The following is a 227645-nucleotide window of genomic DNA, read 5'->3' on the forward strand; positions in this document are numbered from 1 at the left end:
CTGGATGCGCCGGCACAGTGCGGTCGCCGCGGCCCGTGTCGCGGCCGGCAGGCGGACACGGTAGAAGGCGCGCGTCCCGCGGCTGCGCAGGCGCGTTCCGATCACCATCGGCTGCAGATCGCCGATGATGCTGCGGTGGCGCGCTCCGGCCCGCTGGAAGGAAGCCAGCGCCCGCGATTTCGAGAAATTGCCGGCGAGCTGCACGCCCCAGGGCGCGAAGGGCGCTTCCGCGATCATGGGCAAGGCCGGACGCGCGCGGCGGATCGCGATCAGCGTCGGCGCGCAGGCCGTTTGCGTGTCGCGCGTGGCTGGGAGCGGCGGCGGCGAGCGCCCGTCGCCATTGGCGGTGTTCTCCGCATCCTCGGCCCAGTTCTCGACGGAGGTGCCGGTGACGGCGACGACATAGTTCTCCGTCTCGAAGGGCAGGAAGCGGCTCTGCTTGGCCTTGCGGGCCGCGAGCCAGCCCGCGACCCGGTTTGGCCCGCCATTATAGGCCGCGGCGGCGAGCCCCCAATTGCCGAAGCGGTCGCGCAGCTCCGCCAGGAAATGCGCCGCCTTCGGCACGGCCTGCTCGGGGTCGAAGGGATCGATGAGGCCGCGCTCGCGCGCCGTGCCCGGCATGAACTGCGCCACGCCCTGCGCGCCGGCCGGGCTGGTGACGCCGGGCCGGAAGCTCGATTCCTGGAAGATCAGCCGCGTCAGGAAGGCGGCAGGTACGGAGTGGGTCCGCGCCGCGTCGTCGATCAGCCGGCAGAGCGCGTCCTCGATGCCGGAGGAGGGCAGGGCGACCTCTTCGGGCAAGGCGGGCGCGGGCGCGAGTGCTGCCATCGCCGCGACGAGCAGGGCGGCGATGCAACCGGTCGGGCGGAGCAGGCGGCGGCGGGGATCCCGAGGCATGGCCGGCTTCTCTCGCATGTCCGGCGCGTCGCAGCCAGCCCGCGACATCGCTTGCGGATTGTCCGGGAGGGCCTGCCTGTGCGAAGAGGCGCGCAACGCGGCGGCCGGAATGGCGGTCGGATGACGGAGCAAACAGCCCGAGATGGCGAAGGCCTGGATTGTCTGGTCGCGGTGGTTCCTGCTGGCGGCGCTCGCCTTCGCCGGGTTGCTGCTCGCCTTCGTCGCGGTGCTCGACCCGTTCGGCATGCGCGTTCATGCCGGGCAGGCGGCCCGGCCGATCATGGATATCAACCAGCGCTACATGTACCCGCAGCTCGTGCGCTCGGGGGCCTTCGACGCGGCGGTCGTCGGCACCTCGACCATGCGGCTGATCGACCCGCAGGCGCTGTCGCGCGATCTCGGCGCCCGTTTCGTCAATCTCGCCATGAACGCCGCCACGCCCTGGGAGCAGATGCAGGCCGCACGCCTGTTTCGCCAGCACACCGCCGCGCCGCGCTGGCTGATCTGGGGGCTCGACGCGAACTGGTGCGAGGCCGACGCGACCGATCCGTCGAAATGGCGCACGCCGCGGCCGGTGCCAGCCTGGTTCTCGCGCGAGGTGCGCTGGTTCGACTGGCTCAAGCTGATGAACCTGACCAATCTCGAGATTGCCGGCCGGCTGCTCGCCTATCGCTTCGGCCTGGCGACCGAGCGCCTGCGCGGCGACGGCTACGGGGTCTTCACCCCGCCGGAAGAAAGCTACGATCTCGCCCGCGCCCGCAGCCATATCTATCAGAACAACGGCGGCCGGCCCCTCGATCTGGCGCCCTTGCCGCGGATGCCGGTTCCGATCTCGGAGAGCATAGGCTGGCGCTTCCCGGCTCTCGATTGGCTGGAAGAGACGATCTCGGCCTACCCGAAATCGACCCGCCTGATGCTGGTCCTGCCGCCGTCGCATGTCGCGGCGTTCCCGCGCGAGAACAGCGCGGAGGGGCAGCGTTACACCGCCTGCAAGACCGCCATTGCGGGGCTGGCCCGGCGTCACGGCGCGACCGTGGTGGACTATGCCCACATCTCCCCCGTGACGACGCAGGATATGAATTACTGGGACGCGCTCCATTTCCGTCTGCCGATCGCGCAGCGCGTCGAGGAGGAGCTCGCAGGTCTCGCGAAAGGCGGCCAGCCTCTGCCCGACGGTGCCGCCCGGGTCTCGCGATAGCGGTTCGGGGAAAACGCCGGTGGCTGAGACGCGCCCTTACAGCTGCTCGATCGACGACAGCGAGAAGTCGTCGCCGGCCGGATTCTCGCCGACCACGAGCGTCGTGTCGGTGGCGTAGTGATGGGGTGGAACCGGAAGGTTGTACGGTGCGGGAACGCCCCGAAACACCCGGCCTGCCAGATCGTATTTCGAGCCGTGGCAAGGGCAGAAATAGCCTCCCGGCCAGGAAGCTTCCATGGTGGGATCGCCCAGATCGGGCTTGGGGAGCGGTATGCAGCCCAGATGCGTGCAGATGGCGATCAGAACCATGAATTCGGGCTTGCTCGACCGGCACCAGTTCCTGGCATAGCCCGGCTGCTGGTTGACCGCGGAGTCGGGGTCGCCGAGCCGGGCGAGCAGGCCCGGATTCTTCAGCTCGGCGAGAGCCTGCTCGGTCCGACGCAGGACGAAAATCGGCTTTCCTTGCCAGAAGAACGAGATCTGCTGACCCGGCTGGATCTGCGAAAGGTCGATGGAAACCGGCACTCCCGCTGCCCTCACATCGGCGGAGGGTTCCAGCGAGGTGATGATGGGCCAGGATGCCGCGGTCGCGCCGACGACGCCGAAGGCGGCCGTGGCCAGGAACAGAAACTCCCGCCGGGTGGACTGCTCCCCATGGAATCCGAGTTCGGCTTGCTCGGGCATCGGCGCCTCCGATCGAACGGAGCGGCGTCGCGAGATTGCTGAAAACCCGGCGGCGCGATCCTTGATTCGAGGTGGTGCGGCACAGGCGGAAAACAAGGGAGCCGGGGGCGTTCCCGGTTCAATCCAGGCTGCCGGCTCCGGAGACATCCAGCCTCTCGCCAAGCGCGATGACGCGCGCCCGCGCGGCGTCCTGCAGGGCAGTACGCAATCGAGGCGGAGACATCCGGGAAGAAATGGTGGGCGATACAGGGATCGAACCTGTGACCCCTCCCGTGTGAAGGGAGTGCTCTACCGCTGAGCTAATCGCCCGGACGGGCCTCTCCTAGTCGGCGCGCCCGGTGCCGTCAAGGACGGTTCTGCGCTCAGGACGCGATCGCCACCGGATCGAGGGCGCGCGCGACGGCGGCGGGAAGCTCGTCGAAATGCTGGATGATGAAATCCGGCTCCAGCGTCTCGATCGGCACGTCGGTATAGCCGAAGGGCACGCAGATCGAGGGGATGCCGGCAGCGCGGGCGGTTGCGATGTCGGTGCGCGAATCGCCGATCATCACGGCGCGCTTCGGATCGCCCTTCGCCGCCTCGATCGTCAGGGTGAGATGGCGCGGATCGGGCTTGAAGAAGGGGAAGGTGTCGCGCCCCGCCACCGAGGCGAAGCGCGCGGCGATGCCGAAATGGTCGAGGATCAGCCGCGTGTGCAGGATCGGCTTGTTGGTGCAGACGGCGAGCGCATAGCCTTCGCCGGTCAAGGCGTCCATCGCGCCGAGCACGCCGTCGAAGAGATGGCTGCTGGAGGCGACGTCCTGCGCGTAGATCGTCAGGAAGTCCTGGAAGAGGCGCTCCAGCGTCTCCGCGTCGAGCGGGCGACCCGAGACCTTGAAGCCGCGCTCGATCAGCGCGCGGGCGCCGGCGCCGACCAGTTCGCGGGCCCGCTCGTAGGGCAGGGTCGGCAGGCCTTCCTGCGTGAGAATGACGTTGAGCGTGCGCATGATGTCGGGCGCCGTCTCGGCCAGGGTGCCGTCGAGATCGAAGACGACGATGGGGGCGAGGCTCATGGTCGCGTTTTCCCTCAGGCCGACTGATCCGGCCGCATGGCGATCGCTTAAAGGTTTTTCGCTCCGGCTTGGCAAGCGCGTCGGGCGCAACCCGGCCAGACGCCACCTCAAATCCGCCCGGCAAGATGCTATCCTGCGCTCGATTCGCCGCAGGTCGGCGCGGCAGGGAACCTTGTGATGTCGAAGATGGTCGAGAAGCTGCCGCTGCGCGGCGCGCGCGCCCTGCGCTGGTCCTTCCTGTCGCTTGTCGTCGCCGGCCCCGCTTTCGCCGGCAATTTCGAGTTCGCGCCGGCGCCACAGAACGATCTCAACCGCGTCTACCGGATCGAGAGGGCGACAGGGGAGGTCGGCGCCTGCCAGTTCCAGCTCAAGGAAGGCGGTGTCGGCATCACCATCTGCTTCCCGGCCGGCGAGGGGGCGGGGCCGCAGACGCCGGGCGAATACGGGCTGATGCCCTCCCGGCACGAGAAGGAGGGCGGCATCTTCCGCGTCAACCTGCGCACCGGCGAGATGAGCATCTGCTACGTCTTCGACGACAAGACGGTGTGCACGCCCCAGGCGAAATAGCGCAGTGGCGGGCCGCAAGGCTGGACTTTAAAGGGCTGGACTCTCGCGCTCCGGCGCGGCAGGAGGGCGCCGTCATCCGTTGCGGATGGGTCTGACCTTCTCAAATCAACCACTCGCTCAAACCGACGCCCGGGCAGGACGATGAACGCCGACGAATTGAAGAAGCAGGCCGCCGCCCGCGCGCTCGATCTGGTGCGGCCCGGCATGCGGCTGGGGCTCGGGACGGGCTCGACCGCCAAGCATTTCGTCGACCTGCTGGGCCGGCGCGTGGCCGAGGGGCTCGAAATCATCTGCGTCGCGACCTCGGAGGCGACGCAGGCCCAGGCCCTCTCCCTGAACATCCCGATGTCGACCCTCGACGAGACGCCCGAACTCGACCTGACGGTCGACGGCGCCGACGAGGTCGATCCGCAACTGCGCCTGATCAAGGGCGGCGGCGCGGCATTGCTGCGCGAGAAGATCGTCGCGGCGGCTTCAGCGCGGATGATCGTCATCGCCGATGACGGCAAGCTCGTGCCGCGGCTCGGCCGCTTTCCCCTGCCGATCGAGGTCGTGCCCTTCGGGCTGGAGGCGACGCGGCGGGCGGTCGCGATCGCGATCACGGCGTCCGGCGCGGCCGGAGAACTGAAGCTGCGCCTGCGCCCGGATGGAAGCACGCTCCTGACCGATGGCGGTCATTTCATCCTCGACGCTCATCTCGGCGCCATCGATCAGCCGGAATTATTGGCTCAGGCTCTCAACACGGTTCCGGGCGTGGTCGAGCACGGCCTGTTTATCGGCCTCGCGACGGGGGCCATCCTGGCTGGCGCTGAGGGGCTGAAGCTGCTCGGCCGGATCGAGTGATTCCATTCCGGCGCGATCCACGCTAAGGAACGCGCGAACGAGATCGGGCCGCGGGTCCGGAGGCGCAGCCGGGCTCCGGTCGGCTCCTCAACGACGAAGGGGTTTTGAACGTATGATCCGCCACTCTCTCGCCAGCGCGCTTCTGGGCCTGGCGCTCATCTGCGCCGCTCCCGCCTTCGCCCAGGCGCCGGCATTGGCGCCGAGCCATCTGCAGGCGGCCCGCGAGGTCATGACTCTGACCGGCGTCACGCAGAATATCGACAATATCTACCGCGAGTTCGAGGAGAGCGCGAAGCAGCTCATCGCGACGAGGCCGGAAGCGAAGAAGGACATGGAAGCCGTCGTCGCCGAGCTGAAGCCGGAGGCCGACAGGCGCGCCGAGGAGATGACGAAGACCGCCGCCGCGATCTTCGCCAGCAAGATGACCGAGGCCGATCTCAAGGCGGTTTCGGCCTTCTTCAACTCGGATGTCGGCAAGCGCTACACCAGCCTGCGCTCCGAGGCGATGCAGGCGCTTTTCAAGGAGCTCGAGCCCTGGAGCGTCCAGACCAGCAACTACCTGTTCGACCGCTTCTCGCAGGAGATGCGCAAGCGCGGTCATACGCTCTGACGCAGCCGTGCGGTGCGGCTCCGCACTGCAAGGAATTCGGAAAGGCCGGTGGATTATCCGCCGGCCTTTTTTCTTCGATGGCGGAGGGTTTATGTCCCTGCATGACTGCGAAGCGCAGCGTGTTTGACCGCCCTTCCTCCCTGCGATGGAAAGCCCCGGCATGACCCGCCAGACCGTTCTCGTGACAGGCGGCTCCGGCTTTCTCGCCGGCCATTGCATCCTCGCTCTGCTGAAGGCCAGCTACGATGTCCGCACGACCTTGCGCTCGCCGGCGCGCGAGGCCGGCCTGCGGGCCGCCCTGGCCGCTGCGGGAGCCGAGCTCGACGGGCGGCTTCAGGTCGCGATTGCCGATCTGACGGCCGATGCGGGCTGGGACGCGGCCGCCGCGGGCTGCTCCCATGTGCTGCATGTCGCTTCGCCGCTTCTGACGGCGGCGCCGCGCGACGAGGACGAGCTGATCCGGCCGGCCCGCGAAGGCAGCTTGCGCGTGCTGCGCGCCGCGCATCGCGCCGGCTCCCGGCGCGTGGTCCTGACCTCGTCCTTCGCCGCGATCGGCTATGGGCGCCCGCTCGACCGCCCCTATGACGAGCGCGACTGGACCGATCCCGCCGCACCGGGGCTCGCCGCCTATCCGAAATCGAAGACGCTGGCCGAGAAGGCCGCCTGGGATTTCGTCGATGGCGAGGGGCAGGGGCTGGAGCTCGCCGTCGTCAATCCGGTCGGCATCTTCGGCCCGCTGCTCGGGCCGGATCTCTCGGCCTCGATCGTGCTGATCCGGACCATGCTCGAGGGCAAGCTCCGCGCGGTGCCGCAGCTCATGTTCGGCGTGGTCGATGTGCGCGATGTCGCCGAGCTGCATCTGCGCGCGATGACCGACCCTGCCGCCGCCGGCGAGCGCTTCCTGGCCACGGCCGGCGACTTCATGACGATGCGGGCCATCGCGGAGGCGCTGAAGGCGGGGCTCGGCCAGCGCGCAGACCGCGTCTCGACCGTCGTGCTGCCGAACTGGCTGGTGCGTTTCGTCGCCCGCTTCAGCGCGACGGCCCGTCAGGCTGCGACGCCCGAGCTCGGACGGAAGAAGACCGCGACGAGTGCCAAGGCGATCGCCATGCTCGGCTGGCAGCCGCGACCGGCGGCGGAAGCGCTGGTCGCGACCGGGGAGAGCCTGTTCAGGCTCGGCCTGGTCAGTCCTCCGAGGCCTTGAACCGGTTCAGCCCCTTCATCGCGAAGGGTGCGATCAGGGCCAGTGCGGCGATGCCGAGCAGCGTCGCCGAGATCGGGTTCTCCAGCAGGATCATCGGGTCGCCGAGGCTGATCTGCAGGGCGCGTCGCAATTGCTGCTCCGCCATCGGCCCGAGGATGAGCCCGACCACCATCGGCGCGACCGGATAGTCGTAGCGGCGCATCAGATAGCCGATGAAGCCGAAGATGAAGAGCATGGCGAGCTCGACCGGCGAGCCGTTGACCGCGAGCGTGCCCATCGTCGCGAAGACGACGATGCCGGCATAGAGCCAGGGCTGCGGGATCGCCAGCAGCCTGACCCAGAGCCCGATCAGGGGCAGGTTCAGGATCACCAGCATGACGTTGGCGATGAACAGCGAGGCGATCAGGCCCCAGACCAGGTCCGGCTTCTCGGCGAAGAGCAGCGGGCCGGGATTGAGCCCGTATTGCTGGAACCCTGCCAGCATGATCGCGGCGGTCGCCGAGGTCGGCAGGCCGAGCGTCAGCAGCGGCACCAGCGTGCCGGCGGCGGAGGCGTTGTTGGCGGCTTCCGGCCCCGCGACGCCCTCGATCGCGCCCTTGCCGAACTCGTCGGGATATTTGCAGAGCCGCTTCTCGGTCGAATAGCTGAGGAAGGTCGGGACCTCCGCGCCGCCGGCGGGCAGCGCGCCGATCGGGAAGCCGAAGGCGGTGCCGCGCAGCCACGGCGCCCAGGAGCGCTTCCAGTCCTCCTTGGTCATCCAGAGCGAGCCCTTGATCGGGATGATCTCCTCCGGCGCGTGGGAGCGCTTGGAGGCGACGTAGAAAGCCTCGCCCACCGCAAACAGGCCAACGGCCAGCGTCGTCACCTCGACGCCGTTGAGCAGCTCCGGCACGCCGAAGGTCAGGCGGGCCTGCCCGGTCAGCTTGTCGATGCCGATGAGGCCGAGCGCGATGCCGATGAACAGGCTCGTCAGCCCGCGCAGCGGCGAGTCGCCGAAGGTCGCCGACACCGTGACGAAGGCGACGATCATCAGCGCGAAATAGTCCCAGGGGCCGAATTTCACCGCGACCTCGACCAGCCACGGCGCCAGGAAGGCGAGGCCGATTGTCGCGATCAGGCCGGCGACGAAGGAGCCGATGGCGGACGTCGCCAGCGCCGGGCCGCCGCGCCCCGCCTTGGCCATCTTCGAGCCTTCGAGCGCGGTTGCCAGCGAGGCGCTCTCGCCCGGCGCATTGAGCAGGATCGCGGTGGTCGAGCCGCCATACATGCCGCCGTAATAGATGCCGGCGAACATGATGAGCGAGCCGGCGGGGTCAAGTTTGAAGGTGACCGGCAGCAGGAGCGCGACCGTCAGCGCCGGGCCGATGCCGGGCAGCACGCCGACCGCGGTGCCGAGAAAGACGCCGATCAGGCAGAACAGCAGCTTCGAGGGTTCGAGCGCGACCGTGAAGCCGTGGAGAAGCGAAAGCAGCGTTTCCATCGTATCCGGCCCGCCTCAGAGGAAGAGTTGTTCGAGCGGTCCCGCCGGCAAAATCAGCGTCAGGACCTTGGCGAAGACGAGGAAGATCGCGAGGCCGAGCACGAAGCCGATCGCGGCATCGACGGCAAGCGCCCGCCGCCCCATGCCGCGCGCCGTGCAGGCGAAGACGACCGCGATGGCGATGACGAAGCCGCCGCCGAGCCCGATGCAGGCGATCAGGAAGATGAGCCCGCCCGCGATCCAGAGCAGGGCCGTACCGTCGGCAGCATCGGGCTTCGGCAGCCCTTCGCGGAAGGCGACGACGAAATGCGCCAGCCCGAGAATGGTCAATCCGGCAGCCACGACATAGGGCATGGCGGTGGGGCCGACGCCGTAATTCGACGTGATGGTCTGCTGCGAGGCGTCATAGCCGATCAGGGCGGCGACGATCAGCAGCAGCACGCCCACGATCAGGGCCGGTTTGTCGGCGCCTTGCGTGCGGGTCTCGTTCGTCATGGCGTTCCCCTGGTGGAGGCTGGCGCCTTCGCGCATTGTTGGGCGAAGCGGCTCCGGTTCGCGCGGCGACAAGGCGACGGGAGAAGAGTTGGAGGCGCTTCTGGCGTTGAGAAAGGGGCCGGTTGCCCGGCCCCCCGAGATATCGACGGTGCCGGTCGGTTTACTTCACCAGCCCGACTTCGGTCATCACCTTGGAGACGCGCTCGATCTCGCCCTTCAGGAAGCTGTCGAAGGCGGCGCCGGCCAGGAAGGAATCGTCCCAGCCTCGGGCCTTGAGGATCTCCTGCCACTCCTTCGACTTGACCATCTTCTCGACCGTGTCGGTCAGAGCCTTGGTCTGCTCGGCCGAGAGGCCGGGAGGAGCGACGACGGAGCGCCAGTTCAGCAGCTCGAGCTCGATGCCCTGTTCCTTGAGGGTCGGGGCGTCCGGCGCGTTTTCGAGGCGCTTGCCCGAGGAGACCGCGAGCACGCGCAGCTTGCCGGCCTTGATCTGGCCCTCGAACTCGCCATAGCCGGAGACGCCGGCGGTGACGCGCCCGCCGAGCATGGCAGCCAGGGCCTCGCCGCCGCCCGAGAATGGGATGTAGTTGATCTTCTTGGCGTCCGCTCCGACCGCCTGCGCGAACAGCGCGGCGAGGATGTGGTCGGTGCCGCCGGCCGAGCCGCCGGCCCAGGTCACCTTGGCCGGGTCGGCCTTCAGGCGCTCGGCCAGGTCCTTGGCGCTCTTGAGCGGCGACTCCGTCGGCACGACGATGACCTCGGCCTCGGCGGTGAGGCGGGCGATCGGCGTCACCTGCGTCAGGTTGACCGGCGACTTGTTGAGCAGGATCGCGCCGACCATGACGAAGCCGTTGACCATCAGCTGATGGCCGTCGCCCTTCGCGCCGATGAGCTGGGAGAGGCCGATGGTGCCGCCGGCGCCGGTGACGTTGTTGACCTGCACGCTCTTGACGATCCCGGCCGCGGTCAGCGCCTGCTGCATCGAGCGCGCGGTGCCGTCCCAGCCGCCGCCGGGAGCTGCCGGAGCCATGATCTTGAGCTCGCTCACCTGGGCGAAGGCTGCCGTCGAGAGCGCCGCGAGGGCCACGGCCGCAAGGGCGCCGCGCTTGAGGACCGATGTCAGCATGGATTTCCTCCGCTGTGCGGCTTTGCCGCGAGTTTTTTAGGGTTGCCTTTGCCCTGTGGCACCATGCCGCTCCAGGCGTCAATTGCGCCTGATTACATAATCGGATGACATGATTTCGGGTCGAACCGGCAGGTTTTCCGAAGTTCTACGTCTTTCGTCGCAGGCGCCGTGTCAGCGGAAGGCAAAGGCGGGGCTTGCAACCACGCCTCTGGCGAAGATCGGCCCGATCGCGTAATCGCAGCCCATGAGCCAGCCCCGCCTTCCAGTCGGCCAGGAAGCCGTGTCGACTTCCTCGCTTCTCTCCACCCGTCTCGTGGCGGCCGGCTCGGCGCTGATGGTGCTGATGCCGCTGGCGATGTGGCTCGCCAATCGCTCCGCGCCGCTGATGCTCGGCCTCGGCGCCGTGACCTTCATCGCCGCTGCTGTCGCGGTGGGCCGGACGGGCGAAGTCGTCGCGCGCTTGCGGAACCTGCTCGCGACACCGCTGGGGCTGGCGCTGGCCGCCTTCCTCGCCTGGGCCCTTCTCTCGATCCTGTGGAGCCACAGGCCGGCGGCCTCCTTGCGGGCCTGGGCGGAGCTTGTGCTGCCGGCGGTCTTCGCGCTCGCGATTGCGGCTTCGGGCCGGTTCAGGCCGCAGCCCGCATGGCTGCGCGCGCTTGCCGTCGCGATCATCCTCGCCAGCCTGCTGGCCATGGTCGAGCTCGCCTCCGGGCTGTCGCAACGGGCCGAGCTCGGCATCGGAAAGCTGATGAGCTTCGTCTTCAATCGCCCCGCCATCACGGCGCTGGTGCTCGCCGTGCCCACGATCCATGGTCTCTGGCATATGCCGGCCGCGCGCCGCTCCGACCGGATCCTGGCAGTCCTGCTCGGACTGACCGTGGCCGCATTGGCGCTGCGCTCGGAGAGCGCTTCGGCGCGGCTCGGCGTCGCGGTCTGCCTCGTCTGCTGGGTCGCGTCGGCCTACTGGCCGCGCCTGATGCTGACGGCCGCCGCGATCGGGCTCGTCCTGACCATGGCGATGGCGCCGGTTCTCGGCCTTGCCGCCCATAACTGGCTACCCTCGGTGATCCTGAACCGTTTCGCTGTCATGACCGGGCAGGCTCGTATCGATATCTGGCAGAGTTTCGGCGAGGTGGTGCGGGTACGGCCGATCGCCGGCGCCGGCTTCGGCACCTCGGCCAGCATGGACCGGCATCCGGTGGCGGCCGAGGTGGCGCCGGAGCATAGGGTGCTCCTGGGCGTGGGGCACCCTCATGACATGCCGTTGCAGGCGTGGGTCGAGACCGGGGTGATCGGGGCGGGCATTCTGCTTGCGGCGGGCCTGCTTCTGCTGGCGCGATTGCGCCGGCTGCCGGCACGGGAGATGGCGCCGCGCCTCGCGCTCTTCGCCGCTGCCTTTGCGATTTCGGTCGTCGGGCACGGTGCCTGGCAAGGCTGGTGGATTGCCGTTCTGGGAGCCGGGATCCTCTGGTTCGGTCCGGGCGCGGCCGCGCGACAAGGAGAAGACCATGGCTGAGTACGACGTCGATCTCTTCGTCATCGGGGCCGGCTCCGGCGGCACGCGCGCGGCGCGCATCGCGGCAGGCCATGGCGCCCGCGTGATGATCGCGGAGGAAGACCGGATCGGCGGCACTTGCGTCATCCGCGGCTGCGTGCCGAAGAAGCTCTTCGTCTATGCCAGCCGCTTCACCGAGGATTTCGAGGACGCGGCCGGCTTCGGCTGGACGCTTCCCGCAAAGCCGTCCTTCGACTGGCCGACGCTGCGCGATGCCGTGGCCAACGAGGTCACGCGTCTGTCCGGGCTCTATCGCAAGGGGCTCGAGGGCGCGAAGGCCGAGATCCGCGAGGAGCGGGCCGTCATCGAGGGACCGCATGAGGTCCGCCTGCAGAAGAGCGGACAGCTCGTCCGCGCCCGCCACATCCTCGTCGCGACCGGTGGCTGGCCCTCCTTCGACCCGCCGATCCCCGGCGGTGAGCTTGGCATTTCCTCGAACGAGGTCTTCCACCTGCCGGTGCTGCCGAAGCGCATGCTCGTCGTCGGTGGCGGCTATATCGCGCTCGAATTCGCCAGCCTCTTCGCCCGGCTCGGCGTCGCGGTGACGCTCCTGCACCGGGGCGACAACATCCTGCGCGGCTTCGACGAGGACATCCGCACCCGCCTGCGCGACGCGCTGAAGGAGGCCGGCATCACCTTCCGCCTCGGTTGTACCGTCGAGCGCATCGAGGAACTGCCGGACGGCAGCCGCCGAGCCCATTGCGCGACGGGCGCGCCGATCGAGGCCGATGTCGTCCTGGTCGCGACCGGGCGCCGTCCCAACACGAAGGGGCTCGGGCTGGAGAAGGTCGGAGCCGAGCTCGGACCGCTCGGCGAGGTCGTCGTGGACGCCGCCTCGACCAGCAGCGTGCCGTCGATCCACGCGGTCGGCGACGTCACCAATAGGGTGAACCTGACCCCGGTCGCGATCCGCGAGGGCCATGCCTTCGCCGACACGGTTTTCGGCAACAAGCCCTGGACGGTGGATCACGGCACCATCGCCTCGGCCGTCTTCACCACGCCGGAGGTCGGCACGGTGGGGCTGAGCGAGGGGCAGGCTCTCGCCGCCGGCCATGAATTGCGCGTCTTCGAGTCCAATTTCCGCCCGATGAAGGCGACGATCGCCGGCCGGCACGAGCGCATCTACATGAAGCTCGTCGTCGACGCGAAGACCGACAAGATGCTGGGCGTCCACATCCTCGGCCATGACGCCGGCGAGATTATCCAGGCAACCGCTATCGCGGTGACGATGGGCGCGACCAAGGCGGATTTCGACCGCACCGTCGCGCTGCATCCCAGCGCCGCCGAGGAACTGGTGACGATGCGTACGCCGCGCGCGGGGTAGGGTTATCGATCGTCTCGCGAAACCACGCCGTCATCCCGGGCCTGCCCCGGGATCCATCGAAAGGCGCAGCGCTCGACGATGGATCCCGGATCTCCGCTTCGCTCCGTCCGGGATGACGCGCGTTTCTGGGACAGCACTGCCAGTAGAGTTTCTGCGGCTACGGTTGAATCAGCCTGTGAAGCGCCTGAATCAGCATGGCAACCGGCGTTGCTATCCGGTTGCGGGGAATCGGCTTTTCGATCGCGTGTGACGATGGGCCGGGCAGCCCGCTGCAGGGGCTGCCGCCAGACGATGGCCATTCCGCGAGCTTGGGTGTATAGCCGCCCCTTCGCGCTACCAAGAGGTTAACGATGCGCGATCCCAAAGTCAGGAGCACGTAGTCCCATGTCCGAGCGGTGGACGCCAGAGAGCTGGAGGGCCAAGCCCGCCCAGCAGATTCCGGATTATCCGGACCAGGCAGCCTTGAAGGCGGTCGAGCAGCAGCTCGCCGGCTTTCCACCGCTCGTTTTTGCAGGCGAGGCGCGCAAGCTCAAACGGGCGTTGGGCAAGGTCGCGGCCGGCGAGGCCTTCCTTCTTCAGGGCGGTGACTGCGCCGAGAGCTTCGCCGAGCACTCGGCCGACAACATCCGCGACTTCTTCCGGCTGTTCCTGCAGATGGCGGTGGTGCTGACCTTCGCCGGCGGCTCGCCGGTGGTGAAGGTCGGGCGCATCGCCGGGCAGTTCGCCAAGCCGCGCTCGGCGCCGAACGAGAAGATCGGCGATGTCGAGCTTCCCAGCTACAAGGGCGACATCGTCAACGACATCGCCTTCACGGAAGAAGCGCGCATCCCCGATCCGCGCCGCCAGCTCGAGGCCTACAGGCAGTCGGCCGCGACGCTGAACCTGATCCGCGCCTTCGCGACGGGCGGCTACGCCAATCTCGACAACGCGCATCGCTGGATGCTCGGCTTCGTCAAGGACAGCCCGTCCTCGCATCGCTACCAGGAGGTGGCCGAGCGCATCACCGAGGCGCTCGACTTCATGCGCGCCATCGGCATCGACCCGGAGACCCATCCGGAGATGCGCACGACAGACTTCTACACCAGCCACGAGGCGCTGCTGCTCGGCTACGAGCAGGCGATGACCCGTACCGACTCGACGACCGGCGAGTGGTACGACACCTCCGGCCACATGGTCTGGATCGGCGACCGCACGCGCCAGCTCGACCACGCCCATGTCGAGTTCTTCCGCGGCATCAAGAACCCGATCGGCCTGAAATGCGGCCCCTCGACCACGGTCGACGGCCTGCTCAAGCTGATCGAGGTGCTTGATCCGCAGAACCAGCCGGGCCGGCTGACGCTGATCGGCCGCTTCGGCGCCGACAAGGTCTTCGACAACCTGCCCGCGCTGGTGCGCGCCACCAAGCGGGAAGGGCGCAATGTCGTCTGGTCCTGCGACCCGATGCACGGCAACACGGTCAAGGCGGCGAGCGGCTACAAGACGCGGCCCTTCGACCTGATCATGACCGAGGTGAAGAACTTCTTCGCCGTCCATCAGGCCGAGGGCAGCCATGCCGGCGGCCTGCATCTGGAGATGACCGGCAAGAACGTCACCGAATGCACCGGTGGTGCGCGCGGTATGACCGATGCGGATCTCAACGACCGCTACCACACGGTCTGCGATCCCCGCCTCAATGCCGAGCAGGCGCTGGAATTGGCCTTCCTCGTCGCCGAGCTGGTCAAGCGCGAGCGGGCCGGGCGGGCGCGTCCCGAGGTCGAGGCGGCCGAATAGGCCGCTTCTCCGTCAGACGAAAATGGAAAAGGCCGGGACTGATGTCCCGGCCTTTTTCGTTGCGGCAGGAGGATGCCGTCAGAACTTCACGCCCATCGCGGCCCGGGCGGTGTTGATCGTCGTCGTCGTGCCCTCGACATCGGCGAAGCGGATGAGCTGATATTCGCCGCGCAGGAAGATGTTCTCGGTCAGCGCCCAGTCGACACCGCCGCCCACCGCCAGGCCGAAGCCGTAGACGTTCTTCTTAGTCGCGCCGACGGGTGGGTCGCCGGGCCGGCGCCCAGCGGCATAACCCGTCTCGATGAGCCCCGTCACCGGGTTGGTCCGGGTCAGATAGTTCGTGGTGGCGATTGTCGAGCTCGTATTGAAGCGCCCCACGGCGCCGCCGATTGTCGCGAAGGGCATAAAGCTGCCGAAGGCCCAGCCCACGCGGAGGCGGGCTGTTCCGTAGTCGTTGAGCTTGGCGCTCTGGTTCGTGGCCAGCGAGAAATCGTTGACGGTGCCGTCCGAGGTTATGAAGCGCCGGGCGATGTAGTCGTCGATCTGATAGGCGTGGCCCGAACGGGTATAGTCCGCCTCCAGGCCCAGTACCGCGTCACCGAAGGCCCAGTTGTAGCCGAGGAAGCCGAAATAGGTGGCGCCACTGTCGCTCTTCTCGGGGAGGTTGTTGACCAGAGATCCCATGTTGACCTCTTGGCCGAGCGTTGTGTTGCGGAACGCGAAGTTGGCCAGGTCCTGCAATCCCGTGCCGGATTTGAACTTGCTGTCCGACACGCCGGCGCCGCCGCCGAAATAGAAGCCGTTCCAGTTGGAGGAGCCGCCGAAATTGGAGGGCGCCTGCGGCATGTCCTCGATCTGCGAGCCGCGCAGCACCGGATAATCGGCCGCGAAGGCCGGCGCGCCGAGTCCCGCGGCAAGTGCAAAGGAACCGACCACGCGCGTGACGGAACGGAGGCGCATCCTGATCTCCCCGGCAGCGGTACGGTCTGGCTCCGTTCTGCCCTGCCTGGGAGCGATTCATGCCTTGGTAACCCTAATAACGGGTTAACAGCCTAAGGTTGCAGGCGCCTTATCAGACGAGCGATTGTCGCCCGGGGCCAAAAGCGCCATAAGCCGCGTCATGACAACGTCTCTGGTCCGCTTCGCGCCGTCGCCCACCGGCTATCTGCATATCGGAAACGCCCGGCCGGCGCTGTTCAACTGGCTGTTCGCCCGCCGCCATCACGGCCGTTTCCTGTTGCGCTACGACGACACCGACATCGCGCGCTCGAAACCGGAATATGCCGAGGCCATCGCCGAGGATCTCGGCTGGCTCGGCATCGTGCCCGATCAGGTCATCTGGCAGTCGCAGCGCCTGGCGATCTATGACGCGGCGGCAGAGCGTTTGCGCACCGCGGGGCGGCTCTATGCCTGCTACGAGACGCCCGACGAGCTCGACCGCCGCCGCAAGCGCCAGCTCGCCCGCGGCCTGCCGCCGATCTACGACCGTGCCGCGCTGAAGCTCACTGCCGAGCAGAAGGCGGCCTTCGAGGCGGAGGGGCGCAAGCCCCATTGGCGCTTCCTGCTGGAGGCGCGCGAGGTGGCGTGGGACGACCTCGTGCGCGGCCCCTCCCATGTCGACTGCGCCTCGCTCTCCGACCCGGTTCTGGTGCGCGAGGACGGCAGCTATCTCTACACGCTGCCCTCCGTCGTCGACGATATCGAGACCGGCGTGAGCCATGTCATCCGCGGCGAGGACCACGTCACCAACACGGCGGTTCAGGCGCAGATCTTCGAGGCACTGGGCGCGAGCCTGCCGGTCTTCGGCCACCACAACCTGCTGACCACGGCGAGCGGAGAGGGGCTTTCGAAGCGCCTCGGCCATCTCTCGCTGCGGGGCTTGCGCGACTCTGGCGTCGAGGCGCTGGCCGTCGCGGCGCTGGCCGTGCTGGTCGGGACCTCCGACGCGGTGCGTCCCGTTGCGAGCCTCGACGAGCTCGCCGGTCTCGTCGATCTCGCCCATGTGTCGCGTGCCCCGGCCAAGTTCGACGAGCACGAGCTCGAAGCGCTGAGCGCCCGCACGCTGCATCAGATGCCCTTCGCGGCGGTCGCGGACCGGCTCGCGGCCATCGGCGTCGCTGGCGGGGAGCCGTTCTGGCTGGCCGTGCGCGGCAACCTGACGAAACTCGACGAGGCGAAGCTCTGGTGGCAGGTCGTCGAGGGACCGGCCACGCCCGTCATCGCCGATCCGGCTTTCGTGGCGAAGGCGGCTGAGCTGCTGCCGCCGGAGCCTTTCGACGGCACGAGCTGGAAGAGCTGGACCCAGGCCGTCGCGGTAGCGACGGGGGCGAAGGGCAAGGGGCTGTTCATGCCGCTGCGCCAGGCGCTGACCGGCCTCGATCATGGGCCGGAACTGGCGGCCCTCTTGCCGCTGATCGGGCGGGAGAAGGCGCTGAAGCGGCTGGCCGGCGAGAGCGCCTGATATACCGCCGTCATTCTCGGGCCGCCTCAGCGAACCCGAGAATCTCGTTCAGGATAGGCGCTGGTTTCCGAGATGATCGGGTCAGGCCCGACCATGACGGCAGAGAGCCGCCCCCTCACTCGTGCCGGTGCATCGCCGAGGCGTGCTTGGTGTCGCGCATCAGCGCGTAGACCAGGAACGAGAGGAAGATGATGCCGGCGAGATAGTAGTAGAACCACTGCTCGTGGCCCTGCTGCTTGAAGAACAGGGCGATGGCCGGCGCCGTGCCGCCGAAGATCGAGACGGTCAGCGCATAGGGCACGGCGACGCCGGTGGCGCGCACCGAGGTCGGGAACAGCTCGGCCTTCACCACCGCGTTGATCGAGGTGTAGCCGGCGGTGAAGATCCAGGCGCCGCAGATCAGCAGGAACGCGATCCAGGGGGATTTCGTGCCGGAAAGCGTGGTCAGGATCGGCACGGTGAGCAGCGTGCCGGCGATGCCGAAGAACATCAGCACCGGCTTGCGGCCGATCCGGTCGGAGATCGCGCCATAGATGGGCTGCAGGATCGCCGCGAAGATCAGAGAGCCGGCGATGACATAGGTAGTGACGATGTCGGAGAGGCCGACCGTCTGCTTCACGAAGGTCTGCATATAGGTGGTGAAGGTGTAGAAGGCGGCGGTGCCGCCGGCGGTGAGGCCGACCACGATCGCGACCTCGCGCGGATATTTCAACAGGCCACGCAGCGAGCTTTCGCGCTTCATCGTGCCCTTGGCGGCTTCGAAGGCCTCGGTCTCCTGCATATGCCGCCGCATGAACATGGCGGTGACGGCGAGGACGGCGCCGATGATGAAGGGGATGCGCCAGCCCCAGGCGACGAGCTGCTCATGCGTCAGGAAGACGTTCTGGAGCAGCAGCAGCACCAGGATGGCGGTGAGCTGGCCGCCGATCAGCGTCACATACTGGAAGCTCGAATAGAAGCCGCGATGTTCGGGGTCGGCGATCTCGGTGAGATAGGTCGCGCTCGCCCCGTATTCGCCGCCGAGGCTGAGGCCTTCGATGATGCGGGCGAGAGCGAGCAGGGCAGGCGCGGCGAAGCCGATCGTCTGATAGGTCGGGGTGAAGGCGATGATCAGCGAGCCGAAGCACATCATCACCACCGAGAGCATCAGCGACAGGCGCCGGCCATAGCGGTCCGCGAGATGGCCGAACAGCCAGCCGCCGACGGGGCGCACGATGAAGCCTGCCGCGAACAGCGTCGCGGCGTTGAGCTGCTGCACCACCGGGTCGGTCGAGGGGAAGAAATGCGGCGCGAAATACAGCGCGAAGGCGGTATAGGCGTAGAAATCATACCACTCGACGAGATTGCCGACGGAGCCGATGAAGATCGCCTTGATCCTGCGCCGGGCGTCGCTGAGCTCGATCGGGTGCGGGTGGTGCGGCTGTGTCGTGCTGACGTCCGACATGAAGGCCCTCTGAAGCTGGTGGGAGCGTCAGAAGGCAGGACCCGCGGGGATACGGGCCGGAATGCGGTCTGGCGGCCTCCCGAAGGGGCGGCAAGGTTCGCTCTTTATGCGACGGTCTCGCCCATGCGTCCAGCGCCGAGCATGACGATACCCGGCTGCGCGATTTGTCGTCCGCGCATGGAACTTATGTGGATCAGGGCTTGACCAGTTGCGGGCTCAGATTGGGCGCGAGGTTCGGCGCCACGATGCGCACCGTGCGGCGCTCGCCGGTGACGCTGCGCGACTCGCTCTTCAGCCCGTCGCCCTTGTCGAGCGTCTTCTCGTCGACGATGTCGGGGCCGACGCCGGCCGATTCGGTGCCGGAGGTCGGGGAGTTCTCCGACGGCATCGGCTTCTCGTCCGGCGCGTCCGGGAGAGCGGCCGGAGTCGGCTTCACCGCTTCGGGCGCGCCGCGCCGCTTGGGATCGGGCTTCGGCCGCGAGAGCTCGGCCGCGCGCTGCTCGGTGACGATGACGTCGCCCTTGCGCTTGTCGAGCAGGTATTCGGCGTTCTTCAGCGCCTCCGACCAGCTCTGGCCCTGGCCGCGGCAGGTGCAGGTCGCATCGAAGGAGCGGGTGTATTTGCCGGCGTTCGGCAGGGACGAATAGGGCTGGCCGGTCGAGCGCGAGGCCGCGTTCTGGATGTCGCCGCCCGCGCTCATGCCGAAGGCCGTCGTCTCGCTGCCGGGGCAGAGCGCCTGGCACATCTCGTCGGCATTGCCGTTATTGTTGGCGAGCGGGAAGAAATAGCCGTCGCAGCTGCGCACGCAGACGGTCTGGGCGCCGCCGAGGCGCGGCTTTTCCGGCTCGATCACCGGCTGCTCGGGGTCGAGCTCGGGGATGGTCGAGTCGACGCCGCCGGGGCCGGGACCCGGGTCGCGCCCGAAGATCGTGTCGAAGAAGCCGCGCGGGCGCGCGCCGCAATTGTTGCTGATCGCGGCCGCGAGCTGGGCGCGCCGCTGCTCGAGCGCGCCGCCCTGTGCCCGTTGCTGGAGCGCCTCGTACTGCGCTTGCAACTGGCCCATCTGCGCGCGGATGCCGCCGCATTGCGGCGGCGCCTGTCCGCCGAAAAAGAGGAAGCCGCCACCGCGGTCGCAGCCCATGGCGCGGTACTGGCCGCTCAGCTGGCCGAGCTGCACGCCGACGCGCTGGGCGGCCTGCGCAGCGCGCGGATCGCCGCCGCTGCGGCCCTGGAGGCTCTGAAGCTCGGCGCGCCATGCGTCGCAGGACGGTGACTGGGCGGCTGCCGTCCCGCTCAAAGCCGCCAGCGCCAGCAGGGCCATGCCGAAGCGTCTGGAAAGTCGCAGCATCATCGCAGGTCGGGTCACGTCATCCACTGTCGGAGCAGGCCGTCGGGCCACAAACTCCTGCCAACAACACCCGCCAAACGCGACGGAACTATGGAGCCCCCGCGTCTCCCGACGCCGAGTCGGCCGAGGTGACGCGGCTTTCGCATGCCACATCCGGGCGCGCGCAGCAATCCGCGGCGAAGGGCGCCGGACAGGTGGTGGAAAACGCGCGCTTCGACTAGAAGCGCGGGGCTGGCGCCGCGATTGCGGCGTCGGCAGCTCCTTTCGTCGCGAGGCCAGCGCCGCTCATGTCCGAATTCCTGCCGCTTCACGAAGCCGTCATCCCGGAGCTGCCGAACTATTATCGCGGCAAGGTCCGCGAGAATTACGATCTCCCGGATGGACGCCGTATCCTGATCTCGACCGACCGGCTCTCCGCCTTCGACCGCGCCATCGCCTCGATCCCGCTGAAGGGGCAGGTGCTGACGCAGACGGCGCGCTACTGGTTCGAGAAGACCGCCGATATCTGCCCGAACCATGTCCTCGAATATCCTGACCCGAATGTCGTCGTCGGCCGGCGCCTCGACATCCTGCCGGTCGAGATGGTGGTGCGCGGCTATCTCGCCGGCACGACCGGCACCTCGATCCTGACCATGTACAAGCAGGGCCGGCGCGAGATGTACGGCATGACGCTGCCGGACGGCTTGCGCGACAACGAGGCCCTGCCGCAGCCGATCATCACCCCGACCAGCAAGGCCTTCGACGGCGGTCATGACGAGCCGCTTTCGGCCGGCCAGATCGTCGGGAGCGGCCTGCTGACGCAGAAGCAATGGGACACCGTCTCAGGCTATGCGCTGGCGCTCTTCGCCCGCGGCCAGAAGCTCGCGAGCGAGCGCGGCCTCATCCTGGCCGACACGAAATACGAGTTCGGCACCGACGCCGACGGCAACATCCTGCTCGCCGACGAGATCCATACGCCCGATTCGAGCCGCTACTGGTTTGCGGAAAGCTATCCCGAGCGCTTCGCCAGCGGCGGGAAGCCTGAATCCTTCGACAAGGATTTCGTGCGCAACTGGGTCGTGGCGCGCTGCGACCCCTACAAGGAGGAGCTGCCGCCGATCCCGCAGGAGCTGATCGACCAGACCTCGGCGGTCTATGTCCGCGCCTATGAGACGATCACCGGCCAGGCTTTCGCCTATCCGCCGGCGGGCGAGAACCCGCAGGAGCGGATCAGGCGCAATCTCGCGCGGTATTTCTGAAGGCGTCGGAGGGGCGTCCGTCATTCTCGGGCTTGGCCCGAGAATCTCAGGCCGAAAGAGGCGAGGTTCCTCCGCGTCACGAGATGCTCGGGTCAGGCCCGAGCATGACGACTGGCCGCCTTACGACCCGTCTTCCTCGCGATAATTCCCCGCGAGCAGGCGGCCGCGCTCGGTCAGGGTCGAGAGCACGCGCTCGAACACCTTGATTTCCTCCGGCGCGATGCCTTCGATCCAGCGCGCCTCGAAGCCGAGCGCCAGCGGCACGATCTGGTCGTAGATCCGCTTGCCGGCCGGCGTCAGGGTCACGAAGGATTCGCGCCGGTCCTGCCGGTTCTCGGCGCGCGAGACGAGGCCGCGCTTCTCCAGCTCGGTGACGGCGCGCGAGACCTTGGTCTTGTGCATCTGGGCGAGCTCGCCGATGTCGCGCGAGGTCAGCTTGCCGAACTCGCCGAGCTGCGCCACCACGCGCCATTCCGGGATGCCGATGCCGAAATGCTCGCCATAGATCCGGCCGAGCGCGCGGCCGCCCAGCGTGCCGACGACATTCAGGCGATAGGGCAAGAAGCGCTCCAGCCGGAGCATCTGGTCCTGGAGCGAGGGCGAGGTTTTCTCTGACATGGGCGGCTGTGTAGCTGGTTCCGGAGAGGCCGGCGAGCCGGTGCGGCTGCCATCAGCAGGAGAGGGCCACAACCATACAGTCGAAAGACGATGCTGTCGCGTGGCGGTGGCCGCGTCGGTCGCGCCGGTGAAGGAGCAACGCGGCTCCTGCCTCGAACGCGCGCGATCCGAGCCGGAGGCGTGGTAGAATTGCGGCCTGCCGCTCGGATACGTTGCCGTCGGGGAAACGCGCGAAACAGGTCAGCATGGCAAGCATCTCGAGAACCGGTCCGGATGCGAGGGTGTCGATGACGCGGCGATGGGCCCGGCACTGGCTGCGCTCCTGCCGTGAGTTTCCGGTCCGTGCCCTGGCCGTGCTCGATCGCCGGGAGGGCGATCCGGGACGGACGATTCATGAATTCCGCCGCCTGATGAAGGCGTGGCGCGCTTTGCTGAAGCTTGCTCCCGCCGAGCTGGCCGAGGAGGGGAAAGCGGTTCGCGGGGCTATCGGAGGCTTGCGCCGCGGCTTCGGCATCGCCCGCGACACGGCGGTCGTCGCCAAGGTGCTCAGTGCGCTCTGTCCCGACCATACCTCCGAGGACGACGCGCAGGATGCAGCCGCCGCGCTGCTGGCCGAGCAGGCAGATGCCGTCCGCGACGAGCTCCGGCACCTGTCGGCCGAGATGGCGCGCTGGTCCGTGTCGGACGAGACGGGCGACTTTCTGGTCCGGGCCTTCCGGCGCAGCTATCGGCGGGCACGGCGCCAGGCGCGCCGCGATCCGCGCCGGATGGACGCGGAGCATCTGCACGACTGGCGAAGCATGATCGTCGATCTGAGCTATCAGCTCAGCTTCTTCGCGCCGGCCGATCCGGCAGGGCTCGGGCAGCAGGCCAAGGCGGCGGAGCGCCTGCGCTCGCGGCTCGGCAATGCGATCGACCTCGGCATGGTCCGTGCGCATCTCGCCGAAAGGCCAGCGCTGGATGGCGTCGATGCGCTTGCGCAGGAGATCCCGCGCAAGATCGCCAAACAGCGCCGCAAGGCGGCGAAACTGGCTAAGCGCCTTCTCGCTCGCCGCCCCAGGCGTGCCGGCGCCGATCTGCGCGAGGCGATGGAGCACCGGCCGCCGAGGCGGACCAGCTTCGGCTGATCCGTTCCGGGCGACGGGCGGGGATGGCGCCGGCGCGCCTCAGCGCGCCTTCAGCCGGTTCATGAACGAGTCGTAGGAGAGCTCCGCGATCTGCCACCAGAGCAGGTTCTCGCCGCGGAAGGCGACCATCGAATCGTAGCCCTTCTTGAAGTCCGGGCTCTTGGCCCCGGTCTCGGCGTAGTATTCCTCGGCCGCCTTCAGCGCCGCTTCCATCACCGGCAGGGGGAAGGCCCGCAATTGCGCGCCCTGCGCGACGAGCCGGCGCAGGCCGCCCGGATTCACATAGTCGTATTTCGCCAGCATCCAGTTGTTCGCCGCCTCGCAGGCGTGCTGGACGATGGCCTGATAGGGCTTCGGCAGCTTGGCCCAAGCCTCCTTGCCGATGATCAGATGCAGCATGGCGCCGCCCTCCCACCAGCCGGGGTAGTAGTAATATTTGGCGACGCGGATGAAGCCGAGCTTCTCGTCGTCATAGGGGCCGACGAACTCGGCCGCGTCGATCGAGCCGCGCTCCAGCGCCGGATAGACGTCTCCCGGCGCGATCTGCGTCGGCACCACGCCGAGCTTGGACAGCACGGCGCCGCCCATGCCGCCAATGCGGAATTTCAGTCCCTTGAGATCGTCGACGCCCTTCAGCTCGTTGCGGAAGAAGCCGCCCATCTGGGTGCCGGAGTTGCCGCAGGGGATGGAATAGGCGTTGAAGCGGTCGAGCACGCCGTTCACGATCTGCTCGCCGCCGCCGAAATACCACCAGCTATGCTGCTGGCGGGCGTTGAGGCCGAAGGGGATGCCGGTGCCGAGCCCCAGCGTCGGGTCCTTGCCGATGTAGTAGTAGGTCGGCGAATGCGCGCATTCGACCGTGCCGGAGGAGACGGCGTCGAGCGCCTGCAATCCGGGCACGATCTCGCCCGGCGCGAAGACCTGGATCTCGAATTGGCCGTCGGTGGCGTCGGAGACGTATTTCGCGAATTGCTGCGCCGTGCCGAAGATGGTGTCGAGCGACTTCGGAAAGCTCGAGGTCAGCCGCCATTTCACCTGAGGCTGGGACTGCGCGATCGCGGGCGCGGCGACGGCCGTTGCGGCCGCGGCGAGCGCTCCCGTTTTCAAAAACGAGCGACGTTCCATATGGTCTCCTCCCAGAGCCTGTTCACAAGGCTTGTTGCGTCTTTATTGGCGCGTCCGGGAAGGAATGAAAAGAGATGAAGCTTGCCTCCCTCTCGCATGGCCGCGAAGGCCGCCTCGTCGTGGTTTCCGCAGACCTGACGCGCGCGACCGACGCCTTTCCGGTCGTCGCCACCCTGCAGGCGGCGCTGGACGATTGGGAGCGCCTCGCGCCCCGGCTCACCGATCTCGCCGAGGGGCTGGAGCACGGCTCGGTGCCGTCCTTCCGTTTCCACGAGCATGATTGCGCCGCGCCCCTGCCGCGCGCCTTCCAGTGGCTCGACGGTTCGGCCTATGTGAATCACGTCGAACTCGCCCGGAAGGCGCGGGGCGCGGCCATGCCGGACAATTTCTGGACCGACCCGCTGATGTATCAGGGCGGGAGCGATGCGCCGCTCGCCCCGCGCGCGCCGATCCACGCCCGCAGCGAGGAGGACGGCATAGACTTCGAGGCCGAGATCGCGGTGATCACGGGCGATGTGCCGATGGGCGCGACGCGCGAGCAGGCGCTCGCCGCCATCCGCCTCGTCATGCTCGCAAACGACGTGAGCCTGCGGAATCGGATTCCGAGCGAATTGGCGAAAGGCTTTGGATTCATTCAGTCAAAGCCGTCCACCTCCTTCTCACCGGTCGCCGTCACGCCCGGCGCGCTCGGCTCGGCCTGGCGCGACGGCAAGCTGCATCGTCCGCTCCTGGCCCAGCTCAACGGCGCGCCCTTCGGCAGGCCGGATGCCGGCACCGACATGACCTTCGATTTTGGCACGCTGATCGCCCATGCGGCGGCGACGCGCCGGCTTTCGGCCGGTACGATCATCGGCTCCGGCACGGTCTCGAACCGCGACGCCGATGGCGGGCCGGGCAAGCCGGTGACCGAGGGCGGGGTGGGCTATGCCTGCATCGCCGAGCAGCGCATGGTCGAGACGCTCCGCCATGGCGAACCGAAGACGTCGTTCCTGCGTTTCGGCGATACGGTCCGCATCGAGATGAAGGACGCCGACGGCCATTCGATCTTCGGCGCCATCGAGCAGGAGGTCCTGCCGCATGACTGAGGCGGGTTTCGGCCGGCGCGGGGCGCTCGCCGCCCATTGCCGCAAGATGGCCCATAACAACGCCTGGGCGAACTGGCGGCTGCTCACGGCCTGCGCGCAACTCAGCGATGCGGATTTCAAGGCGCAGCGGACGAGCTTCTTTCCCTCGCTGCACGAGACGCTGAACCACAATCTGATGGTCGATCTCTATTATATCGACGCGCTCGAACGCGGCGGCCTCGGCCGGCTGGTGTTCGAGCGCTTCCGGCCCTTCGACATGGCGCAGCTCCTCCCGGCCCAGGCCGCTGCAGACCGGCGGCTGATCGCCTTCTGCGACGGCTTGAGCGACGACATGCTCGCAACCACCGTCACGACGGACCGCGGCGAGCACGGACAGGTCGAGGAGCGCGTCGACGATCTGCTGGCGCATCTCTTCCAGCACCAGATCCATCATCGCGGTCAGGCTCATGCCATGCTGGCCGGCACCGCCGTCGCGCCGCCGCAGCTCGACGAATATTTCCTGCGCTACGATTCGCAGCAGACCCGCGTCGAATTGCGCCGCCTCGATCTCGCCCCACCCGAAGAGCTGCTCTGACGCCCGCCCCGCAGCTCCAGCTTGTTGGCGGGCGAGACGCCGGATAACCTGCGCCGCGAAACACCGCCCGCCGCGAGAGCCGAGACGCCATGATCGACCCCGTGCCGCTCTATTCCACAGCGATCCCGCTGGCCTTCTTCGTCTGGGGGCCGCTTCTCGTCGTGGTGCTGTTCTGGCTCGTCGGCTTCTGGTCGAACCGTCAGGGCGTGCCGCGCATGCTAGAGAGCGACTGGAACGGCTACAACGTCGCCGATGTCGAGAAGCTCTTCGGGCTCTATGGCGAGACGACGCGGGCGCGCTACCGCAACCGGGTGCTGCCCGCCGACGTCGCCTTCGCCTTCGTCTACGCCATCGTCGGAGCCATCCTGATCGCGGGGCTCGCGATGCGCGGGCAGCCCTGGTGGGTCGCGGCGCTCTGCGGCGGCGGCTGGCTCCTCGGCGGGCTTTGCGACGTGGCCGAGAATCTGGCGGTGGCCCGTCTTCTCGACAGATATCCCCGCGTCGAGGCCGGCGATGTCGCCTTCGCCAGCAGGATGACGCGGCTGAAGCTGGTCTTCTTCTCGCTCGGCATCATCGGCGCGCTGGTTGCCGCCTATCTCGTCTTCAAGCCCCTGGCGGCGTGACCATGCGGCGCTGGTGGCACTTCCTGCCGGTCCTCGTCGCTCTCGCATCCCCGGCTGCGGCCGACGAGGTCTACAAGCGCTGCATCGACGATTCGGACGGCACCAATCCGGCCTGGGGCGCCTGCGGCGGCGAATGGGTTGCGCGCGAGGACGCCAAGCTCAACGCGACCTGGAAGCGGCTCTACGGGGCGAGCGAGCCGAACACGAAGAAGGACCTGCTCGCGGAGCAGCGCGCCTGGAACGCCTTCAAGGAGAAATCCTGCAGGTTCTACGGCAATGGCGATTTCGGGCGGGAAGGGCAGGTCCTGCATTTTCCGGCCTGCCGCGCGGAGGTCATCGCCCGGCGTACCGAGGCGCTGAAACGCTATGAGGCCGGGCCCTGACGCCGCTCGGGGCGCCCGAGGCGCAGCCGGGTCGCGACCACAGGTGGCGTGCCGATCAGGAGCTCGGCCCGAGTTGGTGCCGGCTCGAAACCCAGCCGGGCTGCAAGCCGCAGCGACGCCGCATTCTCCGGATGGGTGGTAATGAGGATCTCCGGCAGGGCGAGGGCCTCGAAGCCATGGCGCAGCAGGCAGGCGGTCGCTTCCCGGGCATAGCCCTTGCCCCAATGCCGCGTGTCGAACCGATAGCTCAACTGGGCGACGTCCATGTCATTGCCATCGGGAATTAGCCCGACATAGCCGGTGAAATCTGCCGGATCGATCTTGGCGAAGACCGACCAATAGCCGAGCCCGCGTGCGACATGGGTGAAGCTGCGCGCGGCGACGGCGTCCCGTCCCATCGCCGGGTCGTCGATCGAGGCGATATGGCGCATCACCTGCGGATCGGCGTTCATCCGGGCAATGGCATCGAGATCGTCGAGCCGGCGCGGCCGCAGCAACAATCTCTCGCTTTCCAGCTCGGGTAGCATTGGTCGCCTCTGCTTTGATGTGGGGGCGGCTGCAGAACTCTGGTGCGCCGGCGCGGGGCTTCCCATATCCTGCCGGGCGCCGAACCGAAACGCGCCGGGAGAATGGGAATGTTGCTTCGTCGTTGGATCCTGGCTGCGTTGGCCGTTGCTCTGTCCGGGGCGTTCGTGGCGCCGGCCATGGCGCAGGAAGACCTGATCTTCAAGAAATCGACGGTCTGGAAGGCGCTGACGCCGGACGACAAGCTCGCCGTCTACGGCGTCGACGATCCGCTCGTCGAGGGCGTGGCCTGCCACTACACCGTGCCGGAGAAGGGCGGCGTCAAGGGCATGTTCGGTGTGGCCGAGGAGGTCTCGGAGGTTTCGCTGGCCTGCCGGCAGATCGGGCCGATCAAGTTCAAGGAGAAGGCCGAGCAGGGCGATGTCGTCTTCCGCGAGCGCCGCTCGCTGATCTGGAAGAAGATGCAGATCGTGCGCGGCTGCGACGCCAAGCGCAACGTGCTGGTCTATCTGGTCTATTCGGACAAGCTCATCGACGGCTCGCCGCAGAATTCGACCTCGACCGTGCCGATCATGCCCTGGGGCAATACCGGCGATGCGCCGAAATGCAGCGACTGGATCCGGTAGGCGAGGGGATTATTCGCCGCAGGTGATGCTGAGCGGCTGCTCGGCGGCTGCCGCCGGGGTCGGCTTGGTCACCGTGCCGGTGAAATCGGCACGGTCGGCGATGCCGAAGGTCACGGCCTTGCCGAAGCCCTGCGATTCGCACCAGGCATTGGCGACGATCTTGCCGCATTCCGACCGGGTCGAGATGCAGTCGGCAACGCCGTAGCCGTCGCTGGCGGGAATCAGGAAGGTGCGCTGTTCGCTGGGGGCGGCGGCAGGGCGGCTCATCGGCATGATCGAGAGCGAGATGCCGGCGACGGCGATCCCGAGCAGTCCGACGAAAGCCACGGCGCGGCGCATGGGGTGAGATTCCTGAGGGCGACGGGCGGGAGACCCCGAGAATCGGGAGGATGGTTCCGGCCGGTTAAATTTGCGTGAATGGCGGCGGCGATGTTGCGGCGCAGCAAGTCGGGCGCCCTCTTGACGGAAAGCGCGCGGACAGGCAATCACTTTTCCCCATGACGCGAGCCGCCATCAACAGCCCTTGCATTATTTGCCGCTAGCTTTCGCTGGCCGGCTGCTCACGTCCTCGTCCTGAAAACGAACAGACAAAAGCGCCCCGGCCAGCGGCCAGGCTGTTTCTTGTCTTCTGTCGTTTCGTTCGTTCCAGGATTTGCCCCCGATGTCGCCGACCCTGAGGCTCTACAACACGCTGACGCGGACGAAGGAGGATTTCGCTCCGGTCGATCCGCAGAACGTGCGCATGTATGTCTGCGGCCCGACGGTCTACGACTACGCCCATATCGGCAATGCCCGCCCGGTCATCGTCTTCGACGTGCTCTACCGGCTTTTGCGGCACGTCTACGGGCCCGAGCACGTCACCTATGCCCGCAACCTCACCGACGTCGACGACAAGATCAACGCCCGTGCGGCGCGCGACTTCCCCGGTCTGCCGCTGAACGAGGCGATCGCGAAGGTCACCGCGACCACCACGGCGCAGTTCCATCATGATGTCGACGCGCTCGGCAATCTGCGCCCGACGAGCGAGCCGCGCGCCACCGAGCATATCGAGGAAATGCAGGCGATCATCCATAGGCTGATCGCGCGGGGCGTCGCCTATGTCGCCGAGGAGCATGTGCTGTTCCACGTCCCCGCGGTGACGCATCTGGCGAAGGCGCCGAAATACGGCTCGCTCGCCCGCCGCTCGCTCGACGAGATGGTCGCCGGCGCGCGCGTCGATGTGGCCCCTTACAAGCGCGATCCGATGGATTTCGTGCTCTGGAAGCCGAGCCGCGAGGGTATCGACCCCGGCTGGCTCTGGCCGAACGGCGCGCCGGAGGGGATCACCCGCCCCGGCCGCCCGGGCTGGCATATCGAATGCTCGGCCATGTCGATGGCGAAGCTGCTCGCGCCCTTCGGTGGCGGCTTGTCATGCGACGATCCGGCGAAGAACGTCTTCGACATCCATGGCGGCGGCATCGACCTCGTCTTCCCGCACCATGAGAACGAGATCGCCCAGTCCTGCTGCGCCTTCGGCGGCGGGGAGGGGGCGCCGCGCATGGCCAATATCTGGATGCATAACGGCTTCCTGCAGGTCGAGGGCGAGAAGATGTCGAAATCCCTCGGCAACTTCGTCACGATCAACGAACTGCTGGCGACGGAAACCTTCGGCGGCCGCAAATGGCCGGGCGAGGTGCTGCGCCTCGCGATGCTGAAGACGCATTACCGCCAGCCGATCGACTGGACGGTGAAGGCGCTGGAGGAGGCGGAGAAGACGCTGCAGGACTGGGCGGGAGCCGCACAGGGTGTGGCAGCTTCCCAGCCTTCCGTCGAACTGCTCGACGCGCTGGCCGACGATCTCAACACCGCCCGCGTGCTGGCCGAGCTCCACGCGCTCCGCAAGTCCGATGATCTGCCGGCGCTACTGGCGGGCCTCGATCTGCTCGGCATCAAGCTGCCAGAGCTGGCAAAACCTGTTGCCGTCGCGCCGGAGGTCGAGCGCCTGATCGCCGCCCGTCTCGACGCCCGCCGCACGAAAAACTTCGCCGAATCCGATCGCATCCGCGACGAACTCGCCGCCATGGGCATCGCGCTCAAGGACGGCAAGGACCCGGCCACCGGCGAGCCGACGACCACCTGGGAGGTGAAGCGATGAGCCCGAAGATCCGTCCTGCCGGCTCGCTGTCGCTCGCCATCAAGCTCGTCATGCTGGCCATGGTCGTGCCGCGCGTCGTTCGCTTCAAGCTGAGGCGCGGGCGATGAGCCAGATCACCGAACGCTGCCGCATCCATCTCTTCGACACGACGCTGCGCGACGGCGCGCAGACCACCGGCGTCGACTTCTCGCTCGACGACAAGCGCGCCGTCGCCGCCCTGCTCGACCGGCTCGGCGTCGATTACGTCGAGGGCGGCTATCCCGGCGCCAACCCGCTCGACACCGCCTTCTTCGAGGAGAAGGCGACGAAGCAGGCGAAATTCGCCGCCTTCGGCATGACCAAGCGGGCAGGGCGCTCGGCCGCCAACGATCCCGGCATCGCCGCGCTGCTGGCGGCGAAGGCCGACGCGATCGTTTTCGTCGCCAAGGCCTGGGACTACCATGTCCATGTCGCGCTCGAGATTTCGCTGGAGGACAACCTTGCCGGTATCCGCGAGAGCGTCGAGGCGGCGAGGGCCGCTGGCCGCGAGGTGATGCTCGATTGCGAGCATTTCTTCGACGGCTACAAGGCCAACCCCGATTATGCGCTCGCCTGCGCCCGCGCGGCCTATGAGGCCGGTGCCCGTTGGGTCGTGCTCTGCGACACCAATGGCGGCACGCTGCCCGACGAGATCGGGGCTATCGTGCGCGAGGTCGCCAAGGTCGTGCCGGGCGACCATCTCGGCATCCATGCTCATGACGATTGCGGCTGTGCCGTCGCCAATTCGCTGGCGGCGGTCGAGGCCGGAGTGCGCCAGATCCAGGGCACGCTGAACGGGCTGGGCGAGCGCTGCGGCAATGCCAATCTCGTCACGCTGATCGGCGCGCTGAAGCTGAAGGAGCGCTATCGCGAGCGCTTCGCGCTCGGCGTCGACGAGAGCCAGCTCGCCGATCTCGCCCATGTCTCGCGCGCCCTCGACGAGATGCTGAACCGCGCGCCGAACCGCCACGCGCCCTTCGTCGGCGCCTCGGCCTTCGCCACCAAGGCCGGCATCCACGCCTCCGCCGTGCTGAAGGATCCGCGCACCTATGAGCATGTCCTGCCCGAGGCGGTCGGCAACACCCGCAAGGTGCTGATCTCGGATCAGGGCGGCAAGTCGAACCTCGTGGCGGAGCTGGAACGGATCGGCCTGACGCTCGGCCGCGACGATCCCCGGCTCAATCGCGTGCTGCAGGAGGTCAAGGACAAGGAGGCGCAGGGCTATGCCTTCGAGGGCGCCGACGCCTCCTTCTTCCTGCTCGCCAAGCGCATTCTGGGCGAGCTTCCGGCCTATTTCGAGATCGAGCGCTTCACGGCCAATGTCGAGCGCCGCTACAACGCGCTGGGCGAGCTCGTCACCTTCTCCGAGGCGATCGTCAAGGTGAAGGTCGGCGACGACGTGCTGATCTCGGTCGCCGAAAGCGTGCTCGGACCGGTCAACGCGCTCGATCTCGCGCTGCGCAAGGATCTCGGCCGCTACCAGTCGCTGATCGGCGGCCTCAGGCTGGTGGATTACAAGGTCCGCGTCTTCCAGGGCGGCACGGACGCCGTCACCCGTGTGCTGATCGAATCCGGCGACGAAACCGGCGAGCGCTGGACCACGGTCGGCGTCAGCGCGAACATCATCGACGCCTCGTTCCAGGCGCTGGTGGATTCGATCACCTACAAGCTGGTCAGGGCCGGCGCGACGGCGTGAAAGCCCACGCCCGTCATGCTCGGGCCTGACCCGAGCATCTCTTGCCAGAGGAGGCTCTAGAACCTCATCGTCCGGAGATTCTCGGGTCTGTGCTTCGCTTCGCCCGAGAATGACGGTTCCCGGGAGGTCACTCCGTCAGACGGATCACGCGGTCCTTGCACAGATCCATGTCAGCGTCGCTCGTGGCCTCGTCGTCGAACTGCGCCTGCACCGTATAGCTGCAGCCCTGCGGCTTGTTGAGCTTGAGTGCGACGCTCTTGCCGGGAGCGAGCGGCTTGGCGAGCTTCGCCACGAGTCGGGGCTGGTCGCCCGCCGTCGCGATCGCGAAATTGCTCAAGGGCACCGTGCGCTGATTGGTGATGGTGATCTGCGGATGAGGCCGCGTGGCCTGCGCCGCGGCCGGCAGGGCGAGGCCGAGAGCAGCCCCTAAACCCAGCCCGATCACTGCAAGATTGCGGAATACCATGGTCATGTCTCCCCATTCGAGAGCGTTGAGCGCTCTTTCGCGAGGAGACATTCTCCGTTCGACGAGAACAAGGCAACTCCGGGGCGCCAGTTTACGCGGGCGCCTCGCTTCTGCTGTTTCGCAACAGCCTCCAGGCGCAATGCCCCCCTTGCAACAAGCCGCATGCATGGACGCGGAATTGCGCCTATATGGGCCGCATAAACTGGAATCGCTCGAAAATGTCCGTGCCCGCAGCGCCGTCCCCGGTGCCGAGCCTCGCTCGTTCCGTCGTCATCAAGCCGGGCTCCGGCTTCATCGCCACCTTCCGTGCGCTCTGGCCCTATCTCTGGCCGGCGGAAAGAGCCGATCTGCGAGGGCGCGTCGTCGCGGCCTTCGGGCTGATGCTGATCGGGCGCCTGATCCTGATGGGCGTGCCCTTCAGCTTCAAATGGATCACCGACGCGCTGGCCCAGACCCATTCCAGCGTCGAGAACTGGCTGCCCTGGCTCGTCGGCGCGCCGCTGGCGCTAACGGTGCTCTACGGTCTGGCGCGGGTCGGCTCCTCGGCCTTCGTGCAGATGCGCGACGCGATCTTCGCCCCGGTCTTCATGCATGCGGTGCGCACGCTGGCGCTCCAGACCTTCGGGCACCTGCATTATCTCTCGCTGCGCTTCCATCTCGAGCGCAAGACGGGCGGGCTGACGCGCGTGCTGGAACGGGGCCGCAACGGCATCGAGGAGATGGTCCGGCTCGGCCTCAACCAGCTCGTGCCGGTCATCGTCGAGGTCGCGCTGATCATCGCCGTGCTGCTCGCGCTGTTCGACTGGCGCTATGTCGCGGTGCTCGTCACGATGGTCGTCGCCTACATGACCTACACCATCAAGGCGACCGAGTGGCGTATCGCCATCCGCTCGGCGATGAACGAATCCGACACCGACGCCAATTCCAAGGCGATCGACTCGCTGCTCAACTACGAAACGGTGAAGTATTTCGGTGCCGAGGCCCGCGAGACGGCGCGCTACGACGTGGCGATGGCGCGCTATGAGCGCAACTCGATCAAGTCTTACACCTCGCTCGCCTTGCTGAATTTCGGCCAGGCCACGATCTTCGCCGTCGGGCTGACGCTGTCGATGCTGATGGCGGTGCGCGGCTTCCAGGCTGGCACCAACACGGTCGGCGATCTCGTGCTGATCAACTCCATGCTGATCCAGCTCTATCTGCCGCTGAACTTCATGGGCACCGTCTATCGCGAGATCAAGCAGGCGACGCTCGACATCGCCGAGATGTTCTCCCTCATCGGCCGCGATCCGGAAATTCAGGACAAGCCGGGCGCGCTGCCGTTGCAGGTGCCGGCCGGCGAGGTCGTCTTCGACAACGTGCATTTCGCCTATGTGCCGGAGCGGCCGATCCTGCGCGGCATTTCCTTCAAGGTTCCGCCCGGCCGCACCGTCGCCATCGTCGGCCCCTCCGGCGCCGGCAAATCGACGATCTCGCGGCTGCTCTTCCGGTTCTACGAGCCGCAGAAAGGCCGCATCCTCATCGACGGCCAGCCGATCGCCGATATCCAGCAGGTGAGCCTGCGCGCCGCCATCGGCATGGTCCCGCAGGACACGGTTCTGTTCAACGACACCATCGAATACAACATCCGCTACGGCCGCCCCGAGGCGACGATGGAGGAGGTCGAGGACGCTGCCCGCCTCGCCCAGATCGACCGCTTCATCCGCACCTTGCCGGAGGGGTACGCCACCTCCGTCGGCGAGCGCGGCCTCAAGCTCTCCGGCGGCGAGAAGCAGCGCGTCGCCATCGCCCGCACCATCCTGAAGGGACCGCCGGTGCTCGTCCTCGACGAGGCGACCTCGGCGCTCGATTCCTTCACCGAGAAGGAGATCCAGGACGCGCTCGACCGGGTGAGCGAGGGGCGCACCACGCTGGTCATCGCGCACCGGCTCTCCACGGTGGTCAATGCGGACGAGATCATCGTGCTCGACAAGGGCGTCATCGTCGAGCGCGGCCATCACCGCGACCTGCTCGCGGCGGACGGCGTCTATGCTGCGATGTGGAACCGCCAGCGCGAGGTCGACGAGGCCAAGGCGACCCTCCAACGCGCGACGCAGGAAGAAGGCGAGAGCGTCAGGGTCACGCTGGCGCAGTGACGGCGTGGGCCTGCCCGGCGCGGCAGGCTCGCCTTTCGATCGGCCCCGATGACATCGGCGCGGAGTGGCGTCGCGGGCCGGTTTCGGTCATGATGCGCCTCGGGAAGCAGCATCGAGCGGCTTGGGGGCTGTCATGTTCGATCCGACGACACTGGTTGGCTTTCATACCTGGTTGAGCCTGATCGCCATCGTCGCCGGCTTCCCGGTGACGGCGGGGTTGTTGAAGGGCCACACCAAGCCCGGCTGGACCGGAATCTTCCTCTCGACCGCCTTTGCCACGAGCGCGACGGGCTTCGCCTTTCCGGTCAGCGGCATCCTCCCGTCGCATATCGTCGGCGCGATCTCGCTGGTGCTGATCGTCGTGGCGGGCGTCGCGCTTTACGCGAAGATGCTCGAAGGAGCGTGGCGGCGGATCTATGCGATCACGGCCGTGCTCGCCTTCTATCTTCTGATGTTCGTCCTGGTCGCTCAGCTCTTCCTCAAGCTGCCGGCGCTGCATGCGCTCGCTCCGACCGGCTCCGAGCCGCCCTTCGCCATCGCGCAGGGCATCCTGCTCGTCGTCTTCGCCTGGCTGACCTGGCAGGCGGCGCGGCGCTTCAATCAGGTCTGGCACCCCGCGCATTGAATGCCGGGCCGCCCGGCATTTCGTCTTTCCGGGGATGAAGGGGCCCGCGCCGGAGCGCCGCGGCCTTCCGCTCTTTCCCTCGCGGCGGGAAGGCCCTAAATCAGCGCAGCGCCCGCGCTGGCTTCCCAGCGCTGCGGCAAGCCCATTCCCGCGTGCCTCGCGCCGCCAAGAACAGCGGAACTCTCCATGTCCCTCGTCGATTCCGTCCGCAAGGTGATCGTGCCCATCCACAAGGAGGGCTATGTCTTCATCGCGATCGGGCTGGTGGCGACCATCATCCTCGCCAATCTCTGGTCGCCCTTCGGCTGGATCGGCGCGATCATCACCGTCTGGATCTGCTATTTCTTCCGCGATCCCGTCCGCATCACGCCGCAGCGGGAAGGGCTGGTGATTTCGCCGGCCGACGGCCGCGTCAGCCAGATCGCCACGGCCCTGCCGCCGCCGGAACTCGACCTGCCGGCCGAGCCGATGACCCGCGTCTCGATCTTCATGAACGTCTTCGACTGCCATGTGAATCGCAGCCCCGTGCCCGGCCGCCTCCTGAAGATGGCCTATACGCCCGGCCTCTTCCTGAACGCCGAGCTCGACAAGGCGAGCGATGACAACGAGCGCAACGCGCTGGCGATCGAGACGCAGGCCGGTACCATCGCCGTCGTCCAGATCGCCGGATTGATCGCGCGGCGGATCGTGCCCTTCGTCAAGGAAGGCGACGTGCTGGCGACCGGCGAGCGCTTCGGCCTCATCCGCTTCGGCTCGCGCGTCGACGTCTATCTGCCTGCCCATGTCGTGCCGCTGGTCGGCGAGGGGCAGACGGCGATCGCCGGCGAGACCGTGCTGGCCGATCTTGCCGGCAACGAGGCCATCCTGCGGACGTTCCGCGGAATCTGACCGGCGGTGAACCGCGTCATTCTCGGGCGCCCGCAGGGGAACCCGGGAATCTCGGGACGGTAAGGGATCGGAGACTCCAGAGCCCCGTCGGTTCGAGATGCTCGGGTCGAGCCCGAGCATGACGCCGCCGATGCCGTTATCTCCCCGCCTAGCTTCCGCCTGCAAAACCGCGTATTTCGGCTCGCATGAGCGACCTCTTTCCTCCCTTCGAGCCCGAGCGCCTCGAGCCGAAGCGCGCGCGTTTCAAATCGATCCCGTTCCGGCTGATCGCGCCGAACCTCGTCACGCTGCTGGCGCTTTGCCTCGGCCTGACGGCGATGCGCCTCGTGGTCGAGGGCAAGCTCGAGACCGCGACGATCTGCATCCTGATCGCGGCGGCGCTCGACGGCATCGACGGCCGTCTCGCGCGCATGCTCAAGGGCACCTCCCGCTTCGGCGCCGAGCTCGATTCGCTCTCGGATTTCGTGAATTTCGGCGTCGCCACTGGCTATGTGCTGTGGATCTTCGTCCTGCACGACCTGAAATCCTTCGGCTGGATCATCGTGCTGACGCTGGCCTGCGCCATGGCGCTCAGGCTCGCGCGCTTCAACGTGATGATCGACGATCCCAACCGGCCCGACTGGCAGAAGAACTTCTTCGTCGGCATGCCGGCCCCGGCCGGCGCCATCACCGCCATGCTGCCGGTCTATTTGCAGGCGATCGGCGTTCCGGTGCAGGAATACGGAGCGCCTTTCGTCGGGCTCTACATCCTCTTCATCGCCTTCCTGACGATCTCGCGCATCCCCTGCTATGCGGGCAAGACGCTGGGTGCGCGCATTCCGCGCGACATGGTGCTGCCGATCTTCGTCGCGGTCGTGGTGGTCGCGGGGCTGCTCTTCGCCTACACCTTCGAGGTGCTGACGCTGGTGGTGGTCGCCTATCTCGCGCTGATCCCGCTCAGCGTCGCCCGTTACCGCAAGCTCGAGCGCGAGCATGCCGCGTCAGCGACCCTGCCGGAGGAGACGCCGGAAAGCGCCGCCTGACGGATAGTATCTGCTAGGCTGATCGCTCTAACGGCGCCGGCCGGTCAGCCGGGCCGCGTTGGCGCGGGTGCGGCGGGCGAAAGGCTCGAGCGTGCTGTTCGCCACCTTGGCGGCGGCCTCGCTCAGATCGATCTGCGCCAGCGGGTTCAGCGCCAGGCCCCACCAGAACATCGTGGCGGCGCAGCTCGCGGCGAAGCTGCTTTCCACCACCGCCGACACTTTCTCGACCACGGCCTTCGTCGCCTCGCGCTGGCCCGACGAATCGCCGAGAGCGCCCTTCATCAGGATCGGCATCCGCATGGCGATGGTGAGCCCGGCCTCGGCCTGCATCGCCAGGACGCGCGTGGCGAGCGCCTGCGCCTCCACCCCAGCCGGGGCGGCGGGGCGCAATGGCTTGCGCGATGTTGGCATGAGGCGAACTCCGGAGAATAGGGCCGAGAGGCGGTGGAGCATCGATGAAGGGCGCGTAGTGTGGCGCGGCCGGAGGCGCTTGGCAATGGCTGGTATACCAGCTGTCCAGCCCGTTATCTGTGCAGATCGCGGATGGCGCGCAAACGACGACCCACCCGCCGGCGCATCGCCGCAAGGGTTTCGGATTTATTAGCGCGCCGAAATACTCTAAAGCCTGAGACATCCGATCGTCATCGTCATCCGATCGTCCTGCAAACCGGAATGTGGCCGAGCCGCCCTTGAGTTTCTTTTCCCCGCCCAAACAACCTGGCTGGCGGCCGATGCTGGTGCTGGCCTCGGCCTCGCCCCGGCGGCTCGCTTTGCTCGAACAGGCCGGCCTTAAGCCTGATGCGCTGCTGCCGGCCGATCTTGACGAGACGCCCCACAAGTCCGAGCGCCCGCGCGATCTCGCCCGCCGCCTCGCCCGCGAGAAGGCGGAAGCCGCGCGGGAGGGCGCAAAGGCGCGCGCCGACCTCGAAGGCTGCTACATCGTCGCGGCCGACACCGTCGTCGCCGTCGGCCGGCGCATCCTGCCCAAGGCCGAGATCGTCGACGAGGCCGCCGCCTGCCTGCGCCTGCTCTCGGGCCGTGCCCACCGCGTCTATACTGGCGTGGCGCTGGTCACGCCCTCGGGCGCGATTCGGGACCGGATCGTCGAGACGCGGCTGCGCTTCAAGCGTCTGTCGACCGAGGATATCGAGCATTATCTCGCCTCCGGCGAATGGCGCGGCAAGGCGGGCGGCTATGCCATCCAGGGCATTGCCGGCTCCTTCGTCATCAAGCTCGTCGGCTCCTATACCGGTGTGGTCGGCCTGCCGCTCTACGAGACGGTGAACCTGTTGGGCGGCGAGGGCTTCCCGATCCGCTTCGGCTGGATGAATCTGGAGGCCTGAGAGGGCCATTTGGCCCCACGCGAGAGATCCGTGCAGGGCGGCCGCATCTCCTGGGGTTGGCTCAGGCGCGATTGGATTGCCGGAGGAGGAAGCCGGCGGCCACCGCGGCGGCGGCGAAGCCGGACGCGGCCCCGACGCCGAGCGCCCAGCGGGGGCCGAAATGATCGGCGACCCATCCCACGATTGGCGCGCCGATCGGCGTGCCCCCGAGCGCGATGCCGATGCGAAGCGCCATCACGCGCCCGCGCATGGACGGCGCGGTCGAGAGCTGCATCAGGCTGTTGGTCGCGCTGGTGAGGGTCAAGGTGGCCACGCCGATCACGACGAGCGCGCCGGCGAAGAGCCGGTAGCTTGGCGCAAGGGCGGCGAGGGTGCAGCCGAGCCCGAAGACGCCGGCGGCCGGCAGGAGCGAGCCGAACTCGATCCTGTCGCGGCCGGCGGCGATCAGGGCGCCGGACATCGTGCCGACCGCCATGATCGACGACAGCAGGCCGAAGGCGCGCGCATCGGCGTGGAAGACGCCGACCGCCATGGTCGAGATGAAGATCGGGAAGTTCAGGCCGAAGGTCCCGATCAGGAACAGCATGACCAGGATCGCCTTGAGGTCCGGGCGGCCCCGGACATAGCGGAAGCCTTCCAGAAAACTCCCTTTGGCGCGCGCTGCCCGCGCATTGGGGCGCAGCTCGGAGACGCGCAGCCGGAAGAGGGAGATCAGCACCGCCACGAACGAGGCCCCGTTGATCAGGAAGGCCCAGCCCGTGCCGACCGCGGCGATGGTCAGGCCGGCGATCGCTGGCCCGACCATGCGCGCGGCGTTGAAAGAGGTCGAGTTGAGCGCGACGGCGTTGGGCAGGTCCTCGTCGCCGACCAATTCGGCGACGAAGGTCTGGCGCACCGGCGCGTCGAAGGCGGCGGCGCAGCCCTGAAGAAAGGCGAGCGCATAGACCTGCCAGAGCTGGACGACGCCGGCCACCGTCAGGCCTCCCAGGATCAGGGCCAGGGCGCCCATCGCCGCCTGGGTCGCGATCAGCAGCTTGCGCTGGTTGAAATGGTCGGCGGCGAAGCCGGTCCAGGGCAGGAGGAGAAGCTGCGGCCCGAACTGGAGCGCCATCACGACGCCCACGGCCGAGGCGCTGTGCGGCGTGAGCTGGGTCAGCACGAGCCAGTCCTGGGCCATGCGCTGCATCCACGTCCCGACATTCGAGACGAGCGCGCCACCGGCCCAGAGCCGGTAATTGGGGCTCCGGAGAGACCGGAAGACGCCCGCCCCGAGGGCGTTCATGAGCGTTCTGGCGTGTTCCCACCGTTGAAGCGGCCGAACAGCCGCGCCGTCAGGAGGGCCAGCAGGAACATGCCCAATCCCAGCGCCGCGGCGTCCGAGGCGTCACGCAGGTCGAACGCGCCGACACGGCAAACGAGAAGATAGCCGACGGCGAGGTTGAAGAACCCCCAGAGCACGTTGACGGTCGAGGAGGACAGGCCTTGCCCGGGCGGCTTGGCGAAGGGGCTCTGGAACGGCTTGCCCATCATGCCGCTGACGAGGTGCGGAACGGCATTGGCCAGGAACGCCCCGCCGAAGACATAGGGCGCGAGATGAAGCCACGGCATGTCATGCGCTCCTTTCTTGCAGGAGGTCGATGATCTCCTGGCTGGTTCCCGTCTCCCCCAGTCGCGGGAAGACGTTCTTGATGCTGTAGTCGTGAGCCTCGGGGCGCATGTCGGTCATGGCGTCGATGGCGAGGGTGACGTTGAACCCCTGCTCATAGGCCTGGCGCGCCGTCGCCTCCACGCCCGTCCCGGTGGCGACGCCGAGAACGACGACCTGGGTGACGTCCGCCGCCTTCAGCCGCCTTTCGAGGTCCGTGCTGGCGAAGGCCCCCCAGCTTCGCTTGGTCACGACGATGTCGTCGGGCTGCTGGCCGAGCTCGGGGATGAAGTCGGTGAAGTCCTGGCTGAACGCGCCGCTGTGACGCGGCGGTTGCTCCGTGCGGCCCGGCGCGCCGCCGGCGACGTTGATCAGCACGACCGGCAGGCCGCGCTCGCGGAAGGCGTCGATCAGCGCCCGGGCCCGCCGCACGACCGCGACGATGGAATGGGCGAGGGGGGAGCCGGCAATGCCCTTCTGCAAATCGACGACGAGCAGGGCGGTCCTGGGGTCGATGGTCGTCAGCGCCATGGGATGTTCTCCTGAGAGGCGTGATCTCGGCGGGGCCGGACCTCAGTCGTCGGCGATCCGTTTGAGCAGGCCGATCGCCGCGGCGAGGGTTTCCAATTCGTCGCGGGAAAGCCGCGCCTGGAGCCTTCGCGACAGCCAATCCTGCCGCGCCGCGCGGCCCTCCTGAATCCATTGGCGGCAGGTCTCCGTGAGCGACAGGAGGGTCTGTCGCCCATCGGCCGGGTCCGGCGCGCCGCTGACCAGTTTCGCGGCTTCGAGCGCGGCGATGACCGTGGCCATGGACTGCGGGCGCATGCCCTCGGCGCGCGCGAGGCTGGACGTGGTGGCCTGCCCCTCCTTTTCCAGGCGAAGGAGCACCGACACCTGGGAGGGCGTCAGATCCCCGCCGCCCGCCTGCTCGCGCAGCCGGCGTTTCAGCTTGCCCACCAAGGCGCGAAGCTCGGCCGCCAGGGCGGAGGCGCGTGCGAAGCTGGACTCGTCCGAGGAAATATCCATGGCGGCTGAATGCCATATATGCAGATAAACTGTAAAGCTAAATTTTACAGCTTATCTGCATATATGCCCGACCGGCGCTCGGGCCTGGCGCGCTCCGCCTGTTCGCGGAGCGGCAAGGCCGCTGACTCCGCCCCATCTATTGCGACTGATAGAGATCCGCCCGGAGGATTTCCATGAAGCGCGAGGGGGCTCCGAGCGGTCCAAATCCAAACTGGCTATACAGGCCGTGGGCGTCCGAGGTGAGAAGCAGGAGGCGCCGCAAGCCCTGCAGATCATCGTGCTCGATGACGCTCTGCATCAGCCATTTGGAAAGCCCCTTGCCGCGATGCTCCTTGAGAATGAACACGTCGGCAAGCAGCGCGAAGGTCGCCTTGTCCGTCACCACCCGCGCGAGACCGATCTGGGCCGCGCCGGCATAGACTCCGAAGCAGAGCGAGTTCGCGACGGCTTTTTCGACGGTCGATCGCGGCACGCCGCGCGCCCAGTAGCTCTCTTCCGAGAGAAACCGGTGAATGACAGCGATGTCCAGCCGCCCGGCGTCGGTGGAAATCTCGTAACCCGCCACGGTGTCGTGCTGCATATGTCCGGCTCCTCGCGCGTCGAATGTCTGAACGCCGAGCGATGCTGTGCGGCCGAGCCCGGCATTCATAGGATGGAATTGCCGGGTCCCGTGCTGAGAGCAAGGCTGAGGTGGCGGCGCGGGGACATCTCGAGCTGCCGCCAGGGGCTCCTTGCCATGCATCGCGCAGCTCAGCCCTGACCCGCTCTTGCACCCCGCCCCATAACCCCTGATCCTGCCCCTGCAAGCGCGCCGGCCTCACAAGGCGCGCCTCCAGGAGGAACACATATGACGGGACGTCTCAGGGGCAAGGTCGCGATCGTGGCCGGGGCCGGGTCGATCGGGCCGGGCTGGGGCAACGGCAAGGCGACCGCGACGGTTTTCGCCCGCGAGGGCGCCAAGGTGATCTGCGCCGACATCAACCGCGACGCCGCCGAGGAGACCGCTGCCATCATCCAGAACGAGGGCGGCCAGGCCTTCGCCGTGCAGGCCGACGTCACCAGGGCGGACCAGGTCGCCGATCTCGTCGGCCGCGCGCTCGGCCGCTATGGCCGCATCGACATCCTCGACAACAATGTCGGCATCGCCGAGGTCGGCAGCGTCGTCGACCTGCCCGAGGAGACCTGGGAGCGCGTCTTCCGCGTCAACCTCACCGGCGCCTTCCTGGCGATGAAGCATGTGATTCCGGTGATGCTGCGCCAGTTCGAGGAGGCCGGCGAGGGCGGCTCGATCATCAACATCTCCTCCATCGCCTCGATCCGCCACACCGGCGTGCCCTATGCGAGCTATTCCACCACCAAGGCCGGCCTCAACCAGCTCACCCGCACCACGGCGGCGCAATATGCTCCACAGAAAATCCGGGTGAACGCCATCCTGCCCGGGCTGATGAAGACCCCGATGGTCGAGCATTCCGCCGGGCTGGCGCAGGCCTATGGCGACGGCGATATCGAGGCGATGTGGGCTGCCCGCGCGGCGCAGGTGCCGATGGGCCATATGGGCGAGGCCTGGGATGTCGCCAACGCCGCGCTCTTCCTTGCCAGCGACGAGGCGCGCTATGTCACGGGCATCGAGCTCGTCGTCGACGGAGGCATTACGCTTAAATATGGCTGAAACCGAGAAGAAGCCGCCGGCCGAACGGCCGTGCCCGATCTGCGGCAAGCCGGCAGTGGAACGCTATCGCCCCTTCTGCTCGCCGCGCTGCGCCGATATCGACCTCGGCCGCTGGCTCAAGGGCAGCTATGTGATTCCCGGCGAGCCGCTCGAGCAGAGCGACGAGGCCGCGCCCTCGCGCGACAAGGAGGAGTGAGGAATAGGCCGGCGCCTGCGGACCGGCGCCGGCAGGCAGGCTCTACCCGAGAGCCTCGCGTCGCTTCAGGAGTTCGTTGAGCAGATCCTGCTGCTCGGCGATCCGGTTGGCGATGGTTTCCTCCACTGCAGCGCCGGCTGCGCCGGTGGCCTGCTCGGTCAATTCGGCAATGTTGCGCCGGGCGATGGCGATCCGGGCATCCAGATCCTGCTGCGTCGCATTCTCAGGCATGGGGGGCTCCATAGCTTCCTGCATCGGAACGATCATGTTCCGCACGATACGATCATGCACCGCCGGCATCGTCGGTGCCCGGTTTTTTCATCGAGCCGCGTGATTATTCTCCCGCAGCTTCGCGGCTCGCGTCCAGTGCCGGACGTCACCGATCCGGCTTTGAGCGACACAGGTCCTGCAATGCGCGCGGATGGTTGTTCATCGTCAAGGCTGGGGGGTTTCCTGACGATCACGATGCGCTATTTTGAGGAATGGCCGACTTTCCTGGGATCATCCGCTCGCCTCTCTCGCAGACCATCACGCATGATGGCATCACCGTGCAGGTCGAGATCTATCGCCTCGAGGGGACCGAGGGCTGGACGCTCGAACTGGTCGATGCCGAGGGCGGCTCGACGGTCTGGCAGGACAGCTTCGCCACCGATGCCGAAGCCTTCGCCGAGTTCATGGACGGGGTCCGCCAGCTCGGCCTGGCCAAGCTGATCGATCCCGACGAGGACGACATCGCGACGGTGCATTGAGGCCCGCAATGGCTCGCTATACGGACGAGCTCGCAGCGATCGTCGCCTATGAGCAGGAGTTGCGCCGCCGGATCGGTGAGCGCCTCGCGCTGGAGCGCGGCGAATCGACCCGCGACGGCCTTTCCGAGGAGCAGGTCGCCCTGGCCGATGCCGCTATCCTGGCCTGGCAGCAACAGGGTGAGGAAGAGCAGGACCTGCATGCCTTCAGGGCGATGGGGCCCCTTCAGGAACTGCTCGTCGAGCATCGTGCCGCTCTCGACAGGATCGACGACATCCACGACCGCAGGCTCTCATGACGACCGGCGGGGATAACTTTCCGACACTCGTTCGAGGCTCCGGCTACGTCGCCGGCGAGCACTGTCTCACGCAGCCAGAACTTCCGCTGCCGCCGTCACCTGCCAGCCCTGCAATTCGCGCCAGTTGGGCTCCAGCGCGGCGAAGCGCGACAGCTTGAAGCTCGAAATGTCGGCGAAGCCGCATTCGCCGTCGACGACCAGATCGCGGATCGCGTGGCCGCTCGCCGGTGAGAGGCCGAACCCGACGCTCGACAATGTCGCGACCACGACATTCGCCTGCGAATCCAGCCGGTCGATGACGGGGCGGCCATCGGGCGTGTTCTCGATGACACCGGCCCAGGAACGGATGATCCGGGCATGAGCCGCCTTGGGCAGAAGCTCGGCCAGGCGCTTGCCCATATGCAGCATCAGCGGCGTGGTCGGCTTCGCTGGCGTGCCTTGCTCAGCCAGTGCGAGCCATTCATGCGGGCCGCCGCCATAGGCGAGATTGCCACGCAGGGTCTGGCGCCCGTAGAGGCCGCAGCCATCGACGCCGCCGAGCGGCATCAGCGGCAAGGGCTCCGTCACGATCATCTCGCAGCGGGCCGACTGCACCGGCACCTCCTGCCCGAGCAGCGCCGAGAGCCGCCCGGTCTGCGGGCCGGCGGCGAGCACGAGGCTGTCGCAGCCGATGACGCCGCGATCGGTCTCGACGGCGGTCACGCGCCCGCCTTCGCTGCGGAAGCCGGTGACGGTGGTGTGCTGCAGGAGACGCCCGCCATGATCCTGCATCGCCCAGGCATAGCCCTGCAGCGTGCGGTGCGGGTTGGCATGGCCGCCGAATTTGTAGTGGTAGCCGCCGACGATGGTGTCGCCCGCCAGCGGCACCATCTCCTTGGCCTGCCTGACGTCGAGCACCTCGGATTGGAAGCCCTGCCGCTCGGCATTGCGCAAGGCGCGGCCGTAAAGCGCCATCTGGTGTTCGCTGGAGGCGAGGCGGATGCGCTCGCCCCGGAACTCCGTGGGATAGCCGAGCATGTCGTCCAGGATCGGCCAGAGCCGCTGCTCCTCGGCAAAGAGCGGCGAGTGGTGGTGCGAGCAGCCGCCGCCATTGCGGCCGGAAGCCTCCCAGCCGATCAGGCCCTTCTCCAGCACCAGCACATCGACGCCATCGCGCGCCAGCCACCAGCCGGCGGAGAGGCCGGTGACGCCGCCGCCGACGATGACGACCGAAGCTCCCTTGATCTCGTTCATCATGGCTCTCACTCGCTCGCGACGGGGCCGGTCGCGTCGTTGCCCGCGACGGTGTAGCGTTCCGGCACCTCCCAGAACGGTCGCCACTGCGCATGCATGCCGAACCAGGTGTCCCAATGCTCGGCCTGCTCGGGCGCTTCCGGGACGGATAGCGTCATGGACAACGGCATCGGGCGAGTCGGAGCCCGGTAGCCGGCAAGGGGGATCGCCGAGAGCGGTTGCGCGGCGCCGAGCGCCAATAGCGCCGCGACCTGCTCGCGGCAGCGGCGACCCTGGCAGGGGCCCATGCCGGCGCGGGTCAGGCGCTTGACCTGGTCGGGATTGGGCGGGCCGTCGCCGAGCAGCGCCGCGAGGGAGCGGTCATTGCGGCGCTCGTTCTGCCAGTCCAGATAACGCGGCGGCCGGACCTCGAGAATCTCGCGGGCCGTCACCTCCTCGCATTGGCAGACATGAAACTCCGCGCGGGCCTCGACGACGCTCGCACGGACCCAGGCCAGGCGATAGGCGCTGATATCGTATTCCGGCGCCGGCGGTTGCGAGGCTGTTACTGTGATCGCCTCCGCGTCGAGGGCCGCGACGGCGCAGGCGGCTTCAGCCTCGGCGATCGCGCGGTCGCGGGTCTTCGCGGCCCAGATGCCGGCGCAGTCGCCGACCGCATGGACATTCGCGATGTTGGTGCGCTGGTTCGCATCGAGGACCGGCGCATAGCCTCCACGCTCGGGCTGGAACGCGACCTTGCCGCCAGCGGCATCGAGCAGGTCAATGACCGGGGTCGTGCCGACGGCGAGCACGATGCCGTCGCAGGCGAGGCTGCGTTCCTCGGCCGAAGGCTTTCCGGCCTCGTCGAGCCTTGCGAGCAATGCCGCCTCGACACCGTCGCGGCCGGCTGCCTCGCGCACGACATGGCGGGTCAGAATCTCGGTTCCGCCCTCGCGCAGGCTGGCCAGCAGCGCCGCGTCGCCAACGATCTCCGCGGCCTGCTCGACGACTGCCGCAATGCTGGCGCCAGCCTCCCGCAAGGCGAGCGCCGTGCTCAGCGCTTCCGTGCTCGAGCCAAGAACGACGAGCTTGCGCGGACCGAGCGCGCCGTAGCGCGTGGCCAGAGCAAGCGCGGCGGTGGCGCCCGTCACCCCCGGCTTCTCCCAGCCGGGGAAGCCGAGCCCCATGTCGCGCCGGCCGCAGGCGAGGATGACGTGCCGCGCCTGGATGAGAAAGCTGCGCTCCTCATCGGCCAGGCCCGCGACGAGGCCGGGCATCCAGCCGAGAGCCGGGCCATTAGCGTAGAGCCCCCAGCAGGCGGTGCCGAGGCGGACATCGATGCCGGCCTCGAAAGCCTCCGCAATCCGCGGTTCGGAGGCCACGAATGCCTCCATCATGGCGTTGCGATTGCGGGCGCTGGCTGCCATGCCCTGCCCGAAATGCAGCGGCACCTCATCGCCCATCGTCTTGAACGGGACGGGGTTCTCGTCGACCAGCAGCACGCCGAACCCGCGCGCAGCCGCCCCGATCGCGGCTTCGAGGCCGGCCGGACCGGCACCGACGACGAGGACATCGACATTTGCGTCGATGGTCAGGGGCTTGCCGGTGACGGATTTGGGATCTGAGGCCGGGATGTTCATGGGTACCCCTCTCGAATGACGCCGTTCATTCCTGAGTCGATGGCCTGTGGCGGCTGGCCAAAATGCGATATCGGCCCGCCCGGAGACGGCATGGCGCGTCAGAGAACCTGTTCAAGGAAGGCACGGGTGCGCGTCTCGCGCGGCGCGCCGAAGAATTCGGCCGGCGGCGCGTGCTCGACGATCACGCCGCCATCGGTGAAATAGACATGGTCGGCGACCTCGCGGGCGAAGCCCATCTCATGGGTGACGAGGATGCAGGTCATGCCCTCCGCCGCGAGATCGCGGATGGTGACCAGCACCTCCTTCTTGGTCTCGGGGTCGAGCGCGGCGGTGACCTCGTCGAACAGCATCACCTTGGGGTTCATCGCCAGCGAACGGGCGATGGCGACGCGCTGCTGCTGCCCGCCCGAGAGCTCGCCCGGATAGGCGTCGTGCTTATGCGAGAGGCCGACCTTGGCGAGCAGGCGCCTGGCCCGCTCCTCGACCTCGGCGCGGTCCTGCTTCAGCACATGGACCGGCGCCATCATCACGTTCTGCAGCGCGCTCTTGTGCGGGAAGAGATTGTACTGCTGGAAGACGATGCCGACATCGCGGCGCAGCGCCAGCTTGTCGAGCGCGGGGTCGTTGACCTGCCGGCCGGCGACCGTGATCGAACCCTTGCTGATCGGCACCAGCGCGTTGATGCAGCGCAGCAGCGTCGACTTGCCCGAGCCCGAGGGGCCGATGATGCAGACGGTCTCACCGCGGCGGATGGTCAGGCTGACGTCCTTCAGCACCGGGAAGGCGCCGAAGGCTTTTTCGACGCCCTCGACCACGACGACCGGCTCGCCGAGTTCATGCTTGGCAGCCATGGTCATCCCTTCACGTTGAAGCGGCGCTCGATCGCCATGGTGAGCCGGGCGATCGGGTAGCAATAGGCGAAGAACATCAGCAGAAGCAGCAGGTACATCGGCAGCATGAGATCGGGCCGGCTCTCGGCGACGAGGGCGGCGCGCGTCACCGTCAGCCCGTCCTGGATGCCGACGACCGAGATCAGTGTCGTGGCCATGGTCAGGATGGCGTAGAGGTTCATCCAGGGCGGGATCATCCGCTTGAAGGCCTGCGGCAGGATGATCATCCACATCGTCTGACGCCGCGTGAAGGCGAGCGCCTCGGCCGATTCCCATTGGCCGGAGGGAATCGAGCGGATGCCGCCGCGTACGATCTCCGAGACATTGGCCGCGACCGGCAGCGCGAGCCCGATGATCGCCTTGACCCAGGCCGGAAAGGCGATGGTGAACGGGCCGAGCCTGATCTCGAAGGGCAGCAGGAACATCGCGTAGAACAGCAGGACGAGCCAGGGCGCGTTGCGGAAGAACTGCGTCGCGGCCCAGGCGGGCTTGCGCAGAGCCGCTGAAGGCGAGACCTGCCCGATGCCGAACAGCACGCCGACAGCCGTGCCCAGCGCCATCGAGAGGAAGCTGATCAGCAGGTTGAACAGGAAGCCCTGGAAGATCAGCGGCGCCCAGCGCAGCAGGATGGTGAAGGCCCCGTCGCGGGTTGCCGGCCCGGTGGCCTGGGCGACAGCCAGCGAGGCGGCGAAGAGCAGCGCGATGCTGGCGACGACACCGAAGCTCAGGATCGCCGGCGCGGCGAGCCCGCTCGATGCGATCGGCACTGCGCGAAACGGTTTCAGGACGGGGAGGTCGGTGGCGCCGGTCTTCATGGCATGTAACCGGGAATGCGCATGGCCTTCTCCCAGCGATGCATCACCCAGACCAGCACGGCGACCAGCAGCACATAGGTCACCAGCAGCACGTTCATCATCTCACGGACGTTGAAGACCTCGGACCAGATCTGCGACGCCGCATAGAGCAGTTCCGGCACGCCGATCGCATAGGCGAGGGTGGTGGTCTTCACGAGGTTGACGAGGTTGTTGTTCAGCGCCGGCAGGCAGATGCGGAAGGCCAGCGGCAGCACGATCTGGCGCCAGAGCTGGAAGCGCGTGTAGCCGAGCGATTCTGCCGCCTCGACCATGGTCTCGGGCACCGCTTCGATCCCGGCGCGGAAGATCTCGACGTTGAACGCTCCGGCGAAGAGCGAGAAGGCGATGATCGCCCAGCCGGTGCCGCTGACGAAGGGGGACTGCCCGCCGAAACCGTCCGACACGGTGGGCAGCAGGCCGCCGACGGCGAAGTAGAAGAAGGAGAGCTGCACCAGCGGCGGCGTGTTGCGGAAGAACTGGACGTAAGCCCGCACCAGAAGCCGACCGAGCCGCGAATGGCTGCCGGCGACCCAGACACCGACAAGTCCGATCGCGAGCGAGGCCAGGATGGACACGACGCAGATATAGCTCGTGGTCCACAGCCCGGTCAGGAAGCGGGAGCGGTCGAAAGCGTCGTAGAAGATCGAGAAATTGAGGCCATGAACATCGTTCAGGCGCTCGAAGAAGGCGGCGATCATGTCCGAAACCTCGGGCGGCCTTGGTGCGTCATGGTCGGGCTTGACCCGACCATCTCGGAAACCAGAGCCCTCTGGTCATGAGATTCTCAGGCGCAAGCCCGAGAATGACGCCCCGAGATTACGCGCCGCCCTTCAGCTTCTTGTTGGTCTCGATCAGGTACGGGCTCTGCTTGATGCCCCATTTGCTCTCGAGCGCCAGCAGCTTGCCGCTCTTGTGCCACTCGACCGACATGTCCTTGAGCAGCTTGCCGAAGCCGCCTTCGAGATCGTCGAGCCGCACGCCGATCGCCCAGAGCTGCGGGTCCTCGGAGGTCAGCGGCATCTCGTAATTGGCCCATTTCGGATCGCCGCCCGACAGCGTCGAGACGATCAGCGTGTCGTCGAAGAGGAAGGCGACACAGTTATTGCCCTGCAGGGCGTTGAGCCCGTCCGGCACCGAGGGGAACACGACGAGGTCCGGGGAATACATCTGCGAGACCCGGCGGTTGTAATAGGCGCCCTGCACGGCGCAGACCTTGCGGCCCTTGAGGTCTTCCCACTTCTTCAGCCCCGCGCTCTTGGGCGCGAGCACATTGGTGGCGCCGGCATAATAGTTCGGCTCGATCATGCCGATCTGCTTGCGTCGCTCGGCCGTGTCGCCGAGCGTCGCCAGGATCATGTCGATGCGGCCCTGGCGCAGGAACTCGATGCGGTTGGCGGCGATGACGGGGACCATCTCGAGCTTGACGCCGAGCTTGTCCGCCACCTCCTGCGCGAGATCGATCTCGAGGCCGACGATCTTGCCCGACGGATCGAGGAAGCCCCAGGGCTTGTAGTCGTTCTTGACGCCGACGGTGAGGACGCCCTTCTCCTTGATCTTGGCGAGCGTGTCCTGCGCGAGGGCGGGCATGGCGGCGAGCGTGGCGGCTACAGCGAGCGCCAGAGCGGTCAAACGTTTCATCGGTCGCGATCCCCTGTCTTTTTTTGAAGCCCTAGACTTCCGGTGGATCGACGCGTGGAATTGACCCCATGCGACGCTTTCTTGACATTCAGCGTCGAGCGATGGGGTGCTGCGGCAGTCTCTCGGATCGCGGCGGATAGCCGAAGCGCCCGCTATAGCTGCGGGAGAAATGGCTGGCGCTGGCGAAGCCGCAGGCGAGCGCGATTTCCAGGACGGAAAGGCTGGTCTGCCGCAGCAGGTCGCGCGCGCGGTCGAGGCGCAGCCCCAGGTAGTGCTCGCCGAGAGAACGGCCGAGATGTTGCCGGAACAGGCGCTCGAGCTGGCGCAGCGAGACATTGGCGAGCCGGGCGAGGGCTTCGCGGGGCTCGGGATTCTCGATCGTCTGCTCCATGCGGCCGATGACCCGCAGCAGCGGAGCATGCGCGATGCCGAGCCGCTCGCGCAGCTTCATGCGCTGGGGGTCTGCGCCCTCCCGGACCTGGGTTTGCAGGAACCATTCGCTGACGGCCAAAGCGAGGTCGCTGCCATGCTCGCGGGCGATCACGGCATGCATCATGTCGAGCGGGGCGGTGCCGCCGCTGCAGGTCAGCCGGTCGCGGTCGATTTCGTAAAGCGAGCGGCGCAGATCGAGGTCGGGGTATTCTTCCAGGAACGCGGCCGCGTGCTCCCAGTGGATGGTGAACCGGTAGCCGCTCAGCAGATTGGCCCGCGCCAGCAGATAGGGCCCCCCCGAAACGCCGCCGATCCGCACGCCGCGCCTAGCCTGCTGCCGGAGCCAGGAGAAGGTCGGCTGATGATGGAAGAGCGCCGGATTTCCTCCGGCGCAGACGAAAAGATAGTCGAGCCGAAGCTCGGCACCGATATTGGCGTCCGGTGCGATGGCGACGCCGTTCGAGGCCGGGGCGGGCGTTCCGTCGATCGAGATGTGGCTCCAGCGGTAGAGCGAATGGCCGGAGAGCCGGTTGGCCGCACGCAACGGCTCGATCGCCGAGGCATAGGGCAGCAGCGCGAAATCCGGGATCAGCAGGAAGCCGACATGGGTCGGTGCGCTGTCGTCGCTAACGGGCAATCGGATGTCGCTATCGAGCATGTCGCGGAGCCTATGTCGGTCAATCTCCGGATGACAAGACCGCCCGGACCCCTCGATGCGCTATTCCGTCTTCTCGCTGCTCGCCCAGGCCCTTCAGGGTCACAAGGGCTGGACCCCGGCCTGGCGCGATCCCGCGCCCAAGCACGAATACGACGTCGTCATCATCGGCGGCGGCGGGCATGGCCTGGCGACGGCGCATTACCTCGCCAGCCGGCACGGCATCACCAATGTCGCGGTGCTGGAGAAGGGCTATCTCGGCTCCGGCAATGTCGGCCGCAACACCACGATCATCCGCTCGAATTACCTGCTGCCCGGCAACACGCCCTTCTACGAGCTCTCGATGAAGCTTTGGGAAGGGCTGGAGCAGGACCTGAACTACAACGCCATGGTCAGCCAGCGCGGTGTCCTGAACCTCTTTCATTCCGACGCGCAGCGGGATGCCTTCGCCCGGCGCGGCAATGCGATGCGGCTCGCCGGGGTCGATGCCGAACTGCTCGGCAGCGAGCAGGTAAGGGCGATGCTGCCCTATCTCGACTACGACAACGCCCGCTTCCCGATCCGGGGCGGGCTCCTGCAGCGCCGCGGCGGTTCGGCCCGGCATGACGCCGTCGCCTGGGGCTATGCACGGGCCGCCGACAGCCGCGGCGTCGACATGATCCAGAACTGCGAGGTCACCGGCATCACCATGGCCGGCGGGCGGGCCGTCGGCGTCGAGACATCGCGGGGACCGATCCGGGCGAAGAAGATCGCCATGGCCGTCGCCGGCAATTCGTCGCGGGTGGCCGCGATGGCGGGCCTGCGCCTGCCGATCGAGACCCATGTGCTCCAGGCCTTCGTCTCGGAGGGCCTCAAGCCCCTCATCGACGGCGTCGTCACCTTCGGCGCCGGCCACTTTTATATCAGCCAGTCGGACAAGGGCGGGCTCGTCTTCGGCGGCGACATCGACGGCTACAATTCCTACGCCCAGCGCGGCAATCTGCCGGTGATCGAGGACGTGATGGAATCGGCCATGGCGCTCTGGCCGGGGCTCGGCCGGGTGCGGATGCTGCGCCATTGGGGCGGCGTGATGGACATGTCGATGGACGGCTCGCCGATCATCGACCTGACGCCGATCGAGGGGCTCTATCTCAATTCCGGCTGGTGCTATGGCGGCTTCAAGGCGACGCCGGCCTCCGGCTTCTGCTTCGCGCATCTGATCGCGACGGGAGAGCCGCACCCGGTCGCGAGCGCCTATCGGCTCGATCGCTTCGTCACCGGGCGCCTGATCGACGAAAAGGGCGCCGGCGCCCAGCCCAATCTGCACTGACCGCGCGCTGCCCGAGGATCCCCGATGCGCATCACTTGCCCCCATTGCGGCGCGCGCGACGCCCAGGAATTCACCTATCTCGGCGCGGCCGATCCGCAGCGGCCCGACGGGATGGCAGCGACGGAAGCGGCGATGACCGAGTACGTCTATCTGCGTGACAATCCGGCCGGCAGCCACCGCGAGCTCTGGTATCACGGGGCCGGCTGCCATGTCTGGCTGGTCGTGACCCGCGACACCCACACCCACGCGATCGCCTCGGTCGAGGCCGCCAGGGCGCGCAAGGCGGGAGCCGCGGCATGAGCGGGCAGCCCTTCCGTCTCGCCTCCGGCGGCCTTGTCGATCGCAGCCGGCCGCTGAGCTTCAGCTTCGACGGCAGGTCCTATCGCGGATTTGCCGGCGATACGCTGGCTTCCGCGCTGCTGGCGAATGGCGTGCGGCTCGTCGGCCGCTCCTTCAAGTATCACCGCCCGCGCGGCATCCTCTCGGCCGGCCCGGAGGAACCGAACGCGCTGGTCGAGTTGCGCTCCGGGGCCCGCCGCGAGCCGAACACGCGCGCCACGGTGGTCGAGCTGTTCGAGGGGCTCGACGCGGCCAGTCAGAACCGCTGGCCCTCGCTCGCCTTCGACCTGCTCTCGATCAACGGATTGCTCTCGCCGGCCCTGGTCGCGGGCTTCTACTACAAGACCTTCATGTGGCCGGCGGCCTTCTGGGAAAAGCTCTACGAGCCCCTGATCCGCCGTGCGGCGGGCCTCGGCCGCGCGGCCGGCTTAGAAGATCCCGACCATTACGAGAAGGCCTTCGCCTTCTGCGACGTGCTGGTGATCGGCGGCGGCCCGGCCGGCCTGGCAGCCGCGCTGGCAGCGGGGCGCAGCGGCGCCCGGGTCATCCTCTGCGACGAGGATTTTCGCCTCGGCGGGCGCCTGCTGGCCGAGAGGCGCGAGATCGATGGCAAGCCGGCGGCCGAATGGCTGGCGGCGACGCTGACCGAGCTCGAGAGCCTGCCCGAAGTGCGGATCATGCCGCGCACCACCGTCTTCGGGCTCTACGATCACGGCATCTATGGCGCGGTCGAGCGCGTCGGCGATCACCTGCCCGAGCCGGCGCCGCATCAGCCGCGACAGCGCGGCTGGCGCATCCATGCCAAGCGCGCGATCCTGGCCGCAGGCGCACTGGAACGGCCGATCGTCTTCCCCGGCAATGATACGCCGGGCGTCATGCTGGCGGGAGCGGCGCGCACCTACGTCAACCGCTACGGCGCATTGCCGGGCCGCGAGGCGGTGCTGTTCACGGCCGGGGACGATGGCTGGGCCACGGCACGCGATATCGCCGCAGCCGGTGGCCGCATCGCTGCCATCGTCGATGCCCGCGGCGACTCAGATCCCGCCCGCAAGGCGCTCGCCGACAAGCTTGGTGCGAGGCTGTTCGCAGGCGGCGCGGTCGAAGGCACGCGCGGCGGCCGCCACCTCAGCAGCGTCACCATCCGCGATGCATCCGGCGCGACGACGGCTGTCGATTGCGACCTGCTCGCCGTCTCGAACGGCTGGAACCCGACGCTGCATCTGACCTCGCATCAGAACGGCAAGCCGGCCTGGGACGACGGCCTGCAATGCTTCGTGCCGGGAACCTTGCCGGCGGGACTCTCCGTGGCCGGCAGTGCCGCCGGGCGTTTCACCCTGGTGCAGGCGCTGGAGGACGGCGCGCGGCTCGGCCGCGAGGCTGCCGCCGATGGGGGGCTGACGCCTGCGCCGCTGGACCCCGTGCCTGCGACCGATCCCGAGACGACCGGGCTGCAGCCGGTCTGGCGGGTGAAGGGTGCAAAGGGCAAGGCCTTCGTCGACTACCAGAACGACGTCACCGACAAGGATGTCGAGCTCGCGGCGCGCGAGGGCTTCCGGCCGGTCGAGCATCTCAAGCGCTACACCACGCTCGGCATGGCGACGGACCAGGGCAAGACCTCGAACCTCTCCGGCCTCGCCATCATGGCCGAGCAGACGGGCAGGACGATCCCGCAGACGGGCACCACGACCTTCCGGCCGCCCTATACGCCGGTGGCGATCGGCGCGCTCGCGGGCCATCATCGCGGCAAGCAATTCAGGCCGGTGCGGCTGGCGCCGACCCATGACTGGTCGCGGGAGCAGGGCGCCGTCTTCGTCGAGGCCGGCCCATGGCTGCGGGCGCAGTACTATCCGCGCCCCGGCGAAAACGACTGGCAGGCGACGGTCGACCGCGAGGTCAAAGCCGTGCGCGCGAGCGTCGGCCTCTGCGACGTCTCGACGCTCGGCAAGATCGACATCCAGGGGGCGGACGCCGCCGAGTTCCTGGAGCGCGTCTACATCAATGGCTGGAAGGCCCTGCCGGTCGGCAAGGCGCGCTACGGCCTGATGCTGCGCGAGGACGGCTTCGTCATGGATGACGGCACCACCTCGCGTCTGGGCGAGCACCATTTCCTGATGACGACCACGACGGCCAATGCCGGCAAGGTGATGCAGCATCTGGAGTTCTGCCATCAGGTGCTGTGGCCGGAACTCGATGTCCGCATGGTCTCGGTCTCCGAGCAATGGGCGCAAGCTTCCATCGCCGGGCCCAAGGCGCGCGAAACCCTGCGCGGCGTCGTCGATCACGAGCACGACATCTCGAACGAGGCCTTCCCCTATCTCGCGGCGCGCGCCGTGACGGTCGGCGGCGGCATTCCGGCGCGGCTGTTCCGGATCTCCTTCTCGGGCGAATTGGCCTATGAGCTGGCGGTTCCGGCCGCCTATGGCGATGCGATGATGCGCGCCCTGATGCAGGCCGGCCAGCCCTTCGGCATCACGCCCTATGGCACCGAGGCGCTCGGGGTGATGCGCATCGAGAAGGGCCATGTCGCCGGCAACGAGCTCAACGGCCAGACCACGGCGCGCGATCTCGGCCTCGGCAAGATGATGTCTTCGAAGAAGGACTATATCGGCCGCCTGATGGCGGGCAGGCCGGCCCTGATCGAGCGGGACCGGCCGTCCTTCGTCGGCTTCAAGCCGGTCGATCCCTCCCAGCGCCTGCGGGCCGGCGCCCACTTCATCGGCATCGGCAAGGCGGCGGTGATGGAGAACGACGAGGGCTACATGACCTCGGTCGCCCATTCGCCGCATCTCAACCACTGGATCGGCCTCGGCCTCATCCGGAACGGCGCCGGTCGCATCGGCGAGCGCGTGCGCGCCTATGATCCCGTCCGAAACGGCGACATCGTCGTCGAGATCTGCTCGCCCGTCTTCGTCGATCCGGAAGGAGATCGCCTCCATGGCTGAGATCGCGACCTCATGGCGCCCGCGCAGCGCCTGGGCCGGCATCGCGCAACCCGGCTCCTTCGGCGCGAAGGGCAAGACCGGCGTCGTTGCGACGCTGCTGGATGGTTTCGGCCTGGCGACCCTGATCGCTGAACCGGGTGCGGCGACGTCCCTGTCGCGGGCCGTCGAAGGCCGGCTCGGCATCGCGCTGCCGGAGATGCCGAGGATCGTATCGGGCGGGGCCCATGACGCGATCTGGGCGGGGCCGGATCAATGGCTGCTACGCGCCGCCTTGCGCGACGGCTTCCAGCCATTGCTCGATGAACTCGCGGCCCACGCCGCCGTCAGCGACCAGAGCGATGCGCGCGCCGCCTTCCGGCTTCAAGGTCCCAGGACCCGCGATCTGCTGGCGAAGGGCGTGATGCTCGACCTGCATCCTTCGGCCTTCGGCGTCGGCGAGACCGCCGTGACAAGCGTGGCCTATCTCGGCGTGCAGCTATGGCGGCTCGCCGACGGGCCGGACGGACCCGTCTTCGAGATCATGGTCGCGCGCAGCATGGCAGGAAGCTTCTGGTCCTGGTTCACCGCAGCGGCGGCCGAGTTCGGCTGCCGGGTTGCTGACCAAGACTGACGGCAACGCCTCGCGCGCCATCCTCCGGCTGGAGATCAGGAAGAAGCGGTTCTCCGCCGAACAACGGTCTTGGCTGGCTTCGCTCGCGTCTTGGCTGGCGGCACCGCCGCGGCGGCCTCGGCGTCGGCGGCCTCCTTGGCGAGCCGCAATGCCCGCAGTTTTGCGGTGCGCTCGCGGACGGCGATCTGTTCCACCCGCAACGCTTCCAGGGCCGTTTCGGCCTCGGCGCGGCGTTGCGCTGCGAGCGTCGCTCTGCTCTGGGCCCGCAATTGCGCCTCTTCCGGCGGAATTCTGTTGCTCGACATCGGCAAACTCCTTCTCGAACGCAGGACGCCAGGGCGTCAGCGGCGTTTTCCGGCAGCACGCTCCTGCATGGATCGAACGGCTTCGGGCAGAACCTTGCGTGGGGCTCGGCTTCGACCCTCGCCGGCTCGGCCTGGCGAGCAGGCCCGGCCCTCGGCGAAATCCTGCGGATTGAAGCCCAAGCCCAAATCCTCGCCTATCGTGCCTGCGCGGGTGCCTGGCCGGGCCGTGCCGGCCGTTCCACACGCTTCGGCATCGGCAGCAATCCTTCGCGCTGAGCCTGCTTGCGTGCCGCCTTGCGGGCGCGGCGGATGGCTTCGGCCTTCTCGCGGGTTCGCCGCTCGGACGGCTTCTCGTAGGCGCGACGCGCCTTCATCTCGCGAAACACGCCTTCACGCTGCATCTTCTTCTTGAGGACGCGAAGCGCCTGGTCGACGTTGTTGTCGCGAACGAGAACCTGCATTCGAATTTCCCTTCTGATGCAAACAAAAAGGGCCGGGTTGATCCCGACCCCTCCGTGGCTATCCGCCGCTCAATCGAACGGGCGCCGGTACATCCGCGGTCGCCGCTGATCTCGATTGACGCGCCGGATGGCGTCTGGCCTCACTCGGCCTGCAGGTTGTCCGCGGACACCTTGCCGGAGCGCTTGTCCTGCACCAGCTCATAGGAGACCTTCTGGCCTTCCTTCAGCGTGCGCAGACCGGCACGCTCCACGGCGCTGATATGGACGAAGGCGTCCTGGCCGCCGTCTTCCGGCTGGATGAAACCAAAACCCTTGTCGGTGTTGAACCACTTAACTGTGCCACTGGCCATGCTGACCTCCTGTAAAGGCTATTGTTCATGCGCCGCGGGTGCAGCGCATTTTTCGATTTGAGCAGGAAGTTCGTCAGCAGTGCGCGATGAAAGCGCGGGGCCAATTCGTTCGGCCTAGATCGATGTTTCTATCATGGTACTTATAAGACACATTGTCAAATGGAAGGTTTTATCTCGCAATATTTTCGGAAAATCAGCCGGGCGCCAAATCGACCGACAGCAACCGTGTGACCCGGCCTGAGACGCGCCATCGCGATATGCTGGGGCGGCTCGGCAGCCATCGCAGACAGCTCGTGGCGGTCGCGAATTGCGCGAAGCTCGGGAACGGGGTGTGCGTCGATCATGGCGGGCGGCGAAGGGGCGCTAGCGCTTGAGGCGCGAAGCATCGCTCGACGCGGTTTCGCCGAAGCGAAGGCAGAGCCGGCGTCATTGCCGAACAGCACGAACAGGGTAGGCCGGAGGCCGCGCGGTGATCCCCGATCTTCACAGGCGCCGGACGGCGGTATCACGACCTGTTGACAGGCGATGCCCTTTGGCTACTAGATCTGGTGGTCGATGGTCTCTCGAATCGCAAGATCGAGAGCTAAGAGGGAAGCCGGTGAGAGACCGGCGCTGCCCCCGCAACTGTAAGCGGCGAGTTCACGTCCACGATTAAGTCACTGAGGCTGCAAGGCCTTGGGAAGACGGGACGAGAGCGCTGACCCGCGAGCCAGGAGACCTGCCGCGACCTCGTATACGTCCTCGGGCGGGGTGTCCCGGTGGTGCGCTTGGCAGGTCGCGGCCTTGTGGTGCCGCGCGCCTTCTCGACGCAACCGCTCTGGCCTTTGCCCCCAACATTTGGGGTTGATGCCGATGTCTCTTTCCATTGAAGCCGAGCGGCCTGCCGCCGCTCCGTCAGCCGCAGAGCCGACACTGTCGAAGCTCGCTGCGAGCGAGCCCGGCTACCAGATCATTCGCCGCAACGGCGCGGTGACGCCGTTCGATCCCTCGAAGATCACCGTGGCGTTGACCAAGGCGTTCCTCGCCGTCGAAGGATCGAACGCCGCCGCTTCGCGCCGCATCCACGAAGCCGTCGCGGAGATGACAGAGCAGGTCGTCGCGGGGCTGACCCGCCGGGCCGCGACCGGCCGCACTTTCCATATCGAGGATGTGCAGGACCAGGTCGAGCTCGCCCTGATGCGCGGCGAACACCACAAGGTCGCCCGTGCCTATGTGCTCTATCGCGAGGAGCGGGCGCGCGAGCGGGCGAGGGCGGTTGCCGAGACGAAGCCTGTCGCCTCCGCAGCTCCCTTGCTGCACATGAAGCTCCTCGACGGGACGCTTATCCCGCTCGACGCCGGCCGCCTCGACAAGGTGGTTCGCGAGGCTTGTGCCGATCTCGACGGCGTCTCGGCCGAGCCGGTCCTCACCGAGGCGCGCCGCAACCTTTATGACGGCATCTCGCTGGACGAATTGGCACTGGCGCCGATCCTTGCCGCCCGCACGCTGATCGAGAGCGAGCCGAACTACGCCAAGGTCTCCGCGCGCCTGCTGCTGGACAAGCTCCGTCGCGAGGCGCTGAGCTTCGTCCATGGCCGCGCCGAGCAGGCGACGCAGGAAGAGATGTCAGTGCTTTATGCCGACTACTTCCATGCCTATCTCAAGACTGGCATCGAGAACGAGCTGATCGACCCCGAACTCGGCCGCTTCGACATCGCCCGCATCGCCGCTGCCCTCAAGCCAGAGCGCGATCTCCAGTTCGACTATCTCGGCTTCCAGACGCTCTACGACCGCTATTTCCTGCATGTCCGCGGCAACCGCTTCGAGCTGCCGCAAGCCTTCTTCATGCGTGTCGCCATGGGTCTCGCCATCCGCGAGATCGATCGCGAGGGCAGGGCGATCGAATTCTACGACCTGCTCTCGTCCTTCGATTTCATGGCCTCGACGCCGACCCTGTTCAACTCGGGCACGCTGCGCCCGCAGCTTTCCTCCTGCTTCCTGACCACGGTCGCGGACGATCTCGACGGCATCTTCAAGGCGGTGAAGGACAATGCGCTGCTCGCCAAGTACTCGGGCGGCCTCGGCAATGACTGGACGCCGGTGCGCGGTCTCGGCGCCCATATCAAGGGCACCAATGGCGAGAGCCAGGGCGTGGTGCCGTTCCTGAAGGTCGCGAACGATACGGCCATCGCCGTCAATCAGGGCGGCAAGCGCAAGGGCGCGGTCTGCGCCTATCTCGAGACCTGGCATGTCGATATCGAGGAGTTCCTCGATCTCCGGAAGAACACCGGCGACGACCGCCGCCGCACCCATGACATGAACACGGCGAACTGGATTCCCGACCTGTTCATGCAGCGCGTCGAGGCCGGCGCCGACTGGACGCTGTTCTCGCCCGATGAGGTGCCGGACCTGCACGACCTCTATGGCAAGCCATTCAAGACGGCCTACGAGGCTTATGAGGCGAAGGCAGCCGCTGGCCAGATCAAGGTCTTCAAACGGGTGAAGGCGCTCGACCTCTGGCGGCGCATGCTGACCATGCTGTTCGAGACCGGCCATCCCTGGATTACCTTCAAGGATGCCTGCAATCTGCGCTCGCCGCAGCAGCATGCCGGCGTGGTGCATTCCTCGAACCTCTGCACCGAGATCACGCTCAACACTTCGGCCGACGAGGTCGCGGTCTGCAATCTCGGCTCGGTGAACCTCGCCGCGCATGTCACGGCGGAGGGGCTGGATCAGGCGCGGCTGGCCCGCACCGTTAAGACCGCGATGCGGATGCTCGACAACGTCGTCGACATCAATTTCTACACGATCCCGGAAGCGCGCCGCTCGAACCTGCGTCATCGCCCGGTGGGCTTGGGGCTGATGGGTTTCCAGGACGCGCTCCAGACACTGCGTCTGCCGGCGGCCTCGGAAGGCGCCGTCGCCTTCGCCGATACGTCGATGGAAGTGATCAGCTTCCATGCGATCCAGGCCTCGGTCGATCTCGCCGCCGAGCGCGGGCGCTATCCGAGCTTCGAGGGTTCGCTCTGGTCGAAGGGCATCCTGCCGATCGACTCGCTCGACATCCTCTCGGACGCCCGCGACGGCGATGTCGAGCTCGACCGTTCATCTACGTTCGACTGGGACGGCTTGCGCGGGCGGGTGAAGACCACCGGCATGCGCAACTCGAACACGATGGCGATCGCGCCGACCGCGACGATCTCCAATATCGTCGGCGTCTCGCAGTCGATCGAGCCGTCCTATAGCCAGCTCTACGTCAAGGCGAACATGTCGGGCGACTTCACCGTGGTGAATGCCGGGCTCGTTCATGACCTGAAGGCGAGGGGGCTCTGGGACGAGGTGATGGTCTCGGACCTCAAATACTACGACGGCAAGGTCAGTGGGATCGATCGCGTCCCGGCCGATCTCAAGGCGCTCTACGCCACCTCCTTCGAGATCCCGACGGAATGGCTGATCCGTGCCGCCGCGCGCCGGCAGAAATGGATCGATCAGGGCCAGTCGCTGAACCTCTACATGGCGCAGCCCTCCGGCCGGAAGCTCGACGAGGCCTATCGCCTGGCGTGGCGGCTCGGCCTGAAGACGACCTATTACCTGCGCGCGCTTTCGGCGACCCATGTCGAGAAATCGACGCTGAAGGGCACGGACGGTAAGCTCAATGCGGTCTCGGCCACCGTGCCGGTCGCAGCCAAGGCCGCCGCGCCGATCATCGTCGACATACCCTTGGAGAACGGCATGGCCGTCCCCAACGCCTGCTCGCTCGACGATCCCACCTGCGAAGCCTGCCAGTAACCCGCCGTCATTCCACCTCTCGCGTCATTCTCGGGCGAAGCGAAGCGCAGACCCGAGAATCTCCGGCAGGACAAGGCGTTGGAGCCTCCTTCGGCACGAGATGCTCGGGTCAAGCCCGAGCATGACGCCCCTTCATTTCAGAACGGAACACCTCATGCTCGACTGGTCCGACACCAAGCCCTCGATCCCAGCTAACCCCACCATCCTCGCCAACACGCCCGCCGCCGACGCCACCGGCCTCGGCGCGATCGACCGCAATGGCGGGCGCGTCACCGTCGACGAGAAGCGCATGATCAATGCGCGCGCCGACGTGAACCAGCTTCTGCCGCTCAAGTACAAATGGGCCTGGGAAAAGTACCTCTCCGGCTGCAACAACCACTGGATGCCGACCGAGGTCTCGATGCAGGCCGATATCGCGCTGTGGAAGTCGAAGGACGGGCTCAGCGAGGACGAGCGGCGCATGCTCAAGCGCAATCTCGGCTTCTTCGCGGCGTCCGAATCTCTCGTCGCCAACAACATCGTGCTGGCGATCTACCGACACCTGACCAACCCGGAATGCCGGCAGTACCTGCTGCGTCAGGCCTTCGAGGAGGCGATCCACACCCACACCTTCCAGTACATCGTCGAGAGCCTCGGGCTCGACGAGGGCGAGTTGTTCAACATGTATCGCGAGGTGCCCTCGATCACCGACAAGGCGGCCTGGGCGCTGAAGCACACGCAGAACATCGAGGACCCGGACTTCAAGACGGGAACGCCGGAAAACGACCAGGCCCTGCTGCGCGACCTGATCACCTTCTACGTGATCTTCGAGGGCATGTGGTTCTACACCGGCTTCGCGCAGATCCTGTCGCTCGGCCGGCGCAACAAGATGGTCGGCATCGCCGAGCAGTACCAGTACATCCTGCGCGACGAGTCGATCCATCTGAACTTCGGCATCGACGTGATCAACCAGATCAAGATCGAGAACCCGCATCTCTGGACCAAGGCCTTCCAGGACGAGGTCCGCGGCATGCTGCGGGAAGCCGCAGAGCTTGAGGCTGCCTATGGCCGCGATACGATGCCGCGCGGCTTCCTCGGCCTGAACGCGGCGCTCTGCGAGCAGTACATGCACTTCATCGCCAACCGCCGCTGCGCCCAGCTCGGCCTGCCGCCGGTCTTCGGCGAGACCGAGAACCCGTTCCCCTGGATGAGCGAGGCGATGGACCTGAAGAAGGAGAAGAACTTCTTCGAGACCCGGGTGATCGAATACCAGAACGGCGGCGCGCTCAGCTGGGAGTGAGCCGGTGACAGGGATACCGCTCACCACGCGCCGGTCATCGACCCCTGGCAGGCAGAAACGAATGACCCATCACGGCTCTTTCCGGACACCGTGAATCGCATCTCAGGCCAAAAGAATCGGCCCTGAGCCTAGCGATGGAGAGCTGTCGGCCCCGGACATTGCCCCTTCATGTCCGGGCATCGATCACCGATGCGCGTCGGCTTCGGCGGAAGCGATGGCCTGTTCGAGGAGGGCGAGCGCCCGTGCGCCCGCCGCCGCATCGGGAAAGTCCAGTGTCTCGCCGCGCGCCGCCCGCACGAAATCGCCGAGGATCGCGTGATAGCCCTTGTGGTCCTCGTTGGCAGCGACGGTGAAATTGGGCTCCCAGACCAGCGTATCTTCGCCGTCGACAAGGCTGGCGTCGGGGCGCGACACCTTGAAGGGGGGGCTGCGGAAATAGCGAACCTCATGCAGGTTGCGGACCTCGACGCGGCGATGGTCGCCCATCACCTGCCACCATTCCATCGGCGTACCGCGCGACTGATGCGTCCCCATGACGAGCGTGCCGATGCCGCCGTTGCGGAAGCGGAAATCGACATGGAGCAGCAGCTTGCCCGGCTCCAGCTCGTGCCGGCGCGCGCTGACTGTCGCGACCTCGCCCATCAAATGCGGGATCAGGTCGAAATAATGCACGCAGTGATGCAGATAGAAGCCGGTATAGTCGACATCCCCCGCGAAGTAGGTCGGCGCCGTCATGTACTGGCCGAGGAAGCTCGCGGTTTCCCCGAATTCCGGGGTGTGGATGACATTGGCCGCGATGCGATTGGCGGTGGAATACCGCTTCATGAAACCGACGACGACCGGAACGCCCCGGGCCTTGGCGGCATCCGCCAGTTCCTGCGCTTGCCGCGAGGTTGCGGCCGGCGGCTTCTCGATGAAGAGCGGCAATCCCCGCGCGATCGCTGCGAGGCCGACCTCGTGATGCTGCCGCGGCCCCATGGCGAGGCCAACCGCGTCGATGTCGGAGCGGGCGAGCAGGGCGCGCCAGTCGCTCAGTTGGTTCTCGGGCGCGACACCGTAGCGCCGGCCGGTCGCCGCGAGGTTGTCGGGCGAGATGTCGCAGATCGCCTGCAGGACGACGTCGTGCCGCGTGACCTGCGGCAGCAGCATCTCGTTGGCATGGGTGCCGCAGCCGATCCAGCCGAGGCGCAAGGGGGATGTCATCACGCAATTCCCTTCGTCGTCGCGAGCCGGTCGGCGAAGGCGAGCGTCGCCTTGAGATAGTCGATGCTGGCCTTGAGCTCCGCATCCTCGTTCCGGGTGGGCGCGCGCCATTGCGCCAGCGTCACGCCTGCCGCCTCGTCGTCGCGCCGGAACGGCTCCAGCACGATCGGGCCCTGATAGCCGGAGGCCGCGAGGGCCCGTGCGATCGACGGCCAGTCGATATGGCCCGAGCCGACGAAGCCGCGATTGTTCTCGTTCGCCTGGAAATGCACGAGCCGCGATCCCGCCAGCCGGATCGAGGCGGCGAGATCGTATTCCTCCATGTTCATGTGGAAGGTGTCGAGCATCACGCCGACGGCAGGCGAGGCGACGGCCTCGACATAATCCAGCGCATGGCGGCAGGTGTTGCACATGTCGGTCTCGAACCGGTTCAGGGGCTCGACGCCGAGGACGACGCCCTTGTCGGCGGCGCGTTTCGCGGCCTGCGTCAGCCCGCGCACGACGGCATCGACCCGCCGGCGGCGCTCGGCCGGCTCGACCGGATGCGGCGCCCGGCCGGCGAAGACGAGCGGCGCGCCATAGAGCGGCCCGCCGACGATTCCCGCCCCCAACGTTCCAGCGATGTCGACGCATTGCTCGAGATAGGCGATGCCGGCTGCATGCGCCGCCGGGTCGGCGCTGGCGAGATCGCGGGTCAGGTTCACCCGCGCCGCCAGCACGATCGAGAGGCCGGCATCGGCGGCGGCGGCCTTCGTCTCGGCAAGGTCGAGCTCGCCCGGCTCCGGCACCAGCAGTTCGACCACATCGGCCCCGGCCTGCTTCATGCGCCGGAAGGTCGGGAAATGCTCGCGCCCGAAGGGGCGTGCATAGAACATCGAGATCACCCCGATCGCATTGGTCATGATTTGACTGCTCCTGCCGTCAGCCCGCCGACGAGGCGTTTCTGCACAAAAAGGAAAAGGATGGTGACGGGCAAAGCGATGATCGTGCCGCCCGCGGTGAGGACGCCCCACTGCACCGTGAATTCGCCGATGAACAATTGCAGCGCGACGGTCACCGGCCTGACCGTCTCGCCCGACAGCATCATCGCGAACAGATATTCGTTCCACGAGGTGATGAAGACGTAGATCGCGGTGGTGACGATGCCGGGCATCACCAGCGGCAGCACCACCAGCCGGATCGTCTGCAGGCGCGAGGCCCCGTCGATCGTCGCGGCTTCGTCGAGATCTTTCGGGATCGCGTTGAAATAGCTGACCAGCATCCAGATCGAGAACGGGATCGAGAAGGTCGAATGGCCGATGATGACGCCGATGAAGGTGTCGATCAGCCCGAGCGTCCGCATCAGCACGAAGAGCGGGATAATCAGCAGCACGATCGGGAACATGTTGATGACGAGGAAGCCAGTCATCAGCATGCGCCGGCCGCGGAAGCGGAAGCGCGAGAACGAATAGGCGGCCGGCACGCTGGCTGCCAGCCCCAGCACGACGGCACCGCAGGCGATGACGAGGCTGTTCAGCAGGTTGACCGGGAAGCTCGTGCGCTGGATCAGCGTTTGATAGTGCTCGAAGGTCGTGCTGCTCGGCAGGTAGCGCACCGGGAACTGCGAGAGGTCCGCATTCGGCTTGATCGAGGTCAGCAGCATCCAGACGAACGGTGCCAGCGCGAAGGCGAGCACCAGCAGGACGGGGATTTCGACCTGGATCAGATTGCGGGCGAAGGAGCGGCGCCGGATCATCGCTCCATCTCCCCGGCCTGGCGGCGGACATAGAGCCAGACGATGCCGAGCAGGATCGCCGTCAGCATCAGCGAGAGCGAGGCGGCATAGCCGAACTCCATGCCGGTATAGGCGCGCAGGAAGGCGTAGAGCGGCAGCGTATGCGTGGCATAGCCCGGCCCGCCGCCGGTCATCACCAGGATGACGTCGAGCGAATTGGCGACCCAGATGATGCGCAGCAGCACGGCCGTGGTGACGATGCCGGCGATCGAGGGCAGGGTGACGTGGACGAACTGGCGCCAGGGGCTGGCGCCGTCGATCTCGGCCGCCTCGTAGAGTTCTCCCGGCACGGTCTGCAAACCCGCGAGGATGGTGACGGTGAAGAACGGAAAGCCCTGCCAGACCAGAGCCAGCATGATGCAGGCCAGCGCCGTGGAGGGCTGGGCGAGCCAGGGATGCGGGGCCGAGATCAGGCCGAGGCGCAGCAGGATGTCGTTGAAGACGCCGAGATTGAAATCATAGATCCAGGTCCACATCAGGCCGATGATCACGCTCGGCAACGCCCAGGGGATGATGACGAGCGCGCGCGCCATGCCGCGCCACCAGAAGCTCTGGTTGAGCAGCAGAGCCGCGCCGAGCCCGAGCAGAAGCTGGAGCGACACGATGCCCGCGACCCAGATCGCCGAGTTCAGTAGCGCGATCCAGAAGACCTCGTCCGAGAGTGCGGTCGCGAAATTCCGCAAACCGACGAAGCGGAAATTGTCGGGGTCGTAGAGAATGTAGTCGTGCAGGCTGTACCAGGCCGTCTGCAGGACCGGAAACAGGATGACCAGCGCCGTCACCAACAGTGCCGGCAGCAGGAAACCATAGGGTGTCGCCGCGCGAAGCATCGCGCTGCTCGCCGTCGTCTTGTTCATGGCCTCGTCCCTGTAGATCGATGGCTGGCGCCGGGTTTGGCCCGGCGCCGCGCGATGCGATCCGGCCTCAGCCGTGGAAGGTCTGCTCGACCGCCTTCATGAGATCGTCGGGATTCATCCCGCCGGTCAGCGCCCTCTGCAGGTTGGTGGGCAGGACGCGGCCGACGAAATCCGGCGTCTTCACATGGTCGGGGAGGGGCTTTGCGATCGGCAAGGAGGCGTCGCTCGCCTCGACGAAGCGCTTGGGATGCACGGTCCAGCTCTTCGCATCCGAGATGGTGATCGGCAGCTGGCCGCTGAGCTTGGCCTGCTCGGCATTGTTCTCGGCGCTCGACAGGAAGCTGATCCAGCGGAAGGCCGCCTCCTTGTTCTTGCTGCCTGCGAAGATGGCGTTGGACTCGTCGCCGAAATAGGTCCAGCCGCGGCCATCCGGCCCGCGCGGCACCGGCACGGCCGAGACCTTGTCGCCGAGCGCCCCGACGATCTCCGCGACCGAGCCGATATGGTGGATCGCCATCCCGGTCCGACCGGCCTTGAAGGCATCGACGATCTGGCGGAAGGCGTCGGTCGGCGCCGAGGGCGGCGCGACCTTGTGCTTCACGGCGAGGTCGACGAACCAGCGATTGGCCGCGAGCGCCTTCTCCGTGACCATCCCGCCCTTGTCGAAGCTGGCGCCGCCGCCCAGCACGAAGGGTCCCCAGTTGTCGTGGCAGCCGGCGCCGCCGCGCATGCCGTAGCCGTAGATGCCGTCCTTGGTCAGCGCCTTGGCGGCTGTGAGGAAGTCGTCGAAGCTCTTGGGCGGCTGGAGCCCGGCCTGCTGAAGCAGGTCCTGCCGGTAATAGAGATAGATCACGACGTAGTGCAGCGGCATGTAGTACTGCTTGCCGTCGGGCGAGCGGTTGATTGTCCAGACGTCGTCGGAAATGTCGCTGCGGCCTTTCCAATTGGCGAGGAAGCCGTCGAGCGGCTCCAGCGCCTTCATCTGCGAGAAGCGCGAGAGATAGGACAGGCGCACCATGGCGCAGTCGGGCTGGTTGCCGGCGACCAGGGCCGAGAAGATGCGGTTGATATAGTCGGTGCCGCCGCCCCAGGGGATCGGCTCGGCCTGGATCTTGATGTCCGGATTTTCCGCCTCGAACTTCGCGACGAGGCTGGCCGGCGTGTTCTGCGGATTGTCGTAATGATACCACCAGCGCACCGTCGCCTTGCCTTGGGCGATGGCCGGTCTGGCGGCCTCGAAGGAGAGCGCGGCCGCTCCCGCGAGTTTCATGAAAGTCCTGCGTTCCATGACGTTCACTCCCTGAATTTTTTTATAGTCGTTCGGTGATGTAGGCGGCTCCGGCGTCGATCATGGCCTGCGCCGGAGCGAGTTTGCGGCTCATGCGCAGGCAGCCATGGATGACGCCGGGTACATGGTCGTGGCGGAAGGCGACGCCCGCTGCCGCGAGGCGATCCGCCAGACGGATGGTGTCGTCGACCAGCGGGTCGAGCCCGCCGACTGTCAGGTAAAGCGGCGGCAATCCGCGGAGGTCGGCATGCAGCGGCGCGGCGAGCGCCGGAGGGGCGCCGAAGGCCGCGCCGAGATAGTTGTGCCAGTACCAGCGCATATTCGCTGTGGTCAGGATGTATCCCTCGCCGAAGCGCGCATGGCTGCCGGTTTCGAAGTCGGGGGCGTAGCAGCCATAGAACAGGGCGGCTGTGGCGGGGAGGGCAAGCCCGGCATCGCGGCGATGGAGCATGGCCGCAAGCGCAAGCGTCGCACCGGCCGAGTCTCCGGCAAGCACCCAGCGCCGCGCATCGACATCGGGGCCGAGTTCGCCGCTGAGCCCGAAGGCGATGGCGCCGAGCGTATCCTCCAGCGGGATCGGGTAGGGATGCTCCGGCGCGAGGCGATAGTCGAAGCCGAACACGGCGCAGCCGGACGACGCCGCGAGGGTCCGCATCGTGCCGTCATGGGTGTCGACCGAGCCGAAGGTCCAGCCGCCGCCATGAACGTAGACGATGACCGGCAGGGCGGTTCCGGGCTTGGGATGATAGAGCCGCCCGCGCAGCATAGCGCCGTCAACCTGCACCGCGATCTCACGCGCCGGTAGGTCGGGCGCGCCTTCGTTCCAGGCGATGGAGCCGGCATCGGCGGAGGCGCGGGCCTCCGCGATCGGCAGGGTCTTGAAATCGACGCCCGGCGCCGCCGCGAAACCGGCGAGGATGCGAGCCATCTGCGGATCGACGAAGGCGCTCACGCGGCCACCTCGTCGCCGCCTTGAATGACGATCGTATCGATATGGGAGCCGAGCGCTGCGGCGAGCCCGCTTCCATCGCCGGCAGCGAGGCGCTCGTAGAGAATGTCGTGGCGTCGCGCCGTCTCGATCAGCGGGCGGCGATGCTCCGGCGCCCAGAGCTTGTAGCGGTTCGAGTGCATGATGCAGCGTGCCAGGATCTGCCCGAGGGCATCGAGGCCGGAGAGCCGGAACAAAGCGAGGTGGAAATCCTTGTCCGCCTCGATGACACGGTATTCGTCGCCCTCCGCGGCGGCTTCCATCATCGCTGCCAGGATGCCGCGCAGGTCGTCGAGCGCCCGTCCATCGGCATGCAGCGCCGCCTTCAGCGCGCCGCGCGTCTCGATGCGGCGGCGCAGCGCCAGCATCTCGTCGGCTTCCTCTTCCGTCAGCCGGGTCACGATCGTCCGTCGCCCCGAGCGGACGACGAGCCCATCCTCCTGCAGGCGCAGCAGCGCCTCGCGGATCGGGCCCTGGCTGCAGCCGATCTCATGGGCGAGGCCGAGCTCGGTCAGGACCGTCTCCGGGGTCAGTTCGTTCAGGATGATCCGCCGTTTGACGATGCCATAGACCAGGTCGGACGGGCGGCTGAGCTTCGGAATCAAGGCGAGCGCCTCGCTGGACAAGGTCTGTCGATATGAATATCGATATCATTATCGATAATGATGTCAACGCGGGTTGTCGCAGGGAAGCCGATGCATCACAGGATTCGGAAGATCGACGTCCACCTCGTCTCCGCCCCGGTCCTCGGCGGCTTTGCGGACGCGACGCGCAAGGTCGAGACGATCGGCTTCGTGATCGTCCGCATCACGACGGATCAGGGGCTGGAGGGGATTGGCGTCACCTATCACGAGGTTGGCGGGGAGGCGACCTGCGAGCTGATCAACCGCAACATGACGCCCAGGCTGATCGGCCGCGACCCGCTCGAAACCGAGGCGATCTGGCAGGAATTCTTCCACTATCTGCGCGGCGTCGGCCGCAAGGGGCTGATGTATTGCGCCCTCAGCGCCGTCGACATCGCGCTCTGGGATCTCAAGGGGAAGATCGTCGATCTGCCCGTCTACAAGCTGCTCGGCGGGGACCGGACCAAGGTGCCGGTTTATGCCAGCGGCGGCTGGACCTCCTATTCCGACGACCAGCTCGTCGACGAGATCAAGGGCATGGTGGGGCGCGGCTTCACGACCGTGAAGTTCAAGGTCGGCTTCGACGGTGGCCGCAATCCCAGGCGCGATGCCGAGCGCGTCCGCAAGGTCCGCGAGGCGGTCGGCCCCGACATCAACCTCATGGTCGACGCGAATAATTCCTTCGATGCGGCGACGGCCGTGCAACTCGCCAACCGCATTCGCGAATACGACATCTTCCTGTTCGAGGAGCCGGTCTTCGCCGACGACATTCCCGGGCTCGCCCGCTTCAAGCGCGGCACCGACATCCCGCTGGCGACGGGCGAGCACGAATACACCAAGTTCGGCGTCAGGGACCTGCTCATGCACGACGCTGCGGACATCGTGCAGGTCGATGGCGCGCGGGCCGGCGGCTATACCGAGATGCTGAAATGCGCCGCCTTGACCCAGGCCTGGAACGTCAAATTCGCGCCGCATGCGATGGAGAACCTCCATCTGCATCTCGTTGCGGCGGTGCCGAACGCGCTCTTCCTCGAGCGCCTGCTGATGTTCGAGGACATCACCGCACAGGTCTTCGACGGCGCGCCGCTGCCGATCGACGGCCATATGCATGTGCCGGACCTGCCGGGCCTGGGCCTCAAGCTCAACATGGATTTCATCCGGGAGCGGGACGAAACCTCCCCGGCGAGTCATGCTTGAGCAGGATCAGGGTCTCGGATCGTTCAGCGGCTTGGTGAGGATCGCACCCCGCGCTCGTAGAGAGCCTGGTTGAACAAGCCGTCCAGGGCCGGTGCCTGGGGGAAATCGCCGAGCTCCACCTGATAGGCGAGCAGCGCCTCGGTCGCCTTGCGGATCTGGGCGGGGTCGTTGACGAAGCTCACGGCCGGCGAGACGAGCGCCTTCGCGATCGTCGATTCCGCGACCAGGTCGCCGCCAAGCACGGCCAGCACGAGCGGGGCGACCTTGGCCGGCTCCTTGCGAATCCGTTCGGTCGCTTGATGGAAAAGCCCGACGAAGCGTTCCGCCACCTCCGGGTGGTTTTTGACGAGGGCGCCCGAGGCCGCGACGACGACGCCGGGAATGTTCGGGAACATGTCCGGCGAGTTGACGATGCGCTTGATGCGCGGATCGCGTTCGGAAACCAGCGTCGCCGAGGGTTCGAGCAGCGTGCCGCCGTCGATGGCGCCGGTCAGCATCGCCTGCTGAACGACCTCGATGCCCATATTGACGATCTCGACATCGGACCGCTCGACCTTGCCGATCGTCCAGAGCCAATGGTGAAGCGCGACCGTCGGCACGCCGCCCGGCGGAAGCGTGCCGAGCTTGGCCTTGCGGCCCGTTGCGGCGCGGAACGCGGCGAAGGCCTTCGCGGGATCGTCGGCGTTCTCGGCAAAAGCCTTGGCGAGGGCAGGGCCGGCCACGAAGGCCGTACCGCCGACCGCCGCGGCTGCGATCACGGATGCGTCGAGGCCGCGGGACCGGGCGACCGCAACCGGCGCGACGCCGATGACCAGGATATCGATCGTGCCGGACGCAAAGGCCTGGATCGCATTCGGGCCGGAATCGAACTTGGTGAGCTTGAGCTCGAGGCCGGCATCGCGCGCCGATCCGTCGCCGGCGAGGACGAACAGGGCGCTCGCCCCGATGACCGGCACGTAGCCGATGCGCAGCGCCATGCTCTGGCCGAGGCCCGGCCTGATCCCGGCGACGGAGCCGGCCGCCAGCGCAAGCAGGGTTCTACGATCGATCATCTCGGGCTCCGCCTCCGCGCGGCCTCACATAAGAGCGCGCATCGGCGTTATGTCACCGGATGGGAGGTGATTGCTTCCAAATCGCGGGGCTGCGGGAGAAGGAAACCAGCGCATGAGCGTGCGATACGGAAACGGGCTTCCCGCCGGAGGCTCCGCTCAGGCGGAGCGCTTGACCGGCTCGGCCGGGTCGAACTGGCTCTGAACCGGGTCGAGGCCCAGCCGGTCGCGCAGCGTCCCGTCGCCATATTCGCTTCGGAACAGCCCACGCCTGCGCAGCAGCGGCACGACCTCGCTGGCGAAGACATCGAATTGCGCCGGCAGGATCGGCGGCATGACGTTGAAGCCATCCGCCGCGCCGGACACGAACCAGTCCTCGATGATATCCGCGATCTGCTCCGGCGTCCCGGTCGCGGTGAAGTGGCCGCGCGCGCCGGCGAGGCTGTGCAGCAGGCCGCGCAATGTCGGCCGCTCGCGCGCGACGAGTGCGGTGATCGACTGCGCCCGGCTGCGCGAAGCCTGGACCTGCGACGGATCGGGAAAATCCTCCACCGACAGAACGTCGTCGAGCTTGAGATGCGAGAAGTCATGGCCGCCGAAGCGGCTCGACAGCCTGGCGAGCCCGACGCTCGGATGGGAGAGCTCATTCAGCTCTTCCCAGACCCGTTTCGCCTCCGCCTCGGTCGAGCCGATCGCGGCGCTGAGGCCGGGCAGGATGACGATCTGATCCGGGCCCCGCCCCAATGCCCGCGCCTGCGTCTTGATGTCGGCATAGAATTCGATCGCACTGTCCTTGGTGAGATGCGCGGTGAAGATCGCCTCGGCATAGCGCGCGGCGAAGGCGCGGCCGTCCTTCGACGCGCCGGCCTGGACGAAGACCGGGCGGCCTTGCGGCGAGCGCGGGATGTTGAGCGCCCCTGCCACGCTGAAATGGCTGCCGCGATGCGCGGCGCGCCGGACGCGATCGGGAAGGGCATAGGTGCCGCTGTCGCGGTCATCGACGATGGCGTCCCTCGCCCAGCTGTCCCAGAGCTTGGAGACGGCCTCGACGAAATCGTGGGCGCGTGCATAGCGCTGGTCGATGCCGACCTGAGCCTCCTGGCCGAAATTGACGGCGGCGCCCGGCGCCCAGGAGGTCACGATGTTCCAGCCGATCCGCCCGCCGCTGAGATGGTCCAGCGAGGCGAACTGGCGAGCGAGGTTGTAGGGCTCGTTATAAGTGGTCGATGCCGTGGCGATCAGCCCGATCTGGCTTGTCAACGCCGCAAGAGCCCCGAGCAGCGTGACCGGCTCCAGCTCCCCGCGCGCCGCATGGGCGAGCTCGTCGCCGAGCGCGAGCTGATCGGCGAAGAAGATCGAGTCGAGCTTCGCCGCCTCTGCCGCAAGAGCGAGATCGCGGTAATAGGAGAGATCGCTCAACGCCTTCGTCGTCGAGGCGGGGTGACGCCAGGCCGTTTCGTGGTGGCCGCGGCCGTTGATGAAGAGGTTGAGGTGAAGTTCGCGTGCCATGGCGGATCGATCCTGTCGGATATGGGTCACTAGACGGCATCGGAGACGCCGAGCGCCGCGAGCAGATCGCCGCGCAAGGCTTCGAAATGAGGGTCCTTGAGGCGCGGATGCGCCAGGGCGACCGGGCGGTCGACGACGATGCGGCCGGCCTCCATGACCAGGACGCGGTCGGCGAGCTTGATCGCCTCGTCGACGTCATGCGTGACCAGCAGGACCGTCGGCCGGTGCTGGCGGATCAGGCGGAAGAGCAATTCATGCATCCTGATCCGCGTCAGGGCGTCGAGTGCGCCGAAGGGCTCGTCGGCCAGCAGCAGGCGCGGCTGGCGCACCAGAGAACGCGCCAATGCCACCCGCTGCTGTTCGCCGCCGGAGAGCGCATTCGGCCAGGCGTCCTCGCGCCCGCCGAGCCCGACATCGGCAAGGGCGGCGCGGCCGCGCTCATCCGCGTCAGCCCCGCGCAGGCCGAAGACGACGTTCTGCAGCGCATTCTTCCAGGGCAGCAGCCGGGAGTCCTGAAACAGGACCGAGCGATCCTGCGGCACGCTGATCCGGCCTTCGCCGTCGACGCCGTCGTCGAGACCCGCCAGGGCGCGCAGCAATGTGCTCTTGCCCGAGCCGCTCTTGCCGATCAGCGCGACGAACTCACCCGGCGCGAAGTCGAGCGAAACCTCGTTCAGCACGGTTCGGCCGGAGAAGCGGCGCGTGACCTCGCGCAGGCTGACGGCGGCAGGCGCATGGCCTCGCGGCAGGTGGAGCGGATGGGCCGAGGCGTTCATGACGCCAGCGCCTTGCGGTAGGACAGCGCCCGCCGCTCCCAGAACCTGACCGCGAAATCCGAGCCGAGGCCGAGGATGGCATAGATCGCAAGGCCGACGACGATGACATCGGTCTGGCCGTAGTCGCGGGCGCGGTTCATCAGATAGCCGATGCCCTCGGTGGTGTTGATCTGCTCGAGCACGACGAGCGCCGTCCAGCAGGTGGTGACGGCGAGCCTCAGGCCGGTGAAGAAGCCGGGCAGGGCGCCCGGCAGCGCGACCTCGCGCAGGAACGCGCCGCGGGACAACCCGACGCTGCGGGCAAGCTCGACGTGGCGGATATCGATGCCCGTGAGCGCGGCATGGGTGTTGATGTAGATCGGGACGAGCACGCTGGAGGCGATCAGCGCGACCTTCATCGCCTCGCCGATGCCGAGCCAGAGAATGGCGAGCGGGATCAGCGCCAGCGTCGGCACGGCCCGCTTGATCTGGACGAGCCCGTCGAGCGAGGCTTCGCCGATGCGGCTGAGACCGGCGGCGAGCGCCATCCCAAGGCCGAGCGCGACGCCGATGCCGAGGCCGAGATAGGCCCGCTGGGCCGAGGCGAGGAAATGGTCGGCCAGCGTGCCGTTGCTCAGGAGCTCGATGCCGGTCAGGACGGCCGTCGACGGCGCCGCCAGGAATTTTGGCGAGAGCCAGCCGATCCTCGAGGCGAGTTCCCAGATCGCGACCAATGCGACCGGCCCGAACAGGATGCCGCCCCGCGGCAGGCGCGACGGCGCCAGTTGCGGCGGCCGTGCTGCTTGCGTTCCGACAGGATGCCTTTCGGTTTCCGCGCTGGGCTGGAAGCCGGTGGCATAGGTGATGAGACTCATGGCGTCCATCCGTCTCGGCCAGGGTGTCAGTTGGTCTTGGCGGCGATGACCTCGTCGAAGCGCAGGTCGAATTCCTCGCGCGCATCGAGCCGCTTCGGCAGGTCGCCGGCCTCGTGGATCACGTCGATCAACGATTGCTGTTTCGCGATCAGGCTGGCCAGCAGTGGAAACTGGAACTCGCCTTCGGACTCGACGATCTTGCGGGCATCGGCCGGTTTCAGGTTCTGGCGCTTGACGTAGTAGGCCTCGACCCAGGCATCGACGTTCTGGTGCGACCAGCGGCTGGCATCGATCCAGCCGGCGACGAATTCGCGGATCGCAGCCGCCTTGGCCGGATCGTCCAGCGCCTTCTGGCTGGCGTAGAGATAGGTCAGGCTCCTGGGCAGCCGGTCGTTCTGAGCCTTCGGCAGCGCGCTTGCGCCGCGATCGGCGAAGTCGGCGAGATAGCGCGAGAAATGCGGCTCGTTGAGCGCCGCGACATCGACCTGGCCGGTCCTGACCGCATCGGGGAAGTCGGCGGCCCGAAGCGGCACGAGCTTGACGTCCTTGCGCGTCAGCCCGGCGAGCTTGAGCGCGTTCAGCACGAAGGGCTGGCGTCCGGTGCCCTCGCCATAGGCGATGCTCTTGCCCTTCAGCTCCTCCAGGCTGTCGATCTTCAGGCCGGGACGCACGGCCAGGAAGTAATCGGTCTCGGAGGAGACGCGCGCGGCGATGATCGGGATCTTCTCGCCGGCGGCATGCGCCTGGATCGGCGGCGTGTTGCCGACGGTGGCGAGGTCGAGCGCGCCGGCCCGGAAGGCTTCGAGGATCGCCGGACCGCCGAGGAAATTGGCATAGGTTACGTTGCTCGAGAGCTTCGCCTGCACGCCCGAGGCACGGATCAGCGTCTGCAGCGCCTCGTTCTGATCGGCCGCCACCAGCTTCGTCCCGGCGGGGATCTGCTGGGGAAGCGCTCCCTGAGCCGCTGCGTCGCGAGCGGCAGAGGGAATGAACGGCAGCAGCAGCGCCAGCTTCAGCAGCGCGCGGCGGCTCGCTTCGAAGTGCTTGGAGTGCCCCGTCGTGCCGGCCATGGTCGTCACCTTCTGCAAATTCACGGTCGTCGGCGACCAGCGCCGGACTCCCCAAATCTTGCAAAAGGATCGTTTGTTAAGTCAAACGAATGTTCTTTTTAAGATACGACGCAAAGACGAAGAACCTTCCAACTCCGTGATGCCTTCCAGGAAGGAATGCCTCGTTCAGCCTGATGCTGGGCCTGCGGGCGGACGCCACCATGATGCGCGCGGCCCATCGCATGGGTTCGCCCTATGAATGGGCCCCGTAGCAATGACCTGACCGCCATGTCGGTCACGGAGGTGGCCGAACGGGCGGAGGCGAGCGAGGGCCGCGTGATCTCGCTCTGCCGCCAGCTCGGCGCGCGCGGCTTCCAGCAGGTCAAGATCGCATTGGCGCGCGATCTCGTGCAGCCGGTGCAGTTCATCCACGAGGATCTCGCCCGCGCGGACGACACCGGGACGGTGATCGAGAAGGTCTTCCGCAGCGATCTGCACCGAGGCGATGACGAGCCGCATCGCCCAGCTCGCCATCACCGACGCCCTGATCGCCTGCCTGTCGCTGGCCGACTACGACAAGGCCGTCGCGACGATCGGCAAGACCTTCGACGTGCTCTCGACCAAGCGGTTCTAGTCGTCCGGATCGGTCCCGCGGCAAACTGTTCTGGCGGCATCGAGACGCCCATCTTGGAAACTCGTTCTCCGGCCCGTGGGGCGCCCGCCCGCCGCGGCTTTGGCCGGAGCGGCAGTCGCCGAATTGTCGTAAAACTCACCCAATGCTGCGGGTTCATGCTCAGCGGAGCCGGTATGGACTATTTCAGGCGCTTCACCTTCCTGTTCGCAACGCCGAACTTCGATGCCGAGGATCTCGAAGGGATCCGCTTCCATCAGATCGTCGAGGAGATCGAGCGATCGGGCTTCGAGGTCGTCAAGGCGCGAAAGCTCGAAGATGCCGAGATCGCGGTCCAGACCGATGCCGCCATCGGCTGCATGGTGGTCGACTGGGGCAAGAAGGGGCTGGAGGGCAAGACGGCCGCGCTGATCAACCTGATGCGCCGGCGCGGCCTCGACTTCCCCATCATCCTGCTGATCCGCCGCAAGCGCTTCGAGGACGTGCCGGTCGAGGTGCTCGACTTCATCGACGGCTATATCTTCCTTTCGGAGGAAACCCCGCCCTTCATCGCCAAGAGCCTGATCAGCCGGCTGAAGCAATATGCCGACACGCTGAAGACGCCGTTTTTCGGCGCTCTCGTCGATTATGCCGAGGAGGGAAACCATCTCTGGACCTGCCCGGGCCATAATGGCGGCGTGTTCTACAGCCGCAGCCCGATCGGCCGGGTGTTCATGGAGCATCTCGGCGAGGCGGTCTTCCGCGACGATCTCGACAATTCCGTGCTCGATCTCGGCGACCTCCTGACCCATGAAGGTCCGGCACTCAAGGCGCAGAAGGAAGCGGCCCAGATCTTCGGAGCGGAGAAGACCTACTTCGTCCTCAACGGCACCTCGACCTCGAACAAGGTCGCGCTCGCCGCGCTGGTCACCGATGGCGACCTCGTCCTGTTCGACCGCAACAACCACAAGGCCGCCCATCACGGCGCGCTGCTGATCGCCGGCGGCATTCCGGTCTACATCCCCACAGTGCGCAATGCCTGGGGGCTGATCGGCCCGATGCGCTGGGAGAGCTTCGACGAGGAGGCGCTGCGCGAGCGCATCCGCACCAATCCGCTGGTCAAGGATCCGGATGCCTGGAAGAAGCCGCGCCCGTTCCGCGTCGCCGTGGTCGAGCAATGCACCTATGACGGCACGATCCACAGCGCGCAGATGATCCTCGATAAGATCGGGCATCTCTGCGAGTACATCCTCTTCGACGAGGCCTGGGCCGGCTTCATGAAGTTCCACCCGCTCTATGCCGGTCGCTTCGCCATGGGGCTGACGGGGCTGGGGCCGGAGTCGCCCGGCATCATCGCGACGCAATCGACCCACAAGCAGCTCGCGAGCTTCAGCCAGGCCTCGCAGATCCATATCAAGGACAGGCACATCAAGGGCCAGAAGCGTCGGGTCGAGCATCGACGCTTCAATGAGAGCTTCATGCAATACGCCTCGACCTCGCCCTTCTATCCGCTGTTCGCCTCGCTCGATGTCGGCGCGCAGATGATGAAGGGCCGCTCCGGCGAGGTGCTTTGGGACGATACGATCCGGCTCGGCATCGAGCTGCGCAAGAAGATCCGGGCCGTGCGACGCGAATTCGAGGAGAAAGAGGTCCGGCCCGAGCGGCGCTGGTTCTTCGAGCCCTTCGTGCCGGATCGGGTCAGCATCGCTGATGCCGCGCGCGAGGGCGCTGTCCACGACGTCGCCTGGGAGATGGTCTCTACCGACCAGCTCGCCAGCAACCCTGCCTATTGGCAGCTCGCGCCCGATGCGAGCTGGCACGGCTTCACGCGGATGGAGCCGGGCTTCGCGATGACGGACCCCAACAAGCTGACCTTGCTGACCCCCGGCTTCGACCGCGAGACCGGCGCCTATGCCGAGCATGGCATCCCCGCGCCGATCGTCGCGCAGTTCCTGCGCGAGAATCGGATCGTCGCCGAGAAGAACGATCTGAACTCGCTGCTTTTCCTGCTCACGCCCGGCGTCGAGGCCAGCAAGGCCGGCACGCTGATCAGCGGGCTCGTCGCCTTCAAGAAGCTGCATGACGACAACGCCCTGCTGGAAGACGCGATTCCGGAATTCTACCGGCGCCGGCCCGGCCGCTATGGCGGCGTGCGGCTGCGCGATCTCTGCGGCGATATGCATCGCTTCTTCCGCGACCATGACGTCAGCGGGCTGCAGAGCCGACAGTTCTCGCCCGAGCACCTGCCGGAGATGGCGATGTCACCGCATGACGCGGCGCGCTGCCTGACGCGCAATGATGTCGACTATCTGCCCATCGACGCCATCGCCGGGCGGATCGCGACGACGCCCTTCGTCGTCTACCCGCCCGGCATCGCCACCATCGTGCCGGGCGAGCGGCTGACCGAGCGGGCCAAGCCGATGATCGATTATCTCAAGATGTTCGAAGCCTGCTTCAATGCCTTCCCCGGTTTCGAGGTCGAGATCCAGGGCATCTACCGCGAGGTCGATGTCGCCGGGCAGGTGCGGCTCCATACCTATGTCGTCAGCGAGCAGGCGCAGGGCTGAGGATCGCGACGATTCATGGAAACCGACCGCCCCGTTATCATCCGCCCCTCGCGCGACGACGATGTCGAGCCCATGCTGGCGATTTATCGCCGGCATATCCGCCACGGCATCGAGGCCGGTGTCGAGGATACCGGCACCCCGCAGCCGGACGATCTGCGCGACCGGCGCAAGAACCTGCGCAACCGCAAGCTGCCGCATCTGGTGGCGACCCGCAGTGGCGAGGTCGTGGGCTACGCCTATGTCGTGCTGTTCCGCAAGCGGCCGGCCTACCGCTTCACGGTGAAGCACTCGATCTACGTCCACCACGAGCATCTCGGGCACGGCATCGGGCGGCTGCTGATGCAGGCGCTGATCGACGCCTGCGCCGCCGCCGGCTTTCGCCAGATGATCGGCTATATCGACGCGGAGAACAGCACGTCGCTGGCATTGCACGAGCGCTTCGGCTTCACCCGGGTTGGCCTGTTGCCGGGCGTCGCCTATCGCTATGGCCGCTGGGCCGACAGCGTCATGATGCAGCGCTCGCTCGGCGCGGGCGCCACGCAGCCGATCCCGTAGCCCCTGTCCGCGAATTCGGTCGGAAAGCCATCATTCGCGCAGCCGTGGGGAATTTTCCCCGTCGCGCGTGCTGTGGAGCACCGCTCATCGCATGGAAGCTCAATCGGCGCGGAATGCGCGGTGGAGCTCGCAAATGGAATCCGGTCCGATGCCGCAGCACCCGCCGATGATCCGGGCGCCGCGGCGGTGCCAGTCCCGCCCGAAGTCGCGATAGCGAAGCGGCACGATATCCTCGCGCAGGTCGCTCAGCCCCTCATTTGCCGCAGCTTCCCCGGTCTTCTCGGGGAAGGCGTTGGCGTAGACGCCGATCGGGATTCCACCCTCTCCGAGAACGTCATGTGCGAGCGCGACGGCCGGTCCCATCACCTCCGGCTGGCTGCAATTGAACAGCACGGCGGCGGCGCCGGCAGCGCGGACCGCCGCGACGGCCTCGGCGACGCCTTCGCCCGAACGGAGGGCGGGGGCCTCTCCAGCTGTGCCATCGTCCTGCAGTGTGAAGGAAACCCAGATCGGCTTGCCGGTCGGGCGCACGGCCGCGCAAGCCGCGAGCGCCTCGGCGATGCAGCTTTGCGTTTCGGCGAGGAAATGGTCGACGGATGGCAGCAGGGCATCCACCAGCACCTCCAGCATGGTCGGGGCCCGCGCGGGATCGAACAGATCGGGGCGGTAGGAGCCGAACAGCGGCGGCAGCGATCCGGCCACGGTGATCTTGCGGCCGCTGCGCTGCGCTTCCTCGTCCGCGGCGCGGCGCGCCAATTCGCCCGACAGGGCGGCAAGCCTCGCGCCGTCCTGCGCGAAGCGCTCCTCGCCGATATGGAACGGCACCACCGCATAGCTGTTGGTGGTGATGACTTCGGCGCCCGCCTCGATGAAGGCGCGGTGCGCTGCCAGCACGGTCTCCGGCGCCTCCATCAGCGCCAGCGCCGACCATTCCGGCTGCCGGAAGGGCGCACCCATCCGCTTCAGCTCGCGCCCCATGCCGCCGTCGAGGACGACCACCTTGTCCGTCATGCCTGATCGCTCTTCTTGAATTCGCCTTCGGCCCCTGCGCCGCTCGCCGCGACCAGGGCATGCTGCCCCTCCAGATCGGCGGCGAGGCTGGGCGCGATATGGGCACGCACGGCACGCTCGGCCTCATCCGGGCTACCGTGCATCACGCCCTCGAACAGCCCGCGATGATCGGCTTCGAGCGGAAAGCGCGCGGGCCAATGCGTCTCGGACCAGCGGTAGAGCCACTCCATCTTCGTCGACAGGGCGTTGTAGCGCTTGATCAGGTGGCGATGGCCCGTCGCATCGACAATCGCCCTGTGGAAGCCGAGATCGGCCGCGACGCGGTCATCGACCGAGCCGGTTTCCGCCGGCGCCAGCCGCGCGAAGGCGGCGGCAATCAGGCTTTTGGGCTGCGCCTCGCCGCGCTCGGCGAGAATGCGGGCCGCCAGACCCTCCATCGCCTCGCGCAAGGTGTAGATCTCCCAGATCACCTGGGCGTTGAGGCTGGGGACGCGCCAGTTCGAATAGGGCGCCCGGACCACCAGCTCGTCGGCCTCCAGCGCGAACAGCGCGGTGCGCACCGTCCCGCGCCCGACGCCGAGCCGCCCCGCCAGCGCGATTTCCGTCAGCACCTCGTCGGGGGCCAGGCGGCCGCGGACGATCTCGTCGCGCAGGCGCCGCATCGCCATGTCGGCGAGGCTGAGCCGTTCGATCGGTTGCTGGTCGTCCGTCAGGGGCACGGCGCGGTCCTCACTGTCCGCTGCGATGCATGCCGACGAAGCGGCGGCAGCGCTCGGATTGCGGGTCGAGGAAAACCTGCTCGGGCGGGCCCTGTTCCTCGACGCGACCATCCTGGAGATAGATGGCGTGGTTCGAGACCTCGCGCGCGAAGGTCATCTCATGGGTCACGATCAGCATCGTGCGGCCTTCCTCGGCCAGCGCGCGGATGACGCGCAGCACCTCGCCGACCAGTTCCGGGTCGAGCGCCGAGGTCGGCTCGTCGAAGAGCAGCGCGCGCGGCCGCATCGCAAGCGCGCGCGCAATCGCGACGCGCTGCTGCTGGCCGCCGGAGAGATGGGCGGGCCAGGCGTCGAACTTGTCGGCGAGCCCGACCTTGGCGAGCATCGCCTCAGCCTCCTCGCGGCATTCCGCGCGCGGCCGCCCTTGGACGTGGAGCGGCACCTCCATGACGTTCTGCAGCGCCGTCATATGGGGCCAGAGATTGAAGCTCTGGAAGACGAAGCCGAGCTGGCCGCGCAGCCTGCGGACGGTCTGCCGCTCCGCACGGGAGAAGCGATGCCCCGCATCCCTGATGCGGATCTGCGCATCGCCGACGCTGACCTCGCCCTGGTCCGGGATCTCCAGCAGGGGGATGCAGCGCAGCAGCGTGCTCTTGCCCGAGCCGCTGGCACCGATGATGGCGATCACGTCGCCGTCTCGGGCGGCGAGATCGATCCCGCGCAGCACCTCCTGGCCGCCAAAGCTCTTTCGGATGTCGGTCAGCTTGACCGTGATCGGCGTCATGCCACGCTCCGTGCGTCGGTCGGTCGGCGATAGGGGGAGAGATGCTGCTCGAGCAGATCCACCGCCCGCGCGATCACCGTCACCAGGACGAGATAGATCGCCGCCGCACACAGGAAGATCTCGATGGCGCGGTAGGTTTCGGAGACCTCCGCACGCGCGATGCCGGTGATCTCCATCAGCGTCACGACGCTGGCGAGCGAGGTCGCCTTGACCATGCTGGTGATCTCCGCGCCATAGGCGGGCAGCGCCTGCCGGAAGGCGAGGGGCAGCACGATCCGGCGCAGCATGGTCAGCCGCGTCATGCCGGAAACGCGAGCCGCCTCGATCGCCCCGGAAGGCACCGCGCGAAGACCGCCGCGCAGGATTTCCGAAGTGTAGGCCGCATCGTTCAGCATCAGGGCGAGGACGGCGCAGACATAAGGTTCGCGCAGCAGCGGCCAGAGCAGCGAGTGGCGCACCGCCGAGAACTGGGCGAGCCCGTAATAGATCAGGAAGATCTGGATCAGCAGCGGCGTGCCGCGGAAGATGTAGACGTAGAAATCGGCGATCCGCGCGCCCAGCCAGGAGGTGGCGCGCAGGCCCGACAGCCCGAGCGCGATGAGGCCGCCGCCGAGCAACGACAGGACCGCCAGCAGCAATGTCAGCGGCAGGCCGGCGAGCAGCTTGGGAAAGATCTGGGCGATGAAGGCGAAATCCATCGCTAGCTCCCGGTTCTCGCGGCGGCCTGTCCCCGCATGGAGCGCCATTCGGCGATGCGGAACACGAAACCCGAGACGGTGGTGATGGCGAGATAGATCGCGCCGCCAGCGAGGAAGAACAGGAAGGGCAATTCGGTCGAGTTTGCCGCCACCGTGACGGCGCGCAACGTCTCGACCAGCCCGGTGACCGAGACCAGCGCGGATTCCTTGATGACCGACTGCCATTGGTTGCCGAGGCCGGGCAGCGCGGTACGCAGGGCCAGCGGCGCGATGATGCGCCGGAACATCGTCCAGCGGCCCATGCCGGTGACGCGCGCCGCCTCGAGCGTTCCGGGCGCGATGGCGTGGAAGGCGCCGCGCAGGACTTCCGCCTGCGTGGCGCCGGAGAGCAGGCCGATCGCCAGGCACCCCGCGGCGAAGCCGCTAATCTCGACGGGGCCGACATGCCCGAATTGCTTGGCGACCACCGAGGCGATCTGCCGGCCGCCGAAATAGAACAGGTAGATGACGAGCAGGTCGGGAATGCCGCGCATCACCACGCCATAGCCCTGCGCGAGGCGCCGGACCGGCGCGGAGCCGGCGATCCGCGCCCAGGCGCAGAGGGTGCCGAGGCCGAGTCCGAGCGCGAAGGCGCAGGCCGATACGGCGAGCGTCATCAGCCCGCCGTTCAGCAGCGCGTGCCCCCAGCCCTCCGGGCCGAAGCCCAGCAATGTCAGGCTGTCGTCCATCCCGTTCGGCTCGCCCGCGTCAGCTCGCGGGCGTGATGTCCATCTCGAACCACTTCAGCGCCAGCTTCTTGAGCGTGCCGTCGTCGATGGTCGACTTCAGCGCCTTGTCGAACATCTCCTTCAGCTCCGGATCGCCCTTGCGCAGGCCGACCGCGGATCCGACGCCCAGGAGGCCGCCCGTGAAAAGATAGCCGGACTGGATCATCTCGCCATTCGACTTCTTCGCGCTCGCCTGGATGTTGATCTGGGAGGCCATCACCGCATCGACGCGGCCGCTCTTCAGGTCCAGGAAGGTATCCGGCCCGGACGGATAGGTGCGGACGGTCACCACGTCCTTGAAATAGCGGTTGAGGACGTCGTTCTGGATCGTGGCGACCTGTACCGCGACGGTCTTGCCGGTCAGCGCTTTCGCCAGTTCGTCGATCGCCGTCTTGGCGGCGGCCTCATCCGTGAAGGGGACACGCGGCGCGCCCGTTCCGGGCAGCGACTTGATGCTGCCCTCCTTCATGATCGCGAAGCCCGAGCCGGCCGAGGCGTAGGGGCGGGAGAAGGCGATGACCTCCTCGCGCTTCGGCGTGATCGAAACGGCGTCCATGATGGCGTCGTATTTGCCGTCGGTCAGGCCGGCGATCATGCCGTCCCAGGCCTGCGCGATCATCTCGCACTTGACGCCCATGCGGGTCGACAGCTCCTGCAGCAGGTCGGGCTCGAAGCCGATCAGGCGGCCGTCGGGAGCGTGCATGTTGTAGGGAGGAAACGCGCCTTCGGTGGCGACGCGGATGAGCTTCCATTCCTTGGCCGTGGCGGAACGGGGCGCTGCGCCCAGAGCGAGGCCGGCTGCGGCGCCGAGGCCGAGCTTCAGGAAGTCAGAGCGGGTGATCGTCATGGCGAATCTCCGGTGCCGTAGCGAATGCGGGCGGGATCAGGACAGGATGTCGAGAGCGGTGCGGGCGAGCGCGGCGACGCCCAGGCCGATGCTGCGCTCGTCCGGCTGGTAGTCGGAATTGTGGACCCGGTCGTCGCGGCCGGGCTGCGACGAGCCGACCAGCAATTGGCAGGACGGAATGCGCTCCGAGAAATAGGAGAAATCCTCGGCGCCGAAGCGCCCTTCGAGCTGCTCGACCTTGTCGGCGCCGAATTGCTCGGACACCGACCGGATCACCGCATCGACGACGCCGTCATCGTTGATCAGGGCGGGCGCCCCGCGCTTGTAGTCGATCTCGCAGGTGACGCCCATCGCCGCGGCGACGCCGTCGCAGATCCGTCGGAAGCTGGCTTCCATCGTGTCGCGGCTCTCGGGCGAGCGGCAGCGGACCGTGCCCTGGAACAGACAGCTGTCGGGGATGATGTTGTGCGTCGAGCCGCCCTGGATGTGGCCGACGGTGAGCACCGCAGATCGCGACGGATCCATGACGCGCGAAATCGCCGTCTGCAGCTGCATGATCATCGCGGAAGCGGCGACGATCGGATCGAGCGCGGAATGCGGGCGCGCCGCATGGCCCGATTTTCCGCGCACGATCACGTCGAATTCGTCGCTCGATGCCGTGGAGGCCCCCCGGACATAGCCGAAGCGCCCCACCGCCATCTCGGGCCGGTTGTGGAAGGCCAGCGCGATGGCGGCACCATCGGCAGCGCCGTCCGCGACCATCGCGGCGGCGCCGCTCTCCACTGTTTCCTCGGCCGGCTGGAACACCAGCCTGACGCTGCCGCGCAGCTTGGGCGCCATGGCCTGCAGGACAGAGCCGACACCGAGCAGCGTGGCGGTGTGAATGTCATGGCCGCAGGCATGCATCTTCCCGGGGATGGTGCTGGCGAAGGGCAGCCCCGTCAGCTCCTCCATCGGCAGCGCATCCATGTCGGCGCGGATCAGCAGGCAGGGGCCCGGAGCGCCGCCTGCGATCTCGGCCACGACGCCGGTGCGCCCGACGCCGCGCCGCGGCGAGAGCCCGATCCGCTCCAGCTCCTGCGCAACGATTTCCGCGGTCCTGACGGTCTCGAACCCGATTTCCGGATGGGCATGGATGTCGCGGCGGATGGCGATCAATTGCGGTTCGATCGCCGCGACATGGCGCTCGATGTCGAGAGTGGGGTCGTTCGGACGGTGGGGAGACATAAGAAGCTCTGACGGACGGTAAGCGGCGCCGGAACCTCGCACAGATCCTTAGCCGTCGCAATCGGACCGAGGATCGACAATCGACAATAGCTTACTAAAATGCGGGCCCGTTTCAGAATGTTGTTCTCATGCACGCCGCGACCATCCTGGCCCAGCTCGATCATGTCACCGATCCCTCAACTGGCGGGCTGGTGCCGTCGATCCATCCGGGCGTGACCCATGCCCGGCCGGGCAGCGCGATCGCGGCGGGTTACGCCCGCTCGGGCAACAGCGGCGCCGCGCTCGTCGAGAGCATTCTGTGCCAGTTGGAGAAGGGTGCGGCGGCGGCGGCCTTCGGCGCCGGAGCAGCTGCGGCGCAGGCCGTGCTGGCGAGCTTGCAGCCCGGCGACCGGGTGCTGGTCGACACAGGCCTCTACTACGAGTTCGGGCGGATGATCTGGGCCTTCGCCGAACGCTTCGGCCTGGACATGGTGCGGGTCGATCTATGCGATCTAGAGGGCGTTGCCCGCAGCATGAGCGCCGCGGTCACGCGACTCGTTTGGGCCGAATGCCCGAGCAACCCGCTCTGGCGCGTGCCGGATCTCGCCGCCTTGGCGGCGCTCGCTCATCGGCACGGTGCGCGTCTGCTGGTCGACGCGACGGCGGCCACGCCGGTCCATTGCCGGCCGCTGACGCTGGGCGCCGATCTCGTGCTGCACTCGGCGACGAAATATCTCAACGGCCATGGCGATGTGGTCGCCGGCGTGCTCGTTGCGGCGGCAGAAGATGCGTGGTGGCGGGAAATGCTGACCGCGCGCGAGATGCATGGCAGCATCCTGCCGCCCTTCGAGGCCTGGCTCCTGCTGCGAGGCATGCGCTCCCTGGCGCTGAGGATGGAGCGCGTGTCGGCAACCGCGCAGACGCTCGCCGGCTGGCTTGCCCAGCATCCGCGCGTCGGCAAGGTGCATTATCCGGGGTTGCCGCAGCATCCGCAGCACGAACTGGCCTGCCGGCAGTTCCGGGACGGCTTCGGCGGCATGCTCTCCTTCGAACTCGCCGACGCGGCAGAGGCCATCGATCTCTGTGCCCGGGCGCGGGTCTTCCGCCGCTCGACCTCGCTTGGATCGCCCGAGAGCCTGATCGAACACAGGCGCAGCACCGAAGGGGAGCAGTCCGATTGTCCTCCCGGTCTGGTGCGGCTCTCGGTCGGGCTGGAGCATCCCGACGACCTCCTGGCCGATTTGGCCGAAATGCTCTGTCCGGCGGGGCGGCCCTAGCAGATTTTCCGGTACGGCGAATGGCGGACAGTGCCCGGCACCTGCCGTCGCCGTTTGCTTCCTGTCCGGACGCTGACCTTCACGCGACGATGTCGGGCAGCAGGAACGGGCCGCCTTTGACCGATACGAAGACGGTGCTGCCGAGCTGTGGCTGCTCGGTGCTCGAAACATGGGCCGTGAAGCGTGCTTCGGCACCATCATGCTTTGTTCGCAGCGTCACCGCATATTGCCCGCCCCGGAAGGTAACATCCTCGACGATCGCCTCCAGGCCAGGCCCCACCGATGACAGTTGGAACTGCTCCGGCCTGAGCATGATGGTGCCTTGTCCGCGGCGGCGGCCGGTTTCGGCTTCGAACGCGCCCAGCCCGCAGGAGACGATCCCCTCCGCGATATCGGCCTTGAACAGGGCGGCATTGCCAAGGAACAGCGCTGTTTCGACATCGGCAGGCCGCCAGTAAAGCTCGGCTGGCCGGCCCGTTTGCACCAGCCGCCCCTCCCGCATCACCGCGAGTTGATCGGCGAAGGACAGCGCCTCGCCCTGATCGTGGGTGACGAGGATGGTGGTGATGCCGGCCTTGGCCAGCACGCGCGCGACAGCTTGCCGGACACTCTCGCGCAGTCCGGTATCGAGCGCCGAGAACGGCTCGTCGAGCAGCATCAGGGCCGGCTTGCGGGCGAGCGCGCGGGCCAGCGCGACGCGCTGCTGCTGCCCTCCGGAGAGCTCGTGCGGCCTGCGGGTCAGCATCGCGGCATCGAGCTCGACGAGCTCCATCAGCTCGCGCAGGCGGGCAGCGCGGTCCGGCTCGTTTCGCGGGATGCCGAAACCGAGATTGCCGGCGACATCGAGATGCGGGAACAGCGCCCCGTCCTGGGCGACGTAGCCGATCCGGCGTCGATGCGCGGGGGCGATCGCCAACCCGTCGGCCAATACCTGCCCGTCGAGCGTCACCGTTCCGGTATCGGGAGCTTCGAAGCCGGCGATGACGCGCAGCAGCGTCGTCTTTCCCGAGCCGGACGGCCCGACGATGGCAACGCGGCTGCCCACCTCCACGGCAAGGGATACGCGATCCAGCGCCGCTGTCGCGCCGTAGCGCTTCGAGACGTCCGAAATGACGAGCTGAGTCATGCGCCGAGCGATCTGCGGGCCTGAGCGTGCAGCAGCGCGGTCATCGGCAACGAGAGAAGGATCATCAGCACGGCATAGGGCGCGGCCTTCGCATAGTCGAGCTCGCTGGTGAGCGCCCAGAACTCGGTGGCCAGCGTCCGCGTGCCGTTGGGGGCGAGCAGCAATGTCGCGGTCAGCTCTGTCGCCACGCCCATCGCGACAAGCGCCATCGCGGCGGCGACGCCGGGCGCCGCGAGCGGCAGCGTGACGGCAAGAAGCGCACGGGCCGGGCTGCGGCCGAGCGCCGCCGCGGCACGTTCCAGCTCGACCGGGACCTGCGCGATGCCGGCCCGCAGCCCGACGAGCGCGCGCGGCAGAAACATCAGCACATAGGCGAAGACCACGGTCGCCACCGTCTGGTAGAGCGGCAAGGCGACGCGCACCGTCACGGTGACGAGAGCGAGCGCGATCACGACGCCCGGGAGCGCGCCCAGATAGCTGTGGCAGCTTTCCAGGAAACGGGTTGCCCGGCCGGGCGCGCGCACCGACAGCCACGCCATCGGCAGCGCGGCCGCCGCGGCGGCGCAGGCGCCGGCAGCCGCATAGCCCAGCGTTTCCGCCAGGGACGCGGCCAGCGCACCCTGCCGCCAGACATCGTCTCCCGAGGCCAGGAGCCAATGCGTGAGCGTCAGCGCGGGCACGCCGAGGCTGAGAACTGCGAAGGCGAGTGGCAGTGCAAGCGCCGGCAGCCGCCAGTTTCCCAGGCGCTGGCGCGGGGCAGGGCGGGGCGCGCCCGAGCCGAGCCGGGCATAGCGTGCGCTGCCCCGCAGCAGCCATTCGAGTGCGATGAGCCCGAAGCAGCTCAGCACCAGCACGCCGGCGAGCATGTTCGCCGCCGGGCCGTTATAGCTCGACTGGAACTGATCGATGATCGCGGTGGTGAAGGTGTCGAAGCGGATCATCGCGTAGAGGCCGTATTCGGCGAGCAGGTGCAGCCCGACCAGCAGGCTGCCGCCGCAGATCGCAAGCCGCAGCTGCGGCAGAACCACCCGCGAGAACACGCGCAGCGGAGTCTGCCCGAGCGAAGCGGCGACATGTTCGAGCTCGGGGTCGAGCCGGCGGATCTGCGCGGCGACGGGCAGATAGAGGAAAGGCAGATAGGCGAGGACCGAAACCAGCACCGCGGCCGGCAGCCCGTGGAAGCGCGGCAGGAGGCTGACCCAGGCATAGGACTGGACGAAAGCGGGCACGGCGAGCGGCGCGACCGCAAGCCAGGAGAGGAATTTCGCGCCGGGCATGTCGCTGCGCTCGGTCAGCCAGGCCAGCGCGACCGCCAGCAGGATCGCAGGCGGCAGCGTGCACAATTCGAGCAGCAGCGTGTTGACGAGCAATTCGCCGACGCGCGGCCGCCAGATCAGCGAGAACGCGGTCTGCCAACCCGTCTCGATCGCGATCCAGGCGATGAATCCCAGCGGCAGCAGGGCGCAGAGGGAGACGCCCCCGGCGAGCAGGAGCATGGCCCGGCTCGCGAGATTGCGTTGCCGCCTGAGCGGCAAATCCGGCAGGGCCGGCATCGCGATGGAAAGTGAAACGGTCATGGGAAAAATGCGCGTGCGGGGCCTCTCGCACGCGCCATGAGCCGACGCAACCGGGTCAGAGCAGGCCGGCGGCGGTCATCAGCTCGGTGACCTTCTTGCTGTCGAGTTGCGAGGGCTCGACCTTCGGCGCGTCGAGCTTGGCGATCGGCTCCAGCTTCGGATTCGAAGCCTCGCCGTTGCCGATGGCGTATTCGAACGAGTCGCCCTCGCGCAGGACGGCCTGGCCATGCTTGCCGCTCATCCACTTCACGAAGGTTTCCGCCTCCTTCTTGTGCTTGCTGGATTCGAGCACGCCTGCGCCCGAGGTGCTCAGGAAGGCGCCGGGATCCTGCCCGCGGAAATAGTGCAGCGCGACGTTGTTGCTGTTCTCGGCCGTCTTCGCCTGGTCGCCGAAGTAGTAGTAGTGATAGATCACCGCGCCTTCGACCTCGCCGGCATTGACCGCCTTCATGGCGACGCTGTTGCCGCGATAGGCGCTGGAGTTATCCTTCATCGCCTTGAGCCAGTCGGCCGTGACCTTCTCCCCCTTGAGGACGAGGAGCGCGCCGACGATCGCCTGGAAGTCGGCGCCCGACGGCGACGCGGCCCAGCGCCCCTTCCACTTGGGGTCGGCGAGGTCCAGCATCGACTTCGGCAGATCGGCCTCCTTCAGCTTGCGCTTGTCGTAGGCGAAGACGGTGCTGCGCGCCGCGACACCCATCCAGCGCCCGCTCGCGGGACGGAACTGGGCCGGAACCTGATCGAGAACGTCCTTGGGCAGGGTCTCGAACAGCCCGGCCTTCTCGACCAGCACCATGGCCGGAGAATTCTCGGTGACGAAGACGTCGGCCGGGGAAGACGCGCCTTCCTGGACGATCTGGTTGGCGAGCTCGGTGTCCGACCCCTTGCGGATCGTCACCTTGATGCCGGTCTCCTTGGTGAAGTCGTCGGCCCAGGCCTGGGTCAGGCTGGCATGCTGCGCGTTGTAGACCGTGATGCCGTCCTCGGCGCGCACCGTGGCCGCCGCGGCGAGCGAGATGGCGAGCACGCCGACCCGAAGAGCAAGAAACGAGTATGACGTCATGCGGCCTTCTCCTGCCGATGCAGATCAAGAGGTGAGGCCGGCGTTAGATTCTCATGCGCCAAAACTGTCAATTATTATCGTCTAGTTTATAATTATTACAAATAATGGCTCTTTGCCGAATGGTTGAAAGCCAGGGGCTCGCCCGATCCCGCCCGAGAGGAATCGAAGCTGGAAGCCCTGCTTCAGGAGGATGCTCTCCCGAGAGAGCCATCTGATCGAGCGGTTCTGCGCAAGGCCGAAGCACCTCCGCCCCGATAGCAGGGCAGGGCGCTTATCCCTCCGGATTCGACCGGAATTCGGATCCGGACCGGAGGCCGGTGCGGATCTGGCTTGCTGCGCCTGCCGGTTGAGACGTGGCCGCTCCGGCTCGTTCGGCGCAATGGCTTGCCCCGCTGTCGTTGCCATCTCGGAGAGCGGGGGCCTTCTTGCCGGTGGCAAATCCTGCATAGCGGCAGGGATGGAGGCTCATTCCGCGGGTCGGTTCGCGCGATAACGCCCCTGGACGATCAGATGCGCCAGCGCGGTCAGCAGGATCGTCGCCGTCATCAGGATGAAGGAGATCGCGCCGCCGAAGGGCCAATTGTTCTGCTGGGCAAACTGCCCGTAGACCAGCGGGCCCATCATCTGGAATTTCGGGCCGCCGAGCAGGACCGGCGTGGCATAGGCGTTCATCGCCAGGATGAAGGTCAGGATCGTGCCGGCCAGCACGCCCGGCAACGCCAGGGGCCAGAGCACCCGGCGAAACATCGCGCCGGGCCCTGCGCCGAGGCTGAACGCCGCTTCCTCGACATTGCGCGGAATGCCCTCGATCACGCTCTGCAGTGACAGCACCATGAAGGGCAGGTTGACCGCCACGATGCCGATCAGCACCGCCGTCTCGGTGAACATGATCTCGAGCGGCTGGTCGATCAGGCCCATTCCCATCAGCGAGGCGTTGAGCGCGCCGCGGCTGCCGAAAGCGGTCATCCAGCCGGCGGCACGCACCGCATTGCCGACGAAGAGCGGCAGCACCACCGCGATGACCATCAGGTTCTTGAAGCGGCTTTGGGTGCGGGCCAGCACATAGGCCAGCGGAAATCCCATCACCAGGCAGGCGAGCGTGCAGATCACCGCGACGCGCACGGTGCGGGCCAGCACATTGAGGTAATAGGCGTCGGTGAAGAACTTGACGTAGTTCTCGATCACCAGCGCATCGACCATGAACTGGCCGGGCACGAATTTGTTGAGCGAATAGCGGAACAGGATCGTGAGCGGGCCGATCAGCGCGACGGCCACGAAAAGCGTCGCCGGCAGGACGAGCAGGCCTGCGAGGTTCTTGCGGGCGCCGGCGACGGCTTCGGGGGCGGAAGTCATCGGCTTCGCCCCCGAGTCAGGCAGCCGCAATGATCGAGCGGACAAGCCATGTCAGGCCTTGAAGACCTTGTCCCACCACTCCTTCATCGCGGAATCGTTCTTGGCGAGGAAGGCGTAGTCGAGGTCCCGCAGGCGCTTCTCCTCCTCGGGCGTAAAGCCGATGCGCTTCTGCAGGGCCGGATCGACGGTGAGCCCGGAGACCGTGCCGTTATAGCCCATGTCGACCGCAAAGGCCTCCTGCGGCGGCTTGGCGAGCATGGCATCCATATAAGCGTAGGCGTTCTCCTTGTTCGGCGCGTTCTTGGCGATGACGAAGCCGGAGACATAGATCGGGATACCCTCGACCGGCGAAACCGCCTCGCAGGGGATGCCGGCATTCTGCCACTGCACTACGCGCGCCTTCCAGATCGCGCTGATGCCGACCTCCTCGTTCTTCATCGCCTGGGCGAAGGCCTCGTTGGTCGGGTAGACGCGCCCGCCGGCCTTCTTCACGGCCATCAGGACCTCCTTGGCCTTGTCGAGGTCGTTCATGTCCTTGCCGCCGGTCGCGGCCAGCGAGGCGGCGATGAAGATCGACTGGTACTGGATGTCGATGAAGCCGATCTTCGAACCCCATTTCGGGTCGAGCCAGTCCTTGAAGCCGGTCGGGGCCGGAGAAATCAGCTTGGGATTGTAGATAACGACGTTGCCGGAATAGATCTGCCCGATGCCGTAGGGATATTTCATCGAGGGCAGCAGGTTCTTCGCGTTCGGCAGCTTGGAATAGTCGAGTGCCTCGGTGACCCCGGCCTCGCTCATCTCGAACATGTTCGCGGCCGAGAAGCCCTGGATGTCGACCGTGCCGCGCGGCAGGCGCTTCTCCGCGACCATCTTGGCCCGGCGCGGCGCGTCGCCGGCCTGGTCCTGGATCACCTCGATGCCCTTGGCCTTGAGGATCGGGTCCTCGATGTTCTTGGTCAGCAGCCGGGCGTAGTCGCCGCCCCAGGTGCCGACGACCACGCGTCCGCCCGATTGCGCCAGAGCGGGCGTGCCGGCCGCGGCGGCGAGCGCGACAACGCCCGCGCCCTTCAGAAGTTCGCGCCTGTCGAATGCGGTCATGGTCCTATCCCCTTCTTTTTGAACCCCGAACGAAGCTCATGCCTCGCGCGGATAAACGAGCCCGGCATCTTCGGCCCAGCCTATCGTGATCGTGTCGCCCGGTCGCGGCTCGGACAGGCCCGGTCGGTTCGGAATCTGCAGCAGCATGCGCTCCTGCTCGTCGAGCGCGACCTGAACGTCGAGCTGCGCGCCGAGATAGGAGGCATGCACGATCTGCGTCGCGAAGCGGTTGGGCAACCCGTCCGCCTCGCTGCCGATCGCAATGCGCTCGGGCCGCAGCGCCAGCGTGGCCGGCCCGCTTGCGCCCGCGGCGGCGCAGGCGATCTCGCGCCCGCCTGCCGTGCGGAAGCGGCCCGGCGCCGTCACCTCGCCGTCGAGAAAGGCACTGCGGCCGATGAAGCCTGCGACGAAGCGGTCGGCCGGCTTCTCGTAGAGCTCGCGCTGCGTGCCGATCTGGCGGACCTTGCCGCGGTCCATCACCACGAGGCGATCGGCCATGGTCAGCGCCTCCTCCTGGTCATGCGTCACCATGATCGTGGTGAGGCCGAGCTTGCGCTGCAATTCGCGGATCTCGACGCGCACTTCCAGCCGCAGCTTCGCATCGAGATTGGAGAGCGGCTCGTCGAGCAGCAGCACCTGCGGCTCCATGGCGAGCGCGCGCGCGAGCGCCACGCGCTGCTGCTGGCCGCCGGACAGCTGGCGCGGATAGCGCTCGTCGAAGCCGCCGAGCTGAACCAGCCGCAACGCCTCCGCGACGCGCGGGCCGCGTTCGGCAGTCGGCACCTTGTGCATCTCCAGCCCGAAGGCGACGTTCTGCGCCACGCTCATATGCGGAAAGAGCGCGTAGCTCTGGAAGACGAGGCCGCAATGCCGCTTCCAGGGCGGAAGATTCGTGACGTCGCGCTCGCCGATGGTGATCTGCCCGGCGCTCGGCGGAATGAAGCCCGCGACCATGCGCAAGGTCGTGGTCTTGCCGCAGCCGGAAGGTCCGAGCAGGACGAGGAATTCGCCGTCGGCGACCGCGATGTCGACATTGTCGACCACCGTCAGCTCGCCATAGCGCTTCTTGAGATGCGAGATCGAGAGGCGTGCCATTACAGAAGATCTGCCATCCGTTCACACCACCCGGCTCAGTTTGACATAGCGGTCGGTCACGAGCATCGCCGTGCCGATCAGGACGATCTGGATCAGCGAGGCGGCCGCCACGGTCGGATCGATCTTCCATTCGAGATATTGCAGGATCGCGATCGGCAGCGTCGTGCGGCCCGGCCCGACCAGGAACAGGCTCATCTCGAGATTACCGAAGGAGGTGACGAAGCCGAACAGCGCGGCGGCGACGAGGCCTGGCCGGATGCTCGGCAGCGTCACGCGCCAGAAGGTCGTGAACGGTCCCGCGCCCAGGTTCTGCGCCGCCTCCTCGATCGAGCGATCGAAGCCTGCGAGGCTCGCCGTCACCAGCCGGACCACCCAGGGGACGACGACGAGCGTATGCGCCGCGATCAGGCCGCCGAGCGAGCCCATGACCGGAATCTCAGTCGCGATCTCGACCTCGATCTGGAAGACATAGGTCGCGGTGCCCAGCACGATGCCCGGCATCACCAGCGGCAGCAGCAGCAAGGTCGAGACGCCCGGCCCGAACGGAATGCGATGGCGAACCAGGGCGAGGCTCGCCGGCACGCCGAGCGCGAGCCCGATCAGCGTCGAAGCGACCGCGACCTGGAGGCTGAGGATGAAGCCGTCGATGAAGGGCTTGTTGTTCGCCGCTGCCGTGAACCACTGCAGCGAATAGCCCTCCGGCGGAAAGGAGGGGATCTCCTGCCTGAAGAAGGCGAGCCAGGTGACGAAGATCAGCGGCAGCAGGATGAAGCCGAGCGCGAGCGCGGCCGCGCCGTTGAGCGCATAGCGGCCCCATTTCAGCGAGCCGCTTCCCGTCACCGGGCCGTCCCGCAGTGCCGGCCGCCGTCGCGCCGCCCGATCGCCTTCACCACTGACAGTACCCCTGATCCATCTCTAAGGCCGCGAAGCTGGGCAACAAGTTACAAACAGTCAAGCCGGTTTCTTATCCATATCGTGACCAAGAGGGAGGCAAGCAGGCGTCGTTCAGTGCAGCGTGTTCTTGTGGAAGACTCCACCCTTGACGATCGCGGCCAGATGCTTCCCCTGCTCCTGAAACAGGCCGAGATCCTTGAGCGGATCGCCGTCGACAAGGATGAGGTCGGCATAGGCGCCGGCTTTCAACGTGCCGAGCTTGCCCTCCATGCGCAGGATTTGGGCACCGACCGTCGTCGCCGAACGGATGATCTCGATCGGCGAGAGCACGTCCCGCCGCAGCAGGAACTCGCGGGACTGTTCGACCTGGAGCTGACCGAGCAGGTCCGAGCCGAAGGCGACCGGCACGCCGGCGCGCTTGCAGATCTCCAGCGAGCGAAGGCCTCCGTCGATGACGAGGTCGTTCTTGGCCAGCATGTCGCCGGTCATACCGAATTCGGCGGCGCGCTCCTTCATCGCGTAATAGGCGACGAGGTTGGCGGTCAGGAACATGCCGTTCTGCGCCATCAGCTTGGCCGAGGCGTCGTCGATCAGATTGCCGTGCTCGATCGCGCGCACGCCGCATTCCGCCGCCCGGGTGATCGCCTCCGGCGTATAGGCATGGGCACAGACATAGCGGCCGAAGGCCTTCGCCTCCTCGACCGCGGCCTTCACCTCATCGACGCTGAACTGCATCGAATCCAGCGGGTCATAGGGGCTGGCGACGCCACCCGACATCATGATCTTGATGTGGTCCGCACCGAGCCGCATCTGCTCGCGGGCCGATTTGCGCACGGATGACACGCCGTCCGACACGTTCATCGTATAGGCCATGGCGTTGCAGCAATGGCAGCGCCCGCCGAAATCGGTGCGCCGGCGCGGGTCGCTGTGGCCGCCGGTCGGGCCGATCGCCGCGCCGGCGATGAAGAGCCGCGGACCGGCGACATCGCCTTTCTCGACCGCTTCCTTGATGCCCCAATCGGCGCCGCCGGTGTCGCGCACGGTGGTAAAGCCGCGATCGAGCATGCCTTTCATCAGCCGGACGGCACGCGCCGTCATCAGCGTCAGCGGCATGCTTTCCATGCTGCGGATATAGACCTCGGAGAGAAAGACATGGACGTGGCTGTCGATGAGGCCGGGCATCAATGTGCGCCCGCCGCAATCGATCACGTCGGCCTTCGCAGTCTTCAGCGGCTTTTCCGACAGTTCGCGGATCGTGTCGCCCTCGACGACGAGCTCGTAGCCGCGCCGCAGCTCGCCGAATTCCGGTTCGAGCAGGGCGAAGTTCTTGAAATGCAGCGCCGTCATATCCGCCTCCCGTCACGCAGGCCGGCCGAGCGATGCGGCCGGCATTCTGAAATAGTGCGCATGCCCTCAAGCGCGTGTCACGGCCGGTCTCCCGGGAGGAGCCGGCCACGACCCCGCTCAGTTCAGGCTCGTCCGCTTGATGAAATCGCCGCCCTTCATGATCAGCGGCATGTGTCGCCCCTGCCGCGTGAGGAGCGACAGATCCTGCAGCGGATCGCCATCGACGACGACGAGGTCGGCATGGGCGCCTGGCGCTACCGTCCCGATCTTGCCTTCGAGCTTCAGAAGCCTGGCCGCGATGAAGGTCGCGGAGGCGATCACCTGCTGCGCCGGCAAGGCCCGGCCGCGAATGACGAACTCCTCCGACTGGTAGCGATGCATCTCGCCGAGCAGGTCGCTGCCATAGGCCATGGCGAGACCCGCCTTCTGCATGATGCGCAGCGAGTCCATGCCGGCCGAGCGCACGACGTCGACCTTCGCGACCGAATCCGGCGGGAAGCCGAGCTTCGGCCCGTCCGAGACCAGCTTGTCATAGGTCACCAGCGTCGGCACCGCGACGGCTCCCTTCGTGGCCGCGAGCCTGGCCGTCTCGGGCTGGATCAGGTTGCAGTGCTCCAGCGAATGCACGCCGGCCTCGACGCAGCGGCGGATCGCCTCGTCGGTATAGACATGGGCGGAAACATAGGTTCCTGCCATCCGGGCTTCTTCGACGATGGCTTCGAGCTCACTGACCGAATAGCCGAGGAAATGGATCGGGTCGGTGGGCGAGGCGCAGCCGCCATTGGCCATGATCTTGATGAAGTCGGCGCCGCCCTTCAGCTCCTCGCGCGCCGCACGGCGAACATCGGGGACGCCGTCGCAGATGCGCCCGAGCGCGCCCAGGCGATGGCGCTCGATCACGCTCGGGCGGTCGTCGTAGCGGCCACGGAAATCGGCATGGCCGCCGGTCTGGCTCAGCGCCTTGCCGGAGATGACGAGGCGCGGCGTCGGGAAATGTCCCTCCTCCGTCGCCTGCTTCAGGCCGAAATCGGCGCCCCCGACATCGCGCACCGTGGTGAAGCCGCGCAGCAGCATCTCGCGCATGATCACGAAGGAGCGCGCGGTCACGAGCGAGTCGGGCAGGCGCGCATTGGCGCCGAGATCGGCGACGCCGGCGACGACATGGACATGCGCGTCGATCAGCCCCGGCATCAGGGTGCGGCCCTTGAGATCGACGGTCCTCGCCTTGGCGGATGTCACCGCCTTGCCGACCTCTCGGATCGTTCCGCCCTCGACGACGACGCTGACTGGCTCAGCCGGCTCGGGCGCCGTGCCATCGACGATGCGGGCATTGGTGAAGAGGGTTGCGGCCACGGGGCTGTTCCTTCGGGCGAATGGGCTTGAGGCGATGGAGCGGGATCAAGCCGCGCCGGCGGCGGCGCGAGCGGCGAGGAAGGCGGGCACCAGCACCGGTGCCAGCCGCGCGACCGGGGCGACATGCTCCTCGCGGTAGTGGTGCTCGGGCGCGAGCAGGTTGATGGTGCCGACCACCTTGCCGTCATAGATCGCGGGGATGTTGATGACCGAGCCGAGCCCCATGCTTTCGATCAGCTCATGATCGAAGAAGGCCCATCGGATCCCGGCCTTGTCCTTGCCGAGATAGGGCTTGCGCTCTTCGAGCACATGCTTGCCCCAGGGCGTCGGCCCCATCGTCTTGCGGCCGGAGAGCGGGTATTCGCCCGGACGGTTGGAGTAGATCCGCGCAACCTCCTGCCCATCGACATAGAGCAGCGTGAAGAGCTGATGGCCGACGAGGCGCTGCGTCGCCGCCTCAAAGGCCTTGAACAGTGTCTCGGGTTGGCCGGGCTTCTCGATGAGCGCCGTCAGCGTGGCGAGATCGTCGGACATGGGCACTCTCCAGATTCAGGCAGCGCTGGGCGGGGCCGGCGCCTTGGGAATTGTCTCGGGCAGGATGCCCTGCGGCTTCAGATGCAGCACGAGGATGAGCGCCAGTCCGATCAGCATCTCGCGCATGGCGGCGAGCTGGACCGGCTGAAGACCGGGCACCCACTCCGTCATGAAGCGCGTCGCCTCCAGGAAGATCACGACGGCATAAGCGCCGAGCACCGCACCGCTCGGCCGGCCGACGCCGCCCGCCGTCACCGCGAGGAAGATGTAGATCGTGATCAGCGGCTGGAAATGATCCGGCGAGATGTAGGACTGGAAATGGGCGTAGAGCGCGCCGGCCAGCGCCGCGATCGCGGCCGAGAGCGCGAAGGCCTGCAGCTTGAAGCGCAGCACCGGCTTGCCTGCGAAGGCGGCGAGCTGCTGGTCCTCGCGGATCGCCTTCAAGGCGCGCCCGTAAGGCGAGAGGTCGAGCCGCCGCAGCAGCGCCCAGACGACGAGAAGCACCAAGGTGACGACACCGAGATAGAACAGCGCGAAATTCTGCGTGCCGAGTTCGGCCTTGAGCGGTGCGCGAATGCCGGAAATGCCGTCCGAGCCCTTGGTGAGCCAGCGTTCGTTGAGCGCGACGAGCCGGATCACTTCGGCAAATCCCAGCGTCACGATGGCGAGGTAATCGTCGCGCAGCCGCAGCGTGGCGAAGGTCACGAGAAGCCCGACACCCGCGCCGACGACGAGCGCCGCGCCCCATCCGATCAGGACGGGCGCTCCTGCCCCCGTCGCCAGCGCCGAGGCATAGGCGCCGACCGCGAAGAAGCCGGCAAGGCCGAGATTGACCAGCCCGGCCCCGCCCCAGATCAGGTTGAGGCTCAAGCCCAGCAGCCCGTAGATGGCGCAGAGTGTCAGCGTGAAGATGACGTAGGACAGCATCAGGCAGCCCTCTCGCCGAGGATGCCGCGCGGCCGGAAAGTCAGCATCAGCAGGATCGCGACGAAGCCGACAGCGGTGCGATAGGTCGCAGGCACGGCGAGCAGCGCGAGTTCCTCGGCGATGCCGAGCATCAATGCGCCGACGACCGCGCCGGGAATGGAGCCGAGACCGCCGAGCACAGCGGCGGCGAAGACCGACAGCAGCACGCGATAACCGGTGAGCGGGTCGATCGAGGTGTCGAGCCCGATCAGCACGCCGCCGACGCCGGTCAGACCGGCGCCGAGAAAGATCGTGACGATGGCGATCCGCGCCGGGTCGATGCCCTTGAGCCGCGCGAGATCGGGATTATCGGCCACCGCCCGCATCGCCTTGCCGAAGCGGGTGTAGCGCAGGAACAGGAACATCGCGGCCATGATGATGACGGACAGCAGCAGGCTCTGGAGCTGCTGCGGGCCAATGCGCAGCTCGCCGAAGCGCAGGTCCCGCGCGATCGGCAGATCGTAGCCGCGCATCTCGTTGCCGAAGATGAAGCGGACGATGTTCTCCAGCACGAGATTGAGGGCGATCGAGGCGATGGCGACGATCAGGGCCCCGTTGCCGCGCAGGCGCTTCAGCGCCGTCTCTTCCGCCGCGACGCCGACGACACCTGTCACTGCGAAGGCGACGAAAAGCGAGGCGACGATCGGCAGGCCGAGCTGGGCATTGGCCCACCAGGCGGCGAAGGCGCCGATCGTGGCATAGGCCGCGATGGCGAAGTTCGGATAGCGCAGCACGGCGAAGATGGCCGAGAAGCCGATGGCCGGGACGGCGATCAGCGCCCCGGTCATCACGCCGTTGAGCAGCGCCTGCAGCAGCTGGGTCACGCGATCTTCACCAGGACGAGCTTGCTGCCCTGCACCTGCTCGTAGCGGAACTTGGAGTCGATGATGTCGCCGATCGCGTCGAAGTCGCAGGGGCCGCTGGCGCCGTCGTAATCGACCGGCTGCTTGGCGGCGATGGCCTTCAGTCCGTCGATGGCATTGTCGACCTTCACGCCGCCTTGCGCCTGGCTGACCTTGCGCACCGCATCCTTGATCGCCGCGCCTGAGCTGTCGTCAGCGAAGGCGATCGCCATCAGCACGAGGTTGATCTGGTCGTAGATCTGGGTGGTGTAGGGATCGGGCGAGGCGACGCCGATCAGCTTCACCAGCCGCTCATAGGCTTTCGAGCCCTCGGCCGGCGACGGCGCGATGGTGAAGGTCTTGTCCACGACCTCGGCCGGCACGCTCTCGATCAGCTTCTGATTGACGGAATAGCCGAAAGCGACCTTCAGCCCGCTGAAGCCGGCGCGGTAGACATCCTTGAGCATCACCGCGGTGTCCGGCGTGTAGCCGCCGAAGATGATCGCGTCGGGTTTGAAGCGCAGCGCCTCGTCGATCTCGGTGCGGTAGGACGGCTTCTTGTCGTCATAGATCAGCGAGCCGGTCTCGCCCCCGGCCGCCTTCACCGCTGCCGTGATGTTGTCGAACTGGCTTTTGGCGAAGGGCGTCTGCGGCGAGAGGAAGAAGACACGCTTCGCCTTCTCGGCGATGCAGAACTCGCCGAACTTCTTGCCCTGAAGCGTCGTGTTCGGCTGGGTGCGGATCAGATAGCCCTGATGCGGCAACTGGGTGATGGCGTCGGCACCCGAGACGGTGGCGAGGAAGGTCTTCGATTCCCAGCAGAGCGGCGCCACCGCGGTGGTGACCGAGGACGCCCAGGTGCCGAGGATCGCGGAGACCTTGTCGACGTCGATCAGCTTGCGCGCGGCGCGCACGCCGGCTTCCGGATTGGTCTGATCGTCTTCCGAGATCAGCTCGACCTTGCGGCCAAGCACGCCTCCTGCCGCGTTCACCTCGTCGACCACCGCTTTCACGGCCTTGACCATGACGGGACCGTACGGACCGCCCGAGCCGGTGAGCGGCGTCAAGGTGCCGATCCGGATCGGGCCGGCCTGCGCGCGGGCGCGGCTCGGAAGCGCGGAAATGCCTGCAAGCGCGGCGCTGCCGGCAAGAAGGCGGCGGCGATCGATGCTGAATGGCGTCATGGTGATCCCCTGCATTGTCGTTATGGATCGTCGTGTCAGGCGGTCTATCCGCCGAGAAAGAGCTTGCGGATATCCGGGTCGCTGGCGAGCGCCGGTCCCGCCCCCTCACGGCTATTGCGACCGGAGACGAGCACATAGCCGCGCGTCGAGATCGCGAGAGCTTCCAGCGCATGCTGCTCGACCATCAGGATCGGCAGGCCGCCGCGATTGAGCGCGACGATCGCGTCAAACAATTCGTCGGCCGCCTTCGGCGACAGCCCGGCCGTCGGCTCGTCGAGCAGCAGCAGCGAGGGCGCGTTCATCAGCCCCATCGCCATGGCCAGAATCTGCCGCTGGCCGCCTGAGAGCGTGCGCGCCAGCGCCTTGCGCTTGTCCGCCAGCATCGGATAGCGCGCATACATCTCCTCGCTGCGGCGCCCGACCTCGCCTGGATTCTGAAAGCCGCTGATTTCGAGATTGTCGGAGACCGTCATGGCGCCGAAGACATTGCGCTCCTGCGGCACGAAGCCGATGCCGGCGCGCGAACGGCCAAGCGCGTCGGCCCGCGTCAAGTCGCGCCCGCCGAGATGGATCTCGCCTTCCCGCGCCGGAACAAGGCCGGCGAGCGTCTTCAGCAGCGTCGACTTGCCGGCTCCGTTCGGGCCGATGATCGAGACGATCTCGCCCGGCGCCACATGAAGCGACGTGCCCTTCAGGATCTGCTCCGCCGCGCCATAGCCGGCAACGATGCCTGTCGCCCGAAGAACCGCGCCGGCCGCCGCGCTCAATGCCGCCTCCCGAGATAGGCTTCCTGCACGCGTGTGTCGGAGGCGACCTCCTCGAAGCTGCCTTGCGTCAGCGTCCGGCCCTCGGCCATCACGATGACCGGCGCGCAGAGCCGGCGGATCAGCCCCATATCGTGCTCGATCAGGCAGATGGTCAGCCCGCCGCGATTGAGGGCGACGAGATGCTCCGCGATCTGCTCGGTGAGACTCGGATTGACACCGGCCATCGGTTCGTCGAGCAGCAGGATCGTCGGCTCGGCCATCAGCGCCCGGCCGATCTCGACGAGCTTTTTCTGTCCGCCGGACAGGGCGGTGACGGGATTGTCGAGCACATGGTCGAGCTTCAGCCTGCGGGCGATGCCGAAGGCGCGCTCGGCCAGCGCCGCTTCCCGTTGCCGTGCCCGCTGCGAGCCGAACAGCCCCGCCAGCAAATGCTCGCCGGGTTGCGCCGCGCCATACAGCATCAGGTGCTGGAAGACACTGAGCTTGGGGAAACCGCGCGCGAGCTGGAAGGAGCGGACAAGCCCGGCCGCGACCAGCTTTTCGGGCGGCAGCCCGGCCGTTTCGACATCTCGCAGCCGAACCGAGCCGGCATCGGGCCTGTATAGCCCCGACACCGCGTTGAAGAGGGTGGATTTGCCCGCCCCGTTCGGGCCGATGAGCCCGGTGAACGACCCTTCGGGAACGGCGAAATCAACGCCGCGCAGCACGTGTACGCCGTAGAAGGAGAGCTTCAGCCCCGCGATCGTCAGCGCTGCGTTCAAGACGCCGCCCTGTGTTTCCCGGCCATGACGGGCTTGATCGGAAATTGCTGGCGTACCTGGCCCTTCCAAAACTGAAGCATGCCGTCATAGTAGGTCGGATCGTTCGGCCGTAGCACCGTCTGGCTGATCATGCCGCGCACGAGGCACATCGTGGCGTTCATCACCGTGCGCGTATGGTCGGGGTCGGTTCCGGCGCGGACGGCGAGCGCCGTCCAGATCGCGTCCAGACCGGCATGGAACTCGCGAACGGTGGGGATGAGCTGCGCCCGGAAATCGTCGTTGTGGCGCGCCTCCGGCAGGAATTCCATCGTGACGTAGAAAAGGCGGTCATCCATCATCCGCCAGATGTAGTCGACGATCTCGTCGCTCGAGCCGCCGCGCGCGATGAACTCTTCGGCGAAGCGATGCAGGTCTCGCGCGGTCCTGCTGAGCAGATCGGCGACGGAGGCGCTGATGATCGCCTCGCGGCTGGGGAAGTGATGCGTCAACGCGCCGCGCGAAACCCCGGCTCGACGTGCGATTTCCGGTGTCGAGGTGCGGGCAAGGCCGCGATCGTGAAGAAGGTCGATCGTCGCCGTCAGCAACCGCGTTGAAGTCTCGGCGCTGCGTTCTTTCTGTGATCGCCTGTTGCCGCTCACGTCGAACTCTCTGGCATCGATCCAAGCCATCGGAAGGAAATCCGAGGCTGAGACACAATTTACAAACAGTCAAGATTGTTTTTGTGTCGCCGGGTGATCCGATTTGCGGCGAGCCCGTTGCGCGGATCGGCAAGAGAACGATCTGTGTCGATTGTCCGCGGAGATGGCCTTGGCACTCGGCGCCAGGAGCGGCCGTCAGTGATGGAGAGCCGCTCCATCCAGCGGGCGTCGACGAATCTCGGCGAACTCGGATGCGACCATATCCAACGCGGCGCTGTCTTCCGCCTTGAACGCGCGCCGTAGCCAACCATTCGCATCGACGAGAACCAGCGCCGGCGCCGTCGTGCTGGCGGTGACTTCGGCCAGGGCTGCCGCCAATGGCTCGGGATCCTCGACGGGGCAGGACTCGGCCGCGGCGTCGACCTGCACCCGCGCGCCGGCCCCACGCGCGTCGCGTTCGATCCATACACGCAGTGGCGCTCCGCTGCCGGGCGTGACGAGGGTGCCGTCAGCGCAGCGGGCGACGAAGCCCGGCATGCGCACCGCTCCGGACCAGCGCATCTCCGGGGGCGAGAAGATGCGGGCTCCGGCGCGCAGGCGGATGAAGTCGATCAGCGACCAGATCGCGGCACCGTCCAGTTGCGCGCTCGGCGGCATCGGGCCGCTGCCATGACGGATCGACCAGAACAGCTCGCCGCCGGGGCGCCCGGCGATCAGCGGCGCGGAGAGGTCTGGAGGCCAGACGGATTGCGCGACCGCGACGGGGCCGCGCCCGCGCGCATCCGCGCCATGGCAGCTCGCGCAATCGCGCTGGAACAGGTCCCGGCCCGTCGCGATGGAGCGCGCTGCATAGCCGGTCGGAGAGAGCTGGAAGCTCGTTGGAACCGCGGCGACGACATAGGGGCGCCATGGCGGAATCTGGACGAAGGCCAACGCGATGGCCCCGGCGAGAAGGGCTGGCCAGCGCAGTTTGCGAAGCGATAGGGCGGTGGCGAAAAGCGCAAGGGCGATCGCCACAGGAGTCAGCAGGCGGAAAAGCCCATCGCGCAGATAGGCATCGTCCCAGAAGGCGGGCACCGGCCTGAGGGCGAAAGGCCAGGTCGGCTGTTCGTGGATCGCAGGTGGCTCGTTGGCCAGTGCCGCCGCAACGGCCACGATGGCCAGCCCGAATCCGGTTTCGGTGGCGATCGACAGGGTGAGGGCACGCGCCGAGCCTGACGTCGCCGCCGCGGGTACGAAGCGAAAGCGGTTGGCGGCAGCCAGCAGCAGGAGGCCGCCGAACAGGGCGATCTTGACGATCGCAAGCTGGCCGTATGCGGTGCCCATGAGCCCCGGCAAGGTGCCGACCAGCTCCTGCAGCTGAAGGACGGATGTGGCTGCGAGAACGGCGACGCAGGCCAGGCCGAGCGGCGTGAAACGGCGGGCGAACAAGGGCGCCTGGGCCGGCAGGAGCCAGCATACCGCCAGAAGGGGAGGCAATGCGCCGAGCCACAGGCCGGCTGCCAGGACGTGAAGCCCCAGAGCCGCTGTTGTCCAGAAGCCGGTGGCGGCACCATGCCCGAGCAGGCTCTGCAGCAGGGCCGCGATGGTCATGAGAAGCAGCGCACCCGTTCGGGCAGCGCCTTCGCCACGCAGGAGCAAGCCTGCAAGGACGAGCAGGCCGGCGCGCGCCAGCAGCACTTCGCCGAAGCGTGTCTCCGCGATGGCGGCAACGCTCGCGAGGTTGTCGAGGGGGCGGCCCAGCATGGCGCTGCCTTGCAGCCAGAACCAGACCGCCCCGCCCGCGAGCGCCAGGATGAGCGAGAGCCGGCTGCAGGAGGACAGTCGATGCAGCAGTTGCTGGCCGCCCGGCGTGGTGGCGAGCGGGCCTTGCGACAGCAGGCGAAAGGCCTCGATGCCGAGGCCGGACAGCAGGGCGGCGAGGTGGAGCCAGCGGGCCGCCGGCAGCGCCGCCCCGATCAGAGCGTCCACATCAAGGCCTGACGGTGAACCGATACTGCCCGGTGACGCGGTGGGTGTCGACCGAGGTCGCAGCCCATTCGACGCTGTAGGCTCCGGGCGAGACCGACTTGAGCCGGACCTTCAGCGCCTTGCGGTCGCCCGGCACGGCCTCCGCCGGTGCCGCGCTGACGATCCCGCCACGCGCGTCCTTGACGGTGATGCTGCTCAGCTTGACCTCGAGCTCCTCGGTGAAGCCGAGGGTGATCTCCGTCGGCGCGGCGACGGTTGCGCCCTCGGCGGGCGATGCGGTCTTGAGATGGGCATGGGCGAAGGCCTGCGATGTGGCCAGGGCAAAGGCGAGCGTCAGCCCGAGACGTCGAGACATCGATAGGATCCTGCGATGGGGAAGGGGAGATTGCGGGCTTACCAGCTCGCGTCGAGCCCGAGATGGGCGAGCGCCTGCCCGCGCAACTCCGCCAGGCGTGGATCGCCGCGATGGCGCGGATAGGGCAGGTCGTTGACGATCTCGGCCTTGATCCGGGCCGGGCGCTCGCTCAGCACGATGACGCGCTGGGCCAGGAACAGCGCCTCCTCGACATCATGGGTGACGAGCAGGGTGGTGAAACCGCGCTGGCGCCAGAGCTCGGCGATCTCGGTCTGCATGGCAATCCGCGTCAGCGAGTCGAGCTTGCCGAGCGGCTCGTCGAGGATGAGCACGTTGGGATCGTTGACGAGGGCACGGGCCAGCGCGGCGCGCTGGGCCATGCCGCCGGAAAGCTGGCGCGGGAAGGCGCGTTCGAAACCGGCGAGGCCGACCGTCTTCAGGGCGTCGTCGACGCGGCCCTTCTGGCTGGCGAGCAGGCCGCGCGCCTCGAGCCCGAGCGCGACGTTCTTCCAGACCGTGCGCCAGGGATAGAGCGTGGGATCCTGGAAGACGACGACGCGGGAGGGATCGGGCGTGGTGATCTCCTCGCCCGCCGCCGCGATCCGGCCCTGAGAGGGCTGTTCGAGCCCGGCGACCAGCCTGAGCAAGGTCGACTTGCCGCAGCCGCTCGGCCCGAGCAGGGCGACGAATTCGCCGGCCCGGATCTCGAGATCGATATCGTCGAGCACCGGCAGCGGGCGGCCTTCGAGATCGAATTCATGCGAGACGCCGGCGATCGAGAGTTCGGCGCCGTTGGACGCGGGAATGCCGGTCGAGGGCGAGACAGCGAGCTGTGCGGCTACCATTTCACCACATCCTTCTGCCAGCCGAGCAACCGGTCGCGTGCCGAGAAGAGCAGCGTGATCAGCCCTGAGAAGATCAGCGCCATCACGATCAGCGCGCCGTACATGTTGGAATAGGCGGCCCAGCCCTGGGCCCATTGCAGATAGTAGCCGAGGCCGGATTTGACCCCCATCATCTCGGCCGCGACGAGCACCGAGAACGAGGCGCCGAGCCCCATGAACAGGCCGACGAAGACATGCGGCAGGGCGGCGGGAATCGCGACCTTGAAGATCAGGAAGGCGCGGCCGGCGCCCAGTGTCCGGGCGACGTCGTAATAGGCCTTGTCGACGCTGGCGACGCCGGACCAGGTCAGTACCGTGACCGGGAACCAGGTGGCGAGCGCGATCAGGAAGATCGCCGCCGAGAAGCTCGACGGGAAGAAGAAGAACGCCATCGGCAGGAGCGCGGTCGAAGGGATCGGCCCGAGAAAGCGCAGCACCGGATGCACCCAGTAGCCGAGCCCGCGCGACCAGCCGATCGCGACGCCGGTGACGAAGCCGGAGATCGTGCCGAACAGGAAGCCCAGCGCCAGCAGGCGCAGCGAATGCAGTACGCTCTCGCCGAGCCGCGGCCAATCCTCCGCATAGACCTCGACCAGCGCGGAGGGCGGGGCGAAGAAGGGCACCGGCAGCAGGCCGAGCTTGGCCGTCAGCAGGTCCCAGACACCGACGAAGAGCGCGAGCACGACGAGCCAAGGCGCGGCGCGGCCGAGGCGCCGGCCGAGCGGCGGCCACAGCGCCCCAACGGCGGTCGCCAGCGCCAGCAGCACGGCCCAGCCGATGAAGCCGGCATTGGTCTCGCCGACATAGAGCGGGTCGGCAAAACCGACCTTCTTGTTGGCGAGCAGCGTGACGGAGGCCGCCACTGCGGTCCAGGCCGCCGTGGCGAATGCGCCGCGCGCCAGGACCGAGCCGTCGACCTGCAGGCGCGGCTGGTCGAAGGCCGATGCGGAGCCGGTCTGCTCAAACGGGGACATGGGGCACGATCTTCTGCGCGAAGGCCTTGGCGTCGGTGTTCTTGCGGATCACGTTGACGAGCTTGAGCTGCTCGGTGAACAGCGCGACATCCTCGCGCAGCGCCGCGCCGGTGGAGTGATGGTCGTGGGTGTGGCTGCGCAGGATCGCGGCCACGGTCTCGGGCGTGACCTTGGCCGGAACGAAGGGCGCGAAGATATCGGCCGTCTTGTCGGGATTGGCCGCCGTCCAGGCCTGCGCCTCGACGATGGCGCGCGAGATCGCGCCGGCCACCTCGGGCTGGTCGCGGATCAGGGCGCCACGCAGGCCGAGCACGCAGCAGGTCGATTTCGCGTACTGGCCTTCGAGATTGGTGGCGAGCTCGACGAGCTTGTCGCGCTCGCGGATCAGGTAGAGATGCGGATCGTCGCCCGCGAGCGCCTGGACCTCGCCCTTCTTCAGAGCTTCGCCGAACAGGTCCTGCGGATACTGCACCCAGCTCACATCCTTTTCGGGGTCGAGCCCGATCTCGGCGAGGCGGATGGCGAAGAAGTTCCGCACCGGGCTCGCCGGGTCGGTGACGGCGACCGACTTGCCCTTGAGGTCCTTCAGGCTGCGGATATTGGCGGCCTCAGGCACCAGCAGCCGCATGCAGCCGCCATGGGTGCCGACGGTAAGGCCGACATCGAAGCCCTGCTCCAGCGGCTTCAGCCAGCGGAGCGCCATGCCGATGCCGCCATCGGCATGGCCGGTCGCGATCGCCTGCAGCAGGGCGTCGGTCGGGCCGCTGAAATTCACCGGCTCCACCGCGAGATTGTACTTCTCGAACAGGCCCTGCTTCAGCGCGACCGAGATCGGCGACTGGCACACCGCCGTCTGCCCCCAGGCGAGCTTGATCGTCTGGCGCTGCTTCAGCGGCGTGGCCTGGGCGAAGGCATGGTGCCCGGCCAGGCCGGCGAGCGGCGCGGCGGCGAGCGCTGCGGCTCCGCGCAACAAGGTGCGGCGGGAGGGGAAGGTCGTCTGCTGGGTCATGGTCGCTCCTTGCCGCTTTGCACGCGGCTGCATGGTCGTTTGGGGAAGGGTCAGGCTGCCGCGCGGCTGGCCGGGACGCGCTCGACGGTGCCGCGCACCGTCACGCCCTGCCGGAGCAGGTTCAGGATCGGGCAGAAGCGCTCGACGGCGGCATTCAGGGCGTCGAGTTCGGTCACATCCGTCGTGAGCCTGACGGTGTAGGACAGCTCGTGCGGATAGATCGGTGTGGTCTCGTGGCCGGGCGTTCCGGCGCGCGGATCGAGCTGGCCGTGAACCTCGACCCAGACGTCCTCCAGAGCGATCTGCTGGTCGGCGGCCTGGATCAGATAGGTATGGGTCAGGCAGCTCGACAGCGCGCCGAGCAGCAGTTCGGGCGAGCTCGGCCCGAGATCGTAACCGGCGAAATCCGGCGGGCTGTCGCTGATCACCTGGAAGTCGCGGATGCGGATGCGCCGGACGCCGCTGCGCCCCTCGGCATGGGCTTGCGCCTGAAGTCGCAAGGGACGGGCGTCTCCCGAGCGGGCATGGGCCTTGCGGCGCAGCAGGGCGTCGCGCTTCTGGGCGAGATATTCCGTGAGAGTGGACATGGCGGCGTCCCGGTCTGGCTTGATGAGGGAATCGGGGCAGGCGCGCTTTTCCGGTCGTGCAGTCGCCATGGCGGCTGGCATGAGATCGCGTTGCCCGGGTTGTGAATGGGATCGAGGCGGGCGCGGAAAGGCGGCCCGGCTTCAGGAAGGTCAGAGCCGCCGGTGGAAGAGCAGGCTTGCCGCCGATTCTGCAGTGCTGAACGTCATGGACATTCGCGTCTCCAAAACAAAAGGAGCCCACGAGACATCGTGGTGCTTTTAGCGTTGTTGACGCGGCGCAAGCTGCTCCAGCAAATCCCGCGGCGAAGACGCTGAAAGCGCCGTCGCGTTCAAGATTATTGCTCGGGTTATTATTATTGGCAATGAAACAGAATATGCGTTTTGCGTGACAGGAAGCGATGATTTGTTTTGTATCCGGCGAAGCGGCGAGGCGATCGACATCGTCGCCGCATCGAGCGGATGTCAGACCGTGGCGGCTTCCAGAGCGGGCGCCCCCACCTCGCTCGAAAGGGCGGGCCCGAGCTTCGGCGGGCTGAGATAGCGCTCGCCGCTATCGGCGACGATGGCGACGATCGTCTTGCCGGCATTTTCGGGCCGCCTTGCGAGCGCCGTGGCGGCGAACAGCACCGCGCCCGACGACGTCCCGGCCAGGATGCCTTCGCGCTGCGCCAGGATCCGCGCGAAGTCCCGCGCCTGCGCCGTCTCGGTGACGATCACCTCGTCGACGACGGAAGCGTCGAAATTCTCCGGCAGGTAGCCGGGCTCGACCTCCGTCACCTTGTGGACGCCCTCGATGCTGTCCGGATAGGGAGCGTCCAGCGAGGGCACCGAGGCAGGGCCGGGCTCGACGACGACGACCTGCACCTCCGGGTTCTGTCGCTTCAGGAAGCGCCCCGTGCCGGAGATCGTGCCGCCGGTGCCGACGGCCGCCACGAAGATATCGACTTCCCCGGCTGTATCCCGCCAGATCTCGGGGCCCGTCTCGAAATGGACGCGCGGATTGGCCGGATTGGCGCGCTGATTGGTGTAGTAGGCGTCCGGATTCTCGCGGCGCACCCGATCGATGATCGCGTGGATGGCGCCGGGTTCGAGGAAGACGCTGTTGTCGATCAGGACGATCTCGGCGCCGTAATGAGCGAGCAGCTTGAGCTTGTCCTCGCTGATCGTGTTGCGCAGGTAGAATTTTGAAGGATAGCCGCGGGCCGCCGCCAGCGCCGCGAGCCCGATCCCGGTATTGCCGCTGGTCAGGTCGACGATCTGCTGGCCGGGCTTCAACCGGCCGCTCTCCTCGGCCTCGCGGATGAGGCCCCAGGCGGTCCGGTCCTTGATGCTGCCGGCGGGGTTCAGATACTCGATCTTCGCGAGGATACGGGCGCCGAGCTTCAGCTCTTCTGCGAAGCGGCCCAGTTCGAGGAGCGGCGTATTGCCGACCAGGGCCGCGAAATTCTCGTTTCTGGATGTCATGATGCGCTCTCAGGACAGGCTGGAACAGTGCGACCGCGCCCGATCTTCGAAAGGCAGATGGGTCTGGCCCGCGTCGCCCTCAGCCCCGGCGGCCGGATCAATCGTGCTGGCCAGCATTCGGGTTCAATTCAGGCTGGCAATCAATACCTTCAGCAAAATAAGTATATCGACCTATGGAGAGGTCGATGATTGTTCAATATTTCTAGAGACCGTTGAATCGGGAGCGAGAACTTGCTGATCGGGGCGCCGCAAGCCACTCGCGGCTTGCGGTGCCCTTGTCGTCCTGGGCGTGCCGCGGCTGGCGAGCCGGGTCAGGCTTGCGATGTGCAGAGGCGCTCTTCCCCCTCCACCACTGGCTCGGTTCCCGTTTCCGCCCTCCGGCCGAGGAAAGCGAAGACGACGATCGCGGTGAGGATCGTGATGGCGCAGAGCATCAGGAGCAATGTCGCGAAGGCGTCGCCATAGCTCTGCATGAGCGCCGCGCGGCTCATCAGCGGCAGGGCGGCCGCGGCCACGATATCGCCGGTGACGAGCAACTGGGCCGCCGGGCCGGCATGGGCCGCCGCCGTACCAGCCGCCAGATGCCCCGCTGTCAAGGCGGATAACACGGCGCTGACCACGGCGAGCGCCACACCTTCGCCGGCCACACGGGTGGTGCTGAAAATGCCGGTTGCCATGCCGGCGCGCTCCTTGGGCACGACGCTGACGGCAAGCCCGTCCATCAGCCCCCAGGGGAGGCTGATGCCGATGCCGATCAGGGCCATCGGCATGGCGACACCCATTGTCTCGCTTCCGAGCGGCATGCGGCTCAGCCAGAACAAGCCGACAGCGCAGATCAACAAGCCGACGCCGCAGATCGCCGCCGGTGCGAACCAGCGCGTCAGCAGGCCAGCCGCGAAAGGGAGAGCCAGCAAAGGTGCGGAGAGTGCGATCATCAGCCGGCCGGCAGCGATCTCGCTCAGGCCCTCGATGCCGATGAAACGCACCGGCAGCAGGATCAGCAGCACGACGAAAGCATAGGCCGGCGCCGCCGCGAGTAACTGCACCCCCACGAAGCGGGGGTAGCGGAACAAGGTGAGGTCGAGCATCGGCCGAGCGACGCGCCGTTCGATCACGCCGAAGGCGATGAAGAGCGCGGCGGAGCCCGCCAACAGGGTCATCACGGTCGGCTCGGCCCAGCCGCGCTCCGGCGCCAGCAGGACGCCATAGGTAAAGAGCGCCAGGGCCAGGGTGAAGGAGAGGGCGCCCGGCCAGTCGAGTCCGGTGGCGTCCGGGTCGCGCGTTTCGCGCAGGAAGCGTGCCCCGAGCGCTAGGGCGAGCGCGGCCAGAACGACCACGAGCCCAAAGATGCTGCGCCAGCCGAAGGCATCGATCATCAATCCCGACGCGATCGGTCCGAAGGCAAGGCCGACACCAAAGCTCGTGCCGACGATGCTGAAGGCACGGATGCGCGCGCGCCCCTCGAATTCCTGCGCGAGTGCCGCCATGCCGCCGGAAAAGGCGGCCGCCGCGGCGATGCCCTGGGCCGCCCGCCCCAGATCGAACCAGAGGATGTCGGGTGCAACGGCGAGTGCCGCGGAGATCATCCCGAATGCGCCGACGCCGATGAGGAAGAGGCGCTTGCGGCCATAGGCATCCGCGAGCCCGCCCGCTGCCATCAGGCTCGATCCGAAGGTCAGCATGAAGGCGTTGGTGACCCAGTTGAGCGCGATCGGGCTGCCGCCCAGCGTTTTGCCGATGGCAGGAAGCGCCACAGCCGGCCCCGTGAAGGTGAGTGGCATCGCGGCGGCGGCGAGGCAGACGGAAAGGAGCACGAGCGCCTGTCGGGCCGTGCTCGGCCGCGTGATGGTTTGCGTCATGGATTGGATGCCTTGTTCAACAACGGCGCAGCGACCCCAGCTGGCGCTCGCCTTGCGGTCGAAACAGGATATTATCGAGCTAATTGGAGCCAAGTGGCTTCATATTCCGATCATATCGGAAGAATTCGCTCGAATAACCACGTATCGAGGGGGTAAGGATGGATTCGCTGACCGGCCTGACGGCCTTCGTCCGGACCGCCGATTTCGGCAGTTTTGTCGTGGCCGGGCGCGTGCTCGGGCTTTCCGCCTCCGCGGTCGGCAAGGCCGTGACCAAACTCGAACAGCAGCTCGGCATCCGCCTGTTCCAGCGTTCTACGCGCAGCCTGCGCCTGACCGAGGAGGGGCGCGCTTTTCACGAGCGCTGCCGGCGCATTCTCGACGATCTCGACGATGCCCGCGCGATGCTCGCTCACACGATGGATGTGCCGCGTGGACGCCTGCGGATCAGCACGCCGATCGTGAGCTATCATCTGCTCTTGCCGGTTCTGCCGGAGTTCATGGCGCGCTATCCCGAGATCGAGGTCGATCTCGATTTCAACGACCGCCTCGTCGATCTGATCGACGAGGGCGTCGATGTCGCGATTCGCAGCGGAGATCTCCCGGATTCGCGCCTGATGGCGCGGCGGCTGCGCCCATTCCAGCTGCTGCTCTGTGCCGCACCATCCTATCTGGAGCGCCACGGTAAGCCAGAGTGCCCGCGCGACCTCGACGGGCATCTCGGTGTCCGCTTCCGTTTTCCCAACAGCGGCAAGATTCAAGCATGGCCACTCACACTGCCGGCTGGAGAACCGGAGTTGCGCACACGCACGGTCTTGACCTGCAACAACATGGAGGCGCTGCGCGGCTCAACCATCGCTGGCCTCGGTATCGGCTGCATACCGGATTTCCTGGCGCGTGATCCGCTGGCGAAGGGCGAGCTGCACACCCTGCTCGACGAACACATCGACGCTCCCGGCCATTTCAGCCTGATCTGGCCCTCCAGCCGCAATCTCTCGCCGAAGGTCCGCGTCTTTGTCGATTTTATCGGAGAACGCCTGTTTTCAAGCCGCTGCGAAGCGCTTCCTCCGACGGCCGTCGTTCCGGGTTGAGGCGCCTGCGCGCCGGGCAGCCGCTACGTCTCGGATGGTGCGTAAAAGTGAAGGAACAGGTCGATCCCGGCCTCGATCTGCGTCTCGAGCTCGGCCCGGCTCGGCACCGCCGCAGGCAGCAGCAGGCGCGTGATGTCGAGATCGCCTCTGACGAGGCTCAGGAACTGCTTCGCCGCCAGTGTCGGGTTCGGAACATGCAGCTTGCTTGCCCGATGGGCCTCGCCGAGGAAGGCCGCCAGGTGCTCCGTCAGCGCTTTGGGGCCGCTCTCGAAGATGGCGGCGCCGATCGACGGAAATCGCGGCACCACGCCGATGACGGCACGCTGCAGGAACATGGCCTGCTCCGATAGGAAGATGTCGACGAACTTCTCGGCGACGCGCTTGAGCACAGCGGCAATATCGCTTCTGTCGGTTACGATCCGCCCGATCTCATCCGTCATCCGCTCGGCCTCGTCGACGACCACGGCGGTGAACAGCTCTTCCTTGCTGGCGAAATGCGCATAGAGTGTCGCTTTCGACACCGGCGCCTGCCGAGCGACCATGTCCATGCTGACCGTGTCAAAGCCGTGGTCGAGAAAGAGCGCGCGGGCCGCCGCCAGGATCGAGCCGACCTTGCGATCGCGCTGGGTCGGCGCGAGGCCGGCGCTCCGAGGATCTCGAGTTCCACCGCCTCGCGGCGGGGCGCGTGTGGTCATTGATTTTTCTCTAAACTGAACCGTTCAGTTCATGATTGACATATGCTGCCCACTCAAGCAAATGTCAAAACTGAACGGTTCAGTTCAATTTTGACATGGGTGACCGATGCCGATGCGATGGCCGCTTCGCTTCCCTGGACGATCCACCGCCGGCCTTCTGGTTGGTCTTGCCATGGTCCTCGCTGCCTGCGGCGAGGAGAAAAACCCCTCTGCGCGGGCGCCGATGTCCGTCAAGGCCGAGCGCGTATCCGCGTCGCAGCACGCCCTGTCGGTCGCACTGACGGGCGAGGTGAAGGCGCGCGTCCAGAGCGATCTCGCCTTCCGCTTCACCGGCCGCATCGCCGAACGCTTCGTCGAGATCGGCGATCATGTCGAGGCGGGGCAGGTTCTCGCGCGGCTGGAATCGCAGGAGCAGACGGCTGACCTCGCCTCCATGACGGCCGGCGTCCAGTCGGCCGAGGCGACCCTGCGCCAGACGACGGCCGCCTTCGAGCGTCAGAAATCCCTGCTCGCCAACGGTTTCACCACGCAGACCAATTTCGACAATGCTCAGCAGGCGATGCAGGCCGCCCGCGCGACGCTCGACGCGGCCCGCTCCAATCTGGGAACGGCCAGGGAGCAGCTCGTCTATACGTCCTTGACCGCGGACGCCTCGGGCGTCGTGGTCGCGCGCAACGCCGAGGCCGGGCAGGTGGTCGAGGCGGCGCAGGCGGTTTTCACCATCGCCCGCGACGGCGAGCGCGACGCGGTCTTCGATGTCTATGAGGGGCTCCTGGCCCAGCGCCCGGCCGACGACACCATCGAGCTCGCGCTCGTCTCCAATCCGGCCGTGCGCGCGACCGGCAAGGTCCGTGAGGTCGCCCCCGCCATCGATCCCGCGACGGGAACCGTTCGCGTCAAGATTTCGATCGACGCGCCACCTCCCGCCATGACCCTGGGCGCGGCCGTCACCGGAATCGGCCGGTTCAAGCCCGACAATGTCTTCGCGCTGCCGGCGGGCGCCTTCTTCACCGAGAACGGCAAGCCCGCCGTCTGGACGGTCGACCCGCGCAGCCATGCCGCCGCGATCCGGCCGATCACGGTCGACAGCTACCGGACGGGCGAGCTGCTGGTCCGCGATGGGCTGGAGGCCGGCGACATTGTCGTGACGGCCGGCACGCAATTGCTCAGGCCGGGCCAGATCGTGAAGCCGCTGCTGCCGGATGCGCAGCCCCGCGAGGAGACCAAGAAATGAGGCGCGCGCTCGTTCTCCTCTCCACCGCGGCCGTCGTCTGCGCGCTGGCCGGCTGCAATGCCGAGGGCGACGCCACCAAGGCGAAGACGGTGCCGCGCCCGGTCCTCTCCGTCGTGGTCAAGCCGCAGGAAGACCAGGATGTCGGCTTTGCGGGCACGATCCAGCCGCGTTTCCAGACCGATCGCGGCTTTCGCGTGCTCGGCCGCCTGATCTCGCGTCAGGTCGATATCGGCGACGTCGTCGCCCCGGGGCAGGCGCTGGCGCAGATCGATCCCCAGTTGCTGGATCTTACCGTGCGCGGCAGCGAGGCCGATCTCGCCAAGGCGCAAGCGCAGCTCGCGAACGCCTCTGCCGCCGAGGCCAGGATCAGCACCCTGTTCGCCAAGCAGATCGCGAACCAGGCCGATCTCGACACCGCCAAGCAGTCCCTGGAGGCTGCAAGTGCCGGCGTGAAGCAGGCTCAGGCCAGCCTCGACAAGGCGCGCGAGCAGCGCGGCTATGCGGCCCTGACGGCGGACGAGGCCGGCGTGGTCACCAGCGTCAACGCCGAGGTCGGCCAGATGGTCACCGCCGGCCAGAAGGTCATGACGATCGCGCGTACCGACATCCGGGAGGCCGTCGTCGATATTCCCGATGCCACGGCGCGCTCCCTGCGCCAGGGCGAGCCCTTCGCGATCCGCCTGCAGGCGGATCCGTCCGTCACCGCGACCGGCAAGCTGCGCGAGATCGGCCCGCAGGCCGATGCCGCGACGCGCACGCGCCGGGTCAAGATCACCCTCGACCAGAGCGTCGATGCCTTCCGGCTGGGCGCCACCGTCACCGTGCTGCCGACGATGCCCGCAGCGGCGCAGGCGGTGTTCGACATCCCGGCCGCCGCGCTTCTCGAGCGGGACGGCAAGACGTTCGTCTGGCTGCTCGACCCGGGTACCGGAACGGTCCGCTCCTTCGCCGTCGAGGTGGCGGAACGGATCAACGGCAAGGCCCGGATCGTCGGGCAGTTGACGGCTGGCGCGCGCATCGTCGTCGCCGGCGTCAACAGCCTGTCCGAAGGACAGAGCGTCAAGTTCGATGAAGGAGCCGGCCGGTGAAGCGCTTCAACCTTTCCGATTGGGCGCTGCAGCACCGCTCGCTCGTCTGGTATTTCATGATCGTGGCCTCGCTCGCCGGGCTGTTCTCCTATTTCAACCTCGGCCGGGCGGAAGATCCCGATTTCACCATCAAGACGATGATCATCCAGGCGCGCTGGCCCGGCGCGACCGTGGAGGACGTGATCGGCCAGGTCACTGACCGCATCGAGAAGAAGCTCGAGGAGCTCGACTCCTTCGACTACGCCAAGAGCCTCAACATGCCCGGGCAGACGACGATCTTCGTCAACCTCAAGGACACGACCAAGGCCAAGGACATCCCCGCGATCTGGGTCAAGATCCGCAACATGATCGGGGACATCAAGAGCCAGTTCCCCGATGGGGTCGTCGGTCCGAGCTTCAACGACAATTTCGGCGACGTCTACGGCAACATCTATGCCTTCACCGCAGACGGCTTCAGCCAGCGGCAATTGCGCGACTATGTCGAGGATGTCCGCGCCAAGGTTCTGACCGTGCCCAATGTTGGCAAGGTCGATCTTGTCGGCGCGCAGGACGAGGTGATCTATCTCGAATTCTCGACGCGCCAGATCGCGGCGCTGGGCCTGACCCAGCAGCTCGTGGTCGACACCATCCGGGCGCAGAACGCGATCGCGCCGTCGGGCACGATCGAGGCAAAGGGCGAGCGCATCAGTGTGCGCGTCGGCGGGCAGTTCACCTCCGAGGACAGCCTGCGGGCGATCAACCTGCGGATCAACGACCGTTTCTTTCGCCTGGGCGACGTCGCCACCATCAGCCGCGGCTATGTCGACCCGCCGACTTCGCTCTTCCGCGTCGACGGCAAGCCGGCGATCGGGCTCGCCATCGGCATGAAGCCGAACGCCAATCTCCTGCATTTCGGCGAGGCGCTGAAGGCCGAGATGACGAAGATCGAGAACGAATTGCCGATCGGCATCGGCGTGCATCTGGTCTCCGACCAGCCTGCCATCGTCGAGGAAGCCGTCGGCGGCTTCACCAAGGCGCTGTTCGAGGCGGTTGCGATCGTGCTGATCGTCAGCTTCGTCAGCCTGGGCATGCGGGCCGGGCTCGTCGTGGCGCTGACGATCCCGCTCGTGCTCGCCATCACCTTCGTCTTCATGGAGATCTTCGGCATCTCGCTGCAGCGCATCTCGCTCGGCGCGCTGATCATTGCGCTCGGCCTGCTGGTCGACGACGCGATGATCGCGGTCGAGATGATGGTGGCGCGGCTCGAGGTCGGCGACACGCTCACCAAGGCGGCGACCTATGTCTACACCTCGACCGCCTTCCCGATGCTGACGGGCACGCTGGTGACGGTGGCGAGCTTCATCCCCGTCGGCCTCAACGGCAGCGCGGCCGGCGAATTCACCTTCACGCTCTTCGTCGTGATCGCGGTCTCGCTGCTGGTCTCCTGGGTGGTCGCGGTGCTGTTCGCGCCGCTGCTCGGCGTCACCCTGCTGCCCAAGACGATGAAGCAGCATCATGACGGGCCCGGCCGCTTCACCCGCGCCTTCAACGCGCTGCTGCGCCTCTGCGTGCGCCGGAAATGGCTGACCATCGCCGCGACCGTGCTGATGTTCGCCCTCTCGGTCGGTGCCATGCGGTTCGTCCAGCAGCAGTTCTTCCCCTCATCGGACCGGCGCGAGCTGATCGTCGACTGGACGGTGGCGCAGAATGCCTCGATCACCGAGACCCGCGCCCAGATGGACCGCTTCGAGAAGATCGCGCTCGTCGGCGAGCCGGATATCGAGCGCTGGTCGTCCTATGTCGGCCAGGGCGCAATGCGCTTCGTGCTGTCCTATGATGTGCAGCCTGCCAGCCCGAATTTCGGCCAGATCGTCATCGTGACCCATGATCTGGCGGCGCGGGAGCGGCTGCGCACCAAGCTCGACGACATCATCGCGCGCGAATTCGTCGGCACCGACGCCTTCGTGCATCTGCTCGACATCGGCCCGCCCGTGGGCCGTCCGGTGCAGTATCGCGTCAGCGGACCCGACATCCAGACGGTCAGGACGCTGGCGCAGAACGTCGCGAGCACGCTCGGGCAGAACCCCAATCTCGGCGACATCGTCTATGACTGGAACGAGCCCGGCCGCGTCGTGAAGGTCGATGTGCTGCAGGACAAGGCGGCCCAGCTCGGCATCACCTCCGAGACGATCGCGACGGCGCTGAACAGCATCGTCGGCGGCGCGACGGTGACGCAGGTGCGCGACAGCATCTATCTGATCAATGTCGTCGGCCGGGCGCTCGACAACGAGCGCTCCTCGATCGACACGCTGCAGAACCTGCAGATCCAGACCAGCGCCGGAAAAACCGTGCCGCTCGCTGCGGTCGCCAATTTCCGCTACGAATCCGAGCAGCCGGTCGTCTGGCGGCGCGGCCGCCTGCCGACCGTCACGGTGAAGGCGAGCGTCACGACGGCGTTGCAGCCGGCGACCGTCGTCCAGCAGCTCGCCCCGGCCCTGACCCGGATCAGCGAGACCTTGCCCGCCGGCTACAAGATCGTCACCGGCGGCGCGGTCGAGGAGAGCGCCAAGGGCCAGGGCCCGATCGTCGCGATCGTCCCGCTGATGCTGTTTGCGATGGCGACGATCCTGATGATCCAGCTCCAGAGCTTCCAGCGGCTGTTCCTCGTGGTCGTCGTCGCGCCTCTGGGATTGATCGGCGTGGTTGCCGCGCTCGTGCCCAGCGGCGCGCCGCTCGGCTTCGTCGCCATCCTCGGCGTGCTGGCGCTGATCGGCATCCTGATCCGCAACTCCGTCATCCTCGTCATCCAGATCGAGCATCTGCGCGAGGAGGGCAGGGATGGCTGGTCGGCCGTGGTCGAGGCGACGGAGCACCGCATGCGCCCGATCATGCTGACGGCGGCGGCCGCGAGCCTGGCGCTGATCCCGATCGCGCGCGAGGTGTTCTGGGGCCCGATGGCCTACGCCATGATGGGCGGGATCATCGTCGGAACGGTGCTGACGCTGCTGTTCCTGCCGGCGCTCTATGTCGCCTGGTTCCGCTTCGAGGAGCCGAAGGGGCAGGGCGAGCCCGAGACCTCCGGGCAGGAGACTGCCGCGCCTGCGCCGGCGCACTGAGCCGACGCGCGCCGCGACCTCATGGAGCCGGGTTCGAGATGATCGAGCATCGCATCACCGCCGATCCGCGCCCTCCGCGCCGCCCGGCTTCCGCCCGGTTGCGCCTGGTGCGGGCCGTCTCGCTCTTCGCCGCCCTCGCGCTGCTCACAGCCTGCGCGACGCGGCAGGAAAGCGTCCTCCGCCCGGTGTCGGCGGCTGCGGCAGACACCAGCCGGGTCGACATCCTCGCCGTGACGACGCGTCAGGCGGCGCAGGATCCGGGCCTGCTCTATTCCGGCGAGCGCGGCGACGCGATCTCCTTCGACAGCATCGAGGTTTCGATCCCGTCCGATCGCAACCGCAGGGCCGGGGAGATCCAGTGGCCAGCGCAGGCCGAGGCGAATCCGGAGCGGGAGTTCGCGGTGCTCGGCGTCCGCAAGGCGCAGTCCGAGCGGCAGATGCTCGACTGGTTTCGCAGGAATCGCAACGCCAAGCGGCAGGCGCTCATCTTCGTCCACGGCTTCAACAACACCTATGCTGACGCCGTCTTTCGCCTCGCCCAGCTCAAGCATGATGCCGGGATCACGGCGGCTCCGATCCTGTTCACCTGGCCCTCGCGCGCCAATGTCTTCGACTATCTCTACGACAAGGAGAGCACCACCTATTCGCGGAGCGCCCTGGAAGACCTGATCATCGAGGCGTCGAAAAGCCCGGATGTCGGCGAGATCACGATCCTCGCCCATTCCATGGGAACCTGGCTCGCGATGGAAGCATTGCGAGGCGTCGCCATGCGCAAGGGGAGCATTCCCACCAAGGTCGATAACGTCGTTCTCGCATCGCCGGACATCGACGTCGACGTGTTCCGGCGCCAGATGATCGAGATGGGGGCGAAGCGCCCGCACTTCACCATCTTCACATCGACCAGTGACAAGGCTCTCGAAGTCTCGCGCTGGCTCTCGGGCGGCGTCAACCGCGTTGGAGGCGCCGATCCCGCCCCCTATGCGGATGCGATCAAGCAACTCGGCATCACCGTGATCGATACCAGCGCCTCAAACTCGAACGACGCGCTCGGCCATAATGCGTTCGCCGACAGTCCCGAAATCATCGCCCTGCTGGGGCGGCGCCTATCCGGGCAGTCGTTGCAGTCCGATCCCGCCGATCTGGCCAGCCGCGTACAGGCCATCGCCGCCGGATCGGTCAATCTCGCCGGCTCCGCGACCAGAATGGCCACGAAGCTTCCCATGGCTGCCGTCAGCCGGCCCGGCATAAATATGCTGGGAGAACAACCGTTTGGAATGCAAACCCGGATCATCGACGGCCGAATCAGCTACTAGGCCGCAGCTCTGTCATTAGGGGCTGCTGGCGGCTGATGTCCCGCACTCCACTGGTCGGTGTCTTGGTTGCCTCCGGCCGCGCGTCGCCGGGCCGAACATTCTGCCGAAGCCTGGGTCGGAGCGGAACTTTGCGCTCGCGAGGCCGCGATTTCGGCAGTTCTTGCGAGCGTTGCGACCTTATCAAAATGGATGTGCGAACCATCCTTCAGGCGAGGTCGAGCATTGCCCACGATTGCGAGGCCGTCATGAGGACGGCTCCCGGCTCGCCGGCTTCCGATGAGGCCGACCGGCAGACGGCCGTTGAACGCAGTTCGGCGCCGGCAGGCGGGCGCGACGCCTATTTCGACGCGGCCGCGGCCGTTCTCGCCACGGCTCCCGTCGCGCTCGACGACGGTCTTCTGGCCGAGGTTCTGATGCGCTATTACGGGCTGAGCGGGCGCATCGAGCTGCTGTCGTCGGAGGTCGAGAGCACCGCCGAGGTCCTCCTTCCCGATTCCCGTCGGCTGATCCTGAAGGCATCGCCCCGGATCGAGGCGATCGACAGCTTTCGCTTCCAGTCCGCCGCGATCAGCGCGGTCGAGAAGTCCCATGGTTTCCTCTCGCCGCAGGTGATTGGGACCGTTCGGGGCGACTTGATGTTCCGGCAGGACGGGTTGTCCGGCTATCTTCAGACCCGGCTCGCGGGCCAGCCCCTCCGCCAGACGCCGATGTCTCCCGAAGCGGCTCGAGATGCGGGAGAGGCGCTGGCTCATCTCGACATTGCCCTGCGCGACGCACACGGCCTGCCGGCCGTCGACAGGCCCGTGCTGTGGCAGATCGGCTGCTGGCCCCGGCTTGCCGCGTTCCAGCGTTATCTGGCGCCCGGCCGGACGGCGGATGCGGTCCAGGCAGCGCTTTGGGACTACCTCGCCACGGTCGAGCCCAGGATCGGCGCCCTCGACTGGCAGGTCACGCACAACGATCCGAGCCCGTTCAACATGCTGCTCGCCGAGGACGGCGTTGCCTTCATCGATTTCGGCGATGGCTGCCGGGGACCGCGAATCCAGGATCTCGCCATCGCGGCCAGCCACATGGTGAGCGACCCTGCGCTGCCGCTCGGCGGCGCGGAGAGCCTGATCGCCGGATACGCCTCGGTCTGCCCTCTCTCGCCGCTCGAGACCGATCTGCTCGTCGGGTTGATGAAGGCGCGCCAGAGCGCGCTGATCCTGATCAATGCCTGGCGGTCGCACCTCTTTCCGGAGCATGCGGCCTATATCAATAAGAACGTCGCTCGAGCCGAGAAAGGGCTGTCGATCCTGTCCCGCCTCGATAGGGAGGCCGCGCGGACGATCGTTGCCGAAGCGGCTTCCTCATGACACCCGGGGAGGCCGCGCCGTCAGCCGTCGTCGCAGTCGTTTCGCTGCTTCCCGCTCCCAACCCTCTTGCCATGTGATAGGCCAAACGGATGTCCGTCGATCTCATGCCGAACCGCTACATGCCCGGCGAAGCCGATCTCGCAGAGCGCGAGGCGGGTCTGATCGCTCGCCGCGACAAGGTGCTCGGCTCGTCCTATCGCCTTCAATATCGGCGCCCCGTTCACTTCGTCCGGGGCGAGGGAATGTGGCTGTACGACCCCGACGGCCGCGCCTATCTCGATTTCTACAACAACGTCCCCTCGCTCGGGCACTGCAATCCCGAGGTCAATGCGGCGATGGCCGAGCAGGCCGGGCGCATCAGCGCCAATACCCGCTATCTCGAGCCGAGGCTGGTCGATTATGCCGAGCGGCTGGTCGCGACATTCCCGACGGAGCTCGACCGCGTCGTCTTCACCTGCACGGGCAGCGAATCCAACGATCTCGCCTTGAGGATCGCGCGGCTGGTCAGCGGCAATGATGGCGTCATCGTCTCGTCCTATGCCTATCATGGCACGAGCGCCGCCGCCGCGATGGTCTCGCCGAATCTCGGCGAGGCGGTCAAGCTCAGCCCCTCGGTGCGCATGGTCGCGCTGCCCGGGCCTGCCGGCGTCGCGGAAGCGGAGGCGCCCGCATTCTTCGAGGCGCAGGTCAGATCCGCGATCAAGGATCTCGACCGGCGCGGAATCGGCGTCGCGGCCATCCTGATCGACAGCATCTTCTCGAGCGACGGCGTCTGGATCGATCCGCCGGGGTTCATTGCGGGCGCCATCGCGGCGGTGCGAGAGGCGGGCGGGCTCTTCATCGCCGACGAGGTTCAGCCCGGCTTCGGGCGAACGGGCGATCATATGTGGGGCTTCGAGCGGCACGCCGTGGTGCCGGATCTGGTCACCCTCGGCAAGCCGATGGGCAACGGCTTTCCGATCGGCGGGGTCGTCGGCCGGCATGCGGCCATGGATCGCTTCGGCGCCACCGCCCGCTATTCCAATACATTCGCCGGAAACACCGTCGGCATCGCGACAGCCGACGCGGTTCTCACGATCCTGCAGCGCGATCGCATCCTCGACAACGTGGTCGCCATGGGCGAGCGGCTGAGCCAGGGTCTGCAGCGGATCGCGGGCGCGTCGAGCGGCATTCTGGCGGTTCGCCATGCCGGTCTGTTCTTCGGCATCGACATCGGCCATGCCGGCATGTCTGCATCGCAGCGGCGCGCCATGGCACTCGATGTTGTCAACGCGATGCGCGACGACGGCGTGCTGATCAGCACCACCGGGGCAAACGAGGACACGCTCAAGGTCCGCCCCCCGCTGGTCTGCCAGCCGGAGCACGTGGACCGTTTTCTCGTTTCGCTTCAGGCTGCGGTCGCCTCCTGCCCCGCTTGAACCGGGGCCGTCTTCCGAACCAGCCCCATCGTCGCCGGACTGTTTCTGGTACGCCGGCCGCTCCGGGACTATCATCGAGCCATGGGATCTCTCGTTTCACTCGACCGGTTCGACCTTAAGATCCTCGATCACCTTCAGCGCAACGGCCATTGCTCGAATGTCGAGCTGGCCGCGGCGGTCGGGCTGACGCCGAGCCCTTGCCTCGCCCGGATGAAACGCCTGCAGGAATCCGGCGTGATCCGCGGCTTCGATGCCGTGATCGACCTTGCGCGGCTGGGTCATTTCATCACGGCCTTCACCGAAATCACGATCAGCGAGCATCGGCGCGACAGTTTCCGGCTGTTCGAGGCGGCGGCCGAGCGCTGCCCGGAGATTATCGAGTGCTACAACGTGACCGGCGGATGCGACTACATCCTCAAGATCGTCGCCCCGAGCATCGCCGATTTCAGTGCGATCCTCGACAATCTCCTTGAGCTCGACATCGGCATCATCAAGTTCTCGAACCGGATCGTCCTGAGGCAGCCCTTCGAGGCGCGAAAGATGCAGCTGGCGCTGACCGGCGGATAAAGCCGGCAGCATGGTCTGGGGCAGGGCCGCCGTGCCTGTTGCCGCGTCCGGCCTTGGTGGTCGCCTTGAGACCGGGCAGGCCCGAAGATGGGTGCGCCTTGCAACGCGCGATGATGGCCGGTTGCCCGCACTGATTCCCGAGAAATCGTGACAGCAGAGCCTGCACCGCCGCCAGCGCGTGCTTCGGCGGATAAGGGCGCGTCGCATAACTCTGCCGGTCGTCGTTCTGGCGATGCTTTCTGCTGTTGAGGTTGGCCCTTTCGACAAATTCTGCCGGAGCGGTTGGGTGACCATGGGGGATCGGCAATTACGAGCTGTCTCGATCGCAACGTCCTGAAAGGAGCCGCAGCCCCATGAGCGCTGGCAAAACGACTGGGGCTGCCCAAGATGTCGCGCTTGCGATTCGCGGCCTGACGCTCAGTCTGCCGCGCAATATGGAGCGGGCGCACGCCGTCAGCGACGTTTCGTTCGATCTGAGACGCGGTCAAATCCTCTGCATCATCGGGGAATCCGGTTCCGGCAAATCGGTTTCCGCCAATGCCGTCATGGGGCTTCTTCCTCGGTCTATCCGTGTGACGGCCGGCGAGATCCTGCTCGAAGGACAGAATATCGTCGGCCTGCCGCCCGACAGGCTCCGCGAGATCCGGGGCAGGGTCGTCTCGATGATCTTCCAGGATCCGTTGTCCGCCTTGAATCCGCTGATGACGGTGGGCCAACAGGTTGACGAGGTTCTGGCGGTGCACGGGGTCGGAACGCCGCAGACGCGGCGCGAACGCACGCTCGAACTCCTGACCGAAGTCGGCCTGCCGAGCCCGGAGCTCACCTATCAGCAATATCCGTTCAGATTGTCGGGCGGGCAGCGCCAGCGGGTCATGATCGCGATGGCGCTCGCCCTGGAGCCCTCCATCCTGATCGCGGACGAGCCGACGACCGCCTTGGACGTGACGACCCAGGCCCAGATCCTCAAGCTGATCCGGGACATCCAGCGCCGCAAGAACATGAGCGTGATGTTCATCACCCATGATTTCGGCGTCGTGTCGGAGATCGCCGACAGCGTCGTCGTGATGGAGAAGGGGCAGATCGTCGAGCAGGGCAGCGCGGACAAGGTGCTCAAGACGCCGAGCCATCCCTATACGCAGCGTCTGATCGCCGCGGTCCCGCATCTGACGGGCCAGAACCGCCCGGCGCTCGATGTCGCCGCGAGCGAGCCGGTCCTGAAGGTCGAGGGCCTGCTCAAAACCTACCGCAGCGGCAGTGCGTTCATGGGGACCCTACGCGAGGTCGCGGCGGTCAACGAGGTGTCCTTCGATCTGGCGGCCGGGCAGACGCTGGGCATCGTCGGCGAAAGCGGCTCGGGCAAGTCGTCGCTCGGCCGGCTGCTGCTCAAGCTGATGGACAGCGACGGGGGGCGGATCGTCTTCGAGGGGACCGACATCGCGAGGATGCCGGAACCGGAGTTCCGGCGGCTGCGGCCCCGGATCCAGATGGTGTTCCAGGACCCTTCGGCTTCGCTGAACCCGCGTTCCACGATCGGCCGGATACTGACGGTCGGACCCGTCGCGCATGGCACGCCCTATGCCGAGGCCAGGGACGAGGCCCGCGCGCTCTTGAAGCGCGTCGGTCTCGATGGTGGAGCGTTCGATCGCTATCCGCACGAATTCTCCGGCGGGCAGCGGCAACGTATCGGCATCGCCCGGGCCTTGATGTTCAGGCCGAAGCTGCTCGTGGCCGACGAGGCCGTCTCGGCGCTCGACGTCTCGATTCAGGCCCAGATCCTGAAGCTTCTCGATGACATCCAGCGCGAAACCGGCGTCTCGATGGTCTTCATCACGCATGACCTGCGTGTCGCGAGCCAGATCTGCGACGAGATCGTGGTCATGCACAAGGGCAAGATCGTCGAGCGGGGGCAGCCCTCGCAGATCTTCCTGGACCCGACTTCCGCCTACACCCGCGAACTGGTCGCCGCCATCCCCGGCGAAAGGCCAGATGGGGGCGGCCGGATCGCCTTGGCGGGCTGACAACCAAGCAACCAAAAGAGGGAAACGACAGATGACGAAACCGATTGATACCAAGGCCGGATGGTCGCGTCGCGATGCCATGCGCCTGGCCGCCATCGGCGGCCTCGGCCTCGCGGCTCCGAATCTTCTGGGTCGCCCGGCCTTCGGCCAGACCCCGCCGCAGAAGCCCGCCGGCCGCGTCGTCGTGGGCATGTCGCAGGAGCCGACCGTCCTCAACCCGCTGATGGTCAAGATCGAGGTTGACGACGGCGTGCACTTCTCGCTGTTCGACGCCCTGTTCCGGGTCGATCCGAAAGGCGTGATCCAGCCCAACCTCGCGCGCGAGGTGCCCAGCCAGCAGAATGGCGGGATTTCGCAGGACGGCCTGCAATGGCGCGTGAAGCTGCGGGACAATGTGCGCTGGCATGACGGCAAGCCGTTCACCGCCGAGGACGTCAAGTTCACGCTCGAACTGATCGTCAATCCGAAGTTCCGCAGCTGGCGTACGCTTGGACACGCGCTGGTCCGCGACATCACGATCGTGTCCCCGACCGAGATCCAGTGGCGTATGGAGCAGCCCTTCGCGCCCTATCTGTCCTTCCTGACGGAGACCTTCATCGTCCCGAAGCACGCCTTCGACGGAGAGGCGGACGTCAACAATGCGGCCTTCAACCGTGCTCCGATCGGAACCGGCGCCTTTAAATTCGGCAAGCGCGTCGCCGGCGATCATGTCGAGCTGGTGGCCAATCCCGATTATTTCGGCGAGGGTCCCTATCTCGAGCGGCTGATCTTCAAATACATCCCCGACTCGACGGTGCTCTACACGCAGCTGAAAAGCGGCGATATCGATATGATCGGCCAGCAGTACATTCCGGCGAACTATTTCGAGGAGGCCAAGAAACTTCCCAGCCTCGCCGTGGAGAAGGTGCTCCGGTCGAATATCGAGTCGATCTACTTCAATCTCGACCGGCCGCAGTTCAAGGAACTCGTCGTCAGGCAGGCGATCTATACGGCCATCGATCGCAAGTCGATCATCGATGCCCTCTATTACGGCATGCCGGCTCCGACCGAGACCTTCATGCCCAAGCAGTCCGCCTATTACAATCCGAACCTGCCGGTCCAGGAATTCGACCTCAAGAAGGCGGCCAAGATGCTGGAAGATGCCGGCTGGAAGAAGGGGCCGGACGGAATTCGCGCCAAGGACGGCGTCAAGCTGTCCTTCGCGAATTCGACGACGGCCGGCGATCAGCTGCGCGAGCAGCTCCAGCAGTTCGTCAAGCAGAGCCTCGCCGAGATCGGCGTCGAGATGAAGATCTCGAACCTTCCCGCGGCGGTGATCTGGGGCGATTTCTGGCAGCAGTCGCAATTCGACACGGCGATCGTCGGCATCACCTTCCTGATCGGCGCGGATCCCGACGTCACCAACCGCTTCAGCTCCAAGGCCATCCCGGCCAAGGGCGGGCGCGGCTCGAACAATGCCCAATACGTCAACCCCGAGGTGGACGCGCTCCTCGAGCAAGGCACCCGCACCTTCGATCCGGAGGCGCGCCGCCCGATCTACAACAAGATCCAGGAACTCGTGCGGCGGGATCTGCCCTTCATGCCGATCTACCAGACCGAGGCGGGCTACGGTCGCAAGAAGAAGATCCAGGGCTTTCAGGCCAATCCCAACACGCGCACCGAATCCTGGGATGCAGCGCATTGGTACTGGATGAGCTGAACTGCCCCCCGCGTCGCTCGCTGACATCGGCGAGCGGCGCCCCTGACGGCCAACGACATTGAGGAGGGCGCGATGCGTGGTTTCCTGCTTCATCGCCTGTTCCAGAGCGCCGTGCTGCTCGTGATCGTCTCGCTGATCGGCTTCGCCACCCTCAGCCTGATGCCGGGTGGGCCGATGGCGCAGTACGGCCTGGATCCCGGGATGACCCAGGACGATCTCGCTCGCCTGAAGCAGCAGCTGGGGCTCGATCGGCCGCTCTGGGTCCAGTATTTCGACTGGGCCTGGCGGCTTCTGCAGGGCGATTGGGGAAAATCTTTCCGCGACGGTTCCGCGGTGCTGTCCGTCATCGGGCGCCACATCTTCGCGACGTTGCTGTTGATGGGAACGTCGACGGTGATCGCGATCGCGCTCGGGAGCTGGATCGGAATCCGGGGCGCCACGCACCGCCATTCGGTCTTCGACTATCTCGCGACGATCGGTGCCATGATCGCGCTGTCGATTCCGACCTTCTGGTTCGGCCTGATCGGGATCTATTTCTTCACGCTGAAGCTTGGCTGGCTGCCGGCGGGCAACATGTACACGATCGGCGACGGGTCGGTGCTGGACTACGCGCATCATCTGATCATGCCGAGCGTGGTGCTGTCGCTCGTGCATGTCGCGATCTGGAGCCGCTACATGCGAACCGCGACGCTCGATGCGATCAGCCAGGATTTCGTGAAGACGGCGCGTGCGAAGGGCGCGAGCGAGCGGCGCGTGCTGATGAAGCATGTCGTCGGAAACGCCCTGCTGCCGATGATCGCATTGGCGGGCGTGCAATTGCCCAGCATCCTGACCGGCGCGCTCGTGACCGAGACCGTCTTCACATGGCCGGGCATGGGGCGGCTGTTCCTGGATAGCCTGAGCTACAGCGACTATCCGGTGGTGATGGGCCTCCTGATCTTCTCGGCCATCATCGTCATTCTCGGAAATCTGATCGCCGACATCGTGATCGCCTTCGTCGATCCGCGGATCCGACTGGCCTGAGCGGCGCAACTGGTCGAGGAACAACGACAATGAACACCCTCGCTCTGCGCGATCGCCCGAGCCGCTGGTGGCAAAGCCGCGTCGCGCGGCGTTTCGCGCAGCATCCCCTGGCGTTGCTCGGTCTCGTGATGATCACGGCTCTCACCGTGGCCTGTGTCGTGGGGCCGTGGCTCCTGCCCTACGACATCCTTCAGATCGACCTGCGGGCGCGCTTCGCGCCGCCCCTGACGGGCTCGCACATTCTCGGCACGGACCCGCTCGGGCGTGACCTGGCTGCCCGGCTCTTCGTCGCCGGCCGGGTCTCGCTCCTCGTCGGCTTCTCGGCGATGCTTCTGTCGGTCGTCGTCGGCACGGTCGTCGGCGTCATCGCCGGGTATCGCGGCGGCTGGCTCGGTGCCGCGCTGATGCGAACCGTGGACGGCTTCCTCGCCTTTCCGTCCATCTTCCTCGTCCTTGCGCTCTCGGCCGCCCTTCAGCCCAGTCCGCTGATGATCGTCGTCATCATCGCGGTCACCAAATGGATGGAGGTGGCCCGTATCGTGGAGGCGGAAGTTCGGTCGCTGCGCGAACGCGAATTCGTGCTCGCCGGCCGCATGCTCGGGCTCAGCTCCGTGCACATCATGTTCCGGGAAATCCTTCCGAACGCGATGGGGCCCATTACCGTCGCGGCGTCGCTCACCGTCGCACGGGCGATCTTGCTGGAAGCCTATATCAGTTTCCTGGGTTACGGCATCCAGCCTCCGCTGCCGAGCTGGGGCAACATGCTGAACGGTGCCCAGCAATACCTGTCCAGCGCGCCCTGGATGGCGATCATCCCAGGCGCCGCCATCACGATCGCAGTGACGAGCTTCAACTTCATCGGCGATGGCCTGCGTGACGCGCTCGACGTGAAGGGCGAGCACGGCTGACGGCGACACCGAGCCGCAAGCGGGCGGCCCCTCCGGGGTCCGCGCCGGGCGACGGATGCAGGTGCTGAGAGGGACTCAGGTTCTGCCCGCTATTATGAAACGAAGGTCATCACGGAGAACGTCTCCGCTCCCCGGTCCTAGCTGTAGAAGCCGAGGACGGCCTTCGTTTCCAGATATTCCTCCATGCCCTCGCGCCCGTACTCCCGGCCATTGCCCGAACGCTTGTAGCCGCCGAAAGGAGCATTCGGATCCCAGTCCGGCGCATTGAGATGAACCTGTCCGGCGCGAATCCGGGAGGCGACTTCGCGCACCGCGTCCATCTCGGTTCCCTGCACATGGGCGCCGAGGCCGTAGACCGTATCGTTCGCGATCTCTACCGCCTCCTCGACCGTGTCATAGGGCAGGATGGCCAGGACGGGTCCGAAGATCTCCTCCTGCGCGATTACCATCTCGCGGCGGACTTCGGAAAAGATCGTCGGGCGGGCGTAGAAGCCCGAGGCGATGCCCGCCGGGCGGCCGGGGCCGCCCGTCACGAGTTTCGCGCCTTCGCCGATGCCCGCTTCGATCATCATCTGGACGCGCTCGAACTGGGCGCGGTTCGCGATGGGCCCGTGCGTCGTCGCCTCCAGCAGGGGATCGCCCACGACGAATTCGCCGGCGGCGGCCGCGGCCAGCGCCTCGACATCGCGGAGGCGGTCACGGGGGACCAGCATCCGTGTCGGCGCGCTGCAGGACTGGCCGAGATTGCGCATGGCCGCTGCGACGCCCAGCGGTACGCACCGGGCGAGATCGGCATCGGGCAGCACGATATTGGGCGACTTGCCGCCGAGTTCCTGCGCGACCCTCTTGACCGTCGGAGCGGCCGCCTGCGCCACGAGGACGCCCGCCCGCGTCGAGCCGGTGATCGAGACCATGTCGACCTCGGGATGCGAGGCGAGACCCTCGCCGACCACCGGTCCCGTTCCGTTGACGAGGTTGAACACACCGGGCGGGCAGCCGGCCTCGTCCATGAGTTCGGCGAAGAGGAGCGCGCTCAGGGGCGACAGCTCGCTGGGTTTGAGGACGACCGTGCAGCCTGCGGCCAGCGCCGGGCCGACCTTGGCGGTGATCTGATAGAGCGGCCAGTTCCACGGCGTGATCAGGGAACAGACGCCGATCGCCTCGCGCAGGATCGCGGTGCTGCCGCGCTGCGAGACGAAGGCGAAGTCCGCCAGATTGTCTCGCGCCACGCGCAGATGCTCGGCGGCGAGGGGAACCTGTGCCCGGCGCGCATAGGTGATGGCCGCACCCATTTCGGCGGTGAGCGCCTGTGCGATCAGCTCCGCTCGTTCCAGCACGAGCGCATGGACGCGGCTGAGAAGCGCGGCGCGTGTCGCAGGCTCTGTCCGGGACCAGCCGGAAAAAGCGCGGCGGGCCGCGGAGACCGCGGCCTCGACGTCCCCTGAACTGCCGAGCGGAATCTCCGCGATCGCCGTCTCGGTTGCGGGGTTGATGACGCAGGCTCGATCCTGACCATCGGGCTCGCGCCAGCCGCCGTCGATGTAGAAGCGGCCGAGATGCCCGCTCTCCCTGAGGTGCTGCACGGCATGGCTCATTGGAAACGGTCCTTGATCCGGTAATAGGCACCGATGAGCGGCAGGAACCAGGGCTTGCCGAAATGGCCGGGAATGGCCGGCCAGGCGAAGTCCTTCCACGGGTTCAGCTCGGCACGCCCGTCCATGACCTCGGCCATGATGGTGCCCATGAGCGTCGACATCTGCGTGCCGTGGCCGCTGTAGCCCATCGAGTAGTAGACACCGTCACGCTCGCCGGCGCGCGGGAGGCGGTCGCGCGTCATGTCGACCATGCCGCCCCAGCAATAGTCGATGCGCGCGTCACGCAGCGCGGGAAAGACGTCGTTCAGCGCGGCGCGCAGGATTGCGCCGCTCTTCTCGTCGGATGCCGGGTTGGATACGGCGAAGCGCGCCCGGCCGCCGAACAGCAGGCGGTTGTCGGGGGTCGTCCGGAAATAGTTGACGAGGTTCCTGGTATCGACCGCGTTGCGGCGGCGCGGCGTCAGCTTGTCGAGAAGGTCGACAGGCAACGGCTCCGTCACGATCAGGAACGCCCCGACGGGTACGATCCGGCGGCGCACCCAGCCCAGCGGGCCGGCCTGCGAGATGCCGCTGGCCAGCAGCACCTGCCGCGCGGTGACGTCTCCCTTCGACGTCGCGACGACGTGGCCACCGCCAGGAGCCGGCTTCAGCCCGATCATCGGCGTGCGCTCATGGATCGTGACGCCACGCCGCGCCGCGGCTTCTGCGAGGCCGCGCACGAAGCGGCCGATATGGATGCTGGCGCTCTTGCGATAGATCAGGCCGCCATAGTAGCGCCCGGAGCCGACCTCGGAGGCGAGGTTCGCGCGGCTCACCATCTCGGTATCGGGATCGACATGGGCGGCGAGAAGATCCTGGGCCCGCGCCAGCTTGTCGTAGTGCTCCGGCTTGGCCGCGAGCTTGATCTTGCCGACGCGGGCGAAGCTGCAATCGATGTCCTCCTCGGCAACGAGGCGCTCGACAGTGTCCACCCCTGCATCGAAGGCACGGTAGAGGCGGTCGGCCGTTTCATGGCCGAGCCTTTGCGACATGATGCCGTAATCCTGCGCGAAGCCGTTGTTGCACATGCCGCCATTGCGCCCCGAGGCGGCATGGCCGATCGTCTCGGCTTCCAGCAGGATCACCCGCGCGCCCTTCTTGGCGAGCGCCAGGGCGGCGGAAGAGCCGGTCAGGCCGCCGCCGATCACGGCGACGTCATAGCGGCCTTGAACCGGCCCCTCGGCGCCACCCGAGAACGGGATCGACGTATCCAACCAGTAGGATGTGAGCTTCATCGGACCCTGGTCTCTCTCGAAGTGGAAGACGGGTTGCGGGCTGCAGCGCCTACCAGCCGCGCATGCGCGGCCACTCGGCAGCGATCGCTCTCGCGGGTCCGAAGACGACGTGATAGCGCTCGTGCTGCGCACCGGTGGCGCAGGCATGGTTGGGCATGATCCGGACCTTGGCGCCGACGGGCAGGTCGGGCAGCTCCTGCGAGGAGCCGGAGCGGAGCGCCAGCGTGCCATGTTCCTGACTGGCATGGGCCAAGATCAGATCGGGGTAGGGTCTGCCGTCGAGATCGCAGACGATCCCATAGCCCTGGTCGACGCGCTGGGCCGCCGTGCCGCGGTCTCGCGACAGAGCCATCCAGCCGGCATCGACCATGATCCAGCCCTTTTCCGGCCGCTTCCCGATCACGGTGGCGAGGACGGAAAGCGCGAGATCGTCGGTCGTGCAGACCCCGACGCCATGCATCACGAGATCGAAGAACATGTAGACGCCGGCTCGCATTTCCGTGACGCCGTCGAGCGCCTTGGCAAAATGGGCAGTGGGCGTCGAGCCGACGCTGACGACATGGCATTCGTGCCCGGCGGCCCGCAGCCGCTGTGCGGCCTCGACGGCGACGGCCCGCTCGTTCTCGGCCGCTGCCTCGAGCGCTTCGGGTGTATGCAGCGCATAGGATTCGCCGGCATGGGTCAGGACGCCCGCGAGCGTGACGCCCGCCGCATCCAGAGCCGCGGCGACGCCGAGGAGGTTGGGGTCGCTGACCAGAAGCCCGCCACGATGGCCGTCGCAGTCGATCTCGATGAAGGCCGATGGCGTCACGCCCGCCGCGCGGCCGGCCTCGCCCAGGATCGCCGCCTGCTCCCGCGTGTCGAGCAGGACCTTGATATCGATGCCGGCCTTGCGCAGGCGCATGGCTCGTGCGGCCGTATGGGGCGAGACGCCGACGGCATAGGTGATGTCGCGGTAGCCATGTCCCGCGAAATACTCCGCTTCCGCCAGGGTGGAGACGGTGATCGGGCCGGGTCCGTTCGGAAACGCCCGGTGTGCGACGTCGATGGACTTGGCCGTCTTCATGTGCGGACGCAGCGCGACGCCCTGTTCGGCCATGCGCGCCGCGAGGCGGGCGAGATTGCGGTCGAGTCGGGATGCGTCGAGAACGAGCGCTGGTGTTTCCAGAGTGTCGAGCGTGGCGGCGTCGGATGGCGGCATTCCGATGCTCCTAATTGAACGACTGATTGGACAAGGCGAAGACACGCGCAGGCCCGGTCGGTGGCAGGGGGCCGCGGACCATGGTGAGCGCATCGCTGACCAGTGAGAGGCCGATCTCTTCGAGCCAGGGCGACAGCTCGTCGGTTGCGGCGGTATCGATGCGAACGAAACACCCTTCGAGACGGGCCAGCGCCGCTTCGATCAGAAGGCGCGCCTCGGGGGGCGTCTGCGCGACCACGGGGCCGACGACGTGTCCGCGGCCGAAGCGGCGGCTGATCACATAGCCGGCCACCTCGCCGTCGCGGAGAAGGACCTGCGCCTCGCCGGCCTCGACGAGCAGCCGCAGAAGTGTCCGCCTCTCGGAACCGGTCGCCTGGCGATCGAGGCGGGCGACGGCGTCGAAGTCGGATGGCTGCAACGGGCGGACAAGATCGACCGGCGGCGCCTTGTGGCGACCTTTCGGGACGCCCTGGTGCTGGTGGATGATGCCGACGGGCCGGAAGCTGCGCCGCTCGTAGAGCGGCCGCCCCTGCGTCGTGGAATTCAGAAGAAGGGTCCGCGTTCCCGCCGCAGCCAGGAGCGCGTCCATCAGTCGGGCGCCGAAGCCGTGTCCCTGAGCCTTGCCGGAGACGATGATCATGCCGATCGTCGCGAAGGCCTCGCCATCGGGAAACCAGGCGGCCGTTCCGATCACCTCGCCGCCTCGCACCATGGCGAAGCCCTGGCCCAGCGTCATGGCAAAGGCCCAGTCTTCGAGGCGGTAGGGCCAGGACATTTCCTGCGAGAGCTTGAGCGCTCCTGCGAGATGTTCCGACGAGAAAGCCGTCAGGATCGCGTCGTCGGCTCTGTTCCGCAGCCCCTGGGGGATGGTCGATGGCATGATGGGTGCAAGCTTCTCGAAGACGTTTCCGGCCAGTTGGGGATCGCCGGCGCGCTCGCTTTCCCAGGCGAGCCATTCCCTTCGATGCCGCGCTCCCACCTGGCAGAAGATGGTCCGCGCCGCGCCGCAGTTCCCGCTGCAAAGTGGAGCCTTTCCGGCATCTTCATCTGAAGCTTCCGGCTTTGCGGCACGAATGCCGAACGTCCCCTCAACCCTTTTGGCCCGGCTCCGATGGAGGCGGCCAAGGGGGCACGGGTCTGGTCCCGCCGGGTCACGTCGATGTCGAGGAGAGGGGCGGGGGAGGCCCGGACCTTCCGCGGCATCCAGCGTGCGCGCGAAGCGATCCGCGAGATCCGTGTGTGGGTCTGCCGGCCGATCCGGCCGAAGCCTTTCCGGCGCGACGCGGGAGCGTGTTGTGTCCGCCGAGCCAGGCCGGCGGGCGGCGCAACGGCTCGAGCTTACCCAAGGGCGTGGCCGGCCAAGCCGAAGACCATCGGCTCACCCGGCTTCTCGTTCAGGAAGCGGCGCCCCTTTGACATGGTCGTGACGGTATCGGTGACGGAAAGTCCATTGCGCCGGAGAAACGCGGCGAACGCGCCTGTGGAGCGCGTGTCCACGCGCATGAATCGGCCTCCGAACGTCTCGAGATGAACCGCTGCAAGATGGATCGCGTCATCATCGTTCGACGCGACAAGCGGGCCGATGACATGTCCCTGGCCGAAGGCGCGGCACATGGAGTAGCCGACGGCGACCCCGTCGCGCCGCAGCACGCGGATCGAGGCCTGTTCGGCGAGGAGTTCGAGCAGAGGCAGTCGGTCCGCTCCGAACGCCGCGAGGTCGAGAGCTGCGATCTCCGCCAATCGTCCCGGTGCGAGCTCCTCGAAATGCCCGTTCAAGCGAGGCAGCGAAGGGAGCTCCGGGGAGACTTTGCCCTGGTGGAGGTGGACGATTCCTTCGTCGACGAAGGCGAGCGAACGATAGAGGGCATAGGCGGCGCGCGTGGCGTTGAGGCTGAGGTGCCGGCCGCCGCATTCGGCGAAAACCCGCTCCATGAGCCAGCGCCCGTTCCCCTGCGCCTGCGTGCGCGGCGATGTGATCACGAGGCCGATCGTGGCGAAGTCGTCGCCATGCGGAAACCACATCGCGCTGCCGAAGACGCGACCGATGCCGTCCACCGCGACGATGCCCTTGCCGGCGCGGCGCAACATCTCCCAGTCCTTGGGCCGGTGCGGCCAGCCGACACTGGTCGACAAGGCGTGCAGCAGGTTCACGTCTATCCCGTCGATGTCCTGAGCGAAGAGCTCGAAGGATTTCAATCTTACCGATTGTTGCATCTCGCAGCCCCTCCCTAGGCCAGACCGCGTAACATTCTTCTTTCGGCTTTCTTGGATAAGCCGTTGGTTGGAACCGTCGATGAGACGGCGCTGCGTCTGCTGGCCGGGATAACCTCCCCCGATGGCCGACTCAACGCCGCGCCCGTCGCTTGCCTCGTTCTGCTCCGGATCAACCTACATCATTTCGGGGCGCCTGATCGCGGAGCCGTCGGAGAAGCGCGTGATCCGGAACGCATGGAGGTCGACGAACGGCTTTTCGTTCATCGCAAGCTCGCTTGCCAGACGGCCCGCTCCCGGGCCGAGGGCAAAACCGTGACCGCTGAACCCGGTGGCGATCGTGAGCCCCCGGATCACGTCCGTCGTATCGATCACCGGCACGAGATCGGGCGATGTATCGATCAGGCCCGCCCAGGCCGCAGCGACGCCGATGCCTTTCAGGGCCGGGAAGTCGGCGACGAGATTGCGGATGGCTTCGTCGACAAGGCTCTGATCGGGGGTGGGGTCCATGACCCGGATCCGCTCGAACGGTGACATCTTGTCGAAGTCCCAGCCGCCCCAGGCGTCGGGGCCGTTCCAGAAACGGCTGCTGACTCGGTATTTGAGCTTTTTGGCGATCTTGGCCCGCATCATCTCGCGGAATTTCGTGGCGTAGCGGATGCCTTGCGGCGCGAGATTCACGATCCCATGGCCGGGCACGGCGACGGTATAGCCGCCGTCGAGACGTCGCCTGAGGGCGTACCCCGCCCCCGATACGCAGCCGGCTTCGACGATCTCGGGCGCTGCGGTCGTGCGCAGGGCCGTTCCCTCGATATTGGCCACGGGAAGGTCGACGCCGTGACGACGCAGGAAGCGCGAGCTCCAGGCTCCGCCGGCCAGGACGACGGCGTCGGCCTGCACGAGTCCGCGCTCCGTCCATACGCCCTTGACCTGCCCGTTTGCGATGTCGAGACCGCGCACGGCGCAGTTCTGGTGCAGATGGGCGCCCAGCGCCTTGGCGCCTGTGGCGATGGCGGGAGCCGCCAGGCTGGGCTCGGCCTTGCCGTCAGTCGGAGACCAGATCGCCCCGACCCATGGGCTGGTGCTGCCCTTCATGCGTTCGCGCGTCTGGCTCGCGGACAGCGTCTCGTTGGTGAAGCCGTATTCCCGGGCCTTCTGGCTCCACGTCTCCCAACGCGCCAGTTCGGCCGGGTCCCGCGTGGGATAGAAGCAGCCGGCGCGACGGAAGCCGAGATCGGTGCCGATCTCGGCGTTGAGCTCACCCCAGCGCTTCAGGCTGTAACCGGCCAGGGGCAGTTCATGGAGATCGCGATTTTGTTGGCGGACCCAGCCCCAATTGCGGCCCGACTGCTCCCCCGCCACCATGCCTTTCTCGAAAAGGGCGACGGACCGGCCTTTGCGCGCCAACTCGTAAGCCGTGGACGATCCGACGATGCCGGCGCCAACGACGACGACATCCACCTTGGTTGGGAACCCGGCACTGTCCTGGACGCGCTGGACTTCAATTGGCATGGCTTGTCCTATCATCCATCGTCTTCGAGCCAGTACGATCATTCCGGCTCCTTCTCGTTCCGAGAAAGGAGCCGGAATGATCGCGGGCAGACAGTCACGAAGGATGTTGACGACCGGCGCGTCCCGAATGCCCGTGAAGGGAAGCGCCGCATTCCAGCCGAGACTGCCCGATCTCGCCTCCGAGTTTGCAAAAGCGCCGGTATCGGGATGCGCCGAAATGCACCGGCCAGGCAGCAGAACCTTCTGAAAAGGGGAGGGAGCTCGGCAGTTCAGACGTTCTGCGAGGTTGCTGCAGTGCGGTGCGCCGATTCCGGCGCGCGGGTCGATGGCGGATCGATCGCAGGCTCAGGTCGATCGATGTCATCAACGTCCTCTCGGACCACTTCATCCTGCGCGACGTGCCAGGACATGTGCATTCAGACAACGGCCCGGAGTTTGTCGCCAAAGCGGTGCGGACTGGATCGCGGTCGTCGGAGCGAAGTTGGCCTTCATCGAGCCGGGCTCGCCGTGGGAGATCGGCTATTGTGAGAGCTTCAACGCGAAGCTCCGCGACGAGCTTCTGGACGGCGAGATCTTCTACAGCCTCGCCGAAGCGAAGACCGTCATCGAGAGTTGGCGCCCGCGCTACAACACCAGGCGCCCGCACTCCTCGCTCGGCGACAAGCCACCGGCGCCGGCAGCTATCGTGCCGTCGTCAAACATGGCAGCAAAGCCGAGCATGCATGAGATCGAAGCCGGACCACTCAATCGGGGCAGGCCAGTTCGCTGGTTTGGCCGGTACGATCATCATCCGACCTATGAGACTCATTGTCAGTTCGGGACGAGGACGACGCGCCCGAGGATGGAGTTGCCTTCGGCATAGGCGTGAGCCTCGGCCGCGGCCGCGAGCGGAAACGTCCTGTCGACGATCACCTTGAGATGCCCGAGCGCCGCCTGCTCCAGCATCCGGGAAACAGTGCTGTAGACATCCGACTTTTCGAACTGCGTCCCCATGAACACGCCGAAGAGCGACCGGTTCGCCTGCAGCGCTGGCCAAAGATCAATGGTGAGCTGAGACCCGCCGGCGTTGCCGACGAAGACCAGACGCCCCTCGGGGCGCAGCGCGGCGAGTGAAGCTTGCAGGGTGGTTCCGACCGGGTCCACCACGAGATCCACGCCGCGCCCTTCCGTCAGACGCATGACGGTATCGACGACGTCGGCCGAGCGATGATCGATCGCATGATCGAGGCCAAGCCCGACAAGGCGTTCGGCCCGCCTGTCCCCGGAGACCGTTGCCAGCACAGTCGCGCCCGCCTGGTGCGCGAGCTGGATGGCGGCAAGCCCGACGCCTCCGGCGCCTGCCTGGATGAGGACAGTCTCGCCGCGTTTCAAGCCGCCCCGAGCGAAGAGACAATGATGGGCGGTTCCGAACGCGATCGGCAGCGCCGCGGCGGCGGCCATGTCGAGACCCTCCGGCACAGGCCAGGTCCGGCTGGCGGCGACGGCGCGCAGCTCCGCGTGCGACCCGGCGAGATCGAAGCTCGTCACCTTCTGGCCCATATGGCGATCCCTTACCTTCTCTCCGACCGCGACGATTTCGCCGGCGGCCGCATAGCCGAGGACAAAGGCAGGATGGGGCGGCGGCGTGGACGCGCGATTGATCAGGTCGCCGCCCTCGATGGCGGCCGCCTCGACGCGGATCAGGACACCATCGCTTGGACAGACCGGATCGGGGACATCCACATAACGAAGGACATCCGGCGGGCCGGGGTGATCATAGATGGCTGCTTTCATGGTTCTTCCGCTGCGCGAGCGTTCGCCTGAGGAACGGTTAGACCTATCGGCAAGGCCGCCGCACAAGTCTCGAAGTCCCGAACAGCCAGCGAGGCCTACACCTGGGCGATGCCACCATCGGCGAAGACCTCGCTCCCGGCGATGAAGCTGCTGTCGCTCGAAGCGAGGAATGCCGCGACCGCGCCGATCTCATCCGGATCAGCGATGCGCCCGACAGGCGTCGCCTTTGCAAGCGCCGCGACACCTTCGTCGCCCATGAGCTCCAGCGCCTTTTCAGTCCGTGTGCCGCCGGGTGAGAGCACGTTCACGCGGATTCCCCTGTCGGCGAGTTCCGGTGTCCAACTGCGCGCGAAGCTGCGGACCGCGGCCTTTGTTGCGGCATACAGGCTGAAATTCGGAAACGCCTTCACCGACGCGCTCGACCCGGTCAGAATGATGGATCCGCCTTCGCCCATAAGCGGCAAGGCGCCCTGGACGGTGAGCAGCAAGCCTTTCACGTTCGCGCCGAAGACTCGATCGAACTGGTCGCTGGCGATCTGCCCAAGCGGCGTCGGTTCCGAGACGGCGGCGTTTGCGAGCAGGATATCGACCCTGCCGCGCTCCTCTCTGACGGTTGCGAATAGTCGGTCGAGATCAGCGGTCTCGTTGATCGACCCCGCGACGGCCCGCGCATTCGGCCCGAGTTTCGCCACTGCTTTATCAAGTGCCGATTGGCTGCGGCCGAAAAGGAACACGAAGGCGCCTTCCTCGATGAACCGCTTGGCCGATGCGAAGCCGATCCCGGTCGCGCCGCCCGTTACGACCGCCGTCTTGCCGTCAAGCCTGCTCATTTGGTCATCCTCTCGTTTAGCAGCGCCTGCGGCCACTTCAGTTCGTGACGAACGACAGAATGTCGGCGTTCAGTACGTCGGCGTTCACCGTCAGCATGCCGTGCGAGAAGCCGGGATAGGTCTTCAACGAGCCTTTCGGCAGCAGCTTGACCGCCTTCAAAGCCGAGGCTGCGATCGGAACGACCTGGTCGTCTTCGCCGTGCAGCACCAGCGTCGGCACGGTGATCGCCTTGAGGTCCTCGGTCTGGTCGGTTTCCGAGAAGGCCTTGATGCCGTCATAATGCGCCTTGGCGCTTCCCATCATGCCTTGCCGCCACCAGTTCTGGATCACGCCTTCATGGATTGTCGCGCCCTTGCGGTTGAAGCCGTAGAATGGGCCTGACGGGACGTCGCGGAAGAATTGCGCGCGGTTGCTGGCCAGTGCCGCCCGAAAGCCATCGAAAACCGTCATCGGCGTGCCTTCGGGGTTGTCGCCGGTTTTCAGCATGAGCGGTGGAATGGCGGCGACGAGAACGGCCTTGGCCACCCGACCTGCCGGTCCACCATGCCGCGCCACGTACCGTGCCACTTCGCCACCACCGGTGGAATGGCCGATGTGAACCGCGTTCTTCAAGTTCAGCGCCTCGGCGACCGCGAACGCGTCTGCCGCATAGTGATCGATGTCGTGACCGCCGGGGACCTGCTCCGAGCGTCCGTGGCCGCGCCGGTCATGCGCCACGACGCGATATCCCTTCGACAGGAAGAACAGCATCTGCGCGTCCCAGTCATCGGAGCTGAGCGGCCAGCCGTGATGGAAAACGATCGGCTGGGCGTCCTTGGGACCCCAGTCCTTGTAGAAGATCTGAACGCCGTCGTCGGTCGTGACAAAGCCCATGGGGTGTTTTCCTGCGTGAACATCGTGGGTGATCGGCCCCGCGGCATGCGCAGTGCCTGGCGACAAGGTGAAGCTCGCGGCGAGCGCCGAAGCCGAGATCACGGCTTCGCGGCGGCTGAGCGGCACGCGCGGAGCGGAGTTGGGAGGCATCGAGGGTTCTCCGCGAGTTCATCAAAAAGGCGGCGCGGCGGTCTCTTACGCCGTCGCCGCACATGAACGGTCTGTCATCGCGGGCAGATCGAGCCCGCCGCTGTCCGAGGTAATCTGCCGTTCCTTTCAGTGACGAGGTAGTGCCATAATCAGGCACGCTGTGTCGCGAAATGGGGAACGTTGAATTGGATATCGAAGATCTGCAGACATTCGTCGCAGTGGCCGATGCCGGCGGGGTATCGGCGGCCGCGCGACGGCTCGGCATCGCAAAATCGATCGTCAGCCGTCGGCTCCTCCGCATCGAGGCAGAAATCGGCGTCCAGCTTCTTGCGAGGACGACGCGGGGCGCCGCGCTTACGGAAGCGGGGGCGACGTTCAGGGATCATGCGGCCAGAGCCAGCGCCGAGATCGATACGGCCAGGGAAGCGATCCACCCCACCGGTGAACTGCGGGGCCGCCTCCGGGTTGCCATGCCGCTGACTTTCGGCCCGACCCATTTCGCTCCGGTGCTCGCGGAAATGGCACGCCAGCACCCGCAGCTCCACCTCCATACATCCTACAGCGATCGCTTCGTCGATCTGATCGCCGAAGGTTTCGATTGCGCGATCCGGGGCGGCTACCTTCAGGACTCCAATCTGATCGCGAAGCGCGTCGGACCGATCCATGGGAAGCTCGTCGCGAGCCCGAATTATATCGCAGTGCACGGGGCGCCCGAATCTCTGGACGAACTCGTGACCCATCCGGCCCTGATGCAGGGAACGGAAACCTGGCAGTTCATGGATGGCGACAAGATCGTCACGATTCAGCCGCAGGGCCGGTTCAAGGCCGACAGCGCCACAGCGCTCGCGGCAGCCGCGGTGGCGGGTCTCGGCATCGCCTGGCTCCCCGATTGCATCACATATGGACATGTGGCCTCCGGTGCGCTGGTCCCGATCATGACACGCTATCCGGTCCCTCCGGGGGCCGCCTATGTGGTCCGCCCGCCGGGTCAGCACCCATCGCGAAAAGTCAGGGTGCTGACCGAGATGCTGCTCGAGTACTTCGCGCAGAATCCGGAAATCTGGGGTCGCGATCGGTGAAACATCGCCCGGCAGAAGAGGCGGCAATGTCAACCGAACCGCCGATCGAAATCTCCGGGCGGAACTCTCGCCTCGCTGAGCCGGGGCGCTAAGGCTCGGCGGGCATCGGACCCGCGACCCTTTGGACCAGCCGGGCGTCGATCCTCGGGCTCATTCACCGGCGCGGCTTGGGGAGATGGGTTCGAGAGAAGCGAAGGACGGCATGGTCAGAATCGATAGTTCGCCATGACGCCGACGAGCTTGATGAGCTGAGCCGGGCCGGTCTCCCGAATGAACGTTCCCGGATCGAAGACGCCGACCGAGGCTGCCAGGTTGAGCTCCGGCGTGGCCTGCCAGGCGACGGCGATCTCGGCCTGCGTTCCGATGAAGCGCGCATCGCTGCCCCTGCCGCTTCGTACGAGCGCCCCCGAGATCGCGTAGATGCCGTCCCCGGTGCTCTGTCGCCAATAGGCCGACCCCGACAGCGACAGCTCGACGTCCTTGCGCGGATGGATCGTGATGGAGGGCCGAAGCTGGATCAGGTTGCGCGGCCCGATCGGCGACTGGGACACGAAGTACTTGCCCCTTGGAAAGAGGGGATTGAGCGTTCCCAGTTTCGGATCGTCCGGATCGTCGTCGCCCGAAATCACGTCGGCGGCGAGCCTGAGGTCGGGCTGCAGCGGAGCCTGGGCAAAGCGATAGCCGATCTCGCCGCCGATGCCCCATGCCGCCCTGCGGTGGCCTGCGAACGTTCCGTTCTGAACGGCGGCCTCGATGTTCCAGTATGAGGAGCCGGTGTCTCCGAATATGCGGGTGCCGAAAGTGTGGACCAGCTCTTTCCCGGTTCCCTGATCGTAGACCGCGTTCCGGTCTCGCAGCCCCAGGTAGTAGACGTCGAAGCCTTTCGCTCGACCATCTCCCAGCCATTGCGTCGCATAGACGCCCCAGAGGGATTTCTGGGTCGACGTCCGATCGTCGAAACTGTCGAGCCGGTTGTCGACCGGACGAACGGCGAGAGCCGTGACCTGCCGGGTCGGGGCCATCAGAGCCACATCGAAGCCGTCGAAGGCCTGAGGGATATTGGGACCGTAGCGCGTGTCGACGAAACGTCCCGCGCCCAGCGAGATCAGCTTGCGACCTGCCGACATCCGCAGCGAGGTCGCCTCCGCGACATCCGTCTCCACCTCGACGAAAGCCTGCAGCATATCCGCACCGGTCGTATCGACGGGTCGCTTGGTGCGGCGCACGCCCGAGATCCCGGAGATGATGGGCTGGGCGAACAGGCGCAGCTTCCCGACATGGAAATCGGCATAGGGCATGAAGCGATGCCAGACATAGCCGTCGTGCGGCGCTTCACCCCAACGGGGATTGGCATAGCCTTCGTAGCGCGATCGGATTTCGAGACCTGTCGTGAGATAGGCCGATCCATCCGTGCTCAGCGGGATGTATTTGAACGGCTCCGTCCACCGCCCCGTCCGCCGGGCGGGGTCTGCCAGATAAGACCAGCTTTCGGGGTAACGCTCGATCGTCAAGGTCGGAGCGCGGCCGATATCGGTCCCGACCTGTGCCTCGACCTGTGTCGCACCGACGATCATCGCGACGACGAAGCCCCGGATCGACGTCACCGGCAGTCGCCAGCCGCTCCCGCTGGAGCGACGCGATCGATGCTCGGCGTGCCCACGTCCGGCCGAGCGTTGAGATGGGATGACGGATCCCGACAAGCATTCAACTGAAGCGGAATGCATCGCGCGGGATCTCGTCATCCCGCTTCGATCAGCCGGCGGCCTTCGGCGCCGGCGTGTTGAGCAACTGCTGCTCCCACAGATAGGCGATGCCGCTGCCGCCGAAGTGATCGATCAGAATCTGTGTCAGCTCTTCGACATGCTCCGTGCGTGCCCAGTCGCGCTGCCATTCGCCGGCGAGCGCCATCACCGTCATCGGGTTCGCGCCGGCCGCGATCATTCGCTGAATGGCCACTTCGTGAGATTCCTTCGAAATGCCGCCCGATGCGTCGGTGATCACGGTCACGTCCCAGCCTTCGCCGGCGGCCTGGATGACAGGCATTGCGACGCAGACTTCGGTCCACAGGCCGGCGATGATCAGCTGCTTGCGGCCGGTCGCCTTGACGACGCTCACGACATTCTCGTCCTCCCAGGTGTTCACCCAGGTGCGATCGATGACGTCCTGACCCGGAAATACGTCGGTGATCTGTTTGAAGAGAAGGCCACCGCGCGCCGCGATCACGCTGGTGAGAATGGTCGGAACATCGAAGGCTTTTGCGAGCTTAGCCAGCGCTGTCGTATTGTTGACGACCATATGGGGGTCGTGACTGTTCAGATTGGCAAGCTGATAGGGTTGATGGTCGATCAGAACGAGAACCGAGTCTTCGGGACGAAGGAGCGAGTTCAGGCCGTTGCGGAAGGTCATTTCCAATCCTTCTACTGAGATCATCGGTGGTGTGAGTGCGTGCGAAGCCCTGTAGCGCCGGGCTCACGGCGCATTTCTGCCGTTCCATCCGGCGTCTCGGTAGTCTCACCGGGCGCGAAACTGTGTCCTGCAAGGAGGAACGCCAGCGGGGAGACCGAGGATCTGCAAAGGATTGTTGGGATCGCGGTGGCGTAGGCGTGTCGACGGCCGCGCAGACTGGCCGTGAGATCGGCCGTCAGATTGGCGCCGGTCCGCTCCGCGACTGCATCCGCAAGGTCGCTGGCGGCGAGGAAAGCTACGCGCTGCTGTTCGAAGAGAGCTGACGGGCCTTCGGCGGCATCGGCGTAGGTATTGCTGGAAGAATCTCCGGCAGGCAGCCGGGCAGGGAGTCGGCGTTGCGCGACAGGACCAGTTCCTCGCGCGCGAACAGCTCCGCCAGCCAATCGACGAAGACGCGCACCTTGTTGCTGAGATGGCGGTTCGGCGGATAGACGATGTGCAGCGGCTTCGGCGCTGCGCACCAGTCCAGCAGCAGCGGCACGAGCCGCCCATCGGCGATCGGCACGCGGGCCATGAAGGTCGGCAACTGCATGATGCCGTGGCTGGCGAGCCCGGCGGCGAGATAGCCCATGCCGTCATTGAGCGCGATCGTGTAGCGCCCGCTGAGCTCGATCGTCTCGTTCTGGTTCTGATAGATCAGCGGCAGCACCCGGCCGCCGAGCGCCGGCCGATAGGCGACGATCTGGTGGCCATCCTCGATATCGCGCGGATGGACCGGCGTGCCGAAGCGCGCCAGATAGTCCGGCGTGGCGCAGGTGATGAGTTGCATCTCGCCGATCCGCCGCGCGATCAGGCTCTGGTCGACGATCTCGCCGGCCCGCACAGCGCAGTCCAGGTTCTCGCCGATCAGGTCTGCCGGCCGGTCGCTCAGGCCGAGATCGAGCTGGATATCGGGATAGCGCGCATGAAACTCATGCAGCGCGGGGATGATGACCGAGACTGCCAGCGACGAGCTGCAATCGACTCGCAATCGCCCGCTCGGCCGCGCCTGCGCCAGCGTCAGACTCGCGTCGAGCTCCGAGAGTTCGTCGAGCAGCCGCAGCGCCCGTTCGTAATAGGCCGCGCCATCCATGGTCACGGTCACGCGCCGCGTCGTCCGGTTGAGCAGCTTGGCGCGCAGATGCCCCTCCAACTGCTGGATCAGCTTGGTGACGGTCGGCTTCGGCATGTCCAGAAGATCGGCGGCACGCGTGAAGGTCCCGGTCTCGACGACCCGCACGAAGGCCCGCATCGCGGCAAGCTGGTCCATACGCCCTCGGATTATTTCCGTACGTGAACAATGAATAAGCAAATAGCGTATTTATTCGGAAATGCCGATTCACTATTTCGTGCTGCAACGCAACAGCGAGGGTGCGCCATGCCCGCGATCGCCGCGCAGAAACTGCAACCGGTCCTTTCCGTCTTCTGGCGGGAGGAAACCCTGAGCGCCCGTGGAGAGAGCTTCACCGGCCGGCTCTACGTGCCTGCCGAGGTGCCGGACAATGCCGGGCTCGTGCTCCATCTGCATGGCGGCCACTTCAACAGCGGCTCGCCGGCCGAGGGGCAGGCCGTCGCCACGGCGCTGACGGAAGCCGGCGCGGTCGTGTTCTCGCTCTCCTATCCGCTCGCGCCGGTCCAGCGCTTCCCCGAAACGCTGGAGCGCATCTATGCAGCGCTCGAGGCTCTCGCCAGGGGGCGCAATCGCTGGGCGACGCGCGGCGCACCGCTCTACATCGCCGGCGAGGAAGCCGGCGGCAATCTTGCCGCGGCGCTGGCCATGATGGCGCGCGATCGCGGCGGCCCGGCGCTCGCCGGCCAGATCCTGTTCTCACCGATGCTCGACGCCTGCCTCGGAACCGCTTCGCTGCGCGGCGCGCAGGCCGGCCCGGTCGGCTGCCGCTGGGCCGATGGCTGGGCCGATTATCTCGGCACGCCCGAGCGCGCCGCCCATCCCTACGCCGCCCCGCTCCAAGCGACCCGCCTCGCCGGCCTGCCGCCGGCTCTGTTGATCAGCGGACAGGACGACCCGATGCGCGACGAAGCCGCGCAATACGCCGATCGTCTCGGCCAGGCCGGCATCGCCGTCCGCCATGTCGAGTTCAACGCGCCGACCCGCTGGCCGCAGGCCTATGCGGATGCGGCCGAGGAAGGTTCCTGCCTCTGCAAGAGCTGCGGCGAGATCGCCGCCTTCTATGAACGGACCGCGCCCTCCTAGCGCTCTCCTCTTTCGAACCCCCACAGCATTTTCAAGGAAGGACCGAACCCATGATTCCGGGAACGAACCGTCGTGGCCTTTTGGCCGGCCTCACCGCCTCCGTCGCCCTGACCGCCGTTGCGGTCTTCACCCTCTCCGGCACCCGCGCGCAAGGCGATACCGCGCCCGCAGCGCCGCCCGCCATCCCCGTCTCCGTCGCGACCGTCGAAGCGCGCGAGATCGTGCCCTGGGCCGAATTCTCCGGCCGGCTGGAGGCGATCGAGCGCGTCGAACTGCGCTCGCGCGTCGCCGGCGTCGTCGAAGCCGTGCATTTCCGCGAGGGCAATCTCGTCAAGCAGGGCGACCTGCTCGTCAGCATCGACCAGGCTCCCTATCTGGCCGATCTGCAGCGGGCCGAGGCGCAGGTGCAGGGTGCGAAGGCCAGGGTCGCGCTGGCCGAGAGCGAGAACGAGCGCGGCCAGCAATTGCTGGCGACCCGCAACCTCTCCCAGCGCGACATCGATACCCGCATCAACAATCTGCGGGAGGCTCAGGCCAATCTCCAGGTCGCCGAGGCCGCCCGCCGCACGGCGCAGCTCAATCTCGATTATACCCAGATCCGCGCCCCGATCAGCGGCCGCATCGGCCGGCTCGACGTCACCGTCGGCAACCTGATCGCGGCGGGTGGGCAGGTGCTGACCTCGCTGCTCTCGGTCGACCCCATCTACGCCGCCTTCAATGCCGACGAGCGCAGCGTGCTCGATGCGCTGGCCTCGCTGCCGGATGGTTCGCGCGCGCTGGAGCAGATCCCGGTCAGGCTCTCCACCGCGACGGCGCAGCCTGCGCAGTTCAGCGGCAAGCTGCACTTCGTCGATAACGGCATCGACGGCGCCAGCGGCACGGTCAGGGTGCGCGCCAGGCTCGACAACCCCGACGGCAAGCTGATGCCCGGCCAGTTCGTCCGGGTCCAGCTCGGCCAGGCCAAGGCCGAGCAGCAGCTCGTCATCAACGAGCGCGCCGTCGGCACCGACCAGAACAAGAAGTTCGTCTTCGTGGTCGGCGACGACGCCAAGGCTACCTGGCGCGAGGTCTCGCTCGGCGCCGCCCATGACGGCCTGCGCGTCGTCACCGCCGGCCTGAAGCCCGGCGAGCGCATCGTCGTCAACGGGCTCCAGCGCGTCCGCCCCGGCGCGACGGTCGCCCCCGAGCTCGTCTCGATGGCCGAGAAGACCGAGCTCAGGAAGCCCGCGACCGAACTCGCGCAACGCTGACATCAACGATCGGCTGCGGGTGCCGCGAGACGGGCCCGCAGCCGCAAGCATAAGCCGCTCGAAAGGGGGCGCTATCCATGAACCTCTCGAAATTCTTCATCGACCGGCCGATCTTCGCGGCGGTCCTCTCCGTTCTGATCTTCCTGGCAGGGCTGCTCTCGATCAGGGCCCTGCCGATCTCGGAATATCCCGAGGTCGTCCCGCCGACGGTCGTCGTGCGGGCGCAGTATCCCGGCGCCAGCCCGCGCGTGATCGCCGAGACGGTGGCGACGCCGATCGAGGAGCAGATCAACGGCGTCGAAGGCATGCTCTACATGTCGAGCCAGGCGACGACCGACGGCGTGATGACGCTGAACGTCACCTTCCGCCTCGGCACCGACCCGGACAAGGCCCAGCAACTCGTCCAGAACCGCGTCAGCCAGGCCGAGCCGCGCCTGCCCGAGGAGGTTCGCCGGCTCGGCGTCACCACGGTCAAGAGCTCGCCGGACCTGACGATGGTGGTGCACATCACCTCGCCGAACGGCCGCTACGACATGACCTATCTGCGCAATTACGCGGTGCTGAACGTCAAGGACCGGCTCGCTCGCATCGACGGCGTCGGCCAGGTCCAGCTCTTCGGCTCGGGCGACTATTCGATGCGCGTCTGGCTCGACCCGCAGAAGGTCGCCGAGCACGGGCTTTCGCCCGGCGACATCGTGCGCGAGATCCGCGCCCAGAACGTCCAGGCCGCGGCCGGCGTGATCGGCGCCTCGCCGAATGCGCCGGGCCTCGACCTGCAGCTTTCGGTCAACGCGCAGGGGCGCCTCCAGACCGAGGAGCAGTTCGGCGAGATCATCGTCAAGACCGCCGCCGACGGCGCGGTCGTCCGGCTGAAGGACATCTCCCGCATCGAGCTCGGCGCCGCCGACTATGCGCTGCGCTCGCTGCTCAACGGCAAGTCGGCCGTCGCTGTGCCCGTCTTCCAGGCGCCGGGCTCGAACGCCATCGCGATCGCCGACCGCGTCCAGGAGACGATGCGCGAGATCAAGCAGAACATGCCCGAGGGCGTGGACTACTCGATCGTCTACGACACCACCCAGTTCGTGCGCGCCTCGATCAAGGCGGTGATCTCGACGCTGCTGGAGGCGGTCGCGCTCGTCGTGCTCGTCGTCATCGTCTTCCTGCAGACCTGGCGCGCCTCGATCATCCCGCTCGTCGCCGTGCCGATCTCGGTCGTCGGCACCTTCGCGGTGATGTATCTCCTCGGCTTCTCGATCAATGCGCTCAGCCTGTTCGGCCTCGTGCTGGCCATCGGCATCGTCGTCGACGACGCGATCGTCGTGGTCGAGAATGTCGAGCGCAATATCGAGAACGGCCTCTCGCCGCGCGAAGCGACCTACAAGGCGATGCGCGAGGTCTCCGGCCCGATCATCGCGATCGCGTTGGTGCTGGTCGCAGTCTTCGTGCCGCTCGCCTTCATCTCAGGCCTGACTGGACAGTTCTACCGCCAGTTCGCGCTGACCATCGCGATCTCGACGGTGATCTCCGCGATCAACTCGCTGACCCTGTCGCCGGCTCTGGCCGCGCTCCTACTCAAGGGCCACCATGCCCCGAAGGATGCGCTGACGCGGGTCATGGACAAGCTGTTCGGCTGGTTCTTCCGCGCCTTCAACCGCTTCTTCAACCGCTCGTCGGAGGCCTATGGCGGCGGCGTGCGCCGGGTGATCTCGCATCGCGCGGTGATGCTCGCGGTCTATGTCGTCATGCTCGGCGCGACCGGCGTGCTGTTCAAGGCGGTGCCGTCCGGCTTCGTGCCGGGCCAGGACAAGCAGTATCTCGTCGGCTTCGCCCAGTTGCCGGATGCCGCGACCCTCGACCGGACGGAGGATGTCATCCGCCGCATGGACGAGATCGCGCTGAAGCATCCGGGCGTCGAGAACGCGATCTCCTTCCCGGGCCTCTCGATCAACGGCTTCACCAACTCGTCCAACTCCGGCATCGTCTTCGTCGGCCTGAAGCCCTTCCACGACCGCAAGGACCCGTCCCTGAGCGGCAACGCCATTGCGATGCAGCTCAACAAGGAATTCTCTGGCATCAAGGAAGCCTTCATCGCGATGTTCCCGCCGCCGCCCGTGCAGGGCCTCGGCACGATCGGCGGCTTCAAGCTGCAGATCGAGGATCGCGCCGGCCTGGGCTATGCCGCGCTCGACGAGGCGACCAAGGCCTTCATGGGCAAGGCCGCGACCGCGCCGGAGATCGCCGGCATGTTCTCGAGCTTCCAGGTCAATGTCCCGCAGCTCTATGCCGATATCGACCGCACCAAGGCCCGCCAGCTCGGCGTGCCCGTGACGGAGGTCTTCGACACGCTGCAGACCTATCTCGGCTCGACCTATGTCAATGACTTCAACCGCTTCGGCCGCACCTACACCGTGCGCGTCCAGGCCGATGCGCCCTTCCGCGCCCTGCCGGAGCATGTTGGCCAGCTCAAGGTGCGCTCGAACAACGGCGACATGATCCCGCTCAGCGCCGTGCTGAATGTGCGCGCCGACTCCGGCCCGGAGCGCGCCATGCGCTATAACGGCTTCCTCTCGGCCGACATCAATGCCGGCGCGGCGCCGGGCTTCTCCTCAGGACAGGCGCAGGCCGCGGTCCAGCGCATCGCCGACGAAACCCTGCCCAAGGGCTTTGCCTTCGAATGGACCGAGCTGACCTATCAGGAGATCCTGGCCGGCAATTCGGCGGTGATCGTCTTCCCGGTGGCGATCCTGCTGGTCTTCCTGGTGCTGGCGGCCCAGTACGAGAGCATGACCCTGCCGATCGCGATCCTGCTGATCATCCCGATGGGCCTGCTCGCGGCGTTGACCGGCGTCTGGCTCTCGGGCGGAGACAACAACGTCTTCACCCAGATCGGCCTCGTGGTTCTCGTCGGACTATCCGCCAAGAACGCCATCCTGATCGTCGAATTCGCGCGAGAGCTCGAATTCGAGGGCAAGACACCAATCGAGGCCGCGATCGAGGCCAGCCGCCTGCGCCTGCGTCCGATCCTGATGACCTCGCTCGCCTTCGTCATGGGCGTGGTGCCGCTGGTGATCTCGACCGGGGCGGGCGCCGAGATGCGGCAGGCCATGGGCGTCGCGGTCTTCGCCGGCATGATCGGCGTCACCGCCTTTGGCATCTTCCTGACGCCGGTCTTCTACGTGCTGATGCGGAAGCTCGCCGGCAACCGCCCGCTCGCCCGGCACGATATCGAGGCTCCGGCCTTGCAGGCTGCCGAATAAGCAAACGAAGAGCCCGCCTCCGGCCACTCCTGCTGGAGGCGGTTTCGTTTGCGCCGTCTCAGCGAGAACGCCGCTGCACGGTGAGATGGGCGATCACGGTCGAGCCGCCCCGCGCGCTTCACAGCGGGGTCGATACGGTCGGAATGGTTCGTCGCGGCGATCACGGTGATAGTTCGTTTTAACGAACCTTTCTGTTGGCCGGCATTTGGTCCTGGAAGCCATTCGAGGGAAATTAGCTAACAAATAGCGTCGCTTCATCCGGCGTTGGATCATTATTCTCCGTGAGGTTGTTCCTTTAAAAGAACGTTTTCTTGACCGCCGCTCCGATCGGGCGCAGCTTTTCGGGCAGTTCGATTTTCTGAATGCTGTGGAGCGCGTTGTGATCAATCGTCGTCTTTTTCTGGCTGGCGGCTCGGCTTTGGCAGTGGCCGTTGGTGCTGGAAGCGCCGGGGCGGCGGAGGCCGCGGGCGAGCCGATCTATCTTGGCGTGAGCGGTCCGCTGACCGGTCCCAATGCTCAGTACGGCGCGCAGTGGAAGCAGGGCTTCGACCTCGCGCTCGACCAGATCAACGGCTCCGGTGGCATCAAGGGGCGGCCCCTGCGCTACCTCTTCGAGGACACGCAGAGCGACCCCAAGCAGACGGTCGCGGTCGCGCAGAAGTTCATTGCCGACAAGCGCATCGTCGCCGAGCTCGGCGATTTCTCCAGCCCGGCTTCGATGGCGGCTTCGCCGATCTATCAGCGGGCCGGCCTCCTGCAGTTCGGCTTCACCAATTCCCATCCCGACTTCACCAAGACGGGCGATTTCATCTGGAGCAATTCGGTCAGCCAGGCCGAGGAGCAGCCGCTCAACGCCGCCTTCGCGGTGAAGCGGCTCGGCTTCAAGCGCATCGCGGTGCTGCACCTCAACACGGACTGGGGCCGCACCAGCAAGGACCATCTCGTCACGGCCGCCAAGGCGCTGGGCGCCGAGGTCGTCGCCACGGAAGGCTATCTGCCGGAGGAGAAGGATTTCCGCTCGACCCTGGTGCGCGTCCGCGACGCAAAGCCCGACAGCCTCTTCCTGGTATCCTATTATGCGGATGCCGCGCTGCTCGTGCGGCAGGCGAGGCAGACCGGGCTCACGGTTCCGGTGGCGGCGGCGAGTTCGATCTACTCGCCGAAATTCGTCGAGCTCGGCGGCGATGCGGCGGAGGGCGTGTTCACCTCGTCGCGCTTCTTCCCGGAGGATCCGCGGCCCGAGGTGCAGACCTTCGTCCAAGCCTTCAAGGCGAAATACGACAAGGAGCCGGACGCGTTCAATTCCTACGCCTATGACACCGTCATCCTGTTCGGACAGGTGCTGCGCGAGGCGCCGGATCTGGAGCGCAAGACCATCCGCGACACCCTGGCCAAGGTGAAGGACGTGCCGAGCGTGATCTACGGCAAGGCCAGCTTCGACCCGGCGACTCGGCGCGTCGCTGGCGCCAAGAGCGCCGAGCTCGTGGTGAAGAATGGCCGCTTCACGCTGTGGAACGGCCAGAAAGTCACCAACTGAGAGACCGCACGGCTTCGGGGGCACAGCGTCGCCGCGGCGGCGCTGCTTGGCCGATGCCGTTCACTGTTCGCCGCCGCGCTGAAGCATCGCCATGACCTCCTGGTTCGACCACACGATCAACGGCCTGATCATCGGCAATATCTACGGGCTGCTGGCCGTGGGTCTTGCTCTGATCTTCGGTGTCAGCCGGCTGATCAACTTCGCGCATGGCTCGGTCTATGTCGTCGGCGCCTATGTCGGCTGGGTCGCTGTCTCGGTGCTGCAGACGCCCTTTCCGTTGACGCTGGCGATCGTGGTGATCGTCACCGCCGCGCTCGGCGTGGTGATCGAGCGCTTCGGGATCCGCCCGCTGGCGGGTGCGCCGCGGATCGCACCGCTGCTGGCGACGATCGGGCTGAGCTTCGTGCTCGACCAGACGGTCCAGATCCTGTTCAGCCCCGATCCGCGTGCGGTCCCGATGCAGGTGCCGAACTGGCGCATCGCGATCGGCGGCGGCTCGATCGGCGTGCTCGACCTGTTGATCGCCGGCATCGGCATCAGCGCCGCAGCGGCCCTGTTCGGCTTCCTGAAGCTGTCGAAATGGGGCTGGGCCGTGCGGGCGACGGCGCTGGACCGGGACGCCGCTCGGGCGATGGGCGTCGATGTCGACCGGGTCAACAGCATCGTCTTTGCCATCGCCTCGGCTCTGGGCGGCGTCGGCGGCGTGTTGGTCGGCATGTATTACAACGTCATCACCCCGACGATGGGCTTCGAGGCGACGCTGAAGGGCATCGTCGCCGAGGTCGTGGGCGGCGTCGGCAATGTGCCGGGCGCGATCGTCGGCTCGCTGCTGCTCGGGCTGGTGGAGAGCTACGGTGTGGCGCTGCTCGGCACCAGCTATCGCAATCTTTTCGCCTTCGTCCTGTTGATCGCGATCCTCGTCATCCGGCCGAACGGCCTCTTCGCCAGCCGGCGTCAGCTCCCGCCCGAGCCGATGACCGGCACCTTCGTCGCGCCGAGCAAGCCGGTCAGGCTCCCGCCGCTGCTGATCGCGGCGCTGGCCGCGCTGGCGATCGCGCTGCCGCTGATCGTCGACAACGGCTATCTCATCCAGACGCTGACCAATGCCTGGCTCTATGCGCTGCTGGGCCTGAGCATCACGCTGGTGGCCGGCACAAGCGGGCAGGTCTCGCTCGGCCATGCCGCCTTGCTCGCGATCGGCGGCTACACCTCGGCGCTGCTCGCCTCCAATCTCGGCTGGCCGGTCTGGCTGACGCTGCTGATCGGCGGTTTCGCGGCCGCCGGCATCGGCACGCTCCTCGTCTCGCCGGCCTTCCGCCTGCGCGGGCACTACGTCTCGATTGCCACGCTCGGCATCGGCGAGATCGTGGCGCTGGTCATCCTGAACTGGGAGAGCGTCACGCGCGGACCCATCGGCGTTGCCGGCATCCCGCCGCTCTCGCTCTTCGGCCGCGACCTCTACGACACCAACGCGATCTACTGGTTCGCCTTCGCCCTGATGGCGGGGCTCGCGCTGCTGCAGCTGCGCCTGCTCCGCTCGCATCTCGGCCGGACGCTCAGGGCCGTGCGCGACGACGATGTCGCGGCGCGCTCCTTCGGCATCGGGCTCGAACGCTACAAGGGCCTCGCTTTCGCCTTCGGCGGCTTCTTCGCCGGGATCAGCGGCGCCTTCACCGCGCATATGTATTCCTACATCAACCACGAGACCTTCAACACGCAGATCTCCGTGCTGGCACTGACCATCGCGATCCTCGGCGGCATGGGCAATGTCGGTGGCGCGATCCTCGGCTCGCTCGCCCTGATCGGCCTGCCCGAGATCTTCCGTGTCGCGGCCGAGTACCGCATCCTGTTCTACGGCATCGCGCTGCTGCTGCTGGTGCGCTTCCGGCCGCAGGGCCTGCTCGGAACCGTCTGAGGAAATGCCGGTGACCGCTCATTTTCCTGTTTCGAGCCTGCCCGCCGCAAAACCTCTTCTGGAGGTAAGCGGGCTGACGCGCCGCTTCGGTGGCCTCACCGCCGTCGCCGGACTCGACCTTAAAGTGGCGGAAGGCGAGTTCGTCAGCGTCATCGGGCCGAACGGCGCGGGCAAGACGACCGCGTTCAACCTGATCAGCGGCCTCGACAAGCCGGACGAGGGAACGGTCCGGTTCGACGGTGCGGACGTTGCCGGCCGGCCGCCCGAAGCCATCGCACGGGCCGGGCTGTTGCGCACCTTCCAGCACGGCCGGGTCTTCGCCAATCTCAGCGTCGCCGACAACGTTCTCGTCGGAGCCCATCGGCGGCTGAAGGCCGTGCGTCCGGACTGGCCGGTCGTCGGCCCGCTGGCCGAACTGGCGCTGGCGCTGGTCCGGCCCGCCTCGGTCAGGCGCGAGGAAGAGGCACTGCGCGAGGAGGTCCGCGAGATCCTGGCGATCTTCGGTGACAGGCTTTTGCCGCGCATCGACCAGCCGGCCTACAGCCTGTCCTACGCCAACCGCCGCCGCGTCGAGATTGCGCGGGCCTTGGCGGCGCGCCCGAAGCTCCTGCTGCTCGACGAGCCGACGGCGGGGATGAACCAGACCGAGACGGCCGAGATGCTGGAGATCCTGGCTGGGCTGAAGGGGCGCGGCCAGACGATTCTGCTGATCGAGCACAAGCTGGACATGGTGATGCGGCTGTCCGACCGCGTCGTGGTGCTGGACGACGGCAAGACCATCGCCGAGGGCCTGCCGCAGGCGGTGCGGAACGATCCGGTGGTGATCGAGGCCTATCTCGGCCATGGCGGCGTCGGGGCGGCCTCACCGGCCGGTTCGCCGGCGTCGGCGGTCGAACGCGCCACTGTCCAGGCCTGAGGTGCTGCGATGAGCGACGAAACCCCGATCCTCGAACTCAAGGCCATCGACACCTATTACGGTCCGGTGCAAGCCCATTTCGGCCTCTCGCTGCATGTCGCGAAGGGCGAGGCGGTCTGCCTGCTCGGCGGCAATGCCAGCGGCAAGTCGACGACGATGAAGATCATCCTCGGGCTGGTGAAGCCGGCCGCCGGCGACGTGCTCGTCGACGGGATCTCGACGCTGAAGCTCAAGACTCCGGAGATCGTGCGGCTTGGCGTCGGCACCGTGCCGGAGGCGCGCCGCCTCTTTGGGGCGATGAGCGTGCGCGAGAACCTGCTCATGGGCGCCTTCGTGCGCGACGACAAGGCCGGCATCGCCGCCGATCTCGACCGCGTGCTCGGGCTGTTCCCGCGCGTCGCCCAGCGGCTCGACCAGCAGGCCGGAACCCTGTCTGGTGGCGAGCAGCAGATGGTGGCGATGGCGCGGGCGCTGATGAGCAGGCCGCGCGTGATCATCATGGACGAGCCGACCATGGGGCTCTCGCCGCTCTGGGTCGAGCGCGTGCTGGAGCTGATCCGCGACATCAACAGGCAAGGCGTTGCCGTCTTCATGGTCGAGCAGAATGCCAGCTTGGCGCTGCAGATTGCCCATCGCGGCTATGTCCTGCAGACCGGCCGCATCGTTCTCGAAGGCAAGGCCGCCGATCTTCTGACCGATACCCGGATCAGGGATGCCTATCTCGGCGGCGCGGAGGCGGCATGAGCTTGAACGACACGACCCGGCAGACCCTGAGGGTCGACCATGCGGTGATCGTCACCGACGATCTCGACCGTTCCATCGCCGCGTGGCGGGAGCGCGGCTTCACCGTCGAGCCGGGCGGCACCCATCCGCGCGGCAGCGTCAACGCCCTGATCTCCTTCGCCGACGGCGCCTATATCGAGATTATCGCCTTCCCGCTCCCGCAGGAGGACTTCTTCTGGTGGCGCGTGCTGCAGAAGGACGGGGAGGGGCCGATCGATCTCGCCCTGCTGCCGGAGGATCTCGACGCCGTGCTGGATCGGGCCGCCGAGGCTGAGCTCGGCTACGGGGCGCCGCAGGATGGCGGCCGCAAGCGCCCCGATGGCGAAACGCTGGTCTGGCGCACGGCGCGGCCGGCCGGGACCGACCTGCCGTTCTTCTGCTCGGATGTCACGCCGCGTGCGCTGAGAGTGCCGGCAGCGCCGCGTCACGCCAATGGCGCGACCGGCCTTGCCACGATCAGCCTGGCCGTGAACGATCTCGATCGGTCTTCGCGGCGCTGGTCGGCCCTGATCGGCCAGCCGGCCCAGCCCATCGGCCTGCGACCGGGCTTGGAGGCGGTGGCCACGAGCCTCGAGCTCGGCGGGACACGGCTGATCCTGCTGGCGCCGGAGCGTGCCGGCAGCGGCGTCGTGGCGAGCCATCTCGTGCGACGGGGCGAAGGTCTGTTCGGCCTCTCCTTCGCCGGCACCGATCCAGCCATTTCCTACAGCAAGGCTTCGGCCGGTATCTCTTGAAAGGTTTCGCCATGGCCGGCAAACGCATCGGCTTCTTCACCCGTCTGCTCGATGACGCGCCTGCCGGCGAGCGCTATCGTCTTGCGGCCGAGCAGATCGTCCATGCCGAGCGCCATGGCTTCGACAGCGCCTGGGTCGCTCAGCATCACTTCCATCGGGACGAGGGCGGCCTGCCGTCGCCGCTGCCCTTCCTGGCCTTCGTCGCGGCCCGCACCAGCCGCATCCGCCTCGGCACCGGCATCATCATCCTGCCGATGGAGGACCCCGTGCGCATCGCGGAGGACACCGTCACGGTCGACCTTCTGTCGGGCGGGCGCCTCGAGGTCGGGCTCGGTACTGGCACGACGCCCGAGACCTTCCTCGCCTTCGGCATCGAAAAGGGCGAGCGCGCCGACGTCTTCGCGCGCAAGCTCGACATGCTGCACCGCGCCTGGAGCGGGGCAGAACTCGGCCATCCGCAGAACCGGCTCTATCCGGCTGCCGACAACCTGCAGGAGCGCACCTGGCACGCCACCTTCTCGGTTGCCGGCGCCGAGCGGATCGGCAAGGCCGGCGCGGGGCTGATGCTCTCGCGCACGCAACCGCGCAGCCCGGAGCGGCCCGACGCAACGCTGCCCGAGATCCAGAATCCGATCGTCGACGCCTATCTCGCCAATCTCCCGGCAGGCATCGCACCTCGGATCATGGCCTCGCGCTCGCTTTTCGTCGCCGACAGCCGCACCGAGGCGCTGAAACAGGCGGAACGCGGCCTGAACGCCGTATTCGAGCGCTTCGTTGCCAGCGGCCACCGACTCGCCGATCGCAGCCTCGCCGGCCTCATTCGCTCGCTCGACACCCATGTCGGAGCGCCGGATGACGTGATCGCGTCGCTGCAGGCCGATACGGTGCTGCCCCGCGCCACCGACGTGGTCTTCCAGGTCCATTCCGTCGATCCGCCGCACCCGCTCGTGCTGCGCTCCATCGAGCTCACGGCCGAAGCGGTCGCCCCCGCGCTGGGCTGGAAAGAAGCCCCCTCGCAGCAGCCCGTCCGGCTGCGCCCGCTCACTGCGACCGCATGAGGCTTTGACCATGACCGATCACGCTACCGCTGCTGCGGACATCCTCGACACGCTCGCCAAGGTCTCCGGCGGCACGCATCTCGACGCGCTTCGCCGGGAGCGGCCGCAGACGCGCGACAATGTGCAGGCGAGCTATGCGGCCTTGTTCGAGGCCGGCGACAGGACGAGCGTCACCCTCGACGAGCGACTGGCGGTGGCCGCCTTCGTCGCGCTTCTGCACGAGGATGGGCCGTCATCCGACCATTACCTCGGGCTGCTGCGGGCGCAGCTAGCTGGGGAAGCTCTGGCGAATGCGGCGCAGGCGATCGCCGAGCGGGCGCGCACCACCGGCCCCTATGGCGCCTATCCGGCCGGACCTCTCTCGATCGAAGATCTTGCAGGGCCGGAGCTTGCGCTCGAACCCGCCGAGCGGGACGCGCTGGGCGAACGTCTCGCGGCCGCGCTCCTCCATACGCACCGGCTCGTTTTCCATCCGCGCGATGCCCAGGCTCAGCATTTGGCCGCGCTGCAGCAGGTCGGCTGGAGCACGGCCGCGATCGTCACCCTTTCGCAGATCATCGCTTATCTCGCCTTCCAGATCCGCGCGGCCCACGGCCTGCGCGTTCTGGGCGCGGCCGCCTGAACCGAGGAGCATCCCGATGAGCACCGCCGTTCTCGATCACCCCGCGACGGGCGCGCCCACCCGCTTCACGCAGGCTGAACTGGACTGGACGGCCTGGGTCGATCCGGTCCCGGAAGAGGCGCTGACCGAGCGCCAGAAGCAGGGCCTGGTCGACATCGCCCGCGCCAAGAGCCCGTATTTCCGGCTGCTGGCGCATGATCCGGATATCCTCAAGGCGCGGACGCTGGCCGACAAGGACATCTTCTACAACACCAAGGCTGGCCTGCCGCGGGCCGAGCGCGAGCTTGCCGCCGCCGCCGTCTCGCGCAGCAATGGTTGCATCTATTGCGCTTCGGTCCATGCCCGCTTCGCGAGCACCTTCTCGAAGCGCCGCGAGGACGTTCAGCGCCTGCTGGACGATGGTGTCCAGGCCGATCTCGATCCGCTCTGGAACGCCGTCGTCGAGGCCTCGGTCGCGCTGACCGCGACGCCGGTCGCTTTCGGTCCCGAGCATGTCCGCAAGCTACGCAGCCTCGGCCTCGACGATCTCGCCATCGCCGACCTGATCCACGCCGCTTCCTTCTTCAACTGGGCGAACCGGCTGATGCTGACCCTGGGTGAGCCACAGACGCGCGACTGAGCCGGTGCATGATGCAGGCTCCTCGGATGGCTTGAGCGCGTGCGGAACGGTGGCGGCTCCGTCGAAAAGGACACAGGCCATCCGGAACGAGAAAACCATCAGCGCGCCATGCCCCAGCGCCTGATGGTGACGCGCTCGATCGCGGCGAAGATCAGGTTCTCGACGACGAGCCCGATCAGGATGACCAGCAGCAGGCCGGCGAAGACCTTGTCGGTGTAGAGCTCGTTGCGGTTCTGGAAGATGTACCAGCCCAGACCGCCGCGGCCGGAGGAGGCACCGAAGACGAGCTCCGCGGCGATCAGGGTGCGCCAGGCGAAGGCCCAACCGATCTTGAGGCCCGACAGGATCGCCGGCAGCGCGGCGGGGACGAGAATGCCGAAGACGTAGCGCAACCCGGTCAGGCCGTAGTTGCGCCCGGCCATGCGCAGCGCCTCCGATACGCCCTGGAAGCCGGCGAAGGTGTTGAGCGCGAGCGGCCACAGCACCGAATGGATCAGCACGAACACCAGGCTGCCCGCACCCAGCCCGAACCAGAGGAGCGCGAGCGGCAGCAGGGCGATCGCCGGCAGCGGGTTGAACATCGCCGTCAGGGTCGAGAGCAGGTCGCGGCCGAGCTGGGTCGAGACCGCGAGCGTCGTCAGCACGAAGGCGAGCACGACGCCAGCCGCATAGCCCTGGGCCAGCACGATCAGAGACAGCCTCGCCCGCTCGATGAGTTCGCCACTGGCCAGCCCCTCCAAAAGGGCTCGCAGCGTGGCGGTGAAGCTCGGCAGCAGCAGATCGTTATCCTGCCAGCGCGCTGCCGCCTCCCAGAGCCCCGCCAGCACGAGCAGGATCAGGAGCTTTCGTAGCCAGCCTTGCCGTACGAGCCGCTCGAGCAGCGGGCGTGGACGCTCGACCGCGATGGCGACGAAGGGCGGCAGCGGCCGGTCGAATTCCGGCCGGATCGGTGGAGCGGCGAGCTTCATGACTGAGAGGCACTGTGGGCGTCTGCGCCCGTTGTCGGCTCGCCTTCGAAGAGCCGGGCATGGAGCCGCCGGACCGCTTGCTGGAAAGACGCGCTGCCGATGCTGCCGAGATCGAATTCATGGCTGTTGAACTCGGCCCGCAGCCGGCCGGGATGGGGCGAGAGTACGGCGATGCGATTGCCGAGGATCAGCGCTTCCTCGATCGAATGCGTGACGAAGAGCAGGGTGAAGCGCGCCTCCTCCCAGAGCCCGAGCAGCTCCTCCTGCATCTTGCGCCGCGTCAGGGCGTCGAGTGCGGCGAAGGGTTCGTCCATCAGCAGGATCCGCGGCTGCATTGCGAGGGCCCGCGCGATGGCGACCCGCTGCTTCATGCCTCCCGACAATTCGTGCGGATAGCTGCTCGCGAACTTCGCGAGGCCGACCTTCTTGACATAGTGACGCGCCCGCTCCGTCGCTTCCCGGCGCGACAGGCTGCGCGAGGCGATCAGCGGGAAGGCGACGTTCTGCAACACCGTCTTCCAGGGAGGGAGTTGATCGAACTCCTGGAAGACGACGATGCGGTCGGGGCCCGGGCCGCGGATCGGCGCGCCGGCGAGGGAAATATCGCCCTCGACGGGTGCGATGAAGCCGGCGATCGCCTTGAGCAAGGTGGACTTGCCGCAGCCGGAGGGCCCGAGCAGCACGAAGCGATCGGCCTCGTAGACATCGAAGCCGACCTGATGGGTCGCACGAACGATCCTGTCGTCGCTGCGGTATTCGAGGCTGACATCCGCGACACGGAGCAGGGGAGGCGGCAGCGGTGCGGCGAGCGTGGATGAGGCCCGCGACACGGCGTCGACGGCCGAACGCTGCGACACAGCGCGCTGCCGCTCATTCTGCGCAGCGACAATCATCGAACGTCAGCTGCCCGCCGCGATCCGTGGATCGGCGAAGAAATAATCGGAGAGCGCCTTCGGCTGGTTCTTGATCGCGCCGACGCGCTGCAGGAACTGGCCGAGCCCGAGCGTATTCTGCGGTTCGACCTTGAAGGTCACCTGCGGGCTCTTGATGATGTCGAGCACCAGCTTTCGGTCGCCCTTGCCGCCATTGGCCTTGAGATAGATGTCGGCCGCCTGCTCGGGATGGGCGGTGACGAATTTCGCGGCCTCGTCCAGCGCGTCGAGGAAGGCGCGGTAGGTCTTCGGCGCGTCCGCGTAGAACTTCTCGGTGGCGTAGAGCACCGTCGATGAAGCTGGCCCGCCCTGCACGTCGTAGGAATTGAGCACGATGCGGGCCTTCGGGTTCTCGGCCAGTTCCTGCTCCTGGAAGGGCGGGTTGCCGAAATGCCCGGTGATCTCGGTGCCGCCCTTGATGATCGCGGCGGCGGCTTCCGGATGCGGCAGCGCGACGCTGATCTTGTCCAGCTTCGCGAATTCGGTGTCGCCCCACAGCTTGGCCGAGGCCCATTGCAGGATGCGCGACTGCACGGACACGCCGACTGCCGGCAGAGCGATGCGGTCCTTCTCCGTGAAATCCGCGATCGTCTTCACGTTCGGATTGTTCGTGACGAGATAATAGGGAAAGTTGCCGAGCGACGCGACGCCTTTGACGTTCTGCTTGCCCTTGGTGCGATCCCAGAGCGTGAACAACGGGCCGACGCCGGCCCCGGCGATCTCGATGCTGCCCGACAGCAGGGCATCGTTCACCGCGGCACCGCCGGAAAGCTGAACGAATTCGACCTTGATATCGACGCCGGCCGCCTTGCCGTGCTTCTCGATCAGCTTCTGCTCGGCGGCGACGTCGAGCAGCAGATAGACGACGCCGAACTGCTTGGCGATGCGCAATTGGCCTTCGGCCGCATGCGCGTTCCCCAGGGTCGCCATCGAGATCGCAAGCCCGCCAAGCGCAGCCGCTGCTTGCCTGCGCGTCCATCGGACTGGAGAATTCATCATCGCGACACCTTCGGGATAGGGGTTACATCGAGCGCGTGAGTCTGTGGCGTCGGTATATTGAGGTCAATCAAACGATATTTCGAATAGTTCGAAGTATGAGGATAGATATTCTGGTTTTATAGTTCAATTCGGATCATAAATCTTTGAGATTGGAATTTCATCTGTCTGCGGTGGTAGCAGCACGCGGCTGCCGGGGGCAGCAGGCCAGGTCGCTAAAGCCTCGGCACCGCTTCGAGCAGGCGGCGCGTATAGTCGTGTTTCGGAGCATCGAACACCTCCTCAGCCGCGCCTGTTTCGACGATCACGCCATCCTTCATCACGGCGATCCGGTCGCTCATGTGGCGGATCACGCCGAGGTCGTGGGAGATGAAAAGCATCGCCAGCCCAAGCCGGTTCTGGAGCGCGATCAGCAGATCGAGCACCTGCGCCTGCGTGGTGACATCGAGCGCGGAGACGGGCTCGTCGCAGATCAGCAGATCGGGCTCGCTGGCGAGCGCCTGGGCGATCGAGACGCGCTGCCGCTGACCTCCTGACAGCGCGGTCGGCCGCCGGTCGAGCACATCCGAAGGCAGATTGACGAGCTGGATCAGCTCCCGCACGCGCGCTGACCGTGCGGCTTTGCCGAGATCGGTGTGCAGGAGCAGCGGCTGCTCGATGATCCGCTCCACGGCATAGCGCGGATCGAAGGAATTCAGCGGGTCCTGAACGATCGTCTGGACATGCCGGCGCAGTGGCCGGCGCTGGCGTTCGGAGAGCTGGCTCCAAGCCTGGCCACGGAAAAGCACCTCGCCTGCGTCGGGGGGGCGCAGCGCAAGCGCGACCTTGCCGATCGTGGTCTTGCCGGAGCCGGATTCCCCGACGATGCCGAGCGTCTCGCCGGGATAGACGTGGAGCGAGACGCCGTTCGCGGCATGGGTCACGCTGCGATCCGGTCTGGTGAAGCGTACCGCGATGTCGCGCAGCGCGAGGATCGGCTGGCTGCGCTCGGGCTCCGCCTTGACCGGCCGCGCGCCGGATGTGGACAGCCAGCGTCCCCGCGTCGCCGCGCTCGGCACGGCCGACAGCAGGCGCTGCGTATAGGCATGGCGCGGTTTCCGCAGGACCTCCCGCGCCGGGCCTGTTTCGACCAACTCGCCGTTCTGCATGACGGCGATCCGGTCGGCGAGCTGGGCTGCGACGGCCAGGTCATGCGTGATCAGCAGGATGCCGTGCCCAGCCTTCGCCAGCGCCTGGAAGACGCTGAGGATCTGCTGCTGGACGGTGACATCGAGCGCCGTGGTCGGCTCGTCGGCGATGAGCAGGCGAGGGCGTGCGGCCAGCGCCGAGGCGATGAGCGCCCGTTGCCGCAGCCCGCCCGACAGTTCGTGGGGGTATTGTGCGGCCCGGACCACCGGATCGGGAATGCCGACGCGGGCGAGCAGAGTTTCGACCTCCTTGCCGATCTCCGCGCGCGGAACCAGTCCGTGGGTCAGGAGCGGCTCGCCGACTTCCCGGCCGATCCTGCGCAGGGGATCGAGCGAGACGAGAGCGTCCTGCAGCACGAAGCCGATCTCTCGCCCCCGGATCTTCGACCATTGCCGCTCCGAGAGCTCGGTCAGCGAGCGGGCCTCGCCATCGTGGCCCGACAGGCGCAACGACCGCGCGCGCAGCTCTGCGCCAGACCCCGCCAGCCCGACGAGCGCGCGGGCGGTCACCGACTTTCCAGAGCCGGATTCGCCGACGATGGCGAGGATTTCGCCGGCGCCGATGGTGAAGGAGATGCCGCGCACGACCTCCCGTGGTCCGAGCCGGCTCGGGAAGGCGATGTGCAGATCCTCGACCTCGAGGATGGCGGGGCGGGCGGCCGGCGCAGCCGAGACCACGTCATGCCGCCCCACGAGCTGGACGTTCATGGCTCGCCTCCCTGTGAGAGCAGAAGCTGCAGACGCCGCCCGAGGATGGTGATGGCGATGACCGAGATCGCAACGACGGTCGCCGGCAGGAAGCTGATCCAGGGCGCGGTATCCAGGAAGTTGCGCCCATCGGCCAGAAGGGCTCCCCATTCCGCGGCGGGAGGCACGACGCCAAGTCCGATGAAGCTCAGGGCAGAGGCCGACAGCACGGCATTGCCGACGCCGATCGTGGCCAGGACGACGAGCGGCCGGACGGCATTCGGCACGACATGGCGGGCGATGATTGCTGGCGTGGACTCGCCGAGCGACACGGCATGCTCGACATAGCCGGATTGCCAGACGCGGAGCACCTGCGAGCGCACCAGCCGGGCATAGCCCGCGATGCTGGAAAGCCCGACAGCAAGCAGCGTGTTCGTCGGCCCCCGGCCGAGCACGGCGATGATCAACAGGGCGAGCAGGATTTCGGGGAACGCCAGCAGGATGTCGATCAGTCGCACGAGCAGGCGCTGCAGGACCGGCGGAGCCAGTCCGGCGGCTGTGCCGAGCAGCACGCCGCCGGCGCAGCCGATCAGCGTGGCGCCGATGCCGATGCCCAGGGATTGCGAGGTTCCGTAGATGACGCGCGTGAAGACGTCGCGGCCGAGCTGGTCGGCTCCGAACCAGTGGCCTGGGCCGGGCGGCAGCAAGATCGCATCGGTATCGACCGCATCGGGCGCCAGCGCCGTGAACCATTGCGGCATCGCGGCCGCGGCCAGGAGGAGCAGGACGAAGGCGAGCGGGATGATGAGCCCAGGCGCGCGCCATGGATTCCCGGCCCGGTTGCCGTTGCGGACGCGTGCGATGACGTCGAGGGCCTGGCTCATCGCGGCGCCCTCCGCAGCCGCGGATCGATCAGCAAATAGAGCGCATCGACGAGGAGGTTGATGCTCACCGAGACCAGCGCCGACAGCATCACCAGCCCGAGCAGCAAGGGCATGTCGCGGGTCTTGATCGCCTGCAGGGTGATCTGGCCGATGCCGGCTCTTCCGAACACGGTTTCCGTGAGGATCGATCCGGCCAGGACGCCGGCGAAGAGCGTGCCGGTCAATGTCGAGACCGCGAGCGCGGCATGGCGCAGGGCGTGGCGCAGGCGCAGCTGCGTCTCGCTGACGCCGCGCGTCCGTACCGTCAGGGCGAAGGGCTGAAGCAGCGCCTCTTCGAGCCCGTCACGCAGGACCTGCCCCAGCAAGGCCGCGAGCGGGAGGCTCAAAGCAGTGGCGGGCAGCACGAGCGCGGGGAGGCCCTCGCCACCGATGATCGGGAACCAGCCGAGATAGAAGCTGAAGACCGTCAGCAGCAGGAGCCCGACCCAGTAGACCGGGGTGCTCAGCACGGCGAGCTCCAGCCCGGCGAGGACGGTCCGCAAACCCTTGCGCCGCCCGGCCGTGGCGAGCGCGTTGACGAAGGCGAACCCGAGAGCCAGCGCCATCGCCGTGCCGGCGAGCTGGAGCGTCGGCCCGGCCGCCTCGCCGATGACCTCGATGACAGGTTGCCGGTATTGATAGCTGTCGCCGAAATCGCCGAGCAGGGCCTGGCCGATATAGCGCAGATATTGCACGGGCAAAGGCTGGTCGAGACCGAACTGCCGGACGAGAGCCTCGCGCTCGGCGGCGTCGACGATGTTCTCGCCCCCGGTGAGCACCGCGACGGGATCGCCCGGAATCGCCTTGACCGCAACGAAGGTGATCGTGGCCGCGCCCCAGAGCACAGCCACGATCACCCCGAGGCGCCGCAGCCCCGCGGGTAAGACGCTAGCGAGCCAGCCAGGCATCGTAGAGATTCGGCTTCGCGTTCGTCGCCCAGCTGATGCCTTGCAGCTTCTTCGAGGCGCCGAGCTGATAGGCGACGACATAGAGCGGCACGGCATAGGCCTGGCCGATGATCTCGGCCTGCGCCTGGCTGTAGAGGCGCTGCCGCTCGTCGCCAGAGGCGCCGATCGCCTTGGTCAGGATCTCGTCGAGGCTCTTCACCCGCGCATTATTGGCGCCGTTCGGCGGGATATAGGCCGAATGGAAGACGGTCCGCAGGATGTCCGGCTCAGCGCGGACATAGTAGAGCGAGATGAGGTCGTAGTCGTTCGCGGCCGTCCGGGCGGTGTAGCCCCCGGCATCGACGGGGTCGAGCTGCAGATCGAAACCCGCCTTCTTGACCGAGAACTGGACCGCCTGGGCCACAGTCAGGTCCGACGCGCCCCATGCCGCGGCGTCGTAGACGAAGCGGACGCTCAAGCGTTCGCCGCCTTTCGAGCGGATGCCATCGCCGTCCCTGACGGTCCAGCCGGCGTCATCGAGCAGTTTCGCGGCTTTCTGCGGATCGAAGCCCCAAGATTTCGCGATTGTCGGGTCGTAATACAGCGTGGAGGGGCCGAGGATGTTGTCGGCCGCCTTGAGGCTGCCGAAGAAGGCAGCCTTGACGGCGCCGGGCGCATCGATCGCGCTCTGGAAAGCCTGACGAACGCGGGCGTCGGCGAAGGGGCCCTTGCTCGTGTTCAGGAACAGCGAGCGGTTCACGCCGGGGTTTTCGCGCGTCACCACCTGGAGGCGATTATCGGCCTGGACGGAGCGGAAATTGGCCGGCGGCACCTCGTCGATTGCCTGCACCTGTCCGCTGCTCAGCGCGCCGAGCCGAACCGAGGATTCCGGCAGATAGCGGAACACGATGGCGTCGAGATGGGCCGGGCCTTGATGTGCGGCATAGCCCGGGCCCCAGTTGTAGTCTGCGCGCTTGGTCAGCCTGCTGCCGCTGCCTTTGGTGAAGCTTTCGAGCACGAAGGGGCCGGAGCCAACGACCGTGTTGGTCGTGCTCTTCGCATCGCGCAGATAGGTCGGCGACTGGATGCCGAGGTAGGGCAGGCTCAGGCCCTGCAGCAGCGGCGCGAAGGATTGCTTGTAGGAGATCACCACCGTCGCGGCGTCTGGCGCCGCGATCTCCGCGACCGGACCGAGCAGGGACTTGGAATAGCTCGACGTCGTCTTGGGATCGAGAATCCGGTCGAAGTTGAACTTGACCGCGGCGGCGTCGAGCGGCGTGCCGTCGCTGAAGGTCACGCCGCGGCGCAGATGGAAGGTGTAGACCGTGTTGTCGGCATTCACCTCCCAGCGTTCGGCGAGCCATGGCGTGAACCTGTTGTCCTCCGCCTGGCCGACGAGGGAATCGACGAGGTTGCGGGTGATCAGCGCCGTGATGGAGCTGCCGGTGATCGACGGGTCGATGATCGCGGTGTCGCTCGCGAGGCCGAAGGTCAGTGTTCCTCCGGCTACGGGCTTCCCGGCCGCCTGGTTGTCGGCGGCGGAGGCGGAGTAGCCGGCCGCCAGAAGGGCGATGGCTGTCACGGCCGCCCGCAGATGACGTCCGCGAGCTGGGGCAGAGCCGCGATGGTGCGGCAGCCACCCACGGTGAGGTGTGTGGAAATCGGACGGGCTCATGGTCATGCCTTCGGATCAATGAGAGCGGCGGCGCGGGCCAGCGATGGCCGCAACCTGAAGCTCCTTGGGCGTCGGAAAATCGGTGTTCGGTCGCGCTGTGCGACGACCGGCTACTTGTTGCTGCGGCGGCGGGTCTCGCCGGTGCGTGTCCAGTGCAGGAATGCCGACAGGCGCAGCAGGGCGTGAGTGACGATGTTGAACGGGATGATCATGGGCCTTCCTCAAGCAAAGGAGCCCACGGCAATGCGCGTGGTGCTTTTAGCATTGGTGACGCGGTGCAAGCTGCTCCAACAAATCCCGCGATCGCCATGATTTCAACCATGACGATGTGAGTAATCATTGTTTTCTACATGCCCTCAGTCAATCGAATGTATTTTCAAATACATGCGCCTGGGAGCAAGGATTCGCTTTCGCTGCCAGCCTGAAGGGATAATTCGCCCTTCACGGTCTGGCAGTGTGCTGGGAACGGCGCTGGGGCCCGGCCGCGTCGCCGCCAGGAAGGCGCCAGCTTCGAACTCTTAAGACCCAGGGAAGAAGCGATTGGCCGGGCGCGGCAGGCCGAGATGGTCGCGCAGCGTGGTACCGGCATAGTCCGTCCGGAACAGCCCGCGCCGCTGCAGTTCCGGCACGACCTTGTCGACGAAATCGTCGAGCCCTTCCGGCAGGTACGGGAACATCACGTTGAAGCCGTCGCTGCCGCGTTCGACGAGCCACTGCTCCATGGCGTCTGCGATGGTCGCGGGCGTACCGACGAAGGCGAGCCCGCCATAGCCGCCGAGCCGCTGGGCGAGCTGGCGCACGGTCAGGTTCTCGTCGCGCGCCAGCGCGATGGTGCGCTCGCGCCCGCTCTTGCTGGCATTGGTGTCGGGGATGTCGGGCAGCGGCCCGTCCGGATCGAAGCCCGAGGCATCATGGCCCAGCGCGATCGACAGCGAGGCGATGGCGCTGTCGTAATGGACGAAGGAATCGAGCAGGGCGCGCTTCTCGCGGGCTTCCTCGACGCTGTCCCCGACGACGACGAGCACGCCGGGAAGGATCTTGAGGTGATCGGGGTCGCGGCCGAACCTCGCCATCCGCCCCTTGAGGTCGGCATAGAAGGCCTGGCCCTCGGCAAGCGTGCGGTGCGCGGCGAAGACGGCTTCCGCCGTCTCGGCTGCGAGCTGGCGACCGGCCTCCGATGCTCCCGCCTGAACGATGACCGGCCAGCCCTGCACGGGCCGGGCGATGTTGAGCGGACCGCGCACCGAGAGATGCTCGCCCTTGTGGTCGAGCACATGCATCTTGTCGGGGTCGAAATAGAGCCCGCTTTCGCGATCGCGGGTGAAGGCGTCGTCGGCGAAGGAATCCCACAGGCCGGTGACGACATCGTAGAATTCGCGTGCCCGGTCGTAACGCTCGCCATGCTCCTTGTGCTCGGTCAGGCCGAAATTGAGGGCGGCGTCGGGGTTCGAGGTGGTGACGATGTTCCAGCCGGCGCGCCCGCCGCTGATATGGTCGAGCGAGGCGAAGCGCCGGGCGATATGATAGGGCGCGTCGAAGGTGGTCGAGGCGGTGGCGACGAGGCCGATGCGCTCGGTCGCGCCGGCCAGGGCCGACAGAAGCGTGAACGGCTCGAACGACGTGACGGTATGGCTGCGCTTCAGGGCCTCGACCGGCATGTTCAGTACGGCCAGGTGGTCGGCCATGAAGAAGGCGTCGAATTTCCCCGCTTCCAGCTTCCGCGCGAACCGCTTGAGATGAGCGAAGTTGAAATTGGCGTCCGGATAGGCGCCGGGATAGCGCCAGGCGCCGGTATGGATGCTGACCGGGCGCATGACGGCGCCGAGATGGAGCTGTCGGGGCGATGGCATGGGAGGACCTGCTGGCAAGTCTGGGGAGGGTCTTGCTCAGCTAGGGAAGGGCAGGGCCGCGTGCCATGCCCGGCGCCCAGAAAACGATATTCCGCATCGACCGGGTGCCGTTGGAAGAAGGACCGTCTTCGAAACCGGCCTTCGGGAGAAGGTCGCAGCCTGCGGCAGAACCCGGTCCGACGCGGACATGAACAAGCGACTTCAATGCAACCGGGATAGGGCGCTTGGCCGGACGGCCTGATGCTCTCGCCCGGCGCTCCGCCGCCAGAGGAGCTGGTCGAGCAGACGCAGCCCTTCGGCCCAGCTGCCATGGCCGCTGGCGACATTGATGTGCCCGGCATCGCCGAGGTCGACGAAGGCGGCGTCCCACATGTTGGCGATGATCCGCGCGCGCTCGATTGCCATGTACGGGTCGATGCGGCTGGCGACCACGATCGCAGGGAACTGGAAGGGCACGTCCGGCAACGGACCGAACGAGGCGATGCCGTGAACTTTCGAAATTCTCAGCTCGGGATCGGCCGGCGCCACCAGCAGGGCGCCGCCGATCGGCAGTTCGGGAAAGCGGGCCGCCAGATGCGCGATGAGCGTGGCGCCGAGGCTATGCCCGACCAGAACCGCACCGGGGCGTCGCAGCACATGCCGATGGAGCGCCTCGATCCAGGATTCGAGGTCCGGCTGGTGCCAGTTCTTCTGCTGGACGCGTTCGGCCTGTTCGATCTCGGCGGCCCATCGGCTCTGCCAATGTGCGGGCTCGGAATCGTGGAGGCCGGGAACGATGAGGACGGACATGGCGCAGCTCCCTCGTGCTGCGTCGATCATCGACCCGGTCGATGCGTTCGGTCAATGAAACGGATTGGCGAATTTGGACCGGTTTAGAGGACGGTTGCCTGCCATCTCCCCGCTTCAAGGAGGGTTATCTCGCCCGGTTCGAATGTCGCGCGCTTGCAGAAGCGGCTGATCTAGATGCCGGCGCCGTATTGCAGGCTCTCGTCCAGCTTGCCGTAGACGCCGCGCCAGTAGAGCAGGGCGCCTTCGTCCTGCGCGTGCCGGATCGCCTTGATGCGGCCGATCAGGATCGTGTGCGAGTGACGCTCGATCGCCTCCTCGGTCTCGCAATCGAGCACGGCAAGGGCGCCGTCGAGCGTCGGTGCACCGGTCGCCAGGCGCGCCCAGTCACCTTCATCGAAGCGTGCTTCGCCCTTGAAGCCGCCGCGACCGGCGAAGCGATCCGCGATGCTCTGGTGCCGGGCGGCGAGGACGTTGATCGCGAAGTGGCCCGCAGCCTCGATCGTCGGCCAGGCCGAGGCATTGCGGTTGACGCAGACGATGACGGTCGGCGGATCCGCGGAAAGCGCCGTCAGCGAGGTCGCAGTCAGTCCCGCTCTGCGCTGTGCATGGGTCGCGGTGATGACGCTCACGGCACCCGCGACGTTTCTCATCACCGCCTTGAACGCGTCAGCGTGAATGTCGCGCACGGCGAGGGAAGACTGTTGATTCATTCGTGACCGCATCCTCATGCGGCTCCGGACGCCGCCGCCGCGTTTTAGGCGGCGGCAGTTTTATTGTCTATATAATTAGTAGATAATTAGATTGCGTAATCCGCATGAAGCGACGCCTGCGCGATCGAGCGCTGGACCAGATCTGCCACCGTCGTGGTGTCGACGATCCCCGCGATGGCATCGCGCACGTCGCTCATCACCGAGCGCACCGGACAGGTGTCGATGTCGCCGCAATCCTCGCAGGCTCGAAAAGCGGAGCGGCTGGCGCAAGCGATCGGTGCGATCGGGCCTTCCAGGGCCCGGATCACGGCACCCACTTTGATAGATCGCGCCGGTTTGGCCAGGGCATAGCCGCCGCCCGGCCCCTTCTTGCTGCGCAACATGCCGGCATTGCGCAGATCGAGCAGGATGGCGTCGAGGAATTTCTTCGGAATGTTGTTCCGCTGCGCCACGTCCGCGACCTGCGCGGTCTCGCCAGCTTCGAGCCGGGCAAGATGCACGATCGCCTTGAGGCCGTATTTGCCCTTGTTGGTCAGCACCGGATTCACCCATGCGTTGAATGTATAGTTTTCCTATCAAGTTTTATCATAATTTCAATATGAACGTTCTCTTCGGGGCCGCGTGCAGAGAAAAGCAATCTCGGCACCGGGGTGACGGAGCGGCTGGGGAGCCGCTCCGTCGAAGAACTCAGGCGCTGCGGGCCAATGAGACAGCCGGCGTCAGGGCGGGCAGCTCCAGGTTCGAGCGGAAATCGTCTCCGACATAGTCGGTGTCGATGAGCCCGCGCCGGCGCAGCTCCGGCAGGAGGCCGTTCAGGAGAAGGTCCTCCTGGTCGGGATTGCCGAGCCCGTGGAGGGTGAGGACGTCCAGCACCCCGGCACGGAAGCGCTCCTCGATCGCATCGACCAATTGTTCCGGCGTGCCTGCGACGGACCAGTGCCCCGTCTCCTGCGCCTCGATGATCAATTCGCGGAGCGTCAGGCCCTGCTTCGCGTAGCGGCTGAAGATCTCGACGCGCCCTCGGCGCCGGTTGGTGCTGGTGACCTCGGGCAGCAGGCTGTCGGGCAGGGGCTTGTCGAGCGGCAGGCCCGAGAGATCGATGTCGCCGCCCAGCATGTCGGCGAGCTTGAGGCGCCCGAGCTCGTAATCGATGCGCTCATGCTTCTCCTTCAGGCGCCGGGCGACGTCCGCATCGGATTCCCCGATCACCGAATGGAACGAGTTCATCACGAAGGGCAGGTTGTCGCCGCGCCCGAAGCCTTTGGCGCGCCGCCGCAGCTCGGTCACGAAGGCGAGCGCGCCCTCCAGCTTCGGCTGCGACGTGTAGACAACCTCGGCATAGCGGGCGCCCACATTGATGCCGGCTTCAGACTGGCCGGCCTGGAATTGCACGGGACGGCCCTGCGGCAGCGGCGGCACGTTGAGCGGCCCCTGAACGGTGAAGTGCCGGCCGCGATAATCGACGCGATGGAACTTGGCTGGGTCGAGAGCAAGCCCGCCGGAAGCCTTGCGCGTCACCGCATCGCTCTCGTTCGCATCATACAGAGCGTTCACGACCTCGATGAATTCGGCGGCGCGGGCATAGCGCTCCTCGGGGCTGAGCAGGTCCAAGCCGAAATTCTCCTCGCCGACCGAGGAGGTGACCGCGTTCCAGGCGGCGCGGCCGCCGCTGGCATGGTCCAGCGTGCCAATCAGGCGCGCCAGATTGTAGGGGTGGTGGAACGTCGTCGAGACCGTCGCCACGAGGCCGATATGCGAGGTGACCTGGCTCAGTGCGGCGAGCGCGATCAACGGATCCTGGACCCCAGCGGTGCCGGCGAGGCCGGCCGGATCGATCTGCAGCAGGTCGGCGGTGAAGAGGCCGGTGATCTTCTCGGCTTCGGCTCTGCGGGCGAATGCGGCGGCGCGCTTCGCCCCGGTGGCCGGATCGGCATCGTTCGATGCCGCGATGACGTTGGAGGCGCCCATCAGGGTCTTGAGGCGGCGGCGGGTGGGTGGCGACATCTCAGCGTCCTTATCCTGATCGTTGATCGATGGAGGGTGGCGATCCGACGCGGTAGCCAGCGCTGCTCAGGGCAGGGCGGGCACGGCATCGAGCAGAGCGCGGGTGTAGCTGTGTGCCGGAGCGGCGAAGACCGTCTCGACCGCGCCGGTCTCCACGACGCGTCCGTCCTTCGTCACCAGCACGCGGTCGGTGAGGTGATGGATGACGCCGAGATCGCGGGAGATGAACAGCAGGGTCGTGCCGGAGGCCGCCTGGAGCTCCGCCCAGAAGTGTTCTTCGCGTGATCATGATGTCGAACCCCTTTGGCCGGCTCAGGCGGCCAGCGAGGCGCGAGCCTCGGCCGCGAGAAGCTCGATCGTCCTCAGGCGCCGCGCGCCTTCATTCACGGGGCAGTCGACGATGAATTCGTCGATTCCGAATGCCCGGTGCAGTCGCTTGAGCTCGGCATGGATCCGTGCCGGCGTGCCGCGCAGGAGCAGCGAGCTGCGCTCCTCGATGCGGTATTCGCGCGAGCCGGTTTGCCGGATGTATTCGAGGGCCTGCTCGCGGCTGGTGACGTTGACGCCCTGGCCGTTCTCGATATCCACGCGGAAGCGGCGCGTATCGGGCGCGAGGCTGCGGGCCAGATCATCGGTCTCGGCGGTGACGACGCCCAAGGCGAGCAGCGCCGAGGTGCCGCCGGCGGCACGATAGGCCGACAGGGCTTCACCCATGGCGGCCTCGTCGCCATGGATATGGCCGGGATAGACGAAACCCCAGCCGAGACCGGCGGCGAGCCGCGCGCTCTCGATGCTGGCGCCGAGCAGGAAGCGGTCCGGGGGCTGCGCCGGCGCCGGGAAGGCCGCGAGCCGATTGCCGGCGTCGCTGCCGTCATGGTGCTCGCGCAGGAAGCCGTCGAGCTCCACGAGCTGCGTGTCGAAGCTCGGCTTGCGGGCGGGATCATAGGCTCCCTGCAGGGCATGGGTCGACAGCGGCATCCCGCCCGGCGCCTTGCCGATGCCGATATCCACGCGCCCCGGCGCGAGTGCCGCCAGCAGGTTGAAGTTCTCGGCGACTTTGTAGGCGCTGTAGTGCTGGAGCATCACGCCGCCGGAGCCGATTCTGATGCGGCTGGTGTGCGCCAGCAGGAAGCTGATCAGCACCTCGGGCGACGAGCTTGCCAGCTTCGCCGCGTTGTGGTGCTCGGCGACCCAGAACCGCGCGAAACCGAGCTCTTCCGCCGCTTTTGCCAGCGAGAGCGTCCGCGCGAGCGCGTCGGCGGCGGCCTCGTTCGCCTGCAGTGGGCTCTTGTCGAGGAAGCTCAGTCGATAGGGCATTCGGCCTCGCCAGGCATTGACAGAGAATGTTGTTCGAATAGTCTATAGAATTAATAGAATGCTTGATCAAGCGGTCGCGAGCAAGCCAAGCCGCTGCGATTTCGGAGAATGTTATGGCTGACGTCTTTGTGCGGTCTTCGCCTCTCGACCCGGCGGCGGAGCCGCTGCTTGAGGGGCTGATCTCGGAATATGACGGGCGCTACGGCGCGGCGAGCCGCCCCGGCGGGGCCCGCTCCGAGATCATGCGCTATCCGGCTGAAGCGTTTACGCCGCCGCTCGGCACCTTCCTGCTCTTGCAGCGCGACAGGGAGACGATCGCGGGCGGGGCATTCATGAGCCACGACGATGAGACGGCGGAGTTCAAGCGCATCTGGACGCGCCCGGATCTGCGCCGACAGGGGTTTGCCCGGCAAATCGTGCTTGCACTCGAAGAGGCGGCGGCCGAGCTGGGCTATACCCGGGCTTATCTGACCACCGGTTTCCGCCAGCCCGAAGCGTCGGCCTTGTACCTCGCCCTGGGCTATCGGCCGCTCTTCGACACGAGCGTCGATCCCACCCTCTACCGCTCCTTGCCGTTCGAGAAACATATCGGGGCAAAGGCGGGGCAGGTCGGCACCTATCCGGTCTTCGCGCCGGCTGCGTCACTGGAGGACGCCACCAAGCGCGTTGCCGCGATCAAGGCCGAGCAGGAGGCGAAGGTCTCCGCCCGGCTGGCGAGCTATCTGGCCTCGGCCGCCTGAGCACTGACCCGATCGGATCGAACGATGACGCAGAAATCGACTTTCCTAGTAGGCTTTGGACTGCATGCCGGTGCCCATGGAGACGATCCCGACTGGCGCGGCTTCTGGAGTGGCCTGATCGGCCGGCTCGACGGCGCGGCCGAATTCCTGACCCTGGAAGATCGCTTCGCCGATCCCGGCCGGGACGGGCTCGATGCGATCCTTCTGGCCAATTGGCTCGCGCCGCGCAGCCGCGACATCGGCATCATCGCCGGCGCGCCCCTCAACGTCCTCGAGCCCTTCCATGTCTCGACCGCCATCGCCACCCTGGACTATGTCAGCGGGGGCAGGGCTGGCCTCCTGGCCCAGCGCCTCGACCAGCAGCGGAGCCTTGACGCCGGTCGTGCCATCGGCGCGCTGAAGGGCTTTCCGGCGGTCGATCCGCCGTCTCTCGACCGCGACGCGCTCGCTGCGGCCGAGGTGGTGAGGCGGCTCTGGGACAGTTGGGAGGATGATGCGGTCATCCGCGACGTCGTGAGCCAGCGCTATGTCGACGGCGAGAAACTTCACTATATCGACTTCCAGGGCGCCGATTTCCGCGTGCTGGGGCCCTCCATCACGCCAAGACCCCCTCAGGGCCAGCCTTTGGTCGCGACCAGCTGGACGGCGGAAGCGGATCTGGCGCTCGCCCGCGCTGCCGACGTGGTTTTCGTGCCGGCCGCGAGCGACCTTGCCGGAATAGTGGCGAAGCTGGAGGGCGATGGCCCCGGCACGGGGCCGAAGGTCATCGCCGATCTGCATGTGAAGCCCGATGTGGCTGATGTCGCCGACCTGATCGCTGCCGCCAAGACCTCCGAGACTCAGGGAGCCCGCGGCGTCCGCCTGATCTTGACCGACCCGCACCGGCAGATCGCGCCTGTTGTCGACACGCTTGTGCCTGCTCTTCGCACCGCGGGGCTCGTCGCACAGCCCCCGGGTGGAGATCTGCGCAGTCGCTTCGGTCTGCCCGCCGCCCGCAATCGCTACGCCGCGGCCGCCTGAGCTCGGAGGAATATCATGTCTAAGAAGCAGATCATCCTCGGGGCGCAGTTTCCGGGCGTGAACAATTTCACGGTCTGGAGCGATCCGGCCGCCGGCAGCCAGATCGCATTCTCGTCCTTCCGGCACTTCGCCGAGACCGTCGAGCGCGGCAAGTTCGACTTCATCTTCCTGGCCGAAGGCTTGAGGGTCCGGGAGCAGAAGGGACGCTTCCACGAGCTGGATGTCGTCGGCCGCCCGAACACCCTGGCCATCCTCACGGCATTGGCTTCGATCACCAACCATGTTGGGTTGATCGGCACGCTGACCACGACGTTCAACGAGCCTTACCCGCTGGCACGCCAGCTCGCGACGCTCGATATCCTGTCCGGCGGGAGGGCCGGCTGGAACGTGGTGACGTCGCCCGGTGCCTTCACCGGAGCCAATTTCCGCCGCGGCGATCATCTGCCGTTCCGCGAACGCTACGAGCGCGCGCGGGACTTCCTCGAAACCGCGCGCTCGATCTGGCAGGGCGGTGATTTCCATGTCCGCTCTCCCTATTTCGACATCGCAGGCCGCACCGGTGCCGGCCCACTGCCGCAAGGGGCTCCCATCATCGCGCAGGCCGGCGATTCCGACGAGGGCAGGGAGCTCGCTGCCAGCCATGCCGACCTGATCTATTCCCGGCATGGCACCCTCGAGGAGGGACAGGCCTTCTATGCCGATGTGAAGCAACGTCTCGCGAAATATGGGCGCAGCCGCGATGCCCTAAAAATCCTGCCGGGCGCCAATTTCGTCCTGGGCGAGACGCTCGAAGACGCTTTGGAAAAGCAGAAAGCTATCCGCCTGCAGCAGGTCAGCCCGAAGAACGCCATCGTCTTTCTCGAGCAGGTCTGGAACCGCGATCTCACGGCCTACGACCCGGACGGCCCGCTGCCGGAGGTCGATCCCGATGTCGCCGTCGAGCAGCTCGCCCAGGGGCGCGCCGCCCGCTACGACAACCGCCTGGAAACCGCGCGCGCCTGGCGCGAACTGGCCGAGCGCGAAAAGCTCAGCATCCGCGAGCTCATCATCAAGGTGACCGGACGCAAGCAGTTCGTCGGGACGCCCGCACAGGTCGCCGAGGAGATCGATCGCTATGTCCAGGCGGATGCGGCGGACGGTTTCGTCTTCGCGCCGCATCTCACGCCCGGCGGCTTCGACGAGTTCGTCGAGAAGGTCATCCCGATCCTGCAGGAGCGCAAGGTCTTCCGGCAGGACTATGCCGCGCCCACCCTGCGTGGAAACCTCGCTCTTCCCCAGGCCTGGCAGCCGGTCGCCAAGGCCGTATAGGCGGCTTCCAATTCAGTGCCGGCGCCGCCTGGTGCTCAGCTCGCGAAAGCCCCGAGCCGCGGAATGCCGAGGCCAAAGCGCTCGCGCAGGGTGGTCTCGGCATAGCTCCGGCGGAACAGGCCACGGTCCTGGAGGACGGGGATCACGCGGTCGACGAAATCGTCGAGCCCGTCCGGCATCGAGGCGGGGATCAGGTTGAAGCCGTCGGCCGCGCCCTGTTCGAACCAGAATTGCAGGTCGTCGGCGATCGTCTCCGGCGAGCCGATGATGATGCGGTGGCCATGGGAGGCGATGGCGAGTGCGGCAAGCTCGCGCAGGGTGTAGTTCTCGGCTCGCGCCTTGTTCAGGAGTAGCCGCACCCGGCTCTCGCCATGGATGCGCTCGCCCGGCTCCGGCACCGGCCCGTCGAGCGGATGGGTCGAGAGGTCGTAGCCCCAGCGGCCCGAGAGCTGCCGGATGCCGGCGGCGATATCGGTGTGCTCCTGCAGCGCCGCGAATTTCTCGCGCGCCTCGGCGTCGGTCCGACCAACGATCGGCATGATGCCGGGCAGCACCTTGAGATAGCCGGAGCGGCCGCCGGCCTCGGCCGCCTCCTTGAGCGCGGCGCGATAGGCGAGCGAATCCTCGATCGTGTCCTGTGCGGTGAAGGCGAGATCGGCCTGCGTCGCGGCAAGCCCGATGCCGTCGCGCGAGGAGCCTGCCTGCACGATCACGGGATGGCCCTGCGGCGGCCGGGAGACGTTGAGCGGCCCGCGGACGGAGAAATGCTCGCCCTTGTGGTCGAGCAGGCGAACACGGTCCGTATCGAGGAATCTGCCGGATCGCTTGTCCATGACGAGTGCGTCGTCGGCCCAGCTATCCCACAAGCCGCGCACGACCCGGACGAACTCGTCGGCGCGGGCATAGCGAGCGGCATGATCGGGCAGGGCGCTCAGGCTGAAATTTTCCGCAGCGCGGTCGGATTGCGTGGTGACCACGTTCCAGCCCGCCCGGCCACGGCTGATATGGTCGAGCGAGGCCAGGGCACGCGCGACATTGTACGGCTCGGAGAAGCTGGTCGAGATCGTGCCGACGAGCCCGATCTTCGAGGTCGCGACCGCCAGCGCCGAAAGCAGCGTCACCGGCTCCAGCCCGCCGGCCTTGCCCTGCGCGCCGGGCTCTGGGCCGGCGAGGTTGTCGGCCATGAAGAACATGTCGAACAGCCCTTCCTCGGCCTTCCGCGCGATGCGGATGACCCAGTCGATATCTTCCGGATGACCTTGCGCGGCCTCCTGCCGCCAGGCGGCGGGGTGGCGGCCGAGTGGTTGGTGGAACAGCCCGAGATGGATTGTCCGGGACTTCTGCGTCTGTGAAACGGCCGACATCGGGTCTGTCCTGAAGGGAGTTGGATCGCGGGCGTGAAGAGCTTACGCCAGTCGCGGATCGAGGTGGTCGCGCAGCCAGTCACCAAGCAGGATGACGCCGAGCACGGTCAGCGTGATCGCGACGCCGGGGAAGGTCGCAACCCACCAGCTTGTGGCGAGGTATTGCCGGCCCTCACTGAGCATCTGGCCCCATGAAATCTCCGGCGGCTGGATACCGAAGCCGAGGAAGCTCAGCGAGGATTCGGCGAGGATGACGGTGCCGACATTCAGGGTGGAGACCACGACGAAGGAGGACAGGATGTTCGGCAGGATATGCCGCAGGATGAGACCGAGCGGGCTTGCGCCGCTGGCTCGCGCAGCCGCGACATAGTCCATCTCCTTGATGCCGAGCACGTCGGCTCGCACGATCCGGGCGCAGCCGACCCAATTGGTCGCAGCGATGACGACGACGAGCGGCAGCAGGCCGGAGCCGGCGACGAGGGCGACGACCAGCATGAACAGCATGGTCGGGATCGCCAGCATGGCGTCGATCACGCGCATGATCAGCAGGTCGACCCGGCCTCCCGCCATGCCGGCGAGCAGGCCGAGCGCCAGCCCGATCAGGCTGGACAGGGCGACGGCCGCAAGGCCGACCGAGAGCGACGTCCGCGCCCCGAAGATGATGCGGCTCAGCAGATCGCGCCCCTGGCTGTCGGTCCCCAGCAGGTAGCGCGGGTTGCCGCCATCCAGCCAGGCCGGGGGCAGCAACTTCAGCGACAGGTTGCGCCGAAGCGGATCGAGCGGTGCGAGATGCTCCGCCCCCAGCGCGTTGACGACGATCAGCGCCACGATGACGATGCCGGCGAGGCCTGCCTTGTTGCGCAGGAGAGAAGGCAGCAAGCGGCGCCGCTGCGGTGGAGGACTGCTGATGAGCGAGATTTCGGTCATGCGATGCTGCTGGACTTATCGAGCCAGGCGCGGATCGATCAGCCGGTAGAGGGCGTCGGTCGCGAGGTTGATCGTCAGGGCCATGATGGTGATGACGAAGACCGCGATCTGGATGACCGCCATGTCCTTCGTATAGATCGCCTGCACCACGAGCTGGCCGAGGCCCGGCCAGGAGAACACGGTCTCGGTGACGAGCGCGCCGCCGAGCAGCGCGATGGCATGCAGGGAGGTCATCGTCACCGCCGGGATCAGGGCGTTTCTCAGGCCGTGACGTAGCACGACGCGCGTCTCGGGCAAGCCCTTGGCGCGGGCGGTGCGGACATAGTCCTGCCCCATGACTTCGAGCAGGCTGGAGCGGATGAGCTTGGTCAGTTCCGCGGCGAAGCCGGTACCCAGCGTGATCGCCGGCAGGATGAGATGGGAGAAGCCGCCGCTGCCCGAGACGGGAACCAGCCGCAGCCACACGCCGAAGACCAGGATCAGCATGATCCCGACCCAGAAATTCGGCATGGCCTTGCCGAGCACGGTCACCGCCGAAATCGCGAAATCAGGCAGGCTGTTGCGCCTGAGCGCGGCGAAGATCCCGGTCGGCAGCGCGATCAGGATCGCGACGACGAGGCCGCCGGCCGTGAGCTGGAGCGTTGCCGGAATCCGTTCGAGCACGACCGGCAGCGCATCCGTCCCGTAGCGATAGGACACGCCGAAATCCCCGGTCAGGATATTGCCCATATAGCGCAGGTACTGGATGTAAAAGGGCCGATCGAGCCCCCACGCCGCGACGAGCGCGAGCCTATCCTCCTCGCTCGCATCCTCCGGGATCAGCAGGGCGGACGGGTCCCCCGTCAGGTAGACCAGGACGAAGACGATCACCGAGACGATGTAGAGAACCGGCAGGAACTGCAGCAGCGCGCGCAGGGGAGAGCGACCGTTCATGGACGTGAGACGTCCTCGGCCGCGATCATCTCGTCGAAGCGCCCGTTATAAACGACGCGGTCGCTGACGCCGTAGATCGATTGCGGGAAGAGCAGGCCGATGCGCACGCGTTGGTCGGCGACGATCTCCTGGCCCTTTTGCGAGATCGCGATGCGCTCGGCCTCGCTCTTCGCCTGGCGGACGGAAGCAGCAAGCGCGTCGAAGGCCGGGTCCGACCACTCGTAATGACGCTTGAAATTGTCGACGAACAGGGTCGAGGCATCCGTGTAGGAGCCCATGCCCCAGAGATAGATCTCGCCGAAACCGTCCCCGACCAGCTTGTTGTTGTAGACGGTCCAGTCGAGCACCTCGACCTGCGCGCGGAAGCCGACATCCTCCAGGTAGCCGGCCACGGCCTCGACGATCTCGCGATCCTTCACATAGCGGCCGCTCGGCGTGCTGATCTTGAGCGCGGGCCGCTTGCTGTCGCTGAAGCCGGCCTCGCGCAGCAGGGCCTTTGCCCGCTCGGGGTCGAAGCGGATCGCGCGGCTGAGCTCTGGCGCGAAGCCCGGGATTGCCGGCGGAAAAAAGCCGCGCGTCGGCGCGCCATGCCCTTCCAGAACCTGCTTGACGATCGCATCGCGGTCGATGGCGAGGTCGATCGCCTCGCGGACCCGAGGATCGCCGGTGACGCGGTCCTTCCCGGTGCGGACATGCAGGGCAAGGTTGCGCGCGATGTCGAAGGTGATGGCGCGCGTACCCTTGTTGTCGTTGAGGCGCGCGATGTCCTCCGGCGGGATGTTGACGGCGATGTCGACGCCGCCGGTGAGGAGCTCGGCGACGCGCGTCGTCGTCTCGGGGATCGAGCGGATGACGACGTCGTCCCATTTCGGCGTGCCGCCCCACCAGCGCGGATTCTTCGCCAGGACGAGGCGGTCCGACTTGACCCAGCGCTTGAAGACATAGGGGCCAGTGCCGACCGGTTGCTTGAAGAACTCTTCGCGACCGCCGGCTTTCTCGAACGCCGCCTTGGGCAGGATGCCGGCTCCGTTGCCGACGAAGGCATGGAGCAGCAGCGTGTCCGGCCCATCGGTTTCGATCCTGAGCGTGGTCTCGTCCGGTGCCTCGACCGTCTTGATGCGGCGGAACTTGGCCGAGCTGATCAGCTTCTTGTCCTGCTGGGACCGCTCGATCGTGAATTTGACATCCTGCGCCGTGAACTTGTCGCCGTTGTGCCAGTAGACGTCGTCGCGCAGCTTAAACGTCCAGTGGATGTTGTCGTCGCTGCTCCAGGACACCGCAAGGCGCGGCGTGAAGCGCAGCTGACCCTGGCTGAAATCCTTGTTGACCAGATAGTCGTAGATGTTCACCAGCGCCGATTCGGTGCTGTTGTTTCCATGGTTTGCTGGGTCGAGCGACAGGATATCGTTGCCCTGCGCGATAGTCAGCGTTTCAGCAGAGGATGCCTGAAGGCCGGAGAAGCTCAATGCAGCCGCAATAGCCAAAGCGGGCCAACGCAGCAGGCCGGAAATACCCATGAAAGGATCGCCCTATCTGTCGAATATCAGGATTGGCGCCAAATTATCGCGGGCAAGATGGAAAAGGCCTTCAAATACTCCGTCTTTTGGATGTGGACGCCCTTTCCGAGGACGGCGTGAGAGTAATTTTTGCTCCGGGGCATAGCCATAGCCAGCCGACGCCAACCGACAATCCGGGTTTCCGGCTAGCTGCCGTAGACCCGGACATAATCGACCCTTAGCCGCGCCTCACGGTCCTCCGGCCTGAGTGGTTGCGGAAAGGGCACGTCGGACCGCAAGGCGAGCGTGATCAGGGGCCAGAAGACGTCGTTCTGCGCATCGAGTTCGCCGGCGCGGCCGATGCGCCAGTCGATCGCGCGGCCGGTCTTCGGATCGCGGATCGGCCTGCGCTCGAAATAGAGCACGCAGCGATCGCCCTCGATCAGCCCGCCATAACGGAAATAGCCGCTGGTCAGGTCGACCTCCGTGGGAACGCCGATACCTTCGTGACGCTCGCCCGGTTGCCCCCATTCGTGCAGATATGCGCCGTAGAGACGATGCTCCCAGCCCTTGTGCTCGACGATGTCGATCTCGACGCTGGTCTTGGGAAACAGGATGCTGCGGCCATTCATCAGCCAGAAGGCAGGGAAGCTGAGCGGATGGGCCGGGAACCGCATCCGCGCCTCGAAATAGCCGTTGCGCCAGCCTCTCAGGATCGTGCCGTCCCGGCGCGCAGTCTGGAGATTGCCGGAGATCCACTGAAACTCCGGGAGCCCATTGCCGTAATAGGCGGGCACGTTCATCTGCCGGCCGAGATAGCGGGCCGATATCTCGAGGGCGTGACCGCCCGAGGCCAGCGGGTCAGCGACGATGGCATAGGGGTCGAAGCCCTCCTCGCCGCCACGGCGGCTGAAGGCCGCGCGGCCGTAGAAGCCGGGCTCATGGGTCGTCGCCTTCGGACCGGCCTGCCAGATCGCCGGATCGATCGTCGCGAAGGATTCGTCGAAGACGAGGCTGCGGCCGAGCGTCGGGTCTCCCGCATCCTGCTGAGCCCTCGTCGATGTCGGGCGCGCGCTCGCCGCTGTCGCGAAGGCCGCTGCCGCGCGCAGCAGCGCCCGGCGGGATGGCGTGATCGGCATCGCTCATCTCCATCTGGTGGCAGGAACTCCGACGTGTTCATCCCGTATGGGGCAGAACCGATCCGACCTTGCGGCCCAGCTGCAGGGCCGCCTCGTCGTAGAGATCGAGCGTCTCACGGGCGACGCGCGCGATCCTGAGATGGTCGACACGGTACTGGCTCCGCCGCCGCCAATGGCTGATCGCATCGGGCTCCGCGAGCAATCCGGACAAAGCGGCGGCAAGCGCATCGGGGTCGCGGGGGGGAACGAGCACGCCGGCCTCGCCGCCTTCGAGCAGTTCGGGAATGCCGTCGACACGGGTCGCGACGACGGCGCAGCCCGCCTCCCGCGCCTCCGGCAGGACGAGCGGCGCAGGGTCGGCATGGGAGGGCAGAACGAAGATGTCGGCGCCGCGCATCCAGGGAAAGGGGTCGGCCTTGCTGCCTTCGAAGCGCACGGCCTCACGGCATGACAGGCCGGCGACCATCTCGCGATACGCCTGGGAGAAGGGCCCGTCGCCGACGATGTGCAGGCGCGCCTGCGGGTGCTGTCGGTGAACCAGATCAAAGGCGGTGAAGAGATCGACCAAGCCCTTGCGGGGATGCAGGCCGCCGACGAACAGAAGGCTCGGTGACGCCAGCGCGACTGGCGTGGTCTCACGGTTCGCGAAGCGGGCCGAACCGATGGTGCCGTTGAGGATGACGCGGAGCTTGCGGGCCGGGACGCCGCGCCGGCGCATCGAGGCGCCGACCGCGGTGCTGACCGCGATGACCCGCGTGCCGAGGCCCATCAGAATGGCGCTCTTCTCGAACTCGTTGTGAACCGTCGTGACCAGCGGGATGCCGGCGAGTTTGCACACCGGCCAAGCCAGCACCGCGCTCGTCATCATATGGGCGTGGAGGACGTCGGCGCCAAAGCTGCCGACCACCTGGCGCAGCGCCCAAGCCGACCCCAGGAGCGTCGTGGCCTTGCGACGATGGTCGATCCTGAAGAGTTTGACGCCGTTCCCGACGAGCAACCGATCGAAATCGCCGCCTCCGCTGGCGACGGCGACGACATGGCCGAGCCGGCTCTGCTCGCAGGCCAGATCGACGGCGGCGTGGACATGGCCGTTCGACTGCGTCGTGTGATTCAGCAGGTGCAGAATACGCATGGGCCCATCATGATGCTCGGACCGCCAACTCGCCTGCGCTCGCGCCTCTACGCCGCTGGGCGCAACCTGTCTTGCATTTACCGTGCCGGAATCGAGGCGGCGTCACGCAGGGCCGCTTCGGCCTCGATCGTCGAGACCCGCGCCGTCGGCTGGTAGTTGAAACCGCCCTGGCGCCCGAAGGATTCGATGCCGAAGGCCTTCAGCGCCTTGACCGCTTCGGCGGCGCTCTCTTCGGCGCCGTTGCGATAGATCGGATAGGCGTTGTCGAGGAACTGGCTGCCTTCGAGCCTGAGATCGCCGCGGAAGAGCCCATTCGCCGCGACATGGGCCCGAAAGTCCGCCTCGCCCCGGGCGATCGACTTGCCGACATGGTTGGCGATCACCTCGACGCCGAAATATTCGCGTCCTTGCGCGCGACCATAGAAATCGGAATACATCGTCAGGCGCTTCCAGGCCCCGTCATAGGAGAAATTGTAGATGATCTCCTCGTCGAAGCCCCGTTTGCCGTCGAAGCTGAAATAGAGCGCCAGCAGCGTGATCGTCTCCAGCTCCTGCGAGACCGGCAGGTTGCAGAGCGCCTGCAAGCGCGGGATCGGAATGGTCGAGACGATGCGGTCGGCGACGATCGCCCGTCCCTCGCGAAAGAGGACGAAGCGATTGCCGAGTTTCTCGATCCGGTCGATCTTTGCGCCCAGGAGGAAGCTGGCGGCCCGCGCGCTGAGCGATGCGGCTGCGGCGGCATAGAGCGTGGCGAAGCCTTCGCGCGGCCGCGCCAATTGGCGGTTGGTCGGGGCTGCCGGCTTCGTCCGGCGCAGGCGGCCGAGGACGGTGCGCAGCGAGGCGTGCTCGCTGATCCATTGCATCCGCTTGCGGGCCAGTTCGATGCTGATCCGGTCGGAAGCGATGCCGTAGAACCGGGTCATGTAGGCATCGAGGCCCGAGCGCTGCAGCAGCCTGGCCCCGATCCAGTGGCGGGCAAATTCGCGGGCGTTGCGCATGCGTCGCTTGAACAGGCGGGCATAGGCCGCCGATGCCAGGATCCGGGCGGTCTCCACCGGCCCGGCGCGCAGGATGTCGTCCTTCACCGAGATCGGGTAGGCGGTGATCAGCCCTTGCGGGTTCAGCCTCGCCCAGCGCGGCTGGATCGGCACGTAGAGCGGCAGCAGCTCCGGGAAATGCTGCAGAAGCGGCGAGTCGTCCTGGAAGATCAGGCTGCCGATGTCGAAGGTGTAGTCGCCGGACGACCAGTCGATATGGTTCCCCCCGAGATGCGCGTATTCGTCGATGACGACGATCCGCCTGCAGCCCTGCTCGGCCAGCACCGAGGCCGAGACGAGACCGGATACGCCCGCGCCGAGGACGATCGCATCGCAATGCTGGGCGGCCATGCTGACGGCATCGTCGATCCGCTGGACCGTCTCTTCCATCCCGAACCTCATCGACCGGACATGAAACGAGGCTAGTCCCCGGCAAGATCAGCTGAAAGCAAGACTCGTCATCACAGCCATTCTTTTCCTGCTCATTCGCGCGGCGATTGCGATTCGAATGAGCAAACCGGCCGAAGATTCGACGGAGCGCCCGGCCAGGACTGGCACGGTCCCTGCTTTCATCTGCGTAAGGCATGCGTTTGCGCATGCCGCCGTCGTTGTAACGGCGATCCCGACCTTTGCGTCTGAGCACGGAGCGTATGATGCCGGGCTGGCCACATCCGAACGAGGCGGCGCTGCTGGACGGGGTCGAGCTGGTCTCGACCGACCTGTTCGACACCTTGCTGCTGCGCACCCTCCGCTCCGAGCGGGCCCGCATCATCGCCGGCGAGCGCCGCTTCGCCCGCAAGCTGGCCGAACAGGGCCTGCAGCTTGCGGAGGGCGCACTGGTCGAGGCGCGCCTGGAGGCGCAGCGCCTCGCCTATCGGGCGCTCGACATGGCCATGCAGGACGGCGAAGTCGCGCTGCGAGACGTCATCCGACGCCAGCTCGTCATGCTCGGACTGCCAGGTCCCCGGGTGGAGACACTCTGCGAGAGGCGTCTCGCGATCGAGCTCGCGGTCGAAAAGGAGTCGCTGCGGCCGAACCATGCGCTCGCGGCGCTGCTGCGCCGCTGCCGCGGCGAAGGCCGGCGCGTCGTCGCGATCAGCGACATAGGACTGCCGACCACGACGCTCGATGCCCTGGTCACGCATCTCCACGGCCCCGGCCTGCTCGACAGGATCTATTCCAGTGCCGATCTCGGCCTGACCAAGCGGCGCGGCGATCTCTTCCATGCGGTTCTCGCCGCGGAAGGGGTCGATGCCCGTCAAGCCTTGCATGTCGGCGACGACCGGCGCGCCGACCATATCGTCCCGTCGGAACTCGGCCTGCGCACGCTCCATCTCCCGCGCCCCAGGCTGCGCCGCCGCCTGTCCCGCCTGCACGGCGCGGCGAGCGAGCTTGGCCGCCTCCTCAGCCGAAGCCGGGCGCGTGGACGCATGCCGGCGGAGCAGGCCAAAGATCCCCAAGGCTTCGGGCGCGAGGTGCTCGGGCCGATCGTGGCCGAGTTCTGCCTGGCGATCTGGCTTTACGCCGACGAAGCGGGCAAGCGCGGCGACACGGCCCTGCTGTTCTGCGCGCGCGGCGGCCTGGGCATCCGGGCGGCGTTCGAGCGTCTCGCCGAACGCCTGAACCTGCCGCTTGCGGTGCCGCGCGAGAACCTGATGGTGTCGCGGCTGGTCGCGGCCAGGACCGCCATCATGGCCCGCAGCGGAGCGGCACTCGACGAGCTCGGCCGCGAATTCCCCGGCAGCAGCTTCTCCGACGTCGCAGCCACCCTGGGCGGCAGGCGCTACGACCTGCCCCAGCCATGGAACGAGCCGTTCGCGCCCGATCGCTTCTTCGCCATGCTCCAGCGGCCGGCGGGCGAAGACATCCTTGCCGACATCGAGCGGCAGAACACACTCTTCCGGCGCCATCTTTCCGTTGCCAGCGCCGGCGCGGGGCGGATCGTCCTGTGCGATACGGGGCTCTACGGCAGCACGCAGCGCCTGCTCGCCGCCGGCCTGCCCGATCTGAGCTTCGAGACCATCCAGCTGGCGCGCTGCAACTACAAGGGCTTCAGCGAGGACCACTTCCCGCGCGTCGTCGGCCTCGCCGTCGAACGCAACCGCTACAGCCCCCTCGCGATCCGCTCGACGGTGCTGCGCTATTGGCAGCTGATCGAAAGCCTGTTCGAGCCGGCGATCCCCTCGGTGCGCTCCTTCAAGGAAGACGAGAACGGCAAGGTCTCCTGCAATGCCGGCGACATCGCCTTCGGCGCCGTCGACCCCAGCATCGGCAACCCGCTGCTGGCCGGTGCGCTCGCTTACATCGACGACGTCGCCAGCGGAGCGGCGATCATGGCCGATGTGGCCCGTGCCTGGCCACGGCTGAGGCAGGCCGTCACCCGCCCGGTCGAGGCCGATCTGTCAGCGCTGGCGATCGGCCGGCGCTCCATCGATTTCGGTCGGCCCGACATCGTCGGGGACGCCGAGGCATTGTCCGGCAGCGCGCTGTCCCGCCTCGCGTCGATCCGCAGCCAGCTCTGGCGGGAAGGCGCGATCGCGCGCGCCTTCCCCCACGCGCGCCTGCCGCTGCTCACGGCGCTCGAGGCCGCCTACGCCCTGCGTGGGCTCTCAGCCGGTTTCCGTCGCTGATGCGCGGCGATGTGGCCCAGGCGATGAGGGCTGCGACCGCGCGAGCCTCGCGCCCGCACGCGCCGACGGATCGCAGGGACGGATTGCCATGCTGGCGATGAAAGCCCTCCAGGGCGCCGGCTGGCTGGTCGCCTCGCGCTTCCTCGGCCGGTTCATCGATTTCTTCACGCTGCTGATCATGGCGCGGATGCTGACGCCGGCCGATTTCGGCCTGACGGCGCTCGCCATGTCCTGCGTCGCGATCGTCGACATGGTGCTCGAGATCCCGGTGACGCAGGCGCTGGTCCGCCTGCCGCAGGTCGACAAGACCCATCTCGATACCGGCTTCACTCTCGGCGCCCTGCGCGGTCTCGCAATCGGGCTGTTGCTGCTCGCCGTCGCCTGGCCGTTCTCCTGGCTCAATGGCGATCCGCAGCTCGTGCCGGTGATCCTCGCGCTCGCCTTCGCGCCGATCGCGCGCGGCCTCGCCAGCCCCGGCCTCGTCCTGTTCATCCGCGAGCTCGGCTTCCTGCGCAATTTCCTGCTGGAGACCGGCGGCAAGCTCGCGGCCTTCTGCCTGGCCATCGCGACGCTGCTGCTCGGCGGCGGCTACTGGGCACTCGTCGTCAATTTCGTCGCCGCTCCGATCTTCGGCTGCGCCATCTCCTATCGTCTTGCCCCCTACCGTCCGGCTCTGTCGCTGGCCCGCCTGCCGGATTTCGCCGGCTTCGTCGGCTGGTTCACCTGCGCGCAGCTGGTCTCGGCGGTGAACTGGCAGTTCGATCGCATCCTGCTCGGGCTCGGCGGCAGCAAGGAGGTGCTCGGGCGCTATGCGGTCGCGGCCGATCTTTCGGTGATGCCGACCCAGAGCCTGATCGGGCCGGCGCTGCAGCCGATCATGGCCGCCTTCGCCCGGATAAAGGAAGAGGATCAGCGGCTGCGGCTCGCTTTCCTCAAGGCGGCGCGCTTCAGCATGCTGGTCTCGGTGCCGTGCAGCCTGGGGATCGCCCTGACCTCGGACCTGATCGTCGAGGTCCTGCTCGGCCCGAAATGGCATGGCGCCGACTGGCTGCTCAGCCTGCTCTCGCTCTCGGTGATGGCGACGCCCTATTTCCAGACGCTGTATTCGCTGAGCCTGGCGCTCGGCCGCCCCGAGGTCATCTTCCGGCTCAATCTCTACGACCTTGCCGTTCGTGCCCCTGCCGTCCTCGTCGGCTTCCTGCAATGGGGCGCCGTCGGCATGGCGGCTGGCCGCGTGATCGCGGCAGGGATCATGGCGGTCTTCTTCCTGCGTTGGCTCCGCAACCTGCTGATGGTCGGCATCGCCGAGCAGCTGGCCAATCTCTGGAAGATCGCCGTCGCCGGCGCGGTCATGACGGCCGGGGTGCTCGGCTTGCGTGGCGCCATCGCGGCGTGGCACCTGCCGGCGCTGGCCGAGCTGGTCGCGATCGCGGCGCTTGGCGCTCTGCTCTACGGGTTCGGCCTTCTCGCCTGCGGGATGCGGCTCGCCATCGGCGCCGGGCGCCTCGATCTCTCTGATCGCTGGTGGCGGCCCCGGATCGGCGCTTCCAGGACCGGGGAAGGCTGGTGAGCGAGAGACTCGACCATCTCGACGGGCTCCGCGGTGTCGCGGCGGTCGCGGTCGTGATCTTCCACCTGATGTCGGCCCTGACGCCATGGCTCGTACCGGAACAGCAGCCAGGCGCGCATTGGATCGCCTATACGCCCTTCGCCGTGCTCTGGAACGGGACCTTTGCCGTCTCCGTCTTCTTCGTGCTGAGCGGCTTCGTCGTGACCAACGCGACGCTGCGCAAATCCGATCCGATCTGGATCGACGTCGTCATCCGCTATTTGCGGCTGGCGATCCCGGCAACCGCCAGCACGCTCGCGGCCTGGTCGCTGCTGAGCCTGTTTCCGACCTCTGCCACGGACCTCGCTGCGCTCACCGGCAGCCGCTGGCTCGGCTGGACCTACCAGGGACCGATCCCCAATCCGGCGGCCGCGATCTACAACGGCATGGCCGGGATCTTCCTCACCGGCGGCTCGTTCTTCAACAACGTCCTGTGGACGATGCGGCCCGAGCTGCTCGGCTCGATCCTCTGCTTCGCCGTCTGCGCTTTCACAAGGCCCCGCTCCAGGCTGGCAGTGGCGCTCGGCGGCGCCGTGATCTTCATCGCTCTGCGGCGCTATGACTATGTCTGCTTCCCGCTCGGCATCGTCCTGCGCGAGGCCTGGGCGGCAAGGCGGCTGCCGTCGGCCCTGCCGATCTCCGCGCTGCTCCTCGGCCTCCTGATCGGCTCGCAGAGCGGCGATGCGGCGCGCCAGCTCGGTCTCGACTGGCTGCCCGAGGCCTTGAATCCGGAGAAAAAGGGTGGGTTGCTCTACCCGCTCGGGGCGATGCTCGTCGTCTATGGCTGCCTGCGGTCCGGCCTGCTCGTCACCTGGCTCTCCGGCCGGGCCGGGCGCTTTCTCGGTGCGGTCTCGTTCCCGCTCTACCTCATCCACGTTCCATTGATCGATACGGTCGTGGCGGAAGCGTATCTGCGCGCGAACCAGCATGCGCTGGCGCTTGTCTGTCTCGTCGCCGGGAGCCTGCTGCTGATGGTCGCCATCGCCTATGCTGCGGAGCGCTGGCTCGAGCGGCCGTTCCTCGCCCTGCTCGGGCGCTTGCGCCGGCGTCTGCGGGCGATCCGGATCGGGCGCCGCGACATGCGCGGCGCCGCCGGCTGAGCCGGTCAGGATCTGCTGCGGTTGATCACGGCGCCGACGACGGTGGCACCGGCCCGCCGGAGAGCGCCGAGGGCCTCGTTGAGCTCGTCATGGGTGGTCACGCCTTCGGCCGCGACGAGGACGACGATGTCGGCATGGGTCGCGAGCGCGACGGCATCGGAGGATTCACCGAGTGGCGGCAGGTCGATCAGCACTTCGCCGCGCTGCCTCGCCTCGGCGAAGACCAGGGCCGCGCTGGGATCCCTGAAGTCGACGAACCGGTTGAGTTGCGGCGTCGCCGAGCGGATCGGCAGCAGGTGAACCCCCTCGACATCGACATACTCCGCCTGCGCCGTGTCGCCCGAGGCGATCACATCTGTCAGCGAGGCTCCCTCCTTGCCCTGCTCGGCGTGCACGCGCCCGCCATCTTGGCTGATGACGCTGACCTGGCGGCCGCGATGGTTGATCAGTTGCGCGAGATTCATCGTCAGCAGCGTCGCGCCCGCGCCGGCCCGCCAGGATCCGATCGCGACGACCGGGCTGCCCTGGAAGCGGCTTGCGGCCCAGGCGATCTCGATCGCCGTCTGCAGGTCGCGGATTGCCGCCGCGAAGGACCCGGCATCCGCGCGCGTCACCAGCATCGACTTGTCCGGGTCCGAGGCAGGCGCCTGCCGCCGGCCACCGACTTGGGGGACGACGGCGAGGCAGGGCAGGCCCGTTTCACGCACGAGGTCCTGCGGGAGGCGAACACGGCGATCGAAAGCCGAGGCGAGCGCGGCGACGAACAGGCCGCTGAGCAGGCTGAAGACGCCGGCGAAGGCCATGATCAGGCTGCTGCGCGGCGCCGAAGGGCCGAGCGGGGTCTGGGCCGCACCGATGATCCTCGCATCCGCATCCGGGATCGGTTGTGCGGGCAGCGCGCCGCTGCGGACAGCCGCCTCCGCGGTTCGAACCTGGGCCGCGAGCGCGTCCACCCTGCCTTGCAGGAACTCCGCGCCGCTACGGGCGGCATCGGCCTTGAAAGCGACGGATTGCAGCAGATAGGCGGAGGCTGCCGCGTTCGCGACCCGCGCCGGCAGGGCCGGATCGGTCGAGGAATAGGCGACCTCCAGGACATAGGACTGGCCGACACGGCGCGCCGAGAAACGCCGCACGAAATTCTCGAACGCGCTGCGGCGCGGATCGGCGTGAAGCGAAGCCTCGCTGCCCTGGCTCGACGAATAGGAAGCTCCAACTGCAGCGAAGGCGCCGTGTAGCGCGGCGGTGACACGTCCGCTCAGCGCCTGCAGCAGGCCCGGCGGCTGAGGCCCGAGTTCAGGATGGCTGCCCAAGGCCAGGGAATCGAAAATGGTGCTGAGCAGCCGCTCGGAACGGATCACCTGCAATTCGCTGTCGGCGGCATTCAGATCGAGCGAGTTCGGCGCCGCGATCTCGCGCGCCGAGCTCGGGGCCTGCCGCCGCGGCTCCAGCAGTACGGTCGCAACCGCGCTGTAGGTCGGCGGCGTGGTTCGGACATAGGCCAAGGCTGCCGCCAGGCAGATCGCGACCCAGATGGCCAGCTTGCCCCTGTGCCGCAGCCCGGCGGCGCCGATCGTCCGCAGCAGGGCGACCGGGCCGTCGCTCGCCGGCGCCATGGCCGGCTCGGGCAGCGGCAGGATACGGAATGGCGCGCCGGATGCGTCCGGCTTTCCCAGCATCATCGGAACTTCCCCCTCGGCTGTAAGGCGGCGGCGCGCTCGGGCTGCATGCGCCCGCGCAGTACATCGGCGATCCCGAGCAGATTGCCCCAGAGGCGGCCGCGTCGATCGATGAACGGCTCGGGCCGGAGCGAGCGACCGAGATTGGCGGACATGTTGCGGAAGAGATGATCGGCGGCCTGGCCAAGCGTCATCGTGCCCTTGCGCAGCATGTAGAGCGGATTGACGATCTGCGAGTAGCCGAAGCGCTCGCCGGCCATGCGGCCGCCCTTGACGCCCATATGGACGCCGATCGCATCGGCGGATTTGACCAGGCGCCCGCCGCGGCGCGCCAGCCCAGCCGCGAAGTCGCGATCCTCGAGCCAGCCATAGAGCACGAGCCGCTCGTCGAAGCGCAGGTCGCCGATGCTGGCGAGGCGAAAGGCCATGTTGCACCCGTAAGGGCTGTAGGGCTCGATCCAGGACCAGTCGCTCGCCGGCGGCGCCGCGACCAGCCTCATCGCCTCTGCAAGCGCGATGCCGGGACCGCCCACGCCGTCGGCCAGGACCCGGCCGGTGAAGGCGACGATACTCGCCTCGTCGCGGAAGGTTCGGGCAGCGGTGGCCAGCCAATCCTCATGGGCGACGAAATCGTCGTCGAAGAAGGCGACGATCTCGGTCCCGGGCGGAAGATGCGCGAGCGCCGTGTTGCGCTGGGCCGCAAGCCCGGGCGGCCCGGTCAGCACCACGACATCGTTGCGCCCTTGCAGATCGCCGGCATCGGCCGGATCGATGCAGGAGACGATGACGCTGTCGGGTTTCAGGCTCTGCTGGGCGAGAAGGTGCAGGACGGTCTGCGACACCACCTCCGGCCGGCCACGGGTGGCGACGACGACGGCGATGCGCGGCGGCTTGAGGAGGGGCGCGATCTGCGCAGCGCGCCGTGCTTTCGGCGACTGCGCCAGCTCGAGATAGCCCGCGGCGGTGCTGCGCCAGGAAAACAGCGGCAGGCGCCCGCGGCCGCGCCCGCTCAGCTCCTGCCGCAGCGTCGCCGAACCCGCCAAGGCTCTGATGTGTTCGACCCAAAGCGCCGGGTCCGCCGGCGATGCGAGCAGCGCGGCATCGCCGCAGACCTCCGGCATGCTGGCGCAGTTCGAGGAGACGACCGGGCAGCCCCGTGCCATCGCCTCGATGATCGGCAGGCCGAACCCTTCGGTCCATGACGGAAAAGCCAGACAGAGCGCCCGCTCGAGCAGAAAGGCGAGGTCGTCGTCACTGACCCGCCCGAGCAGGCTGACATTGGCGGCTTGCGCCAGCTGATCCGGCGCGAAGATGCCGTTGCCGCCCCCGGCGATGACGACGTCGATGCCGAGCTCCGCCAGGCTCGGCGCGATCTCGACGAGAAGAGAGAGATTCTTGTGGCGCGCCTGCGAGCCGAGCGCCAGGACGAACGGGCGCTCGACATCGGGCCGAGCCGCCAGCAGCGTCGGAGCCCGCTCCGCCCTGGCCGGATCCCAGGCCAGCGCATGTTCATGGCCGTTCGGAAGCACGGCGATATCGGCGGCACGCAGCGGCAGGTGCCGTGCCAGCTGCCGGGCCGAGGCCTGCGAGACGGTGGCGATCCGGGCGCTGCGGCGTGCCAGCAATGGCTGCAGCGTCCTGTATGCGGTGCGAAAGCCGCGGCTGTAGCTCTCGGGCGCGGCGAAGACATTGGCGTCGTGGATGCAGACGATCTGGTCGCCCTTGAGCGCCGGTGCCGTGTTGCAGAGATTGAGGAGCCGCCCGCCCCAGAGCCGCGGCAGTTCCAGCTGCTCCCAGCCATGCCCTGCCAGTCGCCCGCCCTGGAGTGTGTCGATCGCCTGCAGCGCCATGGCGTCGGCGCCGCGCGGCGCGACCAGGATGGCTTTCCGGCTTGCCGCTGCCAGGCCCTCGTCGAGGGCCGAGACGACGTTGCGCGCATAGCGCTGCACGCCGGTCATGGCCTGCGACAGGAAGCGGCCGTTCACCGCGAAGGTCTCGGTCATATCCTCGCTCCGGTGGCGAAGGGGACAGGTCCTGGAACGCGGGAGGTTCGCGGCCTGATCGCGGCCGCGAGCGCAGCCAGCATGCAGAAGAAGAAGCCCTGATCGATGACCGGGCCGACGAGCAGGTCGCCGACCAGCAGGCCGACATAGCCATTGCGCGTGGCGACGGCGATGTCCGCCTCCAGGCTGCCCGGCCGGCCGCGCGGGCGCAGGAAGCATTCGAAGACGAAGACCGCATAGAAGAGGGCGCCGGGAACCCCGACGCTCGCGAGCAGCGCGACGGCAAAGCTCGAGGCGCGCGCGGTTCCCACCCCAACCCCGAGCCCCCAGCTGTCGAGGAAGTTCTGGAATGAGATGACGTTCCAGGAGCTGCGTTCGACCCCGGAATCGGAACTCGCCTTGTTGAGCACGACGAGGTCGACATAGCCGTAGATTTTTGCCACCGCGTCGGGATCGAGCAGGAGAAGCAGGACGACCGCCAGCCCGACGACCGGCGCGCCGAGTGCGAAGATGGCTGTCAGCCGCACCCCATTGCCCAGCACGAGCCGGGCGATGGCGAAGGCATAGAGCAGGAGGAGCATCACCGGCGCGCCGACCAATCCGGTCGAGGACGTCGACAGCACGATCAGGACGAGCGAGAGCCCGGCGAGGATGCCGGTGAGCCGCGGGCGCACGCCGCAGAGCCACAAGGTGCCGGTGAAGCCGAGGACGCCGAGCGTCGAGCGCGCGAAGACCGAAGCCTCCGTATACGAGCCGACGATCCGCTTCATCCCGGCGATCTCGGAATCGGTATGCAGCGTGTAGCGGGCATTGCGGATGAAGCCGAGCAGCTCCTGCGTGCCGGTGGAGTAGGTCGCGATGTCGAGGATGGCGAAGACGGTGTTGGCGATGCAGCAGGCGAGCAGCCCGTTGAAGACGGCCGAGAAGCCCTCGCGCGTCGCGGCGATGGCGGTCAGCGTGATCAGGCAGAGCAGGGTGGTCGAAAGATAGAGGCTCTGCGTGACATTGCTCGAGACCGGCGCCAGCGGCACCGTCGAGCCGGTATCGTCGAAGGCCGTGGTCCCGAGCGGGATGATCTCGGTGAGGCCCGCGAACACACGCGGCATCAGGAAGGCGCTGGCGACGCCATAGACGACGAGGCAGGTGAACCAGAATGCGGGCTCGTCCGGATGCAGGGTCCGAATGGCGGCCGCGGCCTCGCGGCGGCGGCTCAGCACGCCGCAGACCAGGAAAACCAGCATCACATGCCCGGGCTGGATGTTGGCGGCGCCGATCAGCATGGCCGCGGCCGCACCGAGGACCGCCATGATCGCGAGCCCATGGACGAGTGCGCCCGTGCCGAGCATCAGGCAGACCAGGCCGATCAGGATCGTCAGCACGCCGATCGGCTCGATGCTCATCGCAGCCGAGCCTTCCGCGATGGCGACGGCCCGCCTCCAGCCTGATCGTGCCCGCACGCCATGGTCATTCGGCCAGCACCATCAGCGAGTAGCCGCCCAGCACCCGGACCGCCAGGTCCGGATTGAGCGAGAAGCAGAGCCGGCGCGGCAGGCGCATCAGCCGGCTGCTCAGCGCCTGGTTGGGCAGCTCCAGCCGACTGGCGGTGTAGGCGTGATCGATGACCCGGTAGCCGCAATCCGCCAGGGTCGCGAGTGCCGTCTCCTTGAAGAAGTAATGCAGGTGGCCGACATTCTCGCGCAGCTTGGTGATCGGCCAGCCGCGCAGCAGCGACTGGACGGAAAGATCGAGCGGGATGTGGAAGACCTTGTAGCGGCCCTTGCCGCGCAGCGCCTTGATGAAGGCGATGTAGTCCTCGACATGCTCGATCACGTCGGCGATGACGAGCAGGTCATAGTCCGACGGGCCCTCGGTCGTGAAATCGCCGAGCGAGAACGTGACCGTGTCGGTCTCCTTGTACTTGGCGCGCTGATAGGCGTGCGGCGAGATCTCGAAGCCATGGAAGCGCGCCGCCGGAAAGGCCTTGGCCAGGTTGAACAGGATCTCGCCGGTGCCGCAGCCGACCTCGCAGGCCTTGTCGAAGACGATCGCGTTCTTGCGCAGGATGGCCTCGACCTGCCGCGCCTTCCAGGGCGAATCCTCCTCATGCCAGGTCGGGTTCAAATCGGCATAGACTTCGCTCTGGTAGATCGTCTGCATCAGGTTCTTCCTCGATATCGCGAAGGGCCGGCCTCGTTCAGGCCAGGCTCTGGACCAAGGCCGGGCGTGGCTGAGCCGGCGGCATGGCCATCGAGAACGTCCCGGCGAGCGGCTTGAGCAGCTGGTTGATGTGAAGGGCCATCTGCTTCTCGAAGACGGCGGTCGAGAAATTGCGGGCATAGGCCGCGATCTCGCGCGGTTGCCAGGTGATCGCCCTGGCCCGCTCCTCGGCGGCGATGAGCGCATCGACGCTCTGCTCGTCGAAGAAGACGCCGCTCATGCCGTCGATCACGGTCTCGGTTGCACCGCCGCGGCGGAACGCGATCACCGGCCGCCCGCTCGCCATGGCCTCGACGGGCACGATCCCGAAATCCTCCTCGCCCGGGAAGATCAGGGCGCGGCAGCGCGAGTAATGATGGCGCAGGGCGCTGAAGGGCTGCGGCCCGAGCACCTGGACGTTCGGCTTGGCGATCCGGCGCAACTCGGCGAGCATTTCGCCCCCGCCGATCACGACCAGGCGTCGGCCGGTGCGATTGAAGGCTTCGACGGCGAGCTCGGGCCGTTTGTAGCCGACGAGCTCGCCGACCATCAGGCAGTAATCCTCGACGAGATCGTTCGGCAGCACCTCGAAAGCGTCGACATCGACCGGCGGATGGATCACCGTCGAGGCGCGGCGATAATAGCGGTGCAGCCGCGTGGCGACCGTCTCGGAGTTGGCGACGAAGTGATCGACGCGATTGGCCGTGACGCTGTCCCAGTTGCGGATGTAATGGGCCAAGGCCGGCATCATCAGGCGCGTGATCGGCCCGGCACGTTCCCTGTATTCGTGGAACATGTTCCAGATATAGCGCATCGGCGAATGGCAATAGCAGATGTGCATCGCGCCGGGCGGCGGCACGATGCCCTTGGCTGGTCCGGACTCGCTGGAGATGACCAGGTCATAGCCGCGCAAGTCGAGCTGTTCGAGCGCCAGCGGCATCAGCGGCAGATAGCGCTGGTAGAACTTCGCAGCGCGCGGCAGCCTGCCGACGAAACTCGTCGTGACCTTGTGGCGGCGGATCTCGTCGGAGACCGCGTCGGGCACATAGACATGGGTGAAGACATCCGCGTCGGGATACATCCGGCACAGCGCCTCGATGACCTTCTCGCCGCCGCGCATGCCGACGAGCCAGTAGTGGACGATCGCTATTTTCATGGGCCGAGGAACTCCATGGAACTCTCGTGGTCCGGGCGTGGCACGTCCGGCACCGTCGTCCTGCGGCTGCCTTAGCGGCTGCCGCGCTGCATCAGCACCGCCGGCACTGTCTTCACCAGGATCTTGGCGTCGAGCAGGAGGTGCCATTCCGAGGCGTACTGGCTGTCGAGCGAGACGCGGGTGGCATAGGAGCAATCGCTGCGGCCGCTGATCTGCCAGAGGCCTGTCAGCCCGGGCGGAACCGAGAAACAGTGGCTGAAGGCTTCGCCATAGCGTTCGCGCTCGGCTGCCACGATCGGGCGCGGCCCGACGAAGCTCATCTCGCCGGCTATGATGTTGAAGAGCTGCGGCAGCTCGTCCAGGCTCGAGCGACGGAGGAAGGCGCCGACCGGTGTAATCCGTGGATCGTATGTGAGTTTCTGGCTTTCGGCCCATTCCTGCGCGGCGACCGCATCGGAGGCCAGCAGATGCTGCAGCGCCTCATCGGCATTGATGGCCATGGTGCGGAACTTCAAGCAGCGGAAACCCTTGCCGCTGCGGCCGATCCTCGGCTGCTTGAAGAGGGCCGGGCCGCCGTCGCCCGCCCGGATCAAGGCGGCGATGAGCAGCATCAGCGGCGCAAGCAGGAGAACGAGAGCAACACCTGCCGCAATGTCGATGGCTCTTTTTACTATGATCCGCATCAAGCTGTATTCGCTTCGCGATGCACGCATGTGCAAAGCTAAGGACGCCGGCAAATTTTGCGAGTCCGGAAAGCGGCTCATTGCAGCACCCTACTCATAATCTGCATATTAACAGATTATTAACGAGCATCGAATACATCGCAATAGGATTTTGTGCGTTGCAGCATATTTGCTCAGGCCGATTGCGGGCTGGCTACAAACTGAACGTTGTCAGTAAAATGCCTGACAGATTTGATGCAATTCCGCCGCTTTCTGCGCCAACGGCGAGCCGGCCGTCATGGCATGCGAGCCTTCGCCGGGCGGCAGTGACGCAGCTGGAAGGCAGCGCCATCGATGTCGGGCTCGCTCGACGGCAGTCTAAATTCTTTAGTCGTGGGACTGAAACCATCCCTGGGTAATCGCGTATTGCACGATCTGCTGGCGGCTCTCGATGCTCAGCTTGCTGCTGGCGCGCGCCTTGTAGGTTTCCGCCGATTTCTTGGTGATCCCGATCCGCGCAGCCGCCTCGCGAATACTGAATCCGAGAGCGATCAGGCGGAGGATTTCTTTCTCCCTCTCGGTCAGGACCGAGCCGCGCCGCGTTCCCCCGACCGTCAGAAGGGAGTGGGGGGAATCGAGGAAGGAGCCGCCGCGGAGGACCGTGGCGATCGCCTTGCACACGACTGAAACGGGCGATTGCTTGAGGACGTAGCCGCGCACGCCGAAAGCGAGCAGGCGGTGGGCGCGCGCATTGTCGAGTTCCTCGGCCACGACGAGGATCCGCTGCGATGGCAGATCGTTCAGCAGGCTTTCGACGACTGAAATCCCGTTGAAATCATCGCCGACGACCGCGACGTCTGGAGCTGCCTTCTCGATGACTTTCGCGAGGTCGGCGGAGGAATGGGCCTCGCCGACAACAGCGATGTTCGGTTGCTCGGCCAGGCAGAACCGCAGTCCCGCCAGGAAGATCGGGTGTTCGTCTGCGAGGAAAATGCGAGCGGGGCGCTCGGATGACAGCATAGGCTTGCCTCCGCATGGACGGGAGCCCGGTTGAGCCGATCGCAAATCGGCTCGGATGTGCCAGCGATAGCTAGTTCTGCGCCCCGGCCGGTCCGGCAGGGGGCAGCGCCGAGATGATCGATTGCAACGAGGCTCGCTCGACCCTGACGATATCCCCGGGCAGGATTGGCGAGGTCTCCTCGACCGCGATCTCGTTGACCGTGTCGCCCTGGCGCCTCTGGACGCTGAAGCGCATGCGGGCGAGCTGCTTTTCCTGCTGGCTCTGCAGCCTTGGCGCGAGCGCGGTCGATTCATGGATGAGCGCGCGCAGCGACGCGATCCGGTCTTCCGACTGCTTGAGCGAGAGCTGGGTCTCGCGCAACTCGCGCCCGATATCGATCTCGCGCTGGTTCTGCACATCGGCGCGCATGCGGTCGATGCGGCTGATCTCCTGTTTCGCACGCGCTGTCGCCAGCATCAGATCGAGTCCCTGGCTCTCGGATTGCGCCAGGTTTTGCTCGACCGCGAGCTGGCGCGGACTCACGGCCAGCCCTTTGCTCATCAAGCTGTTGATGTTGTCGAGTTCGCGGCGGATCAGATCCTGCTGGCGCTGCTGGGTCACCGCCTTGGCGCCGAGCGTACGCAGCTCCTCCTCGATCAGGCCGCGCGATTGCTGCAGGAGGTCGAGTTGCGAGCGGACGGCATTGCGACGCGAGGCGAACAATGCGCTCTCCTCGCGCATCGCCTGGGCGGCTCCCTCATCGAGGTTCCCGCGCACATCCTCGGAGAAAGTGATCGTTTCTGCCTGTCGCGTTTCGGCCAGCAACCTGTCGCGACGCATCTGCAGGGCCAGCAACTGCGTCTGCTGGACGCGAATCTCGCCCTCGGCGACGATCGTCTCGCGCTCGAAACGGCCCAGCGCCAGCTCCATGCGCTGGAACCCGCCTGCGATCGCGACCGCCTGCAAGGTGGTCATCGTCGGCCGGAAGGCATATTCGCCGGGTTTTTCGACGGCGCCGACCACGTAGATCGGCCGATATTGCGCGATCTCGACGGCCGCTGCCGGCGCATTGACCAGCCCGGCGGTCTCCTTCAGCCGCTCCGAAATCAGCGCCGCGATCTCGGCCGGCGCCTTGCCGTCGACCGAGAAGGTGCCGACCACCGGCAGCGAGAGCATGCCGGTGGAGCTGACGGCGAACTCGCCGCTGAGAGCCGACCATTCGAAGAGCTCGCGCGAGTTCGGCCGCCATTCCGACACTTTGATCTTCAGCCGATCCTGCGCGGCGACACGGTATTCGAACTCGTTTGCGCCGGCTCGCGCGCCGTCGGCAAGGACCGTTGTCAGCGCCGCGACAAGCAGCGCAAGCATGCGGGCCGCGGCCCAGGCGCATTGCGGGGCAAGGGAGGCAGAGAGAGTGAGGTATCTCACAAAACACTCCACGGCAGACCACTCTGGCAAACCCCCAAGCAAATCCGTTGCCAGTCCCTCGAGGGCCGTTAGCGTGCCCTTAACCATGAGGGTCCAGGCTGGTGGAAATCCCACGCGCGCCCGAAGCCTTTCTCGGGACGGCGAGCAAAGCTATAGTCACTGGCCGATAGCGAGCCGCGAAAGCACGAGCGATGCTGATCGTCTTCTTCCTGGCTGCCATCGCCAGCGGTGCGCTGACCCTCTGGCTGATGTGGCCGCATGGCCTGCTTGTCGCGTTCATCGCCACCGCCGTGGTCGCCAGTGCGATCGTCGCCGTTTGCGCCGTGCTCGTCGCCGTCCTCAGGTCGCGCAGCGCGACCGGCGATGAGCCGCGTCCGCGTGGCGTCCTCGATCTCCTCGGGCCGCGCCAGCCCCGCTGAGCGCTTGCGCGGCGGGCCTTCTGGCACATGAATTGCTCTTTTGGCACATGAATTGCTGACGATCCCCGCAACAGCGGCTTGCGCGATCGCGCCTCTTGCCGCGGCCTGCCATTGCGATGGGAGAGGGGGCGATGACGTTGCCTGTCCGGTTTCGGAGTTCGGATCGAGACCGCGACACGGATCTCGACAGGCTGGGACCGCTCTACGGGCAGCTCGAGCAGGCGCTCGCCGCGATCGAGCGCGAAAGTTCCGGGCTGTCGCGCCGGCTCGACGAGGCTCGCACCCGCGCGGCAGCGCTGCTCGGCAATGAGGACGGCATCTATTTCGAGCGCGAGCCGACCGACGAGGCCAGGCTGGTCGAGGCGGAGGCGCAGATGATGGCGGCCTTCCGCCGGCTCGAACAGTTGCGGGAGCAGCAATCGATGATCGCCGCCTGGCGCACGGAGATCGACGACACCGATCTCGGGCGCATGCTGCGCAGCGGGCCCAGATCGAGCAATTGGGCCGCCCGCCTCCTGCGCTGGGTGCGGGCGCGGATGGCCGCCATCCGCCGCCTCGCCCGCTTCTTCGGCTGGGCGCTGATGCTCGTGATCGTCCATGCGACATTGTCCGGCATCGAGCAGCGGCCATCCGTCGCCTGGCTGATGCCGGATTTCGAGCGAGGCCTCGCTTTCCTCGCCGCGGCCGCCGCCTTCGCGATCGGCTATCCTCGGCAGCGCTTTCTCATCTTCGCCGCTGGCCTTGCCGCGGTGATCTCGCTCGAACTCGCCCAGAGCTGGTCGCCGACGCGGCACGGCACCATCCACGACGTCTGGATCAAGGCCGCCGGCCTTGGGCTGGGTTTTGCGCTGGTGTGGGGCGTGGAGCGGCTCAAACCAGCGGCGAGGAGCTGGTGAAGATCGCCCCGACGACGCGGGCTTCGGCGATCCGGCTCCCATCCGGGCGAGGATGACACCGTCCGCTACGAAAACGTTGATCGCCGGGCATGAGCGCGGCCGCCATGGGCTCAGGATGCGCCGGCTGGCGCGGCTGTCAGGCTGCCTCCGGCGACGGCCGACCGTGGCTGGGCGCGCCCATCGGCGGCGAGCAGGGCCTGTGCATGGGCATGCACGACCTTGTCGAGGCTGAAACGATCGATGTAGTCGATGCGGTATTGCGCATCGCGGCGCTGCGACACGACATGGTCGTGATAATGCACCATCGCATCGACGAAACCGGCCATGTCGCCCAGCGGCACGAGCCGGCCGAGCCGGTTGTCGACAAGGATGTCGCTGGGTCCGAATTCGCAATCGAAGGCGATCACCGGCAGGCCGAAGCGCAGCGCCTCGCAGATGGCCAGGGACCAGCCTTCCCAGCGTGCGCCCGACAGGTAGACGTCGCTGTTCGACAGCGGAATGGCCGGGCTGTCAGGATAGTGCTCGATCCTGACCCGGTCGGCGAGGCCGAGTTCATCGATCAGGGCGCGGATCGCCGCCTCCTCCTCGCCATAGCCGACGAGCGCAAGCTCGGCACCCCTGCGCGTCTCGCAGAAGGCGGCAAAGGCGCGCAGAAGGACGTCGTAGCCCTTCTGATAGGCGAACCGACCCACCGTGACGAAGCGGATCGGACGGCCGATCGCGGGCGCCGGCATAGGCACGGGCGTATCGAAGGAGCGCACGGGATTTGGCACCCAGACATGTTCGACCTCGCTGGGATAATCGCGTCGGAAGGCGTCGAGCTGGCGCGGCGACGTCCCGAAGACGCGCGCCAGCCGCGGCAGGACCAGAAACCGCATGGCCTCGAACAGGACGGTTGCCTTGAATGAGCGCCGCTCGAGCCTGGGATTGCCGTGAAGGTAGAGGATGAAGCGGCGCCTGATGCCGAGGCAGGCGAGCCAGAACACCGCCGTCGGCTCGACCTGCGGCACCACGACGAGGTCGAACCGGCCGCCGGCAATCGTCTTCCGAACCCGCCGCAGCAGGTCCAGCCGCCCGTTCGAGAAGCTGAGAAGGACGTCATATGGCCGCGGCTGGCCGACGATCTGCTCGAAGGGCGACGTGTAGAGGACGGAGATCTCGAGATCGCCTCTGTACTCGCTCGCCAGCGCCGAGCAGATCGAATCGGTGACGCGCTCGATGCCGGCAAACGACCGCGTCGGCGGCACGATGTAGAGGACCCTGGTCTTCCCTTCCGGCATCGCGCGCTCGACCATCGCTCCGGAGCCGCCGATCGGCCCGGTACGGCTCTTGCAATGTCCGCGCCAAATGGGGCGTTTCGTCGCCGCTGGCGCGGGCCCAGCGCCATGGTGGGTGCGCCGCAGGCTTTAGATTTCAGCGGAGCGGCGCATGACCGGTTCGACTCCCAGGCTCGCGGTAATCATCAACTGCTTCAACTATGCGGAATATGTCGAGCGCGCGATCCGCAGCGTGCTCGCACAGGGCCGCGACGACTGTGAATTGATTGTCGTCGACGACGGCTCGACCGACGCCTCCTGGGACGTCATCGGCGGGACGGGAGTAACGGCCTACCGGACCGAGAACGGCGGCCAGCGCCGTGCCTGCATCTTCGGCCTCGACCGGACCACGGCGCCCTTCGTGCTGTTCCTCGATGCCGACGACGAGCTCGCCCCCGGCGCACTCGATGTGATCATCCCGCGGCTCGATCCGTCGGTCGCCAAGCTGCAATTCTGCCTCAGCCGCATCGACCGCGACGGCAACAGGCTGGGCTCGGCCGTTCCCGAGCCCGACCAGATTCGCATGACGAGCGATCTGAGCGAGCGTGTCCGCCGGACCGGCGTCTATGTCAGCCCGCCGACCTCCGGGAACGTGTTCAGGCGCGACCTCTGCGAATTGCTGCGCGACGCCGATTATGACGACGCGGTCGACGGGATCATCGTCCTCGCGGCCCCCTTCTTTGGCGAGGTCGTCTCGCTGCCACAGGAGCTCGGGCTCTATCGCGTTCACGATCGCAACATCTCCGGTGTCGGTCGGGCCATCGACGGCGCCAGGATCGAGCAGCACATGCAGCGCTTCCGAAACCTCATAGGCCATCTCAATCGGGTCATGCCGGCGGGGAGCGCGAGGCCGCAGCTCGATGCCGAACAGACCTTCTTCTACCTCGAGAAGAAGTCGGTCCTTGCGTCGATCGACCGGCGCATGGATCGCTTTCGGCAACTTCCCATGCTGATCAGGGTCATCAGCGGGGACTATTTTTCAGCGAAGCGGAAGCTCGCCCTTTCGCTGTTCCATATCCTGATCGCCTTCCTACCGGTCGGGATATCGCGCCGTCTCATCGAGTTCCGTTACCGGTCCGAGCAACGCACGCCGATCGGGCTGGCCAAGGCGCTGATCGGTAATGGGAGCGATGTTCGGCCCCGGTCGCTGTGATCCGCGATCGACAGCCCTTGCGTCGTGGAACAGCTATTGGATACCGCAGCTCAACGAAGCCCCGCGGTCAGCCATCACGCCGCTTTCGATCAGCCTCCCAGAATGCGGACGTTGCCAGCGTCCGGGATGGGCCACCCTTGGCTGCTCGACTGCCAGCCTCAGCAGGCTGCCCTGAAGCAGACGTTCCAGACGTCGGCTAGGGGTCACAAACGTCAGTCGTTCGTCCGGACGAAATGCGCCAATAGCAGAAGTTGGCGCTTTGCCCGGAAGCGGACATCACCAATCGGTAACAATAAAGGCTTGAGGATGAGCCGCGCTGCCCTGAGAAGGTTCGTGGCAGAGGTTCTCTTTCCAGCTCTCGAACCGATCTTGCCAGATTGTTTCAAGATTTAGCGGCGCGCTCGCCCCAAAAGACTAGATTTTTCTGCGAGGAATGGCGGTCGCATAGGTGTTCAGCGAGAGCAGGTGGCGGTCGGCGCGATGGAGCGCGGCGAGCGCCGCATTGCGATCCTTGTTGGCCAGCAATCCGCAGAGCACCTCGGAGATCGCCAGCGCCGGCGCCAGCGTGTGAAAGAAGCTCTGGCTCTCGGTGGAGCAGAGGATGGCCTGATCGGCGATGCCGACCAGCGGCGAAACCTCGCTGTCGGTGATCGCGATGATGCCGAGCCCCTTTTCGCGAGCGAGCTCGGCGAGCTCCAGGCTGTGGCGCGCGTAAGGATTGATCGAGATGGCGAGCAGCACGTCCTCGGCGCCGGCGCGGATCAACCCGTCGCCCACCGTGTCGGCCGGCCCGTCGAGATGGATCGTCTTCTCCCCGAGCAGCGCCATCACATAGTGGAAATGCCAGGCGACCGAATGGCAGGAGCGCAGGCCCAGCACATAGATCCGGCGCGCCTGCGCCAGCCGGTCGGCCGCCGCCGAGAGACGTTCCAGCGAGGCCGGTTCCGACAGGCGCGCGATCTGGGCGGCGAGCCCTTGCAGCATGCGCCGCGACAATTGCGCGGCGGCCATGTCCTGCTCGCTCTCGTCGGTCTTCATCGCGCGCGCCGCGAAGCCGTCGACGCGGAAGCGGATCGCCTCGGCATGATGGGCGCGGATATCGTCATAACCGGCGAGGCCCAGGAACTTCGCGAGCCGCGTCATCGTCGAGGGCTGCACACCGGCATTGCGCGCCAGCTCGCGCATCGAGACCAGCGCCACCTCCTGCGGATGCTCGATGATGTAACGCGCCGCCTGCTGCAATTGCGGGGACATGCCGTCGAAGAGGCTGACGATGCGCTCGCGCAAGGGATCCGCCTGCAACATTTGAATCGCACCCTCTTTGCCCCGTCGCGACCATTCCCGCGCGCCGGTCGGATTTCAAACGGTTTCTCGGCTTTCCCTCAGCCTTTGAGGGCGTTGCGCTGGACTGTTCCGTCGCGACAGTTTTAGCGTCAATCGTTTCCGATTTGTATCATATAAAACAAATGTTGCATCACTCGATGAGGCGTGTCATGAGGCTGCGCGTCGCGGCGGCCTGTCCGCGCCAATCCGGGAAGCTTGAGATGACCAGGATTCTCCATCGCTCGATCGGCGGCCGGTTGCCGCAAGCGGTTGCGGGGCAGGGCGTCACGATCACCGACGCGGATGGCCGCAGCTATATCGACGGATCGGGCGGCGCCGCCGTCTCCTGTCTTGGCCACGGCCATCCCGAGGTCATGGCGGCGATGCGCGCGCAGATGGACCGCATCGCCTACGCCCACACCTCCTTCTTCACCACCGATGTCGCAGAGGAGCTGGCCGAGCGCCTGGTCGGGCTGGCGCCGGAGGGGCTCGACTACGTCTATCTCGTCTCCGGCGGCTCCGAGGCCGTCGAGGCCGCCATGAAGATGGCGCGGCAGTATTTCGTCGAGATCGGCCAGCCACAGCGCCGCCATTTCATCGCGCGCCGGCAGAGCTATCACGGCAATACGCTGGGCGCGCTGGCCGCCGGCGGCAATGCCTGGCGGCGGGCGCAGTTCCAGCCGATCCTGCCGCAGACCCACCATGTCTCGCCCTGCTACGCCTATCGCGGCCAGAAGGCCGGCGAGACGCCCGAGGCGTACGCCGCCCGTCTTGCCGACGAGCTGGAGGCCAAGATCCTCGAGCTCGGAGCGGAAGAGGTCATCGCCTTCATCGCCGAGCCGGTGGTTGGCGCGACGCTCGGTGCCGTCGGGCCGGTCGCGGACTATTTCGCCCGCATCCGCCGCATCTGCGACAAATATGGCGTCCTGCTGATCCTCGACGAGGTGATGTGCGGCATGGGCCGCACCGGCACGATGTTCGCCTGCGAGCAGGAGGGCATCTCGCCCGATCTCGTTACCATCGCCAAGGGGCTGGGGGGCGGCTACCAGCCGATCGGCGCGGTGCTGCTCTCGGACAGGATCTACCGAGCCTTCGCCGAAGGTTCCGGCCTGTTCCAGCACGGCCACACCTATATCTGCCATCCGATGGCGGCGGCGGCGGCCAACAAGGTCGTCGAGCTGATCTCGCAGCCGGAGATGCTGGAAAACGTCCGCCTGATGGGCGAACGCCTTCAGGCCGGGCTCGACGCTCGCCTCGGCCAGTCGCCCCATGTCGGCGATATCCGTGGCCGCGGCCTGTTCCGAGGCATCGAGATCGTTGCTGACAAGGAGACCAAGACGCCCTTCGCCCCGGCGCTGAAGGTGCATGCCCGGATTAAGAAGGAGGCGATGGCGCGCGGCCTGATGAGCTACCCGATGGGCGGCACCATCGATGGGCGGATCGGCGATCATGTCCTGCTGGCGCCGCCCTATATCATCACGCCCGAGGAAATCGATCTGATCGTCGAGCGGATCGGCGGCGCGATCGACGCGGCGGTCAGGGTCTGACCGCTGCCATGGCGTTCCGCATCGCCTTCGCCGGCTTCAATCTCGAATCGGTCACGGCCGTTCCGCAGATCGTGGAGCTGGCGGAGTTCGAGCGCGTCTGCGTGCGCGGGGCTGAGCTGACGGAACGGTTCCGCGGTACCAACACTGTACCCGGCGGCTGCCTGAAGATCTGCGAGGCCGAAGCCGCGGAGTTCGTGCCGCTGTTCCACACGCTGCTCGGCGCGCTCGGGCCGACTGCGGATGAGGCGGTTGCGCACTACACCAGCGAGATCGTTGAGGGCCTCCGCAAGAATGGCCCGCTCGACGGCGCCATCCTGTTCCTGCACGGTGCCTGCTGGGCGCCCGGCTATGTCGATGTCGAGCGGCATGTCATCGATGCGGTGCGCGCGGCCTTTCCGGCGCTGCCGATCGCCGTCGCGCTCGATTATCACGGCAATATCGATCGCGAGACGCTGCGCGGCGCCGATATCGCCGTCGCCTATCGCCATTCCCCGCATATCGACATGGGCGAGACCGGCGAGCGGGCGGCCCGCGCCCTGCTGCGGTTCCTGCGCGAAGGGCGTCGGCCGGGTCTCGCGGTGGCGCGGCCCGATGTCGTCATCCCCTCGATCATGTCGGCGACGGCGCTGGCACCGCTGGCCTCGATCATCGCCGAGGCGCGGGCCGCCGAGCAGGACGGCGATTGCGACATCTCGATCATGGCCGGCTTCTCCTATGCCGACAGCGCCAATACCGGCATGTCGGTGATCTGCCTGGACTGGGACGGGCAGGAGGCGGCCGAGGCCAAGGCGCAGGCCTTCTCAGGCCGGTTGCGCGCGGCGCGCAAGGCCATCGCCAACGCCATCCCGATCCTGAGCGTCGAGGACGCTCTGGCCGATATCGAGCGCAGTCCCGCGACGGGCCGGCCGATCGTGCTGCTCGAGCATGCCGATCGGATGAACGATTCCACCCATCTGCTGCGGGCTTTGCTCGGTCGCGATGTCGGGAGGGTCAACGTGCCTTTCCTGCTCGACCCCGAGACGGCCGCGCAGGCCAATGCAGCGGGCGAGGGCGCCGAGATCACGGTCGCGCTCGCCGGCAAGACGGCGCGGGAGACTGGTGGGCCGGTCGAGGTCGTGGCACGCGTCCTCTGGTCGGGGCCGAAATCCTTCAACGTCTCCGGCCGCTACCAGCGCGGTTCCTTCGTCGATCTCGGGCTGACGGCACTCCTCCAGATCGGCGCGGTCCGGATCTCCGTGGTCTCGCATTTCGCCTTCGCCGTCGATGGCGACCCATTCTTCATCTTCGGCGAGCGACCAGAAGATTACGACGTCATCCTGCTGCGCTCGAAGACGCATTTCCGCGACTACTACGAGCCGCTGGCCGACCGCATCCTGGTGGTCGACACGCCCGATCTGGGCCCTGCCAATGTCAGGCTGATCCCGTACCGCCAGCTCGACACGGCACGCGCCTATCCGTGGAGCGACGCTCCCGCCTGACGACACGCGCCAATCCAAGCAACCAAAAACGAGGGGATAACAATGACGTTTCGGTTCAGGACTTTCGGGGCTGCGGCGCTGCTCGCCGGCTCCCTTCACGCATTGCCGGCTTTTGCCGAGACGACGCTCAATGTCGTCATGCAGGCGCCGCTCAGGTCGCTCGATCCGATCCTGAGCACCGCCCAGATCGTGCGCACCCATGGCTTCATGGTGTTCGACACGCTGCTCGGCATGGATGCCAAGTACAACCCGCAGCCGCAGATGGCCGACTACGCCGTCTCAGCCGACAAGATGACCTATACCTTCACCTTGCGCGACGGCTTGAAATGGCATGACGGTACGCCGGTGACCGCGGCCGATTGCGTCGCCTCGCTGAAGCGCTGGGCCGCCAATGACGGCGCCGGGCGCACGATGATGGGCTCCGTCGCCTCGATCGAGGCGACCTCCGACAAGGTGCTCGTCATCAAGCTGGCGAAGCCCTTCGGCCAGGTGCTGGAACTGCTGGCGAAGCCCTCGCCGGTGCCGCCCTTCATGATGCCGAAGCGTCTCGCCGAGACGCCTGCCGGCCAGCAGGTGACGGAGATGGTCGGCTCCGGCCCGTTCAAGTTCGTCGCGGCCCAGTATCGTCCCGGCGATCAGGCCGTCTATGTCAAGAACACCGACTACAAGCCGCGCGCCGAGCCGATGAGCTGGACCGCCGGCGGCAAGACCGTGAATGTCGACAAGGTCGTGTGGAAGGCGATGCCGGACATGCAGACCTCGATCAATGCATTGCAGTCCGGCGATGTCGACCTGATCGAGCAGGTGACGATCGATCTCCTGCCGCTGCTCAAGGCCAATGACGAGATCAAGACCGGCGCGATCAATGCGCTGGGCAGCCAGGTCACCGGCCGCTTCAATCATCGCCTGCCGCCCTTCGACAATCCCAAGGTCCGCCAGGCGGCGATGTATGCGCTCGACCAAGAGCAGCTGATGCAGACCGCGATCGGCGACAGCCAGTATTACAAGCTCTGCGCCTCGGTCTATGGCTGCGACGTGCCGCTCGCCTCGGATGCCGGCTCGGAATATCTCAAAGGCAGCGCCAAGGAGCGCATGGCCAAGGCGAAGGAGCTGCTGAAGGCCTCCGGCTATGACGGCACGCCGGTGCTGATGATGCAGCCGACGGACCTGACGATCCTGTCGACCCAGCCGATCGTCGCGGCCGAGCGCCTGCGCGAGGCCGGCTTCAAGGTCGATGTCGCCGCGATGGATTGGGCGACGCTGCAGTCGCGCAAGAACAGCACGCAACCCGTGGCACAGGGCGGCTGGAACATGCTGTTCACCTATTGGGGCGTCTCCGGCATCTGGAACCCGACCGTGCATGCCCTGCTCGACGGCTCGGGCGCGGAGACGGCGTGGTCGGGCTGGCCGAAAAGCGCCCGCGTCGAGGAACTGCGCGCTGCCTTCCTCACCGCGCCGACGCTCGACGAACAGAAGACAATCGCCCGCGAGATCCAGCAGATCGCCTATGACGAGGGCTTCTATTTCAATGCCGGCGAGTTCCAGTCCGTCGCCGCCTGGAGCGCCAAGCTGAAGAACCTCCAGCCCGGCCCGCTCACCCTGTTCTGGGGCGTGAGCAAGTAACCTCGCGAACCGGGCGGCATTGCCGCCCGGCTGGCTTGACCGAGCGCTGGCTGTCCGGCCAGCGCCCAGGCGCGGAGCACCACATGGCTTCCTACTTCCTGCGCAGGCTGGCGATGGCGATCCCCGTCATGTTCTTCGTGGCGCTGTTCGTCTTCCTGTTGCTGCGCCTGACGCCGGGCGACCCGGCCCAGGCCATTGCCGGCGATCAGGCGACGCCGGCCCAGCTTGCCGCGATCCGTGAGAATCTCGGCCTCGACAAGCCGCTCGCCGGCCAGTTCGCCACCTGGCTCGGCGGCATGGCGCAGGGCGATTTCGGGCATTCGCTGATCTCGCAGCGCCCGGTTCTGGAGATGATCGGCCAGCGCATCGGCCCGACACTGGCGCTCGCGGTGATGGCGATGATCTTCACGGTCGTCATCTCGCTGCCGCTCGGCGTGCTCGCCGCCTGGCGCCATGGCGGCATGGTCGACCGCTTCGTCATGGCGCTCTCGGTCGTCGGCTTCTCCGTCCCGATCTTCGTGATCGGCTATGTGCTGATCGCGGTCTTCGCGGTGGACCTGAAATGGTTCCCGGTGCAGGGCTACAAGCCGCTCGCCGAGGGCTTCGGCCAGTTCCTCCACCGCGTCCTGCTGCCGGGGCTGGCACTTTCCTTCTTCTACATCGCGCTGGTCTCGCGGATGACGCGAGCCTCGATGCTGGAAGTGCTGCGCGAGGATTATGTCCGCACGGCGCGGGCGAAAGGGTTGGGCGAGCGCATCGTCCTGTTCCGCCACGCCCTGCGCAACGCCGCAATCCCGATCCTCACTGTGGTCGGAACCGGCTTTGCCATGATGGTCTCCGGCGTCGTCGTCACCGAGACGGTCTTCAACATCCCCGGTCTCGGACGGCTGGTCGTCGACGGCGTGCTCGCCCGCGACTACCCGCTGATCCAGGCGATCATCCTGCTGACGGCCGGAACCTATGTGCTGATCAACCTGCTGATCGATCTCTCCTACGCGCTGAGCGACCCGAGGATCCGCTACCAATGAGCGCCGCATCGAACCCCGCGCAAGGCGGCCTCCCGCGCCGCCGCCTGCTCCGAAACCCGCCGCACTGGACGACGGTGCTCGCCATTCTCGTCCTCATCATCGTCGTTGCGATGGCTGTCTTCGCGCCGTTCATCGCGAATTTCGAGCCGACCAAGCTCAACGCGGCGATGCGGCTCAAGCCTTCCTCGAACCTCTACTGGCTGGGCACCGACAGCTTCGGCCGCGACCTCTTTTCGCGCGTGGTCTATGGCGCGCGGGTCTCGCTGCTGGTGGGGGCCGGCGTCGCCATCGGCGCCATCGTGATCGGCCTTCCGCTCGGTCTGATCGCTGGCTGGTACCGCAGCGTCGACGGCGTGCTGATGCGGATGATGGACGGGCTGATGGCGATCCCTGGCATCCTGCTCGCCATCGCCATCGTCGCGCTGGTCCGCGGCGGGCTCACCACCGTCATCATCGCGATCATGATCCCGGCGATTCCGCAGGTCGTCCGGCTGGTCCGCGCGCGCGTCATCGCCGCCCGCGAGGAGACCTATGTCGATGCGGCGATGCTGCTCGGCACGCCGCCTGCCAAGCTGATCTGGAAGCATCTGCTGCCGACGACGATCGCCCCGCTGATCGTGCAGGGCACCTATATGTATGCCTCCGCCATCCTGACGGAGGCGGCTTTGTCCTTCCTCGGCGTCGGCATCGGCACGGAGATCCCGAGCTGGGGCAACATCATGGCCGAGGGGCGGCTCTATTTCGCGATCAACCACTGGCTGGTGTTCTGGCCGGCGATCGTGCTGTCGGCCTGCATCCTGTCGATCAACCTGCTGGGCGACGCGCTGCGCGACCGGCTCGACCCGAAGATGCAGGGGAGAGCCCCATGACGACGACATCCTCCAGCCAGCCGGTGCTCTCGATCCGCGACCTCAAGGTCGCGACGCGCGGCCGCGAGCCCAGCGAGATTCTGAAGGGCATCAGCTTCGACATCATGCCGGGCGAGACGCTTTGCCTCGTCGGCGAATCCGGCTCCGGCAAGTCGGTGACCTCGCTGGTGACGATGGACCTCCTGCCGCGCGACGAGTTGCGGGCCACGGGCGGCGCGGTGCTGCTTAACGGCGAGGACATTCTGACCGCGACGCCGTCCCGCACAAAGGCGCTGCGCGGCGCCGAGATGGCGATGATCTTCCAGGAGCCGATGACGGCGCTGAATCCGGTGCTGACCATCGGGCTGCAGATGGACGAGGTCTACTGGGCCCATACGAAGATGCGGCCGAAGGAGCGCCGTGAGGCCGCGCTCGCCGCCTTCGAGGCCGTGCACCTGCCCGATCCGGCGCGGATCTATGACAGCTATCCGCATCAGCTCTCGGGCGGACAGCGCCAGCGCGTGATGATCGCGATGGCGCTCGCCTTGAAGCCGAAGCTCCTGATCGCCGACGAGCCGACCACCGCGCTCGACGTCACCACGCAGAAGCAAATTCTCAGCCTGATCCGCGAGTTGCAGGACAAGCAGAACACCGCCGTCCTGTTCATCACCCATGACATGGGCGTGGTCGTCGACATCGCCGACCGGGTCTGCGTGATGCGCCGGGGCGAGATCGTCGAGACCGGCCCGGTCGAGCAGGTGCTCAGCCGGCCGCGCGAGGATTACACGCGCGACCTGCTGCGGGCCGTGCCGTCGCTGGTGCCTCGCGCTCCTCGTGCTGCGGCGAAGCAGGCCGAGGCCGTGGTCGAGATCCGCAATCTCGAAAAGACCTTCAGCTTCGGTTCTCTGCTTGGGAAGCTGATGGGGCGGGATATCCGCACCGTACGCGCCGTGAACGATGTCAGCTTCAGGCTGGAGCGTGGGCGCACGCTCGGCATCGTCGGCGAAAGCGGCTCGGGCAAGTCGACGGTCGCGCGCTGCCTGATGCGCCTGGAACATCCGACCGGCGGCGAGATCCGGGTCAACGGCCAGGACATCGCCCCGCTCCAGGGCCAGAAGGCGCTGGCCCCGGCGCGGCGGCGCGTGCAGATGGTGTTCCAGGACCCCAATCGCTCGCTCAATCCGCGCCTGTGCATCGGCGAGAGCCTGATCGAGGGGCCGCTCAATCTCGGCGAGGAGCGCGGCTCTGCGCTGAAGCGCGCGGGCGAATTGCTCGAGGTGGTCGGCCTGCCCAGCACAAGCCTCGAACGCTTTCCCCATCAGTTCTCCGGCGGCCAACGCCAGCGCATCGCCATCGCGCGCGCCCTGATGATGGAGCCCGAGGTCATTGTCGCGGACGAGGCCGTCTCGGCGCTCGACGTCTCCGTGCAGGCGCAGGTGCTCGCACTGCTGGCCGAGATCCAGCAACGGCGCAATCTCGCCGTGCTGTTCATCACCCATGACCTGCGCGTCGCCGCCCAGATCTGCGACGAGGTGATGGTGATGCAGCGCGGCCGTGTCGTCGAGGACGGGCCGGCCGCCGAAGTGCTGGCGCGGCCGCGCCATGAGTATACACGGGCCTTGATCAACGCGGCGCCGGGGCGAGACTGGGATTTCGCCACGGGGCGCCGCATCGCCGGAGCCGACGCATGATTGCCGCCAGCCTCGTCCAGCTCGACGTCCAGTCTTTGGCGCCGGCCGAGAACTTCCGCCGCATCCACGACTTCGTCGCGGCCGAGGCGGCGAAAGGCGCCCAGCTCATCCTGTTCCCCGAACTCGCCAACACCGGCTATGTCGAGCCACTGGTGCCGGGCGGGGCGCTCGTCAGCGACGTCCCTCATTTCGGAGCGGCGCTCTACGAGGCCTGCGCCGCGCCGGATGGCGAGGAGGTGAGGGCGCTTGTTGCACTCGCCGCGCGGCACCGCGTACATATCGTCATCGGCCTCGGGCTGCGCGATCGCCTGCGCGCCGGCGTGATGCGCAATGCCTCGCTCTTGATCGGCCCGGAGGGCGTGCTCGGCGACTACACCAAGATTCACCAGTGGCAGAACGAGAAGCTGTTCTTCACTGGCGGCGACAGCATCGACACCTACCCGGTCTTCGGCACGCGGCTCGGCATGCAGGTCTGCTACGATATCCGCTTCCCCGAGATCACCCGCATCCTCGCCTTGCAGGGCGCGAGCATCGTGACCTCGGTCTGGGCTTCGTTCGGGGCGGAGAATGCGCCGGTGACCGACGAGGGGCTCTTCATCCACCGCGCCTATACGCGGGCCACCGAGAACGGCGTCTTCTTCCTGAGCTGCAACCGCAGCGGCAGCCGCGGCGGGCAGCGTTTCTTCGGCCGCTCCTGCGCGGTGGCGCCGGATGGCCGCGTGCTCGGCGCGCTCGATCATGATCGCGAGGACGTGCTGCGGGTCGAGGTCGACCTCGCCGAGGTCGCGCGCTATCGCAGCTTCACCGGCATCTGGGCTGATCGCGTGCCGGCCCTCTACGCCAAATACCTCAACGCCTGACCTCCGCGAGACAGCCGATGACGACCTCTCCCTGCCCGCCGATCAGCGATGCCGACTGGCCCGAGACGATCGCCGAGATGAAGACCGGCTTTGCCGGCGCGCTCAATGTCTACCGGACGATGGCGCATCATCCGGCCTTGCTGAAGGCCTGGGCGCCCTTGCGCCAGCATATCGTCAAGGACAGCGCGCTCGGGCCGGTGCGTTCGGAGGTGGTGATCCTGCGCGCGGCGCATCGCATGGGCTCGCCCTATGAATGGGCGCATCATGTCAGCAGGGCGCGGGCGCTCGGCATGAGCGATGCCCGCATCGCGGCGCTGCGGGGCCAGCCGGAAGGCGAGGACGGGCTGATCGTACGCGCGGTCGATGCGCTCTTCGACGACAAGCGCCTGTCGCTGTCGCTCGAAGCGGAGCTCGCCGCGGCGATCGGACGCGAGGCGGTGTTCGACCTGATGGCAACGGTCGGCTTCTATTCGGTGCTCGGCTACATGCTGATGACCTATGAGACGCCGATCGATGAGGCGATCACGACCGAGATGTCCGAAAAGCCGCTGGCCGCCACTGCCGACCGCTAAACGCAGAAGATTGCCGCTCGACGCAAGCGGGATTCGTTCCGCCGACAAGCGCCAGCAGCGGACATTGGACCATCGCCGCGAAGCGGACTTTTGCCAGACCACAAAGCGGAGGTCCTTCCCAACCCAAGTCTGACTTCGTCCTCGACGACTGATCCGCTACTTGGCCCATGCCACGATCCGTTCCGCGATCGCCTCGGGGCCTCGCCGAGCCGGTCAGTGCCCTGGACGTCCGGCATCAACTGGGGGGCATGCAGATCGGTCGCCGCCTAACGCGCGAGCGCGCGCTGACCACCGTCGTCGTCCTCCACGATCTGAACATCGCCACCCGCTTTTCCGACAGGATCGCGGTAAAGCGCGGCGGCCGACTGATCTGCCACAGTGGGCCGGACGTGGTGATCAGGACTGACATGAGCGCGGATGTTTTCGGCGTCGAGGCCGCGTTAGCCTCGGCGCCGGACGGCTCCGCCACGGTTACGCCGCCGAGGGCGGTCTGACAGTGTGCTTCACCGGAAGGGCGGCGAATACTGTAGGCCGCCATTCGTCCAGAGGGCATTAGGGCCACGCTCCAGCTTGAGCTGCGATCCCTTGCCGAGATGGCGCTCGAAGCTCTCGCCGTAATTGCCGACCGTTGTAATCATGCGCACGGTCCAATCATTGGTGAGGCCCAGCCCTTCGCCAAACTTTCCTTCCAGGCCGAGGAAGCGCTTGATCTCAGGGTTGTCGGATTTGAGCATTTCCTTGACGTTGGCCTTCGTCACACCGAGTTCTTCGGCATTGATCAAAGCGAAGACGGTGAAGCGCACCAGGTTGAACCAGCCTTCGTCTCCCGTTCGAACCCATGGGCCGAGCGGCTCTTTCGAAATCACCTCGGGCAGGATGACGTGATTGTCCATGTCCTGCAATTTGAGCCGGACCGCGGAGAGGGCCGAGATGTCGGTGGTGTAGGCGTCACAGCGCCCCGACTCGTAGGCCTTCAGCGCTTCCTCCGAGGTCCCGAAGGCGGCAACCTCGTATTTCATCTTGTTGCGCCGGAAATAGTCCGCGAGATTGAGTTCGCTCGTCGTGCCCTGTGCTACGCAGATCGAAGCGCCGTCCAGCTTGCTGGCGCTGGTGACACCGAGCTTCTTCGCGACCATAAACCCTTGCCCGTCATAGTAGTTGACGGTGGTGAAGGTGACGCCCTGACTAAGGTTGCGCGACAAGGTCCAGGTCGTGGTGCGCGGCAACACGTCGATCTCGCCTGCTTGCAGCGCGATCAATCGATCCTTGGAACTCAGCGGAATGAATTTGACCTTGTTCTGGTCGTTGAAGATGGCAACTGCGAGCGCACGACAGATGTCGGTGTCGAAGCCGTTCCATCGTCCGTTGCCATCCTGGATCGAAAAGCCGGCGACACCGGGACTGCTGCCGCAGATCAATTCGCCACGCTCCCGGATCTTCGCCAGGGTTTGGCTGGACTGAGCTGCAGCGGGTCCGCAGAACGGAGCCAGAAGAGCCAGCACCGTTGCCGCCTGGAGCAGTTTCATCATCGATTTCCCCTTCCTTTTTGGTGTTTGATAGGCCGTCTTCGGGCAAAGCCTCCCCATCACGGCGCGAGGCTCGCGCCGTGTTTGTGTCATCGCAGTCTTGATGCTGCCTCCTGTCAGGCCGCCCTGTTCGCGGGGGCCTGTCCGAGCACCGAAAGCAGCCGGCTCAGATCGGCCCACAACTCATCAGGCTCTTCGAGGCCGATGCTGACCCGCAGGAGGGGTCCTTTCGCGGTCCATGCCGTCGCGGTCCTGTCCGGCGCGACCGCTTGCGGCGCGACGAGGCTGCGTGTGCCGCCCCAGGAAGCACCGATCGCGAAGACGCGCAGCGCGCTCAGCGCGGCGCTCATGGCCTCGTCGTCGACCGGTTTCAGCACGAGGCTGAACAGGCCCGAGGAGCGTCCCATGTCGCGCTTCCAGATGTCGTGCCCCGGGCAGGAGGGCAAAGCCGGATGCAGCACGCGCTCGACCATCGGGTGATCCATCAGTCGGTGGGCGAAGTCCTCCGAGACCTTGCCCATATGGGCGACGCGCAGGCCCATGGTCTCGATGCCGCGCAAGGCGAGCTGGCACTCGTCCGGTGAGACGCCGATGCCGAAGCCGCGCAGGATCTCCTTCATCTTCTGGCGCAGCGCCATGTCCTTGACCGTAATGGAGCCGAGCAGCAGATCGGAATGTCCGCCGACATATTTGGTCAGCGCCTCGCAGGCGAAATCAGCGCCGTGCTCAAGCGGCTTGAAGATCAGCGGGGTCGCCCAGGTGTTGTCGCAGCCGACCAGCGTGCCCTTGGCCTTGGCGGCGGCGGCGATGGCGGGCACATCCTGCACCTCCATCGTGTTCGAGCCGGGCGACTCGACCCAGACCAGCTTGACGGTCTCGTCGATGAGATCAGCGATGCCGGCACCGATGAGCGGGTCGTAGACGTCATAGGCGATGCCGCGCGGCGCCAGATACTCGGCGCAGAAGCTTCGCACCGGGGGATAGACATGGTCCGGGACCAAGACCTTGTCGCCCGGCATCAGCACCGACAGCATGACGACGGTGACGGCGGCCTGGCCGGAGGGGACGAGCACTGTGCGAACCCCGTCGTGCAACTGTGTCAGTTGCGCTTCCAGCGTGCGGGTCGTCGGCGTGCCGTGCAGCCCGTAGGTATAGCCGTCGAAACCGCGATATTTGCGGGCCATGAAGCTCGCCCCATCGGGATAGACGATGGTGGAGGCCCGGTGTGTCGGCACGGCGAGCGAGGCGTAACCCTCCTCATTGACCGCCGGATGATGAACGCAGAGCGTGAGGTCGTGCATGGTCGTTTTTCCTTGCTGCCGTCATAGTCGGGACGGGCGGCGAGGCAGGCAATCATGCAGCGGGCATGGAACGATGCCTCATCGTTATGCCTCTCAGCGCGCTGCCATCAGGCAGTCGATGAAGTCGCGTACCAGCTGCGACTTCGGCTTGTCCGGCGGCAGGATCAGCAGGCTGCGGCTCTGCACGGCGGGCTCGAAGGGGCGCAGCACGAGCTGGCTCTGGTCGTGGCCGGCAATCGCATAAGGGCTGATTAGTCCGACGCCGACGCCCTGGGCCACCAGTGCGCAGACCGTTGCGGCATAGATCGTTTCGACCACCACGCGCGGCGGGGCCGCGCCGGCCTCGGACAGGATCATGTCGAAACGTTGCCGCGCGCGATCCTCCGGCACATAGGCGACGAAATCCACGCCCGAGAGGTCGTGTGGGCCGATCGTCTCGCGCGTCGCCAGCGGATGGCCGAGCGGCATAGCGCACAACGCTCGCGGTTGCACGAACACCTGGTGGACCACGCCAGTGACATCGATCTCGTCGGCGGCCAGGCCGATGTCGTAGATCCCGGACGCTACTCCATCCCGGACATCGCGTGACGGCAGCACCATAAGGGTTACCGTCGCGTCGGGGCGCAGGTTGCGGAACCGCAGCACGGCATTGGGAACGATCGAGGAGCTCAGCGCCGACAGCGTGGCGACCCGGAGCTGGCCGGCACCATAGTCGCGAATCCGGGCCGCGCTGGCACGCAGGCGATCCATCCCCCGGAAATTGGCCTCAACCTCCGCGAAAAACGTTCGTCCTTCAGGCGTGGGGACGATGCGATTGCGCACCCGGTCGAACAAGGCGAAGCCGAGGGATCGTTCGAGCTCCGCGATCAGGCGGCTGACGCCAGGCTGCGTCACCCCAAGGATTTCTGCCGCCCGAGAAACCGTGCCTGCTTTCATGACAGCGGCGAACACTTCGATTTGACGGCTGTTCAAGTTGGGTTCGCCCCGCGCACCGATGCGTCGCTGCTACTGCATAGCTTCCTCAAGCGGACACTCAAAATGACGACCGGGGTGGCAAGCGCCGGAGGCCGGTCTGGGTGCGTTGCGCCATAAGCGAACAGCAAGCCTGGCGCGTCACTCGAGAATAATCATGCGGGCGCCTCTGGATGGCAAAACCGACTTTCCGGGTCAGGCGCTCATCGCAGCCCGAGAGATGGCAATTGACGCTACCAGCCCTGTCGGTTGCCAATCACGCTCCACCGTCGCGTTCAGCGCGCTGGCAAGTCCTCCTTCGAGGCGACTGCCGAATCCGGCCCTGCCAGGCGCGGGCAGGGGGCCACCTGTTTCTCGCCAAAGGATGCGTGTCCGATCATCGTCGGCGGAGACCTCAACCTCAAGCCGCCCCGTCTCGGTTGAAAGCGATCCGTGCTTGGCAGCGTTCGTCGCCAACTCGTGCAGCAGCAACGCCAGATTGGTGACTGACTTTCCGTCGACATCGCAATCATTGCCGCGAACGCTGATGCGGTCGTCCGTGGCATAGGGTTCGAGGATCGTCCGGACGAGTGTCAGCAGTCCTACATGCTGCTCGTTTTCCGGACCGAGCAATCGGTCCGACATGATCAGATCATGCGCGCGCGCTAACGAGGACAATCTGGCTTGCACGTCCGCGATGATGTCGCCCTGGTTCGCCGACGTCTTCGCGCTGATCGCAACGATGGCCTTGGCCAGTGCGAACAGGTTCTTCACCCGATGGCGCATCTCACCCATCAGAAGCTGCTGCTGCTCCTGTGCCGCGCGCTTCTCGGTGATGTCGCGCGCAATTTTGGATGCGCCGACGATGACGCCGTTCTCGTTGCGAATGGGCGAGATGGTCAGCGAAATGTCCACCAGCGAGCCATCCTTCCGGCGGCGCTTGGTCTCGAAATGCTCCACGCGCTTGCCGCTCTGGATTTGGGCAAGGATCAACGGCTCCTCATCCAGGCGGTCCTGTGGGATCAGAATCGTGATCGACTTGCCGATGACCTCGTCGGCGGCATAGCCGAAGAGCCGTGTTGCGCCCGGATTCCAGCTCTGGATGATCCCGTTGAGATTCTTGCTGACGATAGCGTCTTCGGAACCGTCGATGATGGCCGCGAGCCAATCGCGAGGATCCGGCGCATTTGCGATGTCAGGCATCCCCTGCATCAGGGGTGCCCGGCTCGCTTCTGACCTGGGCCTATCTTCCGGGTTTCTTTCAGTTGTCGACGAAGGTGAAGTTCCAGCGCCGCATTTTTGAAGCTCGCCCAAGCCGGCCATGCGCTCAGCCTCTCTCAAACCGCCATCTGCTTCGCAGAGTGCGTAGCCTTTGGCTCTATATCCTGTCCCCCGCGCGCGCCAAGCGCGCCACTGAGGCGCGAAGGCTGCTCCGCCGATTGGGTCTGTTCTGCTGTGGCAAGTCAAGCGATGGCGCAGCCGATGCCGCCCTCAAATGCTCTTCGGCCTCTCTGCCAAGGACAAGCTGGCTACCGATGCGGCGTGCCATACGTCGCGCCATCTCGACGACCCCTTCAATGCCGGCCTAGAGGCCATAAGCCTGACCCTTACATCGCGAAAGCCCCACTCCGCGTCGATACGAAGCACAGTCAATTCTTGCGCCATTATCGTTTTCCAAATCGGACGACTACGAACGCTGAAAGTCGGCAGCGGTTCCTATGCGACGCTTGTCAGCCGGCTGATTGTTGTCACCGTGGGGCGCAGCGAGGGGATCGCAGCATGAAGGACCGCGCCATCCTCCATATGCAGTAAGACGCGACAAGGCGAAGGCGCTAGCCTCGATCGCAGAGGATTGGGAGGCTCAATCATGCGCTGGCTCGCCCTTTTCGCATTGCTGATTGCCTCTGCTGCGATCGCTCCGGCGCAAGCGGCGGAGAACCCTCTCTGCAAATTGTTCACACAGAAAGAGGCCTCGGCTTACGTGGGCGCAACTGTAGGGGAGGGCGAAAGCAGCCTCATTCCCGGCGCTTCTGGCTGTTCTTGGTCCAATGAAGACGCTGATAACAAGATGAGCGTCAGTGTTTTCCCGGCGGGTAACGCCCTCCAGCTAAAGGCCTGGGGCTTCGAAAGCTGGGAAGGATTTCGATCGGTCCCCGGAATCGGTGCTAAGGCCTATGTCGCTCGCTCACCGGTCATGGAGATCATGGGGAGGAAGATGGGCGGCGAGTGGCAAGCCGGAGCGATAGTAGGGAACGACTATATCGCCGTTGGAATGAAGGGACCAAAAGCCAACGCCGACGCTGTGCAGAGCCTCTTGAAGGACGCGATCGGACGGCGCCGCTAAATCTGTCGCCGCATTTGGATAAGACGCCTTAGGGCGACGGACGGGGTTTGCCCTGTTCCAAAGCTTGTCCCGCTGCATCGGTTTCCCGTCCATAGCTCTTGTTGTCCTGGCTCTCAGTCGTCGATGGCACCGACCTGTTTTGGTCTATCGAGGGGGAGCGACCTGTCGGGCTGGACCCCGTGCCTTCTTGCGTGACGGATCCTGGGCCTGGCTCTTCTTTCGGCGGGCTCGGGCGGGTTTGCGCATCAGCCTCGAGCGGTCCCGGCCCAAGGATCGCAAACACGCCAAGGGCGAGAATCGGGAGTTTCATCTTGACCTCGCATCGCGTGGATCGAATGGACAGGCAACGCGAGCGCTTCAAAACCTGTTCCGTCCTCCGGCCGGCACGCCTGCGCGCTCAGATCGATCGGCACGCTGCGCTGAAGGCTGGGGCTTAGAAGGCGCGGAACAATCGAGCTGAAGACAGATTACCAGGACATGCAGCGCCGCCGTCGCCCCCCTCTCGAGTTCTGGATATGGCTTGCCGTCATCGGAATTGTGGTCATTTTGGCAGCTTATGCCGCCATGACACCGGCAATCGTCCCGGCGTCTCGACCTCCTATCGATGTCGGTTGATGTGCCTTTCGACAGCTGCGGGCTTCAATCCTCGGGCTGGCCGGCCTCGCCTTGGCTTTTCGAGGAGCTGCGGGTCACGCCATATTCGCTCGAAGCTCTTCGCTTGCCATCGAGGTCGTAGCCCGTCGCGGCCAACCCCCGGCGCAGGAGCTCCCTGATCGCCGCGGCACGGCTGGGCATCCGATTGTCAAAGCGGAAATCCTCCAGAGCCTGCAGCTCTTCCTGATCGATCATGATCTGAAGGCGCTCGCCGCGCGTCAGTTCATTGCCCTTGCTCGTGGTCTCCGTCATGGCGGTTACTCATTCACCTCAACCGTCGCGATATGGGTAAAATGCACAACCTGCCATTTTGTTTCAAAGACCTTGTTTCGCGGCCCTGTCTCGAACAGCGCCAATTGAGCGGGTTAACATGCTGATTAATCTCGTTTTTCCTGGATCACGCCCGAGGGGCGAGGTAGCCTGCTGGCATTGACTTCCTGCACGTGAGTCACGCGGAGATCGATCCCGGAGCTTGGAGGGGACATGAAACCGACATTTGAGGCCTACACGGTTGCATTGCCCTGGTATGAGCGAGAGGACTTCCATCGCCTCTGGGACTTGGCACATGACCGCGATCAAATGCCGGCCGATTACGAGGAATGGCACCGCAATGCTGTTGCCGTGATGAATGCCTGGCTGGCTCGCGGCAGGGCTCTGGAGATCGTCACCATTCGACCCGATGATTTTCTCGCCTGGCTCGAAGAGCGATCCCTTCCCAACACCGCCGAGATGCGCCGGCAATATGTCGAGGAGCTGGCGCGGCACTGCCACGACGTCGCCTGAAACAAAAAGCCTAGTATCACCAAGGCAAGTCTCTCGACCGACGCGCTTTTCACCGGGCAGCATGTGAGAGCTGCCAATCACGCCTGCCTTGCTGGCGATTTTACCAGGCGGCGACGTCCGCCTTCGGGGTCGACATCCCCGGCATCACTTCCGCAGGGACCTTTCTCGCCAGCTTGCGAGCGCGCCTCGGTCCTGCCCCTTGGAACGTAAATCGAGCCTGGTCGTTTCAGCCATGCCTTGGGCAGGATCTTGGGGCGCGAGGGGGAGAGTTCCCAGATTATGGCCGATGTGCCCGTGAGATCCCGTTTCAGGGAGTTCTTCTCCGTCGCGTTCCGGTTCTGGACCGGCGAGACCCGCGGGCGGGCATGGATACTGACCATAGCCGTGTTAGCGTTCGTGGCAGCGCAGACGGCTGCAGCGTTCGCGATGAACCTGTGGAATCGTTGGTTCTTCGACGCGCTGGGCCAGCGCGACGTCGCGCTGGTGTGGAGCACCGCAGCCTGGCTGCCCGTGCTTCTTGCCGCGACGTCCCTGTCGATGTCAGCGCTGGTCGTCAGTCGCATGTTGCTGCAGGTCCGGTGGCGCGAGCATCTGACACGGCTCATTTCAGGCTGGTGGATCGCCGACCAGCGCTACTATCGGCTCAGTCTCCTCAGCCAGATCAAATCCGCACCGGAATACCGGATCGCCGAGGATGTGCGCCTCGCGATAGAGCCACTCGTCGAGATGACGATCGGTTTGCTCACGGCATTCGTCACCGCCGCCACTTTTGCAACCGTGCTCTGGCAAGTCGCGGGCTCTGCCGAATTGACGATCATGGGCCATACCGTTTTCGTGCCGTTCTACATGGCCCTGGCTGCAATCCTCTATGCGGGGCTTGCAACGCTCGCAGCCTATGTCGCGGGCCACCCTCTGGTGCGGCGGGTTGCGGCAAAGAACGAGATGGAAGCCCGCTTTCGGGCCGATATGACGCGGCTTCGCGAGAATGCCGAAAGTATCGCCTTGATCGGGGGAGATGCTGACGAGCTGACGGCGATTCACAAGGGTTATGGGCGGGTCGTCCGAACCTGGCTGAGGATCGTGAGGCAGCAGGGGCTGATCGCGCTGGTGCTGAATACGAACAGCGCGCTTTTTCCAGTCGTTCCCCTGCTGTTGATCGCACCGAAATACCTGTCTGGTTCAGTGTCGCTGGGGGCCGTCGTGCAGGTCGTTGCCGCGTTCAGCGCGGTTCAGGCGGCGCTCATCTGGTTCGTCGACAACATCGTGCGACTCGCCGAATGGTTTGCCTCCGTGACGCGGGTGGACGAACTGGTCGAGGAGTTGCAGGGCCTCGATGTCGGGGCGGAGATGGAGGATGGAAAGCACATCTCCATCACCGAAAGCGGCGATGACAGCATTCACATCGAAAATCTGTCGGTGGCGCATAGCAATGGGCGGATCGTCATCGCTGATGCAACAGTCGCCATCGCCCCGGGCGACAAGGTGCTCATCGCCGGCGAAAGCGGATCCGGGAAGAGCACCCTCATCCGGGCGCTGGCAGGTCTGTGGCCGTGGGGCGCTGGCTCGATCGCGGTGCCTCCTGACAAGTCGATCGCGTTTCTGCCGCAGAAGCCATATCTGCCGAAGGGCTCATTGCGGTCGGTCCTGCTCTATCCCGCCGCCGACGCGTCGATCGAGGACGGTATCATCCTGGCAGCGCTCGAACGATGCGGCTTGCCACATCTCGCTCGCAGGCTTGGAGCGGTCGAAGATTGGGACCGGATCCTGTCCGGCGGCGAACGCCAGCGGATAGCCTTCGCGCGCCTTCTGATCCAGAAGCCGGACATCATCGTGATGGATGAAGCCACGTCCGCGCTCGACGATGAGAGCCAGGACTCGCTACTCGCGCTTTTCGAGAGCGAACTTGCTTATGCCACCATCATCAGCGTGGGCCATCGCGCAGAGCTCGAGGAATTTCACGATCGCAAGGTGCTGCTTGAGCGACGGGAGGCCGGCGCCCGCGTGACGACGCGGCGCATATCGAAATCCCTGTGGCGACTGTTGCGTGGCCGAAAAGCTGGCAATGACGATCGGACTTCGACCACGGACCCAAACTAAATCGCTTGGTCTTCATGATCGCTGGCAAGGTCGAAGTTGTCAGCCGGCGCGCGCAGCATTGAGACGAGCCGATATGATCTGACCGACTTCGAATGGCGCGTCGTCGAGCCGCTCTTGCTCCAGGCGGTTGGCGACGTGGTCCGAGTATCGGTCATGGCGGCAGGCCAATGGCCGGCCCGCTCTCGCGTCGAACCACCCGCTACCGCCACTGTGCCAGGATCTCGCTGGTGGTGGTGGCCTCGATTTGCTGGCTGAAGCGGGAATTCACCCGTACGGATCGCCGCGCAGCGCGTTGGGAAGGTCGCGATTGAATCTGCGAATCCGGTGTGCCGCGGCAGGAAACCCCTCGGAGTAACCGCCAGCTCGGCAACATCGTCGATCTGGTTGCCAGAGCATATTCCGTCCAAGGCGGTAGGCGCCGTCGGGAGTGCTGCGATTCTACAAGCGGCGGGCAGCTCATCGCTGTCACGCCGCATCGCGTTTTGCGCCTTCCGGCCAGTTGAGCTTCAGCATGTGCATCAAAGTGGCGGCGTCCTGCGGCGCATGACGTTTGTCGGTGTTGTCGAAGAACAGAAAGACGTCGCGCGGCTCATCGGTGGCGTTTTTCGGATCGCCCGCGAAATCGCCGTCTCGCATCGCTTGTCCTGAACGCCAGGCCCGAATGCGCGCAGCCCAGCGCTCGAGGTCAGGTTCGTCGTAACGGGATCGATAGAGTTCCTTGGAGCCGTGCAGCCGGCAATAGACGAAATCAGCGGTCAGATCCATGAGGCGCGGCCAGTCGGCCGTGTCCGCGCAGACCAGCGCAACCCCGTAGCGGCGCAACAGATCGACGAAGACGGGATCGCGAAAGCTGTCATGCCTGATCTCGATCGCATGTCGCAGCGGACGTTTCGCATCGGTTTCGACCCAGGCTCGGCCATCGAGATGCATGTCGTGCCGACGGGCGAGCGCGGCTGCTTCCTGTGTGTTCTTCGGGAGCAGCTTCAGGAAATCCTCAATGACTGCGGCGTCGAAACCAAAGCTTGGCGGGAATTGCCAGAGTAGCGGCCCGAGCTTGGGGCCGAGACGAAGCAGGCCGGATGCCATGAAGTTGCTCAGCGGCGTTGCGATCTGTCTCAGGCGCAGGACATGGGTGATGTAGCGTGAGCCTTTGATCGCGAACAGGAAATCGTCCGGTACGGCCTGCGCCCAACGCTCGAACACCTCAGGCTTCTGCAGACCGTAGAAGGTGCCGTTGACCTCCAGCGCCGGAAACCGATCGGCCGCGAAGGACAGCTCCCGCTTCTGCACCAGTCCCTTCGGATAGAAATGCCCGCGCCAGGGAGCATAGGTCCAGCCGGATAGCCCGATCCGGATATTCTTCTCCTGCCGGTCCTTCTTCCGCATCGAACGCTGCTCCCGCTGGTGCTGGTTTCCAGCCAACGTCGCGGCGACGGTTTCGTTCGCGGCCAATCAGGGACTGGATTCCGGCACCCTGTGAAGACGGGCGGTTCGCGACATGATCCGGGATGATGGCGGCAGCCGGCCGATCGGCGTCTCGGTCCGCAACCCGCACGGAAAGACTGTCTATGCGCTTCGCCTGGGCCTGTCCGAAAGCTTAGACCGGACGATTGAACCTATTCGTTTCGCGCTGCGTTTATTCTGCATCGCGAAGCCGCCGGGATGAGCGGCCGAACCGGTTTTGCTACCTAACCCATGTGAGTGCCATCGGGTCTCGTTCCGGTGACGCTGCCGCTTCCCAACGGAGGCGCCTATGAATGCCCGCGATCGGGAAAGCTCCCGAAGCGCCGAGATCGATGAGACGCGGCAACGAAGCCTGGATGTTCTGCTGGCGCCGGTGGCGCGACGTGTCCGCTTCGAGGCCGGTGCTGAGCTTCCGCTCGACGATGCCGTCTATTTCCCGATCGACGGCATCACGACCCT

211 protein-coding genes, 1 tRNA gene, 3 pseudogenes and 1 riboswitch (2 of these 216 running past the window's edge) are annotated in these 227645 nt (G+C 66.7%); of the genes and pseudogenes, 88 read left to right on the forward strand and 127 right to left on the reverse strand.

All coding sequences use genetic code 11. From position 1 onward, the window contains the following. On the reverse strand, positions 1-828 hold the 5' portion of the coding sequence (locus GY40_RS10985; RefSeq protein WP_051987874.1) for a lytic transglycosylase domain-containing protein. The gene continues 36 nt to the left of window position 1, outside the view; 828 of the gene's 864 nt are visible here — the first part of the coding sequence; it begins with the start codon at positions 826-828; its stop codon lies beyond the left edge, outside the window. 211 nt (positions 829-1039) lie between these two features. Here GY40_RS10985 and GY40_RS10990 point away from each other — a divergent pair, with 211 nt between their 5' ends. Then, positions 1040-2095, forward strand: coding sequence for a hypothetical protein (locus GY40_RS10990; RefSeq protein WP_038361769.1), 1056 nt, complete (start codon positions 1040-1042; stop codon positions 2093-2095). A gap of 36 nt (positions 2096-2131) precedes the next feature. Here GY40_RS10990 and petA read toward each other — a convergent pair whose 3' ends face one another. The 3 genes from petA to gph all read right to left on the reverse strand — a co-directional run bounded on the left by petA (position 2132) and on the right by gph (position 3831). Beyond that, positions 2132-2779, reverse strand: a complete 648-nt coding sequence (petA, locus tag GY40_RS10995) for a ubiquinol-cytochrome c reductase iron-sulfur subunit (protein WP_038361772.1) — start codon at positions 2777-2779, stop codon at positions 2132-2134. A 234-nt stretch (positions 2780-3013) separates the two neighbouring features. After that, positions 3014-3088, reverse strand: a tRNA-Val gene (locus GY40_RS11000). A gap of 53 nt (positions 3089-3141) precedes the next feature. Next, entirely contained in the window at positions 3142-3831 is a 690-nt protein-coding gene (gene gph, locus GY40_RS11005; protein ID WP_038361775.1) for a phosphoglycolate phosphatase, read from the reverse strand. A 186-nt stretch (positions 3832-4017) separates the two neighbouring features. On the opposite strand from gph, the gene GY40_RS11010 reads away from it, so the two are divergent. The 4 genes from GY40_RS11010 to GY40_RS11025 all read left to right on the forward strand — a co-directional run bounded on the left by GY40_RS11010 (position 4018) and on the right by GY40_RS11025 (position 7055). After that, the gene (locus GY40_RS11010) at positions 4018-4398 is read left to right on the forward strand and encodes a hypothetical protein (RefSeq protein WP_081925338.1); all 381 of its coding nucleotides are present in this window, start codon (positions 4018-4020) and stop codon (positions 4396-4398) included. Between the two features lie 141 nt (positions 4399-4539). Beyond that, positions 4540-5241: a ribose-5-phosphate isomerase RpiA gene (gene rpiA / locus GY40_RS11015; protein WP_038361777.1), complete on the forward strand. Its 702-nt coding sequence runs from the start codon at positions 4540-4542 to the stop codon at positions 5239-5241. A 112-nt stretch (positions 5242-5353) separates the two neighbouring features. Then, positions 5354-5851: a DUF2059 domain-containing protein gene (locus tag GY40_RS11020; RefSeq protein ID WP_038361780.1), complete on the forward strand. Its 498-nt coding sequence runs from the start codon at positions 5354-5356 to the stop codon at positions 5849-5851. A 160-nt stretch (positions 5852-6011) separates the two neighbouring features. Beyond that, complete coding sequence (locus tag GY40_RS11025) at positions 6012-7055, forward strand: NAD-dependent epimerase/dehydratase family protein (RefSeq protein ID WP_038361782.1); 1044 nt, start codon at positions 6012-6014, stop codon at positions 7053-7055. On the opposite strand, the gene GY40_RS11030 is transcribed toward GY40_RS11025, so the two are convergent. From GY40_RS11030 to GY40_RS11040, 3 genes are all read right to left on the reverse strand, one after another. Beyond that, the gene (locus GY40_RS11030; RefSeq protein WP_038361784.1) at positions 7036-8535 is read right to left on the reverse strand and encodes a tripartite tricarboxylate transporter permease; all 1500 of its coding nucleotides are present in this window, start codon (positions 8533-8535) and stop codon (positions 7036-7038) included. The genes GY40_RS11025 and GY40_RS11030 overlap by 20 nt on opposite strands. Positions 8536-8550: 15 nt before the next feature. Then, on the reverse strand, positions 8551-9030 hold the full coding sequence (locus GY40_RS11035; RefSeq protein WP_038362557.1) for a tripartite tricarboxylate transporter TctB family protein: 480 nt from the start codon (positions 9028-9030) through the stop codon (positions 8551-8553). A 160-nt stretch (positions 9031-9190) separates the two neighbouring features. Then, positions 9191-10156 carry a Bug family tripartite tricarboxylate transporter substrate binding protein gene (locus tag GY40_RS11040; RefSeq protein ID WP_038361787.1) on the reverse strand — a complete coding sequence of 322 codons (966 nt, stop codon included), beginning with the start codon at positions 10154-10156 and terminating at the stop codon, positions 9191-9193. Positions 10157-10400: 244 nt separating this feature from the next. Here GY40_RS11040 and GY40_RS11045 point away from each other — a divergent pair, with 244 nt between their 5' ends. The 3 genes from GY40_RS11045 (at position 10401) to GY40_RS11055 (ending at position 14805) form a co-directional block, all read left to right on the forward strand. Next, positions 10401-11672, forward strand: coding sequence for an O-antigen ligase family protein (locus tag GY40_RS11045; protein ID WP_051987759.1), 1272 nt, complete (start codon positions 10401-10403; stop codon positions 11670-11672). After that, positions 11665-13035, forward strand: a complete 1371-nt coding sequence (gor, locus tag GY40_RS11050; protein ID WP_038361789.1) for a glutathione-disulfide reductase — start codon at positions 11665-11667, stop codon at positions 13033-13035. Before GY40_RS11045 ends, gor begins: the two co-directional genes overlap by 8 nt. Before the next feature lie 384 nt (positions 13036-13419). Continuing rightward, on the forward strand, positions 13420-14805 hold the full coding sequence (locus tag GY40_RS11055) for a class II 3-deoxy-7-phosphoheptulonate synthase (RefSeq protein ID WP_038361792.1): 1386 nt from the start codon (positions 13420-13422) through the stop codon (positions 14803-14805). Between the two features lie 78 nt (positions 14806-14883). On the opposite strand, the gene GY40_RS11060 is transcribed toward GY40_RS11055, so the two are convergent. Further along, the gene (locus GY40_RS11060) at positions 14884-15765 is read right to left on the reverse strand and encodes an outer membrane protein (RefSeq protein ID WP_038361794.1); all 882 of its coding nucleotides are present in this window, start codon (positions 15763-15765) and stop codon (positions 14884-14886) included. Between the two features lie 160 nt (positions 15766-15925). Between GY40_RS11060 and gltX the strand changes: the two genes are divergently transcribed. After that, the gene (gene gltX, locus GY40_RS11065) at positions 15926-17266 is read left to right on the forward strand and encodes a glutamate--tRNA ligase (protein WP_038361797.1); all 1341 of its coding nucleotides are present in this window, start codon (positions 15926-15928) and stop codon (positions 17264-17266) included. A 115-nt stretch (positions 17267-17381) separates the two neighbouring features. Here the strand turns inward: gltX and GY40_RS11070 are convergent, their stop codons facing one another. Both GY40_RS11070 and GY40_RS11075 read right to left on the reverse strand, forming a co-directional pair. Further along, a complete protein-coding gene (locus GY40_RS11070) occupies positions 17382-18710 on the reverse strand; it encodes an MFS transporter (RefSeq protein WP_038361799.1) in 1329 nt (442 codons plus the stop codon). A gap of 193 nt (positions 18711-18903) precedes the next feature. Then, positions 18904-20076: a DUF2865 domain-containing protein gene (locus GY40_RS11075; protein WP_197062727.1), complete on the reverse strand. Its 1173-nt coding sequence runs from the start codon at positions 20074-20076 to the stop codon at positions 18904-18906. Between the two features lie 269 nt (positions 20077-20345). Here GY40_RS11075 and GY40_RS11080 point away from each other — a divergent pair, with 269 nt between their 5' ends. Then, positions 20346-21296, forward strand: a complete 951-nt coding sequence (locus GY40_RS11080; RefSeq protein ID WP_038361801.1) for a phosphoribosylaminoimidazolesuccinocarboxamide synthase — start codon at positions 20346-20348, stop codon at positions 21294-21296. Positions 21297-21416: 120 nt separating this feature from the next. On the opposite strand, the gene GY40_RS11085 is transcribed toward GY40_RS11080, so the two are convergent. Beyond that, on the reverse strand, positions 21417-21914 hold the full coding sequence (locus GY40_RS11085) for a MarR family winged helix-turn-helix transcriptional regulator (RefSeq protein ID WP_038361803.1): 498 nt from the start codon (positions 21912-21914) through the stop codon (positions 21417-21419). Between the two features lie 287 nt (positions 21915-22201). Here GY40_RS11085 and GY40_RS11090 point away from each other — a divergent pair, with 287 nt between their 5' ends. Further along, the gene (locus GY40_RS11090) at positions 22202-23041 is read left to right on the forward strand and encodes a CHAD domain-containing protein (RefSeq protein ID WP_038361806.1); all 840 of its coding nucleotides are present in this window, start codon (positions 22202-22204) and stop codon (positions 23039-23041) included. Between the two features lie 39 nt (positions 23042-23080). On the opposite strand, the gene dctP is transcribed toward GY40_RS11090, so the two are convergent. Continuing rightward, complete coding sequence (gene dctP / locus GY40_RS11095) at positions 23081-24166, reverse strand: TRAP transporter substrate-binding protein (protein WP_038361808.1); 1086 nt, start codon at positions 24164-24166, stop codon at positions 23081-23083. A 74-nt stretch (positions 24167-24240) separates the two neighbouring features. On the opposite strand from dctP, the gene GY40_RS11100 reads away from it, so the two are divergent. The 4 genes from GY40_RS11100 to GY40_RS11115 all read left to right on the forward strand — a co-directional run bounded on the left by GY40_RS11100 (position 24241) and on the right by GY40_RS11115 (position 26831). Continuing rightward, positions 24241-25251 carry a fumarylacetoacetate hydrolase family protein gene (locus tag GY40_RS11100; RefSeq protein ID WP_038361811.1) on the forward strand — a complete coding sequence of 337 codons (1011 nt, stop codon included), beginning with the start codon at positions 24241-24243 and terminating at the stop codon, positions 25249-25251. Beyond that, complete coding sequence (locus tag GY40_RS11105) at positions 25244-25825, forward strand: DinB family protein (protein WP_051987761.1); 582 nt, start codon at positions 25244-25246, stop codon at positions 25823-25825. The genes GY40_RS11100 and GY40_RS11105 overlap by 8 nt, the downstream gene beginning before the upstream one ends. A gap of 89 nt (positions 25826-25914) precedes the next feature. Next, positions 25915-26448: a hypothetical protein gene (locus GY40_RS11110; RefSeq protein WP_038361813.1), complete on the forward strand. Its 534-nt coding sequence runs from the start codon at positions 25915-25917 to the stop codon at positions 26446-26448. A 2-nt stretch (positions 26449-26450) separates the two neighbouring features. Beyond that, positions 26451-26831 carry a lysozyme inhibitor LprI family protein gene (locus GY40_RS11115; protein ID WP_038361816.1) on the forward strand — a complete coding sequence of 127 codons (381 nt, stop codon included), beginning with the start codon at positions 26451-26453 and terminating at the stop codon, positions 26829-26831. Here the strand turns inward: GY40_RS11115 and GY40_RS11120 are convergent. Next, on the reverse strand, positions 26813-27358 hold the full coding sequence (locus GY40_RS11120) for a GNAT family N-acetyltransferase (RefSeq protein ID WP_197062728.1): 546 nt from the start codon (positions 27356-27358) through the stop codon (positions 26813-26815). The two genes, GY40_RS11115 and GY40_RS11120, sit on opposite strands and share 19 nt — an antisense overlap. Positions 27359-27466: 108 nt before the next feature. On the opposite strand from GY40_RS11120, the gene GY40_RS11125 reads away from it, so the two are divergent. Next, positions 27467-27982, forward strand: a complete 516-nt coding sequence (locus GY40_RS11125) for a CreA family protein (protein WP_038361817.1) — start codon at positions 27467-27469, stop codon at positions 27980-27982. Positions 27983-27991: 9 nt separating this feature from the next. On the opposite strand, the gene GY40_RS11130 is transcribed toward GY40_RS11125, so the two are convergent. Next, positions 27992-28321, reverse strand: a complete 330-nt coding sequence (locus tag GY40_RS11130; protein WP_038361820.1) for a hypothetical protein — start codon at positions 28319-28321, stop codon at positions 27992-27994. Between the two features lie 313 nt (positions 28322-28634). On the opposite strand from GY40_RS11130, the gene cysS reads away from it, so the two are divergent. Together cysS and cimA are read left to right on the forward strand one after the other, a co-directional pair. Then, positions 28635-30116 carry a cysteine--tRNA ligase gene (gene cysS / locus GY40_RS11135; RefSeq protein ID WP_197062729.1) on the forward strand — a complete coding sequence of 494 codons (1482 nt, stop codon included), beginning with the start codon at positions 28635-28637 and terminating at the stop codon, positions 30114-30116. Between the two features lie 103 nt (positions 30117-30219). Further along, positions 30220-31830: a citramalate synthase gene (gene cimA / locus GY40_RS11140; RefSeq protein WP_038361825.1), complete on the forward strand. Its 1611-nt coding sequence runs from the start codon at positions 30220-30222 to the stop codon at positions 31828-31830. Positions 31831-31957: 127 nt separating this feature from the next. On the opposite strand, the gene GY40_RS11145 is transcribed toward cimA, so the two are convergent. Then, a complete protein-coding gene (locus GY40_RS11145; protein WP_112764095.1) occupies positions 31958-32302 on the reverse strand; it encodes a hypothetical protein in 345 nt (114 codons plus the stop codon). Positions 32303-32514: 212 nt separating this feature from the next. Between GY40_RS11145 and GY40_RS11150 the strand changes: the two genes are divergently transcribed. From GY40_RS11150 to GY40_RS11165, 4 genes are all read left to right on the forward strand, one after another. Further along, positions 32515-34428 carry an ABCB family ABC transporter ATP-binding protein/permease gene (locus tag GY40_RS11150; RefSeq protein ID WP_051987763.1) on the forward strand — a complete coding sequence of 638 codons (1914 nt, stop codon included), beginning with the start codon at positions 32515-32517 and terminating at the stop codon, positions 34426-34428. A 133-nt stretch (positions 34429-34561) separates the two neighbouring features. Next, positions 34562-35053: a hypothetical protein gene (locus GY40_RS11155; protein ID WP_038361833.1), complete on the forward strand. Its 492-nt coding sequence runs from the start codon at positions 34562-34564 to the stop codon at positions 35051-35053. A gap of 186 nt (positions 35054-35239) precedes the next feature. Next, positions 35240-35941, forward strand: coding sequence for a phosphatidylserine decarboxylase (locus tag GY40_RS11160; protein ID WP_038361836.1), 702 nt, complete (start codon positions 35240-35242; stop codon positions 35939-35941). A 185-nt stretch (positions 35942-36126) separates the two neighbouring features. Further along, positions 36127-36963: a CDP-alcohol phosphatidyltransferase family protein gene (locus GY40_RS11165; RefSeq protein ID WP_038361838.1), complete on the forward strand. Its 837-nt coding sequence runs from the start codon at positions 36127-36129 to the stop codon at positions 36961-36963. 27 nt (positions 36964-36990) lie between these two features. On the opposite strand, the gene GY40_RS11170 is transcribed toward GY40_RS11165, so the two are convergent. Continuing rightward, a complete protein-coding gene (locus GY40_RS11170; protein ID WP_133561682.1) occupies positions 36991-37374 on the reverse strand; it encodes a hypothetical protein in 384 nt (127 codons plus the stop codon). Between the two features lie 320 nt (positions 37375-37694). Between GY40_RS11170 and GY40_RS11175 the strand changes: the two genes are divergently transcribed. Beyond that, a complete protein-coding gene (locus GY40_RS11175; RefSeq protein WP_038361844.1) occupies positions 37695-38306 on the forward strand; it encodes a Maf-like protein in 612 nt (203 codons plus the stop codon). 61 nt (positions 38307-38367) lie between these two features. On the opposite strand, the gene GY40_RS11180 is transcribed toward GY40_RS11175, so the two are convergent. The 5 genes from GY40_RS11180 to GY40_RS11200 all read right to left on the reverse strand — a co-directional run bounded on the left by GY40_RS11180 (position 38368) and on the right by GY40_RS11200 (position 41557). Then, entirely contained in the window at positions 38368-39588 is a 1221-nt protein-coding gene (locus GY40_RS11180) for an MFS transporter (RefSeq protein WP_038361847.1), read from the reverse strand. Then, positions 39585-39914: a hypothetical protein gene (locus tag GY40_RS11185; protein ID WP_038361849.1), complete on the reverse strand. Its 330-nt coding sequence runs from the start codon at positions 39912-39914 to the stop codon at positions 39585-39587. The genes GY40_RS11180 and GY40_RS11185 overlap by 4 nt, the downstream gene beginning before the upstream one ends. Before the next feature lies 1 nt (position 39915). Further along, positions 39916-40482 carry an isochorismatase family protein gene (locus GY40_RS11190; RefSeq protein ID WP_038361852.1) on the reverse strand — a complete coding sequence of 189 codons (567 nt, stop codon included), beginning with the start codon at positions 40480-40482 and terminating at the stop codon, positions 39916-39918. Positions 40483-40524: 42 nt separating this feature from the next. After that, positions 40525-40977: a MarR family winged helix-turn-helix transcriptional regulator gene (locus GY40_RS11195; RefSeq protein ID WP_038361855.1), complete on the reverse strand. Its 453-nt coding sequence runs from the start codon at positions 40975-40977 to the stop codon at positions 40525-40527. Between the two features lie 136 nt (positions 40978-41113). Continuing rightward, the gene (locus tag GY40_RS11200; RefSeq protein WP_038361857.1) at positions 41114-41557 is read right to left on the reverse strand and encodes a GNAT family N-acetyltransferase; all 444 of its coding nucleotides are present in this window, start codon (positions 41555-41557) and stop codon (positions 41114-41116) included. Positions 41558-41824: 267 nt separating this feature from the next. Here GY40_RS11200 and GY40_RS11205 point away from each other — a divergent pair, with 267 nt between their 5' ends. After that, on the forward strand, positions 41825-42646 hold the full coding sequence (locus tag GY40_RS11205) for an SDR family NAD(P)-dependent oxidoreductase (RefSeq protein ID WP_038361860.1): 822 nt from the start codon (positions 41825-41827) through the stop codon (positions 42644-42646). Then, complete coding sequence (gene yacG, locus GY40_RS11210; RefSeq protein ID WP_038361863.1) at positions 42639-42842, forward strand: DNA gyrase inhibitor YacG; 204 nt, start codon at positions 42639-42641, stop codon at positions 42840-42842. Before GY40_RS11205 ends, yacG begins: the two co-directional genes overlap by 8 nt. Positions 42843-42884: 42 nt before the next feature. On the opposite strand, the gene GY40_RS11215 is transcribed toward yacG, so the two are convergent. Next, positions 42885-43073 carry a hypothetical protein gene (locus tag GY40_RS11215; protein ID WP_038362563.1) on the reverse strand — a complete coding sequence of 63 codons (189 nt, stop codon included), beginning with the start codon at positions 43071-43073 and terminating at the stop codon, positions 42885-42887. Between the two features lie 251 nt (positions 43074-43324). Between GY40_RS11215 and GY40_RS11220 the strand changes: the two genes are divergently transcribed. Further along, entirely contained in the window at positions 43325-43591 is a 267-nt protein-coding gene (locus GY40_RS11220; RefSeq protein ID WP_038361865.1) for a hypothetical protein, read from the forward strand. Between the two features lie 8 nt (positions 43592-43599). Next, entirely contained in the window at positions 43600-43887 is a 288-nt protein-coding gene (locus GY40_RS11225) for a hypothetical protein (protein ID WP_038361867.1), read from the forward strand. 66 nt (positions 43888-43953) lie between these two features. Here GY40_RS11225 and GY40_RS11230 read toward each other — a convergent pair whose 3' ends face one another. From GY40_RS11230 to GY40_RS11260, 7 genes are all read right to left on the reverse strand, one after another. Continuing rightward, a complete protein-coding gene (locus GY40_RS11230; RefSeq protein ID WP_156115923.1) occupies positions 43954-45120 on the reverse strand; it encodes an NAD(P)/FAD-dependent oxidoreductase in 1167 nt (388 codons plus the stop codon). Between the two features lie 8 nt (positions 45121-45128). Continuing rightward, positions 45129-46739 carry an FAD-dependent oxidoreductase gene (locus GY40_RS11235; protein ID WP_038361872.1) on the reverse strand — a complete coding sequence of 537 codons (1611 nt, stop codon included), beginning with the start codon at positions 46737-46739 and terminating at the stop codon, positions 45129-45131. 98 nt (positions 46740-46837) lie between these two features. Continuing rightward, positions 46838-47590: an amino acid ABC transporter ATP-binding protein gene (locus tag GY40_RS11240; RefSeq protein ID WP_038361875.1), complete on the reverse strand. Its 753-nt coding sequence runs from the start codon at positions 47588-47590 to the stop codon at positions 46838-46840. A gap of 2 nt (positions 47591-47592) precedes the next feature. Continuing rightward, the gene (locus GY40_RS11245) at positions 47593-48444 is read right to left on the reverse strand and encodes an amino acid ABC transporter permease (protein ID WP_038361878.1); all 852 of its coding nucleotides are present in this window, start codon (positions 48442-48444) and stop codon (positions 47593-47595) included. Continuing rightward, the gene (locus GY40_RS11250) at positions 48441-49181 is read right to left on the reverse strand and encodes an amino acid ABC transporter permease (protein WP_038361881.1); all 741 of its coding nucleotides are present in this window, start codon (positions 49179-49181) and stop codon (positions 48441-48443) included. The genes GY40_RS11245 and GY40_RS11250 overlap by 4 nt, the downstream gene beginning before the upstream one ends. Positions 49182-49299: 118 nt before the next feature. Continuing rightward, complete coding sequence (locus GY40_RS11255) at positions 49300-50121, reverse strand: transporter substrate-binding domain-containing protein (protein ID WP_038361883.1); 822 nt, start codon at positions 50119-50121, stop codon at positions 49300-49302. Positions 50122-50209: 88 nt separating this feature from the next. Continuing rightward, entirely contained in the window at positions 50210-51211 is a 1002-nt protein-coding gene (locus GY40_RS11260; RefSeq protein WP_112764102.1) for a GlxA family transcriptional regulator, read from the reverse strand. A gap of 55 nt (positions 51212-51266) precedes the next feature. On the opposite strand from GY40_RS11260, the gene GY40_RS11265 reads away from it, so the two are divergent. From GY40_RS11265 to GY40_RS11280, 4 genes are read left to right on the forward strand one after another with little or no spacing between them, the layout of a single operon-like run. After that, a complete protein-coding gene (locus GY40_RS11265; protein WP_038361886.1) occupies positions 51267-52517 on the forward strand; it encodes a sarcosine oxidase subunit beta family protein in 1251 nt (416 codons plus the stop codon). A gap of 24 nt (positions 52518-52541) precedes the next feature. Further along, positions 52542-52817: a sarcosine oxidase subunit delta gene (locus tag GY40_RS11270; RefSeq protein ID WP_038361889.1), complete on the forward strand. Its 276-nt coding sequence runs from the start codon at positions 52542-52544 to the stop codon at positions 52815-52817. Next, the gene (locus GY40_RS11275; protein WP_038361892.1) at positions 52814-55798 is read left to right on the forward strand and encodes a sarcosine oxidase subunit alpha family protein; all 2985 of its coding nucleotides are present in this window, start codon (positions 52814-52816) and stop codon (positions 55796-55798) included. Before GY40_RS11270 ends, GY40_RS11275 begins: the two co-directional genes overlap by 4 nt. Further along, positions 55791-56408: a sarcosine oxidase subunit gamma gene (locus GY40_RS11280; protein ID WP_038361894.1), complete on the forward strand. Its 618-nt coding sequence runs from the start codon at positions 55791-55793 to the stop codon at positions 56406-56408. Before GY40_RS11275 ends, GY40_RS11280 begins: the two co-directional genes overlap by 8 nt. A gap of 35 nt (positions 56409-56443) precedes the next feature. On the opposite strand, the gene GY40_RS11285 is transcribed toward GY40_RS11280, so the two are convergent. From GY40_RS11285 to GY40_RS11295, 3 genes are all read right to left on the reverse strand, one after another. Then, positions 56444-56713, reverse strand: a complete 270-nt coding sequence (locus GY40_RS11285) for a hypothetical protein (protein ID WP_038361897.1) — start codon at positions 56711-56713, stop codon at positions 56444-56446. Positions 56714-56907: 194 nt separating this feature from the next. Further along, entirely contained in the window at positions 56908-57174 is a 267-nt protein-coding gene (rpsU, locus tag GY40_RS11290) for a 30S ribosomal protein S21 (RefSeq protein WP_038361899.1), read from the reverse strand. Between the two features lie 140 nt (positions 57175-57314). Next, complete coding sequence (locus tag GY40_RS11295) at positions 57315-57524, reverse strand: cold-shock protein (protein ID WP_038361902.1); 210 nt, start codon at positions 57522-57524, stop codon at positions 57315-57317. Between the two features lie 539 nt (positions 57525-58063). Then, positions 58064-58265: riboswitch (cobalamin riboswitch) on the forward strand. Positions 58266-58376: 111 nt separating this feature from the next. Here GY40_RS11295 and GY40_RS11300 point away from each other — a divergent pair. Next, positions 58377-61292: a ribonucleoside-diphosphate reductase subunit alpha gene (locus tag GY40_RS11300; RefSeq protein WP_038361905.1), complete on the forward strand. Its 2916-nt coding sequence runs from the start codon at positions 58377-58379 to the stop codon at positions 61290-61292. 154 nt (positions 61293-61446) lie between these two features. Further along, positions 61447-62571 carry a ribonucleotide-diphosphate reductase subunit beta gene (locus GY40_RS11305; RefSeq protein WP_081925309.1) on the forward strand — a complete coding sequence of 375 codons (1125 nt, stop codon included), beginning with the start codon at positions 61447-61449 and terminating at the stop codon, positions 62569-62571. A gap of 183 nt (positions 62572-62754) precedes the next feature. Here GY40_RS11305 and GY40_RS11310 read toward each other — a convergent pair whose 3' ends face one another. The 7 genes from GY40_RS11310 to GY40_RS11340 form a co-directional block, all read right to left on the reverse strand. Further along, complete coding sequence (locus GY40_RS11310) at positions 62755-63774, reverse strand: Gfo/Idh/MocA family protein (protein ID WP_038361907.1); 1020 nt, start codon at positions 63772-63774, stop codon at positions 62755-62757. After that, positions 63774-64676, reverse strand: a complete 903-nt coding sequence (locus GY40_RS11315; RefSeq protein WP_038361910.1) for a sugar phosphate isomerase/epimerase family protein — start codon at positions 64674-64676, stop codon at positions 63774-63776. Before GY40_RS11315 ends, GY40_RS11310 begins: the two co-directional genes overlap by 1 nt. Further along, the gene (locus tag GY40_RS11320) at positions 64673-65509 is read right to left on the reverse strand and encodes a carbohydrate ABC transporter permease (RefSeq protein ID WP_038361913.1); all 837 of its coding nucleotides are present in this window, start codon (positions 65507-65509) and stop codon (positions 64673-64675) included. The genes GY40_RS11315 and GY40_RS11320 overlap by 4 nt, the downstream gene beginning before the upstream one ends. Continuing rightward, positions 65506-66405: a carbohydrate ABC transporter permease gene (locus tag GY40_RS11325; protein ID WP_038361916.1), complete on the reverse strand. Its 900-nt coding sequence runs from the start codon at positions 66403-66405 to the stop codon at positions 65506-65508. The genes GY40_RS11320 and GY40_RS11325 overlap by 4 nt, the downstream gene beginning before the upstream one ends. Positions 66406-66472: 67 nt before the next feature. After that, a complete protein-coding gene (locus tag GY40_RS11330) occupies positions 66473-67693 on the reverse strand; it encodes an ABC transporter substrate-binding protein (protein ID WP_038361919.1) in 1221 nt (406 codons plus the stop codon). A gap of 22 nt (positions 67694-67715) precedes the next feature. After that, positions 67716-68645, reverse strand: coding sequence for an alpha/beta hydrolase (locus GY40_RS11335; protein ID WP_038361922.1), 930 nt, complete (start codon positions 68643-68645; stop codon positions 67716-67718). Then, positions 68642-69307, reverse strand: a complete 666-nt coding sequence (locus GY40_RS11340; RefSeq protein WP_051987764.1) for a GntR family transcriptional regulator — start codon at positions 69305-69307, stop codon at positions 68642-68644. Before GY40_RS11340 ends, GY40_RS11335 begins: the two co-directional genes overlap by 4 nt. A gap of 69 nt (positions 69308-69376) precedes the next feature. On the opposite strand from GY40_RS11340, the gene GY40_RS11345 reads away from it, so the two are divergent. Next, a complete protein-coding gene (locus GY40_RS11345) occupies positions 69377-70501 on the forward strand; it encodes a mandelate racemase/muconate lactonizing enzyme family protein (RefSeq protein WP_038361925.1) in 1125 nt (374 codons plus the stop codon). A 23-nt stretch (positions 70502-70524) separates the two neighbouring features. On the opposite strand, the gene GY40_RS11350 is transcribed toward GY40_RS11345, so the two are convergent. From GY40_RS11350 to GY40_RS28235, 6 genes are all read right to left on the reverse strand, one after another. Continuing rightward, positions 70525-71553, reverse strand: coding sequence for an ABC transporter substrate-binding protein (locus GY40_RS11350; RefSeq protein WP_038361928.1), 1029 nt, complete (start codon positions 71551-71553; stop codon positions 70525-70527). Between the two features lie 156 nt (positions 71554-71709). Further along, positions 71710-73059: an LLM class flavin-dependent oxidoreductase gene (locus GY40_RS11355; protein WP_038361930.1), complete on the reverse strand. Its 1350-nt coding sequence runs from the start codon at positions 73057-73059 to the stop codon at positions 71710-71712. A 29-nt stretch (positions 73060-73088) separates the two neighbouring features. After that, on the reverse strand, positions 73089-73835 hold the full coding sequence (locus GY40_RS11360) for an ABC transporter ATP-binding protein (protein WP_051987765.1): 747 nt from the start codon (positions 73833-73835) through the stop codon (positions 73089-73091). Continuing rightward, entirely contained in the window at positions 73832-74689 is an 858-nt protein-coding gene (locus GY40_RS11365; protein ID WP_112764217.1) for an ABC transporter permease, read from the reverse strand. The genes GY40_RS11360 and GY40_RS11365 overlap by 4 nt, the downstream gene beginning before the upstream one ends. Before the next feature lie 26 nt (positions 74690-74715). Next, positions 74716-75759 carry an ABC transporter substrate-binding protein gene (locus tag GY40_RS11370; protein WP_038362570.1) on the reverse strand — a complete coding sequence of 348 codons (1044 nt, stop codon included), beginning with the start codon at positions 75757-75759 and terminating at the stop codon, positions 74716-74718. A gap of 165 nt (positions 75760-75924) precedes the next feature. Continuing rightward, positions 75925-76257: a hypothetical protein gene (locus tag GY40_RS28235; protein WP_248311137.1), complete on the reverse strand. Its 333-nt coding sequence runs from the start codon at positions 76255-76257 to the stop codon at positions 75925-75927. Here GY40_RS28235 and GY40_RS28475 point away from each other — a divergent pair. The 3 genes from GY40_RS28475 to GY40_RS11380 all read left to right on the forward strand — a co-directional run bounded on the left by GY40_RS28475 (position 76244) and on the right by GY40_RS11380 (position 79470). Further along, on the forward strand, positions 76244-76372 hold the full coding sequence (locus GY40_RS28475; protein ID WP_282568282.1) for a hypothetical protein: 129 nt from the start codon (positions 76244-76246) through the stop codon (positions 76370-76372). The two genes, GY40_RS28235 and GY40_RS28475, sit on opposite strands and share 14 nt — an antisense overlap. 173 nt (positions 76373-76545) lie before the next feature. Continuing rightward, positions 76546-78915 carry an Orn/Lys/Arg family decarboxylase gene (locus tag GY40_RS11375; RefSeq protein WP_038361936.1) on the forward strand — a complete coding sequence of 790 codons (2370 nt, stop codon included), beginning with the start codon at positions 76546-76548 and terminating at the stop codon, positions 78913-78915. Positions 78916-78930: 15 nt separating this feature from the next. Beyond that, a complete protein-coding gene (locus GY40_RS11380; RefSeq protein WP_038361939.1) occupies positions 78931-79470 on the forward strand; it encodes a GNAT family N-acetyltransferase in 540 nt (179 codons plus the stop codon). 99 nt (positions 79471-79569) lie between these two features. On the opposite strand, the gene GY40_RS11385 is transcribed toward GY40_RS11380, so the two are convergent. The 7 genes from GY40_RS11385 to GY40_RS11415 are packed head-to-tail and all read right to left on the reverse strand — an operon-like array spanning position 79570 to position 85523. Continuing rightward, on the reverse strand, positions 79570-80481 hold the full coding sequence (locus GY40_RS11385) for a homocysteine S-methyltransferase family protein (protein WP_038361942.1): 912 nt from the start codon (positions 80479-80481) through the stop codon (positions 79570-79572). Next, on the reverse strand, positions 80478-81200 hold the full coding sequence (locus GY40_RS26555) for a GntR family transcriptional regulator (protein ID WP_051987767.1): 723 nt from the start codon (positions 81198-81200) through the stop codon (positions 80478-80480). Before GY40_RS26555 ends, GY40_RS11385 begins: the two co-directional genes overlap by 4 nt. A 10-nt stretch (positions 81201-81210) precedes the next feature. Further along, the gene (locus tag GY40_RS11395) at positions 81211-81984 is read right to left on the reverse strand and encodes an ABC transporter ATP-binding protein (RefSeq protein ID WP_038361945.1); all 774 of its coding nucleotides are present in this window, start codon (positions 81982-81984) and stop codon (positions 81211-81213) included. Next, positions 81981-82682, reverse strand: coding sequence for an ABC transporter permease (locus GY40_RS11400; protein WP_038361948.1), 702 nt, complete (start codon positions 82680-82682; stop codon positions 81981-81983). Before GY40_RS11400 ends, GY40_RS11395 begins: the two co-directional genes overlap by 4 nt. Before the next feature lie 2 nt (positions 82683-82684). Next, a complete protein-coding gene (locus tag GY40_RS11405; protein ID WP_038361951.1) occupies positions 82685-83410 on the reverse strand; it encodes an ABC transporter permease in 726 nt (241 codons plus the stop codon). 19 nt (positions 83411-83429) lie between these two features. Continuing rightward, positions 83430-84296 (reverse strand): transporter substrate-binding domain-containing protein, encoded by an 867-nt coding sequence (locus tag GY40_RS11410; RefSeq protein WP_038361954.1) that lies wholly within the window; start codon positions 84294-84296, stop codon positions 83430-83432. 36 nt (positions 84297-84332) lie between these two features. Next, complete coding sequence (locus GY40_RS11415) at positions 84333-85523, reverse strand: M20 metallopeptidase family protein (protein WP_038361957.1); 1191 nt, start codon at positions 85521-85523, stop codon at positions 84333-84335. Positions 85524-85651: 128 nt separating this feature from the next. Between GY40_RS11415 and GY40_RS11420 the strand changes: the two genes are divergently transcribed. Beyond that, positions 85652-86779, forward strand: coding sequence for a trans-sulfuration enzyme family protein (locus GY40_RS11420; RefSeq protein WP_038361960.1), 1128 nt, complete (start codon positions 85652-85654; stop codon positions 86777-86779). Positions 86780-86858: 79 nt separating this feature from the next. On the opposite strand, the gene GY40_RS11425 is transcribed toward GY40_RS11420, so the two are convergent. From GY40_RS11425 to GY40_RS11435, 3 genes are all read right to left on the reverse strand, one after another. Further along, positions 86859-87905, reverse strand: coding sequence for an ABC transporter ATP-binding protein (locus GY40_RS11425; RefSeq protein ID WP_038361963.1), 1047 nt, complete (start codon positions 87903-87905; stop codon positions 86859-86861). Further along, positions 87902-89458: an ABC transporter permease gene (locus GY40_RS11430; protein WP_248311154.1), complete on the reverse strand. Its 1557-nt coding sequence runs from the start codon at positions 89456-89458 to the stop codon at positions 87902-87904. Before GY40_RS11430 ends, GY40_RS11425 begins: the two co-directional genes overlap by 4 nt. 79 nt (positions 89459-89537) lie before the next feature. Next, positions 89538-90545 (reverse strand): iron ABC transporter substrate-binding protein, encoded by a 1008-nt coding sequence (locus GY40_RS11435; RefSeq protein ID WP_038361967.1) that lies wholly within the window; start codon positions 90543-90545, stop codon positions 89538-89540. A 133-nt stretch (positions 90546-90678) separates the two neighbouring features. Between GY40_RS11435 and GY40_RS28240 the strand changes: the two are divergent. After that, a pseudogene (locus GY40_RS28240) lies at positions 90679-90795 on the forward strand (IS5/IS1182 family transposase); the annotation flags it as partial. A 215-nt stretch (positions 90796-91010) separates the two neighbouring features. Here GY40_RS28240 and GY40_RS11440 read toward each other — a convergent pair. The 21 genes from GY40_RS11440 to GY40_RS11540 form a co-directional block, all read right to left on the reverse strand. Next, positions 91011-91898 (reverse strand): ABC transporter permease, encoded by an 888-nt coding sequence (locus tag GY40_RS11440; protein ID WP_038361970.1) that lies wholly within the window; start codon positions 91896-91898, stop codon positions 91011-91013. Between the two features lie 51 nt (positions 91899-91949). Further along, entirely contained in the window at positions 91950-92996 is a 1047-nt protein-coding gene (locus tag GY40_RS11445) for an ABC transporter substrate-binding protein (RefSeq protein WP_051987772.1), read from the reverse strand. 36 nt (positions 92997-93032) lie between these two features. After that, positions 93033-94091, reverse strand: a complete 1059-nt coding sequence (locus GY40_RS11450; protein WP_038361971.1) for an ABC transporter ATP-binding protein — start codon at positions 94089-94091, stop codon at positions 93033-93035. A gap of 21 nt (positions 94092-94112) precedes the next feature. After that, positions 94113-94931 (reverse strand): ABC transporter permease, encoded by an 819-nt coding sequence (locus tag GY40_RS11455; RefSeq protein WP_142020466.1) that lies wholly within the window; start codon positions 94929-94931, stop codon positions 94113-94115. 165 nt (positions 94932-95096) lie between these two features. Beyond that, a complete protein-coding gene (locus GY40_RS11460) occupies positions 95097-96332 on the reverse strand; it encodes a metal-dependent hydrolase family protein (RefSeq protein ID WP_038361973.1) in 1236 nt (411 codons plus the stop codon). A 117-nt stretch (positions 96333-96449) separates the two neighbouring features. Further along, a complete protein-coding gene (locus tag GY40_RS11465) occupies positions 96450-97685 on the reverse strand; it encodes a metal-dependent hydrolase family protein (protein WP_038361975.1) in 1236 nt (411 codons plus the stop codon). A gap of 45 nt (positions 97686-97730) precedes the next feature. Then, positions 97731-98219, reverse strand: coding sequence for a GAF domain-containing protein (locus GY40_RS11470; protein ID WP_038361976.1), 489 nt, complete (start codon positions 98217-98219; stop codon positions 97731-97733). 15 nt (positions 98220-98234) lie between these two features. Next, positions 98235-99146, reverse strand: a complete 912-nt coding sequence (locus GY40_RS11475; protein WP_038361978.1) for a branched-chain amino acid ABC transporter permease — start codon at positions 99144-99146, stop codon at positions 98235-98237. Continuing rightward, the gene (locus tag GY40_RS11480) at positions 99146-100009 is read right to left on the reverse strand and encodes a branched-chain amino acid ABC transporter permease (RefSeq protein ID WP_248311138.1); all 864 of its coding nucleotides are present in this window, start codon (positions 100007-100009) and stop codon (positions 99146-99148) included. Before GY40_RS11480 ends, GY40_RS11475 begins: the two co-directional genes overlap by 1 nt. Next, the gene (locus GY40_RS11485; protein ID WP_038362580.1) at positions 100006-101211 is read right to left on the reverse strand and encodes an ABC transporter substrate-binding protein; all 1206 of its coding nucleotides are present in this window, start codon (positions 101209-101211) and stop codon (positions 100006-100008) included. The genes GY40_RS11480 and GY40_RS11485 overlap by 4 nt, the downstream gene beginning before the upstream one ends. Before the next feature lie 44 nt (positions 101212-101255). Continuing rightward, entirely contained in the window at positions 101256-101978 is a 723-nt protein-coding gene (locus GY40_RS11490) for an ABC transporter ATP-binding protein (RefSeq protein ID WP_038361979.1), read from the reverse strand. Next, on the reverse strand, positions 101975-102739 hold the full coding sequence (locus GY40_RS11495) for an ABC transporter ATP-binding protein (RefSeq protein WP_038361980.1): 765 nt from the start codon (positions 102737-102739) through the stop codon (positions 101975-101977). The genes GY40_RS11490 and GY40_RS11495 overlap by 4 nt, the downstream gene beginning before the upstream one ends. Next, positions 102736-103407: a TetR/AcrR family transcriptional regulator gene (locus tag GY40_RS11500; protein ID WP_051987774.1), complete on the reverse strand. Its 672-nt coding sequence runs from the start codon at positions 103405-103407 to the stop codon at positions 102736-102738. Before GY40_RS11500 ends, GY40_RS11495 begins: the two co-directional genes overlap by 4 nt. 165 nt (positions 103408-103572) lie before the next feature. After that, positions 103573-105348 (reverse strand): CopD family protein, encoded by a 1776-nt coding sequence (locus GY40_RS26560; RefSeq protein WP_051987776.1) that lies wholly within the window; start codon positions 105346-105348, stop codon positions 103573-103575. A 1-nt stretch (position 105349) separates the two neighbouring features. Next, positions 105350-105703, reverse strand: a complete 354-nt coding sequence (gene copC, locus GY40_RS11510; protein ID WP_038361982.1) for a copper homeostasis periplasmic binding protein CopC — start codon at positions 105701-105703, stop codon at positions 105350-105352. A 38-nt stretch (positions 105704-105741) separates the two neighbouring features. After that, the gene (locus GY40_RS11515) at positions 105742-106548 is read right to left on the reverse strand and encodes an ABC transporter ATP-binding protein (RefSeq protein ID WP_038361984.1); all 807 of its coding nucleotides are present in this window, start codon (positions 106546-106548) and stop codon (positions 105742-105744) included. Further along, positions 106542-107561 (reverse strand): ABC transporter permease, encoded by a 1020-nt coding sequence (locus tag GY40_RS11520; RefSeq protein WP_038361986.1) that lies wholly within the window; start codon positions 107559-107561, stop codon positions 106542-106544. The genes GY40_RS11515 and GY40_RS11520 overlap by 7 nt, the downstream gene beginning before the upstream one ends. After that, positions 107548-108570, reverse strand: a complete 1023-nt coding sequence (locus tag GY40_RS11525) for an ABC transporter substrate-binding protein (RefSeq protein ID WP_081925312.1) — start codon at positions 108568-108570, stop codon at positions 107548-107550. The genes GY40_RS11520 and GY40_RS11525 overlap by 14 nt, the downstream gene beginning before the upstream one ends. A 50-nt stretch (positions 108571-108620) precedes the next feature. After that, positions 108621-109157: an OsmC family protein gene (locus GY40_RS11530; protein WP_038361988.1), complete on the reverse strand. Its 537-nt coding sequence runs from the start codon at positions 109155-109157 to the stop codon at positions 108621-108623. A 462-nt stretch (positions 109158-109619) separates the two neighbouring features. Next, positions 109620-110621 (reverse strand): PLP-dependent cysteine synthase family protein, encoded by a 1002-nt coding sequence (locus tag GY40_RS11535; RefSeq protein WP_051987778.1) that lies wholly within the window; start codon positions 110619-110621, stop codon positions 109620-109622. 311 nt (positions 110622-110932) lie between these two features. Continuing rightward, positions 110933-112480: an MFS transporter gene (locus GY40_RS11540; protein WP_051987780.1), complete on the reverse strand. Its 1548-nt coding sequence runs from the start codon at positions 112478-112480 to the stop codon at positions 110933-110935. 158 nt (positions 112481-112638) lie between these two features. Between GY40_RS11540 and GY40_RS11545 the strand changes: the two genes are divergently transcribed. Further along, on the forward strand, positions 112639-113568 hold the full coding sequence (locus GY40_RS11545; RefSeq protein WP_038361990.1) for a LysR family transcriptional regulator: 930 nt from the start codon (positions 112639-112641) through the stop codon (positions 113566-113568). Between the two features lie 23 nt (positions 113569-113591). On the opposite strand, the gene GY40_RS11550 is transcribed toward GY40_RS11545, so the two are convergent. After that, positions 113592-114263, reverse strand: coding sequence for a TetR/AcrR family transcriptional regulator (locus tag GY40_RS11550; protein WP_051987782.1), 672 nt, complete (start codon positions 114261-114263; stop codon positions 113592-113594). Positions 114264-114435: 172 nt separating this feature from the next. Here GY40_RS11550 and GY40_RS11555 point away from each other — a divergent pair, with 172 nt between their 5' ends. The 11 genes from GY40_RS11555 to GY40_RS11605 all read left to right on the forward strand — a co-directional run bounded on the left by GY40_RS11555 (position 114436) and on the right by GY40_RS11605 (position 129981). After that, on the forward strand, positions 114436-115497 hold the full coding sequence (locus tag GY40_RS11555; RefSeq protein WP_248311139.1) for an efflux RND transporter periplasmic adaptor subunit: 1062 nt from the start codon (positions 114436-114438) through the stop codon (positions 115495-115497). Next, complete coding sequence (locus tag GY40_RS11560) at positions 115494-116585, forward strand: efflux RND transporter periplasmic adaptor subunit (RefSeq protein WP_038361992.1); 1092 nt, start codon at positions 115494-115496, stop codon at positions 116583-116585. The genes GY40_RS11555 and GY40_RS11560 overlap by 4 nt, the downstream gene beginning before the upstream one ends. After that, positions 116582-119680: an efflux RND transporter permease subunit gene (locus tag GY40_RS11565; protein WP_038361994.1), complete on the forward strand. Its 3099-nt coding sequence runs from the start codon at positions 116582-116584 to the stop codon at positions 119678-119680. The genes GY40_RS11560 and GY40_RS11565 overlap by 4 nt, the downstream gene beginning before the upstream one ends. A gap of 38 nt (positions 119681-119718) precedes the next feature. Then, positions 119719-120993 (forward strand): alpha/beta hydrolase, encoded by a 1275-nt coding sequence (locus GY40_RS11570; RefSeq protein WP_081925313.1) that lies wholly within the window; start codon positions 119719-119721, stop codon positions 120991-120993. Positions 120994-121238: 245 nt separating this feature from the next. Next, positions 121239-122348 carry a phosphotransferase enzyme family protein gene (locus GY40_RS11575; RefSeq protein WP_038361996.1) on the forward strand — a complete coding sequence of 370 codons (1110 nt, stop codon included), beginning with the start codon at positions 121239-121241 and terminating at the stop codon, positions 122346-122348. An 89-nt stretch (positions 122349-122437) separates the two neighbouring features. Continuing rightward, complete coding sequence (locus tag GY40_RS11580) at positions 122438-123766, forward strand: aspartate aminotransferase family protein (protein ID WP_038361999.1); 1329 nt, start codon at positions 122438-122440, stop codon at positions 123764-123766. Positions 123767-123847: 81 nt separating this feature from the next. Then, positions 123848-124333: an Lrp/AsnC family transcriptional regulator gene (locus tag GY40_RS11585; RefSeq protein ID WP_038362002.1), complete on the forward strand. Its 486-nt coding sequence runs from the start codon at positions 123848-123850 to the stop codon at positions 124331-124333. A 353-nt stretch (positions 124334-124686) separates the two neighbouring features. Continuing rightward, complete coding sequence (locus GY40_RS11590; RefSeq protein WP_038362005.1) at positions 124687-126351, forward strand: ABC transporter ATP-binding protein; 1665 nt, start codon at positions 124687-124689, stop codon at positions 126349-126351. A gap of 31 nt (positions 126352-126382) precedes the next feature. Continuing rightward, positions 126383-128050, forward strand: coding sequence for a peptide ABC transporter substrate-binding protein (locus GY40_RS11595; protein WP_038362007.1), 1668 nt, complete (start codon positions 126383-126385; stop codon positions 128048-128050). A gap of 72 nt (positions 128051-128122) precedes the next feature. Further along, a complete protein-coding gene (locus tag GY40_RS11600) occupies positions 128123-129073 on the forward strand; it encodes an ABC transporter permease (RefSeq protein WP_038362010.1) in 951 nt (316 codons plus the stop codon). Between the two features lie 29 nt (positions 129074-129102). Further along, positions 129103-129981: an ABC transporter permease gene (locus GY40_RS11605; RefSeq protein WP_038362012.1), complete on the forward strand. Its 879-nt coding sequence runs from the start codon at positions 129103-129105 to the stop codon at positions 129979-129981. Between the two features lie 137 nt (positions 129982-130118). On the opposite strand, the gene GY40_RS11610 is transcribed toward GY40_RS11605, so the two are convergent. The 6 genes from GY40_RS11610 to GY40_RS11635 all read right to left on the reverse strand — a co-directional run bounded on the left by GY40_RS11610 (position 130119) and on the right by GY40_RS11635 (position 137774). Next, on the reverse strand, positions 130119-131576 hold the full coding sequence (locus GY40_RS11610; protein WP_038362015.1) for an aldehyde dehydrogenase family protein: 1458 nt from the start codon (positions 131574-131576) through the stop codon (positions 130119-130121). Continuing rightward, a complete protein-coding gene (locus GY40_RS11615; RefSeq protein ID WP_038362018.1) occupies positions 131573-132850 on the reverse strand; it encodes an NAD(P)/FAD-dependent oxidoreductase in 1278 nt (425 codons plus the stop codon). The genes GY40_RS11610 and GY40_RS11615 overlap by 4 nt, the downstream gene beginning before the upstream one ends. 49 nt (positions 132851-132899) lie before the next feature. Beyond that, a complete protein-coding gene (locus GY40_RS11620; protein ID WP_038362021.1) occupies positions 132900-134051 on the reverse strand; it encodes an alanine racemase in 1152 nt (383 codons plus the stop codon). 10 nt (positions 134052-134061) lie between these two features. After that, complete coding sequence (locus GY40_RS11625; protein ID WP_038362597.1) at positions 134062-134931, reverse strand: GNAT family N-acetyltransferase; 870 nt, start codon at positions 134929-134931, stop codon at positions 134062-134064. Positions 134932-135389: 458 nt separating this feature from the next. After that, a complete protein-coding gene (locus GY40_RS11630) occupies positions 135390-136265 on the reverse strand; it encodes a GNAT family N-acetyltransferase (RefSeq protein ID WP_038362022.1) in 876 nt (291 codons plus the stop codon). Positions 136266-136439: 174 nt separating this feature from the next. Further along, positions 136440-137774, reverse strand: a complete 1335-nt coding sequence (locus GY40_RS11635; RefSeq protein WP_038362025.1) for an NAD(P)/FAD-dependent oxidoreductase — start codon at positions 137772-137774, stop codon at positions 136440-136442. 329 nt (positions 137775-138103) lie between these two features. Between GY40_RS11635 and GY40_RS27030 the strand changes: the two are divergent. Then, positions 138104-138462: pseudogene (locus GY40_RS27030) on the forward strand (integrase core domain-containing protein); the annotation flags it as partial. Positions 138463-138584: 122 nt separating this feature from the next. Here the strand turns inward: GY40_RS27030 and GY40_RS11645 are convergent. The 3 genes from GY40_RS11645 to GY40_RS11655 form a co-directional block, all read right to left on the reverse strand. Next, complete coding sequence (locus GY40_RS11645; RefSeq protein ID WP_038362028.1) at positions 138585-139547, reverse strand: quinone oxidoreductase family protein; 963 nt, start codon at positions 139545-139547, stop codon at positions 138585-138587. Between the two features lie 95 nt (positions 139548-139642). Then, the gene (locus tag GY40_RS11650; RefSeq protein WP_038362030.1) at positions 139643-140377 is read right to left on the reverse strand and encodes an SDR family NAD(P)-dependent oxidoreductase; all 735 of its coding nucleotides are present in this window, start codon (positions 140375-140377) and stop codon (positions 139643-139645) included. 37 nt (positions 140378-140414) lie between these two features. Further along, positions 140415-141251 carry an alpha/beta fold hydrolase gene (locus GY40_RS11655; RefSeq protein ID WP_038362032.1) on the reverse strand — a complete coding sequence of 279 codons (837 nt, stop codon included), beginning with the start codon at positions 141249-141251 and terminating at the stop codon, positions 140415-140417. 335 nt (positions 141252-141586) lie between these two features. Between GY40_RS11655 and GY40_RS11660 the strand changes: the two genes are divergently transcribed. After that, positions 141587-142480, forward strand: a complete 894-nt coding sequence (locus tag GY40_RS11660) for a LysR family transcriptional regulator (RefSeq protein ID WP_038362035.1) — start codon at positions 141587-141589, stop codon at positions 142478-142480. Between the two features lie 206 nt (positions 142481-142686). Here GY40_RS11660 and GY40_RS11665 read toward each other — a convergent pair whose 3' ends face one another. The 3 genes from GY40_RS11665 to GY40_RS11675 form a co-directional block, all read right to left on the reverse strand. Then, the gene (locus tag GY40_RS11665) at positions 142687-144084 is read right to left on the reverse strand and encodes an alginate export family protein (protein ID WP_197062732.1); all 1398 of its coding nucleotides are present in this window, start codon (positions 144082-144084) and stop codon (positions 142687-142689) included. A gap of 148 nt (positions 144085-144232) precedes the next feature. Next, a complete protein-coding gene (locus GY40_RS11670) occupies positions 144233-144886 on the reverse strand; it encodes a hydrolase (RefSeq protein WP_038362037.1) in 654 nt (217 codons plus the stop codon). Between the two features lie 295 nt (positions 144887-145181). Further along, entirely contained in the window at positions 145182-146195 is a 1014-nt protein-coding gene (locus GY40_RS11675; RefSeq protein ID WP_081925315.1) for a LysR family transcriptional regulator, read from the reverse strand. Between the two features lie 108 nt (positions 146196-146303). Here GY40_RS11675 and GY40_RS11680 point away from each other — a divergent pair, with 108 nt between their 5' ends. The 3 genes from GY40_RS11680 to GY40_RS11690 all read left to right on the forward strand — a co-directional run bounded on the left by GY40_RS11680 (position 146304) and on the right by GY40_RS11690 (position 151647). After that, positions 146304-147140: an alpha/beta hydrolase fold domain-containing protein gene (locus GY40_RS11680; RefSeq protein WP_051987786.1), complete on the forward strand. Its 837-nt coding sequence runs from the start codon at positions 146304-146306 to the stop codon at positions 147138-147140. A 50-nt stretch (positions 147141-147190) separates the two neighbouring features. Beyond that, on the forward strand, positions 147191-148390 hold the full coding sequence (locus GY40_RS11685; protein WP_038362041.1) for an efflux RND transporter periplasmic adaptor subunit: 1200 nt from the start codon (positions 147191-147193) through the stop codon (positions 148388-148390). 77 nt (positions 148391-148467) lie between these two features. Further along, positions 148468-151647, forward strand: coding sequence for an efflux RND transporter permease subunit (locus tag GY40_RS11690; protein ID WP_038362043.1), 3180 nt, complete (start codon positions 148468-148470; stop codon positions 151645-151647). On the opposite strand, the gene GY40_RS28550 is transcribed toward GY40_RS11690, so the two are convergent. Further along, positions 151563-151880 carry an AAA family ATPase gene (locus GY40_RS28550; protein WP_156115933.1) on the reverse strand — a complete coding sequence of 106 codons (318 nt, stop codon included), beginning with the start codon at positions 151878-151880 and terminating at the stop codon, positions 151563-151565. The genes GY40_RS11690 and GY40_RS28550 overlap by 85 nt on opposite strands. A gap of 146 nt (positions 151881-152026) precedes the next feature. On the opposite strand from GY40_RS28550, the gene GY40_RS11695 reads away from it, so the two are divergent. The 8 genes from GY40_RS11695 (at position 152027) to GY40_RS11730 (ending at position 159831) form a co-directional block, all read left to right on the forward strand. After that, the gene (locus tag GY40_RS11695) at positions 152027-153184 is read left to right on the forward strand and encodes an ABC transporter substrate-binding protein (RefSeq protein WP_156115924.1); all 1158 of its coding nucleotides are present in this window, start codon (positions 152027-152029) and stop codon (positions 153182-153184) included. A 91-nt stretch (positions 153185-153275) separates the two neighbouring features. Further along, positions 153276-155099 carry an ABC transporter permease gene (locus GY40_RS11700; protein ID WP_038362045.1) on the forward strand — a complete coding sequence of 608 codons (1824 nt, stop codon included), beginning with the start codon at positions 153276-153278 and terminating at the stop codon, positions 155097-155099. 10 nt (positions 155100-155109) lie between these two features. After that, positions 155110-156015, forward strand: a complete 906-nt coding sequence (locus tag GY40_RS11705; RefSeq protein WP_248311140.1) for an ABC transporter ATP-binding protein — start codon at positions 155110-155112, stop codon at positions 156013-156015. A gap of 9 nt (positions 156016-156024) precedes the next feature. Next, positions 156025-156759: an ABC transporter ATP-binding protein gene (locus GY40_RS11710; protein WP_038362047.1), complete on the forward strand. Its 735-nt coding sequence runs from the start codon at positions 156025-156027 to the stop codon at positions 156757-156759. Continuing rightward, a complete protein-coding gene (locus tag GY40_RS11715) occupies positions 156756-157532 on the forward strand; it encodes a VOC family protein (RefSeq protein ID WP_038362050.1) in 777 nt (258 codons plus the stop codon). Before GY40_RS11710 ends, GY40_RS11715 begins: the two co-directional genes overlap by 4 nt. A gap of 11 nt (positions 157533-157543) precedes the next feature. After that, positions 157544-158590 carry a putative FMN-dependent luciferase-like monooxygenase gene (locus GY40_RS11720; RefSeq protein ID WP_038362052.1) on the forward strand — a complete coding sequence of 349 codons (1047 nt, stop codon included), beginning with the start codon at positions 157544-157546 and terminating at the stop codon, positions 158588-158590. Positions 158591-158600: 10 nt separating this feature from the next. Continuing rightward, entirely contained in the window at positions 158601-159212 is a 612-nt protein-coding gene (locus GY40_RS11725) for a CMD domain protein (RefSeq protein WP_038362054.1), read from the forward strand. 16 nt (positions 159213-159228) lie between these two features. Next, positions 159229-159831 (forward strand): alkylhydroperoxidase domain protein, encoded by a 603-nt coding sequence (locus GY40_RS11730; RefSeq protein WP_038362056.1) that lies wholly within the window; start codon positions 159229-159231, stop codon positions 159829-159831. Positions 159832-159929: 98 nt separating this feature from the next. Here GY40_RS11730 and GY40_RS11735 read toward each other — a convergent pair whose 3' ends face one another. The 14 genes and pseudogenes from GY40_RS11735 to GY40_RS11795 form a co-directional block, all read right to left on the reverse strand. Further along, positions 159930-160799 carry an ABC transporter permease gene (locus GY40_RS11735; protein ID WP_038362057.1) on the reverse strand — a complete coding sequence of 290 codons (870 nt, stop codon included), beginning with the start codon at positions 160797-160799 and terminating at the stop codon, positions 159930-159932. Then, entirely contained in the window at positions 160796-161629 is an 834-nt protein-coding gene (locus tag GY40_RS11740) for an ABC transporter ATP-binding protein (protein WP_038362609.1), read from the reverse strand. The genes GY40_RS11735 and GY40_RS11740 overlap by 4 nt, the downstream gene beginning before the upstream one ends. A 69-nt stretch (positions 161630-161698) precedes the next feature. Next, positions 161699-162661: an ABC transporter substrate-binding protein gene (locus tag GY40_RS11745; RefSeq protein WP_248311141.1), complete on the reverse strand. Its 963-nt coding sequence runs from the start codon at positions 162659-162661 to the stop codon at positions 161699-161701. A 281-nt stretch (positions 162662-162942) separates the two neighbouring features. Continuing rightward, positions 162943-164622 (reverse strand): dipeptide ABC transporter ATP-binding protein, encoded by a 1680-nt coding sequence (locus GY40_RS11750; protein WP_051987792.1) that lies wholly within the window; start codon positions 164620-164622, stop codon positions 162943-162945. Next, on the reverse strand, positions 164619-165485 hold the full coding sequence (locus GY40_RS11755; protein WP_051987794.1) for an ABC transporter permease: 867 nt from the start codon (positions 165483-165485) through the stop codon (positions 164619-164621). Before GY40_RS11755 ends, GY40_RS11750 begins: the two co-directional genes overlap by 4 nt. Beyond that, complete coding sequence (locus GY40_RS11760; RefSeq protein WP_038362059.1) at positions 165482-166432, reverse strand: ABC transporter permease; 951 nt, start codon at positions 166430-166432, stop codon at positions 165482-165484. The genes GY40_RS11755 and GY40_RS11760 overlap by 4 nt, the downstream gene beginning before the upstream one ends. Continuing rightward, complete coding sequence (locus GY40_RS11765) at positions 166413-167993, reverse strand: ABC transporter substrate-binding protein (RefSeq protein ID WP_248311142.1); 1581 nt, start codon at positions 167991-167993, stop codon at positions 166413-166415. The genes GY40_RS11760 and GY40_RS11765 overlap by 20 nt, the downstream gene beginning before the upstream one ends. A gap of 611 nt (positions 167994-168604) precedes the next feature. After that, entirely contained in the window at positions 168605-169936 is a 1332-nt protein-coding gene (locus tag GY40_RS11770; RefSeq protein WP_038362061.1) for an LLM class flavin-dependent oxidoreductase, read from the reverse strand. Between the two features lie 201 nt (positions 169937-170137). Beyond that, positions 170138-170725, reverse strand: a complete 588-nt coding sequence (locus GY40_RS11775) for an RBBP9/YdeN family alpha/beta hydrolase (RefSeq protein ID WP_051987796.1) — start codon at positions 170723-170725, stop codon at positions 170138-170140. Positions 170726-170895: 170 nt separating this feature from the next. Continuing rightward, the gene (locus GY40_RS11780) at positions 170896-171435 is read right to left on the reverse strand and encodes a flavin reductase family protein (protein WP_038362064.1); all 540 of its coding nucleotides are present in this window, start codon (positions 171433-171435) and stop codon (positions 170896-170898) included. Between the two features lie 86 nt (positions 171436-171521). Further along, the gene (locus GY40_RS11785; protein ID WP_051987884.1) at positions 171522-171974 is read right to left on the reverse strand and encodes an RrF2 family transcriptional regulator; all 453 of its coding nucleotides are present in this window, start codon (positions 171972-171974) and stop codon (positions 171522-171524) included. A 148-nt stretch (positions 171975-172122) separates the two neighbouring features. Beyond that, positions 172123-173439 (reverse strand): NtaA/DmoA family FMN-dependent monooxygenase, encoded by a 1317-nt coding sequence (locus tag GY40_RS11790; protein ID WP_038362067.1) that lies wholly within the window; start codon positions 173437-173439, stop codon positions 172123-172125. 66 nt (positions 173440-173505) lie between these two features. Further along, positions 173506-173703 (reverse strand): annotated as a pseudogene (locus GY40_RS28555) (ABC transporter ATP-binding protein); the annotation flags it as partial. 48 nt (positions 173704-173751) lie between these two features. Beyond that, a complete protein-coding gene (locus GY40_RS11795; RefSeq protein ID WP_038362069.1) occupies positions 173752-174756 on the reverse strand; it encodes an MsnO8 family LLM class oxidoreductase in 1005 nt (334 codons plus the stop codon). A gap of 113 nt (positions 174757-174869) precedes the next feature. Here GY40_RS11795 and GY40_RS11800 point away from each other — a divergent pair, with 113 nt between their 5' ends. From GY40_RS11800 to GY40_RS11810, 3 genes are read left to right on the forward strand one after another with little or no spacing between them, the layout of a single operon-like run. Further along, positions 174870-175496: a GNAT family N-acetyltransferase gene (locus GY40_RS11800; RefSeq protein ID WP_038362072.1), complete on the forward strand. Its 627-nt coding sequence runs from the start codon at positions 174870-174872 to the stop codon at positions 175494-175496. 24 nt (positions 175497-175520) lie between these two features. Next, positions 175521-176516 (forward strand): LLM class flavin-dependent oxidoreductase, encoded by a 996-nt coding sequence (locus tag GY40_RS11805; RefSeq protein WP_038362075.1) that lies wholly within the window; start codon positions 175521-175523, stop codon positions 176514-176516. Positions 176517-176531: 15 nt separating this feature from the next. Continuing rightward, entirely contained in the window at positions 176532-177824 is a 1293-nt protein-coding gene (locus GY40_RS11810; protein WP_038362078.1) for an LLM class flavin-dependent oxidoreductase, read from the forward strand. A 35-nt stretch (positions 177825-177859) separates the two neighbouring features. Here GY40_RS11810 and GY40_RS11815 read toward each other — a convergent pair whose 3' ends face one another. From GY40_RS11815 to GY40_RS11845, 7 genes are all read right to left on the reverse strand, one after another. After that, the gene (locus GY40_RS11815) at positions 177860-179188 is read right to left on the reverse strand and encodes an LLM class flavin-dependent oxidoreductase (protein ID WP_038362081.1); all 1329 of its coding nucleotides are present in this window, start codon (positions 179186-179188) and stop codon (positions 177860-177862) included. Between the two features lie 42 nt (positions 179189-179230). Then, complete coding sequence (locus GY40_RS11820; protein WP_038362083.1) at positions 179231-180115, reverse strand: ABC transporter permease; 885 nt, start codon at positions 180113-180115, stop codon at positions 179231-179233. Between the two features lie 15 nt (positions 180116-180130). Beyond that, positions 180131-181048: an ABC transporter permease gene (locus tag GY40_RS11825; protein ID WP_038362086.1), complete on the reverse strand. Its 918-nt coding sequence runs from the start codon at positions 181046-181048 to the stop codon at positions 180131-180133. After that, complete coding sequence (locus tag GY40_RS11830; protein ID WP_038362088.1) at positions 181045-182565, reverse strand: ABC transporter substrate-binding protein; 1521 nt, start codon at positions 182563-182565, stop codon at positions 181045-181047. Before GY40_RS11830 ends, GY40_RS11825 begins: the two co-directional genes overlap by 4 nt. A 185-nt stretch (positions 182566-182750) precedes the next feature. After that, positions 182751-183683, reverse strand: coding sequence for a LamG domain-containing protein (locus tag GY40_RS11835; RefSeq protein WP_038362091.1), 933 nt, complete (start codon positions 183681-183683; stop codon positions 182751-182753). A 37-nt stretch (positions 183684-183720) separates the two neighbouring features. Beyond that, positions 183721-184815: a glycosyltransferase family 4 protein gene (locus tag GY40_RS11840; protein WP_038362093.1), complete on the reverse strand. Its 1095-nt coding sequence runs from the start codon at positions 184813-184815 to the stop codon at positions 183721-183723. 77 nt (positions 184816-184892) lie between these two features. Further along, positions 184893-186242: an NAD(P)/FAD-dependent oxidoreductase gene (locus tag GY40_RS11845; RefSeq protein WP_038362096.1), complete on the reverse strand. Its 1350-nt coding sequence runs from the start codon at positions 186240-186242 to the stop codon at positions 184893-184895. Positions 186243-186505: 263 nt separating this feature from the next. Between GY40_RS11845 and GY40_RS11850 the strand changes: the two genes are divergently transcribed. The 3 genes from GY40_RS11850 (at position 186506) to GY40_RS11860 (ending at position 191191) form a co-directional block, all read left to right on the forward strand. Next, positions 186506-188482 (forward strand): hydrolase, encoded by a 1977-nt coding sequence (locus tag GY40_RS11850; RefSeq protein ID WP_051987887.1) that lies wholly within the window; start codon positions 186506-186508, stop codon positions 188480-188482. A gap of 88 nt (positions 188483-188570) precedes the next feature. Continuing rightward, complete coding sequence (locus GY40_RS11855) at positions 188571-190052, forward strand: oligosaccharide flippase family protein (protein WP_051987798.1); 1482 nt, start codon at positions 188571-188573, stop codon at positions 190050-190052. Beyond that, the gene (locus GY40_RS11860) at positions 190049-191191 is read left to right on the forward strand and encodes an acyltransferase family protein (protein WP_166652931.1); all 1143 of its coding nucleotides are present in this window, start codon (positions 190049-190051) and stop codon (positions 191189-191191) included. The genes GY40_RS11855 and GY40_RS11860 overlap by 4 nt, the downstream gene beginning before the upstream one ends. A gap of 5 nt (positions 191192-191196) precedes the next feature. On the opposite strand, the gene GY40_RS11865 is transcribed toward GY40_RS11860, so the two are convergent. The 8 genes from GY40_RS11865 to GY40_RS11900 form a co-directional block, all read right to left on the reverse strand. Then, a complete protein-coding gene (locus GY40_RS11865) occupies positions 191197-192870 on the reverse strand; it encodes a hypothetical protein (RefSeq protein WP_051987802.1) in 1674 nt (557 codons plus the stop codon). Next, entirely contained in the window at positions 192867-194870 is a 2004-nt protein-coding gene (locus tag GY40_RS11870; protein WP_038362099.1) for a glycosyltransferase, read from the reverse strand. Before GY40_RS11870 ends, GY40_RS11865 begins: the two co-directional genes overlap by 4 nt. Further along, positions 194867-196270, reverse strand: a complete 1404-nt coding sequence (locus GY40_RS11875) for a hypothetical protein (RefSeq protein WP_051987805.1) — start codon at positions 196268-196270, stop codon at positions 194867-194869. Before GY40_RS11875 ends, GY40_RS11870 begins: the two co-directional genes overlap by 4 nt. A 64-nt stretch (positions 196271-196334) precedes the next feature. After that, the gene (locus tag GY40_RS11880; RefSeq protein WP_038362102.1) at positions 196335-197027 is read right to left on the reverse strand and encodes a class I SAM-dependent methyltransferase; all 693 of its coding nucleotides are present in this window, start codon (positions 197025-197027) and stop codon (positions 196335-196337) included. A gap of 37 nt (positions 197028-197064) precedes the next feature. Further along, positions 197065-198222, reverse strand: coding sequence for a glycosyltransferase (locus GY40_RS11885; protein WP_051987807.1), 1158 nt, complete (start codon positions 198220-198222; stop codon positions 197065-197067). Between the two features lie 71 nt (positions 198223-198293). Beyond that, the gene (locus tag GY40_RS11890) at positions 198294-198986 is read right to left on the reverse strand and encodes a sugar transferase (RefSeq protein WP_081925320.1); all 693 of its coding nucleotides are present in this window, start codon (positions 198984-198986) and stop codon (positions 198294-198296) included. A 285-nt stretch (positions 198987-199271) separates the two neighbouring features. Next, a complete protein-coding gene (locus GY40_RS27950) occupies positions 199272-199904 on the reverse strand; it encodes a LuxR C-terminal-related transcriptional regulator (protein WP_038362107.1) in 633 nt (210 codons plus the stop codon). A 70-nt stretch (positions 199905-199974) separates the two neighbouring features. Further along, complete coding sequence (locus GY40_RS11900) at positions 199975-201312, reverse strand: polysaccharide biosynthesis/export family protein (protein WP_248311144.1); 1338 nt, start codon at positions 201310-201312, stop codon at positions 199975-199977. A gap of 191 nt (positions 201313-201503) precedes the next feature. Here GY40_RS11900 and GY40_RS11905 point away from each other — a divergent pair, with 191 nt between their 5' ends. Beyond that, entirely contained in the window at positions 201504-201731 is a 228-nt protein-coding gene (locus GY40_RS11905; protein WP_038362113.1) for a hypothetical protein, read from the forward strand. Between the two features lie 131 nt (positions 201732-201862). Beyond that, a complete protein-coding gene (locus GY40_RS11910) occupies positions 201863-202627 on the forward strand; it encodes a VanZ family protein (protein ID WP_038362115.1) in 765 nt (254 codons plus the stop codon). 110 nt (positions 202628-202737) lie between these two features. On the opposite strand, the gene GY40_RS11915 is transcribed toward GY40_RS11910, so the two are convergent. Next, entirely contained in the window at positions 202738-203907 is a 1170-nt protein-coding gene (locus GY40_RS11915) for a glycosyltransferase (protein ID WP_051987888.1), read from the reverse strand. 148 nt (positions 203908-204055) lie between these two features. Here GY40_RS11915 and GY40_RS11920 point away from each other — a divergent pair, with 148 nt between their 5' ends. Further along, complete coding sequence (locus GY40_RS11920; RefSeq protein WP_038362120.1) at positions 204056-205096, forward strand: glycosyltransferase family 2 protein; 1041 nt, start codon at positions 204056-204058, stop codon at positions 205094-205096. A 414-nt stretch (positions 205097-205510) separates the two neighbouring features. On the opposite strand, the gene GY40_RS11925 is transcribed toward GY40_RS11920, so the two are convergent. Then, complete coding sequence (locus tag GY40_RS11925; RefSeq protein WP_038362122.1) at positions 205511-206401, reverse strand: MurR/RpiR family transcriptional regulator; 891 nt, start codon at positions 206399-206401, stop codon at positions 205511-205513. 239 nt (positions 206402-206640) lie between these two features. Between GY40_RS11925 and GY40_RS11930 the strand changes: the two genes are divergently transcribed. The 9 genes from GY40_RS11930 (at position 206641) to GY40_RS11970 (ending at position 216560) form a co-directional block, all read left to right on the forward strand. Then, the gene (locus GY40_RS11930) at positions 206641-207966 is read left to right on the forward strand and encodes an aspartate aminotransferase family protein (RefSeq protein WP_038362630.1); all 1326 of its coding nucleotides are present in this window, start codon (positions 206641-206643) and stop codon (positions 207964-207966) included. A gap of 8 nt (positions 207967-207974) precedes the next feature. Beyond that, positions 207975-209444, forward strand: coding sequence for a M81 family metallopeptidase (locus tag GY40_RS11935; RefSeq protein WP_038362124.1), 1470 nt, complete (start codon positions 207975-207977; stop codon positions 209442-209444). Between the two features lie 42 nt (positions 209445-209486). Further along, entirely contained in the window at positions 209487-211067 is a 1581-nt protein-coding gene (locus tag GY40_RS11940) for an ABC transporter substrate-binding protein (protein ID WP_038362126.1), read from the forward strand. An 83-nt stretch (positions 211068-211150) separates the two neighbouring features. Next, entirely contained in the window at positions 211151-212095 is a 945-nt protein-coding gene (locus GY40_RS11945; protein WP_038362128.1) for an ABC transporter permease, read from the forward strand. Next, on the forward strand, positions 212092-212964 hold the full coding sequence (locus GY40_RS11950) for an ABC transporter permease (protein ID WP_038362130.1): 873 nt from the start codon (positions 212092-212094) through the stop codon (positions 212962-212964). The genes GY40_RS11945 and GY40_RS11950 overlap by 4 nt, the downstream gene beginning before the upstream one ends. Continuing rightward, entirely contained in the window at positions 212961-214634 is a 1674-nt protein-coding gene (locus tag GY40_RS11955; protein ID WP_038362132.1) for an ABC transporter ATP-binding protein, read from the forward strand. The genes GY40_RS11950 and GY40_RS11955 overlap by 4 nt, the downstream gene beginning before the upstream one ends. Further along, positions 214631-215494: a carbon-nitrogen hydrolase family protein gene (locus GY40_RS11960; protein ID WP_038362134.1), complete on the forward strand. Its 864-nt coding sequence runs from the start codon at positions 214631-214633 to the stop codon at positions 215492-215494. The genes GY40_RS11955 and GY40_RS11960 overlap by 4 nt, the downstream gene beginning before the upstream one ends. Before the next feature lie 17 nt (positions 215495-215511). Further along, complete coding sequence (locus GY40_RS11965; protein WP_038362135.1) at positions 215512-216066, forward strand: carboxymuconolactone decarboxylase family protein; 555 nt, start codon at positions 215512-215514, stop codon at positions 216064-216066. A gap of 248 nt (positions 216067-216314) precedes the next feature. Beyond that, positions 216315-216560 carry an ATP-binding cassette domain-containing protein gene (locus tag GY40_RS11970; protein WP_051987812.1) on the forward strand — a complete coding sequence of 82 codons (246 nt, stop codon included), beginning with the start codon at positions 216315-216317 and terminating at the stop codon, positions 216558-216560. Between the two features lie 9 nt (positions 216561-216569). Here GY40_RS11970 and GY40_RS11975 read toward each other — a convergent pair whose 3' ends face one another. The 4 genes from GY40_RS11975 to GY40_RS11990 form a co-directional block, all read right to left on the reverse strand. Next, complete coding sequence (locus tag GY40_RS11975; protein WP_038362632.1) at positions 216570-217592, reverse strand: amino acid ABC transporter substrate-binding protein; 1023 nt, start codon at positions 217590-217592, stop codon at positions 216570-216572. Positions 217593-217708: 116 nt separating this feature from the next. After that, a complete protein-coding gene (gene metC, locus GY40_RS11980; RefSeq protein WP_038362137.1) occupies positions 217709-218893 on the reverse strand; it encodes a cystathionine beta-lyase in 1185 nt (394 codons plus the stop codon). Positions 218894-218986: 93 nt separating this feature from the next. Continuing rightward, the gene (locus GY40_RS11985) at positions 218987-219865 is read right to left on the reverse strand and encodes a LysR substrate-binding domain-containing protein (protein ID WP_038362138.1); all 879 of its coding nucleotides are present in this window, start codon (positions 219863-219865) and stop codon (positions 218987-218989) included. 195 nt (positions 219866-220060) lie between these two features. Further along, complete coding sequence (locus GY40_RS11990; protein ID WP_197062733.1) at positions 220061-221047, reverse strand: PAS domain S-box protein; 987 nt, start codon at positions 221045-221047, stop codon at positions 220061-220063. 292 nt (positions 221048-221339) lie between these two features. Between GY40_RS11990 and GY40_RS27545 the strand changes: the two genes are divergently transcribed. Both GY40_RS27545 and GY40_RS11995 read left to right on the forward strand, forming a co-directional pair. After that, positions 221340-221627, forward strand: a complete 288-nt coding sequence (locus tag GY40_RS27545; RefSeq protein ID WP_156115927.1) for a hypothetical protein — start codon at positions 221340-221342, stop codon at positions 221625-221627. An 84-nt stretch (positions 221628-221711) separates the two neighbouring features. Next, positions 221712-222188 carry a hypothetical protein gene (locus GY40_RS11995; RefSeq protein ID WP_038362139.1) on the forward strand — a complete coding sequence of 159 codons (477 nt, stop codon included), beginning with the start codon at positions 221712-221714 and terminating at the stop codon, positions 222186-222188. Positions 222189-222827: 639 nt separating this feature from the next. On the opposite strand, the gene GY40_RS12000 is transcribed toward GY40_RS11995, so the two are convergent. After that, positions 222828-223094 carry a hypothetical protein gene (locus GY40_RS12000; RefSeq protein ID WP_038362140.1) on the reverse strand — a complete coding sequence of 89 codons (267 nt, stop codon included), beginning with the start codon at positions 223092-223094 and terminating at the stop codon, positions 222828-222830. Between the two features lie 231 nt (positions 223095-223325). On the opposite strand from GY40_RS12000, the gene GY40_RS12005 reads away from it, so the two are divergent. Together GY40_RS12005 and GY40_RS12010 are read left to right on the forward strand one after the other, a co-directional pair. Beyond that, complete coding sequence (locus GY40_RS12005; protein ID WP_133561480.1) at positions 223326-223625, forward strand: hypothetical protein; 300 nt, start codon at positions 223326-223328, stop codon at positions 223623-223625. Positions 223626-223904: 279 nt separating this feature from the next. Further along, positions 223905-225722 carry an ABC transporter ATP-binding protein/permease gene (locus tag GY40_RS12010; protein WP_156115928.1) on the forward strand — a complete coding sequence of 606 codons (1818 nt, stop codon included), beginning with the start codon at positions 223905-223907 and terminating at the stop codon, positions 225720-225722. A gap of 465 nt (positions 225723-226187) precedes the next feature. Here the strand turns inward: GY40_RS12010 and GY40_RS12015 are convergent, their stop codons facing one another. Continuing rightward, complete coding sequence (locus GY40_RS12015; RefSeq protein WP_038362143.1) at positions 226188-227108, reverse strand: DUF72 domain-containing protein; 921 nt, start codon at positions 227106-227108, stop codon at positions 226188-226190. A gap of 112 nt (positions 227109-227220) precedes the next feature. Between GY40_RS12015 and GY40_RS27550 the strand changes: the two genes are divergently transcribed. Beyond that, complete coding sequence (locus GY40_RS27550; protein ID WP_156115929.1) at positions 227221-227388, forward strand: hypothetical protein; 168 nt, start codon at positions 227221-227223, stop codon at positions 227386-227388. Between the two features lie 87 nt (positions 227389-227475). Beyond that, on the forward strand, positions 227476-227645 hold the 5' portion of the coding sequence (locus tag GY40_RS26565) for a Crp/Fnr family transcriptional regulator (RefSeq protein ID WP_051987818.1). The gene runs 547 nt beyond the window's last position; the window shows 170 of its 717 coding nt (coding positions 1-170); the start codon lies at positions 227476-227478; the stop codon falls past the right edge of the window.

The organism is Allobosea sp. UNC402CLCol (genome assembly GCF_000745475.1).
GTDB classification, from domain to species: Bacteria; Pseudomonadota; Alphaproteobacteria; order Rhizobiales; family Beijerinckiaceae; genus Allobosea; species Allobosea spartocytisi.

Bases quoted from the DNA above. Each gene is read 5' to 3' on its own strand.
- GY40_RS11160 (WP_038361836.1), top strand. From the start codon at position 35,240: ATGTCCCTCGTCGATTCCGTCCGCAAGGTGATCGTGCCCATCCACAAG.
- GY40_RS11255 (WP_038361883.1), bottom strand. From the start codon at position 50,121: ATGAAACGTTTGACCGCTCTGGCGCTCGCTGTAGCCGCCACGCTCGCC.
- GY40_RS11770 (WP_038362061.1), bottom strand. From the start codon at position 169,936: ATGCCATCGCCCCGACAGCTCCATCTCGGCGCCGTCATGCGCCCGGTC.
- GY40_RS11245 (WP_038361878.1), bottom strand. From the start codon at position 48,444: ATGAAGACCGGCGCCACCGACCTCCCCGTCCTGAAACCGTTTCGCGCA.
- GY40_RS11955 (WP_038362132.1), top strand. From the start codon at position 212,961: ATGACGACGACATCCTCCAGCCAGCCGGTGCTCTCGATCCGCGACCTC.
- GY40_RS11125 (WP_038361817.1), top strand. From the start codon at position 27,467: ATGTTGCTTCGTCGTTGGATCCTGGCTGCGTTGGCCGTTGCTCTGTCC.
- GY40_RS11055 (WP_038361792.1), top strand. From the start codon at position 13,420: ATGTCCGAGCGGTGGACGCCAGAGAGCTGGAGGGCCAAGCCCGCCCAG.
- GY40_RS11620 (WP_038362021.1), bottom strand. From the start codon at position 134,051: ATGCCGCCATCCGACGCCGCCACGCTCGACACTCTGGAAACACCAGCG.
- GY40_RS11205 (WP_038361860.1), top strand. From the start codon at position 41,825: ATGACGGGACGTCTCAGGGGCAAGGTCGCGATCGTGGCCGGGGCCGGG.
- copC (WP_038361982.1), bottom strand. From the start codon at position 105,703: ATGTCTCGACGTCTCGGGCTGACGCTCGCCTTTGCCCTGGCCACATCG.
- GY40_RS11190 (WP_038361852.1), bottom strand. From the start codon at position 40,482: ATGGCGCTGACGACCATCGACCCCAGGACCGCCCTGCTCGTCGTCGAT.
- GY40_RS11965 (WP_038362135.1), top strand. From the start codon at position 215,512: ATGACGACCTCTCCCTGCCCGCCGATCAGCGATGCCGACTGGCCCGAG.
- GY40_RS11305 (WP_081925309.1), top strand. From the start codon at position 61,447: ATGCTCGACTGGTCCGACACCAAGCCCTCGATCCCAGCTAACCCCACC.
- GY40_RS11575 (WP_038361996.1), top strand. From the start codon at position 121,239: ATGAGGACGGCTCCCGGCTCGCCGGCTTCCGATGAGGCCGACCGGCAG.
- GY40_RS11080 (WP_038361801.1), top strand. From the start codon at position 20,346: ATGTCCGAATTCCTGCCGCTTCACGAAGCCGTCATCCCGGAGCTGCCG.
- rpiA (WP_038361777.1), top strand. From the start codon at position 4,540: ATGAACGCCGACGAATTGAAGAAGCAGGCCGCCGCCCGCGCGCTCGAT.
- GY40_RS11175 (WP_038361844.1), top strand. From the start codon at position 37,695: ATGCTGGTGCTGGCCTCGGCCTCGCCCCGGCGGCTCGCTTTGCTCGAA.
- GY40_RS11120 (WP_197062728.1), bottom strand. From the start codon at position 27,358: ATGCTACCCGAGCTGGAAAGCGAGAGATTGTTGCTGCGGCCGCGCCGG.
- GY40_RS11745 (WP_248311141.1), bottom strand. From the start codon at position 162,661: ATGGCGACCCTGGGGAACGCGCATGCGGCCGAAGGCCAATTGCGCATC.
- GY40_RS11685 (WP_038362041.1), top strand. From the start codon at position 147,191: ATGATTCCGGGAACGAACCGTCGTGGCCTTTTGGCCGGCCTCACCGCC.
- GY40_RS11300 (WP_038361905.1), top strand. From the start codon at position 58,377: ATGTCTCTTTCCATTGAAGCCGAGCGGCCTGCCGCCGCTCCGTCAGCC.
- GY40_RS11550 (WP_051987782.1), bottom strand. From the start codon at position 114,263: ATGACCACACGCGCCCCGCCGCGAGGCGGTGGAACTCGAGATCCTCGG.
- GY40_RS11220 (WP_038361865.1), top strand. From the start codon at position 43,325: ATGGCCGACTTTCCTGGGATCATCCGCTCGCCTCTCTCGCAGACCATC.
- GY40_RS11580 (WP_038361999.1), top strand. From the start codon at position 122,438: ATGTCCGTCGATCTCATGCCGAACCGCTACATGCCCGGCGAAGCCGAT.
- GY40_RS11865 (WP_051987802.1), bottom strand. From the start codon at position 192,870: ATGATGCTGGGAAAGCCGGACGCATCCGGCGCGCCATTCCGTATCCTG.
- GY40_RS11085 (WP_038361803.1), bottom strand. From the start codon at position 21,914: ATGTCAGAGAAAACCTCGCCCTCGCTCCAGGACCAGATGCTCCGGCTG.
- GY40_RS11880 (WP_038362102.1), bottom strand. From the start codon at position 197,027: ATGCAGACGATCTACCAGAGCGAAGTCTATGCCGATTTGAACCCGACC.
- GY40_RS11010 (WP_081925338.1), top strand. From the start codon at position 4,018: ATGGTCGAGAAGCTGCCGCTGCGCGGCGCGCGCGCCCTGCGCTGGTCC.
- GY40_RS11285 (WP_038361897.1), bottom strand. From the start codon at position 56,713: ATGTCGAGCAACAGAATTCCGCCGGAAGAGGCGCAATTGCGGGCCCAG.
- GY40_RS11845 (WP_038362096.1), bottom strand. From the start codon at position 186,242: ATGGAAGAGACGGTCCAGCGGATCGACGATGCCGTCAGCATGGCCGCC.
- GY40_RS11595 (WP_038362007.1), top strand. From the start codon at position 126,383: ATGACGAAACCGATTGATACCAAGGCCGGATGGTCGCGTCGCGATGCC.
- GY40_RS11855 (WP_051987798.1), top strand. From the start codon at position 188,571: ATGCTGGCGATGAAAGCCCTCCAGGGCGCCGGCTGGCTGGTCGCCTCG.
- GY40_RS11310 (WP_038361907.1), bottom strand. From the start codon at position 63,774: ATGACATCCCCCTTGCGCCTCGGCTGGATCGGCTGCGGCACCCATGCC.
- GY40_RS11655 (WP_038362032.1), bottom strand. From the start codon at position 141,251: ATGGGCTTTGTCACGACCGACGACGGCGTTCAGATCTTCTACAAGGAC.
- GY40_RS11130 (WP_038361820.1), bottom strand. From the start codon at position 28,321: ATGCGCCGCGCCGTGGCTTTCGTCGGACTGCTCGGGATCGCCGTCGCC.
- GY40_RS11100 (WP_038361811.1), top strand. From the start codon at position 24,241: ATGAAGCTTGCCTCCCTCTCGCATGGCCGCGAAGGCCGCCTCGTCGTG.
- GY40_RS11275 (WP_038361892.1), top strand. From the start codon at position 52,814: ATGAGCGGGCAGCCCTTCCGTCTCGCCTCCGGCGGCCTTGTCGATCGC.
- GY40_RS11545 (WP_038361990.1), top strand. From the start codon at position 112,639: ATGGATTCGCTGACCGGCCTGACGGCCTTCGTCCGGACCGCCGATTTC.
- GY40_RS11930 (WP_038362630.1), top strand. From the start codon at position 206,641: ATGACCAGGATTCTCCATCGCTCGATCGGCGGCCGGTTGCCGCAAGCG.
- GY40_RS11735 (WP_038362057.1), bottom strand. From the start codon at position 160,799: ATGAAGCTCGCCGCTCCACCGATCCGGCCGGAATTCGACCGGCCGCTG.
- GY40_RS27950 (WP_038362107.1), bottom strand. From the start codon at position 199,904: ATGCTGTCATCCGAGCGCCCCGCTCGCATTTTCCTCGCAGACGAACAC.
- GY40_RS11760 (WP_038362059.1), bottom strand. From the start codon at position 166,432: ATGCCTGGCTGGCTCGCTAGCGTCTTACCCGCGGGGCTGCGGCGCCTC.
- GY40_RS11590 (WP_038362005.1), top strand. From the start codon at position 124,687: ATGAGCGCTGGCAAAACGACTGGGGCTGCCCAAGATGTCGCGCTTGCG.
- GY40_RS11795 (WP_038362069.1), bottom strand. From the start codon at position 174,756: ATGCCCTATCGACTGAGCTTCCTCGACAAGAGCCCACTGCAGGCGAAC.
- GY40_RS11315 (WP_038361910.1), bottom strand. From the start codon at position 64,676: ATGACCAATGCGATCGGGGTGATCTCGATGTTCTATGCACGCCCCTTC.
- GY40_RS11530 (WP_038361988.1), bottom strand. From the start codon at position 109,157: ATGTCCACTCTCACGGAATATCTCGCCCAGAAGCGCGACGCCCTGCTG.
- GY40_RS11185 (WP_038361849.1), bottom strand. From the start codon at position 39,914: ATGCCGTGGCTTCATCTCGCGCCCTATGTCTTCGGCGGGGCGTTCCTG.
- GY40_RS11975 (WP_038362632.1), bottom strand. From the start codon at position 217,592: ATGAAACTGCTCCAGGCGGCAACGGTGCTGGCTCTTCTGGCTCCGTTC.
- GY40_RS11360 (WP_051987765.1), bottom strand. From the start codon at position 73,835: ATGAACGCCTCGGCCCATCCGCTCCACCTGCCGCGAGGCCATGCGCCT.
- GY40_RS11840 (WP_038362093.1), bottom strand. From the start codon at position 184,815: ATGCGTATTCTGCACCTGCTGAATCACACGACGCAGTCGAACGGCCAT.
- GY40_RS11805 (WP_038362075.1), top strand. From the start codon at position 175,521: ATGACGCAGAAATCGACTTTCCTAGTAGGCTTTGGACTGCATGCCGGT.
- GY40_RS11375 (WP_038361936.1), top strand. From the start codon at position 76,546: ATGGACTATTTCAGGCGCTTCACCTTCCTGTTCGCAACGCCGAACTTC.
- GY40_RS28235 (WP_248311137.1), bottom strand. From the start codon at position 76,257: ATGCGGCTCGTCATCGCCTCGGTGCAGATCGCTGCGGAAGACCTTCTC.
- GY40_RS27550 (WP_156115929.1), top strand. From the start codon at position 227,221: ATGATCCGGGATGATGGCGGCAGCCGGCCGATCGGCGTCTCGGTCCGC.
- GY40_RS11560 (WP_038361992.1), top strand. From the start codon at position 115,494: ATGAGGCGCGCGCTCGTTCTCCTCTCCACCGCGGCCGTCGTCTGCGCG.
- GY40_RS11915 (WP_051987888.1), bottom strand. From the start codon at position 203,907: ATGCCGGAAGGGAAGACCAGGGTCCTCTACATCGTGCCGCCGACGCGG.
- GY40_RS11790 (WP_038362067.1), bottom strand. From the start codon at position 173,439: ATGTCGCCACCCACCCGCCGCCGCCTCAAGACCCTGATGGGCGCCTCC.
- GY40_RS11675 (WP_081925315.1), bottom strand. From the start codon at position 146,195: ATGGACCAGCTTGCCGCGATGCGGGCCTTCGTGCGGGTCGTCGAGACC.
- GY40_RS11720 (WP_038362052.1), top strand. From the start codon at position 157,544: ATGGCCGGCAAACGCATCGGCTTCTTCACCCGTCTGCTCGATGACGCG.
- GY40_RS11600 (WP_038362010.1), top strand. From the start codon at position 128,123: ATGCGTGGTTTCCTGCTTCATCGCCTGTTCCAGAGCGCCGTGCTGCTC.
- GY40_RS11105 (WP_051987761.1), top strand. From the start codon at position 25,244: ATGACTGAGGCGGGTTTCGGCCGGCGCGGGGCGCTCGCCGCCCATTGC.
- yacG (WP_038361863.1), top strand. From the start codon at position 42,639: ATGGCTGAAACCGAGAAGAAGCCGCCGGCCGAACGGCCGTGCCCGATC.
- GY40_RS11605 (WP_038362012.1), top strand. From the start codon at position 129,103: ATGAACACCCTCGCTCTGCGCGATCGCCCGAGCCGCTGGTGGCAAAGC.
- GY40_RS11630 (WP_038362022.1), bottom strand. From the start codon at position 136,265: ATGCAACAATCGGTAAGATTGAAATCCTTCGAGCTCTTCGCTCAGGAC.
- GY40_RS11200 (WP_038361857.1), bottom strand. From the start codon at position 41,557: ATGCAGCACGACACCGTGGCGGGTTACGAGATTTCCACCGACGCCGGG.
- GY40_RS11715 (WP_038362050.1), top strand. From the start codon at position 156,756: ATGAGCTTGAACGACACGACCCGGCAGACCCTGAGGGTCGACCATGCG.
- GY40_RS11835 (WP_038362091.1), bottom strand. From the start codon at position 183,683: ATGCCGATCACGCCATCCCGCCGGGCGCTGCTGCGCGCGGCAGCGGCC.
- GY40_RS11875 (WP_051987805.1), bottom strand. From the start codon at position 196,270: ATGAGCATCGAGCCGATCGGCGTGCTGACGATCCTGATCGGCCTGGTC.
- GY40_RS11610 (WP_038362015.1), bottom strand. From the start codon at position 131,576: ATGAGCCATGCCGTGCAGCACCTCAGGGAGAGCGGGCATCTCGGCCGC.
- GY40_RS11060 (WP_038361794.1), bottom strand. From the start codon at position 15,765: ATGCGCCTCCGTTCCGTCACGCGCGTGGTCGGTTCCTTTGCACTTGCC.
- GY40_RS11970 (WP_051987812.1), top strand. From the start codon at position 216,315: ATGCAGATCGGTCGCCGCCTAACGCGCGAGCGCGCGCTGACCACCGTC.
- GY40_RS11755 (WP_051987794.1), bottom strand. From the start codon at position 165,485: ATGAGCCAGGCCCTCGACGTCATCGCACGCGTCCGCAACGGCAACCGG.
- gph (WP_038361775.1), bottom strand. From the start codon at position 3,831: ATGAGCCTCGCCCCCATCGTCGTCTTCGATCTCGACGGCACCCTGGCC.
- GY40_RS11850 (WP_051987887.1), top strand. From the start codon at position 186,506: ATGCCGGGCTGGCCACATCCGAACGAGGCGGCGCTGCTGGACGGGGTC.
- GY40_RS11730 (WP_038362056.1), top strand. From the start codon at position 159,229: ATGAGCACCGCCGTTCTCGATCACCCCGCGACGGGCGCGCCCACCCGC.
- GY40_RS11040 (WP_038361787.1), bottom strand. From the start codon at position 10,156: ATGCTGACATCGGTCCTCAAGCGCGGCGCCCTTGCGGCCGTGGCCCTC.
- cimA (WP_038361825.1), top strand. From the start codon at position 30,220: ATGAGCCAGATCACCGAACGCTGCCGCATCCATCTCTTCGACACGACG.
- GY40_RS11780 (WP_038362064.1), bottom strand. From the start codon at position 171,435: ATGAATCAACAGTCTTCCCTCGCCGTGCGCGACATTCACGCTGACGCG.
- GY40_RS11625 (WP_038362597.1), bottom strand. From the start codon at position 134,931: ATGCCATCGACCATCCCCCAGGGGCTGCGGAACAGAGCCGACGACGCG.
- GY40_RS11155 (WP_038361833.1), top strand. From the start codon at position 34,562: ATGTTCGATCCGACGACACTGGTTGGCTTTCATACCTGGTTGAGCCTG.
- GY40_RS11585 (WP_038362002.1), top strand. From the start codon at position 123,848: ATGGGATCTCTCGTTTCACTCGACCGGTTCGACCTTAAGATCCTCGAT.
- GY40_RS11710 (WP_038362047.1), top strand. From the start codon at position 156,025: ATGAGCGACGAAACCCCGATCCTCGAACTCAAGGCCATCGACACCTAT.
- GY40_RS11115 (WP_038361816.1), top strand. From the start codon at position 26,451: ATGCGGCGCTGGTGGCACTTCCTGCCGGTCCTCGTCGCTCTCGCATCC.
- dctP (WP_038361808.1), bottom strand. From the start codon at position 24,166: ATGGAACGTCGCTCGTTTTTGAAAACGGGAGCGCTCGCCGCGGCCGCA.
- GY40_RS11330 (WP_038361919.1), bottom strand. From the start codon at position 67,693: ATGGAACGCAGGACTTTCATGAAACTCGCGGGAGCGGCCGCGCTCTCC.
- GY40_RS11800 (WP_038362072.1), top strand. From the start codon at position 174,870: ATGGCTGACGTCTTTGTGCGGTCTTCGCCTCTCGACCCGGCGGCGGAG.
- rpsU (WP_038361899.1), bottom strand. From the start codon at position 57,174: ATGCAGGTTCTCGTTCGCGACAACAACGTCGACCAGGCGCTTCGCGTC.
- GY40_RS11020 (WP_038361780.1), top strand. From the start codon at position 5,354: ATGATCCGCCACTCTCTCGCCAGCGCGCTTCTGGGCCTGGCGCTCATC.
- GY40_RS11225 (WP_038361867.1), top strand. From the start codon at position 43,600: ATGGCTCGCTATACGGACGAGCTCGCAGCGATCGTCGCCTATGAGCAG.
- GY40_RS11830 (WP_038362088.1), bottom strand. From the start codon at position 182,565: ATGGGTATTTCCGGCCTGCTGCGTTGGCCCGCTTTGGCTATTGCGGCT.
- metC (WP_038362137.1), bottom strand. From the start codon at position 218,893: ATGCACGACCTCACGCTCTGCGTTCATCATCCGGCGGTCAATGAGGAG.
- GY40_RS11950 (WP_038362130.1), top strand. From the start codon at position 212,092: ATGAGCGCCGCATCGAACCCCGCGCAAGGCGGCCTCCCGCGCCGCCGC.
- petA (WP_038361772.1), bottom strand. From the start codon at position 2,779: ATGCCCGAGCAAGCCGAACTCGGATTCCATGGGGAGCAGTCCACCCGG.
- GY40_RS11920 (WP_038362120.1), top strand. From the start codon at position 204,056: ATGACCGGTTCGACTCCCAGGCTCGCGGTAATCATCAACTGCTTCAAC.
- GY40_RS11400 (WP_038361948.1), bottom strand. From the start codon at position 82,682: ATGGATTTCGCCTTCATCGCCCAGATCTTTCCCAAGCTGCTCGCCGGC.
- GY40_RS11355 (WP_038361930.1), bottom strand. From the start codon at position 73,059: ATGGCACGCGAACTTCACCTCAACCTCTTCATCAACGGCCGCGGCCAC.
- GY40_RS11110 (WP_038361813.1), top strand. From the start codon at position 25,915: ATGATCGACCCCGTGCCGCTCTATTCCACAGCGATCCCGCTGGCCTTC.
- GY40_RS11700 (WP_038362045.1), top strand. From the start codon at position 153,276: ATGACCTCCTGGTTCGACCACACGATCAACGGCCTGATCATCGGCAAT.
- GY40_RS11690 (WP_038362043.1), top strand. From the start codon at position 148,468: ATGAACCTCTCGAAATTCTTCATCGACCGGCCGATCTTCGCGGCGGTC.
- GY40_RS11500 (WP_051987774.1), bottom strand. From the start codon at position 103,407: ATGGCTTGGATCGATGCCAGAGAGTTCGACGTGAGCGGCAACAGGCGA.
- GY40_RS11150 (WP_051987763.1), top strand. From the start codon at position 32,515: ATGTCCGTGCCCGCAGCGCCGTCCCCGGTGCCGAGCCTCGCTCGTTCC.
- GY40_RS11540 (WP_051987780.1), bottom strand. From the start codon at position 112,480: ATGACGCAAACCATCACGCGGCCGAGCACGGCCCGACAGGCGCTCGTG.
- GY40_RS11670 (WP_038362037.1), bottom strand. From the start codon at position 144,886: ATGACCTTCCGCAACGGCCTGAACTCGCTCCTTCGTCCCGAAGACTCG.
- GY40_RS11420 (WP_038361960.1), top strand. From the start codon at position 85,652: ATGCACGCCGCGACCATCCTGGCCCAGCTCGATCATGTCACCGATCCC.
- GY40_RS12015 (WP_038362143.1), bottom strand. From the start codon at position 227,108: ATGCGGAAGAAGGACCGGCAGGAGAAGAATATCCGGATCGGGCTATCC.
- GY40_RS11460 (WP_038361973.1), bottom strand. From the start codon at position 96,332: ATGACGGCGCTGCATTTCAAGAACTTCGCCCTGCTCGAACCGGAATTC.
- GY40_RS11810 (WP_038362078.1), top strand. From the start codon at position 176,532: ATGTCTAAGAAGCAGATCATCCTCGGGGCGCAGTTTCCGGGCGTGAAC.
- GY40_RS11260 (WP_112764102.1), bottom strand. From the start codon at position 51,211: ATGCTCGATAGCGACATCCGATTGCCCGTTAGCGACGACAGCGCACCG.
- GY40_RS11425 (WP_038361963.1), bottom strand. From the start codon at position 87,905: ATGACTCAGCTCGTCATTTCGGACGTCTCGAAGCGCTACGGCGCGACA.
- GY40_RS11525 (WP_081925312.1), bottom strand. From the start codon at position 108,570: ATGACCCAGCAGACGACCTTCCCCTCCCGCCGCACCTTGTTGCGCGGA.
- GY40_RS12000 (WP_038362140.1), bottom strand. From the start codon at position 223,094: ATGACGGAGACCACGAGCAAGGGCAATGAACTGACGCGCGGCGAGCGC.
- GY40_RS11890 (WP_081925320.1), bottom strand. From the start codon at position 198,986: ATGAGCCGCTTTCCGGACTCGCAAAATTTGCCGGCGTCCTTAGCTTTG.
- GY40_RS11520 (WP_038361986.1), bottom strand. From the start codon at position 107,561: ATGTCCCCGTTTGAGCAGACCGGCTCCGCATCGGCCTTCGACCAGCCG.
- GY40_RS11090 (WP_038361806.1), top strand. From the start codon at position 22,202: ATGACGCGGCGATGGGCCCGGCACTGGCTGCGCTCCTGCCGTGAGTTT.
- GY40_RS11885 (WP_051987807.1), bottom strand. From the start codon at position 198,222: ATGAAAATAGCGATCGTCCACTACTGGCTCGTCGGCATGCGCGGCGGC.
- GY40_RS11370 (WP_038362570.1), bottom strand. From the start codon at position 75,759: ATGGCCGGCACGACGGGGCACTCCAAGCACTTCGAAGCGAGCCGCCGC.
- GY40_RS11415 (WP_038361957.1), bottom strand. From the start codon at position 85,523: ATGTCTCCCCACCGTCCGAACGACCCCACTCTCGACATCGAGCGCCAT.
- GY40_RS11725 (WP_038362054.1), top strand. From the start codon at position 158,601: ATGACCGATCACGCTACCGCTGCTGCGGACATCCTCGACACGCTCGCC.
- GY40_RS11775 (WP_051987796.1), bottom strand. From the start codon at position 170,725: ATGTCCGTCCTCATCGTTCCCGGCCTCCACGATTCCGAGCCCGCACAT.
- GY40_RS11215 (WP_038362563.1), bottom strand. From the start codon at position 43,073: ATGCCTGAGAATGCGACGCAGCAGGATCTGGATGCCCGGATCGCCATC.
- GY40_RS11430 (WP_248311154.1), bottom strand. From the start codon at position 89,458: ATGCCGGCCCTGCCGGATTTGCCGCTCAGGCGGCAACGCAATCTCGCG.
- GY40_RS11995 (WP_038362139.1), top strand. From the start codon at position 221,712: ATGCGCTGGCTCGCCCTTTTCGCATTGCTGATTGCCTCTGCTGCGATC.
- GY40_RS11485 (WP_038362580.1), bottom strand. From the start codon at position 101,211: ATGACGCCATTCAGCATCGATCGCCGCCGCCTTCTTGCCGGCAGCGCC.
- GY40_RS11240 (WP_038361875.1), bottom strand. From the start codon at position 47,590: ATGGCTGCCAAGCATGAACTCGGCGAGCCGGTCGTCGTGGTCGAGGGC.
- gor (WP_038361789.1), top strand. From the start codon at position 11,665: ATGGCTGAGTACGACGTCGATCTCTTCGTCATCGGGGCCGGCTCCGGC.
- GY40_RS11555 (WP_248311139.1), top strand. From the start codon at position 114,436: ATGGTCCTCGCTGCCTGCGGCGAGGAGAAAAACCCCTCTGCGCGGGCG.
- GY40_RS11435 (WP_038361967.1), bottom strand. From the start codon at position 90,545: ATGACGTCATACTCGTTTCTTGCTCTTCGGGTCGGCGTGCTCGCCATC.
- GY40_RS11295 (WP_038361902.1), bottom strand. From the start codon at position 57,524: ATGGCCAGTGGCACAGTTAAGTGGTTCAACACCGACAAGGGTTTTGGT.
- GY40_RS11320 (WP_038361913.1), bottom strand. From the start codon at position 65,509: ATGATCCGGCGCCGCTCCTTCGCCCGCAATCTGATCCAGGTCGAAATC.
- GY40_RS11650 (WP_038362030.1), bottom strand. From the start codon at position 140,377: ATGAGCAGGCTTGACGGCAAGACGGCGGTCGTAACGGGCGGCGCGACC.
- GY40_RS28475 (WP_282568282.1), top strand. From the start codon at position 76,244: ATGACGAGCCGCATCGCCCAGCTCGCCATCACCGACGCCCTGATCGCC.
- GY40_RS11145 (WP_112764095.1), bottom strand. From the start codon at position 32,302: ATGACCATGGTATTCCGCAATCTTGCAGTGATCGGGCTGGGTTTAGGG.
- GY40_RS11030 (WP_038361784.1), bottom strand. From the start codon at position 8,535: ATGGAAACGCTGCTTTCGCTTCTCCACGGCTTCACGGTCGCGCTCGAA.
- GY40_RS11350 (WP_038361928.1), bottom strand. From the start codon at position 71,553: ATGATCGATCGTAGAACCCTGCTTGCGCTGGCGGCCGGCTCCGTCGCC.
- GY40_RS11820 (WP_038362083.1), bottom strand. From the start codon at position 180,115: ATGACCGAAATCTCGCTCATCAGCAGTCCTCCACCGCAGCGGCGCCGC.
- GY40_RS11280 (WP_038361894.1), top strand. From the start codon at position 55,791: ATGGCTGAGATCGCGACCTCATGGCGCCCGCGCAGCGCCTGGGCCGGC.
- GY40_RS11170 (WP_133561682.1), bottom strand. From the start codon at position 37,374: ATGCCAACATCGCGCAAGCCATTGCGCCCCGCCGCCCCGGCTGGGGTG.
- GY40_RS11265 (WP_038361886.1), top strand. From the start codon at position 51,267: ATGCGCTATTCCGTCTTCTCGCTGCTCGCCCAGGCCCTTCAGGGTCAC.
- GY40_RS11195 (WP_038361855.1), bottom strand. From the start codon at position 40,977: ATGGATATTTCCTCGGACGAGTCCAGCTTCGCACGCGCCTCCGCCCTG.
- GY40_RS11250 (WP_038361881.1), bottom strand. From the start codon at position 49,181: ATGATCGCCGCCTTCTTCGAGCGCCTGAACGATGTTCATGGCCTCAAT.
- GY40_RS11825 (WP_038362086.1), bottom strand. From the start codon at position 181,048: ATGAACGGTCGCTCTCCCCTGCGCGCGCTGCTGCAGTTCCTGCCGGTT.
- GY40_RS11615 (WP_038362018.1), bottom strand. From the start codon at position 132,850: ATGAAGCTCACATCCTACTGGTTGGATACGTCGATCCCGTTCTCGGGT.
- GY40_RS11385 (WP_038361942.1), bottom strand. From the start codon at position 80,481: ATGACGGACAAGGTGGTCGTCCTCGACGGCGGCATGGGGCGCGAGCTG.
- GY40_RS11035 (WP_038362557.1), bottom strand. From the start codon at position 9,030: ATGACGAACGAGACCCGCACGCAAGGCGCCGACAAACCGGCCCTGATC.
- GY40_RS11230 (WP_156115923.1), bottom strand. From the start codon at position 45,120: ATGAACGAGATCAAGGGAGCTTCGGTCGTCATCGTCGGCGGCGGCGTC.
- GY40_RS11450 (WP_038361971.1), bottom strand. From the start codon at position 94,091: ATGGCACGCCTCTCGATCTCGCATCTCAAGAAGCGCTATGGCGAGCTG.
- GY40_RS11270 (WP_038361889.1), top strand. From the start codon at position 52,542: ATGCGCATCACTTGCCCCCATTGCGGCGCGCGCGACGCCCAGGAATTC.
- GY40_RS11680 (WP_051987786.1), top strand. From the start codon at position 146,304: ATGCCCGCGATCGCCGCGCAGAAACTGCAACCGGTCCTTTCCGTCTTC.
- GY40_RS11910 (WP_038362115.1), top strand. From the start codon at position 201,863: ATGACGTTGCCTGTCCGGTTTCGGAGTTCGGATCGAGACCGCGACACG.
- GY40_RS11940 (WP_038362126.1), top strand. From the start codon at position 209,487: ATGACGTTTCGGTTCAGGACTTTCGGGGCTGCGGCGCTGCTCGCCGGC.
- GY40_RS11325 (WP_038361916.1), bottom strand. From the start codon at position 66,405: ATGAACAAGACGACGGCGAGCAGCGCGATGCTTCGCGCGGCGACACCC.
- GY40_RS11945 (WP_038362128.1), top strand. From the start codon at position 211,151: ATGGCTTCCTACTTCCTGCGCAGGCTGGCGATGGCGATCCCCGTCATG.
- GY40_RS11445 (WP_051987772.1), bottom strand. From the start codon at position 92,996: ATGACCGCATTCGACAGGCGCGAACTTCTGAAGGGCGCGGGCGTTGTC.
- GY40_RS12010 (WP_156115928.1), top strand. From the start codon at position 223,905: ATGGCCGATGTGCCCGTGAGATCCCGTTTCAGGGAGTTCTTCTCCGTC.
- GY40_RS11645 (WP_038362028.1), bottom strand. From the start codon at position 139,547: ATGAAAGCAGCCATCTATGATCACCCCGGCCCGCCGGATGTCCTTCGT.
- GY40_RS11925 (WP_038362122.1), bottom strand. From the start codon at position 206,401: ATGTTGCAGGCGGATCCCTTGCGCGAGCGCATCGTCAGCCTCTTCGAC.
- GY40_RS11235 (WP_038361872.1), bottom strand. From the start codon at position 46,739: ATGAACATCCCGGCCTCAGATCCCAAATCCGTCACCGGCAAGCCCCTG.
- GY40_RS11025 (WP_038361782.1), top strand. From the start codon at position 6,012: ATGACCCGCCAGACCGTTCTCGTGACAGGCGGCTCCGGCTTTCTCGCC.
- GY40_RS11405 (WP_038361951.1), bottom strand. From the start codon at position 83,410: ATGGACGACAGCCTGACATTGCTGGGCTTCGGCCCGGAGGGCTGGGGG.
- GY40_RS11960 (WP_038362134.1), top strand. From the start codon at position 214,631: ATGATTGCCGCCAGCCTCGTCCAGCTCGACGTCCAGTCTTTGGCGCCG.
- GY40_RS11515 (WP_038361984.1), bottom strand. From the start codon at position 106,548: ATGGTAGCCGCACAGCTCGCTGTCTCGCCCTCGACCGGCATTCCCGCG.
- GY40_RS11395 (WP_038361945.1), bottom strand. From the start codon at position 81,984: ATGACGCCGATCACGGTCAAGCTGACCGACATCCGAAAGAGCTTTGGC.
- GY40_RS11410 (WP_038361954.1), bottom strand. From the start codon at position 84,296: ATGACGATCACCCGCTCTGACTTCCTGAAGCTCGGCCTCGGCGCCGCA.
- GY40_RS11180 (WP_038361847.1), bottom strand. From the start codon at position 39,588: ATGAACGCCCTCGGGGCGGGCGTCTTCCGGTCTCTCCGGAGCCCCAAT.
- GY40_RS11905 (WP_038362113.1), top strand. From the start codon at position 201,504: ATGCTGATCGTCTTCTTCCTGGCTGCCATCGCCAGCGGTGCGCTGACC.
- GY40_RS10990 (WP_038361769.1), top strand. From the start codon at position 1,040: ATGGCGAAGGCCTGGATTGTCTGGTCGCGGTGGTTCCTGCTGGCGGCG.
- GY40_RS11070 (WP_038361799.1), bottom strand. From the start codon at position 18,710: ATGTCGGACGTCAGCACGACACAGCCGCACCACCCGCACCCGATCGAG.
- GY40_RS11380 (WP_038361939.1), top strand. From the start codon at position 78,931: ATGGAAACCGACCGCCCCGTTATCATCCGCCCCTCGCGCGACGACGAT.
- GY40_RS11475 (WP_038361978.1), bottom strand. From the start codon at position 99,146: ATGCTGTCCTACGTCATCTTCACGCTGACACTCTGCGCCATCTACGGG.
- GY40_RS11440 (WP_038361970.1), bottom strand. From the start codon at position 91,898: ATGACTTCCGCCCCCGAAGCCGTCGCCGGCGCCCGCAAGAACCTCGCA.
- GY40_RS11635 (WP_038362025.1), bottom strand. From the start codon at position 137,774: ATGCCAATTGAAGTCCAGCGCGTCCAGGACAGTGCCGGGTTCCCAACC.
- GY40_RS11365 (WP_112764217.1), bottom strand. From the start codon at position 74,689: ATGAGTCTCATCACCTATGCCACCGGCTTCCAGCCCAGCGCGGAAACC.
- GY40_RS11870 (WP_038362099.1), bottom strand. From the start codon at position 194,870: ATGACCGAGACCTTCGCGGTGAACGGCCGCTTCCTGTCGCAGGCCATG.
- gltX (WP_038361797.1), top strand. From the start codon at position 15,926: ATGACAACGTCTCTGGTCCGCTTCGCGCCGTCGCCCACCGGCTATCTG.
- GY40_RS12005 (WP_133561480.1), top strand. From the start codon at position 223,326: ATGAAACCGACATTTGAGGCCTACACGGTTGCATTGCCCTGGTATGAG.
- GY40_RS27545 (WP_156115927.1), top strand. From the start codon at position 221,340: ATGCTCTTCGGCCTCTCTGCCAAGGACAAGCTGGCTACCGATGCGGCG.
- GY40_RS11470 (WP_038361976.1), bottom strand. From the start codon at position 98,219: ATGTCCGACGATCTCGCCACGCTGACGGCGCTCATCGAGAAGCCCGGC.
- GY40_RS11345 (WP_038361925.1), top strand. From the start codon at position 69,377: ATGCATCACAGGATTCGGAAGATCGACGTCCACCTCGTCTCCGCCCCG.
- GY40_RS11990 (WP_197062733.1), bottom strand. From the start codon at position 221,047: ATGCCTGACATCGCAAATGCGCCGGATCCTCGCGATTGGCTCGCGGCC.
- GY40_RS11815 (WP_038362081.1), bottom strand. From the start codon at position 179,188: ATGTCGGCCGTTTCACAGACGCAGAAGTCCCGGACAATCCATCTCGGG.
- GY40_RS11535 (WP_051987778.1), bottom strand. From the start codon at position 110,621: ATGACATCCAGAAACGAGAATTTCGCGGCCCTGGTCGGCAATACGCCG.
- GY40_RS11935 (WP_038362124.1), top strand. From the start codon at position 207,975: ATGGCGTTCCGCATCGCCTTCGCCGGCTTCAATCTCGAATCGGTCACG.
- GY40_RS11570 (WP_081925313.1), top strand. From the start codon at position 119,719: ATGATCGAGCATCGCATCACCGCCGATCCGCGCCCTCCGCGCCGCCCG.
- GY40_RS11045 (WP_051987759.1), top strand. From the start codon at position 10,401: ATGAGCCAGCCCCGCCTTCCAGTCGGCCAGGAAGCCGTGTCGACTTCC.
- GY40_RS11750 (WP_051987792.1), bottom strand. From the start codon at position 164,622: ATGAACGTCCAGCTCGTGGGGCGGCATGACGTGGTCTCGGCTGCGCCG.
- GY40_RS11165 (WP_038361838.1), top strand. From the start codon at position 36,127: ATGAGCGACCTCTTTCCTCCCTTCGAGCCCGAGCGCCTCGAGCCGAAG.